Origin of the sequence: Flavonifractor porci (genome assembly GCF_037572415.1) — a bacterium.
In the GTDB taxonomy this organism is placed as follows: Bacteria; Bacillota; Clostridia; order Oscillospirales; family Oscillospiraceae; genus Flavonifractor; species Flavonifractor porci.
This window is the reverse complement of the sequence record NZ_JBBHLB010000001.1, coordinates 114704-345389: the sequence shown is the minus strand read 5'-3', so window position 1 is coordinate 345389 and position 230686 is coordinate 114704. Positions and strand designations below refer to the sequence as shown.

Here is a 230686-nt window from a genome sequence, read left to right as displayed (position 1 = left end):
ACCGATTTGGGGGACTTGTTTACCTCGGCTGCAATCTCGGAGTAGGACAGACCGTTCAGATACAACCGAAGTACGCTTGCCTCGAAGCCGGACAGCTGACCGATCAGCGCCTCCAGACGTTCCCGGAAGGATTCCCGGCTGAGGAAGATCTCCTCCGGATCCGTTCCCTGTCCGTCGGGCGGGCTGAACGCCAATGGATCGCCGTTCCCACTAAAAAGAGGGGTTCCGAACGAGACGGAGTTGTTCAGCGGTATGTGCTTATCTCTTGCTGCTGCTTTGATAACGGAGAACAGACGGTTTTTGATGCACACCTCCGCATAGGTGCGGAAGGCGGCGGCCTTTTCCGGGTCATATTCCCGGATGGCGGCCAGCAGCCCCACCATTCCCTCCTGGATCAGGTCCTCGCTGTCTCCGCCGGCCAGAAAATAGGGCCGGGCGCAGATGCGGACCAGGCGGTTATAGCGCACTACCAGGTCCTCTTCGGCCTGACGGTCACCGGAAGCGACCAGGGCGCACAGGGCCTCATCGCTGGGTTCCTGCGGTTGGAAATGGTCCTCTTTCATGCCGTTTCTCCTTGCACATTATAAGCGTTGATGCCTGAATTTGTCAAGTGTTTGCCAGAAATATTTCGGTTTCAGCCCCGATTTTTTATGACATTTGCCAAGAGCTGTGCAACTTTCTCTGCATCCTCCTGGCTCTGGGCCTCCACCATCACCCGCACCAGGGCCTCGGTGCCCGAAGGACGGACCAAAACCCGGCCGGTGCCCGCCAGCAGCTTCTCCTGCTGGGCCACGGCGTCCATAATGGAGGCGTCGTTCATGATGGCCTCTTTGGCGGCATTGTCGGCCACCGGCACGTTGATGAGGGTCTGGGGATATCGCTTGCACCCCTCCACCAGCTGGGAGGCCTTCTTGCCGGAGCGGCGCAGCAGAGCCAGGAACTGTACAGCGGTGAGCTGACCGTCGCCGGTGGTGGCGTATTTTCGGAAGATGGTGTGGCCGGACTGCTCGCCGCCCAGGACCCAGCCTTCCTCCTCCATCTTCTCCAGCACGTTCCGGTCGCCCACGGCGGTGCAGAACAGCTCCATGTTGTGCTCCCGGCAGAAGACGTGCAGGCCCAGGTTGCTCATGACGGTACCCACGATCGCGTTGCCGGGCAGTTTGCCCTGCTCCAGCAGCTCCAGGCCGCAGGCAGCGATGACCTGATCGCCGTCGATCTCCTCGCCGGTCTCGTCCACCATAAGGCAGCGGTCGGCGTCGCCGTCAAAGGCGATGCCCAGGTCGTACTTGCCGGCGGTGACCATGGCCTTCAGGCTGTCCAGATGGGTAGAGCCGCAGCCGTTGTTGATGTTCACGCCGTCGGGATCGGCATTGATGATATCGGTGTGCAGGTCGGGGAAGGAATCGAAGAGCCGTCCGGCGGTGGCGGAGGAGGCGCCGTTGGCGCAGTCCACCAGGATCTTCAGGCCGGACAGGTCGGAGTCAATGGTGGACACCAGGTGGTCGATATAATCCTGGCTCTCCTTCTGGTCGGCATAGACCACCCGGCCGATGTCGCCGCCGGTCTTGCGTGGTACGGGAACCTTGTTGAGAATGATGTCCTCGATCTTGCCCTCCAGCTCGTCAGACAGCTTGAAGCCCTGGCCGTTGAAGATCTTGATGCCGTTGTGCTCGAAGGGGTTGTGGGAGGCGGAGATGACGATACCGGCGTCACAGCCGCTGTCCACCGTTACCCAGGCCACGCCGGGAGTGGGGATCACGCCCAGGTGGAGCACGTCGGCGCCGGCGGAGCACAGGCCCGCCATCAGCGCACCCTCCAGCAGGTCGGAGGAGATGCGGGTGTCCTTGCCGATGGCGAACCGGGGACGCCCCTCCCCTTTTGCCTGGGCCAGCACATAGGCCGCCGCCACGCCCACATCATAGGCCAGTTCCGCGTCCAGACCGGCGTTGACCACGCCGCGGATACCATCGGTTCCAAACAGTTTACCCATGCTAGATTACCTCTTTCTACCAAAATCATCCAATGAAAAGGATGTGTTAAAGTTTGTGTCTACTTTTAAAAGCTCAGCTGCTCCATCCCCACCCCGCCGGGGACGGCCAGGCCCAGGTGCTCGTAGGCCCGCCGGGTGACACACCGCCCTCTGGGCGTGCGGGTGAGGAAGCCCATCTGCATCAGATAGGGCTCGTACACGTCCTCCAGTGTGACGGCCTCCTCGTTGATGGTGGCCGCCAGGGTCTCCAGACCCACCGGACCGCCGCCGTAGTGCTCGATGATGGAGCCTAACATCCGCCGGTCGATGGCGTCCAGCCCCAGGTGGTCCACCTCCAGGGCGGACAGGGCCACGTCGGCCACCTCCCGGGTGATGACGCCCCCTGCCTTCACCTGGGCAAAGTCACGCACCCGGCGCAGCATCCGGTTGGCAATACGGGGGGTACCCCGGCTGCGCTTGGCGATCTCCATGGCGCCATCGGCCTCGATGGGCACATCCAGAATGCCCGCCGACCGGGTGACAATGAGGGCCAGCTCCTCCGGGGTGTACAGCTCCAGCCGCAGGGTCACGCCAAACCGGTCCCGCAGAGGGGCGGACAGCTGGCCCGCTCGGGTGGTGGCTCCAATGAGGGTGAACTTGGGCAGGTCCAGCCGGATGGAGTTGGCCGACGGCCCCTTGCCAATGATGATATCGATGGCAAAGTCCTCCATGGCGGGGTACAAAATCTCCTCCACCGACCGGTTGAGCCGGTGGATCTCATCCACGAACAGAATGTCGTTTTCCGCCAGATTGGTGAGCAGAGCCGCCAGATCGCCGGGCTTTTCAATGGCCGGGCCGGAGGTGATGCGGATATTGACCCCCATCTCGTTGGCAATGATGTTGCTGAGGGTGGTCTTGCCCAGGCCCGGGGGGCCGTGGAGCAGCACATGGTCCAACGGCTCGCTGCGCATCTTGGCGGCCTGGATAAACACCTCCAGGTTGCCCTTGGCCTTGGCCTGGCCGATGTATTCGTTTAAGGTCTTGGGCCGCAGAGAGCCCTCGTTCTCGTCATCCCGGGTGAGGGATGTGGTCACCAGAGGCTCCTCGGTCTCAAATCCGTCTTCAGAAAATGCAATGCTCAAAGTCTCACTTCCTTATCCGCACCACTGGTCCAACAGTTCCTCCACCTTATCCAGGAAGGCGCCCTCCCCCAGGGTGTTGATCTTGAACAGCATGGCCTGACTGCCGCCGGAGGTGATGGCGGACAGGAACAGATGGGGGCCGTTGCCCACCAGGGTCAGGTTGAGGCTCACCCGGTTGCCCCCCATGAAGCTGTACCGCTCATATACCCGAACGGCCACCCGGAAGGAGCCGCTGTGGTAGTCGCTGCTGTCCTCCCAGCTGGCGGAGGAGCTTCCGTTCAAAATCCCGTCGTGCAGATAGTCCAGCAGTCCGTCAAAACTGCCGGTCAGATCCCGTTCCAGTTTGGCCATGGTGGTTCCTCCTTCCGGGGGATTACCCCTTCATCATTTTCTTGAGTGCCTGCTTGATGATGTCCTCCAGGCTGAGGGTGTCCACGTCGATGCCCTTCAGGGCCATGCCGATCTCGGTCTGGGAGTAGCCCAGCACCGCCAGAGCAGCAGCCGCCTCGGAGGACTTGTTCTCCGGGATCACCGTGACCCCGGTGCCGCCGTAGCTCTCGCCGCCCGGGCTGATCTGGCCCTTGGCCAGCTTATCCTTCAGCTCCAGGATGATGCGCTGGGCGATCTTCTTGCCGATACCCTGGGCCACGGTCAGGGCCTTCTCATCCCCGGTGATGATGCTCATGGCCAGGGACTCGGGGGTGGCGGAGGACAGGATGGACAATGCCGCCTTGGGTCCCACGCCGGATACCGAGATCAAGAGCTGAAAGCAGTTGAGCTCGTTCTCCGTGGCAAAGCCGTACAGCTCCATGGCGTCCTCCCGGACGTTCAGGTGGGTGAACAGCTTGGCGCTCTCCCCTTTTTTCAGCCGGGCCAGGGTATTGTTGGTGGTGCGGCAGGCGTAGCCCACCCCGCCGCAGTCAATGACCGCCAGATAGGGGGCGGTGTGGGCCACGGTTCCTTTTACATAATAAAACATAATCATAAACTCCTAACGGCGTGCCTCATACCGGCCGCTGCCCGGCCGGTTGGCGTCGGGGCTCTGGAGCCGGGAGGTGTACGAGCGGGCGTGGCACAGAGCGATAGCCACCGCATCGGCGGCGTCGTCCGGCTTGGGGACGGCTTTCAGGTTCAAAAGCCGCTTTGTCATGTCCATGACCTGCCGTTTCTCCGCCTTGCCGTAGCCCACCACCGCCCGCTTCACCTGGCTGGGGGTATATTCGTAAATGGGCACCTGGCGCCGCTCCGCCGCCAGCAGCAGCACCCCCCGGGCCTGGGCCACGCCGATGCCGGTGGTGATGTTGTTGTTGAAGAAGAGCTCCTCGATGGCCATGGCCTCCGGCTTGAATTGTTCCAGCAGCAGGTCCATGTCATTGGAGATCTGGAGGAGCCGGGCGGGCAGGGCCTCCCCCGCCGGGGTGGTGATGGCCCCGCACTGGACCAGCCGGGCCCTCCCCCCCGCTGCCTCCACCAGGCCGAAGCCCACGATGGCGAAGCCGGGGTCGATGCCTAAAATCAGCATAGCGTCGGTTTCCTCCCTGTTTTCCATACAGAGAATATTGTATCACGGCCACAGAACGGGCGCAAGGAGGAATTGTTCCGCCATGGGACGCAAAAAACCGGCCGCGGTTTCTTCCGCGGCCGGTTTAATTTACGCTCTGGGATGGGCTTTGTTGTACACGTCCTTCAGCTTCTGGCTGACCACCTGGGTGTAGATCTGGGTGGAAGAGATATCGGCGTGGCCCAGCATCTCCTGAATGGAATGGAGGTCGGCGCCGTTTTCCAGCAGATGGGCGGCAAAGGAGTGGCGGAGGGTGTGGGGGGTGATATCCTTCTGGATACCCGCCTTCTCCTGGTAGTGCTTGATGATCTTCCAGAACCCCTGGCGGCTCATCCGCTCCCCGCTCATATTGACGAAGAGGGCCTTCTCATCAGGATGCTCCACCATCTGGGGCCGGACCCGGTCCAGATAGTTTTGCAAGGCCCGCACCGCCGCCTGGTACAGGGGGATGATCCGCTCCTTCCCCCGGTTGGCGCACCGGATGAACCCGGCGGACAGGTTGATGTTGTCCAGATCCAGGCCAATGAGCTCGCTGACCCGGATTCCGGTGGCGTAGAGCAGCTCCAGCATGGCCTTGTCCCGGCAGCCCTTGGCATCGGAGGGGTCGGGCTGCTCCAGAAAGAGCTCCACCTCCCGGGAGGTAAGGATGTGGGGCAGCTTACGCTCCACCTTGGTCTGAGACAGGCCCCGGGCGGGATTCTCACTGATCTGGCCAGCCTCCATCATCCAGGAGTAGAAGGACTTGAGGGAGGCCTGACACCGGGTCACGGTGGCTGCGGACTTGCCCCGGGCGGTCATGCTGCGGGTATAGGCCTCCACATCAGCATGGACGGCCTGGGCGGGAGAGATCCCTTCCTCCCCCAACCAGTCCATGTACTGGCGCACATCACGCAGATAGGAGCTCAGCGTGTTGGGGGACGCCTTTTTTTCTTCGGTCAGAAATCGTTCGTATCCACTCAGGTACTCCATCCTTCCAACACCTTCCCGTTTCTCTCTATCGGTTCAAAAGAGCGCCTGCCGCGCCGGAAAGCAGAGCGGGCGTCACCGTCCGCTCCAGCAAAATACACACACAAACAGCGCCGAGACACAGCGCACATCGGACCAGACAGTCCCGGCCCCACAGGACTCTGCCCTTTCCCTCGCCCCGGACCCGGGCGGCCAGGGCCCGGGCGGACAGGATACTCTGCACCCCCAACACAAAAAGGGCGGGCAGAGACAGCACCCCGCCAAGGCCGAACACCAGGCAGGCCAGCAGCCAGCCGGCGCCGCCGAAGGCCCGCACAAAGGAGGCGATGGAAAAGGCCAGCAAAAACCCCCGCAGGGCAAAGAGCACCGGCAGCCCCAGCAGCCCTATCGCGGTGAATCCCAGCAGCAGAGCGAAAAGCGGCCAGCGCAGCGTGTCCCAAATCTGCGCCCACAGGGCGGGGACATCCACGGCGCCCTCCTGCGCGGTCAGCAGGAAGGCCTCCAGGTACTGATTCAGACTGGCTTCACCCGCGCCGCCCACTTGGGCGGCCAGAAGACAGCCTGTCAGTCCTCCGGCCAAAAAACAAGCCGACAGGATGATCAATGCCGGGACGATCCCGTCCCTGGGCACGTTCCAGGCGGCCACAATGGTCCTGCGCAAAGGCTTCACCTCCCACCAGAAGCCTATGCGCCAAGCCGGTAAATCAGACCTGCTTGTTCATTTCTTGGTATCATCATAGCTTAACCTGGGGCTTTGTGCAAGACGCGGCAAGAAAAAAAGTCATTTTTGTCGATTATGCCGAATACTTATGTAAATCGTATTATGTCTACCAGTGACCTCAAAGGCACCATCAAGGCTGGCAGCAGCCCCTTTTCTACAAATTAACCTAGGAAAATGGGCTCTTTTTGCGACAGGGGAAAACCCTTGCCACACCGCCTTATCCGTCCTTCCCGCTTCCGGAGCAAGCAACAGGTCCCCATTTTGCCTGCGCCTCGGAAGAAACAGAGAAAAGCCCTGCCGCTCAAGGGTTTCCGCCTTAAACAGCAGGGCTTTCTGCGCTGATTACAATGATTACAAATTGTATAATTACGTTTTGTATACCCCTTAATCGGCCATGCCGGCATCGATGGCCTTGAGGGCGATGGCGCACTCCAGACGCTTACGCTCCAGCTCACAGCCCACCTTGTGGGGGTGCTTTATGTCGCCGCCGACAAGCAGGTTGGAGGCGGAGCAGCCGCCGGAGCAGTAGAACCGGGCCCAGCAGTGGGCGCACTCCTCCCGGGTATAGACGTTGAGACCGGCAAACCGGCTGGACAGGCTGTTGTCAAAGGTGCCGTCCTTTACGCTGCCCAGCTTGTACTCCTCGTTGCCCACAAACTGGTGACAGGGGTAGATGTCACCGTCGGGGGTGATGGCCACATATTCGCAGCCGGCGCCGCAGCCCCGCAGCCGCTTGATGACGCAGGGGCCCTGCTGAAGGTCCACGTTAAAGTGGAAGAAGTTGGTCTCCCGGTGGTCCTTCAGATACTCAGCCAGGCGCTCGTACTCCGCCTTCAGCTCAGGCAGATCGGACTCCTGAATGGCGTAGGGGTCGGTCTCCTTCCCTACCACCGGCTCCACCGACACGTTTTTACCGATGGCGGCCAGCTCCTTCACATCCTCGGCGAAGTCCTTGTGGAAGCGGGTGAAGGTGCCCCGCAGATAGTAGTCCTTGGTGCCCCGTCCGGCGATGAGCTTCTTGAACTTGGGCACGATCACGTCGTAGGAGCCCTTGCCGTTGATGGTGGGCCGCAGATCGTCGTTGACCTCCTTGCGGCCGTCCAGGGACAGCACCGCGTTGGACATCTCCCGGTTGATGTACTCGATGTTCTCGTCGTTCAGCAGCACACCGTTGGTGGTCATGGTGAAGCGGAAGCACTTGTCATGCTCCTTCTCAATGGACCGGGCGTACTCCACGGTGGCCTTGACGGTGTCCATGGCCATCAGAGGCTCGCCGCCAAAGAAGTCCACCTCGATGTTGCGGCGGTTACCTGACTTGGCCACCACAAAGTCAATGGCCTTTTTGGCGGTTTCGATGTCCATGGTCATGCGCTTGCCGGTGCCGAAGTCACCGGTGGAGGCAAAGCAGTACTTGCACCGCAGGTTGCAGTCGTGGGAGACATGGAGGCACAGGGCCTTCACCAGGGCCTGCTGCTGCATGGAGGCAGCCTTGTCCCGGTCGATGTAGTCGTCGTCCTCGAAGAGCAGGCCCTCCTTTTTCAGCTCCCGCAGCTCCTCCCAGGCCTCGGCCAGGGCAGCGGGATCATACTGAGGCAGGGCGGCAGCCAGAGACTCGGGCAGGGCCCCGTCCAGGCTCTCCCCGTTCTCCTCCCGCTCCGCCAGAGCGGTGAGCAGGTCATGGGTCAGCTCGTCCAGAACGTGGACGGCGCCGCTGTTCACGTCAACGGCGATGCGTACGCCGAGACACTGAAAGGTATGTACCATAAATTTTTGTTCCTTCCTCAGGGCATGGAAAAGGGTGGGCCTACTCGCCCACCCTTGCCCTGTTGTTTGTTACCGGTTCTCGCACTTCTGGTTGGCCACGGTGCAAGAGGTCTTACAGGCGGACTGGCAGGAGGTCTGGCACTCGCCGCAGCCGCCGTGGGCGGCGCTCTTCTTCAGAGTAGCGCCGTTGAGCGTCTTGATATGCTTCATTCTGATTTCCCTCCCAAATAGAGACTTTAGAGTATTGTACCATACCCGGCGGCGGATTTCAACGCTTTCTGCGTTTTTTCCGTTTGCTCCCTCGATTGCCGCTCCCCAGCAGACCGGCGGCGGCCCCGCCGCACAGGGACCCGCACAGCAGGCCGATGCCTCCCGACTCCAGGGATACATCCCGGAAACACAGGGCTCCTAACGTAAGCACCAGCAGGAAAAGCACGCCTCCGGTGAGCAATCCGGCGGCCAATCCCCCGCCGCAGCGGCTCACCGCCAGCAGGGCGCCGCAGAAGCCGCCCAGCACGCAGCCCACGATGGTGATTTGATACGTCAGGTCCATGTCCAGCAGCCCGCCGGAGATGGCCACCGACGCCCCCAGCAGAAACAGCATACAGACGCCCAGGGCCAACAGGCCTCCCAGCAGGATCCCCAAAGCGCAGCGCAGCAGCTTTGCGCCCTGGTCCTCCTCCTTTTTACCCATAAAAACACCCTCCCTTACCACAGGTTCCTGATGAAACCTATGCCGGGAGGGCGTTTCTTATTACTTCTTGTCCTTGGCGTCCTTCTTTTCCTTGGTCTCGCTGACGCCGTCCTCAGTGGTCTGAGTGCCGCGGGTGGACACAGCCCACTTGGTGAACTCCATGCGCACGCGGTCAGAGCTGGTCTCGATCACGATGGTGTTCTCCTTCACCGCGCAGATGGTGCCTACGATACCGCCGATGGTGGTGATCTGATCACCCACAGCCAGTTCGGAACGCATCTTGGCAGCAGCCTTCTTCTTCTTGTTCTCCGGCCGGATCAGCATGAAGTAAAACACCGCGATGAGCAGTACCAGCGGGATGATCATCCCCAACATACTACCTGCTCCGGCAGCATCTGCACCGGCACTGGACAACATTGCGTTGGCAACCTGTGCTGTCAATACAATCCCCTCCGATTTCAACTTTGACGCTATGCGTCATCAATGGGACATTATATAACCATTTGCAAGTTTTGACAAGTGTTTTTCGCCATGATTCACAATTTGTTTTAGATTCTTCCGGCCAGCTTCTCAGAGTACTCCGCCCGGAAGGCCGCAAATTGACCGGCGTCCAGGGCATCCCGGATACGCTGGGCCAGCTTATTATAGAAGTAAAGGTTGTGCATGACAGCCAGACGCATAGCCAGCATCTCCTCCGCCACGAAGAGGTGGCGCAGATAGGCCCGGGAGAAGTTGCGGCACACCGGGCAGTCGCAGTCGGAGTCAATGGGCCGCTCGTCGGTCTTGTACTTCTCGTTGCGGATGTTCATGGCCCCCGACCAGGTAAACAGCTTGGCATGGCGGGCGTTGCGGGCGGGCATGACGCAGTCGAAGAAGTCCACGCCCCGGGCCACCGCCTCAATGATGTTGGAGGGGGTGCCCACACCCATCAGATACCGGGGCTTGTCCGCCGGCATATGGGGCTCCACCGCGTCAATGATGTCGTACATCACCTGGGTGGGCTCCCCCACCGCCAGGCCGCCGATGGCGTAGCCCTCGCAGTCGATCTTGGCGGTCTCCTTCATGTGCCACACCCGCAGATCAGGGAAGGTGGCGCCCTGGTTGATGCCGAAGAGCATCTGATGAGGATTCACCGTGTCGGGCAGAGCATTGAGCCGGTCGTGCTCTGCCTTGCACCGCTGGAGCCAGCGCAGAGTGCGCTCACAGGAGGCCTTGGCGTACTCATAGGTGGCCGGGTTCTCCACGCACTCGTCGAAGGCCATGGCGATGTCGCTGCCCAGGTTGGACTGGATCTGCATGGACTCCTCAGGCCCCATAAAGATGCGGTGGCCGTCGATATGGGAGGCGAAGGTGACACCCTCCTCCTTGATTTTCCGCAGGCCGGACAGCGAAAATACCTGGAATCCGCCGGAGTCGGTGAGGATGGGCCCGTCCCACCGCATAAACGTGTGAAGGCCGCCCATCTGGCGCACCACCTGGTCGCCGGGACGCAGATGGAGGTGATAGGTGTTGGACAGCTCCACCTGACAGCCGATGTCCTTCAAGTCAAAGGCGGACAGGGCCCCCTTGATGGCCCCCTGGGTGCCTACATTCATAAAAACCGGCGTTTGCACCGTACCGTGGGCGCAGGTAAACACGCCCCGTCGGGCTCTGCCCTCGGTTTTGATCACTTCAAACACAATAAAACCCCTTTATTTTGCAAGTGCTATTATCATACCAGAAAGCAAGTAAAATGACAACGCCCCAAAGCCAGAAAGAGCGGCGCCATGCGCCGCTCTTCCCTCATTATTTTACGCTGTCCATGGTCTGCTGCACCACCGACTCCATGATGGACGCCGTCATAGCGCCCGGCACATAGCCGTACACGTTGCCCTTGGCGTCGATCATAAAGGTAGTCGGAAAGGCGGCAATGCCGTAATTGGCCAGGGTCGTGCCGGTGGTATCCATGAGCACCGGGAAGGTGTAGCCGTTGTCCTCCAGGAACTGCTCCATCTCCTCCTGGGACACGTCCTGTCCACCGGGATTGGCCACGGCCAGCACCACCAGATCCTCGCCGTTTTCTCCATAACTCTCATATAGCTTCTGGATGTCGGGCATCTCGCTCTTGCAGGGGCCGCACCAGGTGGCCCAGAAGTTGAGGAACACCGTCTTGCCCTGGTAGTCGGACAGAGTATGGGTGTTGCCGTACTGATCGGTAAGGGTAAAGTCGGGGGCGGCGATCTCAGGCTTTGGGGTAGGCTCAGCAGACGGCTCCGGCGAGGCACTCTCCGCGGGCTCCGGGCTCCGGGTGGCCTCCGGCGCGGGAGAGACGCTTTCGCTCTGGGTGGGCGTCCCGGTTACGCCGGCCCCGCCGCCGATGCCGGACAGATAGCCGGTGATGCCGTTCATAAAGCCGGTGAAGGTCATAATACCCATCAGGACCAGCAGAGCCGCCCCCACCTTGCCGGTATACTTGACCACCTTCTGGTGGGTCCTGAAGAAGTTGAGCACCGTGCCGGTGAAAATACCCACCGCCAGGAAGGGGATCACAAAGCCCGCGGTGTAAACGGCGATGAGCAAAAAGCCCTTACTCGCGCTGGCGGCGGAGGATGCCATCAACAGCACACTGCCCAGGGTGGGACCCACGCAGGGAGTCCAGGCAAAGCTGAAGGTAAAGCCCAGCACCAGAGCCACCAGGGGGTTCATGGCCCACCGGTCCAACCGGAAGGGCAGCCGGTGCTCGGTCTCCAGAGCGGCGGCCTTACCAAAGAAGCCGAACTGATAGACGCCGAAGAGGATCATAACGATGCCGCTGATGCGGGCAAACAGGGTCTGATTGCCGCTGAAGAAGCGGCCCGCAGCGGTAAAGCCCAGCCCCAGCACAAAGAAAGCGAAGCTGACGCCGATGACAAAGAACAGGGTATTGATCAGCACCTTGCCTCTGGGATAGCGGATGTTGCCCTTCTCATCCACGGTCCGGGCGCCTCCCGCCAGATAGCTTACATACAAGGGTACAAGAGGGAGCACGCAGGGAGAAAAGAAGCTGAGCAGGCCCTGCACAAAGACGGTGAGTACCGGTACACCGGTCTCAAGCTGTAAATTCATAGGTGTTCTCCTTTTTGTATGGATTCCAGTTGTGTCTCCAGGTCGGCCAGGGTCAGCCCAGCCAGCTGGGTCCGGCAGCGCCGGTCCAGATCGTCAAACAGATGGTCCATCACCCCGGCCATGCCGGAGGCCACCATACATCCGCAGTCCAAACCCCCGCCGCTGTGCCAGGCAGGCTCCACGAACCGAACCTCCAGGGCGTCGGCTACCGTATCCAGGGTGAGCCTGGCAGGGTCGGCCACCAGCTGATAGCCGCCGTCGGTGCCGGTACGGGTGGTCACCAGCCCCGCCTTTTTCAGCTTGGCCATCACCTTGCGGACCCGAGCCGGGTTGGTGCAGATGTTGGCCGCAAGCTCCTCGCTGGAGAGCAGACATCCCCGTTTATCCAGATAGATCAGGGCGTGGACCGCCACACAGAATAGACCATTCATGGAATGGAATTCTCCTTTATACGCGTTTGAGCAGATAGTCCTCCGCCCAGTGGGCGGCGTTGGCGCCGTCGGCGGCGGCGGTGATGACCTGCCGCAGGGCCTTGGCACGCACGTCCCCAGCGGCAAACACACCGGGTACGCTGGTACGGCAGCTCTCGTCCGCTACCAGATAGCCCGCCCCGTCGGTCTCCACCTGTCCGGCAAAGAGGGCGGTGTCGGGCACCCGGCCCACCGCCACGAAGAGGCCGTCGCAGGCAAGTTCGCTTTTCTCGCCGGTGACCACGTTCTCCAGCGCAACACCTGTCAGGTGCTTCTCCTTGCGCAGATCTGTCACACGGGTGTTCCAAAGGATCTCCACTCCCGCCTCCTCCAGGGCCTTGTGGTACACCGCCGAGGCCCGCAGACTGTCCCGCCGGTGGATCAGATAGACCTTTTTGCACAGCTTGGACAGGTAGAGGGCGTCCTCCACAGCGGTGTTGCCGCCGCCGTTTACTGCCACCACCTTGCCCCGGTACATCATGCCGTCGCAGGCGGCACAGTAGGCGATCCCTCTCCCCCGCAGCTCGCTCTCGCCGGGCAGGCCCAGTTCTCTGGGGTAGGCCCCGGTAGAAAGGACCACCGCATCGGCGGTCAGTTCCCCCTCGCTGGTGCGGAGCACCTTGGGGCTGTCAGTCAGATCGACCCCGGTGACCTCGGCGTAGATGGTCTCCGCCCCGTATTTCCGGGCTTGCTGCTCCATCTTTTCCCCCAATTCGAAGCCGTCCACCCCGTCAGGGAAGCCGGGGTAGTTGTCAATGACCGAGGTGGTGGCCATCTGGCCGCCGGGGGACAGCTTCTCCACCACCGCCGTCTTGCGGCCGCTGCGGGCGGCATACAGGGCCGCTGTGTAGCCGGCGGGGCCGCCCCCTATGATGAGAATTTCATAATGCGCCATGCCGTCCGCCTCCTTTTACAGTCCCATCCACTCAATGATCTGAGCCTTGGAACCGGGGTTCACGATGGGCTCCCCCGTCTCCCCGTTTTTGAAGAGGAACAGGGTGGGAATGACCTCTACCTCAAACTGCTCTTCCAGACCGGGCTCCTCGTCGATGTTGATCTTGCCCACCACCAGCTGGCCGTCAAACTGCTGGGCGATCTGGTCCAGCACCGGGCTGATCCGGCGGCAGTAGCCGCACCAGGGGGCCCAGAAGTCCACCAGAACCGGCTTATCGGAACGAAGCACCACTTCTTCAAAATTGTCTTTGGTAATGGTAATGGGAGTCATATCCATCGTCCTTTCCATTGAAAATGACCGGCAATCGCCTGACGATATTATATACTTCTAACTGTAACTTTATTTGTTTCATTTTATGGTTTAACTATATCAGGTGGAGTTAGTCTTGTCAACCCCGTTTTCCTACTTTTTTGCTAGGTCTTTGGGCAGCGCACCTTCCGGCAGGCAATCGCATAGGCTGTCATGTGGCACAGCCACAAGCCAAGCGGATAAAGGAGTACAATATGAACCATTATCTTCCCTCTGATCGGGAGTGGAGACGGAAACAGGAGGGCGCCGCCTGCTGCTGTCCGCCGGGCTGCTGCCCGCCGCCCTGTCCCCCTCCCTGCCCCGTGCCTGGTCCCACCGGACCTACCGGAGCGACCGGCCCGGCGGGCGCTACCGGTCCCACTGGCCCTGCCGGTTCCGGCGCTGCGGGCGCTACTGGTCCCACTGGCCCTGCCGGTCCCACCGGACCCACCGGACCTGCCACCCCCGGACCCACTGGCCCCACCGGCGCGGCAGGCATGACCGGGCCCACCGGTCCCCAGGGTATTCCCGGACCTGACGGCGCTACCGGTCCCACCGGGCCTCAGGGCATCCCCGGCCCTGATGGCGCTGCCGGCCCTACCGGACCCACCGGCCCTGCTGGTACAGCGGGTACTGCCGGCTCTGCCGGACCCACTGGCCCCACCGGCCCTGCCGGGGTTGCCGGCCCTACTGGGCCCACCGGCCCTGCCGGCGAGACGAATGCGGCTGCCGCGGTCACCGCCCTGCAAAGCAATGCCAGTCTGCCCACCGTCATCAACACCGTCAACCAGATCATTCAAAACCTGAAGGCCGCCGGTCTGATGGAATCCTGATCCCGCGGGAGGGGGGCTGCTTGCCCCCCTCCCGTTCTGTGAAAGGAGGAACCCCTCATAAAGATCGTAGTTTATGCCATCTGTAAAAACGAGGCTCAATTTGTGGACCGCTGGATGGACTCCATGTCGGAGGCCGACCAGGTGGTGGTGCTGGACACCGGCTCCACTGACGACACCGTGGCCCGTTTGGAGGCCCGGGGGGCCGCTGTCACCGTGGAGGCCATCGTCCCCTGGCGGTTCGACACCGCCCGCAACCGTTCTCTGGAACTGGTGGATGAGGATGCGGATATCTGCGTGTGTACCGACCTGGACGAGGTGTTCCATCCCGGCTGGCGGGCGGCCCTGGAAGCGGCCTGGACCCCAGAAGCAGGTCAGGCCCGGTATCGCTATACCTGGTCTTTCCGGCCCGATGGGGCCGAGGGCGTGGTATTCTGGTATGAAAAGATCCACCGCCGCCACGGTTACCGGTGGGTCCACCCGGTCCATGAGATCCTGCGCTGGGAGGGCTCCGGCCGGCCCGGCCCCATGGTAACGGCGGCGGGGGTGCAGCTGGACCACCACCCTGACCCCTCCAAATCCCGGGGCCAGTACCTTCCTCTGCTGGAACTGTCGGTACAGGAGGAACCGGAGAACGACCGAAACGCCCACTATCTGGGCCGGGAGTATTTCTTCCATGGCCGGTGGGACGACTGCATTGCCACCCTCCAGCGGCATCTGTCCATGCCCACTGCCACCTGGAAGGATGAGCGGGCGGCCTCCATGCGGTACATCGCCAAGTCCTACATACAAAAGGGGGACCCCGCACAGGCCAGAGGCTGGTTCTTCCGGGCCGCCGCCGAGGCCCCCCACCTGCGGGAGCCCTGGATGGACCTGGCCACGCTCTGCTACCAGCAGGAAAACTGGGATGGTGTGCTCTACTTTACCGGAATGGCCCTGTCCATCACCGTCCGCCCCGATACCTACATCTGCGAGGCAGAGGCCTGGGGTCCGCTCCCCCATGACCTGCGGTGTCAGGCCTATTTCCGCACCGGCCGCATCTCCCCCGCGCGGGAGGAGGCACAAAAGGCCCTGGCCCTCTCCCCTGCCGATCCCCGGCTGGTGGGCAACGTGGAGCTGCTGGGCAGGATGTAAAAAAGGCCTGCCGTAACGGCAGGCCTTTGGCTGTTTCAGCAAATGAACATGGCGTCTCCGAAGGAGAAGAAGCGGTATTTCTGCTCCACCGCCTCTTTGTAGGCGGCCAGGATGTGCTCCCGGCCCGCCAGAGCGGACACCAGCATGATGAGGGTGGATTCCGGCAGATGGAAGTTGGTGATGAGGCAATCCAGCGCTTTGAATTTGTAGCCGGGATAGATGAAGATATTGGTCCATCCGGCGCTCTCCTTCAGGGTCCCGTCCTCCGCCGCCCAGCTCTCAATGGTGCGGCAGGAGGTGGTGCCCACGCAGATCACCCGGCCTCCCTCGGCCTTGGTCCGGTTGATGGTCTCGGCGGTCTCGGCGGAGATCATGCAGTACTCAGAGTGCATCTCATGGTCCAGGATGTCCTCCTCCTTCACCGGGCGGAAGGTGCCCAGACCCACATGGAGGGTCACATAGGCCAGACGCACGCCCATGTCCTCCACCTGCTTGAGCAGCTCCTTGGTGAAGTGGAGACCGGCGGTGGGAGCGGCGGCGGAGCCCACCTCCCGGGAGTAGACGGTCTGGTACCGCTCCGGGTCCTGAAGTTCGGCCTTAATATAAGGAGGCAGAGGCATTTTGCCCAGCTGCTCCAGCTTTTCCAGGAAAATGCCCTCGTAATCGAAGCGGACCAGCCGGTTGCCCCCCTCCAGCACCTCGGTGACCTCGGCGGTGAGCTGACCCTCGCCGAAGGACACCCGGGTACCAGGTTTCATCTTACGGCCGGGCCGCACCAGGCACTCCCAGGTCTTATTGCCCCGGTCGATGAGCAGCAGCACCTCCACCGCTCCCCCGCCGGGCTCCCGGTGGCCGATGAGCCGGGCGGGCAGCACCCGGGAGTCGTTGAGCACCAGGCAGTCTCCCGGTCTCAGCAGAGTGGGCAGATCGAAAAAGTGCATATGTTTCGTTTCGCCGGTATGCTTGTCCAGCACCAGCAGCCGGGAGGAGTCCCGCTTCTCCAGAGGAGTCTGAGCGATCAGCTCCTCCGGCAGGTAAAAGTCAAAATCAGACGTCTTTATGGCTTGCGCACCTCTATTCCAGTATAGTAGAAGTTCAGGATATCCTGATAAGTATGGCCCTGCTGGGCCATGGCATAAGCGCCCCACTGGCTCATGCCCACGTTGTGGCCCCAGCCGGAGCCGGTGATGGTAAACACGGCGGAGCCGTCTCCGCCGCTGCCGCCGGAGGGGGTGGCCTGGGTCACCTGGCCGCCGCCGTCAATGATGTACACGTCGCTGCCCAGCTTGGAGGTGGAGCCGCTGCCGTCGATGGCATAGGCCTCGTCCAGGCTGCCGAGAGTACCATTCCCGTTCACCGTGTAGCCCCCTCCCCCGCCGGACGAACCGCTGCCGGCGGAGCTGGACACGGTGTAATGGATGCTCCGCAGCCCCAGGAAGGTACGGCAGTCGTCCCGGATCTTGCTCCAGGTCCTGCCGGAGGAGTCGGTGAAGGTGATCTCGATGGCGTTGCCGGTGGGACTTGTCTTGGTGACCCGGAAATCCACGATGCCCGAGTTGGTGTAGCCCTTGGAGTTGAGCAGATCGGTGAGCTCCTGGGCCGTATAGGTCACCGTCCAGTTGTAATTGGGGACCTTGCTGGCCACTGACGCCTCATAGGGGTCGTACTTGCCCACCAGATAGGCCACATTGCTGCCCCACACGTTGACGGCACTCTCAGTGGCGCCGCCGTCATGGGAGGAATAGACCGCCTCAATGAGGGAGCCGTTGTACCAGGCGTATTCGCCATAGGTCTGCTCCACCGCCTTGCTGCTGGAGGCCGTCACCGCGTCCATCCCCATATAGGCCTGACAGTGGATGGAATTGCAGATATCAAAGCCCTGGCTCTTGTGCTTGCTGGCGGTATAGTTGCGGTAAGCATAGGTACGGGCACACACCGCCTGGGCCTTCAGGGCCTCCAGAGGCCAGGAGGAGCTCATCTCCCGGACGATGACCCCCTGTACATAATCCTCCAGACCGATGACGTTGCTCACCGTCAGGTTGCCGCCGCCGGTCCGCTGGTATTGGAAGCCGCCGTAATAGGTGTTGCCCCGGAAGATGGTCTCGGTCTTGACGCTGTCGTCCAGGCCGGGCTTGATGCCCAGACACTTGGTGGCGCTGTCAAACTGGAAGAGGATCTGGCCGGTGCCCGTCTTGACCACCGATACCCCGGCGCTGGAGGTACCCACGATCTCGGCATCGGTCAAACCCAGTTCGGTCTGAGCCGCCTGGGCGGATTCCTTGTCCAGATAGGCACCCACTTTGGCCTGCCACTCCCCGTCGATCCAGGCCACAAAGCCGCCGGACTGAGCGGAAGCTGCTGCAGCGGCCTCATCGTACGAGCTGTAGCTGCCGGGCAGCTTCAGATGCCAGCAGCCCACGGCAATATCGGAGGTAATGGTGTCGTAGTAGCCCGCCCATTTGCCCACGGTGCCATAATAGACATTCTGGGCCTTGACCACCGAGATGGCGGTCTCACTGGTGGCGGCCAGCTGCTGAAAGACCCGGTTGTCGTCATAGTAGCCCAGCCGGTAGCCGCTGCCCACATCGTTGAGCAGGTTGGCCCCGGGCAGAGCGTTGGAGCCGTAAAAGAGGCCCACCTTGATGGTGGGGTCCACCGCCACTGAGGCGGCGGAGGCCGGCGCCTGGCTCAGCGGAAGGGCGATAGCCAGGGCCAGAGCTGCAATCTGCACAATTTTTTTCATCTTTCCTGTTTTCATTTGGCGGAAATCCCATCTCGCTTTCGTTGACACTTTGCCAGAACTTGTGGTACAATTTTGCAAACTAAATAGCGAAATTACATTTGCAGGATAGAGGCGCGGCTCTTCAGGAGTAGCGTGGTGAGGGCGCCGGGCCCGGTGAACCGCGTGAAAGGGGAGGCCGCCGAAGGGACGCTCCCGGTGGTGCGTTTGCCTGGTCGCCCGGATAAGATCCGTTCGACTGTCGCCGCAGCTGCGGCGGAGTGCTGTCTGCTTTTGTCTGGTATGGTCGGGGACGCACTGTCCCTGTCATTATAGTACAAAATCAGCAGTTCTGTAAACTGCTGATTTTCTTTTTCTTTTCGCCATCAGTTTCCGGTCTGAGACAGGCCGGTGTTGGAATAAGATTTAAGCAACGGAGGTATGGTCATGGAAAAATACAAAGTAGGCGTCATCGGCGGCACCGGTATGGTGGGCCAGCGTTTCGTTTCCCTGCTGGAGAATCACCCCTGGTTCCAGCTCACCGTCATCGCGGCCAGCAGTCGCTCCGCCGGCAAGACCTATGAGGAGGCCATCGGTTCCCGCTGGGCTCTGGAGAATCCCATGCCCGAAGAGGCCAGGAAGATGGTGGTCATGAACGCCCAGGCCGATATCGAGGCCATTGCCTCCCAGGTGGATTTTGTCTTTTCCGCCGTGGATATGAAGAAGGAAGAGATCCAGGCTCTGGAGGAGGCTTACGCCAAGCACGAGTGCCCCGTGGTCTCCAACAACTCCGCTCACCGCTGGACGAGCGACGTGCCCATGGTGGTGCCGGAGATCAATCCCGAGCATATCAAAGTCATCGAGGCCCAGCGAAAGCGACTGGGGGTGGAGCGCGGGTTCATTGCCGTTAAGTCCAACTGCTCCCTCCAGAGCTATGTTCCCGCCCTGCACCCCCTGCGCGGCTTCGGCCTGAACCAGGTGCTGGTCTGCACCTATCAGGCGATTTCCGGCGCGGGTAAGACCTTCGACACCTGGCCTGAGATGGTGGACAATGTGATCCCCTACATCGGCGGCGAGGAGGAGAAGAGCGAGCAGGAGCCCCTGAAGCTGTGGGGCAAGGTGGAGAACGGGGTCATCGTCAACGCCCAGTCCCCCTCCATCACCGCCCAGTGTCTGCGGGTACCCGCGTCCAACGGCCATATGGCCGCTGTGTTCGCACGCTTTGAGAACAAACCCTCCATGGAGGAGATGAAAGAGATCTGGGCAAATTACAAGGGCCGTGCCCAGGAGCTGGCCCTGCCCTCCGCGCCCAAGCAGTTTTTGCACTACTTTGAGGAGCCCGACCGCCCTCAGACCCGGCTGGACCGGATGACCGAGGGCGGCATGGCGGTCTGCATTGGCCGTCTGCGTCCCGACACGCAGTATGACTATAAGTTCGTCTGCCTGTCCCACAATACCCTTCGCGGCGCCGCGGGCGGCGCAGTCCTTCTTGCCGAACTTCTGTGCGCGGAGGGTTACATTTCAAGGAGGTAACCCTATATGAGAGAGCCTGTTTTTACCGGAGCCTGCTCCGCCATTATCACCCCTTTTGACCACAGCGGTGCCATCAACTACGATCTGTTCGGAAAGATCATTGACGAGCAGATCGAGCGGGGCCTGGACGCCATCTGCGTCTGCGGCACCACCGGCGAGTGTTCCACCCTGACCATCCGGGAACACATTGCCGCCGTGGAATACTGTGTCAAGCGGGTGAATGGCCGGGTCAAGGTCATCGCCGGCGCGGGCAGCAACGACACTTCCGCAGCCGTCTACCTGTCCCAGCACGCCCAGGACTCCGGCGCCGACGCCCTGCTGCACGTCACCCCCTACTACAACAAGGCGTCTCAAACCGGCCTCATCAAGCACTACGAATACATCGCCGACCGGGTGGATCTGCCCATCATCCTCTATAATGTGCCCTCCCGGACCGGCGTTTCCTTCACAGCCGAAACCTACAAGGTACTCTCCCAGCACCCAAACATCAACGGCGTCAAGGAGGCCAGCGGCAACTTCTCTCTGCTGGCCCATACCCTGGCTATCTGCGGTGACGACTTCTACGTCTGGTCGGGCAACGACGACCAGGTGGTGCCCATGATGAGCCTGGGGGCCAAGGGCGTGATCTCGGTGGTGGCCAATCTTGCCCCCGAGGTCATGATCCGGATGACCCACCTGTGCCTGGAGGGCAAGTTCGATGAGGCGGCCGCCCTTCAGCTGGGCTACATGGACTTCATCGACGCCCTCTTCCTGGAGGTCAACCCCATTCCCATCAAGGCCGCCATGAATCTGGCGGGCTATGACATCGGCTCCCTGCGCCTGCCTCTGTGCGATATGAGCGACGGACCGCTGGAGACCCTCCGTCAGTCTATGGTCAAGGTGGGCCTGCTCTCCGCCTGAGCCACCGGGAAAGGATGTTGGAAATGCTTCGTTTGATCCTCTCCGGCTGCAACGGCCGGATGGGCCGGGCGGTGGAACATCTGTGCGCCGCCCAGCCCGACCTGGAGATCGCCGCCGGATTTGACCTGCTGGGGACTGGTGACCGGGACTTCCCCGTGTTCTCCTCCCCCGCCGAATTCCGGGGGCAGGCCGACGCCCTCATCGACTTCTCCTCCCCTGCCGCCCTGCCCGCCCTGCTGGACTTCTGTATGCAGCGGAACATCCCGGCGGTGCTGGCCACCACCGGCTACTCGGAGGAACAGCTGGCCGCCATTGACCAGGCGGCACGGGTCATCCCCGTGTTCCGCTCCGCCAATATGTCACTGGGGGTCAACGTGCTGCTGGCCCTGGTACGCCAGGCCGCCGCGGCTCTGGGAGCGGATTACGATATCGAGATCGTGGAAAAGCACCATAATAAAAAGGTGGACGCCCCCAGCGGCACCGCCCTCATGCTGGCTGACGCTGCTGCGGCCGCCCTTCCCTGCCAGCCCGACTATGTGTGCGACCGCCACAGCGTCCGCAAGGCCAGAGCCAAGGAGGAGATCGGCATCTGCTCCGTCCGGGGCGGCGGCATCGTGGGAGATCACGACGTGATCTTTGCCGGTGAGAATGAGGTCATCACCCTGAGCCACTCCGCCATGAGCCGGGAGGTCTTTGCCTCCGGCGCCATCCGGGCGGCCCGATTTCTCGCCGGTGTGGAGTGTCCTGGTCTCTATTCCATGACCGATCTGGTCCAGGCCACTCTTTTATAACAGAAAAAGCCCGCCCGGGGCTGCTCCGTATAAGGACATATTAAAATTAACCCCAGAATGACAGATTGAGAGAGGCCCTGGGGTGTCACCCCAAAGAAAAATAGGGAAATAGCCGCAAGCCATGAAGTGGCTTGCGGCTATTTGGTTGTCGAGAAACCCGGCTTATGCGTCAAGCACGAGCTGGGTTTCTGTCATATAGGGGGCAAAATAGGAACATAAAGAGACACAGAACACAGTCAGACAAGAACACGGCAGCTGAATCAGCCGCCGTGTTTGATGATAAACCAAATTTCTGATTTAAAAAACATCCCTGCTCAGTCGCCGTTCACCCAATTTGCGATTTCAATCACAGCGGCAACCGCCTGCTCGTCCTCCTGGGCAGGAACGGTGTCGGTATTCGGCGAGCAGGCCGTATGCTCCAGGAACCCCTGGGCATTGACCATGCGGAAAAAAGCACTGAGGTGGTGGTTTGCGTTGGCCTGATTGCCCTTGCCGCCGGCGGTGAGGATCGCCGCGGACTTTTTAGGCCTCTGCTCCAATGGCTGTTTCAGGAAGAACATCGCCGCGTGCCAGGGCTGCAGGCGACTCATAAGGCTCAAAACGGAGCCAGGCAGCGTGCCGTAATACACCGGAGAGGCAATGACGATATTGTCAAAATCGTCATCATAGATGACCTGCATCCTGTCTTTCACCACACACTTGGCAGTTTCCCAGCATCCGCGGCAGTCCACACAGGGGGCGATGCCGGAGCGGAAGGCGGAGATCTCGATGACCTCGCCCTTCAAGTGTTTGCGCAGGATGTCGATGAGATATGCTGTATTGCCGGCGGGACGGGGAGAGCCGTTAATAATCAAAGTCTTGTTACTCATACCATCTTATCCTCTCCGTCAAGCTGCTGGCGCACAAAATCCAAAACCTGCGGGAACAGCCTGTCACGGTTTTCTTCGGTGATATAAAAGCATTTTGCCCTGGGGTGGAAGCGCACCGCCTCCAAAAACGGAGTGTCCTTGGTTTTTACAGCTGCGATCACCGGAACCTGGCCGTCAAGCAAGTCCAGCACAGCGGCACAGAACTTTTCCGCCCGGGACTCCATAAACCCCAGCTCGTCCAGCAGCACAATGCCGCCTTTCTGCACAGGTTCACGCAGCTTGGGCGAAAAACGGTCAAAAACCTCGGCGGCAGCGTCAAAGCGGTGATTTTTGCAGTAGCCTACCAGATTTTCCTCCGTACGTCTGCGCTCACGCCGCGCCTCATAGATATAGATGGGGCTCCCCCGCAATTCGTCTGCGAGGGAGTCCTCTTTCTTCGTCTCAAAGCCGTACACAGGCCTGCCGCAGGCTTCCAGCACCCTGTTTATGAGGGTGCTCTTGCCCACGCCTCGTTCTCCGACGATCAGAGTATGCATCATTTGAAGAATGCGTTTGCAGTCAGAGCGGCATACTGTTCATCGGTAAGGGTCACGCCGTAGAACAGCTCATAATACTCGGTGACCTCCTCCTGCAGGTCATAGTCGCAGTACTCGGGATAGAGAATGCTGGGCAGCCACAGCAGCGCCAGATAACGCTGGCAGGCGGGAGGCGCAGCTGTCCAGTTGTGCGGGGATTCCGGTGATTCCACATATTTGCCGTTTGCGATGGCGCTGATCTGGCTCCATGCGGCATCCTCCGCGACGGTGTCGTAAATGCTGCCGGCGCCAAAGATCACGAAGTCGGGGTTCCACAGAGCGATCTGCTCGATGTTGACAGGGTTGCCCGAGCCTTTGCCGCTGGCGTTTTCGATCACGGCCAGGTTGTTGAATACCAGGTTGATGACCTCGGCCTGAGACTGGCTCTCCGCGATCACATTCAGGCCGCCGTCGCCCAGAGCGTAAATACCGTTGACCTTATTGTCGCCCACCTGTTCCATGATATCCAAAGCACGGTCATAGACCTCTTCACACCAAACAGCCATTTCTTCAGCCTTTTCCTCACGGCCCAACAGCTGCCCCAGCTTGCGGATCGCCTCGCCGTAATCGTCCAGTTTGGCCTCAATGAAGACGCAGGTGATGCCGGTCAGCTCCTGCGTGGTGGCCAGCTCTTCCTCGTAACCGGTCTTGGTATAGCCCACATCAATGACCAGCTGCGCGTTGGTGGAGGCCAGAGCCTCCACATCCAGATCGGCGGCGCCCAGAACGGTTCCGAAATAGGTCAGCTGGGACAGCCGGTCATAGTCGGGGATGTACTCGGCCATATTGTCACTCATCTGGCCGCCCAGGCCCACCATCAGATCGGGCGCGATGCCCAGCAGAATGACCTGAGCGAGCTGGCCTGAGGGCACGATGGCTGTGATCTCCTCATTGATCTCGATCTCATGACCGAGGTCGTCAATAAACGTATAAGGCTGGAAACCCTCCTTCACGGGTTCCACGGACTCAGTCGGCTGCTGCTGAGACGACTGCTGGGGCTGATTGCTGCTGGTGCTGTTCTGGTTGCCGCAGGCAGCCAGAGAACAGAGCAGGCTCAGAGCAAGCAGCATGGCGATCAGTTCCTTGATGTGTTTCATCGGATCTTACCTCGCTTTTTTGATTGATTTATGTAAATGGGTTTGTCTACTAAAATAAGCAGAGTCTGTTACACAGACTGGGCAGGCAGACACACACGCACACCATCATCGTGCATACTGTACACCTCCACAGGAATGCCGTATAGCTTCGACATCAGGGATGCCGTCATCACCTCCTTTGGCGTACCCCAGGCCAATACCTGTCCATTATGGAGCGCAAGGATCTGGTCGGAATACAAATAGGCCTGCTCCGGGTCATGGGTGGTCTGCACCACCGCATACCCATCTGCCACCAGGCTTCGGACTGTCTGCATGACCCGGATGCGGTTGCCGAAATCCAGACTGGCTGAGGGCTCGTCCATAACCAAAATCTTTGCCTGCTGGGCAATAGCCCTGGCCAACAGGCAAAGCTGCTTTTCGCCGCCGGAGCAGAACCCATAGGGGTGTTCCGCCAAATGTTCGATCTGGAGTCGCGCCAAGGCGCTTCTCGCCCGGTCCTGCTGCTCTTTACCCGGAGAGGACAGAGAACTGACCTGAGCGGCCGTTCCCATGAGCACCATGTCCAGAACGGAAAAATTAAAGGCAGGGCTGTGGAATTGCGGGATATAGGCAATGAGCTTTGCCAACTTCTGGGCGGTCATTCCGGACACCTGCTCCCCATCCACGGTGATGGTACCGGCGCTGGGAGAAAGAAGATTCAGAATACAGCGGAACAGGGTGCTCTTGCCCACACCGTTGGGGCCAAGAATGGACAGAAACTGGCCGCTGCTGACCTCGAAGCTGATGTCCTTTAATACCTGGCGCTTTCCAAAGGAGAAGTCCAGATGCGCTACGTTCAGTATCACAGCTGGTCGCCCTCCTTTATAATCAGATAAACGAAGAATGGCGCGCCTACAAAGGAAGTGAGAATACCGATGGGCAGATCGGTGGCCCACACATTGCGGCAGATGTTGTCAACCAGCAGCATGAAGATGGCCCCGAAGAGCATCGTCGCGGGAATGAGCTTTTTGTAGTCATTCCCGACGACCCTCCGCACCATGTGTGGGATCACCAGTCCCACCCAGCCAATAATACCGCTGACAGCCACGCTGGCCGCTGTGATCAGGGCGGAGCAGACGATAATAATCATGCGCAGGCGTCTTGCGTTGATCCCGAGCGTCTGGGCCTCGTCATCACCAAGAGACAGGACATTGATCCGCCAGCGCAGAATGAAAATCGGGATCAGGCCGATAGCCATTGGGATGGCTGCAAACAGGATATCCTCTGACCTGGCGCCGTTGAAACTGCCCATGAGCCAATAGGTGATGGCCGGGAGCTGCTCTTCGGTGTCTGCGATCAGCTTAATAAAGGAGGTACAGGAAGACACCAGCGAGCTGATCATGACGCCCGACAGGATCAGGCCCACCACCCGGTTCCCTCGGGCCCGATTGCCCACAAGGATGACCAGGGCTACGGTGGCCAGGCTGAATACAAAGGCCATACCGCCGATGACAGCGTTCATATAGCCCAGAATGATGGCCAGCGACGCGCCGAGCGCGGCTCCGGAGGAGGCTCCCAGGATGTCGGGCGCTGCCATGGGGTTCTGGAACACCCCCTGATAGCATGCGCCGGCGGTAGACAGGCTGCAGCCCACCATACAGGCAATGGCAATACGAGGTACACGGTATTTCAAAAACAGTGCCTCCTGGGTCGCCGTCCAGAAAGGCTCCGGCCTGAGTCCTGACACATCCAACCCCAATCGCTGACCCAACTGCTCCACCAGCTTCATCACCTGATCCCAGGTGATGCCCCCCAGCTCCCGTATGGAGATTGGGTAGCGCCCCAGTGTGGTGGACAGAATACAGGCAAGGATCAGCGCGGCCACCAGAATGACGATCACGGTGCCGAATGGGAGCTTTTTCTTCTCTGTCATCCCTTCCCACACTCCCGATCAGCAGCGGCTTCCCGGTAATAGCGCCTCCCCGCGCAGCTGCGGCAGAGGGAGACGCCTGCCACTTCCACATGACGGCCATCCGTGACCTCCTCGCCGCACCGGGCACAGGTGACGATCTCCATGGGAGGTCCGGGCATATCGCCGGCTTTCAGTTCGACAGTGACTTCCTGTGCTTCCAGCCAGCCCTCCTCGGACAGCGTTTCGTAAAAGTCCAGCAGATCTTCCCCTTCAGGCGGATGACGGTGTGCGTTTCGGACCACACGGACCGCTTTCTTGGTCTCCAGATTGACAAACGTAGCCGCTGTCTTGCCCATGTCCATACAATAATAGGTACGCTTCCCCACCGTGCAGCCGGTGGCGATCATGATGGCGTCGGCAGGGCAACGATTGCATTCCACAAAGACCATGGTCTTTTTTCGATCCGTCTCGTTGTCAAGGCCAAGCAGACGAAGCCCCATGTGGGCCATTCTCACGCCGAGGCACTGTCCGGAACAGAGGTGCCCATGAAAGGCCACGGCCCGTTCCACATCATCCCGGAAGCTTCTCATTTTCATCCCTCTCAATGATAAACAGTCCAAACTCTTTCCGGTTGGGAAGATAATAGGGCCACTTTTCGTCTCCGGTTTTCTCCAGCTTTTCCTCCAGGTACGCCTCCAGCATTTCATCACTCATAGGGCGGGTATAAGTTCGGACAAAGGTACGGGCATCCTCTATATCTGTAAGAGGCTGCCCATACTCAAGGACAAGCGCTTCATGCACATACTTTACGCCAATAGAGTCCAGATAGGCTTTTGTAGTTGCTATATTGAAACATTTTATCGTCTGATGCCCCTCGGGGCCGAAATTCCCCTTGCATTGAGCGTTTGTAATTAGAACAAACCGTTTTCCGGCCAGGTGGAAATAGTCGTCATAAATCTGACTTCCGCCAAAGAAAATTGCCATGACATTGTCCCAGGAGCCTGTCAATTCCGCTGCATCCATACACAACGTATGAATGTTTTCGATACCCTGTGTTGAAGCCTTGCGGCGCACATGCTCAACCGCGCCCGGGGCAATATCGACACAGGTGATCGCGGAACAATGATCCGCCAAAGCTAGATCTACAAGACCTGCGCCACAGCCCAAATCGCAGAGCGTTTCGCCTTCTGGAATATACTTTTTCAAGATCTGTGCCAGTTTTTTATTGTACCCGGTGTATTCTGCGGCATCTTCAAACCAGCGCACAGTCTGATTGTTCCATTTGATACGCATAGGCTGCCTCCTCAATTAAAAACTATGTTCTGTTTTCTCTGCGGTAGCGGATGAAAGCAGGCACTCCACTCTCTGTGTTTTTCAGGAATTTCATGTCTGAACGAAAAGCCCCATGTTCCGGATCACCATGATGAGCACGGTTGATCGGATAGCGACAAAGTGTGATGTGCCGCCCTCCATCGTCTGTTTCGAGAACGTCTGTTACCGTTTCAAAATACATTTGCTGGTTTTCAATACAGGTGTCGCGGTTGCCTCGAGCGAGGTGCTTGTGCCTACCCGGATAACTCAGCTGCACCTCTGGAAATGGGGTGCAGTAACCGCCAATATTTCCGATGAAATACACCGTATCCTCGTCTGTGACCACCTCATTCCAATGAACCATGAGGAATTTGGTCCATTTCCTCCACAGAGTCAGGGGGACAGGCGGCTTTGTGAAGTATATCCCCATAGCCAAAATGGAGATCAGCTGTATAAAAATGATAGCAACTTCACTTAAAACAAAAAGCTGCCTTGAAAACAAGACAGCAAAAATATACCATGCACCTACAGTTTTAGCAGGCCATAGCAGTCTTGTTTCCTTCTCAAACACGGAAAGCTATGCTGTTTCCGGCATAACTCAGTGACTGTCAACAGACAGTCAGGCCGCAAGTCATAGCATTCGCCTTAGACTCCACGGCTCGGAAACATATTTAGTTATTCTTTGGAGAGTATAACGATATTTTCAGACGATGTCAATATGAAATGCAATTAATGGGCGAAAAAGCAAACAAGGTACTGTTTGTGCAAGGTTGATTCTCGCATAAGTCGTTGTGCCACACGGTTTCTTTGAGTGAGACAACAGAAAAGGCAGACAGTGCAACTGCACTGCCTGCCCAATCCGAGAACACACTTCAAGATAGCCTTATCAGGAGTAGCGGAAGGCGGCCTTTTTTATTCTTCAGATGTCGGCCTTTGAGCGGCTTCCTCAAGAGGCTTGCCGTTGCCGTCGATCTCTTTGGCTCTCAGGCGGTTATTGACCCACTCCCGCACCAGGGCGTAGAGTACCGCGAAGGTGGGCACGCCCAAAATCATACCGGGGAAACCGAACAGGCCGCCGCAGGTGACAATGGAGATCAGCACCCAGATGGCGGACAGGCCGGTGCTGTCGCCCAGGATCTTGGGCCCGAGGATGTTGCCGTCAAACTGCTGCAATCCGATGACCAGGGCAAAGAACCGCAGGGCGGCCCAGGGGTCCACGATCACCAGAATAAACAGACAGGGAATGGCGCCGATGATGGGACCGAAGAAGGGAATGATATTGGTGACACCCACGGTAACGCTGACCAGCATGGGGTACGGGATCCGGAAAATGGCGCACAGGATGAAGCAAAGTACGCCGATGATGGCGGAGTCGATGATCTTGCCGTTGATAAAGCCCACAAACACCCGATTGGCGTGGCTGCAGATCTCCAGCAGCCGGTCAGAGCGGCGCTTGGATACCGTAGCATAGAGCAGCTTTTTCAGCTGGGGCACCAGCCGGTCCTTTCCCGCCAGCATATAGATGGAGGAAATGAGGGCGGTAATGCCCGCGATCACGCCGCTTCCGATGGCGAAGCCCACATCCAGCAGCTGGGGCAGGGCCTCCGCCGCCTTTGCGGTCACGCTGCTGATCATGTTCTGGAAATTACCGAACATATCGTTGATGGCGTCGGAATCCAGGTCAAATTGCTCGGTCAGGTCCTGTACCATCTGGTCCAGGCTGGTCAGGTAGGTCTGCATATTGCCCGCCAGATCCTTGACGCTCTGCACCACCTGGGGCACGATGAGACCCAGCAGGATGGCCACCACGGCAAAGGCCAGCACATAGACCAGCAGGATGGACAAAACACGCTTGAAGCGGTGATTGGGAAAGAGCTTCCGCTCAAAAAAGCACATGGGAGTGTTGAGCAGATAGGCAATGGCAAAGCCCACGATAAACGGGGACAAAACCCCCATAAACTGATTGATCCGGACTGTTACCACATTGAAATGGTTCAATCCCACATAAAACAATATAGCCACGATGAACACAATGAGCAGCTGCACATGGCTACCATCCAGGATGTACCATTTCTTCTTGTTCTTTTGGTCCTCTTTTTCCGGCACAGTGCCTTCCTCCTTTGCATCCGCCACACACATTGCCGGGGCGGTAAGCCTTCCAACAGACCTATTGTATCATGCCCGTTTCCCGCCTGCAACCAAAGTCAGGTAAAATTAAGAAAGGGGCTGCCGCACTGACGGCAGCCCCTGAACGCTCAGCCCTGCAGAGAGGCCCGGTGGAAGACCTTCTTGCCCTTCTTGATCATGACGCCGTCGCCGGAGAGCTGGTCGGCAGTGACGGCGGTGTATACGTCGGTCACCTTCTGGCCGTCCAGCTCCACGCCACCCTGCTCGATGAGGCGGCGGGCCTCCTTCTTGGAGGGCGCCAGCTTACAAGCCAGCATCAGGTCCAGGATACCGATGGCGCCGTCGGTGAGGGCGCCGGCCTCCAGAGCGGTGGAGGGCACGTTGCTCATGTCGCCGCCGCCCACAAACAGGGCCTTGGCAGCGTCCTGAGCCTTTTGGGCCTCCTCTTCGCCGTGGACCAGCTTGGTCAGCTCAAAGGCCAGGATCTCCTTGGCGGTGTTGAGCTGGCTGCCCTCCCACTTGTCCATCTCGTCGATCTGTTCGATGGGCAGGAAGGTGAGCATCCGCAGGCACTTGAGCACGTCATTGTCGCCCACGTTGCGCCAGTACTGGTAGAACTCGTAGGGGCTGGTCTTGTTGGGGTCCAGCCACACGGCGCCCTTGGCGGTCTTGCCCATCTTCTTGCCCTCGGAGTTGAGCAGCAGGGTGATGGTCATGGCATGGGCATCCTTGCCCAGCTTGCGGCGGATGAGCTCGGTGCCGCCCAGCATATTGGACCACTGGTCGTCGCCGCCGAACTGCATATTGCAGCCGTAGTGCTGGAACAGGTGATAGAAGTCGTAGGACTGCATGATCATGTAGTTGAACTCCAGGAAGGAGAGTCCCTTTTCCATGCGCTGCTTGTAGCACTCAGCCCGCAGCATATTGTTGACGGAGAAGCAGGCGCCCACTTCCCGCAGCAGCTCCACATAGTTGAGCTTGAGGAGCCACTCAGCGTTGTTCACCATCTGGGCCTTGCCCTCGCCGAACTCAATAAACCGCTCCATCTGCTTCTTGAAGCAATCGCAGTTGTGCTGGATAGTCTCGGGGGTCATCATCTGGCGCATATCGGTGCGGCCGGAGGGATCGCCCACCATGCCGGTGCCGCCGCCGATGAGGGCGATGGGCCGGTTGCCCGCCATCTGGAGCCGCTTCATCAGGCACAGAGCCATGAAGTGGCCCACATGGAGGGAGTCGGCGGTGGGGTCAAAGCCGATGTAAAAGACGGCCTTACCCTCGTTGATCATCTTGGAGATCTCCTCCTCGTTGGTGACCTGGGCAATGAGGCCGCGGGCCTTCAGTTCTTCGTAACAAGTCATGTTCATTCTCCTTTATCTCAATGGTGTCGTCATCAGTATAACCGCTTTCCGCAGTGGGGACACTTGGCGTCGTCCATGTCGTGCCGCTCCCCGCAGTGGGGGCAGGGCACTTGCGCGATGGCGGCCTCCTCTTCCGGGGACTCTACCGCATAAAACTCCATCTTCTTGCAATCCCGGCAGCAATAGATATCCACGGTAAGAGCGCCCGACAAAAGATGCCCCCAGGAGCCGGTAAGCCATCCGAACTTCCCCAGCTGGATCTTTTCCTGGCCAATATGGACCATCTCCCCGCCGCAGCGGGTACAGACATTCCGATCCACAAAATCCCCCCTTCATGCAAAAAGCCCTCTGTCCATTCGGACAGAGGGCGTAAAAACGCGGTACCACCTCTGGTTCGCCGTTTTCTCGCAAAAACGGCCTTATGCCGTGCCAACACACGGCGGCGCGATAACGGGCGCACCCGACACGGCCCTACTGGGGGTCTCCCCTGTTCAGGCGGCTGCTCCAGAGTGTATTTCCCAGCCTGTCCCCTCCCCCTCTCACCAAACCGGGGGCTCTCTGGGCGGGACGGGGGTTGGTACTTCTCCCTGTCATCGCAGTGTCATATTGATGAGGATTATAATCGCTCTTGCTCCGTTTGTCAAGCAGAAAAGCGGTACTCAACAAAATCTAGCTTTTGTGTAGTTTCTTGTAGGCTTCCGCACTGTCCAGCAGCTCCCTGGCGGCGCCAAGGGTGGCGTCGGTGATGTGCTCGCCGGAGGTGAGCCGTGCCAGCTCCTCGCACCGCCGCTGGCGGGTCAGCCGCTCCACCTGGGTGTAGGTCCGGCCGCCCCGCTCCCCCTTCTCCACCGAGAAATGGACGTCGGCCATGGCAGCCAGCTGAGGCAGATGGGTGACGCACAGTACCTGCTTGGCGTGAGCCACATCGGCCAGCTTTTCCGCCACCTTCTGGGCCGCCCGTCCGGACACGCCGGTATCCACCTCGTCAAAGACCATAGTGCCCACCTGATCGTTTTCCGCCAGCACGTTTTTCAGGGCCAGCATGATGCGGGCCAGCTCACCGCCGGAGGCGATCTTCTGGATGGGCTTCAGGTCCTCGCCCACGTTGGCGGACATGAGGAACTGCACCTCGTCCATGCCGGTATCGTCCATGGCAAACTCCCCCGGCTTGGGTCCAAACTCCACCTGGAACCGGACCTTGGGCATATCCAGCTGGGCCAATTCGCTCTGAATCCGCTGTTCCAGCGCCTTGGCCGCCTTCTTTCGGGTCTGACTGAGGGTTTCCGCCGCCTTTCGGGCGTCGTCCAGGGCCTTGGACTGCTCCTTCTCCAGCCGGGCAATGGTATCGGTAGAGAACTGGATCTCATCCAGTTCTTTTTTACAGCGGTCCAGATAGTCCAGCATCTCGTCCACCGAATCGCCGTACTTCTTCTTCAGCCGGTGGAGCACGTCCAGCCGGCTCTCGATCTGGTCCAGCTCTCCCGGTTCAAAGTCGAATGCGTCCCGCAGATCCCGGATCTGCTCAGCGATATCGTCTGCAGCGCAGCGGACCTCCACCAGCTTTTCCAGCAGCTCGGCGGCCTGGGTGCTGATGCGGCCGGCGGCATGAAGGGACTGCTCCGCCTCCCCCAGCAGGGCGGCGGCTCCTTCCCGTTCCTCGTCGCCGGACAGGGCCAAATGGGCGCCTTCCACGCTCTCCATCAGCTTGCCGGCGTTGCGCAGCAGGTCCCGCCGCTCCGTCAGCTCCTCCTCTTCCCCGCTCCGCAGTTCAGCCCGCTCCAGCTCGCCGATCTGGAATTCCAGGCTGTCAATGCGCCGGGCCTTCTCCGCCTCGTCCATCTGGAGCGCGGAGATCTCCCGGCGAAGGGCGGCCAGTCTGTTATAGCAAACCCGGTAGGCGTCCAGCTCCGCCTCTGTTTCCCCGAAACCGTCCAGGTAATCCAGGTGGCACCGCTCATCCAGCAGCTGCTGGCCGTCGTGCTGGCCGTGGATATTGAGCAGTAAGCGGCCCAGCTGCCGCAGTTGGGAGACGGTGATGAGCCGGCCGTTGATGCGGCAGATGTTTTTCCCGTCGGGCTGGATCTCCCGCTGGATGAGCAGATTGCCCTCCTCGTCGGGGCCTACGCCGTTCTCCCGGAACCAGTCCAGCTCCGGCAGGCCGGTAAACACCGCGTTGACCAGGGATGATTTTGCCCCGGTACGGATCAGATCCCGGCTGGTACGCTCCCCGATGATGGCCCCGATGGCGTCCACCACAATGGATTTGCCCGCGCCGGTCTCACCGGTGAGGACATTAAATCCCCGGTCAAACTGGATGTCCGCCGTCTGGATCACCGCAATATTCTCAATGTGCAACAAAGAAAGCATATAGGCCACCACCCTAGAAAGGCACGTTGATTAAAAAAGCCTCGCAGAGTTGCGCCGCCCGCAGGCGGCGCAATAAAATCGAAATCCGTTTTTGGCCGCGACATACGCGTGGCCAAAACACTTCTCAGACCGTAAGTGTGGAATTTATCCATCAAAGATGGACAAATTCTGCGCGCAGCGGGCTGCATCCTGCTCAAAAAAGTGACTTTGTCACTTTTTTGAAGTCTCATTTCAGCATGGCGTGGATCTCGTTGCAGAAGGAGGCAGCGTCCTCATTGGTACGCATGATGAGGATAGCGGTATCGTCTCCCGCCAGGCTGCCCACCAGACTGGGAATATCCATACCGTCGATGGCGGCGCAGGCCGCCGAGGCCAGGCCGGGCATGGTTTTTAAAACCACGATGTTCTGGGCCACATCAAAGGAAGTGACGCCCTCCTTGAAGATGGTACGCAGCCGTCCCGCGATATTCAGAGAAGCCTTCCGCTCTGAAACGGCGTAACGATAGGTCCCATATCCAGTCAGTTCCTTGATGAGATGGAGTTCCTTGATGTCCCGGGAAATGGTGGCCTGGGTGGACTGCACCCCCCTGGCCCGCAGCTCTGTCAGAAGCTGATCCTGGGTATCGATATCCTGCTCCGCAATGATCCGCAAAATCTCCTGCTGCCGTTTCGCCTTCATGGCTTACGCACCTCCCAATTTTTGATTCAAAATCTCATAAAATGTCCGGCCGGTCACCCGAACCAGTCTGGTCTTTGACTTGGACATCCTTGCTTCCACCACGTCGCCGCCATTGAGCTTGAAGGCTTTGCCCCCATCCACCGACAAAAAGGCGGTCTTGCGGGCCATCCGGCCCAGCTTGATGGATACGGTCCGTTCATGGCCCAGCACAAAGGACCGGGCGGACAGGGCATGAGGACAGATCGGCGTGACGATGATGTTTTCCGCCGTGGGCTCCACGATAGGGCCCCCCGCCGACATGGAATAAGCGGTGGAGCCGGTGGGGGTGCTGATGACCACGCCGTCGGCAGACATCCTGGTAATGGTGGTCTTGTCCCCCAGCACCTCCAGATCCACCACCCGGGCCACGGCCCCCTTGGTGAGGGCGGCGTCGTTAAGGGCGATGTCGGAGTAGATCACCTTGCCGTCCCGCCGCACCGTCACATCCAGCATCATGCGGTCCTCCACCGCATATTTTCCGGCGGGCAGCTTGGAGAGCATGGACAGCTCCCCCAGTTCCAGCTCCGCCATGAAGCCCACGCTGCCCAGGTTAACGCCCAGGATTGGCACATGGAACTGGTTGGCGTCCTTGGCGGCATGGAGGATGGTACCGTCTCCGCCAAAGCATACCAGGATGTCCGCATCCTTCAGCTCCTCCTCGGTCTGCTTGAACTGGATGTGCTTGGGAAATTCAATATTCCCCCCCTCCACCACAAAAGGCAGACAGATGGCGGTTTCCACCCCGGCGGCTTTCAGAATCTTTTCCGCCGCCTGGGCGGCCTTCAATCCCCGGTCCCGATAGGGGTTGGGGCTCAACACTACTTTCATTGTCCAGCTCCTTCCAGGGCCGCGTGGGATGCCTCTACCAGGGCTGTCGGATCGCCGGTCCAGGAGGCTCCGCCTCCCCCGGCCAACAGGTGTCCCAGGTACTCAATGTTGCCCTCGGGTCCTCTGATTGGTGAAAAGGTCATATCCTTTACAGCAAAATCTGCATCGGCGGCATTCTTGAGAAATTGCTGGATCACTTCCAGGTGGACGGCGGGGTCCCGCACCACGCCCTTTTTGCCTACCTTTTCCCGTCCCGCCTCAAACTGGGGCTTCACCAGGCACACCGCCTGGCCGTCCGGCTTGAGCAGGCCCCGGAGGGCTGGCAGGATCAGCTTCAGGGAGATAAAGGACACGTCCACGCTGGCAAAGTCCAGCTCATCGGGAATCTGCTCATGGGTCAGATAGCGGGCGTTGGTGCGCTCCAGGCACACCACCCGCTCATCGCTGCGGAGGGACCAGGCCAGCTGGCCATAGCCCACGTCCACGGCGTACACCTTGACCGCTCCGTTTTGGAGCATACAGTCGGTAAAGCCGCCGGTGGAAGCGCCGATATCGCCGCACACCGCACCGTCCAGGTGAATGCCCTCAAAGGTCTTCATCGCCTTCTCCAGCTTCAGGCCGCCCCGGCTCACATAGGCCAGGGTCTGACCTCTCACCTCCACGGGGGAGTCCTCAGGGATCTGGGCCCCGGCCTTGTCCACCTTCTGCTCTTTTACATAGACCTGGCCGCTCATAATGATGGCCTGGGCCCGCTGCCGGCTCTCCGCCAGCCCCCGCTCCACCAGCAGTACGTCCAGTCTTTTTTTAACCATTGCCATGTCCGCAGACCTCCAACGCCTTATGATACAGGGACGCTCCATCCAGACCGCACAGGGTCCGCAGCTGAGACACAGCGCCGTGGGTAACAAAGTCGGGTCCGGTATTCACCATGACCACCTTTGCCGCAACGCCCCGCTCCAGCAGATTCGCAGCCAGCCGCTGCCCCACGCAGTTGCCCGAGGCAGCTTCCTCTGCCACCAGCAGCCGCCCGGTTTCTATGACCGAGGCCGCCACCGGCGCCCCGTCCAGAGGCGTAATGGTATTGAGTTTGAGCACCTGGGCCTGAATGCCGTCGGCCTCCAGCCGCCTGGCACAGTCCAGCAGCGCATTGACTGTAATGCCATAGCCTGTCAAGGTAATATCCTTGCCAGTACGCAGCACCGCAGTGCCGACCAGCCCGGAATCCTCCTGATAGTCCTCCTGACCCCCCCGGGGGTAGCGGACCGCCACCGGTCCCTTCACCTCATAGATGGCATATCGGAGCATAGATTCCAGTTCGGCATAGCTGGAGGGGCACAGTACCGTCATGCCGGGCACCGTGTCCAGAAAGGCGGTGTCAAAGACGCCGTGGTGGGTCTCGCCGTCCTCTCCCACCAGTCCGGCCCGATCAATGGCAAAGACCACATGGAGCCCCTGAAGGGCCACGTCATGGATCAGCATATCGTAGGCCCGCTGAAGGAAGGAGGAATATACCGCAAAGACCGGGATCATGCCCTGCTTGGCCATACCGGCGGACATTGCCACCGCGTGGCCCTCGGCGATACCTACGTCAAAGAACCGGTCCGGGAATCGGGTGGCAAAGGTGTTGAGTCCCGTTCCCCCCTGCATGGCGGCGGTAATGGCGCACAGCCTGGGGTCCTCCTCCGCCATCTTGCAAAGGGTCTGTCCAAAGACAGCGGAAAAATTGGTACCGCCGCCCTTCAGCACCTCGCCGGTCTCCACACAGAAGCGGCCCACACCATGAAACTGATCCGGGTTGCGCTCCGCAGGGGTATAGCCCTTCCCCTTTACAGTTCTCACATGAAGCAGCACAGGGCCCTTCAGGTCCCGGGCGTACCTGAGCAGCCGGGTCAGCCGCTTCACATCATGGCCATCCACCGGCCCCAGGTAGGTAAAGCCCATATCCTCAAAAAGGCTGCAGGGCAGCAGGGTCTCCTTGATGGCGGTCTTGACCTTGTGGGTCACTTTGTAGATCCCACGCCCCAGAGCGGTTGCCCCCATCACCTTCCGATAGCCCCGCTTGAAGCGGAGATACTGGGGCTTGAGCCGCTGGCGGGCCAGATGGTCGGCCACGCCGCCCACGCTCTTGGTGATGGACATCCCGTTGTCGTTGAGAATAACGATGAGGGGTTCCTTGCTGTCCCCCGCGTCAGACAGGCCCTCATAGGCCAGGCCGCCGGTGAGGGCGCCGTCACCAATCAGGGCCAATACGTTGTAATCACTTTTCTGTAAAGTTCTCGCCCTTGCCATTCCGAGGGCCACTGACACCGAGTTGGATGCGTGACCGGCGATGAATGCGTCGGTGTCACTCTCGGTGGGTTTGGGATAGCCGGCCAGCCCGCCGAAGGAGCGCAGGGTCTCCATGGCGGCATTGCGGCCGGTAAGGATCTTGTGGGCATAACACTGGTGGCCCACGTCAAACACCAGCCGGTCCCGGCCGGTATCAAATACGCGATGAATGGCAACGATCAGCTCTACCGCCCCCAGACTGGAGGCCAGATGGCCGCCGGTGCGGGAAACCACATCCAGGATGCGGGCCCGCAGCAGACCGCAGAGCGCAGACGCCTCACTGTCGGTCAGGGCGCTGATATCGTTGGAACATTGCTCCAGACTAAGAATGGTAACACCTCCCGGTGAAGGATCAAATCAGCGGAGCTGTCAGCTCCACTGCCAGGCGCCCAGCAGACCCACCGCCACGCCCAGCACACCACCCATCAGGACCTGGAAGGGCGTGTGGCCCAACAGTTCTTTCAGCTCCTTGCCGAAGAGGGCCGGCTTCATTTCGGTCCAGTGGTCCATGATGTAGTTGAGGATCTTGGCCTGTTCCCCCGCCGCTTTGCGGACATTGGCGGCGTCATACATGACCACAATAGCCAAAACCGCCGCGATGCTGAACATGGGAGATCCCCAGCCGTACATATAGCCCACCGACGAAGCGCAGGCACACACGAAAGCGGAGTGGGAACTGGGCATTCCGCCGCTGGCCACCAGATAGTGCCAGTCCAGCTTCTTTTTGGTCCAGAAAGTAATGATGATCTTCAGCCCCTGGGCAATGGCCCAGGCCAGGATGGCCAGGTTGAGGATCAGATTGCCGGTGAAAAAGTCTACTACGTTTCCCATGTTGCGCCTCACTTTTCACGGCTTGCCAGGGAGCGGGCCAGCCAGCACAGGCTTTCGCCCTCATCCCCGAAAATGGACAGGGCTTCCACAGCCTCCTCGGTCAGTTTCTCCACCAGATGGCGGCACTCCTCCAGCCCTTTCAAGGTCACGAAGGTGTTCTTCTCACTCTTGGCGTCGGAGCCCACCGGCTTGCCCAGGGTGGCCTCGTCACCCACCACATCCAGGATGTCGTCCTGGATCTGAAAGGCAAGTCCGATCCGCTCCGCATAGCGGCACACAGCCTTCCGCTGCTCCTCGCTGCCGCCGGCCAGCACGCAGCCCATTTCAGCGGCGGCCCGAATGAGGGCGCCAGTCTTGAGACGCTGCAATTCCTCCACCTCGGTAAGGCCCATGGCGTGGCCCTCCCCCGCCATGTCCAGCACCTGGCCGCCTACCATGCCCTGGGCGCCGGCTGACTGGGCCAACACCCTGGCGGCTTCCAATACGCGCTCCGGCGGCAGGGTCACAGACGGGTCCAGCATCCACTCAAAGGCCGCGGTCAGCAGCGCGTCTCCAGCCAGTACAGCGGTAGCCTCGCCATAGACCTTGTGGTTGGTAGGCCGGCCCCGGCGCAAATCGTCGTCATCCATGCAGGGCAGATCGTCATGGATCAGCGAGTAAGTATGGATCATCTCAATGGCCCCGGCAAAAGGCAGCGCTTGCTCCGGATCGCCGCCGCACAGCCGGCAGCTCTCCAGCAGCAGCACCGGCCGGATCCGCTTGCCGCCCGCCAGCAGACTGTAGTACATGGCGTCGTAGAGATCTCCCCGGGGCGCCCGGCCCTGGAAACAGCGGTGCAGCCATTCCTCCGCCTGAGCCCTGTGGCTGTCCAGTCTCTCCTGTTCGGTCATACCTGTCCCTCCTCAAAGGGTGCCTCCACTGGCTGACCATCAGGCCCCGCCAGCAGCTTGCGCACTTTCTGTTCGGCACTGTCCAGTTGGGCGGAACAGCCGCCCAGCAGCCGGGTCCCCTCCTCAAAGAGGAACAGAGCCTCCTCCAGCGGGGCGTCCCCCTGCTCCAGCCGCTTTACGATCTCCTCCAGCCGGCCCATCGCCTGCTCAAAGGTCAGTTTTTCTTCCGCCATGTCCTTAAATCCTTTCCAAATGCAGTCAAGTTAAACCACTTGACAGGATATCTCGCCATCGGCCACCCGCAGCTTTAGTCCGTCGCCGGGGGCCACGTCGTTCACAGACCGGACCACGCCGCCGTCCGCCTTTTGGGGGATGGCGTAACCCCGGCCCAATACCTTCAGGGGGCTGAGGGCGTCCAGCTTGGAGGCCAGCTGTCCGAAGCGCTGCCGCTCCCGGTTGAGGGCGGCGTTCAGCCCCGCCGCCAGCTTCTCCCGCTGGTAGTCCAACACCATCCGCTTATCGTCCACATAGTTCATGGGGTCCTGAAGGGCCCGGCACCGGGCCGCCCTGTCCAGATCCTTTCGGGCGGACTCCAGCTTGCGGCCCATGGCCTGGGCCAGCCGCCCCTCCATCTGACGCAGCCACACCGCGACCTCGTTCTGGTCGGGCACCGCCAGCTCGGCGGCGTTGGAGGGAGTGGCCGCCCGCAGGTCGGCCACAAAGTCAGCAATGGTCACGTCAGGCTCATGGCCCACTGCAGAGATCACCGGGATAGCCGAGTGATAGATGGTGCGGGCCACGTTTTCGTCATTGAAGGCCCACAGATCCTCCATAGACCCTCCGCCCCGGCCAGTGATGATCAGGTCGGCCACCTGATGCCGGTTGGCCCAGGCGATGGCGGCGCAGATCTCTCCGGGCGCCTCCGTCCCCTGGACCCGCACCGGCAGAAGAAAGACCTCCGCCATAGGCCACCGGGCCCCCAGGATGCGCAGCATATCCCGCACCGCCGCGCCGGCGGAGGAGGTGATGAGCGCGATGCGCTTGGGGAATTTGGGGATGGGCTTTTTGTGGGAGGGATCAAACAGTCCCTCCGCATACAGCTTCTGTTTGAGCTGTTCAAAGGCCAGATACAGGTCCCCCACTCCCTCCGGGGTCAGGGAGGTGCAGTACAGCTGGTACTGCCCGTCCCGGGGAAAAACCGCCACCCGGCCGAAGGCAATGACCTTCATGCCGTTTTCCGGCCGGAACCGGAGAGACATGGCCTCCCGCTTGAACATGACGCAGCGAATGGCCCCCTCCCCATCTTTCAGGGAAAAATAGTGGTGGCCCGAGGGATAGGCCTTGTAGTTGGAGATCTCTCCCCGGACATACAGGGCGGTCAGCTCCCGGTCCCGGTCCAGCAGGGATTTGATATACTGGTTGACCTGAGAAACCGTGTAGATATGGCTCATGTCAACTCACCCGCCTTTACAGCCCGCCAGGTGAGGATAGCGGCGCCCATGGCGTTGTCGGTGGAGAACCGGGGCTGGGCAAACACCGCCCCCAGAGGCTCCATCACCTGCCGCAGCAGGGAGTTGGAGGCCACGCCGCCGGAGCACAGCACCGGCAGGCCGGGATACTGTTTCAGGGCGGCCAGGGTGGTGCGCCGCACCACGTCGGCCACCGTCAGCAGGGCAAAGCGGGCGATATCCGCCTTCTCCGCCCCCTGCTCCGCCATATCCTTGACCTTATTCTCCATACCGGAGAGCGAAAAGGTAAAGCCATTTAGCTTCACAGTAAATTTCTTGGCCTGCCCCGCCTGCGCCAGCTGGTCCACCGCCTTGCCCGCCGGGAAATCCAGGCCCAGCAGCACGCCGGTGCGGTCAATGAGCTGCCCGGCGGAGATGTCGCTGGTGCCCCCCAGGAGGGTGGCTTTTACATTGACCCCCTCCGGCTCCACGTGGAGCAGCTCGGTGGTGCCGCCGGACAGGTGCCAGGCCAGCATGGGCCGGTCCAACAGGTCCATCCGGCCCGCCGACCAGGCGGCAGCGGCAATGTGGCCCTGCTGATGAGAACAGGCAAAAAAGGGCACGTTCAACGCGGCGGCCAGGGTACGGCCCTGGCTCTCCCCCGCCAGGAAGCAGGGCATATAGGACCCTTCCACCGCCCGGGGCCGGGTGGAAGCGCCCACGGCAACAATACCGTCGAGCCAGCCTCCCTCTCTCAGCTGGGCAAAGCGGTCAGGCAGGGCCTTGACGTGCTGGAACAGGGCGTCGCTCTGCCGCAGGCCCAGTTCGCCGGGGCGCACCTCCAGCAGGCGGCCGGCGTTCTCTCCCCCCTCGCCGTCAAAGACGGCGGCGGAGGTGGTGTAGTTGCTGGTGTCGATGCCCAGGGTACGCATCAGCCCTCCGCCTCCGGCTGCTCCTTCAGGCCCACCGGGTCAGGGATGTGCTCCCCCCGGACGAAGGAGCCCAGAATGCCGTTGACAAAGGAGACCACCTCGGGCTCCTCGTAGTGCTTCACCAGCTCCAGGGCCTCGTTGATGGCGGCGGCGTTGGGGATGTCCTGCATATACAGGATCTCATACATAGCCACACGCATGATGGCCACGGCCACCCGGTTCATACGGGAGAACTTCCAGCCGATGGCGTACTTGGAGATATACTCGTCCAGCTCAGGGGCGTGGTCATAGACCCCCTCCACCAGGCGGGTGATGTAGGTCCGCTGGGTCTCGTTGGGGAATTCGGCATACAGGGGCTCCTCCTCCCCGATGAGGGCGAAGGTCTTGCGGTTGAGGGCCTCGTCCAGCAGCTCCCGGGCGGTCTGCCCGGTGAAGCCCAGTTCAAAGGTCAGGTGGACGGCGATCTCTCGGGCGGCGGTTCTGGTCATGATGGGTTCCTCCATTCCGGCATGATGAGCCGGTGATATTCACAGTTATTATGATTATACATCAACTGTATGCAAAAAGGAAAGAGATATTTCAAAATTAGACTCCAGATTCCAACCCCTTTTCCTGGGGCGGACCGGCCAAAACATACAAAAGGGCCTGTTGCTTGCTCTGCAACAGGCCCTTGGTACGGCTTGATTTACTTGTGTTCCTTTTCAAATACGATGCCGGCCACATGGACGTTGACATTCTCCACGGTCAGGCCGCTGGTATTTTCAATGGCGTTAAAGACGGCGCTCTGCACCTCTTTGGCCACGTCAACGATGGTATAGCCGTATTTGACCAGCAGGGACACGTCAACCCGGACGCTCTCCCCTACCATAGTAATGCGGATGCCCTTGGACAGATTCTTCTTTGCGCCCAGCAGCTCCGCGATATCGCTGCTCAGATTGGTGGACAGACTGCCCACACCCTCCACTTCCGTGGCGGCGGCCGCCGCGATCACAGCCAGCACATCCTCGGAGATATGGATGTTACCCAGTTCGTCAGGCCGGGAGATATATTCCTTTCCATCGCCCATACCGGTCACGCTCCTTTTGTGTACTATGGGACCATTTTACCACAAATCAGAAAAAATACAACTGATTTTTGGCGGGGACCCTCCAGCTCAGGGCTGCGCCTGAATGATGGTGATGGCGCTGGCCTCCAGGCCGGTCTCGTTGGTGACGATCTCGGTGATACGGGCCACGTCAGCATCGGTGAGTCCCTCCTCGGTGGCGGACACCACCACGCTGACGCTGCCGTCGCTGATGAAGGCCACGCAGTCGGCGTATCCCTTGGCGGTGACCAAATTTTCGATCTGGGCCTCGGACACGGTGTAGTCAGCCAGAGTCTGGATGGCCTCACCGGTTTCAGCCTTCATAGTCTCGGTGGCGTTGGTGTCGGCGGCGGCCTCCTGGAGGATGGACAGGGCGCTGTCCCGGGCCTGCTGGCGGTTGAGCCGGGCGGTGTCAAAGTAGCCGCTGTTCTTGTCCGCGGCGGTGGGCGCCGGCGAGGCGGAGGGGTCCGCCGAAGGGGCGGGACTTGTTTTGAGCAGCGGGTCGGCGCTCTGCATGGACACCAGCTCCGCCTCACCAAGGGTCTTGCCTGCTTCCTCGCTCTGCCCCTTCTGATAGGACCAGTTGAGGTACACCGCGCCGCACACAAAGAGCACCACTGCGGCCACCACCGCGTTTCGTTTCCATACGTTCATACTGTTACTGCCTCACTTTCCTTTTGATACTGAGATCTGATTCGCCCCCAGCCCGGTGAGGGCGGATACCGCCTCCACCACCTTCAGGCGTACTGCGGGGTCGTCCCCGCCGGAGCATACCACAAGAGCCCCCTGATATTGGGGCGAAAGCTGTTGGAGGATCACCGGTTCCTCATAGCCGGAGCCCTTGGAGAGTACCACCGTGGACTGGGAGGACTCGCTCCCCTCCTCCCGCACCGAGTTCTGGGTATCCTGAGCCAGTACCTGCCCCGGACCGGACCGCAGGGTGAGCACCACCTCTGCCTGCCCCACCCCGTCCATCTGAGACAGGGCCTCCTCCAGCCGTCCCTCCAGTTCCTCCGTTCCAAACTCCACCTCCCGGACACTCTGCTGCCGGGTCTGGGTGGCCTCCCCGCCTCCGTTCAGGGCGGGCAGGGCCATCATAACAACCCCCACCGCCACCACCAGCAGCGCGTATTTATATCGATGGAACAGCTCCATGAGCCGCCCCTTGTACAGGGCCAGTCCGCTTCCCTTTTCCGGTTGACGCCGGTTCATTCCGCTCCCCCGCTTTCGTAATACTGCCGGTCCGCCGGGATGGCAAAGTCTGCCTCGATCTGTTCGGCGAGGGCCTCCCGCTCCTCCCGGGACAGCTCCCCGGTGATGGTGACCACCTTGGGGATGGGGTATTCCGCCGCCTCGTCGGCCTCCACCTGCACCGTGCAGGTGATGCCCAACGCCGCCGCCTTGTCCTGAATATATGCGGCGGACTGGGCTTCTATGATGTCCATCATCAGGGTTTTATTCTCCTCCTCCAGCGCCTGGGCGGAGTATTCCGCGTCCAGGCGGTATTCCGTCATGGCCCGGGTGAGAGCCGAACCGTCCAGGCTTATCAAGGGCTTCACCACGGCCAGCAGCAGGAGCAGCCCGCCGGCCAGCCGGGCGGCCCGTTTTGGCCCCCCTGCCGGGGACAGGCCCTCCGCCAGGGCCAGGATCATGGCCGCGCAGGTCACCCCCATCAGCCACTTCCCCAAAAATTCTACCATGGTCTCACCCCCCTGCCAGCGACACGGCGGAGATCATGGAGATGAGCAGCAGCAGGGCGCAGGCCCCGGTCATCCCCAGGATCAGTCCAAAGGCCCCGCCGATCTGGTCGATGAGGGCGGCCACCCGGCTGCCCGACAGGGCGGCGCTGAGAGCGGAGGACACCTTATAGGTCAGATAGTGGAAGCCCAGCTGTAGGAAAGGCACCAGGCAGATGCCAATGACCACCAGCATCCCGAACACTCCCACCGTATTTTTCAGCACCCCCGCCCCCGCCAGCACGGTCTCCGCCGCGTCGGACAGGATGCCGCCCACCACCGGCACCATGCTGGACATGGTGAACTTGGCGGCCTTCACTGTCAGAGCGTCGGTGGTGCCCGCGATGACCCCGCTGATGGTGAGATAGGTGACAAAGAGGATGAGGGTGCCGGTAAGCACCGTGGTCACCGCCCACTTGAGGGTAGCCGCCATCCGCTTGAGGCCATCGTTGCCCACCGCAGCCCAGGCCACACAGGCCGCGATATAGGTATACACCAGGGGCAGCAGCACCCGGTTGATCAGGGTGATGAGCAGGTCGGAAAAGAGCATGGTGGCCAGCTGCCGGGCCACCGCGCCTCCCGGGGACCCGGCGGCGGAGGCCGCCGCCGTCACCGCAGGCAGCAGCAGCTTGGAGAAGCTGTCCATATGCTCCATGGCCTCCCGGCCCATGCCGATGAGGGAGTTTGCGTCAGCCGCCGCAATGGCGGTCACCGCCAGGGCCCCCACCAGAGCCACCCCGTTCACCGGCCCCTGGCCCGCCCCCATGCCCTCGGCCAGAGAGCAGAAGAGCACCACCGCCAGCAGCAGGGCCCCGCTGCGCAGGGCCTTGCGGATCACGCTCCCCAGCTCGGCGCTGCCGGTGTCCAGGATCTGGCCGATGCTGCCGTCCAGATCCAGCCCGGCAGACAGGTCCACGTCGGGCATCCACTCCGCCCCGGCATTCTCCAGCCCCTCCAGGTCCAGAGCAGCCGACTGGGCGTCCAGTACGCCCTGGCTGGCCCAGGCCGTACCTGTCAGCACCGTCAGCAGCACGATCAGCACCGCCAAACGCCGTATCATGGTCCTTCCCTCCTCTTTTGTACCAGCTTCTCACAGCAGCTGGGCCACCGTGTCCAGCACCGCCCGCAGCAGGGGCAGGGCGGTACACAGGGCCAGGGCGGAGCCGGCCGTCTCGGTGACGGCGGCAATGCCTCCCTCCCCCGCGTCCTTGCATACCTGGGCAGCGATGTGGGTGAGGATGGCAATGCCCACCGTCTTGATGACGGGGGCCACCACCGCAGGGGACAGCCCCGCCATATCCTGCAGCTCCTCCGCCATGGCCACCACGTCCTCCACCGCCCCCAGGGCCAGGCCCAGCACCACAGCGGCGGCGGCCATGGAAAGCACCAGAGCCAGCTGCCGGGCGGTGCCCTTCACCATCACGGCGCACAGAGCGCCCAGGACGGCCACCGCCCCCACCTTCAGCATGGTTTCCATGGCTACAGCCCGAACAGGTCCTTGACCAGTTCAAACAGACTGCTGATCTGCTGGACCACCATCATAAGTACCACCACCAGCCCCGCCAGGGTGGTCATGGTGGCCTGCTCGTCCCGGCCCGACCGGGAGAGCACCTGATTGAGCACCGACACCAGAATTCCGATGGCGGCGATTTTAAAGATCAGATCCACATCCATGTTTTTAACTCCTTTAAAGCAGCAGAATGACCAGCAGCCCGCCGCAGGTCAAGCCCAGCACCTGATACATCCTGCCCCGCTTTTCCCCGTCCTCCCGGGCAAGTTCCGCCTCCCGGGTCAGTTCCGCCACCGCCCGGGCCAGAGCGGAGCGCAGGCCGGACTCCTCAAACCGGCCCAATACCTCCCCCAGCTCGTCCAGAATCCCGGCAGCCCGACCCTCCAGATCCAGCGGGGTATCCGCCAGAGCCTGCCGCCAGATCTCCGCCAGGGAGCGCTCCCCCAGCTCCTCCATGCCCTTCCGGCAGTTGGCGAACAGTTCCCCCACCGGCGGCGGATAATCGGCAGCCAACTCCTCCATCAGCTGGGGCATGGGCGTAAGGCGGAAGGAGATCTCCCGGTCCATCTGCTCCAGCGCCCCGGCCAGCTGCCGCAGCACCCTGGCACGCCGATTCAGCCGCCGGTGGGCGTCAAAACCCAGAAAGGCCCCGCCTCCCACCGTCAGCAGGGCGCCCATCAGCCGGATCACAGCTCGTACACCTGACAGCTCCGGCCCTCCGGCCCCCGAGTGAGCACCGCCAGCTTCTGAAAGCAGCGGTTTTCCAGCAGAGGCCGGTACAGAGGCCGGGTCTTCAGGTCCTCCAGGTCGGCGGCGTGGGCGGTACAGAGAAGGCGCACGCCGCAGTTGGCCGCCAGCAGCAGGGCGGCACAGTCCTGGGGCGCGGTGATCTCGTCGGCGACCAGCACCTGGGGATTCATCCCCCGCAGCAGCATCATCAATCCCTCCGCCTTGGGACAGCCGTCCATCACATCGGTCTGCCGCCCCACGTCAAACTGGGGCAGGCCGTTGTACATGGCCGCCAGCTCGCCCCGCTCGTCGGCCACCCCCACCCGCAGGGGCGGGTGGCTCCCTCCGTCGGACAACCGGCGGATCAGATCCCGCAGCAGGGTGGTCTTGCCGCCTCCCGGCGGGGACAGGATGAGGGTGCTTTGAAAGCGATCCCCCTCCCACAGCCTGTCCGCCACAGCGGCGGCGGCTCCCGGTACCTGCCGGGCAATGCGGATGGCCAGGGAGGACAGCTGCCGAAGATTGAACACCGCGCCATCCTTCACCACAGCGCTGCCGCAGATGCCGATGCGGTGGCCGCCCGGCACGGTAAAAAAGCCGCTTCTCATCCGCTCCATGGCAGTGTGGGCGGAGGCACGGGTGGCGATCTCCACCACCAGGCTCAGGTCCGCTGGACTCACCGGCTCACCACCGGGCAGGGGCCGCTCCCCCGTGGGGCACACCACCGTCATTGGCCTGCCCGCCCGCAGCCGCAGCTCCTCGGCCACAGCCTGACTGGACTTGTCCACCCCCTCCGCCTGCCGCCGCAGATGGGGCGGCAGCAGAGCCGCCGCCTGTAAATACCGCGTTACATCCCCTTGTTCCCGCATAGCGTCACATCCTTCTTTGGTGTCTGCCCTATCCCTATGAGGGCCCGTCCCCCTTTATGACCACAAAAACGCAAAGATGCCTCCCGACCCAAAGGTCGGGAGGCATCTTTGCTTAAACGTCACTGAAGGCGCTTCACCATTTCAAATTGTTTGACCACCGTTTGAAAGCCCAGAGAGGCGAGCATATCCAACACCTCTGCGTCATCTGAGTCGATGTTTTTGGCTGTAATGCAGCCATATCGTTCGAGGAGGGTCTGAACGACCTTCCTCAGATCTTCCAGACTGCGGTAACCCAGTTGACACAGGCTGCCGTCTGCCTTGGAAAAAATGCAATAGGCAGAAATCTTATCATTCTTTCGATAGACAACGCCATACCTCTCGGGATGGAGCACCAAAACATGGTCGGAATGCTCAAAGGAGTACCGGGCACGGCGGCAGCCCTCCGCCAGATCCAGGCCGGTAAACGGAGCCCAGGCTGCCCCTTCAGCCGCCGGTTCATTGTGATTGGCGACAGCACGCAACACCGCCAACTCTCTTGTTATGGAAAAACCCAGCCGCTCATACAGCGCAACGGCCCGCTCGTTCTGCTGCAATACCTCCAGATAGTATGCCTCAGTTGAGATCTGTCTCAATCTCTGTTCCGCCAGCGCAAAGAGGCTGGCGAATACCCCCTTCCCCCGGTGGCCCGGCACCACGCCCGCGCCCACAGCAAAGGCGGCAGACTGACCCTGATATGGATGACAGGCGTGAAAGAGGAAACCTATCAGCCTGCCATCCAGAAAGGCACCAAAGGACCGTTTTTCCTCAATGCCGCTGGCGGCAAAAAATCCGGGGAGTTCAGTTTCTTCCAGATGGACGGGAACGGCATAGTCGGAAAAGGCCAGGTTCAGACACCGGGCCATCTCATGAAGCGGAACCTTTTCCAAAGTGTCATAAGTATACAATTCTCACACCGCCTTTCTTCGTAAGAAAGAAGGAACGCCGTCATCCATGGGGTACGGCGTTCCTTCCGGGTATGCTGCGCGCCGGACTGAAGATACCGGCAGAGCAGTCTATTTCTTTTCCTCGTCCATGACCAGCACTTCTTTCAGGTCGGAACGCTCCTTCAGGGCGGCGATCATCTCCGCCTTGTCCTCGGCAGGCGCATCGGTGGGGAGGGCATACTCCTCCACCTTGGCAAAATCCTGCTCCAGTCGCTTTTTCTGGTTGGTCAGCCACTTGCCGCCCTGTCCCTCAGGGTAGACCAGAGCCACCAGCCGGGGATGGGCCTTCATCTGATTGACCCACAGCTTGTCCGGGTCATGCTTGCGGAAGCCCAGCAGGTAGACCAAAGCCACAATGGCGATGGCGGCGGTGGCAAAGCCGAACACCTGAGACACCCGGATGGGGGTATTGAAGAAGTACAGGCTGTCGGTCCGCAGACCCTCGATGAAGCCCCGGCCCACCCCGTACCAGGCAAAATAGCTCAAAAAGATCTGTCCGTCAAACTTGCGCCACTTTTTGGCGATGACGATGAGCAGCACCAACCCCACCAGGTTCCACAGGGACTCGTACAGGAAGGTGGGATGGACCTCTACATACTGCCGGGCACCGTTCACATACTCGTAGATGCCCATGCGCCAGGGCAGATCGGTGGGTCCGCCATAGGCCTCGATGTTGACAAAGTTGCCCCACCGGCCCACCAGCTGACCGATGAGCATTCCGTAGGCGCCCAGGTCGGCAAAGGCCAGAAATTTGATCTTCCGCACCTTGCAGAACACGAACAGGGTGATGACCGCAACGATGACGCCGCCGTAGATGGCCAGGCCGCCGTCCCAGATGCGCACCATGGCCCCGAAGTCCAGCGAGCCGTCCGGCCTGCGGTACAAATCCAGGTAGAAAATGATGTAGTACAGCCGGGCCCCGATGATGGACAGGGGCACGGCAAAAAAGAGCATATCGATGATATCATCCTGGCGGATGCCGAACTGGGGCGCCTTCCGGGAGCAATACACCACCGCCAGCAAGAAGCCGGCGGCGATGATCATGCCGTACCAGTGGACGGGCCATCCAAAGACCCGGAAGGCGATGGGATTCATGGTCAGTTCCAGCCCCAGGCCGGGAAAGGATACGGTACCCATTAGGCCTCACCCTCCCCCGGGCGCACCACGGCCAAGCCGCACCGCTCAGCGGTCACCCAGCTGCGGATGCAGTCCTCCACGCAGGCCTGGTCGATGGAGTCGAAAATCTCCGGGAACTTGAAGTAGTCCACCCCGGTAAAGTGGGACTGGGCCATGGAGATACAGGTAAACTCAAAGGAGTTGAGGCCCCGGACCTTGGCGCCGTAGACGCCCTTCTTCAGCCGCTGGAACAGGCCGGGGTCGATACCCTCCCGGGCCAGACGCTCCCCTTCGGCCAGCACCGCGTCCCGCACCTTCTTGGGGTCACGGCTCTCGCCGCCGGCCACCATCATAGCGCAGCCGGGATAAAGCTCAAAGCCGTAGCTGAAATTCTTGTTGATCAGCCCCTGGCTGTACAGCCGGGCATACAGGGGGGTGGAGTTGCCCAGCAGAGCCTCGCAGGCCAGCTCGCCCGCCAGCTCCCGGCGCATCCACTCCTCTCCCTTCTTGGCGGGATCGCACTTGAAGCCCAGCATGAAGATGGGAGTAGACACCTCCATGGTCAGTTCCTTCTCGGAGGCCGCGGCTTTGGGGGCCTCCTCCCCGCCGTAGTCCCGCTCCATCTGGCCCAGAGAGTCCTTGGGCAGGATCTCCTTGGCAATGGCGCACACCTGCTCCGGGTCCACGTCGCCCGCCACGGTGAGCACCATGTTGGCCGGGTTATAGAAGGCCTTGTGGCAGGAATAGAGGGTGCCGGCGGTAATGTGGGAGATGGACTCCTGGGTACCGGCGATGGGCACCCGGATGGGATGGTGATCGTACAGGCACTCCATCAGGGCGTAGAACACCTGGTTCTCCGGGTCGTCCTCCACCATGCGGATCTCCTGACCGATGATGCCCTGCTCCTTGTCCACGCTCTCCTGGGTAAAGTAAGGGATGGACACAAAGGAGAGCAGGATCTTCAGGTTGTCGAAGAACTTCTCGGTGCTCTCAAAGTAGTAGCCGGTGATGGCGGAGCTGGTGAAGGCGTTGGGAGAGGCTCCGTTGGCCGCCAGGTCCTGGAGGGCGTTGCCGTCCTCGGTGTCAAACATCTTGTGCTCCAGGAAGTGGGCCACCCCCGCCGGGGTATCCTTCCACCGGCCGTCCTGGAAAAAGCGCATATCCATGCCGCCGTAGTTGGTGGCAAAGAAAGCGTAGCTCTTCTGGAAGTCCCGGCGGCGGTCCACATAGATGTGGAGCCCGTTCTCCAGGATCTCATGAAATACGGTCTCCCCCAGCCGGGGGTACTGCTTGCTTACCATAGAATCACTCCCTGCCTTTCAGGAAATATACGGTGTCCAGGGTCAGGTCCTGAGCGGCCTCCACCACCTGGGCCCGTGTAACGGCCTCCACCCGGGCGGCCATGTCGTCGGGGCCGTCGGTAAGACCGGCGGCGGATTGGCCCAGCCAATAGTCCTCCAGCCGGGCCTGGGTGTCCAGCGTGGTGCGCAGGGTGCTCACCACCGACCGGCGGGCCCACTCCAGCTCATCGTCGGAGAAGTCCCCAGTCTGGCACTTGTAGAGCTGGGAGAGGATCTCGGCCTCCGCCTGCCCCACCTTGTCAAACTCCACGCCGGAGGAGACCAGCATCACGTCCTTGTATTTCATCAGGCCGGAGCTGGCGTAGTAGCACAGGCTCAGCTTTTCCCGGACATTCATAAACAGCTTGGAGGTGGTGGTGCCGCCATAGATGGCGTTGACCAGGGTGAGGGCCGGGTAGTTCTGGTCCCAGGCGTCGCAGTTGGTGCGGAAGCCCATGGCCAGCTTGCCCTGGGTCACGTCCAGAGCCTCCTCCACCCGTCTGGCCTGCTTGGGCGCCTTTCCCTTGGCGGGGCGGACCAGACCGGCCCGCTCCCCCACCGGCAGCACCGCCAGCAGGGGCCCAAAGGCCGCCTGTACCCGCTGAGCGTCCGCCGAGCCGCAGTAGTAGAGCTCCACCCGAGCCTCCTTCAGCAGGACCTGATAACCCGCCCACAGAGTCTGGGGAGTAATGGCCTCCACCGCCTCCAGGCTGCCCAGCTTGTCCACGCCGAAGGGTTCACCGGCGCACATCTCGGCCACCACCCGGATCTGGGCGTACTGCCGCTTATCATTGACCTGGGCCTTGATGCGGTCGGCCAGGTTGGCCTTCTCCTGCCCGGTGTAGTCGGAACTGAAGGCCCCGTCCTGGGTATAGGGGGCGCCAATCAGCTCTGCCAGCAGGGCGGCGGCCGGCTCCAGCACCTGCTCCTTGTTCAGGGTGTAGGCGTCATCCAGAAAGCTGCCTACAAAGCCCACGCACTGGGTCTCGCCCTTCTTCCGCACCATGGGCTCCAGGGAGCCGCCATACAGCTCATCCAGAGCGGCGGACAGGGCCTCCAAGTCGGGATGGGCGGCGGTGCCCCGGCGGAGCACCATGGGGATCAGCGCGTTGAGAGAGGCCTTTTCCGCCGTCAGAGGCGTGAGGAACTGGGCCCCCAATACGCTGGATTTAAATTTTTTGGTCTGTACCGCCGTCAGCCAGACGCCGGGCTGCAATTCGATCCTTGTGACCTTCATGTGCTGCGAACCGTCCTTTCTTGTTTACCTCCATAGCCTGCCCCATTGAGCGGGCTCTATCCATCTACAGCCTGCTGCGGTCCCGCAGCCAGCTGGGCAAAGAGCGCATTTTAATGCTGGAAACCACACCCATGGCGGCATACATGGTGATGACCGAGGAGCCGCCATAGCTGATAAAGGGCAGGGTGAGACCTACCACCGGGAACACATAGAGACACATCCCCACGTTGATCCCCACCTGGGTCAGCAGCATACCGGCATAGCCCATGGCAATGAGGGCGCTCTGGGGAGAACAGGCCCGGCGGGCCACCCACACGCACCGCAGAATGATGGCCGCCAGCAGGGCCAGCAGCAGCAGGCAGCCGATCATACCAAACTCCTCGCCGCACACGGCGAAGATCTCGTCGGTCTCCCGGGCAGGCAGACTGGTGGGGGACTTACTCTGGGTCTGGATGCCCTGGAGATACCCCATGCCGGTGAGACCACCGCTGCCGATGGCCAGGATGCTGCGGGTCTGCTGCCACCCCTTGCCCTGGGTCTGTTCCCAGACGGTATCAGGGTTGCTGAAAATGTGGTCGATGACCACAGTGAACCGCTTCATATAATACATATCCTTGACATGGGGCCAGATCAGCACCACACCCACCACGCCTACTACCACAGCCAGCAGGAACCACCGCTTCTTCACCCCGGCGGACCAGGCCATGATGACAAAGATCATCAGATAGGTCAGGCCCATGCCGAAGTCGCCCGAGGTCACCGCCACCACGCCGAACATGAACAGGGTGTGCCCCGCGATCTGGAACACCGAAGAGGGCCTGCTGATACCCTTGTCCTGCAGCCGGCTCATCTGCCAGGCCAGCAGCAGCACGAAGGTCAGCTTGGCCAGCTCGGCGGGCTGCAGGTTGACAGGAAAGCCGGGGATGTGAAGCCAGCTGCGGTTGCCGTTGACCTCCACACCCAGCGGCGTGCGTACCAGGGCGTTGATGACGAGGTTGAACAGCAGCAGCCATTTCCAGGATTTGTCCACAAACAGCTCGATATCCACCGAGGACATGAGCATATAGATTACAACACCCATCATAATCGCCACCGTCTGCACGATCATGCAGCGCATGGCGTCCGCCTCACCCAGGTAACGGGTGGCGCTGAAGATTAGCACCAGACCGTACCCGCTGGCCAGCAGGCACAGGGTCAGCAGCAGCCGGTCACCCTGCTGCCAGAAGGAACGAATGGAATCTCTCAGCCAGGACACCGGCTCGCCTCCTTTATTGTTTGTCCAAGGGTCCGGACGTATGTCAAATTAGTTTACCATCTTTTTTGCGTTTGGTAAACAGGTGTGTTATAATCTTGTCAGAATCTTCACATTTAAAGTCCTCCCCAAAGCAGCGGTACTGCTTTGGGGAGGCGTTTGCAGCCCGCTGCGCGCAGGATTTGCCCGCTGAGTGCGTGCAAATCCCACACTTACGGGCTGAGAAGTGTTTTTTCTGATGCTCATGTCATCAGGAAAAACAGATTCCATTTGATTTGCGCCCAGAGGCGCAAACTCTGCGAGGCAGTTCATCTGTAACAAACGAGGTGTTATATGGAGATCACAACCAACTCCCCTGCTGAGACCGAAGCCGCAGGCGCTGCTCTGGCCGCTCGGCTGAATCCGGGGAGCGTCATCGCCTTTACCGGCGATCTGGGGGCGGGCAAGACCGCCTTTACCCGAGGCCTTGCCCGCGGCCTGGGGGTGGAGGAGCGGGTGACCAGCCCTACCTTTACTATTGTCAACGAGTACGAGGGCGGGCGTCTGCCCCTGTTCCACTTTGATATGTACCGGCTGGGCTCGGCGGACGAGCTGTTCGACATCGGCTGGGAGGACTACCTGGCCCGGGGCGGCGTGTGCGCCGTGGAGTGGAGCGAAAACATTGCCGACGCGCTGGAGGAGGACACCATCCGGGTGGACATCCGCCGGGGCAGTCATGACGACCAGCGCATCATCACCATTACGGGAGGTCCCCAACCATGAAAATACTGGCTCTGGAATCCTCCGCCACCGCCTGCTCGGCGGCCTTGTGCGAGGATGAAACGCTCATTGCCCAGTCCTATCAGAACAACGGCCTGACCCACTCGGTCACCCTGATGCCCATGACCACTTCCCTGCTCTCCGGGTGTGGCCTTACCCTGGAGGATGTGGACGTCATCGCCGTAGCGGCGGGCCCCGGCTCCTTCACCGGCCTGCGCATCGGCGTGGCTGCCGCCAAGGGGCTGGCCTGGCCGGGCAACAAGCCCTGCGCCGCCTGTTCCACCCTGGAGTCCATGGCCTGGAACCTGGCCCACACCGGGCTGGAGATCTGTTCTGTCATGGACGCCCGGCGGAATCAGGTGTACAATGCCCGCTTTGCCAGCAACGGCGAAACACTGGAACGGCTGGCCCCCGACCGCGCCATTTCCCTGGAGGAGCTGGGGGAAGAATTAAAAATCAGCGGAAAAACGCAATTACTGGTTGGAGACGGCGCGGTTTTATGCTATACTACCCTCAAAGGGCTGGGGCTGGACGTCCGCCTGGCGCCCCCCCATCTGCAATTCCAGAGCGCGTGGGGCGTGGCCCGGTGCGGTCTGGAGCTTGCCCGGCAGGGCCTGCTGACCGCCGCGGCGGGTCTGGCACCCAACTATCACCGGCTCTCCCAGGCTGAACGGGAGCGGCTGGCAAAAGAACAAAACAAAGGGGAATAGCGCCATGGATATGGAAAAAGTACACATTCTCGATCACCCTCTCCTGCAGCACAAGCTGTCTATCCTTCGGGATGAGACCACCGGCGTCAAGGACTTCCGTCAGGTCGTCTCTGAGATCGCCACCCTCATGTGCTATGAGGCCACCCGCGACCTGCCCATGGAGGAGGTAGAGATCAAGACCCCCATCACCACCGCCAAGTTCAAGACCATCGCCGGTAAGAAGCTGGCCATCGTTCCCGTTCTGCGGGCCGGCCTGGGTATGGTGGACGGCATCCTGACCCTGATCCCCTCCGCCAAGGTGGGCCACATCGGTCTGTACCGTGACCCTGACACTCTGGAGCCTGTGGAGTACTACTGCAAGATGCCCACCGACATCGCCGAGCGCGAGGTCATCATTCTGGATCCCATGCTGGCCACCGGCGGCTCCGCCTCCGCTGCCATCCAGTTCATCAAGAACTACGAGGTCAAGCACATCAAGCTGATGAACATCATCGCCGCCCCCGAGGGCATCGAGCGGGTCCATCACGATCATCCCGACGTGGACATCTACTGCGCCGCTCTGGATGAGAAGCTCAACGAGCACGGCTACATCGTGCCCGGTCTGGGCGACGCCGGCGACCGCATCTTCGGCACGAAGTAAACCTTCCTTCGGCATCGCCCAGCATCGCGCCCTTTGGCGCGTCCAAGCGTTTTGCCGCAGGCAAAACCTTGCCGCAGGGGCAATTCATTTGCCCCGAGGATGTGAAATATGGGGTCCCCGCACGGCTTCAGCCGGGTGGGGATGATGTCGGCGACCGCATCTTCGGCACGAAATAAGAGAATAAACGAAAAGGTCCTCTTCCCCATCAGGAAGAGGACCTTTTTTATTGGTGTGCCGGAGTCATCGCGCTCTCCCGGCAAGTACATGATATCTGGACAAAAACGTTTTGTGATGGAATACAAGAAACCGGTAGGAAGCACCATTTTTCATGGAGAATGTGACCGTTGGAAAACAGAGTGCCCGTCCTGTTTTCACCGACTCGATCCTGTGATACGGCAGTTCCAGGCTGCGATATTCTGCTTCCAGCAGGCTCTTACTGGTCCTGTATAACACATTATCCCTTTGGAGATAGAGCGCACCGCCATGAACGCCCCTATGGAACAGACTCGCCATAAAAGCATCTTTCATATGGAATCCTCTTTCATCTGCACCAGCCGCCACCGCAGGCCGGAGTACCGCCGCTGCTGGCGGTCGTTGGCGGTCATGGTGGCCACCACATCCTCATCCCCCACCAGGATCAGCAGCTCCCGGGCCCGGGTGATGGCGGTGTACAGCACTCCCCGGGTGAGCAGCATGGGGGCACCCTCGCTCACCGCCAGGATCACCGCCCGGTACTCGCTGCCCTGGGCCTTGTGTACGGTAATGGCATAGGCGGGCTCCAGCTCCACCAGCATATCCTGGGTGTACTCCACTACCCTGCCCTCAAAATCCACGGTGAGGGTGCCTTCCCGGTTGTCCACCCGGGTCACAGTACCGATATCTCCGTTAAAAATGCCCATGCCGCTGTCGGCTCCATCATGCCAAAGCACATCATAGTTGTTGCGTACCTGCATGACCCGGTCACCCTGTCGGAACACATACTCCCCGAACCGCTTCTCCGGCTTGTCCGGCTGGGCGGGATTGACCGCCTCCTGAATGGCCCTATTGAGGGAGGCGGTGCCGGTGACCCGCTTGCGGGTGGGAGAGAGCACCTGGATCTGATCGGCGGGAATGCCCATATTGTTGGGCAGCCGGGTCTGGATCAGCTCCACGATGGTCTCGGCGGCCCGGGCCGGGTCCTTCCGCCGCAGGAAGAAGAAGTCGTGCTCCCGGTCCTTCAGGTCGGGCAGTTCGCCCCGGTTGACCCCGTGGGCGTTGCGGACGATGGCGCTCTCGGCGGCCTGCCGGAAAATCTCGGTGAGCCGCACCATGGGGATAGCCCCGCTGCGAATGAGATCGGAGAACAGATTGCCGGGACCCACGCTGGGCAGCTGGTCCGGGTCCCCCACCAGGATCAGGCGGCAGTCGTCCCGCAGGGCGGCCAGCAGCCCCTGCATCAGCACAATGTCCACCATGGAAGTCTCGTCCACGATGACGGCGTCCGCCTTCAGGGGATCGCTCTCGTCGTGGGCAAAGATCAGCTTGCCGGAGCGGGGGTCGTACTGGGTCTCCAGCAGGCGGTGGATGGTGTATCCCTCCGCCCCGCACAGCTCTCCCAGCCGCTTGGCCGCCCGTCCGGTGGGGGCGGCCAGGGCGGTCTCCAGCCCCAGCTGGTCAAAGAGGGCCAGCACACCCCGCAGAGAGGTGGTCTTGCCGGTACCAGGGCCGCCCGTGAGGAGCATCACCTGACTGGTGGCCGCCAGAGCCACCGCCTCCCGCTGCTGGGGGGCGTAAACGATGCCCTGGTCGTCCTGAATACGGTCAATGAGTTCATCCAGACCGTGGGGAGCCACCAGCTCGCCCCGGGACATCTCGGTGAGCCGCCAGGCCACATACTGCTCGGCCTCGCACAGGGCCTGGAGGTAGACGGCCTCCTCCCCTGCCACCGGCTCCTGAATCACCTCGCCCCGCTCCAGCAGGGTCTCCAGGGCATCCTCCAGGCTCTCCCCCTCCACGCCGATGAGCTGACCGGTGGCCATCAGCAGCTTCCGCCGGGGCAGGAAGGCGTGGCCGTTGTCCAGATTGTAGGTCAACTCAAACAGGAGGGCCGCCTCGATGCGCTGGGGATCGTCCCCCTCCATGCCCATGGACAGGGCCAGGGCGTCGGCGGTGGAGAAATCCACCCCCAGTTCCTCGTCCACCATCAGATAGGGGTTGCCACGGATGACCTCCAGAGCCCGGTCCCCGTACCGCCGGTACAGGGGCATGGCCAGCTGGAGGGGCACCTCATGCTCCCCCAGAAAGGCCAGCAGCCGCCGCATCCCCATCTGGAGCCGGAAGTGCTCCCCAATGGTCAGAGCCTTCTTGCGGGTAATGCCCTTGATGCGGGTGAGCTGCTCGGGGTGCTCCTCCAGCACGGTGAGGGCGTCCTCCCCGAACTCCTCGATCATCCGCCGGGCGGTGGCGGCGCCAATGCCCCGCACCGCCCCTGAGGACAGATAGTCGAAGATGGCCTTGGCCCCGGCGGGGAGCCGCCGCTCCACGGTCTCCGCCTTGAACTGCTCCCCGTAGGAGGCGTGGCGGGTCCAGCTGCCCTGGACCGAGATGCCCTCGCCGGGGGCCACCCCCGGCATACAGCCCACCACCGTGACCAGAGCCCCGTCCCCAACGTCAAGGCGAAGCACCGTGTAGCCGTTCTCCTCGTTCTGGTAGATCACGGCCGACACGGTGCCCTGCATATAATCCTGTGACTCCTCCTGCATGGCTGCCCCTCCTTGTGTTACCTGGAGAATATGATACCATCCGCAGGCGGATTTGTCGAATGCTATTTCTCTGTGATGTACTCGCTCAACCGCTGGGCGGGACAGACCACCACCCCGGTGGCGCCGGTGAGCAGAGCGGCGGCCACCGCTTTCCCCGCCGGGTCCAGTCCGCCGTCGGCGATCACGATGGTAAACCCCTTTTTCTGTCGTCCCCGCAGCCACAGAAGCCGTTTTACGTCCTGCTCCAGATGGGCGCCCTCTCCCGCCGCCGGAACCACGGCGTAAACCGGGCCGTCCCCTTCCGCCGGAGCCAGCAGCCATCCAAACAGCGTCCAGCCCAGGGTCAGAAGGCCGATGGCTGCCAGCAGGGCCAATACGGCCTGTAAAATTCCGTCCAAACCCTTCACCTCCGCCCCATCCTATGCACGGGGCGAAAAAAGGGACTCAGTTCCCTACGGTGGAGACCACGATGCCGGTGGCAAAGGTCATGATGAGGCCGGCGGTGACCACGCCCAGGAAGATGGAGGGCAGGGCCTTCCGCAGCGGCATATCCAGGAAGGATGCCGCCAGAGCGCCGGTCCAGGCGCCGGTGCCGGGCAGCGGGATGGCCACAAAGAGCCACAGACCAATGTATTTATACTTGGTCACTTTCTGCCCCTTCAGATGGGCCTTTTTCTCCAACTTATCCACCAGCCGGTTCAGCTTTGGAGATTTACGGCGCATCCACAGAAAGATCCGCCGGATATAGACAATAATAAATGGAATGGGCAGCATATTGCCGATGATGGCGGCCACCAGAGCCTCTCCCGGAGGCAGCCCAAGAGCGGTGCCAAAGGGCACGCCGCCCCGCAGTTCTATGATGGGCACCATGGATACCAGCATGGTAAACAACATTTCGCCCAGGTTGGTGGACGTCAGCCATTGCAGCAATTCCAAACAAGAACACCTCGCTCGTATCAGTTCCTGTATTGTATCATATTGGCAGGAAAAAGAACAATTAAAATTTCCTAAAGCCATCTTTCCTTTGGACGGCGCAGACCCTTGTCCAGTTCCTTCATCAGTGGTATAATATTTTGACTATTTTGAGAAGAGAGGTTTTTGACATGACCTACAAAGAAGAATTTATCACCTTCATGGTGCGCTCCGGCGTGCTCACCTTCGGCGACTTCACCACCAAGTCCGGCCGTAAGACTCCCTACTTCATCAACACCGGCAACTACAAGACCGGCGCTCAGGCCGCCAAGCTGGGCGATTACTACGCCGCCTGCATCCAGGAGAATCTGCCCGAGGGCGTGACCTGCCTGTTTGGCCCTGCCTACAAGGGCATCCCTCTGGCTGTCACCGCCGCTGCCTCCTTGTACCGCAACTATGACCGGGATCTGCCCTACTGCTTCAACCGCAAGGAGGCCAAGGACCACGGCGAAGGCGGCTCCATGGTGGGCTACAAGCCCCAGGACGGGGATGACGTAGTCATCGTAGAGGACGTGGTCACCGCCGGTACCGCCGTGCGCGAGACCATCGAGCTCTTCAAGCACGTGGCCAACGTGAACATGAAGGCCCTCATCGTGTCCGTGGACCGTATGGAGCGGGGCACCAAGGACTGCTCCACCCTGGACGAGCTGCGGGAGGACTACGGCATCGCCGTCTACCCCATCGTCACCGTCAAGGAGATCATCTCCTTCCTCCACAATAAGGAGATCGACGGCAAGGTCTACATTGACGACGAGATGAAGAGCAAGATGGAAGCCTACCTGGCTCAGTACGGCGCAAAGGCCTAATCATATAAAGGAGGAGTCCGGTCATGGGCACCCACGACGGCCACCGTCAGCGGTTAAAAACTGAATTTCTGGCCCGGCCGGACTCCTTTCCCGACCACAAGCTGCTGGAATTGCTCCTGTTCTACGCAAATCCCCGCAGCGATACCAATCCCCTGGCCCATGAGCTTCTGAATCATTTTGGTTCTCTGGCTGGGGTACTGGACGCAACACCGGAGGAGCTGCAAAAGGTCAAAGGTGTGGGCAAACACGCCGCCGTTCTGTTCAAAGCCGCCAAGGAATTGTCCGGCCGTTATCTCACCGCCCGCACCCAGATGGACGACATTGCCCGGAACACCAGAGACTATTTTGCCCTGCTCCAGCCCTATTTTTTCGGCGCCCGCAACGAGCAGCTCTGCCTGCTGTGCATGGACGGCAAGGGCAAGGTACTGGGTATCCGCAAGCTGGGCGAGGGTAACGTGAACGCTGTCAATGTCACCACCCGGCTCATCGCCGAGGCCGCTCTCTCCCTCAACGCCGCGGCGGTGGTGCTGGCTCACAATCACGTCTCCGGGATCGCCTTCCCCTCCGGGGATGACATCGCCACCACCAACAGTCTGGCCCCTGTCCTGGCCCAGTTGGGCGTGGAGCTGGTGGACCACGTGATCTTTGTGGATGACGACATGGTCTCTCTGCGGGACAGCGGCTTTTACAAGCCATGAGAACATTCTTTCGATTCATCGTTGCAATGGAACTGATGTTCTGATACAATATGCCTGAGAGGTGATGGTATGCCCAAATTTGAAGTTGTCAGCGAATATCAGCCGGCAGGCGATCAGCCCGAGGCCATTGCCGCCCTGGCGGCAGGCATCGAAAACGGGCTGGATGAGCAGACCCTGCTGGGCGTCACCGGTTCGGGCAAGACCTTCACCATGGCCAAGGTCATCGAGGCGGTCCAGCGGCCCACCCTGGTGCTGGCCCACAACAAGACCCTGGCCGCCCAGCTGTGCGCCGAGTTCAAGGAGTTCTTCCCCAACAATGCGGTGGAGTATTTCGTGTCCTACTACGACTACTACCAGCCTGAGGCCTATATTCCCCACACCGACACCTTTATTGAAAAGGATTCGGCAGTGAACGAGGAGATCGACCGGCTGCGGCTGGCGGCCACCGCCTCCCTGATGGAGCGGCGGGACGTGATCGTGGTGTCCTCGGTGTCCTGTATTTACGGTCTGGGCGAACCGGAGGACTTCGCCAAAATGATGGTATCCCTCCGGGTGGGCGCTCAGATGGAGCGGGACGAGCTGCTGAAAAAGCTGGTTGCCATCCGCTATGAGCGCAATGATATCGCTTTTGAGCGCAATATGTTCCGGGTCCGGGGAGACACGGTGGAGATCTTCCCCGCCTACTGGAAGGACTCCGCCATCCGGGTGGAGTTTTTTGGCGACGAAATCGACCGCATCTCCGAGATCAACGTGGTCACCGGCGCCCCCATCCGGCGGCTTAACACCATTCCGGTGTGGCCTGCCACCCACTATGTCACTCCCAAGGAGAAAATGGACGCCGCTGTCCAGGAAATTTATAAGGAACTGGAGGAGCGGGTGGCCTTCTTTGAGAAGGAGGGCAAGCTCATCGAGGCCCAGCGCATCAAGCAGCGCACTATGTACGACGTGGAAATGATGCAGGAGCTGGGCTACTGCACCGGCATTGAGAACTACAGCCGGGTCATTGAGGGCCGCCCCGCCGGGTCGCCCCCCCACACCCTGCTGGACTACTTCCCCAAGGATTTTGTCCTTTTCATCGACGAGAGCCACGTGACCCTGCCTCAGGTGCGGGCCATGTACAACGGCGACCGGGCCCGAAAGACCTCCCTGGTGGACTACGGCTTCCGTCTCCCCTGCGCCTTTGACAACCGGCCTCTGAAGTTTGAGGAGTTCCAGAAGCGCCTCAATCAGGTGGTCTATGTGTCCGCTACCCCCGGCGAGTATGAGCGGGAGCGCTCCGGCCAGATTGTGGAGCAGGTCATCCGCCCCACCGGCCTGCTGGACCCCAAGATCGAGGTCCGCCCGGTGGAGGGCCAGATCGACGATCTCATTGGGGAGATCAACGACCGCACCGCCCGCAAGGAACGGGTGCTGGTCACCACCCTCACCAAGAAAATGGCGGAGGATCTCACCGCCTATCTTACCAACGCGGGCATCAAGGTGCGGTATATGCACCACGACATCGACACCATCGAGCGGATGGAGATCATCCGGGACCTGCGGCTGGGCACCTTCGACGTGCTGGTGGGCATCAACCTGCTCCGCGAGGGCCTGGACCTGCCGGAGGTCTCCCTGGTGGCCATTCTGGATGCCGACAAGGAAGGCTTCCTCCGCTCCGAGACCTCCCTCATCCAGACCATCGGCCGTGCCGCCCGAAACGCCCAGGGTCTGGTGGTCATGTACGCCGACTCCATCACCCCCTCCATGCGCCGGGCCATGGACGAGACCGAGCGCCGCCGTGCCAAGCAGGACGCCTTTAACCAGGCCCACGGCATCGTGCCCAAGACGGTCATCAAGTCGGTGCGGGACGTCATCGACCTGTCCGAGGACAAGGGCGAGCTGCCCCACTCCAAGAAGGCCCTGTCCAAGAAGGAGAAGGAGGCCGCCATCGCCAAGCTGGAGAAGGAAATGCGGGAGGCGTCCAAACGGTTGGAATTCGAGTACGCCGCCGTCCTCCGGGACCGTATCATCGAGCTGCGGGGCCAGGGGTGACCTCTTACAAGGGAGGCTGTTATTATGTACGACCGGCTGAAAAAGATCCTGCCCATCGTTTTGATCGTCATTGTCGCTGTTTTTTCCGTCCTCTACTTTTTCATTGGCCGCCAGTACGGCGTGGAATACCAGGACGCCCTCTACTTCCCTGCCACGGAGGGCAACACCACAGTGTATTCCGCCAAAGTGGACGGCCAGGGCGCCTCCTTCACAGTAGAAAGGGACACCGTCACTTACGACTGGGGAGACACGGTCTATGGCCCCTATACCATCCGTAAAGATTCCTCTGCCGCCCCGGGCGGAGAGTGGGAGTACTTGGACCTGATCGGTGTAGAGATCCGGGAGGGGGACAGCATTCTTTTCCGGGGCGGATACACCGATGATCTGGCTTTGTTGATACGAGAGGACGGCAAGCCTGATTCCAACTCCTTCCGTATCACTTATTCCGTCAACGGTGTGGAACGCGATGCAGACGGCAATGTGGTGGACCCTCACCGGCCCAGCCTGTCCACTCTCATCCGATTCTCCCAGCTGCCCGAAGCGGACGCCCACCGGGGTGATTCCCTGATGTGGTTTCTGGGTCTCTTCCTTGCCGGGTTTGCCGCCCTGCTTATTAAATTCGACGACACCCTGTTTCGCCTTCACCTGTCCTTCCGGGTCAAGCGTCCGGGGGACGCCGAACCCTCTGACTGGGAGATCTTCTCCCGTATCTTTAGCTGGATCGCATTTACCCTTCTGTCCCTCGGTCTGTTTATCGCGGGACTCGTTATGATTAACTGACCAAACATCATAAAAAGTGAGGTTTTTGTCATGAATTACGTCACACTTGGTAAAACTGGTCTTAAAGCTGCCGAGGTTTCCTTCGGCGGCATTCCCATCCAGCGTGCCGACGCCGCCAATACCAAGGCGGTGGTGGACAAGCTGGAGCAGTACGGTATGAACTACATCGACACCGCCCGCGGCTACACCGTGTCCGAGGAGTATCTGGGTGCTGCCCTGGAGGGCCGCCGGGATAAGTTTATTCTTGCCACCAAGTCCATGGCCCGGGACAAGGCGTCCATGGCCAAGGATATCGATATCAGCCTGAAAAATCTGCGCACCGACTACATCGATGTCTATCAGATCCACAATCTGCCAGAAAATGAGATCGACAAGGTCTTTGGCGAGGGCGGCGCCTGGGAGGCGCTGGAGGAGGCCAAGGCTGCCGGTAAGATTGGCCACTTGGGCGTCACCGCACACAACATCGGCGCCCTGAAAAAGATGCTTGAGCTTCACGGCGATAAGATTGAGACCATCATGTTCCCCTACAATATCGTAGAGACCCACGGCCACGAGGTTCTGAAGAAGGCCCGTGAGATGGGCATCGGCACCATCGCCATGAAGCCCATGGCCGGCGGCAATCTGGACGACTGGAACCTGGCCCTGCGGTTTATCGCCGCCTCCGGCGTCATCGACATCTCCATCCCCGGCATGGGCTCCCCCGAGGAGGCCGACCGCAACGCCGAGGCCGCCGAGCACTTCTCTCCCCTCACCCAGGAGGAACTGGCGGAGTGCGACCGCATCCGCAAGGAGCTGGGCAACGAGTTCTGCCGCCGCTGCAACTACTGCGCCCCCTGCCCCAATGGCATCAATATCCCCAGCTGTTTCCTGATGGCCAACTATGCCCGCAAATACGGCCTGGCTGACTGGGCCAAGGAGCGGTACGACGCCATGCAGTACCACGCCGGTTCCTGTGTCCAGTGCGGCGCCTGCGAAAAACGCTGCCCCTATAACCTGCCCATCCGTGATATGCTGGGCAAGGTGGCCGATCTGTTCGGCTATTGATCTTTTCCCTCCAAAGGAGTACCTAAACCATGCTCGATCATATTTCCGTCAAAGGCGCTCGCGCCAACAATCTAAAAAACATCGACGTGGACATCCCCCGGGACAAGCTGGTGGTGCTCACCGGCCTGTCCGGCTCGGGTAAGTCCTCTCTGGCCTTTGACACCATTTATGCCGAGGGACAGCGCCGCTACGTGGAGTCCCTGTCCTCCTATGCCCGGATGTTTTTAGGGCAGATGGAGAAGCCCGATGTGGATTACATCGACGGCCTCTCCCCCGCCATCTCCATCGACCAGAAAACCACCTCCAAAAACCCCCGGTCCACCGTGGGCACCGTCACCGAGATCTATGATTACCTCCGTCTGCTGTGGGCCCGTGTGGGTACCCCCCACTGCCCCAAGTGCGGCAAGGAGATCAAACAGCAGACCATCGATCAGATCATTGACCAGGTGCTGGAACTGCCTGAGGCCACCCGCATTCAGGTCATGGCCCCGGTGGTCCGCGGCAAGAAGGGCACCCACCAGAAGCTGCTGGAGGACGCCCGCAAGTCGGGCTACGTCCGCTGCCGGGTGGACGGCTCCCTGTATGACCTGACGGAAGAGATCGAGCTGGACAAAAACAAGAAGCATAACATTGAGATCGTGGTGGACCGGCTGGTCATCAAGGAGGACATTGCCCGCCGGCTCACCGACTCGGTGGAGGTGGCCTCCAACCTGGCCGGCGGCCTGGTGGTCATCAACATCGTGGGCGAGGACCGGGATATCATGTTCTCCCAGAACTACGCCTGTGAGGACTGCGGCATCTCCATTGAGGAGCTGTCTCCCCGGATGTTCTCCTTCAACAACCCCTTCGGCGCCTGCCCCACCTGTACCGGTCTGGGCTCCCAGCTGAAGGTGGACCCGGATATCATCATCCCCAACAAGGATCTGTCCATCCTGGAGGGGGCCATCACCGCCTCCGGCTGGAACAACATCAAGGGCGACTCCATCTCCCGGATGTATTTTGAGGCTCTGTCCAAGAAGTACAACTTCAAGCTGACCACCCCGGTGAAGGACCTGCCGCCTGAGATCATGGACATCATTCTCTACGGCACCAAGGGAGAAAAACTCAAGCTGACCTATGAGCGGGAGAACGGCCACGGCACCCTGATGCAGCCCTTTGAGGGCATCATCAACAACCTGGAGCGCCGCTACAAGGAGACTCAGTCCGACGCCATGCGCCGGGATCTGGAGGACTGCATGAGCGAGCGCCACTGCCCCGACTGCGGCGGCAAGCGTCTGAGGAAGGAGGCCCTGGCCGTCACTGTGGGAGGCATCAATATTGACACCTTCTGCCGCAAGTCGGTGACGGAGGCCCTGGATTTTGTGGATCATCTGGAGCTGTCCGATCAGAAAATGCTCATTGCCGACCGCATTTTAAAGGAGATCAAGAACCGCCTGGGCTTCCTCCAGAGCGTGGGCCTGCAATACCTGACCCTGAGCCGGGCCGCCGCCACCCTGTCCGGCGGCGAGAGCCAGCGCATCCGCCTGGCCACTCAGATCGGCTCCTCCCTGATGGGGGTGCTGTATATCCTGGACGAGCCCTCCATCGGCCTGCACCAGCGGGACAATGACAAGCTGCTGGCCACGCTCAAGCACCTGCGTGACCTGGGCAACACCCTGCTGGTGGTGGAACACGATGAAGATACCATGCGTCAGGCCGACTATATCGTGGACATCGGTCCCGGCGCCGGCGTCCACGGCGGTCAGGTGGTGGCCTGCGGCACCGCCCAGGAGATTATGGACAATCCGGCCTCCATCACCGGCGATTATCTGTCCGGCCGGAAGAAGATTCCCGTGCCCTCGGAGCGGCGGACCGGCAACGGCCATTTTCTTGTTGTCAAGGGCGCGTCGGAGAACAACCTGCAAAACGTGGACGTGTCCATTCCCCTGGGCACCTTTACCTGCGTCACCGGCGTGTCCGGCTCCGGCAAATCCTCCCTGGTCAACGAGATCCTCTATAAGCGTCTGGCCGCCGACCTGAACCGGGCCAAAACCCGCCCCGGCAAGCACCAGTCCATTGAGGGCGAGGAATATCTGGATAAGATCATTGCCATTGACCAATCCCCCATTGGCCGCACCCCCCGGTCCAACCCGGCCACCTATACCGGGCTGTTCAACGACATCCGGGACCTGTTCGCCTCCACCCCCGACGCCAAGGCCAGAGGCTACGGCCCCGGCCGGTTCTCCTTCAATGTCCGGGGCGGGCGGTGCGAGGCCTGCCAGGGCGACGGCCTCATCAAGATCGAGATGCACTTCCTCCCCGATATCTACGTCCCCTGCGAGGTATGTAAGGGCAAGCGGTACAACCGGGAGACCCTGGAGGTGCGCTACAAGGGTAAGAATATCTATGAGGTGCTGGACATGACGGTGGAGGAGGCCCTCCCCTTCTTCGAGCACCTGCCCAGGCTGTACAACAAGCTCCAGACCCTATATGAGGTGGGCCTCAGCTATGTGAAGCTGGGCCAGCCCTCCACCGAGCTGTCCGGCGGCGAGGCCCAGCGGGTAAAGCTGGCTACCGAGCTGGCCAAGCGTTCCACTGGCAAGACCATCTATATCCTGGACGAGCCCACCACCGGCCTCCACACCGCCGATGTGCACAAGCTGATCGAGGTGCTTCAGAAGCTGGTGGATGCGGGCAATACTGTAGTGGTCATCGAGCACAACTTGGACGTGATCAAGACCGCCGACCATCTGATCGATCTGGGCCCCGAGGGCGGGTCCGGCGGTGGTACTATTGTTGTGACCGGCACACCTGAGGAGGTTGCCGGGTGTGCCGCCTCTTATACCGGTCAGTACCTGAAACGGCTGTTGGAATAACCGTTGTCTTGAATATCAGCTTCGACCATTTCCGGCCTCTCCCACAGCGATTCTGTTCGCTTATGTCATCATTTTGAGAATAGTTCTGCTTGTTGCTCCATATGTTTTCTGAAGACCTGCTGCCACAATGGCGGCAGGTCTTTTCTATTTGAAATACTGCAACAATGGTTGAAAAAGAGGCCCTATCCGTATCTGACAAATCACATTAAAATATTGTGGAATATATTGCATTTTGAGGAACAGAATGTTAAGATTAATGTGCTCTGCATTATGGTGAATATTTCCTCTAAAGCTGATAATCATTGTATCTATTATCATTGTTTTTCAGTCAAATCGCGGGCAACCGCATTTGAAATACGTCCAACTATTGTTTAGGAGGAAGAAAAAGATGAAAAAGACACGAACACGGATAGGGAGTATTTTGCTGTCCATGGCGATGCTCCTGTCTCTTGTGCCCACGCTGGCATTGGCGGCAGACAGCACGCTGACCACTGCGGATCTGCCTGCGGTCGATGCGTGGACCAAGGACCGCACGGAGCCGCAGGAGTGGAAAGAAACTGGCGCGGACGGCCAGGAGGGCAAAGGCTATATCACGCTGACCACGACAGAACAGAAAGCTGCCAACAGCTGGTATGACTGGCAGGGCCGCTCTGCACAGACCAAAGCTGATTTTACCAACTACTGGGTGGTGGAAACCGAGCTTCAGATTACCGAAGCCATGATGGGCACCCAGGAGGAAGGCGCTGGGGTTCGCTCTTCTATCTGGCTGAAGATCGACGGCAGCAACATTGGCGCTGACGCAAACCTGGACTGGTCAATCCTGCAGTTCTGCAACGACGGTACCAAGACCGTGTGGCAGTGGTGGGATGCCTCTGACAACGGCGAGTGGAAGGATGTCGAGGCTGTAAAGCCCAGTGTTGGCGCTGCCGTTCTGAAAATTGAGTTTGATAACGGCACCATCAATCAGTACATTGACGGTACGCTTATCAACAGCTATACGCTGAAGGACTTCGGCTACGGCAATATTTCCGCTGTCTCCGGTGTTGTTCTTGAGTCCCGTACTTTTGGTAAGCCCTACAGCACCACTTGGAAAATTCCTACGGTGCAGTACGCGGAAGGCTACGATTACAACACTCTGTTTGTTGGCGGTTCTGAAGATTATGGTAACCGCGAGGGCGTAGGTGGCCTGGGCGAAATTTACACTCTTCCTGAGGCGATTGAGGCAGCCCAGCCTGGCGACACCATCGTGCTGGCCCCCGGCACCTATAAGACCTCTCTCACTATCGACAAGGCAATTACCGTTACTGGTCTGGAGAGCAAGGCTGCCGAGACCATCATCGAGGGTCCCGCTAACGAGGGTCAGACTATAACCCTCAGCGGCGGCGCTACCCTGAAGAACGTAACCGTCACCCGTGACAACAGCGGTATCTGGGCCGATAACAAGAACACCACCGGTGTCTCCTTTGGCCAGAACCTGACCGCTCCCACCACTCTGGAGAATTGCATCATCACCCGCAACCGCAACGGCGTTTATCTGAACAACTCCGGTACCGGCGCGGGCTATGCGGTCATCAAGAACAACCAGATCGCGGACAACCGCACCGGCATCAACCTGACCAACAACGTAAACAATACCCAGATCACCGACAACGCCATCGACAACAACACCACTCTTGGTATCGTTTATTACGAGGCCGGTTATGGTACTGATCTTGACACCGTCACCCTGTCCGGCAACAGCATCCTGGGCAACTGGTTCGGCGCCGTGAACCTGAAGATGCTGAGCGACAAGACCACCGGTTCCCTGTCCGTGGGCGAAAACACCATCGTGGCCGACGGTGAGAAGGTCAAGGTCTCCTATGCCTCCGCCAACGAGCCCAGCTATGATGCCCAGATCCCTGCCTGGGGCGGCGGCGAGGCCACTGCTCCTGCGGAGAAGCCCGCCGACGTGATTCTGACTCCCAGCGGAGGTCAGACCTCCTCCTCCATCGCCAACCTGGTGGACTACGGTTCTCTGGAAGTGGAGTCCCGTAAGATTGAGGTTCGGACCGCTGATGAACTCCGCAACGCCGTCGTCAACGCCCAGCCTGGCGACATAATCAGCGTCTATCCCGGCGAGTATGACATTGCTCCCGCTGACGCTCCTGTTCTGCAGGGCCAGGGCGGCTGGTATCTGCCCATCACCGCCAACAACGTGACCATCCAGGGCGTGGATGAAAGCGGCAACGTCATTACCGACGCCACCAAGACCCAGGCTACTATCTACAGCACCACGGAGCGCGCCAATGGCGTTTACGCCACTCAGAACCTGATCACCGTTTTTGGCAACAATGTGACCATCACCGGCCTGACCATCATGCCCAAGGTGGAGGTCAACAAGACCATCCAGGTCTCCGCTGAGAACTTCACCATCACCAACTGCTCCATCGTTCCCAATGACAAGGTCGAGAATGCTCCTGCCGACGATGCCGGTTCCCTGTATTTCGCCGGCAACAAGGGCACTGTCGTGGTGGAAGGCAACTACTTCAAGAACATGAACCTGTCCTTCGACAGCGTTGCCAAAGCTGACAGCATCCTCGTGGAGAACAATACCTTTGACACCCCCGCTGCTGGCGATGTTCAGATGATCTCCAACGTCACCTGGACCACTCCCGCTACCCTGGAGATGGCCGATGTGACCATCCGGAACAATACCTTTAAGAACCTCCCCGACGGTTACAAAAAACTGGTCCTTGACCGCATGGGCGGCGGCTCCTTTATCCTGGAGAACAACGAACTGGTGAACGCCGGCGACCGCAACATCGCCGACATGGTCACTTTTGATGATCAGTTCTTTGACAACTGGGAGGCCTTCGTTAACAAGCACCCCTCCGTGGTCATCATCGAGGATGGCAAGACCACCACGCTGGTTCCTTCTGCCACTGAGACTGATCCCGTCAAGACTCTGACCCTCTCCCCCGCCGACACCACCGCTTATGTGGGTTCCGACGTGACTCTGACTGCGACCATGACCGGCTTTGGCGAGAATCCTGACATCAAGTGGGTAGTTGAACCTTCCGGCGGCGCTACTATCACTGGAAACGGTACTACTGCCGTATTCCAGGCCAGCGAGGCCCGCACCTACGTTGTGACTGTGGTCGTAAATGATAAAGTAACCGCCTCCTCCTATATCACTGTTGAGGAGCCCACCTCCGGCGGCTCCACCTCTTACGCTATTACCGTTGATAAGGCAGACAACGGCACCGTGACTGCCAGCCGTACCCGCGCCTCCAAGGGCCTGACCGTTACCCTGACCGTGAAGCCTGACGAGGGCTACCAGCTGGACACCCTCACTGTCACCGATAAGAATGGCAACGAGGTCAAGCTCACCGATAAGGGCGATGGCAAGTACACCTTCACCATGCCCGCCTCCGCTGTAACTGTCGAGGCCTCCTTCATCGCCGGAACCGACACCGGCCTGCCCTTCACCGACGTGAAGGCTGACGACTGGTTCTATGAGGCCGTGAAGTATGCCTACGACAACAAACTGATGGACGGCACTTCCTCCACTACCTTTGCCCCCCTCATGACCACCAACCGGGCCATGATCGTCACCATCCTGTGGCGGCTGGAGGGCCAGCCCAAGACCGACGCCACCCTGTCCTTCACCGACGTGGAGAGCGGCGTGTGGTACACCGACGCTGTGAACTGGGCCGCCTCCAAGGGCATCGTCAAGGGCTACAGCGACACCGTGTTTGCCCCCAACGACACTGTGACCCGCGAGCAGCTGGCCACCATCCTGTACCGCTACGCCGAGTACAAGGAGTACGACGTGTCCGACAAGGGCGATCTGACCACCTTCGTTGACGGCGCCAACACCTCCGCCTGGGCCACCGAGGCCATGGAGTGGGCGGTTGGCTCCGGCCTGCTCACCGGCAAGGACGGCGGCAAGCTGGATCCCACCGGCACCGCCACCCGCGCTGAGGTTGCTACCATCCTCATGCGCTTCGTTGAGAATATCAGCAAGTAAGCCCTGAAAAAACGGCCGCCTTCGGGCGGCCGTTTGTCTTTGTCCTGTATGTTGAATCTGCCGGATCTCCGTTGACAAAACACTGTTATCGTATTATACTATCTATAGTTAAACTTACCAGTTCACTATACAGACGATAATTTTTACAGGAGGCAGCGTTATGAGCATTCAGAATGTGGTTCTCATTGGCGGCGGCGTGCTGGGCAGTCAGATTGCCTACCAGACCGCCTACAAAGGCTTTCACGTCACCATCTGGCTGAGGAGCGATGCCTCCATCGGCCGGGCCCAGCCCAAGCTGCAGCGGCTCCACGACATCTATGTGGCGGAGCTCACTGCCGCCAAGTCCACCCCCGGCCCCTACAGCCCCGGTCTGCTGGACAACCGCCGCACCTACACCCCGGAGGAGATCGACGGGCTGATCGCCCAGGCGGACACAGCTTTGACCGGCCTGAATCTGACCACCGATTTGGCCGGGGCAGTGAAGGACGCCGATCTGGTTATTGAGGCCCTGGCGGAGGTACCTCAGGAAAAGATCGAATTCTATCAGAAACTTGCCCCCCTGCTGCCGGAAAAGACCATCCTGGCCACCAACACCTCCACCCTGCTCCCCTCTTCTCTGGCTCAGTATACCGGCCGGCCGGAGAAGTATCTGGCCCTCCACTTCGCCAACAACATCTGGAAACAGAACACCGCGGAGGTGATGGGCCACCCCGATACCGACCCAGCCGCTTACGAAGAAGCTGCCCAGTTTGCCGCAGATATCAGCATGGTGCCCCTGCGTCTGAAGAAGGAGAAAAACGGCTACCTGCTCAACTCCATGCTGGTCCCCTTCCTGATGGCAGCCCAGAGTCTGTGGGCGGAGGATATCGCCGACTTCGAGACCATCGACAAGACCTGGGTGCTGGCCACCGGCGCCCCCATGGGCCCCTTCCGCATCCTGGATATCGTAGGCATCACCACGGCCTACAACATCCTCACCAACACCCCCGCCGCCGCCGACCCCAATACCACCTACGGCAAAATGGCAAAGCGGCTGAAAGAGGAGTACATTGACACCGGCAAGCTGGGTATCAACGCCGGTGAGGGGTTCTACAAGTATAAATAAGCGTCTGTACACAAAAGGGGCGCCGCGCAACAAATGCGCGGCGCCCCTTTTCTCATTCCTTACAAAGCCGTTCCCGCCCGCTGACCTGCTCCAGGTCGATCCGCCACACCGCGGTGCGGGGCAAGTGCTTCTCAATGACCTCCTCCACCCGCTCCGGGCAATCGGGAGCATATTTTTTGCAGATGGCCCTCAAGGCTTCTTTCTGCTCCTCCGGATCGGTCACCTCACGGGCGGTTCCCCGGGACACGGCGCTGGTAAACTCCGTCTCATACGCCGCCTGCACCACCCGCTGACGGCCTACAGCCGTCAGGCAAACCTGGGGATGGAGTCTCAGGCAGTCCAGCTTTTCTCCCCCCAGCCTGGAGTGAAAATAGACCGCCTCCCCCACCCGAACGCCGTTGAGCGGCATACAATAGGGCAGCCCCTCAGCATCGTTCACCGCCAGCACCATATATTCGCACCGGTCCAGGGCCTCCAGGCCCACATCCCATCCATCATCCCGCTTCATATCCATCCGTCCCTTCCGGCCCCAGGCGCCTGTTCTCTCCCCCATCATACCCCCGCCCGAGCCCCATCGCAAGAAAAACTTCCATTCCTCTTGACATTCTGCCGAGCAAGTATATAATAACATATGAACAATAGCTCATATGTTATCAGAAAGGATGGTCGCCATGACAGACAGCAACGGTGTAGAGCGGTGCGACTACAGCCACATCCACCAGGAGATCGTGGACAAAGTGGAGCGCACCATGCCGGAAGATGAGATCCTCTACGATCTGGCAGAGCTGTTTAAGATCTTTGGGGATTCCACCCGCATCAAGATCCTGTATGTGCTTTTTGAGTCAGAGATGTGCGTGTGCGACATCGCCAAGCTGCTGGGCATGACCCAGTCCGCCATCTCCCACCAGCTACGGGCGTTGAAGCAGAGCAAACTGGTAAAATACCGCCGGGAGGGCAAGACCGTGTTCTACTCCCTGGCGGACGGCCATGTCCGCACCATTCTGGGCCAGGGCATGGAACACATTGCGGAATGAGAGGAGTTTTACGATGAGAAAGTCATTTAAGCTGAAAGATCTGGACTGCGCCAACTGCGCCGCCAAGATGGAGGACGCCATTCGCAAGCTGGACGGGGTGAACAGTGCCACCGTCAGCTTTATGACCCAGAAACTGACCCTGGACGCGGACGATACCCGGTTTGATGAGATCCTTCAGCAGGCAGCCAAGGTCTGCAAGAAGGTGGAGCCTGACTGCACCATTATAATGCCGTAAGGAGCGAACCGTCATGACCAAAAAGCAAAAGCGGATGCTCATCCGCATTCTGGCCAGCGGGGTACTGTTTGTTGGGGCTGTACTGCTTCCCCTGTCCGGCTGGGCGGAGCTGGCGGTCTTTCTAGTCCCCTACGCCGTCATCGGCTGGGATGTGCTGTGGCGGGCGGTACGCAACATCGCCCACGGGCAGGTATTTGACGAGAACTTCCTTATGGCCCTGGCCACCATCGGCGCACTTGCCATCGGCGAATATCCGGAAGCCGTCTTTGTTATGCTGTTCTATCAGGTGGGCGAGCTCTTCCAGAGCTATGCAGTCAACAGGTCCCGTACCTCCATCGCGGCTCTGATGGACATCCGCCCCGACTACGCCAACATCGAGGTGGACGGCCAGCTGCAGCAGGTGGACCCGGAGGAAGTATCCGTGGGAGACGCCATTGTGATCAAGGCCGGGGAACGGATTCCCCTGGACGGCGTGGTGTTGGAGGGGACCTCCACCCTGGATACCGCCGCCCTCACCGGCGAGTCCCTCCCCCGCCAGGTCCAGCCCGGCGACGATGTGGTCTCCGGCTGTGTCAACCTGTCCGGCCTGCTGAAGGTCCAGGTCACCAAGGCTTTTGAGGAGTCCACTGTGTCCAAGATCCTGGACCTGGTGGAGAATGCCAGCAGCAAAAAGGCCAAGGCCGAGCACTTCATCACCCGGTTTGCCCGGTACTATACCCCCATTGTGGTGCTGGCTGCCGTGGCTCTGGCCCTCCTGCCTCCCCTCTTCACCCAGGTGGGCTGGCTGGATTCCATTCAGCGGGCGCTCAATTTCCTGGTAGTATCCTGCCCCTGCGCCCTGGTGATCTCGGTGCCGCTCTCCTTCTTCGGCGGCATTGGCGGAGCCTCCCGGGCCGGTATTCTGGTGAAAGGCGGCAACTACCTGGAGGTGCTGGCCAAAACAGAAATCGTGGTCTTTGACAAGACCGGAACCCTGACCCAGGGGTTCTTTAACGTCACCGCCATTCATCCCACCGACTGCGACCAGAGTCATCTGCTGGAGCTGGCCGCTCTGGCGGAGGCCTCCTCCGATCACCCCATCTCCCGCTCCCTGCTGGAGGCCTGGGGCCAGCTGCCCGACCGCAGCCGGGTCGCCCAGGCGGAAGAGCTGTCCGGCCGTGGTGTTAAGGCTGTGGTGGACGGAAAAGTGATCTGCGCCGGCAACGACAAGCTGATGGAGGAGATCGGCGTCACCTGGCACCCCTGCCACCATGTAGGCACCACCGTCCATGTGGCCGCCGACGGAGTCTATCTGGGCCATATCGTTATCTCCGACCAGGTGAAGCCGGACGCCCAGCAGGCCATCGCCGCCCTCAAGGCGGCAGGGGTACGTAAAACAGTGATGCTCACCGGCGACGCCAAACCGGTAGGCGAGGCGGTAGCCACCCAGCTGGGCCTGGATGAGGTCCACACCCAGCTCCTCCCAACTGACAAGGTAGACCGGGTGGAGGGACTGCTGAAAGAGGCGTCTCCCAAAGGAGCCCTGGCCTTTGTGGGTGACGGCATCAACGACGCCCCCGTCCTTTCCCGGGCGGATGTGGGCATTGCCATGGGTGCCCTGGGTTCCGACGCCGCTATCGAGGCGGCGGACATCGTCCTTATGGACGACAAGCCCTCCAAGCTGGCTCAGGCCATCGCCATCGCCCGACGTACTCTGGCTATTGTACGTCAGAACATCGTGTTCGCCCTGGGGGTAAAGCTGCTGGTACTGGTGCTCAGCGCTCTTGGGCAGGCCAATCTGTGGGAGGCCGTCTTTGCTGATGTAGGCGTCTCGGTCATCGCCATTCTCAACGCCATGCGGGCCATGCGCACCACCAAGACGCAATGAAAAAACGCGAGCCGTAAGGCTCGCGTTTTCTGCGTTTTAACTCAGACGCAGGGCAGAAATTTCGTTCAGCACAGTCTGCATGGTGGCCTTGTCATAGCCGCCGCTGGAGGCAGTGCGTTCCAGCAGGATTCCGCCATCCTTGGTGGGAGCAGAGAGGGCGCACACCGACAGATAGACCACCTGGGCCCGCAGGAAGGTGCCGCTCTCCAGCATAGTGCGCTCACTCTGGCGGATGGCGGCCAGCGTCACCCCCGCCTCCATGGCAGTCTGCCAGGTAAAATCGGGATTGGTGCCGGTCTCGGAATAGCCAAGCGCCCGGAGCACAAAGGTCATGTACTCTCCGGCCGTAATGATGTTGTTGGGGGCAAAGACCAGCTGACCGGCGGCGTTGGTGCCAATACCGGTGGTGTACCCCTTTTCATAGGCATAGGCCAGATAGCGATCGGCCCAACTGGGGCTGTCCACAAAGGGATTGGTTGCCGTACTGGACAGGGCCGCCTGTTCCTCCCCCAACAGCCGGATGAACATGACCAGGCCCTCCACCCGGACCGGCTGGCGCTCCAATTCATAGCCGGAGCCGTAGGTAGCGCCGGTGCCCTTCAAAAGGCCCATTTGGGTCAGGCCGTCGGCCATAACGTTATAATCTACGTTTCCGCTGGCCGAGAGGGTGTAGCTGCCCTCCAGACTGACAACTGCTGTATCAGAGGTCACAGTTACCGCCACGGTAGGACTCTCCCCTGCCAGACAGCGGTGGCGAATGGCCAGGCCACTGCCGGAGGCCACTGTGCTGCCTGCCGTTGCATCCACCAGCACTCCACCGGAGGCTGTGGCACTCCCTGCCAAGAGCATCACGCCGGAACCGGAGGTAAGGGTCAGTACATCGCCTTTTTTAAAGCGCAGATCATTGAGGCCCGAGGTGCCGCCCGCCTGGGCCAGATAGGCGGAATGTTTGCCGTTCAGTTGAGTCAGCGCCTGATGATAGACAGGTGTTGTCAATTCCTCCACCCGCTGCTCCGCCTGCTTCAGAGCCTCATCCGTAAAAGTGCCGTTTACATAGCTCTTACTCACCAAAGACTGGTCGGCGGCCAAAACCGCCCCACTGCTCACCAGGACTGCCCCGGCAAGCAGGATCGCCGCTGCTTTTTTCATGTTTCCTCCGAGATCATGTAACTGAGGGCCAGGAGGCTGTCCGCGAAGTGGACATCCTCAATGACCACGCCCGGCGCCTCCACTGTCAGTTCGCTGTTGGTAAAATTCCATATTCCCCGTACGCCGGAGCGTACCAACCGACTGGCAATCGCATTGGCAACACTGTGCGGCACTGTCAGCACACCGATGCTGGCCGGGTGCTCCGCCAGGTACTCCTCCAGCCGATCCACGTGGTAAATGGGCACACCGGAACGGGTCTGCCCCACCACCTCAGGCGCTACATCAAAGGCGGCGGCCAGCACTACGCCGGAGCGCTCAAAGTGGAAGTTTTCCATCAGGGCCCGGCCCAGATTGCCCGCGCCCAGAATGACCGCCGTATGGCCTCGGTTCATGCCCAGGATATCTGAGATCTCATCCCGCAGCTTTTCCACGTTGTAGCCATACCCCTGTTGACCAAATTCTCCGAAACAGGACAGATCCTGCCGGATCTGGGAGGCTGTCAGTCCCATGGAGCGACCCAGGGCGCTGGATGAAATACGCTCCACACCGATGGAATGCAGATCCGTCAAATGGCGATAGTACCGGGGCAGCCTCCGGATCACCGCACTGGACACCTTTTGTTTTCTCATGCTCTATCACACTCGTTCCAGAGGATATCTTTCTTATTCAGTTTACTCAAAACCGGCCCCGATGTCAACGCCTCACGGGCAATTCCTCCACTGACGGCATAGAGTGGAAAGAAAAGGAGGAATGTAACTTGGCCGCAACAGGAACCATTCTGACCCGGGTATTCACGTCCCGGGCCCAGATCCCGGTGGCAGGCGCCACCGTAGCTTTTACCCAGCGGGGCACCGAAGGCCGCCACACCTTGCTGGCCCTGCGGGTCACCGACGCCAATGGCCGCACCACACCCGTTCAGGTAGAAACTCCTGACGCGTCAGCCAGCGAGTCTCCCGGCACCGTCACTCCCTTTGCCGTGTGTGACATCTGGGCCGAATCCCCTGGCTATGAGCTGCTGGTGGTTGAGAATGTCCAGATCTTTGCCGGCACCCAGACCCTGCAGGAGCTGGAGCTCATCCCCCTGCCGGAGCAGTCTCCCACTCTTCTGCCGGAGGACCCGGTCAATGTACCGCCTCAGAATCTGTAAAGGAGGGATACCATGCCAGAATCGCTGCCCATTACCCCCTATGTGCCTCAATACATCACCGTCCATCTGGGCCCGCCGGGCTCCAGCGCGGAGAATGTGACGGTATCCTTTCCGGAATATGTAAAAAACGTGGCCTCCAGCGAGATCTACCCCACCTGGGAGCCCGCCGCCCTTCAGGCTAACATCCTGGCCATCATCTCTTTCGCCCTCAACCGGGTATACACCGAGTTCTACCCCAGCCGGGGCTATCCCTTCAACATCACCTCCTCCACCGCCTACGACCAGAAGTTCATTAAGGGGCGCAATATTTTCGAGAATATCAGCCAGCTGGTGGATGAGATGTTCAACTCCTACATACGGCGCATCGGCTTCGTGGAGCCTCTGGCCGCCAAATTCTGCAACGGCACCACCGTCACCTGCGATGGGCTGTCCCAGTGGGGCAGCCAGGCCATGGCGGAACAAGGGGCGGACTACATGACCATCCTGCGCTCCTATTACGGCGACAATATTGAGCTGGTGACCAACGCCCCGGTCCAGGGCATCCGCTACTCCTATCCCGGCTATCCCATCCGCCGCGGAGACAGAGGCGAGGCGGTCCAGCGCATCCAGGTCATGCTCAACCGCATCTCCCGGGACTACCCCGCCATTCCCAAGGTCTACCCGGTAGACGGAGTCTTTGGTCCCGCCACCGAGGCGGCGGTCAAGAAATTCCAGTCCATCTTTGACCTGACGCCCGACGGTATCGTGGGTAACTCCACCTGGTACAAGATGGTCTTCCTCTATGTGGGCGTGCTGGATCTGGCAGAACTCATCAGTCAGGGGCAGACCTACTACCCCGGCAGCGGAAGTCAGCCCTTCCCCAACGTGCTGGCCGAGGGCGCCAGAGGTGATTCGGTACGAACCGTGCAATATGTACTGTCGGTGGTATCGGAGTTCTACAGCAATATCCCCCGTGTGGCCATCGACGGCATCTACGGCCCCGCTACCAAGAATGCCGTCATTGCCGTCCAGCGCATGGTTGGCCTGCCTCAGGACGGCATCATGGGACCCCAGACCTGGGCCGCCCTCTACCGGCTGTACGCTGGCATCGTGGACACGGTGGAGACCTACACCAACGTGATCCCGGAGCAGTTCCGCCCCGACCTGCCCGAAAGTCAGGCCACCGGCTTGACCCAGTACCCCGGCCAGCCCATGACGCTGGGCTCCGCCGATGAGAGAGGAGTATCCGCATGATTGTGCCTCAAGAGATCCGCCTGATCGGCCAACCGGTCCGCAGCCTACAAACCATGCTGCGGGAGTTATCCTTCCTCTATGACTTTCTGCCGCGGCTCACTCCAGATGGGATCTTTGGGGAGCGCACCCTGGAAGCCATCATGCTCTTTCAGCGGGAATTTTTCCCGCCGGTGACCGGCCGGGTGGATCAGGCCACCTGGGATGCCATCGTTGCCCTCTTCTTGCAGGCCAGAGCCCGGCTGGCCGGGCCTCTCCCCTGCCGCGGCTATCCCAACTGTGATTTTTCCGTCCAGCCCAACCAGGACAGCGTCCACCTCTATCTGGTGCAGTCCATGTTCCGGGCACTGGCCCGCCTCCTCAACGGCATCCAGTCCACCCCTGTCACCGGCCAGAACGATACCGCCACTCAGCATAATATCCGCTGGGTCCAGCAGCTGGACGGCCGGCCCCAGACCGGCGTGCTGGATCAGGACAGCTGGAACACCATCAGCCGGCTGTACACCCTGTTCGTTACCTACGGGCAGAAATAATAGAAGGACAAAAGGCCGCACCTTTACCCAAAGTCGTGTCGGGTCCCGCACCCGCTGCCTAAATCCTCAAATACACACACAATCTCTTCAATTTTTTGAAAGCATTCTGTATCATCCAGGCGATCATCTTTTAAGATCGCCTGGATTTTTTGTATGGCCTGATAACATCTTTGCTCCATAAGCCTACTGATATCGCATGACAATTCCGGAAAAGAGATGTTCATGGTCGTATTCTGCAAGATGTGAGCCAGTATTTCCTGATATAGTTCCATCACGCCCTCCTGTACAGTACTTATAAGTACTGTATTAAACATTCTAATGAGAACTTGTTGTATTGTCAATAGTATTCATAAGTACTATTGCGAGGGGGCAAAGCAATGTTTTTTCAGCGGCTACGCGATCTCCGAGAGGACAGGGATCTGTATCAGAAGGATATTGCCGAGGTGCTGGGGATCAGCCAGACGGTATACTCCCGTTACGAGCGTGGGTTCCAAACCATTCCGGTGGTCCATCTGATGGCGCTGGCCGACTTCTACCACACCTCCACCGACTATATCCTGGGCCGCACCAACATCAGCAGCCCCTACGAACGTGTAAAATAAGGAACCGGGTCCTGCCGCCAATGGCGGCAGGACCCGGTTTTTGTAACAGCCACAATCTGTTAAGTCTCGTGGTCCACAGTCTTCATTTGTTTCAGATTGCCGATCTTATGACTACGGCGCTCCAGTTCGGAGAGCACCGCGTCCAGAGGGATATTCTGGTCGGCCATCATCACCATCAGGTGGTAGATGAGGTCGGAAATCTCCCCCACCGTCTCCTCCTGCTTGCCGTTCTTGGCGGCGATGATGGTCTCGGAGCATTCCTCCCCCACCTTCTTCAGAATCTTATCCAGGCCTTTGTCAAAGAGATAGCAGGTGTAGGACCCCTCCTGGGGATCGCTCTTGCGGCCCAGCACCACCTGGTACAGGTCCTGCAAAATGGTATCGCTCATGGCGTTTCCTCCCAAATCGTGTTGAAAAAGCAGCTGCGTGCCCCAGTGTGGCAGGTGGGGCCCTCCGGGGTGCAGAGATAGAGCAGGGTGTCGGTGTCGCAGTCGGTGACCACCTTCTTCACGTGGAGGAAGTGGCCCGAGCTCTCCCCCTTGTTCCACAGCTTCTGGCGGCTGCGGGACCAGAACCAGGCGGTTTTGGTCTTTAAGGTCAGCTCCACCGCTTCTCTGTTGGTAAAGCCCAGCATCAAAATGTCTTTGGTATCCGCGTCCTGGATCATGACGGGAATCAAATCAGATTTCTGAAACAAAAGCTCCAGATCCATCATACAATCACCTCAAAATTCCCAGGGCGGCTTCGCCTCTTTCCAGTCCCAGGGATCTTCGCCGCCCCGCCGGTCCCTGCTTACGGTCAGCTTTGTCTGTTCCGGCGATGTGCGGGGCAAAGGCCGGTCGGATACCGGCTTGTTGTGCTTGGCCGCTTTCCGCTGCTGAGCCGCGCCCGGCAGCCTGCGCCCGGTCAGTTGATTGATGTTTGTCTCTCCGATCAGGTCAGACACCAGATCAAAAATGTCATCCAGCATACCATCTTCCCCCTTGTGTGAGTTATCGCACCGGGATCTTTCTGGTTTCAAGATACTCCTTTACCTGGGGCACTGTCAACTCCCCAAAATGGAATAATGAGGCTGCCAGGGCCGCATCACACCCGGTTTCTTTAAATACCTCTGCAAAATGGGCCAGACTGCCGCAGCCGCCAGAGGCGATAACAGGGATAGACACTGCGTCGGTCACCGCCTTCGTCATGGCCAAATCAAAACCGGCCTTGGTGCCGTCGGCATTCATGGAGGTGAGCAGAATCTCGCCTGCCCCCAGAGTTTCCCCTTTCTTCACCCATTCGATCAGGTCCATGCCGGTGGGCTTGCGGCCTCCGGCCACCACCACCTCCCAGGTACCGTCTCCCCGGGCGCGGGCGTCCACTGCCAGCACCACGCACTGGGAACCAAACCGTTCCGCCGCCTCAGAGATCAGCTCAGGCCGGGCCACCGCGGCGGAGTTAACGGAAATCTTGTCCGCCCCCGCCCGCAGCAGCCGCTGAAAATCCTCCAGTGTACGGATGCCGCCCCCCACTGTCAGGGGGACAAAGACCTGAGCGGCGGTGCGCTCCACCACGTCGGCCACGGTGTCCCGGGCGTCGCTGGTGGCCGTGATGTCCAGAAAGACAATTTCGTCAGCGCCCTGGTCCGAGTAATATTTGGCCAGCTCCACCGGGTCGCCGGCGTCCCGGATGTTGACGAAGTTGACCCCCTTTACCACCCGGCCGTCCCGCACGTCCAGGCAGGGAATGATTCGTTTGGCTAACACTGCTCCCCCGCCTCCTTTACCGCTTGCGCCAAGTCCACCGTTCCGGCGTAGTAGGCCTTGCCGATGATGGCTCCGTACAATTTCATGTCGTTCAACTTGGACAGATCCCCGTTGGAGGACACGCCGCCGGAGGCCACGATCTGGCAGCTTACCGCCTTCTGCAAATCGGTCAGCCGATCAAAGGAGGGGCCGGACATCATCCCGTCGGTGGCGATATCTGTAAAGATAATAGCCTTTACACCTATTGATTCCATGGACTTGGCAAAGTCCAGGTAGTTGAGTCCGGAGGACTGCTCCCATCCAGCAGTCTTGACGATGCCGTCCATGGCGTCGATGCCCACAGCAATACGCTCACCGTACTTGGCCACCGCCTCTTTCACAAACTCCGGATGGCTGACAGCGGCGGAGCCGATGACGCACCGCCACACCCCCAGGGCAAAAACCTCCTCCAAATCGGCCATAGAGCGGATGCCACCCCCCAGCTCCACCTTCAGGCCGGAGCTCTGGGCCACCTCCTGCACAATGGCGCCGTTCTGCCGGGCTCCGCTGCGGGCCCCGTCCAGATCTACCATATGGATATGGCGGGCCCCGGCGTCGTAAAAGGCCTTTGCGGTGACAAGAGGATCGTCCGCCACCTGGTGAGCCGTTGCGAAATCTCCTTTGTAAAGGCGGACAGCCTTACCATCTTTCAAGTCAATGGCGGGAAATAAAATCATGTGTTCAGCCCTCCAAAGTTTCTCAGGATCTGCAAGCCCACCTCGCCGCTCTTCTCTGGGTGGAACTGGCAGCCGTACACATTGCCCTTCTGGACCGCCGCCACCACCGGAGTACCGTAGTCAGTCTGGGCGATGACGGTGGACGGGTCAGCGGCCACGCCGCAGAAGGAGTGGACAAAGTAGACGTACCTGCCCTCCTCCACCCCTGCAAACAGCGGAGACGTGTTGGGGTAGCTCAGGCTGTTCCAGCCGATGTGGGGCAGCTTGAGATCGGTCTTAATTCTACGGACACAGCCGCCTACAAGGCCAAGTCCTTTACACTTCCGCACCTCTTCACCCCGGTCAAAGAGCAGCTGCATCCCCAAACAGATGCCCAGAATGGGTTTGCGTTCCGCCTGGGCCGTCAGCACCTGATCCAGACCGGTCCCCCGCAGCTTGTCCGCCGCATCGGGGAAGGCTCCCACACCGGGCAGAATGATGGCGTCGGCCCGCTCCAGCTCCCTGGGATCGCTGGTGATGCAGGTGTTCAAACCCAGATAGTCCATGGCGTTGGTGACGCTCTTCAGATTGCCCACGCCGTAATCCACGATAGCGGTATAGCCCATCACAGCACCCCCTTGGTGGAGGTGACCCCGGTACCGGTGATCTGCACGGCCTCCTTGACCGCCACACCCAGGGACTTGAACAGGGCCTCGGTAATATGGTGGGCGTTCTTTCCGTAGTGGCACTTCATATGTAACGTTAATCCACTGTTCACTGCGAAGGCCCTCATAAACTCCTCGGTAAGGCAGGAGTCATAGCCTCCGATCATGGGCTGGGGCATCTCGGCGTCAAACACCAGGAAGGGCCGGTTGGAGAAGTCCAGGGCGGTAAAACACAGAGCCTCATCCATAGGAATGAAGGCGGAGGCAAAACGCCGGATGCCCTTCCGGTCCCCCAGGGCCTGCCGTATGGCCTGGCCCAGCACGATACCCACATCCTCCACGGTATGGTGCCCATCCACCTCCAGATCTCCCTTGACATAGAGTTCCAGGCCCAGCCCACCATAGAAGGCGAAAGCCGTCAGCATATGATCGAAAAAGCCGATGCCGGTGTGGACATCCACCCCTCCTCCCTCCAGAGACAGGGTCAGGCGGATATCGGTCTCCTTGGTGGTGCGGGTCACTTGGGCTGTTCTCATGGTCATTCTCCTTTACTCAAACCGCACCTTGATGGAGTTGGCGTGGGCGGTGAGCTTTTCGCTCTTGGCCAGCGTGATGATCTGGTCCTTAATGGGGGCCAGACTGGCCTGATCATACTGGATGATACTCATGGTCTTGAGGAAGCTGTCCACACTGAGGGGCGAGAAGAACCGGGCGGTGCCGCTGGTGGGCAGCACATGGTCGGGCCCGGCCAGATAGTCCCCCAGGGGCTCCGGAGACCAGGCGCCCAAGAACACCGCACCGGCGTTCTTGATGGAGGGCAGCAGGGCCCGGGGGTCCTCCGTGACGATCTCCAGGTGTTCCGGGGCCACCTCATTGGCCAGAGCGGCGCAGTCCTCCAGGCTGCCGCACACGATGGCGCAGCCAAAGTCCCGCAGAGAACACTCCATGATCTCGGAGCGGCTGAGATAGCCGGTCTGGCGGACGATTTCAGCGTCCACGGCCTGAGCCAGCTCCATGGAATCGGTGAGCAGCACGGCGGAAGCCAGCTTGTCGTGCTCGGCCTGGCTCAGCAGGTCGGCGGCTACAAACTTGGGGTTGGCCTTACCATCGGCAATGACCAGCACCTCGGAGGGGCCGGCCACCATGTCGATGTCCAGCTTACCGTAGGCCTGCCGCTTGGCGGAGGCCACAAAGGCGTTGCCGGGGCCCACCAGCTTATCCACCCGGGGGATGAAGCCCGCCCCGTAGGTCAGGGCCGCCACCGCCTGGGCGCCGCCCACGGCGATCACCCGGTCCACCCCGGCGATCTTGGCGGCGGCCAGCACCGCGTCATTCAGGTTCTCTGTGGGGGGCGTCACCATGACGATCTCCTCCACCCCAGCCACCTTGGCGGGCACGGCGTTCATCAGTACGCTGCTGGGGTAGGCCGCTGTACCGCCGGGCACATAGATGCCCACCCGGGTCAGGCCTCGGACCACTCGGCCCACCACGCCGCCGTCAGGGGAAGTCCACTCCATGGTGCGGATGAGCAGCTTTTCATTGTAATCTCTGATGTTGGCGGCCGCCCGTTCCAGAGCGGCGATGAGGTCCGCCGTGCAGCGGTTATAGGCCGCCTGAAGTTCCTGACTGGTGATTTCCCGGGGCTCGGCCTTGTCGAAGCGGAGAGAATAGTCCCGTACCGCTTCAAAGCCCTTCTCCCGCACAGTCTCCATGATCTCGGCTGCCACCGCGTCAATGGCCTGATTGGCCTGGGCCGCCCGGGCCTTCATGGCGGTAATGACCGCTTTTTCGGCCGCGCCGTCTGCTTTTACGATCTGAATCATGTCCGCTTCTCCAATTCTCCCTCACAACGGGCGATAAAATCTTCGATCTGACTCTTATATAGCTTCATGCTGGCGGTATTGACGATAAGCCGGGCAGACACCGGGGCCACATCTTCAATGGGCACCAGGCCGTTTGCCTTCAGGGTGGCCCCCGTCTCCACGATATCCACGATGGCGTCGGCCAGTCCCAGAATGGGGGCCAGCTCCACACTACCCTCAATTTTGATGATGTCCACATCCATGCCCTTACCGGCAAAGAAGGCGCGGGTCACCTCCGGGTATTTGGAGGCAATGCGCCGGGTCTTGTAAGTGCCGTAGAAATCGCTCCCTGCCTTGACGGCCAGGGCAAACCGGCACTTGCCGAACCCCAGGTCCAGCACCTCGTAGAAGGAGCCACCCTTTTCCAGAATAGTGTCCTTTCCCACAATGCCCAGGTCACAAACGCCGTGCTCCACATAGGTGATGACGTCTGGGGCTTTGGCCAGCACCGCGTCCAGAGGGTAGTTGGGCACACAGTGGACCAGACGGCGGCCCGGGTCTTTGATGGGGGAACAGTCCAGCCCGGCCCCCTCGAAGAGCTCCATGCTCTTATCCAGCAGCCGCCCCTTGGTAATGGCGATCTTCAGCCGCTCACTCATACCCGCACCGTCCTTTCTCCGTCCTTATCCAGAACCAGCACCATCTCCGCACCCTTGTCCCGGGCCAGGTGCAGGCTGGACTCCAGCGTACGACAGGGGGACAGCTCGCAGGTACCGGCAGGGCGGCCATCCACCGCTTCCAGGGCCTGGGCCAGATAGCCCGGCTCATAGTGGACCACGGTACGCAGCACCGGCAGCACCATCTCAGGCAGGGTGCGGGCCACCGCGTCCACGTCCACAGCGAAGCCGGTGGCCTGGGCCTCCCGGCCGAAGATACCCACCAGGTTATCGTACCGACCGCCGGAGAGAACAGCGTCTCCCGCTCCCTCCACATAGCCCCGGAAGACTACGCCGGTGTAGTAATCGATCTGATGGACCATACCCAAATCGAAACGGATGTAGGGACCGTAACCCGCGGCAGACAGTTCGTCGTACAGCTCGGACAGGTAGTCCACCGCCGGGGTCTTCCCTGCCAGGCGCTCCGCCTGACCCAGCACCTCTACCCCGCCGAACAGGCGGCTGAGCTGCTCCAGGGCCGCACAGGCCGGGTTGCCCCGGTAGGGCTCCAGGAAATCCTTCAGGGCTGCGAAGTTCTTGCCCTCGATGAGGGCCCGGATCTCTTCTACAGCAGAATCCTCCAGTTCCAACCGGCCTGCCAGCTCCCGGAAGTACCCGGCGTGACCCAGCTCTACATGGAACCTGGCGGCCCCGCAACACCGCAGGGCATCAATGGCGGTAACGATAATCTCCACGTCCGCCTTCTTCCCTTTTGCGCCGATGAGCTCCACCCCGCACTGGGGAATCTCCCGACTGCCGCCGTTGTGGGCGGGGTTGGCCCGGTATACTGTCTGATCGTAGTACAGCCGCTGAGGCATGGCCATCGTCTTCAGTTTTGTGGCCGCCACCCGGGCAATGGGAGTGGTAGAGTCGGGCCGCATGACGCAGAACTTACCGCTGGGGTCCCCCACCTTAATCATGCGCTCCTGTGGGATGGCGCTGCCTGACCAGGCAAAGAGGTCGTAGAACTCAGTTTCCGGAGTAGAGACCTCCAAAAAGCCCCGCTGGCGGAACAGGCGGGTCAGCTTGGCCTGGACCTGCCGCCGCTCCTGACACTCGGCAAACAGCCGGTCCCGGGTACCCTCGGGGGTGTTACTGTTGAATTTCACGGGATCACGCCCCTCACTTTATCGATTTACCACGCTAATATACTATAGCATCCGTATTTTGTCAAGTGCCAACCAAATAAAATACGGGCAGCCCCCAGGTGGGGCTGCCCGCTGCAATCGCTTAAAGAACCAGACTGGGGGCGCTATAGACCCGGGCAGCCATTTCACTGTTAAGCATATACAAGCCCTTGGCGTCATCTCCAAAGAGCTTCATCTTTTTGATCATGTCCTCCGCGTTCTTTTCCTCTTCACCCTGCTCCTTGACGAACCAGTCCAGGAACTGAGTGGTTCGGAAATCCTTGGCGGCCTGGGCAGCCTCGTAGATATTATGGATCAGGCTGGTGACATAGCGCTCATGCTCCAGGCCGAACTCCAGTACCTCCAGCTTGTCCTTGAGTTCCTTGTCCGGCTTCTGAATCGTGTCCAGGGTGACCTTGCAGCCGTTATTTTGCAAATATTGGAGGAAGAGCATGGCATGGTCCCGCTCCTCCTGGGCCTGTACCTTATACCAGTTGGAGAAGCCATCCAGCCCGATCTCGTCATAGTAGATGGAAAAGTCCAGATACAGATAGGCGGAGTAGAATTCCTTATTCACCTGTACATTCAGCAGCTCAGCAACCTTTTGATCCAACATGGTCACACACCTCATTTATATGATAGGATGGGTTTATGGTATCATTTTTCCAGACAAAATACAAGCCCACGAAGGAGGACAGTATGCCCTTCCTAAAATCCATCGAACAGTGTAATCTGGCTGGTGTCGGGCATACCCACAAGGGGCACGCCCCTTGTGGGGTCCAACTTCACCCCATCTGCCGGGCAAAATCAATTTGCCCGGCATCGAGGTTTTGCCTGTGGCAAAACCCTCGAACGCCGCATTAGCGGCGGGGAGACGGTATGCCCTTCCTAAAATCCATCGAACAGTGTAATCTGGCTGGTGTCGGGCATACCCACAAGGGGCACGCCCCTTGTGGGGTCCAACTTCACCCCATCTGCCGGGCAAAATCAATTTGCCCGGCATCGAGGTTTTGCCTGTGGCAAAACCCTCGAACGCCGCATTAGCGGCGGGGAGACGGTATGCCCTTCCTAAAATCCATCGAACAGTGTAATCTGGCTGGTGTCGGGCATACCGTCCAGGGCACCCACTGCTTTCAGCTGCTCGATGTGGGTCTTGGACACCTTGGGGCAGGCGGCGGAGAATTCCTCGATGGAGATGAACCGCTTACCCTGCCGCTGCTCCATAATGGACAGGGCCGCCGTCTCACCCAGGCCGGGGATGGAGGTAAAGGGCGGCAGCAGAGTCCCCTTCTCCATATCGGGCAGGAAGTTGACGGCGTGGGAGCGGTACAGATCCATGTGCTCAAAGGTAAAGCCCCGGAGGTAGAACTCGTACACCACTTCCAGGGTGACCAGGGTATCCTCCTCCACGGGGGTGGGCTTCTCCTTGCTCTCGATCTCCTTCATCTTGGCCTTGCACACATCCATGCCCATACACATACAGGTGGCGTCGAAGGCCTTGGCCCGGATGGAGAAGAAGGCGGCGTAGAAGGCCAGGGGGTGGTGAACCTTGAACCAGGCAATGCGGAAGGCCATCATAACATAAGCCACCGCGTGGGCCTTGGGGAACAGGTACTTGATCTTCTTACAGGAGCCGATATACCAGTCGGGCACACCGGCGGCCTTCATCTCCTCCTCCGCACCGTCGGGCAGGCCTCTTCCCTTTCGCACCGCCTCCATGATCTTGAAGGAGCGCTTTTCCGGCATTCCGCAGGAGATGAGGAAGATCATAATATCGTCACGACAGCCGATGGCCTGGCCAACGGGGATACCCTGATCCACGATCAGGTCCCGGGCATTGCCCAGCCACACATCGGTGCCGTGGGAAAAGCCGGACAGGCGCAGGAGGATGTCGAACTGGTGGGGCTGGGTGTCCATGAGCATTCCGCGGGTGAACTTGGTGTTGAATTCAGGAATGGCCACAGCGCCGGTGGGACCCAGAATGGGGTCATCCTCAAAGCCCAGCACCTTGGAGGAGGTGAAGATACTCATGGTGTCCTTGTCGTCCAGAGGGATCTTCTGAGGGTCCACCCCTGTCAGGTCCTGAAGCATACGGATCATGGTGGGATCATCGTGGCCCAGCATATCCAGCTTCAGCAGGTTGGACTCCATGGAGTGATATTCAAAATGGGTGGTGATGATGTCGCTGTTGGGGTCGTCAGCGGGATGCTGCACCGGACAGAAGTCGTAGATCTCCCGGTTCTGGGGAATAACCACCATGCCGCCGGGGTGCTGGCCGGTGGTGCGCTTGACACCGCTGCACCCAAGGGACAGCCGGTTCTCTTCCGCACGGGTGCCGTGGAGACCATGGTCGTCCAGGTAGTGTTTCACATAGCCAAAGGCGATCTTATCCTTCACCGTACCAATGGTGCCCGCCCGGAACACGTGAGTCTGGCCAAACAATTCAAAGGTATAGCGGTGGGCGCTGGACTGATATTCGCCGGAGAAGTTCAGGTCGATATCGGGCACCTTGTCGCCGCCAAAGCCCAGGAAGGTCTCAAAGGGAATATTGAAGCCATCCTTTTCATAGGGAGTGCCGCACACCGGGCAGTTGGCGTCCGGCATATCGGCGCCGCAGCCGATGCCCAGTTCCTTGGCGATCTCAAAGTCGGAGTGCTTGCACTTGGGGCAGCGGTAGTGGGGCGGCAGCGAGTTCACCTCGGTGATGCCCGACATGAATGCCACCAGAGAGGAGCCCACCGAACCACGGGAGCCCACCAGATAGCCATGGTCCAGGGAGTCCTGCACCAGCTTCTGGGCCGACATATAGATCACGTCGTACTTACACTTGATAATATCACCCAGTTCGGCGTTGATCCGGTCCACCACGATCTGGGGCGGTTCCTCGCCGTAAAGGGCTTTTGCCTTATCCCATACCAGCCGGGTCAGCTCCTCAGCGGAGTTTTCGATCTTGGGCGCGAACAGGCCCTTGGGCAGAGGCACCACATCCTCGCACCAGTCGGCAATCATGTTCGTGTTGCGTACCACCACCTCGTAAGCCTTCTCCTTGCCCAGGTAGGCAAATTCGTCCAGCATCTCCTGGGTGGTCTTGAAGTAGAGGGGCAGAGGCGAGTCGGCGTCGTCAAAACCCTTGGAGGCCAGCAGGATATGGCGGTAGATCTCGTCCTCCGGGTCCAGGAAATGGACGTCGCCGGTGGCGCACACCGGCTTGTCCAGCGCCTCGCCCAGAGCCACCACCGTGCGGTTGAAGTCCCGCAGCTCCTCCTGGCTCTTCACCATCCCCTTGCGGAGCATAAAGGCATTGTTGCACAGGGGCTGGATCTCCAGAAAGTCGTACCAGGAGGCAATGCGCTTGAGCTCGTTCCACTCCTTCCGCTTGACGATCGCCTGGAACAGCTCGCCAGCCTCGCAGGCCGAGCCAATGATGAGCCCCTCCCGGTGCTGGTTGATGAGGCTCTTGGGCATAATGGGATACCGCTTGAAGTGGTCCAGATAGGAGGCGGAGATCAGCTTATAGAGGTTCCGCAGGCCCAGCTGATTCTTGGCCAGCACAATGAGGTGCTTGGGCTGCCGCTTGGCCTTGCCGCCGGAGCGGAGCTTGGACATGGCCGGATTGATCTGCTGGAGGGTATGCACCCCCAGGTCGGCCAGCATCCGGAAGAAGGGTACCAGCATATAGCCCACCGTGGCCGCGTCGTCATAGGCCCGGTGATGGTTGAAGGCGGGCAGATTCAGATGGTTGGCTACAATGTCCAGCTTATACTTGCCCAGGTCGGGCAGCAGATTCTGGGCCAGGATCAGGCTGTCCAGAGAGGTGTTCTCAAAGGGCCGGCCCATCCGGCGGCAGGCCTCTCCGATGAAGCCCATGTCGAACTCCGCGTTGTGAGCGGCCAGAGGCCGGTCCCCCACGAAGTCCAGGAAGGCGTTGACCGCCTCCTCCTGGGAGGGGGCCCCCTTCAGCATCTCATCCGTGATGCCGGTGAGCTGGGTAATCTCCCGAGTCAGGGGCCGGCCGGGGTCAGCGAAAGTGGAAAACTGCTCCACCACTTCCCCGTTCCGCAGCACCACGGCGCCGATCTCAGTGATGGCCTCGGTGCGCTTGTCCAGGCCGGTGGTCTCAATATCAAAGCAAACGATATCTTGTGTAAAGTCCTGATCCTTGTCGCCATGAATGACAACCCGGTCATCCACGTCGTTGATAAAGTAGGCCTCCACGCCGTAGAGGATCTTGATGTTCTTGGCGGAGTGCCAGGCGTTGGGGAAGGAATGGGCCACGCCGTGGTCGGTGATGGCAATCGCCCGGTGGCCCCACCGCTCTGCCCGCTTCACCACGTTCTTGTCCACGCCGATGGGCGAGTCCATCTTGGAGCCCACAGCGGTAAGGGCATCCATGGCCGACATATTGGTGTGGAGGTGGAGTTCCACCCGCTTCTCCGGGGCGTCGTCAGTTTTAGGCTCCTTCTTGCCCTCCATCACAGCAAAGGGCTCCAGCACCATATCGCCGGTAAAGCGGTCGATATTCAGCTTACCCTGGATAAAAAGATGCTGGCCTTTTTTCACACCCTCCACCAGGGGCTTACCCTCGTCGCCGGGGAAAAACTTATTGATCCGCACAGAGCCGGTGTAGTCCGTTACGTCAAAGGACACCACCCAGGCCTCCCGCTTTTTCAGCTCCCGGTGCTCCACCGCGAATACATCGCCCTCTACAATGACGGTGCCCATATCCAGATCCAGGGTGCCCATTGGAATGGGGTCCTTCTTGATCTCATGGCGTCCGTAAAGTAGTTTTCCTTTTCCCTCTTTGGGCGCCTTTTTCTCCGCCGGGCGGGCCACCTTCAGGCTCTCCAGGGCCCTGCGGCGGATCTCCTCGGTACGGCGGAAAGCAGCGGCAGCATCGTCCTCCACCGGCGGCTTTTGGGGCTGCTGAACGGGAGTCGGCTGCTCCAAAGCCGGAGCGGCTGCCGCAGGCTTCCGGGGCGCTTCCGGCGCAGGAGCAGACCCATCCCCAGTCGGGACAGCCATCTCCAGCAGCACCTGCTCCACACGGTAGGCCAGAGCGATACTGCGCTCGATTCGGTGGCGCAGTCCATCCGGGGGCGGATTGCCACACTCCACCTGGGCCTTGATGGACCGGGTGTGCTTATCAATGACCGCCCGGGTGACCAGATAGTCCTTGGTCATTTCCGTCAGCTCCGGACCGGGCCGCCAGGCGGAAAACAGTTTTAAAAATGGGATCTTTTGTGCTTCAGGCATAGGACACGCTCCTGCTTTACAGTTGGTCGATCAGGGTAAACAGCTCGTCCACCAGCTGCTCCTGGGGGACCTTTTTCACGATCTCGCCCTTGCGAAACAGAAGACCCTCCCCCTGTCCGCCGGCAATACCCACATCGGCGGCGGAGGCCTCGCCGGGGCCGTTTACCACACAGCCCATCACCGCCACGGTAATGGGCTTGTGGACCTCCTTCAGCCGCTCCTCTACCTGGTGGGCCAAACCGATCAGGTCGATGCGGGTGCGGCCGCAGGTGGGACAGGACACCAGATTGGGCTCGTTGGCCACCATACCCAGGGCTTTCAGGATATCCTTGGCAGCGTACACCTCCTCCACCGGATCGGCGGACAAAGACACTCGCAGGGTGTCGCCAATGTCCAGAGCCAGCAGGCCCCCGATGCCGATGGCGGATTTGATGGTACCCATACGGGTGGTGCCCGTCTCAGTAACGCCAAGGTGTAAAGGATAATCACTTTTCTCGCTCATCAGCTTGTAGGCCGCCATGGTGGTGACCACCGATGAGGATTTAAGAGAGATACAGATATCGTGGAAATCATACTGTTCCAGCAGAGCAATGTGACCGAAGGCGGATTCCACCAGGGCCTCGGGGGTTACCCCGCCGTACTTGGCCAGCAGGGGCTTCTCCAGAGAGCCGCCGTTGACGCCGATGCGAATGGGAAGGCTCCTTGCTTTACAGGCTTCCGCCACCGCTTTCACCCGATCTTCCCCACCGATGTTGCCGGGATTGATGCGCACCGCGTCGCACCCCTCCTCCACACAGGCCAGAGCCAGCTTATAGTCAAAGTGGATATCCACCACCAACGGGATATGGATACCGGCCTTGATGGCCCCCACGGCTTTGGCCGCCGCCAAGTCGGGCACAGCTACCCGGATGATCTGGCACCCCGCCTCCTCCAGTCGGAGGATCTGATCCACCGTGGCCCCCACATCGTCAGTACGGGTATTGGTCATGGACTGAATGGTGACCGGAGCGCCGCCCCCCACCGGAACGCCGCCCACAAGGATCTGTCTGGTCATTGGTATCCCTCCCGCTAAAACAGCTTCATGACATCATTGATGGCCACCACCACCATTAAGGCGATGAGGCAAAAAAATCCTACGGCATTCACATAGCCCAGGTATTTTTCGTTCATTTTCTTTTTGGTAATGAGCCGGTAGATCCCGCCCACAAATACAAAAAGGATCTGTCCGCCGTCCAGGGCCGGGATGGGCAGCAGATTCATCACCGCCAGGTTAATGGCAATCAGAGCGGTGAAATCCAGAATGTTGATGAGCAGACCGAACAGGCCTGCCGCTGCGGCGCCTGCCTGGCCCACGTCGCCCGCCACCGCCACAATACCGATGACGCCCGACATATCGTTGAGGCCCACCGCGCCGGTGATCAGGTCGCCGAGGCCCATCCATACCATGCGGACGTAATCCACCGACTGATACCAGGTGTTCCGCAGCAGGGTCAGGGGGGTATCCTCCTGGAATTCCCCCAGATAAACACCACGCTTCATGACCTGGTTGCCGTTTTCATCGGTGAGCTGGCGGTAAGGCAGGTCAATGGTCCCAAGGTCCACCTTCTCACCGTCCCGCAGCACCACCACATCGACCTGATCCCCCGCGCGCTGGAGGAAAATGAAGGCATCATTATTGAAGTAAATGCGGTGTCCGTCAATGGAGTAAAACTGATCCCCCGGCTGAAGTCCGGTTTGAGCAATATCCTCTGCCCCAGGCATAAAGCCGGTAACCACCGGCATAGAGGGGCTTCCCGCCAGGGCCATGATAACAAGAATAAGCACCACGCCGGCCAGGAAATTCATGAACGCACCAGCCACCAAAATGATGAGCCGTTTCCAGCCCGCCTTGTTGCCGAAGGCCCGGGGATCGTCGGAGGACTCCCCCTCTCCCTCCATGGCACAGAAACCGCCGATGGGAAAGGCGCGCAAGCTGTAAAGCGTCTCACCTTTCTCCCTTGAAAACAGCTTGGGGCCCATGCCAATGGCAAACTCGTTCACCTTCACGCCCATCAGCTTGGCGGCAATGAAGTGACCAAATTCATGGATGGCAATCAGCAGCCCGAAAAACAGAATGATCAGCACAATGGAAAGTACGTTCATAGACACCTCAAACTCAGATTACTTGCCCGCCGCCTGACGGGCCGCTTTGTCTGCTTCCAATACGTCCTCCAGTGTGGGGGCCTGGACCACAGGCACCTGGGACAGAGCCCGCTCCACCCGCTTGGCAATGTCGCCAAAGGAGATCTGCCCCGCCAGAAAAAGGCCCACCGCCGCCTCATTTGCTCCGTTAAGGATGGCGGTGGCTGTGCCGCCTGTTCTGGCGGCCTCCAGCGCCAGGGAGAGGCAGGGAAACGCCTCATAGTCCGGAGCATGGAAGGTCAGCGGCGGACAGGACAGCAGGTCCAGCGGCTTCGCCACCGCCTCAGTGCGGGCGGGCCAGGTCAGGGCGTACTGGATGGGCAGGCGCATATCAGGCACCCCCAGCTGGGCCAGCACCGCGTTATCACAGTATTCCACCAGGGAGTGGATGATGCTCTCCCGGTGGACCACAATCGAGATTTTTTCCGGCGGCATCCGATAGAGCCGCATGGCCTCGATAAACTCCAGGCCCTTGTTCATGAGCGTAGCGGAGTCCACAGTGATCTTGGCGCCCATCGACCAGTTGGGGTGCTTCAGGGCCTGCTCCACCGTGGCGGAGGCAACGGCCTCCTTATCCCAACCCCAGAAGGGCCCGCCGGAGGCGGTGAGGATAAGGCGTTTCACCTCTCCCCTATCCTGGCTGCCCTGGAGACACTGGAAGATGGCGGAATGCTCGGAGTCCACCGGCACGATCTCCGCGCCGTATTTGTCCGCCCCGTCCATCACCAGCTCGCCGGCGCACACCAGGGTCTCCTTATTGGCCAGTGCGATACGCTTGCCTTGACGGACCGCCGCCAGAGTAGGCACCAGTCCCACCATCCCCACCACAGCGGTGAGGACAGTGTCCGCCTCCTCCATAGTGGCCGCCTCCACCAGTCCATCGGGACCGGAGGCCACCCGGATGGACGTATCCGCCAATCGGGTTTGCAGATCAGCGGCGGCGGCAGGGTCCATCATGACGGCCAGCCGTGGCCGGAACTGGCGGCATTGAGCCTCCATCCGCTCTACGTCCCGGTTGGCGGTCAAGGAAGCCACCGTCATGCCACAGGCGGCAATCACTTCCAGTGACTGCCGCCCGATGGAGCCGGTAGAACCCAGCAAAGAAATGCAGTTGCTCATGTGTTCAGCCTCCCACAGCGGGCAGGAATAGGATCAGCAATTCAATCAGGGGCGCGCAGAAGATCACACTGTCAAAGCGATCCAGCACACCGCCGTGACCGGGGAAAATATTGCCGAAATCCTTGATGCCGTACTCCCGCTTGATATAGGAAAAAGACAGGTCGCCCAGCTGAGACACAACACTGCCCAGCGCACCGTATATCACAAGATACAGGTAGTTGACCTGCATGGAGAAACCAAACTGGAGAACGACACCGTAGATCACCGTACAGATGATGGCGCCGGCAAAGCCGCCCACAGCACCCTCCACTGTCTTTTTGGGAGAGAGCTCAGGCGCCAGCTTATGCTTGCCGAAGGCCATGCCGGCAAAGAGCGCGAAGGCATCACTGAGAAAAGCCACCACAAAGGGCAGAATAATGAGCGCCATCCAGTGCTCCATCAGCCGGATCCGCAGCAGCGAGGAGAGGAAAAAAGGAATGATGATGGTGAGGAAAAAAGCGCCTCCCATCTTCTCCAGCGTAATACGTTTGTGGCTGCCAATGGCCTCGGCAAAGAGCAGCACCATATAGACAAACATTCCGGCCAGGGCTGGCGTCAATTTGCCGCTATAATAGACCCAAAACGGAATGAGGCCAGCCAAAACAATGGAATAGCCGGAAATACGGGTGTGCTTGAGAAATCCGGTGGACCACAGCACCTCATGCACCGCGATCATAGACAATCCGGCCACCAGAATGGGCAGGATGACCGGATAGACCGGTGAGACACCGTATACCGCTGCCGCCAGCAGCGGTATACAGACCACCGCCACCATGATTCGCTTGACCACTCAGACACCTCCATAGCGGCGGGAACGGCCCTGATAGGCCGCCAGCGCCTTGTTCAGCTCTTCCTTATTAAAGTCGGGCCACAGCACGTCGGTATAATAGAATTCCGCGTAGGCCGACTGCCACAGCAGGAAGTTGGAGATCCGCACCTCTCCGCTGGGCCGGATCACCAGGTCCGGGTCGGGTACCCCGGCAGAATAGAGATAGCCGGAAAAATCCGCCTCTGTCAGCTGCGCGGGGTCCTTCTTCCCTGCCGCACACTCTGCCGCAAAGGCCCTGGCCGCCCGGACGATCTCATCCCGTCCACCATAATTGAAGCACACATTGACCTGCATACCATCATAGTGTGTGGAGATATCGTCGGTACGAACCGTCAATTCTCTCAGTTCCAGAGGGAGTGCCTCCAGGTCTCCGAAAAAGCGAAGACGGATCCTATCCCGCTCCATCTTCTCAATGGACTCCAACAGATACTTTTTCAGCAGTCCAATGATGGCGGAGACCTCCTCCAGAGGCCGCTTCCAGTTCTCCGTTGAGAAGGCATATACCGTCAGATATTCAATTCCGATCTTCTGACAGTATGTGGCGATGGTACGGAAGGTCTCCGCGCCTGCCGCGTGGCCCGCCGTGCGGGGCAGCCCCCGGCGCTTGGCCCAACGGCCGTTGCCGTCCATGATGATCGCCACATGACGGGGCAGGTGGTCAAAATCCACCTGGACCTGCGCCGCCTTCGGTTTGAATAATGCCATGTTCAACCCGCCTATACGACACCAGTGCGGGACACGTTTCGCATCCCGCACCATGTCTCTTATTTGGTGTTATACCGCCATTAGTTCCGCTTCTTTTTTGACGGTCAGCTCGTCGATCTCCTTGCACCGCTTGTCAGTCAGATCCTGGAGCTCCTTTTCATAGTCCTTGCGGTCGTCCTCGGTCATCTCGCCCTTTTTCTCCAGGGCCTTGAACTTCTCCATAGCGTCCCGGCGGATATTGCGGATGGCCACCTTGCCGTTTTCACCGTACTTCTTCACCTGCTTGGTCAGTTCCTTACGGCGCTCCTCGGTGAGCTGGGGGAAGGACAGACGAATCACACGGCCGTCATTCTGAGGATTGATGCCCAGATCAGAGGTCTGAATGGCCTTCTCGATGGCCTTCAGCAGAGTGCCGTCCCAAGGCTGGATCATCAGAGAGCGGGGGTCGGGAGAAGAAATGGCGGCCACCTGATTCAGGGGGGTGGGAGCGCCGTAGTAGTCCACCGTGATCTTATCCAGTACAGCAGCATTGGCCCGGCCGGCGCGGACACTGGCGAAATCACTCACCACTACGTCGATGGTTTTTTTCATCTTGGCGTCAAAATCTTTGTTGAGTTCTTTCATTTCACGGTTCCTCCTTGACGATGGTTCCGATTTTTTCACCCATGACCACACGCAGAATATTCTCGGGGTCCTTGAGCGCGAACAGAATCACCGGGATCTTGTTGTCCATGGACAGAGAAGTGGCGGTGGAATCCATTACCTCCAGATGCTGAGCCAGCACGTCGTCGTAGGTAATGGTATCATACTTTACCGCGGTGGGATCCTTGCGGGGGTCGGCGGAATACACACCGTCGATGTTCTTGGCCAGCAGAATGGCGTCAGCGTCAATTTCCGCCGCCCGTAGCACAGCCGCCGTATCGGTGGAGAAGAAGGGATTGCCGGTACCGCAGCCAAAGATGACCACTCTGCCCTTCTCCATATGCCGGATGGCCTTGGAACGAATGTAAGGCTCGGCGATGGACCGCATCTCAATGGCGGTCTGTACCCGCACGTCCACACCCTTCTGCTCCAGCACGTCGGCCACCGCCAGTGCGTTGATGGTGGTAGCCAGCATTCCCATATGGTCAGCGCGGGTACGCTCCATCCGGTCGCCGCCGTCTTTCAAGCCACGCCAGAAATTACCCCCGCCAACCACGATTCCCACCTGAACACCAACTGCCACGCACTTTTTGATCACGTCACAAACGCTGCCGATGACATCGAAATCCAGGCCCCGGCTGGCCTCACCGGCGAGGGCCTCGCCGCTGAGCTTCAGAAGAACCCGCTTGAACTGCGGTTCACTCATATGTTCAACCCCTTTTCGGAAAATCATGCTATCTTATTTTAATATAGTTTTCCATTTTTGCATAGAGGTTAGGCTAAAGTTTTTCAAATTATTCGTATTCTCTCCCTCCCTTCCTGTAAAAATTGCCAAGGGCACTGTTCCCGCCTTCTAAAAAGCGGGAACAGTGCCCCTTTTCCCCTTTTACGCCCCTTTGTGCCACCGCAGCAGCAGGGCGGAATTGACAATAACCACCACTGAGCCCGCATTGTGAACCAGCGCTCCTACCACAGGATTCAGAATACCGGTAATGGCCAGGGCAATGGCTGCAAAGTTCAGCGCCATGGAGAAGGTCAGATTGCACTTGATGGTGACCATCATTCGCCGGGCCAGCCGAAGCAGATGGGGCAGCTGCCGCAGATCGTCCCCCACCAGGGCCATATCGGCGGCGTCCACGGCAATATCGCTGCCCACGCTCCCCATAGCGATTCCCACCATAGCCCGCTTCAGCGCGGGGGCGTCGTTGATACCGTCACCGATCATGCACACCGGGCTGCCCTTTTCCTGTGTCCGGGCGATCCAGCTCAGCTTGTCCTCCGGCAGGCAGCCTGCCTGCACCTCCCGGATATTCAGCAACCCCGCGACGTACCCGGCAGCACTGGGATGATCCCCTGTCAGCAGCACAGGCTGCACACCGGCCTTTTTTACCGCCCGGATGGTTTCCGCCGCATCGGGCCGCAGGGTGTCGGCCAGCGCCATCACCCCAATCAGCGTTCCTTCCTCCGCCAGATAGATAAGGGTACACCCCTCGTCCAGCCGGGCCTGAACAAAGTCCTCCGCCTCCTGGGGCATGGGCACACCCAACTGCTCCATCAGCGCCAGATTGCCTGCCCATAGGTTTCTGTCTTCCACGACGCCCTTCAGGCCCAGGCCAGGCAGCACCTCCACCCTCTCCCCCTTCAGGATCAGCCCAGGAAATCGCTCCCGTCCATCAGCGGTAACCGCTTTGCCCAGAGGATGCTCCGACCAGGACTCCAGGCCCAGGGCCCCGGCCCACACTTGTTCCTCCGTCCGCCCGTTCAAGGGGAGTACCGCCATCACCCGCAGCTGTCCTAATGTCAGAGTACCTGTCTTGTCAAACGCCACACAGCAGACTCCGGCCAACCGCTCCAGCGCATCTCCCTCCCGTATCAGGAACCCGTGGCGAGTGGCGTTGCCAATGGCCGCCATAATGGCGGTGGGGGTAGCCAGCACCAGCGCGCAGGGACAGAATACCACCAAAATGGTCACAGCCCGGATCAGCTCCCCAGTAACAAAGCCGGTGATAACGGCGGCAGACAGAGCAATCACCACGATCCAGGTGGCCCATCGATCAGCCAATCCCACGATTTTCGCTTTGCCTGCATCAGCCGACTGCACCAGCCGCACCATCCGCTGGATGGAACTGTCCTCCCCCACCCGGGCAGCCTCCATGGTAAAGGCTCCATATTGGTTAACCGTGCCGCTGGAAACCCGGTCGCCCGGAGCCTTGTCCACCGGCAAAGATTCTCCCGTCATGATCGACTGATCCACAGAGGTGCGCCCGTCCCTTATGATCCCATCCACAGGAATGGTCTCACCAGGCAGTACCCGCAGCAATTCCCCTACCTGAACCGTCTCCGCGGGCACCACCTCTTCGCCGCAGCCGGTCAAGCGACGGGCAGTGCGGGGTGTCAGTTTCACCAGCTTTTCAATGCCCGCTCGGGCTCGGGCCACCGTCATATCCTCCAACAGAGCCCCTAGCTGCATAATGAGTGCCACTTCACCGGCAGCAAAGTGCTCCCCGATAACCACCGATGCCACCAGAGCGATAGAAACCAGTACATCAGCCTTGATGTCAAAAGCAGTGATCAGCCCGATAACAGCCTCCAAAAGGATGGGCAGGCCGCACAGCACAATGGCTATCCAGGCCGGGTCTACCGGCAGCATCCCTTCCCACAGAATGCTGGCTAACAGAGCCAGTCCGGAAAGAATGAGCAGTGTGATATCCTTGCGGACACCGCCCCACTCTAATATGGCCTCCAGTTTTTTCATATTATTCGCCTCCTATACCCCCACAGGTATCTTCACCCACATTATACCCATAGGGGTATAGGTTGTCAAGGGAGGAAGGTATCCTCTTTATGCAAAAAAATCGGGCAGCCCTATGGCTGCCCGATTTTTGAAAACACTCTGTTCAGTCATCCCGTTCGGCTCCGAGGATGCTGCCGTCGGTAACGCTGATCTTGTACTCATATTCATATCCGCCTGCTTTAAACTCTACCTTATAGCAGCCGTCGTCCAATTCCACTTCCAGCTCCGCCGCCTCTGCCAGCGCTACACCGGCATTGGACAGGGCAATCTCTCTGGCCTGCTGACTGCTGATGGTACCGGAGGAACCGCCCTGCGGCTGTTGGGTCTGTCCCTCCCGCTCCGCCTTGATAATAGCGCCGGTGGCTGCGTCGATATCATACTCATACTCTATACCATTCACGCTGAATTCTACCTCATAAACCATCCGGCCATCTTCATAGTCATAGTCAGCTTCCAGGTAGTCCAGCTTGGTCCGCTGAACGCCTGCATGAGTCAACGCCGTCTGGGTGGCGGCATCCACGCCCACATAGCCGCCCTGGCTTGCGGTGCCAATAGAACGGATGATTTCCTGCTCACCGCTCTGGCCCGTCAGGTCGGCAGCGGCCTCGGAATTGGCCAACAGGTTCAGTTCATTGATGGACAAGCCCACCAGAGACTCAAAGGTCAGGTGGGAACTGCTGTCTACCAACGTCTGGATCAATGCGGCCTTGCCCTGAGAGATTCCGTATTCTTCCGCCTTCTGCTGTAAGGTATCGTCTGTAGCGAAGCTCTGGGACAGGATGGCGCCGTTAATAGAAGCCGACTCCAAGACCTGGGAAATCTCTCCTGTCAGCTTCTCTTCCAGCGCGGCGCCCCGGGTCAGATCATCATCCTCCACCGAGACCAGTACGGAATTGGCCAGTTCATCCACATATCCATGCTTCAGCAGAGAGCCGATAATGGCATTGACCGCCACATCCAGGTCGGTACCGGTCAAGTCCATACCGTCCAGAATCTGATTGGCATCATCATTGACCGGGATAGCGGAAAGAACCTTTTCCGCCCGGTTCACCTCCAGCCGGACACAGGGATTCACGTCAAGGGAAACCACAGAGGCTACCGCGTTGGCCTGCTGATACCGCACTCCGGCCACACCGCCGCCAATGGCAAGCGCCAGGCAGGCAGCCGCGATCCAGGGTAGGATGTGCTTTCGCCGTTTGGGTGCGGAAATCGGAATGATCTTCCCATTTTGGGGTCCCAAGCGAGCAAGCACCGCCTCCACATCGTCAGGCGCGGCGTGCTCCAGTACAGCATGGAGTTTACGCTCCAGTTCCTGATCGTTCACGGTTTCTCACCCCCTTCCAGTATGGTCCGCAGCTTCTGCAATGCCCGGCGGTACTTCGACAGCACCGTAGACAGCGGCAGATCCAACAAATGCGCGATCTCTTTATGTTTCCAGCCGGTGACCGCGTGGAGGGTCACTACCTGGCGCTCCTCATCGGTCAGACCTTCCAGCGCGGCCCGGAGTACCTGCCGGTCCTCCACCGTTACCAGAGGGCTGTCCGCGGCCAGCCGTTCCCAGGATTCCGGCTCCAGTTCCTCCGTTTTGCCCCGCTCCCGCAGCTTCATTAGCGCCAGATTACGGGCAACAGTGAGTACCCACGCCAGCGGTGTGCCGCGGGACTGGTATTGATGGACGTTTTCCCACACCCGCACAAAGGTATCCTGCGTCACATCCTCCGCGTCATGAGTATTCTTAAGATAGGAGAGGGCAAGACCGTATACAGCGGTCCGGGTATGGTGATAGAGTTCCGCCAGGGCCCCCTGCTCTCCGGTCTGCATCCTGACCAGCAACGGCTCCAGCACATCCGGAGCGGTCGCCCGGCGGCTCTCCTCCGCCATGGTATCCAGCAGGATCAGCATAGTTTCCTCTCCTCCCATTGGTAGAATGCAAAACACAGGCATTTTATTGCACAAAAGTCAGAATAATTTTGCCATCTGCACGAGGGTAAAACAACTATTGTTATTATAACCCAATTATTACCCCTGCGTAAAGTCCTACCGCTGGGTCCCCATTGCTGTCTCCAGCTTTTTCAACGCCTTTTTTTCAATGCGGGATACATAGGACCGCGAAATGCCGCATTGGGCGGCTACCTCCCGCTGAGTCAAGGGCTTACGGTCATTGAGCCCATAACGGAGGGTAATAATAGCGGCCTCCCGGGCATCCAGGCACCGTTTGACACATTCCCGCACCTGAATACACGCGTCTCTAGCATCCAGCTCCTCCAGCATATCGTCATCCACGCTAATGGTATCCATCAGTGAAAGCGAATTCCCGTCCCCGTCTCCATCAATGGCATCCGACAGGGATACCTCCCCCTGGGTCTTACGCTGGGCACGAAAATGCATAAGGATCTCATTTTCAATGCAGCGGGACGCATAGGTGGCCAGCCGTACTTTTTTATCTGGTTTAAAGGTACCAATCCCTTTAATCAGGCCAATGGTACCAATGGAGATCAGGTCGTCCTGGTCCCCGTTGGGGGTATAGTACTTCTTAAAGGATTATTGCAAGAGACTGATCCGCCCCGCTGAAAATGGGCTGAAGCCTGCTGCCCCAGCCGGAGATAGATCTCTAAATAAAGTTGCTTATCGTCGCTTTGCTCCAGTACCACAATGTGATCCAGTATGGCTGCCACTACTTCGGAGTGGATCCCGTTTGTGAAGTTCAATTCCTCCCACAGGGCTTCTTCCAGGAGTTTTGGGTCGACCTCCGTACTTTTTTTCCTTTGTTCTTGTTGACACAGAGACATTCTCTGTTCCTGCAGAGCAGAAATTTGACGATTGAAGCGTCCGTTTCGTTCCTTAAACTCCTGGATGGTAATGGCGTCCGCCATGCTCAGCTCCAGCAGCTTATCTTTCTTCTCCTCGATCTGACTGATCTGTACATCGATCCGCCCGATCTGAGCAAAGTAATCTATGTCGCAGGAGGTTTCCCCAATGCTGTCCAGTACCAACCGTATGATCTGTTTTTTCTCTGTAACGACCTTCTCAAACAGGTCGGCCAAGACCAGATCTACTTCATGGGTACGGATGCCCGGCAGGTCGCACCCCTCCTTTCCTTTCTGGCGGTAGGTCTTGCAGCGCCAGAACTCCGTCTCTCCTTTCTGTGTCTGAAAGGACTGACGATGGAAGCTGGTGCCGTGTCTGCCGCAGATAATTTTCCCGCTGTATGGATAACGGTTGTGATAGCTGGTAGATTTTGTACGAACCTCGCGGCTTCGCTGCTTGAAGATGGCATTTGCCTGATCCCACAACTCTTCCGAGACAATGGCCGGGATGTTGGGATCTGGGTACATAACCCATTCGCTTTCGTCCAAAAAGGCCTTCCTTTTGGTGCGGTAGTCCAGCGACTGAGTCTTGTTGCCGCAGTACCACCCTTTGTACTTTGGGTTGGTCAGAATGTGCTTGATGGTCAGCTGGTTGAACGCATTGCCCAGCAGGCTGGTGTGTCCTCGCCTGGTCAACTCCTGGGAAATCTTTCGGATTCCATACTTCCCGGTGGCGTAAAGTTCAAAAATGAGCCGTACCGCCTCAGCCTGCTCCGGGATGATGGTCAACTTACAGTTTTTCTTATCGTACCCCCACAGGCGATTGTTGCCCAGCACATGGCCATTCTTGATGGACTGCCGGAACCCGAATTTCAGGCGCTCAGACAGCTTTCGCACTTCATCCTGAGCCACTCCAGCCATCACCACCAAACGAAACTCGCTGTCGGTGTCCAGGGTATTGATGTTATCGTTTTGAAAGAGAACGCCCACATTGGCGTCCAGCAGCTCCTGTGTGTACTGGATACTGTCCAGCGTGCTTCTGGAAAAACGAGAGATCTCTTTGGTGATGATGAAGTCAAAGAGGCCCCGGTGAGCGTCGTCGACCATGCGCAAAAAGCTCTCCCGCTTATAGGTACTGGTCCCTGAGATTCCCTCATCCACATACCCCTGTACCAAGGTCCAGTTGGGATTTTTCTGGATGAATTCCGTGTAGTACTGGACCTGGTTCTCCAAACTTCCCTGCTGCTCCACTTTCTCCGTGGATACGCGGGCATAATATGTAACCCTCAGCGAAAGGTCATAGATGGACTTTCCCCTCCGCAGCTGTTCCCTCAGCCTTCTAATGGGCATCATACCGCCAGTCCTCCCTCTGTTCTTGTAAAATTTTCTCTTCAAAATGACCAGAAAAATACTTCCTGTCAAGAACACGGGAACGGCAGGCGGAATAATACAGTTCCTCTGATATGAAATCCCGTTGCCACAGTCGCTTCAAAAGGACTAGCCCGATCTCACGGTCAATCTCATTCATGGTCAAACCCCCTTCTCGGCAGGTTATGCAAAACAAGGCCATACTATGATGGACTGCGGAGCCCCGTGGCATAGTCTTGAGCATATGCTTCAGCTTATCCGTGGAAGAATGAATAGTATCCCTTCCCCTTGGATCCTCGCTTGGTAAACGTTTCTGTATATAGATTAACCGCCGCCTCAATGCCTGTGCACTGAGGCGGCGGTCTTTGGTTGGAAACGCAACAGCCCTGGCGCCGCTCCTGCTTGACCGGCTTTAAAACCATACCATTGCGTTCTTCATAACAGATATCCGTAAAGTTTACATCAGGCTTCTGTAAAGAGCCTCGATCTCCTCCACGCTGGTATCTCTGGGATTTCCGGGACAACAGGCATCCGCAAAGGCGGACTCCGCCAGGAAATGTACATCCTCCTCCTTGAGGATGCCCTTCAGATTGGCGGGGATGCCCACATCGGTGGAGAGCTGCTTGACAGCGGCAATGGCAGCTTTGCGTGCCTCCTCCAGAGGCATCTCATCGATGCCGCTCACACCCATGGCTTTGCCGATAGCCCGGTAACGCTCACCAGAGTAATCTGCATTATACTCCAGGCCAGTAGGCAGCAGGATGGCACAGGCTACGCCGTGAGGAGTATCATACAGGGCGGACAGGCCATGGGCCATGGAGTGGACAATGCCCAGACCTACGTTGGAAAAGCCCATGCCAGCGATGTACTGGCCCAGCGCCATGCCTTCTCGTCCCTCAGGGGTGTTCTCAACGGCTCCGCGCAAACTCTGGGAGATGAGCCGGATGGCCTCCAGATGGAACATATCAGAGATGGTGCAGGCACCCTTGGTAATGTAACCTTCGATGGCGTGGGTCAGGGCGTCCATACCGGTGGCAGCGGTCAGACCTTTGGGCATAGAACACATCATGTCTGGGTCCACCACAGCCACCTCGGGGATGTCATTGGCGTCCACACACACAAACTTACGCTTCTTCTCCACATCAGTGATGACATAGTTGATGGTCACCTCAGCGGCAGTGCCGGCGGTAGTGGGGACAGCGATGGTAAAGACCGCGTGCTTCCTGGTGGGAGCCACACCCTCCAGGGAGCGCACATCGGCAAACTCCGGGTTGTTGACAATGATGCCCACCGCCTTGGCAGTATCCATAGCGGAGCCTCCGCCAATGGCCACGATGCAGTCGGCGCCGGAGGCCCGGAAAGCAGCCACCCCGCTCTGCACATTCTCAATGGTGGGGTTTGCTTTGATGTCGGTATACACCTCATAGGCAAAGGCAACCTTATCCAACAGATCGGTCACCTTGGCCACCACGCCAAAACGGACCAGATCCGGATCTGTACACACCAAAGCTTTTTGATAACCACGGGAAGTGAGCTCAGGCACGATATTTTCGATCGCACCCTTTCCATGATAAGAAATCGTATTCAGGACAATGCGGGTCGCCATACCATGATCCCCTTTCTGATACCACGCCTGACGCGTGTCTTCCTAAATCCAGCTATACGCTATCACAACCGATTTCTTAAAACAAGGTCTTATCAATAAAAGGCACCAGATGAACAAAATATGGAACTTAACGACGCTGTTTACCCCTGATCTTCTCACAGACCAGATGGCCCAGAGGGCTGAGGATCAAACCATATTACCCAGCAGGTACTTTAGGATAAAGAGCAGGGAAATAACATATGCAAGGACCGGTACCTGTCTGCCTTTGCCCCGAACCAGCTTGATCAGACAGAAACTGATAAATCCAAAGGCAATACCATCAGAGATGGAGTAGGCAAAAGGCATCACTCCGATGGTCAAAAAGGCAGGTACAGCACACTCCATATCGTCCCAGGGAATGGCCACGACGCTGCGCATGGTGAGCACACCCACAATAATGAGCGCAGGAGCAGTGGCTGCAGCAGGGATGATCCCCGCCACCGGAGCCAGAAACACTGAGACCAGAAACAGCAGGCCCACCACAATGGAGCTCAGACCGGTTCGGGCTCCTTCGGCAATGCCTGTGGAAGACTCCGCAAACGTAGTAACGGTGGAGGTTCCGATCAGGGCGCCGCAGCAGGTCGCCGCGGCATCAGCAATCAAAGCCCGATCCCCTCTGCCGTCCCGGTCCTCCAGTCCCGCACTGGCCGACAGACCCACCAGTGCGCCCAAAGTATCAAAACAATCCACGATCGCAAAGCTGATCACTGCCGTCAGCAGGGGCAGCAGACCTTTGGAAAATACGCCGCCAAGATCCAGCTGAAGAAACACGGGCGCCAGGCTGATATGTTCCATGGTCACCGTCTCAGGGATATTGGTCACTCCCGCGGGAATTCCCAGCAGGGTGGTCACCAGAATGCCGATCACCACCGCGCCCTTGACCCGGAAGGCCATCAGAATCGCGGTGAGCAGCAGCCCCACCAGAGTGAGCAGACCCTGCGCGTTCCACACACGCTGCCCGTCCACCACCATGGACAGCTGCAAAGCGGGCACCGCGCCGCTGATGGAGATCAGCCCTACGTTCAGCAGGCCAATAAAAGCAATAAACAGGCCGATGCCGGCTGAGATGGCGTGCTTAAGAAAGTCCGGGATGGAGCAGATCAGCTTTTTTCTCAAAGGGGAAACTGTGATGGCCAGGAAAAGCAGTCCGCTCAGCAGTACGATGGCCAGGCCTTCCTGCCAGGTATAACCCATGCTCAAACAGACCGTATAGGTAAAAAATGCGTTCAGGCCCATTCCCGGCGCCTGAGCAAAGGGCACATTGGCCATCAGCCCTGTGAGAAAACAGCCAATGGCAGCCGACACACAGGTGGCCACCAGTACCGGCCCCCACAGTTCTTCCGGCATGGCGGGGAAAAAGGCCCCGCTGCCGCTGCCCACCTCAGCACACAGAGTATTGGGATTGACGAAGATAATGTAGGCCATGGCAAAAAAAGTAGTGATGCCGCCTATGATCTCCCGCTTGACCGTACTGCCCTTGGCTGAGATTGAAAAAAATCTGTCCATATATCTCCCACCCCATTCAAAATCTTTTGATACACCAATGCAACAAAGACACCGCCGCAGAACGCTGCGGCGGTATCCCTTCTTCTTGTTCACTCTTCTTTTTTCTGCACTTCCATGGTTTCTATCCGTTCCTCTGCGGTCAATTTTTTCCGGTGAAAGCCTGCGCCCAGCCGTTTTCCAGGCTCCAGAGGCTTCTCTATTCGCTTGTTGGTACGATACATCATACCGGCCCCGACCGACAAACCGCCAATGGCCAGCCCGCCTATCACACCAAGAACGGGGTTGACCGCCAGCAGACTCCCAAACATAAAATTCAGGGTGACGCCCGCCAGAGAAATCAGGCTGAGCAGCCTGGCGCTTCGGTTGATATTGTTGTTGACGATGGATGTATAGGTGTCAAAATCCTTGATCACCGTATTTTTGGTCAGTTCGTACCGCTCTTCCAGAAAACGGAACTCCAGCATCACCTGACCCTGAAGCACATAGCTGTTCTGCATCTGCATGGGATAATAGCCTTTATCAATATGTGTCAGGATCTCCTTAACCCCGATCACCATATTGCCGCACTGGGTATAACTGCGGCGAAAATCCAGCAGCTGATAGGTGCCGCTGTTATCCATACGGTTGTCCAGGGTGTCCTCCAGTTCCTTCATGGCGTCTGCACACCCGGCCACATAGGCCGACAGATCCCGTATTTTGAATTGCAGGGCATACATAATCAGCTGACCGATATACTTGACCTGCTTGTCCGCCAGGAAAGCCGCAAACGAACCAGCAGTGGACTCCTCCAGAATCACATTGGTGTCCACCTGCCGCAGCCGGAGCGCGCCTGGTTCGCCGTACAAACCGTAAAGCAACTCCAACACTAGGTCATCGCCTTCCAAATACATCCTGTCCCGGGTCACCTGCAGCTCCAGCGGGGCCGTAAAGACACAGTACTTACTCTCAGCCATGTCCCCGGATGGGCTGCATCGTCCCCGGCTCATTGCCAGGAGAAATGTATTGGTATCCACGGGGTCTCCACCTCATCTCAAAGGGCTCCGTATTTGTTGGACAGCACCGTACGGGGCCGCTCCGCCTCTTCTGCCGTTTCCCAGGGCAGCACATCACCGGGCTCCCGGAGATAGTTGAGGATCTGCCAGATCCCCTCCCCTGTATAGGAACTCACCCGGAAAATCGGATCGCATCCTGCCAGTGCCAGCCAGTTATGGGCCCGATCCGGATTCCCTCCCTCGTGGTCGATCTGGGTCACAATGCCGATCACCGGCCGGTTGCAGCAGGCCGTTACACAGGGAGGATAAAGGGAATACGGCTCAGTGGCGCTGAGCAGCAGCCCCACCACATCCGCCTCATAGGTATAAAGCGCAAGCGCTTTTGCCAACGCGGCGTTTTCCGCATACTCTCCGGGCGTGTCAATGACCACGTCATAGTGGTTGATGTACTGGGTCTTGTGATAGTGGATCACATCTCCCTTAAGCGCCTGGGTCAGCGTTGTCTTACCGCACTCACTGCGGCCCATCAAAATAATCTTTTTCACGTTCTTGTAATCTCACAAATCGTAAAGCCCAAATGATTCTTCAAGTAGGTCACAATGGCGGAAATGGCCGTCTGTACATTGGAAATGCGGCCGGTAAAGATCAGCGTACCGCTGAACCGGTCAATAAATCCCATTTCCACTTTGGAACTTTTGGTGGCGATATCTCCCGCAATCACAGAGATCTCCGACGGGGTCATGCTGAGAATACCAATGGCAGCCTGTTGATAGTCCACATTGGGATTCAGGCCCAGCTTCTGATAAATGATCTCATCAGGACTGGCAATGATATGGGCCAGGGTCACCTGCTTGCCCGGTACCATCTCCTGCACGATGCGCATTTTGCCTTCCTGCACCCGTCCAAAATCCAACAAATCCATTCTTTGTCACCTCGTTTTATCAACGCAGTCCCAGAGCCGCCTTGATGCGGGGCATATCATAGCCCACGATCTCCTCGCCGTTGATCACGGTCACCGGCAAGGCGGTATAACCCCTGTCTTTCATGAAGGCCTGCCCCGCTTGATCCGTTTCCAGATTAAATTCCTGATACTCCACGCCCGTGTCACGAAAAAATTCCTTGACACTGCGGCAATAGCTGCACCCAGGCATGGTATAAATCCGCACTTCCGCCTCTCCGGATGCCTTGGCAGACGGCGTCTGCTGCGGAGCGTCAGGCCGGAGATTGTCCTCACCGGCCTTCCAGCCAGCCGCGCACAGCCCGCCAGTCTGAAGCGCCGCCAGCACTCGCAGCACCTCCTGGGGATTGCGCCCGATATTATTGTCATGAATCACACTATAGCGTACATTTTGCTCAGGGTCAATGAGAAAAAGCCCGCGCAGGGCCACTCCCTCCTCCTCCAGCAGCACACCATAGCTGTCGCACACCCGCAGGGTCTGGTCGGCCGCCATGGGGTATCCCAGCTTGCCCAGTCCGTTGCGCTGCCATGCCAGATGAGTATACACACTGTCGGTGCTGACACTCAAAAGCTCAGCCCCCGCCTGTTTAAACTCCTCCCGGCAGTCGGAAAAGGCGGTCAGCTCTGTGGGACAAACAAAGGTAAAGTCCATCGGGTAAAAAAAGAGCACCAGCCATTTTCCCTCGTAGTCCGAAAGACTGACGCGTGTAAAATGCTCACCATCCGCCGCCAGCGCCTCCATCGTAAACCACGGGGCCTTTTTTCCGGTCAATCGTTCCACACAGCTCACTTCCTGTTCCAGGTATGCTCTGTCCTGCCGGAGCGCAGCAGACTCCGGCAGGACAGGCGGTTTCTTTATTTGTCGGGATGATAGAAGCACTGATTGCAATCATCAGTCTTCTGTTCTTCCTGCTCCTCAGGCTGATAGAAGCACTGGGAACACTCCTCTACCTTCTCCTTCTCAGGGATGTGATAGGGGCTCTGAGGCACATTCTTCTCTTTCTGATCCTGCTTGCGGTTAGGAGCAGGATAGTGACAGTTGGGGCAATCCTGTGCAGTCATGTCATGCAACCTCCTAATTGGAAAGTTTTTCGATCAGGCCGGGATGGGGAGAGGGGATCACGCAGCTGCTCGTAATATCTCCAGTCTCCTCCAGCTGATGCATGGCAGCTTTTACCGCCGAACGGACCGAGGAAACCTCTCCTGTCAGCAGGATAAAGCCTTTGCCGCCCAAACCTCTGGCAATGCGGATCTCCATCAGGGCAACGTTGGCAGCCTTGGCAGCCAGATCACCGGCCTGGACAGCAGTCAGCGCAGTCATGGTTTCGATCATGCCGATGGCCCCTGTCCGCTCCACCTCCGCTGTGCCTACAATGGCACTGGGCACAGAGTCATGCACATTGTTGATGATATGGCTGCCCACAAGGTAAATCCCGGCCATCTGCTTTCCGCTCTCCATAGCGCTTTTCACCGCACCAACTGCTCCGCAAATAATTATAACATATTTTCCGGGGCAAGTGGGAGTAGCAGTTAAAAGTTCTACATGAGCGGCCTTCAGTACCGCGTCCGCGGTCTCTACTCCCACGGGAATGCTTTTCAGTTCCAGTAATCCGATGGACTTTCCCATAACAGGCCTCTTTTCCGCAGAATTCCCAACTTATGCCGGCACGATCACGCTGGCAATGGCGTTGATGATGATAGTCAGAATGAAAATCGTGGTCGCGGGGGGATCGATGTGGGTATCACAGTGGCTGTTGAGCGTCTTGCCCACCAGATCGCCCATCACAGAGCCCAGAATACCAAACAGGACGCCCAGCAGAATACCAGCCTCACCCCAGGCCAGGATGCCCGCGGAGGCAGCCAAAGCGGAAGGCAGGAAAATGTGGTGGGTAGCGGGAGTGGCAAAGCCGGTCTGGGTGAAGATCAGGGAGATGGCGGCAAAACCGAAGCAGATGATGGGGAAGATGCCGAAAGCAGCCATGTTGCCGCTGCTGTACAGAGACATGGCCAGGCCGCTGACGACAATGCCGATGCCGCCGCCCAGGACCACATTGTACACGAAGCCCTTGCCGGTGGAGAACCACTCACGCTTGCCAGTACCGGTGTACTTGCCGGTCAGGCCGGTCTTGCCAAACAGCAGACGGGTCACAACAGCCAGAATGAAGACGGTAATACCGGGCAGGTCCGTAGTGGCGGGGCCGGCGCTTCCAATAACAGGCAGCTGACCAATGCCGTAGCTGATCAGATAGCCCAGCACGCCGAAGATGCCGCCCACCAGGATCACGTCGGGCTCACCCAGGCCGTTCAGGGAAGACAGAATGTCGGTGCCGGAGGCCAGCCTGCCCTTCTTACCGGCATATCCGGCAGCAGCCACACCGCCGGCAAAGGCGATATGGGGACCCACAAAGGAGCCGAACGCCAGAATGCCCACGGCGATGTCGCCGCCCACACCCGCCGCGGTGAGCACTCCGCCCACCAATGCGAAAATACCGGTCATGATAAACGCAGGGAGAGCGCCCATGTATGCGCCGATGATACCGCCGCCAAACGCAGCGATCAGAGCGAACATATCCATAAACAATACCTCTCTTCCTTATTGCCGAATGATGATCTCTTTTTCGGTAACAGCCGCCACCGTGCCCGACAGGCTGGCATGGAGATTGGCTCCAAGCTTACCTTCGGGGATGGCAGCGATGAGGGCGCCCCGTTCTACCCGGTCCCCCTCCTTCACCACGGGCTGGGCCGGCGCACCCACGCCCTGATTCAGGGGCAGGCTCACCGACGAGCAGTGGAATTCCGTCTCCTCCATGGGAGCCGGCACATCGTAGGCGCTCAGCCCCAACTGCTGAATCAGCTTATGGACCGGATAGCGCTTGAAGTCGCGGAAGGGAGCGGCCTGTTGGGGCTGCTCGTGAAGGGAATTGCGTATCCCCTTCCTGCCCATCTCGCCTTTGAGCATACCGTTGAGCTTCCAGGGCTGCAGACCCATAACGCAGGCATACTCGCACAAACGGCAACCACAGCAAAGATAGGCGTTCATCGGGGTATAGGCGGGATCGCACAAAGAGCCGTACGCCGCCAGGCGCATCATCTTATGGGGCTGGATCCGGTGACCCAGCAGCCCCCGGGGACAGACCTCCGAGCACAGGGAACACTGCATACAAGCCGCGCCGGCGTCCCGCAGCATCTGGGGAACGCTTCGGTTCAGGCTGGTCAGCAGCGGGTGGCCTTCCGGCACCACGATCAGGCCCTTAGTGGTTTTGGTCACCACACTCTCAGGGGACACCACCTTGCCCATCATGGGACCGCCGTTGACCACCTGCCAGCGGTCCACCACGGGACCGCCAGCCAGTTCCAGCATCTGCGCCACCGTAACACCCAGAGGCACTTTTACCGTCTTGGGGGTACGCACCGCGCCGGTAATGGTCACATACTTATCCACCACAGGGGTCTGGCTCCGCACGGCAGCCAGCACATTGAGCGCCGTCTCCACGTTGCTGACCACCACACCCACATTCAGCGGAATGCCTCCCTCCGGCACGATGCGTCCGGTCACCTCATAAACGATGACCTGTTCGTCGCCGGCGGGATAGAAGCCGCCCATTTTGTGAACGGACAGCTTGGGGTGGGCGGACAGCGCCCGCTCCAGCGCCTCAACAGCGGCATGATAGTGCTCTTTCAGCGCCACCACACCCCGCTGAGCCCCCACCTGCTCCACCAGCAGGTCCAGCGCCTCCAGCAGTCGGTCGGCCTGACCGGCCATCAGCTGCTGATCTACCCGGAGCAGAGGTTCGCACTCTGCTCCGTTGATGATGACCGTATCCGCCTGGGCCTTCAGCTTCACATGGGTGGGGAAACCGGCGCCGCCGGCTCCCACCACGCCAGCCTGTTCCACCAGGCTGATGAGATTCTCCTGCATATGGCCCAAACCTCCGTTTTATCGTACGTCCATACCGCCTACCAGTACGCAGCGGCGCCGACGGGCAAAGGACTTGGCGGACGTCAGGCCCTCGCCGGTGGGGCCGGCAATGGTAAAGGTGGTATAGCCCTCGCCGCCCACGCCAATGCCGGCATAGGACGGGCCATTCTTTACAAAGATGGTAGTCTGGATCAGCTTGGCCATCTTGGTCAACTTCTCCACGTTGCGGGAGTGCATCATGGCGGTGTGGCGGTTGCCGTGCTCCACACGGACAGCCATATCAATAGCCTGATCCACATCGGGCACCCGCACCAGCGGCAGGATGGGCATCATCAGCTCCACCTGTACAAAGGGATGATCCTCCGCGGCCTCCACCAGGATGACCTTCACATCATCACCCACGCTGATACCAACCTGCTCCAGGATGTACTTGGCGCTCTTGCCCACAAAATCAGTGACCGGGCTTTTGCCCTCCTTGGTCACCAGGCTCACCAACTTGTTGATCACGGCGGGATCCTTGAGCTCGTATGCGCCATGCTTCTTCATATTGAAGATCAGGTAGTCCGCCACGGAATCCACCGCGATGATCTCCTTCTCAGCAATACAGGGCAGGTTGTTGTCGAAGGAACAGCCGTCCACGATATCCTTGGCGGCCTTCTCCACATCGGCGGTCTCATCCACCACCACAGGCGGATTGCCCGCTCCGGCGCCGATGGCCTTCTTGCCGCTGGAGAGCACGGTCTTGACGATACCAGGGCCGCCGGTGGCCACCAGCATCCGGATCTTGGGATGGTTCATCATGGCGTTGGTGTTGGCGATGGAGGGCTCGGACACGGTGACCACCAGATTGGCAGGCGCGCCGGCCACAGCCAGAGCCTTATTGATGAGCCGGATCAGATGCAGGGAAACCTCCTTGGCCCGGGGATGGGGGCTGAACACCACAGCGTTGCCGGCGGCCAGCATACCAATGGAGTTGCAGATAATGGTCTCCGTGGGATTGGTGGTGGGGGTAATGGCGCCGATGACGCCAAAGGGAGAATATTCCACCAGCGTCAGACCGTCATCGCCGCTCAGCGCATCGGTGGTCAGATCCTCGATGCCGGGGGTTTTGACCGCCGCCAGACGGTTCTTGATGAGCTTGTACTCATACCCACCCATGCCAGTCTCTTCCACGGCCTTACGGGAGATGTATTCCAGGTTTTCCTGGTCGAGCACCACGTCCCGGATGGCCTGCACGTACTTGGCGCGGTCATGCATAGAGCGCGTCAGGTATTCCTGCTGACCGGCCACGGCGGCGCTTACCGCCTCATCCATGCTCTTGAACACGCCCCACTCGCCGCCGCAGGCACAGCAGTCCTGGGGCTGTTGCGCATCCAACTGGGAGAGCACCTTTTTTACGATGGACTCCACCACAGTTTCATCAATATTCATTGTTGTTTCCTCCTTACAGGGACATTGCCCAACGGGCGATCTCCATATCCTGCTCCACGGTACCGCCTGATACGCCGATGCCGCCCACGACCTCCCCGTCTACCACATAGGGGAATCCGCCGCCAAAGAGCACGATCTTTCCGGGGAGCACGGCCTCAATGCTGTACAGCGGTCCGTCCGGTCCAGCCGCCTGGCCCAGTTCGTGAGTGGCCATTTTCAAGGCGCTTGCGGTGTAAGCTTTGCCGGAGGCGATTTCCACACTAGCCAGCAACGCTCCATCCATCCGTTGAAGCAGCATCAGATTACCGCCCTGATCCACTGCCGCGAATACCACCGGTACACCAAGCTGGCGGGCCTTCTCCTCCGCCCGTCCGGCCATCCGCTGCAGGTTGGCCAGCGAAAAAGGAGGCATCTGTCCAGTCTGCTGCTGGTCCAGCTTCTCCCGAACCAGGCAGGTCACCTTCTCCCGGAGCTGGTCCTCTTTTACCAGGTCCTCCTGGAGTCTGGCCAGAGCGTAGATGGCGTCGGACAGCCGGTTCACATACCGGGCCACCACAGGACGCACAGAATACCGCTGGCTCATGGTAACGATGTGGCGCTCAGCCCGGCGTACAATGGTCCGAGCCACATGGAGCGCGGCGGAGCAGGGATCCACACCGGGGATCACGAAGTGGGTCTGCTTGCCCGTAGTCTCAGTACAGGTATCCACCACTTCTTCCAGAAAGGCCACGTCCTCTTCCGAGATCGTGCCCTGCAGCCTGGCCATCCCCTCTTCATCGCTGGCCAGCTCGGCACCCAGGGAGAAAAGCCTGCCCTGGATCTTGCGCAGCGTGGTCCGGATATACTCCCGGTCGGTTTGGGCATAGGCCAGACCCAGCATGGAATTGGCCTCATCGATGGTGCCGTAGCACTCCACCCGAGGGCTATCCTTGCTTACCCGGGTGCCGCCCACCAGACTGGTCTGCCCCTTATCTCCGGTTTTGGTATATAAGTTTGCCATCAGCCCACCTCGACGGTATCCACAATGCCTACAATGGACGTATCCACCGGCGCCTCGCCTTTTCCAAAGACATAGCGGGCGGAGCTGCCTTTACAGACAATGACGATCTCGCCCACACCGGCACCTACAGAATCCACAGCAACTTCGCTGCTGCCGTCCCGTTCCAGACGCTCGGTCAGCTTTTCCACTACCAGGAGCTTCATCCCCACCAGCTGCTCGTTCTTGCTGGTGGAAACCACAGTCCCGATCACTCTACCCAAATACATAGTGTCACCTGCCTTACGTCTCTTTTCGGATCACAATGCCCCGACGGCGGGCCTCATCTGCCGCCAGCTGGGTGATCAGCGCATTGGCTTCCACCCAAACTGTACAGCCGTTCGGGCAGGATGCCAACTGACGGCCGCCGATCACATGACCGGCCAGGCGCATCTCAGCCGGTCCTTCCTTTCTGGCCCCGGCTGTCTGGTCATTTTCTCCCGTCACCGAGAAGCTTTTGGCCACCGTCTGTTTCACGGCTTTATCCAACCGCTGTGCGGAGGTCAGGCGGGCGCCATAGCTTTGCAGCAGCTCCAGATGGCTTCGCAGCGTCTGCTTCAGCGGCTCCGCCATCCGAAATCCCCTCCGTACCCGTTCACTGTGATCGGGACAGCACCCATCGGTAGCCACGACCACGCTTTTCCCCCGCATCAGTCCGTCCAGGATGATCGCCGATGCCGGCGTATCAGCCATACAGGCCGCCACGTGTGAGACGGTCCGAACAGTGGCTGCCGGAACAATGATGGTATCATACGCTTTGGTGAGCGCCTCCGGTGTGTCGCCCGGTGTGCCGATCCACAGTTCCTCCGGTTCCAGTGCGGCGCGGATGGCATCCACATCCAGCAGCCCGGCCGCGCTTTGTGAGATCAGCACGCGGAAGGTAAATCCCTCTGCCCGCAGACGGCGCATAGCCTCCAGCGCTTCCGCAAAACTGATGTTGGACCCGGTGTAAACCACAAGAGCCCGCTTCATTCGCTCCATCAGCTTTTCCACCACCCGCTGAGCCAGCACTTCCACCAGGAGCGTCTCCCGAACCAGGCTGTTCAGCTGCTCAGTCGTCAAAGGTCCTCACCTACTTCTTATAGTGTGCAGTTGACAGCAATGCCCAACGGGGTCACCAGCAGCGGAGCCGCCGGCTTGATCACCGGAGTGCCCAGGCATTTCTCAAAGGTCTGTTCAAACTGGGTAAAGCAGCAGGCGCCGCCCACCACATAGATCTCATCCACCGGGTAGTCCTTCAGATAGCGCCCCACAATAGAGGCCATCTTTTCCACCACCGGCTTGACCACCGGATACACCCGGCTTTCCTGGGCCGGGTCCCGTTTAGCCGCTTCGGCCTCCTGGATGCTCCAGCCGTGGAAGCCCGCCAGCACCAGGGTCATATGGGTGCCGCCGGTAGGCTCGTCTCCGGTAAAGATCACCTTGCCGTCTTTGAGAATGCTGATGCCTGTGGTGCCGCCGCCCACATCCACCACCGCGCCGTCCGTGATGCCAAGCACCGCGGCGGCCGCCGTGGGTTCGTCAACGACGTTGGTAAGGCGGAAGCCCGCCCCTTCCACCACATTTCCGATCACCCGGACATTGCCCTCAATGATTCCGGGCGGAATGGCGCAGGCCCCGGCTTCCAGAGTGGTACCCAGTCGGGCTTCCAGCTCATCTTTCAGCCTGGTCACTGCATTCAGGGCACCGATATAATCCACCACGATACCGTCCCGCACCACAGTGGAAGGATAGGTGGCGCCGGCCACCGGCCGGTTCTCCTCATCCACCACCGCCAGCACGATGTTAGCGGTACCCAGGTCCACACCTGTCCGCAGTTGGCCCTCCCAGGGATTACAGCTGCCTGTTTCGATCAGCCGTTCAAACTCCAAAAGGGTCTCATTGCCCTTGCTTATATCCTGCACCATTGCCATCCCCCGTTGTGTCAGTCTTCCAAAAAGAAGGCCCTGTCGCCGTTCTTCACGCCCAGCGCATTGGCCTCTTCCACGTCGATGTGCATCTCCAGCGCATATTTCTCAGATACCCGGACCAGCACGTTGCACAGCAATGCGCCCCGCAGGCCTTCGATCCTGGTCTGCACATACTGCCCGTCCCGGTATCCAAGGCGCTGGGCAATTTCCGGCGTCATATGGATATGACGCAGCGCGGCGATAACGCCCCGCTCCTTTTTCACGCTTCCCTTTGGTCCGATGATCTCAATGCCAGGCGTATCCTCCAGCTGGCCGGACTCCCGTACCGGGGGCTTTACCCCCAGTACAAACCCGTCCGCAATGGATATCTCCACCTGACTCTCGTTCCGCAGGGGGCCCAGTACCCGCACCCGGTTCAGTTCCCCCTTGGGACCCCGGATGGTCACGGTTTCCTCGGCTGCGTACTGACCAGGCTGGCCAAGCATCTTCTTGACCGTCAGCTCGCTGCCGGGACCAAACAGCGCGTCCATATCCGCCCTGTTAAGATGGATATGCCGGTTGGACACCCCAATGGGAGTGGATCGCTCCAGGCGCTGATGCTCCTGGAGCGCTTCCACCACCAGGCGGGTAATCTCTCGGACAAATTCCTGGGAAGAAACTCCGCTTTTGCCCATACCCTACCTCGCTTACTGGTGTTACTGCATCTTGGGCAGGATCTTCTCCACATCGGTGTGGGGACGGGGAATGACGTGCTGAGACACGATCTCGCCAACCTTCTCGGCAGCACAGGCACCGGCGTCCACAGCGGCCTTGACGGCGCCCACGTCGCCGCGGACCATCACGGTCACCAGACCGGAACCGATCTTCTCATAACCGATCAGAGTAACATTTGCGGACTTGGTCATGGCATCAGCGGCCTCAATGGCGCCAACCAGGCCTTTGGTCTCGATCATACCGAGCGCTTCACCCATAGTGATAACCTCCTATTGATTACATGAACTTCGTTTTCTCAGGATCTCTTATTTTTTCCGCGCCGATTTCCCTTGGCCGAGCGGGTACTCTGGGAAGCTTCCCCGGGCACATCCGGCGCTTCCTCCGGTACAGGAACCTCCGCTTCCTCTGGCTTTTCGGGCTCAGGCTGCGCCGGAGTATCCGGTTCAGATTCCTCCGGAGCGGGTACTTCCGGAACTTCCGGCTCACGTTCCTCCAAAGATGAGGCCTGCGGAGCGTCCGATTCTGCTTCCTCCGGAAAAGGTGCTTCCGGGTTTTCCGGTTCATGCTCTCCCGGTTCAGGTGCTTCCGGCGGCTTCTCCGCATTCTCCGCCTGAACAGGCGGGACTTCCGGCGGCTCCGGTTGGGCGGTGGGGGGAGGCGGCTCCGGCCCCTTCGGGGGTTCGGGCGGCTGGTCGCCCACCGTGTCGGCGGTGTGGATCATGGTCTCCAGATAACTGGAAGGACGGGCGATCACACGGGTACTCACCACCCGATTGACCTTACCGGCAGCCATAGAAGCGGCGTCCACAGCGGCTTTTACCGCACCTACGTCGCCCTGTACTTTGATCAGCGTCCATCCGCCTCCCTTGGTCAGCTCGTAGCCCACCAGTTCAACGTTGGCCGACTTCACCGCTGCATCCGCCGCCACGATACCGGCGGCCAGGCCCTGGGTTTCGATGAGTCCCAAACTTTTCTGCTGCATATCTTCACCTCCCGTCCAAATCTTTCAACGGCAGCTTTTTTACAAGCCGTGCTGCATTTGCGCCCAGCGCCCGGGCCTGTACAGGTCCGGCCTGGAGGGAAATGCGAAACAAAGGTTTCTCCTGCTCCAGTTTGTTATAGTGAAGGATGAGTTCCCGGGCGTCCGCACCGATACCCACCTCCAGATTGGAGTTTCTTGCCGCTTCCCAGGCCAGATCCAGCGCACGCCCTTCTGTGTCCTGGCTCAGCTTCCAGGGGATCCCCTCTTCTTCCATACCCAGCTCCACTTCCCGCAGAATCCTGCGGTCCACCTGAGGGGCGGCATAAAAGTGGATCATGGGCTTTCTGATTTCCTGGGCCATCGCCATATCAGGCTCCCCCTTCCGTCAGGGAAAGGACCAACCCGGTAGCCACCGCGTTGCGGGGACCTTCCGTACCCCGGATATTGCCCCGGCCGGCTACCACCTTGTACTGAGACAGTGCGTCGGTCACCATCTGGGGCACCTCGAAGTCCAGGGCGGAACCACCCACCAGGACCACAAACTGGATCTCACGCACATTGCCAGTGGGGCTGACACGGGTCAGCGCCCGAATGGCGTTGGTGACAAATACCTTCTGCTTGGCCTGCTGACGGATCATCCTGATCCGCTCCATAGACAGGTCACCCTCCAGCGGGATAAACTTTCCCTCCTTCAGGATCACTACCTTGGCAAACAGATGGGGGTCCAAGGGCTGTTGGAAAAATTCCACGGTACCGTTTTCGTGGCGGATATGGAACAGGCTTTCCACCTTGGCCAGGGGATACTTTTTAATATCCTCCGCCGTGTCAAAGTCGTCCAGTCCCATCTCAGACTGGATCAGCAGCGTCACCATATTGCCGGCACCGGCCAGATGGATGGAATGAATCTCACCCTCCGGGTTGATGATGGATGCGTCAGTGGACCCGGCGCCCATGTCCAGGATGGCCAGGGGCTTGTTGGTGCCCGGCGTGGTCAGTGCGCCCCGGATGGCCATATCGGCCTCCACGCCGCCCACCTTTACGGGCACTCCGATCTGCTGGGAAAACTCTCTTGCGATGGCTTCCATCTGGAGCCTGTCGGCCTTTACCATGGCGGCAATGCCTACCGCGTTCTCCTGAGAGAACTCATTGGCCAGGCCGCCCTGTACCTTCTGGGGTGTGAAGGTGTCCACCGCCAGCAGATCCTGGATCTTGATATCTTTTGGATGCTGACTGGTGAGATTGGCCATGACCTGGCGCACCTTCTCCAGCATACCACCGGCGTTGGTGCCAGGCTCGCCCCGCACATCTTCCAGCTCCGAAATGGACTCAACCGCCTTCATAATGCGCTCTGCACCGGCGTCCACATCCACCTTAACACTGCGGTTGCGGCCCATCAGTTCGATGGTTCCGGCAGGGATCTTACGCTCTTTCACGTCTCCTGCAGGTGTCTTGATGACTACTGCGGAGCGATTTCCGATGAGCGCCCGGGCGATGGGTACCACCTGCCGGGTCTCCTCAGAGGACAAGCCGAACAAAGTGGCGATGCCATAGGGATTGGAGAGCACCTCCACCACACCGCCGGCCGAGGCGACCTCAACGGCGGAGCGCATACCCATGGGCACCTTATCCACCAGGGCTACCTCGTCCACAATGGGGATCTTTCGATCCAGGCGGTTGTGGATCAGCACGCCGTCGTCCCGCTGCACAATGGCGGCGGTAACCTGACGGCTGCCGCTGTTGCCCCGGTTAATGAGCCGGGCCGCCTCTTCAAAGTCCACCGATTTGGGAATGACCACGATGTAGTCCTTCCCGCCAGGGGCGTTTTCAAGGTCGGTGATCAGAATGGTCTCTCCCACTCCAACCCCCATGCCGCCAGGCGTGGCCGGGTTATGACCGATCATGGTGGATTCGGTAATAATGGTCTCGGTGATGGTCTCCATGGCCACATCGCCGATGACGGGGGCGGCCTCGTTGAGCCGCACCTCGGAAAGCTGCTCAATGGTATATCCGGCTTTATTCAGCGCATCATTCAGTGAGTGAAAAATACCGTTGATGTTCTGGCGGGTGCCCTTGATGCCCGTGGTGGGTACCGTGCCGCTGGCCAGGAACACGGCATGGCCGCCCTCGATGCGGGCCAGCGCCGTTTCTGTGGTCGCGTTTCCGATGTCGATGCCTGCGACAAGTTTCATAGGGCGCCTCCTGACTCTGGTGATAATTAGAACTTCTTTAGTCTGCCGCGCTTCTCATAAACTTCGGCGGCCTCACGTACCAGAGTAGCGGCGGTCTTGGCGCCGTACTTGCTGTCCAGCTCGCCGGCAATATCCAGCAACTCCTGCTTGGTGGAGCGGTAGGGACGCAGGGCATTGTAGATTTCCAGCAGACGCTCGTCGGGCACGGCGATAAGTTCGGCGGCCCGGCGCAGGTTGCCGGCAAAAGCCTCACGATGGACGGACTCGGCCACCTGAGCCTGCATCTCCAGGGTCTCGGGGGCGATACGCATATCGTCGGCACTGATCTCCCCGTTGATCACCTTCTCATAGCTCAGAGAGGTGAAATCCTTGCCGGTGGGAGTCTTGATCTTGTCAGCCATGCTCTCAGCCAGAGGATAGTTGGCCGCGGTGAGCTTATCGCCGCAGCAGGCGGCGGGGGCGGCGGGAGCGGAGGCGCCAGTCTTCATGGCGGCCATGACCTGCTCCACGATCTGCTTCATCAAAAGTTCCTGATCCATAAACTTGCTGCCTCCTTACTGGAACGAGACCGAAACGGCCTGCGGCTTTTTATTGTTGTCCACCAGCTCAGTCTCCTTGATGTGGAGCAGAGCGGACAGCGCCTGATAGGTGGGACGGGCCATCTGGTCATTCTTGGTGGGAACGGGAGTGGGAGCCTCACCCTTGGCGTACTTGGCGGCGTTCTTGCCGATCTTGCGGTAGGTCTCCAGATCGATCAGAGGCGCCTGAGAGAACAGCTCCAGGTTGGACAGGGGGGGCAGGTCCTTCTGGTGGATCACAGTGGTGCCCTTGGACTGGATGCCAATGCCGATGCCGGAGCCGGAATACTCGGCGGCGTCATGGGCGATGAAGGAGACGTCGGAGGTGCGATACACCTTGATGACGCGCCACTTCAGTCCTTCCTCCTCAATGCCGGCGATGATCTCGCGCAGCACCTTGTCATGGGGCAAATCAACGATGGTCTTGGTCTGCCGGGTGCCAAAAGCGGGAGCCAGACCGATGACCACCTCATCAGCGGCGGAGCCCTTGCGCGCCTCGCCGTTCTCAGACACGGTCAGCTTGCCTGCGGCGGGGATGGAGGAAGCGGCAGGAGCCGCAGCGGGAGCGCTCTGACCGGCGCCCATTTCCTTCAGGACTTCTTCAATCACACTGCGCAGAGTGTTTTCATCAAATGTCATGTTGCTTCACCCCTCTTAAATGTCTTCAGGACGGATGGCTCTGGGAATGTTCTTCAACTGGTTCCAGCGCTCCTCGCTGATCTGATATCCGGTCATGGGGCCATGATACTCATTGGGCACGTTGACCGCGGAGAGAACGTGGAAGTTCTCGTCAAAGATAGAGGCAGTGTGCAGGTAGTCGCCGGCCACCTTCTGACGGAGCATATTGTAAACGTTGTGGGCGATGTCGGTAAAGCCGGCACGGTCCAGAGCCTTTACAAAGTCAACGCCGGTGACCTTGCGGGCCATCATATCCTCAATGGCCTTCAGATCCTCGTTGACGTTGCGCTGAGGCATATCGTTGGAGCCGTTGGCGTAGGTAGCGGCCTCCACCTCGGCGTCGGTGATCTCGGGCAGGCCCAGCTCGCGGAACATACCCTGCAGGGCGCGGGCGGCCTTGTTGCGGGCCTTGAGCACGTCCTCTTCCCGGACAGGCTGCAGACCGCCATCGATCTTCATATCGCGCTGGATGATGGTCCAGTCGTCATAGTCCTCGGCATCCCAGTTGGAACCGGCGAACATATTGTCGTAGTTGGGAGTGGCGGAGTAGCCGGAGCAGATGTAGTCGGTGCCGGAGAACAGCTGAGGCACGGTGCGGGCCACCCGGCGCAGGTCGGAGTGGGTGAAGGTCTGATCGTTGGAGGTGGTGGACTCCAGGTCCAGCAGCATGGCGATCAGGTTCTCAGCAGCAATAGCACGGATACCGCCGGGCACACCGGCAGGCACACCTACGCAGGACACAGAGCCGTTCTGGGTACCCTGTACGCCGGCGCCCTTGGTGACGGCCAGGCAGCGGGCCTCCAGGTACAGCATGGACTTGCCTTCGGCGTAGCCCATCTGAACCTCAGAACCAGTACCGGAGGTAAAGCGCATTTTCAGGCCGCGGGAAGCGTAGCAGCTGGCCAGGAAAGCCTTGGAGTAGGGGGTATCGTCGCCGTCCATAAAGACGGGCTCGGTGCCGTAGACGGAAATGGTCTCGGCGTAAGTGGTAAAGCCCCGCATACCCAGCATCAGCTCGGTGGCCTCTTCCAGGGCACACTGGGTCATGATGCCGGGACGGCCGGCCTGCGCGCCCACAAACAGAGCCATGGCATTGAAGGGGGCGTAACGGGCTACAGCCACGGTGGTCTCCATCTCAGCAAAGCCACGGACAGCAGCCTCAGCAGCGTCGGCGGCGATCTGAACGGGGTTGTCTCGCACGTTGGTGACGTGGCACTGGTTGGCGGGCATCATACGGGCCCGCATCTTGGTCATGCCCATCATGATCTCCACGATGGTCAGCTTGCCTACCACCTCGGTCAGCTTGGCGGGAGTGAGGGACAGGGTGATGTCCAGCACTTCCTTCCGGGAGACGTTGATGTCCACGATCATCCGGGCAATGTCCAGAGAATCCATGGCCATGGCCTTCTCCGCATTCTCCAGCCGGATGGCATGGTCGGCAATAAAGGTGTCCAGCATATCAAACTCAGCGCGGGACTTACCGTCCAGTTCGGTCACAACGCCGTTTTCGATCTTGATGCTGGGCTTGGGATCGAAGGGGCTGTTCATGGCGATCAGGCCCACCTCAGGCCATTCCTGCACATAGCCGTCCTGGTTGACCGGGCGGGCGTCCAGCACTTCAAAACGCTTAGACTTCATGTCACTGACTCCTTCCCGTAATTAGATGATGTAGGGGGTGGTGGTGCTCTTGAGCTCCTCGTCGGGTGCCAGAGACTTGAGCAGCTGCAGGCCCACGTCGCGGGCAGCGATGATAGCCTGCTTCACCGCACCGGAGTCACCGGAGAAGAAGAAGTTAACCTCGTTGGAGAAGCTGGTGCCGCCGTTGCCGGGGGTGGCAATGGTGACGGCGTCCACGGTAGCGGCCTTGGAGGCGGCATCCGCCAGAACCACGCCGATGCCGGCGGGAGCACCCACGGTGATGCCGAAGGCCTTGCCCAGAGGAGCGCCCCAGACCTTATTCAGCACATAGGAAGCGCGGGCGCTGTACTGGAACTCCAGATGGCCGGCGCTGTTGCCGTACACGTCGCCCATGGTGCGGGGGATCTCCCGCAGGCAGACCTCAACGGCCCGGCGGACATCGGACACGTCCTCGGCGCCAAAGATGATCAGGGAGCCGTGGCCGGCGCCGCCCTCGGTATCACGGGGGCACTCAACCAGCAGGCACTCACTGTTGGTTGCCTTCACAGCCTCGTCAGCGGCAAAGATCTGGGGGCCGGCGCCCACACGGTCACTGATGATGCCGATGGCGCGGTACTTGGGATCGATCTTCAGCTGCTCATGGACCTGATGGTCCAGATTGGCAATGACCAGGCCAATGGTATGGCCCAGAGCGGTGCCGACAAATTCCGTCAGATTGCAGGCGGGGGCGGGTTCGGCACAGCAGCTCGCCTCAGGAGCGCAGGCAGGCTCGGAAATGCCCATCTTCTTCATGACTTCGTCCATAACCTTGCTGACCAGTTCATCTTTCATGTGTTAACCCTCCGAACTTTTTATAATTTGAATTCTTGGGGGATACCCGTCGCTGTTACAGCATATGGGGCAGAATCTTCTCCACATCGGTGTGGGGTCTGGGGATCACGTGGATGGAGACCACTTCTCCCACCTTCTGGGCCGCGGCTGCGCCGGCGTCGGTAGACGCCTTGACCGCGCCCACATCGCCCCGCACCATAACGGTTACCAGTCCGGAACCAATCTTCTCGTAGCCCACCAGGCTGACATTGGCGGATTTGACCATGGCATCGGCGGCCTCGATGGCGCCCACCAGCCCCCTGGTCTCAACCATTCCCAGAGCTTCCTGCTGCATATTACAACCTCCTTTTTCCGGGCAGCGGCGGTTTGATAGCATATAAACCGCACGCTATCTGAGCGAATTATACCTGACAGCCGGCATTATTTTCTTGGCAGACCGGAGTGCTTTTTTGTCGGTTTATTCCAGTCCGTCCAAACCAAAAACACCCCCTCCCCTGTCTTATCTCACCACAGGAACAGCCCAACTTTTTGACTCGCCAGGCTTACAAGGACAAAAAAGTCCACCCCACATCTTTCATAAAATGCGAGGTGGACTTTTTTGTCCTATCCTATAAATGACATCAATAGCCAGACAGCTTCTGAAGAATGGCCCCCACACATTGCGCTGTTGCAGGCCGGGGATTGGAGGCGGTGGTGACGTCGGCCAACGCGGCGGAGATCATTTCCTCCCGCAGCTGCCTAAACTGTTCCGGGTCGCCACCCCACTCCTTAAGAGTGGCGGGGATCTTGAGGGTCCGGTTCAGGCGCTCCACTTCCCGCAGCAGGTTGGAGACACCCAGCCGCACACTGGGGGCAGGCAGATCCAGGGTCTTGGCCAGGCGCTGGTACTTTTTTGCCGCCAGGGTGTACTCGCCATTGCGGACCCCAGCCAGGTTAGCATTAAAGCCAATGATATGAGGCAGCAGCATGGCATTGATCCTGCCGTGGGCGATGTGGAGCTTTCCCCCCACTGCGTGGGCCATACCGTGGGTCAGTCCCAGTCCCGCGGAATTGAAGGCCAGTCCAGCCATGCAGGAGGCATTGTGCATCTTCTCCCGGGCCAGCAGGTCGGTGCCGTCCTGATAGGCAAGAGGCAAAAACCGGAACACCAGTGAAACAGCTTTTTCACACAGTGCATCGGAAAAATCGTTGGCTCCCTTGGATACATAGGCCTCCATGGCGTGGGTAAGCACATCCATACCAGCGTCCGCGGTAACGCTGGGAGGTGCAGACACTGTAAGCTGGGGGTCCAGAATGGCAACAGGCGGACGCAGCGCCTTGCTGTCCAGAGGATATTTGATACCCTTGGCCCGATCGGTAATCACCGCGTATTCCGTCACTTCAGACCCGGTCCCGCTGGTGGTCGGAATGGCAAAGCACTCCCAGCGATCGGTATCAATCTGAAGCGTCTCCTTGGCCACCGCACGAATGGCCTTGGCCGCGTCAATCGTAGAACCGCCGCCCACAGCGACCATAGCCTCCGCCCCACAGGCCTGAAGAGCCTGCACACCAGCGGCCACAACCTCGATGGGAGGATCGGGCACAACGGCGTCAAAGACACTTACCTGACAACGGGTCAGGAAGGATGCCACTTTATCCGCCACGCCCATGCTGGCCATGAATTTATCCGTGACGATCATCACATGTTTATCTTCCACCTTGCGCAGCCGCTCCAATGCGCCTTCGCCGAAAAAGATTCTTGTGCTGAAACTGAATTCTTTCATACTCTTACACTCCCAGGCAGCAGCCGCTCCGCTCCGGGCGGATCAGCGATCACCGCTTTGATCTCCGGCCTTTTTACTTTCCTCACGGAATTCTGTGGGTGTAACTCCTACTTTCCGCTTGAAAGCCTTGCTGAAATAGTTAGTCTCACCGTAGGAGAGCTCGTAGGAAATATTGATGACCGGCAGATCGGTGTCCAGCAGCATCTGCTTTGCCAACTCGATCTTACCGTCTGTGACATAGGCAATATAATTCTGTCCGGTCATCTTTTTGAAGAATTTGCTGAAATAGCAGGAACTCATGTTGGCATACTCCGCAGCCTCATCCAGGCTGAGTCCCTTGCGCAGATTGCGGTCGATATAATTCAGGATCTTTTGTCCGCTCTCCACCTCATAAAAGCTGCTCTTCTCCAGGGTTTCAAAGAGGATATTCAGCATCTTCTCCATGGTAAGGTAAGTCTCGTATTTCCGTCCCTGCCGGTCGAAACGAATACGAAAGTGTTCCAGGCAGTTAGCCAGCTTCCACTGGGTAGCTTGTCCAAAAGGGGCGCCAAGCTCAACAATACCCGAAGAAAAATCCACGACCTCATTACGGATCGTCTCCATATTATCTTCATCCCGATAGAGAACGTCAAGGTATTCTCTTGTGGTCTGGATGCACTTTCTGTACTGGAAGCTGCGCAGATATTCCGCCAGTGTGTTGGTGTAGCGCTCTCTGCGCATAGGCTCGGGCTGAAGTTCCATTTGGCGCTGGGTACTCTTACCGATCAGCGATTTGACAGCGGCAAGAATCCAGGCCGGCCGGCATGGCTTAAGCAGGTAATCTCTAATGCCCAATCTCCAAATATTGCGTGAAACGTGCTCTTGCTCCCCGGAGGAAAGCACAAGAATAGGCGTCTCTGGCATCAGCTTCTGCACCGAGGAGATCATATTGCACCTGTCCAGGCTGAACTTTGGAATATCGGCGATAAAAAGATCCGTTTTTTCGGTCTGAAGAATCCTGACCGCCTGCTCCGTTTCAGACGCTTTGAGAATCCTCACGCCTTCCAGCCCGTTCATAAGAACTTCCCCGGTAATTTGTCGCTCTAAATCATTATCACTTAATACCAAAATTTGTTTCATCCGGCCTTCCTCCTACGGCATATGCTGACAGGCGCACACCTCAGAACGGTCCTGGCCTCTCCAGCGGCAGCCGAATCCGAATCAAAATTCCGCTTTTTCTGTCGTCCCGGGCCCCGACACTGACCCCATATTCCGCACCAAACACGTGCTGCAGACTGCTGTTGACAGCATAGAGCGATTTACTTCCATTTCTGGGCGTACTCAGCATATGTACCCATTCATCAAGGGATTTGATCCCACCGGAGCAGCGTATCTGAAACAGAAAACAATTTCCTTCTTCTTCTCCATAGAATTCCAGCTGGAAGGACGCATTGCTCTTTTCACCAAAGCCTTCAAAAACCGTTTCAACAATGGGCTGCATCAACATAAACGGACAGGGAATTCCAAAATACCCGGAAGGAACAGAAATACGAAAATCCAGCTTGTCACCTACCCATGCTTTCTGAATCCGCAGAAGGGCCCCAATATAATCCAGTTCCTCTCCAAGCGTGGAAAGCTTTTTCTGCGTACCCACAGCATAACGTGCAACATCAGCAAAATCGTACGCAATCTGTTCCGTCTTCACCGCCTTTTCTTCATATGCCAGCCGCGTGATGATGTTCATCACATAGAAGAAGTAACATAATTCGTTGCTTCTTCCCATAGCGTCATTCTCTTTCTCACGCAGCGCCATTTCCAGCTCTGAGCGAGCGGCCCGTTCCTCCGAGAGTTCCTTGTCCTTCTCCTCCAAGGTTGTAAGCATTCTTTTTCCGCTCTCGTTTTCCGTCATTGCAACAATAATATCCCGCAGAATATGAACGGCCGCCTCTACCTTATCGTAGGAAACCGTCTCCATTTTTTCATACAGCCGACTGATCTGCTCATGCTTGCGCCAATTGCTTTGTTGAGGAAGAATATATTCCAGCTGCTCAGCCTCTTCTTCACATACTTTGACCTGGCCTCCCAGCACAGCACCCATATAGGTTCCATTGATGATCAGCGGAACCGCAAAATCAACCAGATTCGCATGGCAGCGGTAAATATACGGCTGGCCGGTAATTGCCGAATGCAGCCCTCCGTGTGCGTCACACTGAGCGCACAACTCGGAAAATCCCTGTACCTCCCGTACCTTCATGCAGTGTTCAGTAAAGCCACTGTAGCGGGTGATCGGGTTCCCTCTATAATCTACCGTTACAGCTCCAATCCCCATCGCTCTGGAGCAATTATCCTGGATGGACTGAAGCAAATTCATATCAATCAGTTCGGAGATCTTTTTTATTTCACTCATACACGACTCCCCATCCCACCGCATACTGTTTTGTAAGTTGGCATTGACTCAAGCTCCACAATACGACAGTTCGTCTAAAAATACCTTGTGCTTTACTGACGCTTTTAACCTTAATTATAACAAAACAGATGCATATGACAAGGTAGTTTTCTATGCGTAACATATCATTGTCCCTATTCCTTTTCAAGATGCTTTTTTGACGTATTACTTCCATTTTTGATTATACACTTTCCAAATAGCGGAAGCTCTTGCGCATATGCCACCACCCAGGAATCATCCCAACGTCCGCTAAAGACCGCTCCTGTTTTCCCACGGCCTTGCTAATTAATCGTCTCTGCTCCATTTGTCCTTTTCACTACTTCTTCTTAACGATGTGAGCCACCAGGCGCAGATTGTGCTCGATCAATTTGTTGCGGGCCTCCAGATCGCCCTGAGCGGCCTGTTCCAGATACCGGCGCTCCTCTTCCGCTTTCAGCGGCCGGGGGAAGGAGCCGTTTCCCCCGCCGGACAGGCGAAGCGTAAAGAAAACCTGATTGAGCAGCAGTAGGATCCATGCAGGAATCATTTGTCACACCTCCATGGTCCCACTGTATTCCGACAATGTTTGTCCCTATACGGCAAATCCTTGTCCAGTCTATGATTGGGTCAGCGCCTGTATCAGCTCCTTCTGTCCCATTCCCCAGAAATGATCCTGGGAGATCTTCTCTTCCGTTCGGCCAAAATATCTCCACCGGCTTTCATCCGGGCGTCCCGCATCCCAGGTCGTATCAAAATAGCGGTATTCCCCATCCAGCATTGCGCAATTCCACATATGCTCCTCTCCAGCTCCGGTGCCGGTAATGTTCCAGCAGGGGATGCCAGCCTCCTCACAGAGCACACGAAACGCCCAGGAAAATCCGCCACAGATGGCCGTTCCATTCTGCAACGGTCCGAAAGCTGTCCTGGATTCACGGGGCAACGTATCCGGGCTCTGATAATACCGGTAGTCATATGTGGTATTTTCCACAATAAAGCGGTAAATAGCCTTAAGCTTCTCCTCGTCGTCCATGGTGTCGGTCAGGATGGTCGCCACAGTCTCTTTTGCGATGCTCTTGATCTCCTGTATCTTCTCAACGCTCTGCTCAATCGTCTCAGAATCGCTTGGAAAAGCTCGAATTGCTGTGGCGTCGCTGTTGAGTGTATACACCACATATCCATACCCCGCCAGATGCAGGGCCCGCTGCATATCATCCACCAGCAGTTCCGGATTCCGGATCACAATGGGAATCTCTTCCTCACCAAGCGCGGCGTCCGCCGCCTCTACCAATTCCGCCAGGGTATTGATTTCCGCGGCTCCCTCCGGTTCTCCGTCCGGATACCCCAGCTTATACGGCATATATGAGATCTTACAGATCGTCCCCTCCGCGCCTTCTGTACATTCCAGAGCGTAGGCATATTTCAGCTCCGGCCGGGCGCTCAACACCTGATTGGATGCGTTCTGGAGCAGAATGGAGCGCTCCTGAAAGAGAAGATCCTCCTGCGTAAAGCGGAAGGTCACTTCCTGCACAAATCCTTCATACGCCCGCTCCAGGATCTGAGCGGCCTCCTCCTGGGTAGTCACGGGATAGATCTCATTCATTGGTTCCGGTGAGGCTGGCGCTTCACTCTGTAACGGAGTGGGGGATGGTGTCTCAATACTGGGACTGTTGGTATCCACGGCATTGGACTGAGCCTGCGAACATCCGCTCAGGCACATCGCGGATAAAACCGTAAGGACAACAGCGGTCGTACCAATTCTTTTCATGTGTATCTCCTCCTGTCAAACGCTGCATCTGACGGGAGACCCGTCATGTCATAGACGCGCCGCTGCTGTAAAAAGTTTCTTGCCCTGCCTGGCGGCCCACAACAGATCCAGGGTCACAGGGCACAGACCCGCACCTGGAGCTCCGTGACATACTCCTCTGAATGATTGGTGTCGTGAGCGTCGATACGGTAGAGTTCCAGCGGCGCCCCCTCTGGCGTCCGCCCGGCCGTCTGGATTCCTGTCAGCAACGTGCTTAAATGCTCCTCCATCCGGTCATATTCGCCCCGATAGTACAGTCGGGCGTACTCCCCGCCAGGCAGCACATCATCATAGGGCAGTCCGGGGCTGGTGAGGAAAAAGACCCGGGAAAAGTGGTTGAAGATCCCCTTTTTCAGACTTTCCTCGTCCACCTGCGCCCCCATACACTGGCTGCCGATGACCTGGATGTAATCCTGGTGCCGCTGTTCCAGCCGCTTGAGCTGGAAGTCCACTTCCTTCTCCAGAATAAAATCCTTTTCCAGAAAGACATAGGGCCGCTCCGGCTCCCGGACCAGCTCTACACGCCCGGCCTCTACCACCCGGTAGCGCTCCAGCCGTGCTCGACGCTCTGCCGCCTCCTTCCGTGCGGCCTCCAGTTCCTCCATCCGACGCTTGAGCAGTCCCTCCTCCCGGTCCAGCAGCTCCAGGGTCTCCCCCACACTCCGCCGTTCCAGATAGGCGCCGATCTCCCGGGTGGGCAGATCCAGCTCCCGCAGGGCGCGGATGATATTCAGAGTACACACATCCTGAATACCATACATCCGGTAGCGGTTCTCCCCCCGCACCGGGTGCAGCAGTCCCTTCTCCTCGTAATAGCGCAGGGTATCGGGACAAAGGTCGAACAATTTGGCCAATTCATGGATCTGATAAAATTCTTTCAACTTTTTTGCCTCCCGCTCTTGACTCTCGGATAGTACGAGGGTTTATCATATCCTCAGTAAGAGGAGGTTTTACCCGTGAATCTGGTCGCCAAGTTTTTCAAGTTTACCATTCCATCCATCGTCTCCATGTGGATCTTCTCCCTATACACCATGGTAGACGGTATTTTTGTGGCCCACGGTGTGGGCAGCCACGCTCTGGGCGCGGTGAATCTATCCATGCCCTTCATATCCCTCATCTTTACCATAGGCATCCTGCTGGCCACCGGCACCTCCACCGTTCTGTCCCTGGCTCTGGGACAGGGAGATGAGGAGAAAGCCCGCAACTACTTCAATCAGAACCTGGCGGTGGTCATTGTCCTGTCTCTGGTTCTGACGGCAGCTGTGCTGCTGAACCTGGAGCGCGTGGCACTGTTCCTGGGGGCCACCGGAGACCTGCTGCCGCTGGTAAAGGAGTATGTGGCTATTATCGCCTGTTTCTCGGTCTTTTTTACCGTGTCTTACAACCTTGAGGTTCAGGTAAAGGCAGACGGCGCTCCCCATGTCAGCACCATCGGCGTACTCTCCTGTGCCATTATGAATGTGGTGCTGGACTATGTGTTTGTGATGCACTTCCACTGGGGTGTTTGGGGCGCGGCTCTGGCCACTGGCCTGGCCCAGGTCACCTCTACCGTGGTCTTTGTCATCTACTTCGTGCGTCACCCCAACCCGCTGCGCTTTGGCCGTTTCAAGCCCGACTTCGGCGCTTACCGCCGGATCATTCCTCTGGGCACCTCCGACGGACTGAGCGAATTCTCCAACGGTCTGGTCATTTTCCTGTTCAATCAGACCATCCTTCAGGTGTCCGGTGAGGCTGCTCTCACCTCCTACACCATCATCAGCTATGTCAACACCCTGGTGCTCATGACCATGATCGGTACCGCCCATGGAGTCCAGCCTCTGTCCAGCTTCTACCTTGGCGCAGGACAGCGGCCCCTGTGCCACAAATTCCTGTCTTATGGCGTCAAGCTGGTGGCAGCGGCGGGTATCGGTTTCTTCGCCATCTGCCAGCTGCTGGCCGGTCCCATCGTAGGACTGTTTCTGGAACCGGGCGATCCGCTTTTTGGATACACCGTCAGCGCACTGCGGCTCTATGCCCCCGCCTTCCTGCTCATGGGCTTCAATGTCGTGATCTCCGGCTTCTTTACCGCCGTTGAACTCCCCTTCCCCGCCCTTACCATCTCCTTTGGCCGGGGCCTGGTGCTCATTGCCGGCTGTCTGGTGGTCCTGTCCAAAGTGCTGGGCGATACGGGCATCTGGCTCTCTCCCCTGTTCTCCGAGGGAATCTGCCTGGTCATCACCCTGTTCTTCCTGCTGCGGTACTTCCATAAGATCCGTCAGACTGAGCCGGAACAACAGCCCGGCTTCTCTTCTGTGGCCCGCTGAAAACCTACCATGAGGAAAAACGGCGCATGACAATGGTCATGCGCCGTTTGACTATGTATTCAGAAAATATTGTTCCACAGCCATACCGACGCCGCCCTCCCGGTTGGTACCAGTGGTATAGCACGCGGCGGCCTTGGCCTCGTCGCTGGCATTGTCCATGGCGAAGGACCAACCCGCCCAGCCCAGCAGCTCCAGGTCATTGCCGGCGTCGCCGAAGGCCATCACCTGGTCAGGCCCCAGCCCCAGTCGGGCACACAGGGCCTGTACCGCCGAACCCTTGTTGACACCGGGGGCGGTGAGTTCCATATTCTCCCCAAAGGAGGTGGTCACCGCCAGCGGACCGCAGTCCTCCACCGTGTCCAGCAGTTCCTGCCGGCGCTCCGGAGGTACATGGAAGATGTGGATCTTCTCCACCGCCTTGCCCTCCAGGGCGGCGTTCAGATCCTCCGGAAAATGGGAGCAGGTCCGCAGCACCTGGGCAAACTCCGGGGACAGGGCGCTGCCCACCACCTGCTCGGTGCGGTCGGCCTGGATATAGTTCTCCCCCTCGCAGTAGACCTCAAAGGGCAGGCCCCAGTCCAGCAGCAGAGAGAGGATGGTACGGCGGGCAGCCGGATCCATGGGCCGGCGGTAGATCCACTCCCCCGTGGTCACATCCAGCACCGCCGCGCCGTTGGACAGCACGGCATACCGGGTAACGCCGATCTGAGCATCCACCGCCCGCAGCAGGGACCAGGCGCGTCCGCTGGCGATGGTCACCGCCGCCCCCCGCTCCGCCGCCGCCCGGAGGGCGGCCACGTTCCGGGGCGGCACAGTGGCATGGTCGTCGTCCAGAAGCGTACCGTCCATGTCCAGGCAGATCAGTCGGATGTCGCTCATTTCTTCAGCTTCAGGGCCTGACGTACCTTCTCAATGATACCCTCGGTGGTGAGGCCGTAGGCTTCCAGCACCGCCTTGGCCTCGCCGGAGCGGCCGAACTCATCGTTGACGCCGTGGCGCACCACGGGCACCGGACAGTGCTCGGCCAGAAATTCCGCCACAGCGGAGCCCAGGCCGTTGAGGACGGTGTGCTCCTCAGAGGTGACGATACAGCGGGTCTCCAGGGCAGCCTTCAGCACGATCTCGCCGTCCAGAGGCTTGATGGTGTGCATATCGATGACCCGGACGGAGATGCCCTCCTCCGCCAGTTTCTCAGCGGCGGCATAGGCCATCTGGACCATCATGCCGGTGGCAATGACGGTAACGTCGGTGCCGTCCCGCAGCATGGAACCTTTGCCCAGCTGGAAGGAGTAACCGGGGACCTCATCCGTGACGCTGTCCACCGCCAGGCGGCCCAGCCGCAGGTAGGCCGGTCCGTCATAGTCCAGCAGAGCCTTCACCGCCAGACGCATCTCAGGGCCGTCGCAGGGAGAGACCACCATCATGTTGGGGATGGTACGCATGAGAGCGTAGTCTTCGATGCACTGATGGGTAGCGCCATCCTCACCTACGGACAGGCCGCCGTGGGAGCCCACGATTTTCACGTTGAGCCGAGGATAGGCCACGGAGTTACGGACCTGCTCATAGGCACGGCCGGTGGCAAACATAGCAAAGGTATGGGTGAAGGGCATTTTGCCGCAGGTGGCCATACCGGCAGCTACACCGGTCATATTAGCTTCGGCAATGCCCATGTTGTAAAAACGCTCAGGGTGGGCCTTGGCAAAAAAGGCGCTCTGGGTAGAGCCGGACAGGTCTGCGTCCAGCACCACCAGGTCGGGATACTGGTCGGCCAGCTCGGCCAGGGCCTTACCATATGCCACGCGGGTGGCGATCTTCTCACTCATGGCTTACTTTCCCTCCAGTTCCGCCAGCGTCGCGGCCAGCTCCGCATGGGCCTTTTCATACTGCTCGTCATTGGGGGCCTTACCATGCCAGCCGTAGTCCCCTTCCATAAAGGAAACGCCCTTACCCTTGATGGTCTTGGCCAGCAGCACGGTGGGCTTGCCCTTGCAGGCGGCAGCGGCGTTAAAGGCCTCTTCCAGGGCGTTGAAATCGTGGCCGTCCACATGGATCACATTCCAGTTGAAGGCCTCAAACTTCTTGTCCAGGGGCTCGGAGGGCATAACGTCAGCGGTAGCGCCGTCGATCTGCAAACCATTGACGTCCACAATGGCACACAGGTTGTCCAGATGGTATTTGGCCGCGGACATGGCGGCCTCCCACACCTGGCCCTCCTCGATCTCGCCGTCGCCCAACAGAGCGTACACACGATAGTCCTTCTGATCGGCCTTGCCCGCCAGAGCCATACCCACGGCAGCGGAGATGCCCTGGCCCAGAGAGCCGGTGGACATATCCACGCCCTTGATGTGGCGCATCTCGGCATGGCCGGACATCTCGCCCTTGATGGAGCGGAAAAGCTTCAGATCTTCCAAGGGGAAAAAGCCCTTCAGAGCCAGATTGGGGTAGAGCGCGGGGGTACAGTGCCCTTTGGACAGCACGAAGCGGTCCCGGTCAGGGTCCCGGGGATCGGCGGGATCTACCCGCATCACATGACCGTACAGGGTGGTAACGATGTCCATGGAGGACAGGGAGCCGCCGATGTGGCCGGAAGCCGCATCGTGCACCATGTCCATCGCCAGCAGGCGGGCACGAGCGGCTGTGACAGCCAGTGCGTGGACCTTTGACTGTTCCATTCGATTCACCTTTCCATTCTGTGGGCCCGAAGGGCCAAATTCTCTGACCCCTAGTATACATTAGAAAACCGTGCGTTTCAACCATCGGTTCACACAAAAAGAGAGATAAGACCATTCTTCTCGTTGAGCGATTGATACTTTCCACGTAATATGTCTCCCAGCAGGCGTGTTCCCCCACTTTATCAGGCTACATTTTTTGCTGTTCTCCAGCGGTTGGAGCGGTAGAACCACCAGCCCACCGGCACCGAGCTGGACACAGCGATACCACAGGCCAGATAGACGCCGTAGATGCCCATAAAGTGCTCCAGCACCACGGCCAGCACCAGGCGTACCACGATGCAGTTGAGGAAGGAGTTCCACATAATAAACACCGTGTGGCCTGAACCGGTAGCAAGGGTATTATAGGTGAACATCCCCGCATAAAACAGCTGGCACACGATCTCGAGCCGCAGGTTGATGACCGCCCAGGCCTGCACATCAGGGTCGGGGGTGAAGATCATCACCAGCCAGGGGGCCAGTACCTCTGCCAGGGCGATAATGACCGCCGCCATGCCCAGAGACAGCTTCATACAGGTTTTCATCACCTGCTCCGCCCGGTCGTACAGCTTGGCGCCCAGGCACTGGGCGCACATGGTGCCCGCGCCGGTGGTAAGGGCGGACAGGAAGAGCTGACAGAAATCCCGGATCTTGTTGGACACACCATTGGCAGCGGACACATCCACGTCGTACTTGTTGATGAGGGTGAGCACCACCAGCCAGGAGACGCTGGCAACGGTCCATTGAAGGGCCACCGGCAGGCCCAGCTTCAGGGTACGGCTCACCACCTGCTTCTCCGGGGCCAGGTACCGGGGCAGCAGGCCCAGGCCCTTCCGGTGAAGCAGGCAGAAAATCAGCGCCGTTACAAAGGACACCCCCTGTCCGATCACGGTAGCCAGAGCAGCACCCGTCACCCCCATCTCGCGTACGGCAACAAAATAAATATCCAGTACCACATTGAGGCTCACCGACAGGATGATACAATACAGCGGGATACGGGAGTTGCCCACGCCCCGCAGGATGGCCGACAGAGCGTTATAGCCAAAAATATAGAACAGGCCCATACCGCAGATTCCCAGATAGGCCACCGAGTCCTCCATGGCGGGCGCCCGCAGCAGAATCAAAATAGGCTTGCACAGCAGCACCACCAGAGCGGTAAAGAGGATACCGGCAATGATGCCGATGGTCAGGGTATTGCCCGCCGCCCTCCGGCGGTCCTCTTCGGCGCCGCTGCCGAAATAGCGGCTCACCAGAATGTTGCCGCCCACCGTAACGCCGATGGCCAGCTGGGTGAGCATATTCATGATCACGCTGGAGGTGTTGATGGCGGAGATCCCATTGTCTCCAATAAAATGGCCGGCAATGATGATGTCCGTGATGGAGTAGATGGCCTGCAGCAGGCTGGAGGCCACCAGGGGCATGGCATACCGGATCAGCTGACCGCTGACGCTGCCCTGGGTCAGGTCATTTTGAAGGGCAGGCATTCCCATCCTCTCCTTTTCTCTGTCTCATACAGGGTATAGTGTACCTCTCCCCCGCTCTGGCCGCAATACCCACCTTTTGCACAGTCACTTCCCTTTCAGTAATCAGGAAAGCAAAAAGGACCCCGCCGCTGTGCGGCAGGGCCCTCAGGACTTACTTGCTGTGCTTACGGGTCAGATACTCGTGCATGGAGGCGGCAGCCTTCTTGCCGGCGCCCATGGCCAGGATCACGGTGGCTGCGCCGGTAACGGCGTCGCCGCCGGCGTACACGCCCTCCCGGCTGGTCTCCATGGTCTCCTCGTTGACCTGGAGGCAGCCCTTCTTGTTGGTCTCCAGGCCGGGGGTGGTAGACCGGATCAGGGGGTTGGGGCTGGTACCCAGACTCATGACCACGGTATCCACCTCCAGGTTGAAGTTGGAACCCTCCACCACTTTGGGAGCACGGCGGCCGCTCTCATCGGGCGCAGCCAGGCGCATCTTCACACACTCCAGGCCGCCCACCTTGCCGGTACCGTCATCCAGCACCTTGATAGGATTGGTGAGAAGCATGAACTCGATGCCCTCCTCCTTGGCGTGGTGGACCTCCTCCTTACGGGCGGGCATCTCCTCCTCATCGCGGCGGTAGAGGACATAGACGTGCTTGGCGCCCATGCGCTTGGCGCAGCGGGCGGCGTCCATGGCCACGTTGCCGCCGCCGATGATGGCTGCGGAACCGGAGATCTTCAGGGGGGTGTCATAGCCCTCCCGGTAGGCCTTCATCAGGTTGATACGGGTCAGATACTCGTTGGCGGAGTACACGCCCGCCAGCGTCTCGCCCTCGATGCCCATGAACATGGGCAGACCGGCACCGGAGCCGATGAACACGGCCTCGTAGCCCTCCTCAAACATCTCGTCGATGTCGAAGGTCTTGCCGATGACCATATCGGTCTCCAGATCCACGCCCAGGGCCGACAGCTTGTTCACCTCGTTCTGGACAATAGCCTTGGGCAGGCGGAACTCGGGGATGCCGTACACCAGCACGCCGCCGGCAGTATGGAAGGCCTCAAAAATGGTGACTTCATAGCCGTGCTTGGCCAGGTCGCTGGCGCAGGTCAGGCTGGCAGGACCGGAGCCCACCACCGCCACCTTGATGCCGTTGGTCTGGGGTTTCTCCGGCATGGCGTTGATATTCTCACGATACCAGTCGGCCACAAAGCGCTCCAGACGACCGATGGCCACCGGCTCGCCCTTAATGGCCCGGACGCAGCGGGCCTCACACTGGCTCTCCTGAGGACACACACGGCCGCTGACGCTGGGCAGGGCGTTGGTGTCGGAGATGATCTCATAAGCGGCCTTGAAATCACCCTCAGCTACCTTGGCAATAAACTCAGGGATGCGGATGTTCACCGGGCAGCCGCCTACGCAGGGCTTGTGCTTGCAGTTGAGGCAGCGGCCGGCCTCTTCCATGGCCATCTCAGCGGTGTAGCCCAGAGAGACCTCCTGGAAGTTGTGGTTGCGTACGTTGGGGTCCTGCTCCGGCATGGGGACCTTCTTCAAACTCATATTCGGCATTGTATCAGTCTCTCCTTACTGGATCATTTCCTTGGCAAGCTGGTCCATGCGGCAGGCGTGGCGCTCCTTCTCCTCCGCCTCCTGGGCACGGTAGACCGCGTTGCGGTTCATCAGCTCGTTAAAATCCACCTCATGGCCGTCAAAGTCAGGGCCGTCCACGCAGGCAAACTTCATCTTGCCGCCCACGGTGACACGGCAGCCGCCGCACATACCGGTGCCGTCGATCATGATGGGGTTCAGGGAGACGATGGTCTTGATGCCGTAGGGCTCGGTGGTCTTGGACACAAACTTCATCATGGGGATGGGGCCGATGGCGATGACGGCGTCATAGTGGATCCCGGAATCAATGAGTTCCTTCAGCTTCACCGTAACAAAGCCCTGCTCGCCGTAAGAACCGTCGTCGGTCATAATATAGCAGTGGTCGCTCACCGCCTTGAACTCGTCCTCCAGGATCACGATGTCCTTGGAGCGGAAGCCGGCAATCACGTCCACCTCGATGCCCTCAGCATGGCAGGTCTTGGCCTGGGGATAGGCAATGGCGCAGCCTACGCCGCCACCCACCACGCAGACCCGCTTGGCGCCCTCGGGCAGTTCGGTTGCCAGACCCAGGGGACCCACGAAGTCCTGAATGTGGTCGCCCTCGTTCAGGTCGGCCAGCAGCTCAGTGGTCAGGCCCACCTTCTGGAAAATGATGGTGATGGTGCCCTTCTCCCGGTCATAGTCGGCAATGGTCAGAGGGATGCGCTCACCCTGCTCATCCAACCGCAGAATGATAAACTGTCCCGCCCGCGCCTTCTTGGCGATCAGGGGGGCCTCAACTTCCAGCAGGGTGACGCTGGGGTTGAGCACCTTTTTGCGTACGATCTTTACCATAGTATTCAACCTCTTCTTCTCAATAACAATCTGCGGCACGGGTTCCCGTTACGGCCGCTTCCGCCATTTTATGACTGCCCAGTTTAGAAAACCTTACAGCCCCAATGGTTTGCGGCCTTCCAGTCATACGGATTAACGATATCAGCTTTCCCTTACTTTGTCAAGCGGCAATCACCGCCTTCAGCACATCATCCAAAGCTCCGCCCCTGCCAGAGTGTCCACTGCACCCGAATGGCAAACATACCGTTCTCCAGCCCGGCCGTCAGCTGACAGCCCATCTGTTCCGCCAGGGTTTTGACAATAGCCAGACCCAGACCGGTGTTGCGGCCGGTGCGCATTTTATCGGAGGTAAAGAAGCGATCGAAGATATGGGGCAGATCCTCCATCGTCAGTTCATCGGTTTCGTTGGCAAAGAGGCTCACCACCTTGTCCCCCTCCTGCCAGAGCCGTACGGTCATCTTCCCCCGCCCGTGGTCCAGGGCATTGCGGATCAGGTTGGTGAATACCCGCAGTACGCCGCCGTTGTCGGCCTGCACCGGCGGCAGGTGTTCCGCCAGCTCCACCGTCATATCAAAGTGCCGGTCGGTAAAGTCGTTGTAGAAGGCGGCCAGCAGACCGGACAGGCTGGTATACAGGTTCACCGGCTCCTGCTCCAGGGGGTACTCTCCCCCTTCCAGCCGGGACAGGTCATAAAATCCGGTGATGAGACTCTGCAATGCCTTGGCCCGGCTCTCCACCACTGTAAGGTACTCCCTTCGCTCCCCCTCCGGCAGCGAAGGGTCTTCCAGCAGCTGAAGATAGCCCAGAATGGAGGTCAGGGGGGTACGCAGGTCATGGGACACATTGGCGATCTGCTGGCGTAGGGAGCGCTCCCGCTCCAGCCAGCGGGACTGGTCCTCCCGCCGCAGCTCCAGCAGAAGGTTGACCTCCTCCAACAGTTCCTCCGCCGCCCGGTTGGGCACAGCCATCCGCAGCCGGGCGGTGCTGTCTCCCCGGGTCAGATCCCGCAGCTGCTCCGCCGCCCCCTTCAACGCCCGGTACTGGGTCCAAACCCACAGCCCCAACCCGGCACATACTGCGGCCAGCAGGACACAAAGGATGATCGTCATGGTCCCATCTCCTCTCCAGCCCAAGCGGGCGTGCCGCAGGAAGCGGCACGCCCGTGGAAAAGTTTCTTTTTACTTGATCTCCCGCCGCCGGAACCAGAGCAGGCCCAGCACGGAGGTACATACCAGCCAGCCCATCCCCACGGCCCAGCACCAGAACTGGTACTCCCAGGTAAGCCAGCCGGATAGAAAATCGGGCATCAGCAGGGATGCGGGCATTAAAATCGCCTGGATCAGGCTGCTGAGCCTGCCCCCGGTGCCCATGGCTGCCAGAGCCGCCAGCACAGGCTGGCCGAAGAAACTGGCGATATAATAGATTCCCATCCAGGCCGCTGTGCTTGGAATGAGCAAGGCCATCATATGGCACAGGCTATATACCCCGCACCAGACCGGAAGGGCCCCCAGCAAGGAGAAGCCTACCACCGCCAGGGCAACCAAATCGGCCTCCCGGGAGTAGTGAGGCAGGGCCAGCCAGCCCACCAGCAGATAGCTCCCCAACAGCAGCAGGCACAGCCCAAGCCCCAGCATCAGCCCGGCCAGCAGCTTGCCCCAATAGATCCGCCCCCGGCTCAGCCCGAAAGATACCTCATTTTTTAAGCTTCCCAGGGCCTTGCCGTCCACAATCTGGGTAAGCAGCGGAGCTACCAGCATCCCCAGCAGCATGGTGGTGGAGGCAGCGGAGGCCATTTGGGAAAAGTCGTCTGCCGCAAGCATGATAGAAGTAAACAGAGCAGTACACAGTCCCAGAAAAAGGACCAGTCCGTAGATTCCCTTATGCCGGAAGGCCTTCCACAGCTCCGCCTTGATGTAGTTGAGCATATGTTTCCCTCCCGGCTCTCTCTGTCAGCGGATCTCTTTTTTCCGGAATGCCAGCAGGCCTACCAAAATGGAACCTGCCAGCACCACCAGGCCAACGATCCAGCAACGGCCCACATAGTTCCACTGGAAGGCATAGATGTGCAGCTGCTCCAGCATGACGGCGGGCATAAACTGCCGGATCATCTCAAAGGTGGGATGGATGAGCAGACCGCACAGCTGGAGGATGGAGGGGACCACCCCCAGCAGGGCCACTGCCACGAACGCAGCCAGGGTGGTGTTGCGCACCAGGAAATAGCAGGCCAGTGCCACGCCCTGGGCGCCCAGCCACAGGGGAAGCGCACCGGCGAGGGTATAGCCCACCAGTTGAAGGCCGGTCTGATCCAGTTCATTGTGGGGCAGCAGCACCCAGCAACCCGCCATATAGAGGGCCACCATCACCACCGCTGCCAGCAGGGCCACCAGGGTGGCCACCGCCAGCTTGCCCAGGTAGATCCGCACCCGAGCCACACCATAGGACACCTCATTCTTCAGGGTGTTGTGCTTATACTGCTCGGAAAAGACCATGTCGCCGGTGAGGATGGTGGCGTACAGTCCGACGCTCAGCATCATGGGGATCATGATGACAGCGGAGTAAAAGTCCATTTGCGTGTTGCCGTTGGACCAGGTGAACCAGAATCCCCACAGCATCAGCCCCTCCAGAGCCAGCACCACCAGCAGGGTCAGATAGAGATACTTTCTCCGGAATACTTTATAGCATTCAGCGGCCAGATAGTTACGCATGGCGGACACCTCCGATCATGGACAGGAAGTAGTCCTCCAGGTTGGCCCCTCGGCTCTCCAGGGAGCGCAGGGGCACGCCCCCCTCCACCAGCACCCGGGCCACCGTCTGTGGCTGGTCCAGGAAGCTGTACAGCCGCAGGATACCGCCGGAGAGCACCTCGTAGTCCCTGGTACCCAGCTTCTGCTCCAGCACCAGGGCGGCGGCGGAGGGGTCCTCCACCCCCACCTCGATGCAGGCCCGGCACTTCTCCTCCAGGTCCCGGGCAGTGATCTGCTCCAGCATGACACCGTTGTCGATGAAGCCGTAGCAGGTGGCCAGATTGGCCAGCTCCGGCAGGATGTGGCTGGAGATGAGAATGGTAGTCTGCCGCTCCCGGTTGAGCTTGAGCAGCAGGTTGCGGAACTCCACGATGCCCTCCGGGTCCAGGCCGTTGATGGGCTCGTCCAGCAGCAGGAAGTCGGGCCGGTTCATCAGCGCCAGGGCCAGGCCCAGCCGCTGCTTCATGCCCAGGGAAAAGTTCTTAAAGGCCTTTTTTCCGGTATTGGCCAGATCCGTCTCCTCCAGCACCTGGTCCACCGTTCCCTTGCCGGGGATGCCACGCTGGATGCGGTAGTACTCCAGGTTCTGCCGGGCGGTGAGGTAAGGATAGAAGCTGGGGGTCTCCACCATGACCCCGGTGCGGGCACGCACCTTCATCAGGTCCTTGCCCGTGGCCCTGAAGAGGGAAATCTCCCCCGCCGTTGGCACGGCCTGACCGGTGATCATGCGGATGATGGTGGTCTTTCCGGCGCCATTGCGGCCAACCAGGCCATAGATCTGGCCCTTCTCCACCGTCACCTCCGCCCGATCCACCGCCGTGTGGGCTCCGTACCGCTTGGTCAGGCCCCGGGTGGACAACACGATATCTGTCATATGGCATCCGCCTTTCTCTTGGATTTGATGCCAGTATACAGGCAAGTCAATAACCGGGCTTTAAGCAAAGGTGAAGAATGTTTAAAGTTGGGTGTGATCTTATAAATCGTTCAGTTTGAAGCCGATGCCCCACACCGTCTTGATGTACTCCGCGGGGCTGGCCTTGGCCAGCTTGGACCGCAGATTGGAGATGTGGACGTTCACCGTATTGTCGTCCCCCATATATTCCCCGCCCCACACCTGCTGGTAGAGCTCCTCCCTGGTAAAAACCTTCTTGGGATGCTCCATCAGCAGGGCCAGAATGCGAAACTCCCGGGCGGTGATGGTCACCGGCTTGCCGCCGGCGGTGACGGTCACCCCCTCCTTGTCCAGCACCAGGTCTCCGTGGGTGAGCACCGCGCCGCCGCTCCCCCGGTCGAACTGCTTGTACCGGCGCAGCTGGGCCTCTACCCGGGCCAGCACCTCGGCGTTGTCAAAGGGTTTGGGGATAAAGTCGTCCGCCCCCAGCCGCAGCACGTTCACCCGGTCCTCCAGCCCCGCCTTTGCGGAGAGGACGATGATGGGCATGGTCTTGCGCCGGCGGAGCTGGGCAATGAACTCCTCCCCGGTCATGCCGGGGAGCATCAGGTCCAGCAGCACCAGATCATAGTTATACTGCTCCGCCCATAGAGCGGCCTCGCTGCCGGAATAGGCGGGGCGGCAGTCATAGCCCGCCCCGGTCAGGATCTTGCACAGCAGGTTATTGATGTCCTGGTCGTCTTCCACCACCAGGATGTGGCAGGTCTCCATATATGATCTCCTCCTGGTCCCCGGTTATTTCACCCGCAGCCGCTTTGCCAGCTCGTGGTCCGGGTCCACCACAGCGGTCTGATAGGTGGTGTACACCACCATGCCCGGCCGGGCCCCGGCGGGCTTTTTCACATACTTCACCGGCGTATAGTCCACCGGCACCCGGGTACTGTCCCCCGCCTGGGAAAAGGTGGCCGCCAGAATGGCCGCCTCGGTGAGGCTCTGGGCATCGGCCTCCCCTCCCTCCAGCCACAGAATTACATGGGAGCCGTGGATCTTCTGGGTGTGGAGCCAGATATCGCTCTTATAGGCCATCTTGGTGGTGAGCTGGTCGTTCTGGCTGTTGTTCTTGCCCACGGTGATGCGCAGCCCGGAACTGGAGCGGAACTCCATGGGCTTGCCCGTCACCCGCTTCTCCCGCTTGGCGGCAGTCTTGGCCCGGCGGAGATATCCGGTGTCGGTGAGCTCCTGGCGGATCTCGCCCAGGTCCCGCTCCCCCTCCGCCAGGCGGATGTTCTCCAGCACGCTGTTGAGATACTCCAGCTCGCGCTCACCCTTCTCGATTTGGATGGTGAGCATCTCCTCCGCCTTCTTGGCCTTGTTGTAGTCCTTATAATATTTGGCGGCGTTCTGCTGAGGGGTAAGCAGGGGGTCCAGCTTGATGTCGATCTCACCATAGTCCGGGTCGTAGAAGTTCTGGGCATGGAGCACCGCCATCCCCTTCTCCATCCGGTGGAGGTTGGAGGTGATGATGTCTCCCTGCTCCCGCAGCTTCTCCCGGTCAAAGGTGGCGGCCAGTTCCTTCTCCTGGTTGGCCAGCTTGCGGGCGGTGCGGTCCCGGGCGTTGGTCACCGCCTTCACCAGATCCTGCCCCCGCTGCTTGACCCGCTCCGCCGTCTCCCGGCGCTCATAGAAACCGTCCAGCAGGACGGAAAAGCTGTCCTGTCGGATGCTCTCGGTCTCCGGCCCATACTGAAGGATTGGCAGGAAGGAAAAATCCACCGGTTTCCCTTCCCGTACCAGCAAATATGCTGTAAAGTTATTTTGCTGTACAGTATTTTGCAGCTTGAGCAGCTCCTGGACCAGCCCCTCCTCTCCCCTGGCCCGGAATACGATTTCCCGGGCAATCAGGGGCGAAAAGCCGGTAAATGCGTCCATCAGCAGCTTTTCCGGCTCTTTTCCCATGGGATTATCCAGCGCGGCCCTCAGCTCGTCCTCACCAAGCGTAAAGGGATTTAACTTTTCAGGCGCCGCAGGGGGGCGATAGAACAAACCGGGCAGCACCTGGCGCTGTCCCTTGGACAGGTCGCCGTCGATGCGGCGGATACAGTCGATGATGCGCCCCTCCCCGTCCAGCAGGATCAGGTTGGCGGAGCGGCCCATGGCCTCCAGCACCAGACGGCGCTCCACCCGGTCCCCCAGCTCATCGATGGTCTCCAGCTTGAACTCCAGGATACGCTCCAGGGGAGGCTGGTTCAGTTCGAGAATGCGGCCGCCCAGCAGGTGCTTGCGCAGCAGCATACAGAACATAGGGGGCTTGTCCGGATTCTCCCGGTTCAGGGTGGTGAGGTGGGCCCTGGGGTGGCCGGGATTGGCGGAGAGCAGCAGCTTTAAGTTCTCCCCCTGGCCCCGGAGGAAGAGCACGATCTCATCCCGGGTGGGCTGATAGATCTTGTCGATCTTCCCCCCCGCCACGGCCCGGCGAAGCTCCTCCGCCACGGCGGTCAGGCACAGTGCGTCTAACGGCATTCCTCTTCCTCCATCATCACAGCAAACAGTTCATTGAGCCGGTCGGTACGGCCCTGAAGCCACAGCCACCCAAACAGGGCCTCCAGGCCGGTAGCGGCCTGGTAGTCCGCCCGGCTGGCATTCTGGGGCACACTGTGGGGGCTGGTATTACGGCCCCGGCGGAACACGTCCTGCTCCGCTTCCTCCAGCAGGGGGAGGATCTTCTCCACTGCTCTGGCCTGGGCGGGAGCCGCCACATAGCGGACCGTGGCCCGGTGGAGGCCCTTGGAGGTGGCCTTGCCGTGGAGACACAGCCAGGAGCGCACCATCAGCTCAAACACACCATCCCCCAGATGGGCCAGTCCCAGGCTGCTGATCCCCTGGATCAGTTCCGGCTGGGCATTCAGATGAAAATAATCGGTCATAGTTCATTCCTCATTTGTAAATAGGATCTCATTCTGTCAGTATATCGCAAACAAAGTGAAATTACAACAGATCGTCCAGCCGGGGGCAGCCGCCGGGCCGAAAGGGAAAACAGAGATAGTCCCGCCCCTCCAGCGTTTCCAGCCGTGCAAAGCAAAACAGCGGCGTCAACGGAAAAGGTCTGTCTTTCCGATACAGATAGGCCAGGAGAAAACCATGCTCATCCCGACAGATCAGGGCGGGTCCTCTGGCGGCAGCAGCTAGCAGCGGCTCCCCCATCAGCCGGCCGGGATTGTCTTCCCGCTGCCACCCCGCCGGAATCTTCTCCGCCCCGTCAAAGGAGAATGCCAATACGGCCTGACCGCCCTCCGGCGGCCAGGCACCCTGCCGCTCCAGCTCGCTGATCGTCAAGGTACGCTCCAACCGCAGGACACTGCCCTGGGGCACAAAGGTGCCCAGCAGAGCCTTTCCTCCGGCTCCCGTGAGCCAGCACTTGTACAGCCCACGGCCGTCGTTGGGCAGCTGGGCGGCACACACCGCCCGGTTCCCCTCCTCCCGCACTGTGAGCCAACCCCGGCCCTCCCACAGCGAAAACCGCCGCTCCATACCCCGTCCCCCCTTTCTGCCATTCTATGCGCTCCGAGGGCCGGACAGACGAACCGTGAGGATGCCAGACAAGGCATCCCCCCGGTTTTTTCTACGGGTATGGACTCAGCAGCAGCTGTTGCCGCAACCGCAGTTATTACCGCCACCACAGCAGCAGCACAGCAGGATGATGATCAAAATGATCCACAGGCAGCTGCCGCCGCCAAAGCCGTTGCCACAGCCACAACCATTATTGCACCCCATCATAGAAGTACCTCCCGGTTTAAATGTTAGAAACCTGGAGCTGGCGGCGGAGCTTCCCGCTGTCCGGCCCGGTCTCATTCCATACTATGCCGCGCTCCGGAGGTGGTGCGTGCTGAACGAAAAAATAGCGGGCCGCCCCGGTCATACCGGGGCAGCCCGCAGCAAAGAGAGGGTTTTGCTTACTCCAGCTCAAACGCGCCGGTGTACAGCTGATAATAGAGGCCCTGCTGAGCGATCAGATCCTCATGGTCGCCCCGTTCCACAATTCGGCCGTGGTCCAGCACCATAATGGCGTCGGAGTTGCGTACGGTGGACAGGCGGTGGGCAATGACAAAGACGGTGCGTCCACACATGAGGGAGTCCATGCCCTGCTGAACAATCGCCTCGGTTCGGGTATCGATGGAAGAGGTTGCCTCGTCCAGGATCATCACCGGCGGGTCGGCCACGGCGGCCCGGGCAATGGCAATGAGCTGCCGCTGACCCTGGGACAGGTTGGCGCCGTTGCCGGTCAGCATGGTGTCGTACCCCTGAGGCAGACGGCGGATGAAGTCATCGGCGTTGGCCAGCACAGCGGCAGCCTCCACCTCTTCATCGGTGGCGTTCAGGTTGCCGTAGCGGATATTCTCCCGGACGGTACCGGTAAACAGGTTGGTATCCTGAAGCACGATGCCCAGAGAGCGGCGCAGGTCTGGCTTCTTGATGTCATTGATGGAGATGCCGTCGTAGTGGATCTTGCCGTCGGCAATATCATAGAAGCGGTTGATCAGGTTGGTGATGGTGGTCTTACCTGCGCCGGTAGCGCCCACGAAGGCCAGCTTCTGGCCCGGCTTGGCAAAGAGGCTGATGTCGTGGAGGATGGTCTTGCCCTCCTCATAGGCGAAGTCCACATGGTCAAAGCGCACATCGCCCGCCAGCTTGACGTATTGGAAAGAGCCGTCCTCCTGAGGCACCTTCCAGGCCCACAGGTTGGTATGCTCATCAGTCTCACGGAGGCTGCCATCCTGATCAAAGGCTGCATTCACCAGAGTAACGGTGCCGTGGTCCTCCTCGGAAGGCTCATCCATCAGATCAAAAATACGCTGAGCGCCGGCCAGCGCCATGACTACCGAGTTGAGCTGCTGGGAGATCTGACTGATGGGGTTGGACAGACTCTTGGACAACTGGAGGAAGGTGGCGATGACGCCAAGGGTGATACCTGGGCCAATGCCGCTGAGGGCCAGAGCACCGCCGGCCATAGCGATGATGACATACTGGGCGTTGCCGATATTAATCAGGATAGGCATGAGGATGTTGGCGTACTTGTTGGCCTTATCGGCGCTCTCGAAGAGGGCGTCGTTCACCTTATCAAAGCCCTCCTGAGCCTCCTCCTCGTGGCAGAATACCTTGACTACCTTCTGGCCATTGATCATTTCTTCAATGTAGCCGTTCAGATCGCCCAGCTTCACCTGCTGGCGCATAAAGTAGCGGCCGCTCCGGCTGGCCAGGAACCGGGTCACCAGCAGCATACCCACGATGCACAAAATAACTACGCCGGTAAGCAGCAAATCGGTGAAAATCATACCCGCGAAGGCCACCACGATCATCATCAGGGAGTTGACGACCTGGGGGATGCTCTGGGAGAACATCTGGCGGAGGGTATCCACGTCGTTGGTGTATACACTCATCACGTCGCCGTGGGCGTGGGTATCAAAATACTTGATGGGCAGGGACTGCATATGGCTGAACAAATCGTCCCGGATCTTTTTCTGGACGCCCTGAGAGATGGTGACCATCAGGCGGTTGTATGCCAGGGCACACAAAGCGCCGGAAAGATAGAGGCAGCCCATAAGAACGAGGGCATGGAGCAGGCCGTCAAATACCGGATTGTCCATGGCCAGCAGAGGGGTGATATAGTCGTCGATCAGGGAGCCCAGGAACAGGGAGCCGGACACCGAGGCAATGGCACTGATCAGAATGCACACCAGCACCAGCAGGAACCGAAACCCGTACCCCCGCTTGACATACTGCATCAGGCGGCGCATCGTGCGGGAGCGGTTCACAGGAGGCTTTTTTCTCATATCAGGTTTCATCTTCGCCGCCTCCTTTGGTCTGGGATTCATAAATTTCGCGGTAGATTTCGCAGGTCTTGAGCAATTCCTCATGGGTGCCTATGGCAGCAATTTTTCCGCCGTCCATCACCAGGATCTTGTCGACGTCCTCAATGGAGGAGATACGCTGGGCAATGATAAACTTGGTGGTGTCGGGGATCTCCTCCCGAAACGCCTTACGGATCAGGGCGTCAGTCTTGGTGTCCACCGCAGAGGTAGAGTCGTCCAGAATGAGGATCTTGGGCTTCTTCAGCAGAGCCCGGGCAATACAAAGCCGCTGCTTTTGGCCGCCGGACACGTTGGAACCGCCCTGCTCAATGTGGGTATCGTACTTGTCTGGGAACTCCTGGATGAAGGAATCAGCCTGGGCCAGCTTACATACCCGGACCATCTCTTCGTCGGTGGCCTCCTTGTTGCCCCAGCGCAGATTTTCCTTGATGGTACCGGAGAAAAGCACGTTCTTCTGGAGCACCATGGCCACCTGCTCACGCAGAGCCTCCATATCATAGTCCCGCACATCCACGCCGCCTACCAGTACGCGGCCCTCGGTGGCGTCGTACAGACGGGGGATCAGCTGGACCAAAGTAGTCTTTGAAGTACCGGTACCACCCAGGATACCCACAGTCTCGCCGGATTTGATGGTGAGATTCACATCCTTCAGGCACTCTTTGGTGGGGTCCTTGGCATAGCTGAAGCTGACGTTCTCAAAGACCACGGAACCATCCTTCACCTCATAGATCGGATCAGGGCCGTTCTTCAGGTCGCTCTCCTCATTGAGCAATTCTACGATCCGCTCGGCGGAAGCTTTTGACAAGATGATCATCATCAGTACCATGGACAGCATCATCAAGCTCATAAGAATCATCATGATGTAGCTGAACATACTGGTCAGCTGTCCGGTGGTCAGTTCCCCGCCCACCACCAGATTTGCGCCGATCCACGAGACAGCAAGCATACAGGCGTAGACACAGATCTGCATCAACGGCATATTGAATGCCACGATCTTTTCTGCTTTGGAGAAATCCATATAGATCTCTCCGGAAACTTTTCCAAATTTCTCCTTTTCGTGTTCTTGCCGAACGAAGGACTTCACAACACGGATGCCCAGCAAGTTCTCCTCCACCACGTTATTCAACCAGTCGTACTTCTTAAATACTCGTTTGAATACGGGATAAGCCGATTTCATGATGGCCAGAATGCCCACTGCCAGAACAGGGATGACTACCAGAAAAATCAGCGCCAGCTTGGGATTGAGCGTAAAGGTGAGGAACCAGGCACAGACCAGCATGATGGGGCAACGTACCGCAATGCGGATGATCATCATGAAGGCCATCTGCACGTTGGTCACATCGGTAGTCAGGCGGGTAATGATACCGCCGGTGGAAAACTTATCAATGTTGGAAAAGGAGAGCTTCTGTACGTTTTGATACATCTCTCGGCGCAGATTGCGGGAGAAGCCGGTGGACGCCCGGGCCGCAAACCGGCCGGACAGGCCGCCCAGCAGCAATGCCATCAGCGCCATAGCCACAACCAGCAGGCCATACTGAATGATCCGGTTCATATTACCCGCCTTGACGCCCTCGTCCAGCAATCTGCCGGTCATCATGGGAATCAGTACATCGAACGCCACCTCTCCGATCACAAAGATGGGTGTGAGGACAGTGGCCAGTTTGAACTCCCCAATGCAGCTGATCAGGCCGCGCTTTTTCTTCATAGGGTTCCCTCCTCTAGGATTGATGCGTAGTGCGCTGTCTACACAGAAATGACGCGCTGTAAGCCGTCACACGGATGGCTTACAGCAGATTCTGCTTCAGTTTTTCCACGGTGCTGAGGAATTGCTCCAACTCCGCCTGACTCAGGCCCTGGGTCAGCAGCTCCTCTACACTGTTGATCCGCTCTATGATCTCCTGATGGAGCGCATCCGCCTTGGCAGTGGTGGTCACCTGCTTAAGCCGGGCGTCCCGTTCCACCGACTGCCGCACAATAAAGCCCTGAGCCTCCAGGCGTTTGAGCAGTCGGGATGCTGTGGACCGCCGGATATAGAATGCCTCCTCAATATCCTTTTGGCAGATCTCCTGGTCCCGGTTATGACACAAAAAGCCCAGCAGCTTCACCTGCATCTCGGTAAAATCGTCTCCTTCCGGCGTGCAGGTCATCTCCAACACCTTTCGCCGCAGCAGATTAGACAGAGCTTTGATTTCATAGCCTACATGGCGCTCCTGCCGCATTTCGTCATCTCCTTTTTTGTACTGCATTTAGTTTAGTTTGTCTGCTAACAGTTGTCAATGCACAACATCAACAAAAGAGAAAAGTTCTTCTCCTTACAATTCTGTCACAGAATTGCTGCGTAATCCATCATATTTGTCTGACAAACTCTTTTTGTCTTATTGGCTTTAGCATATAAAAAGCCCGCCGCAATATGCGGCGGGCCCTTGTGCAGGTTCCATTCAGTTTTTGATCCGGTCTGCCTGGATCAGCAGTTTGACCGCCTCGATACCCACCTCCAGGGCAGCGGACAAATCATGACTCTCGGTCTGATCCAAACCGGCAGCCTCCCGCTCCTGGTTCCAGATCACATGGAAACAGGAGCCGCACCGCACGCCCAGTGCGGCGGCGCAGCAGAAGAGGGCCGCAGACTCCATCTCAGAGGCCAACACCCCAAGGCGTTTCCAGGCTTCCCACTTGTAGAGCAGTTCCTGGGCGACCGGCATCCGGGCCGGGCTGTGCTGGCCATAAAAGGAATCCTTACACTGGACCACGCCGGCATGCCAGGGCTTTCCCAGGTTCTTGGCTGCCTGGACCAAAGCGGTCTGGACCTGGTAATCAGATACGGCGGGGAATTCAATGGGAGCATACTCCCGACTGGTCCCCTCATGACGCACCGCGCCGGTGGCGATCACCACATCGTCGCTTTTGACCGGCAGGGCAATGCCACCGCAGGTACCCACCCGTATAAAAGTGTCCGCGCCGATGTTATGCAGCTCCTCCATCGCAATGACGGCAGAGGGCCCACCGATGCCGGTAGAGCACACGCTTACCTTCTCACCCAACAAGGTGCCGGTATAAATGGTATATTCCCGATTGCTGCCGATCTTCACCGGGTCATCAAAATAAGCGGCTATCTTCTCGCAGCGGCCCGGATCGCCGGGCAAAAAGCAATAGCGGCCCACGTCGCCCTGCTTACATTTTATATGGAACTGCAGTTCATGTTCGTGCATCCTGGATACCTCCTCGGTGTCGCATACATCCCTTTCATACCTGGATCCGACCGGGTATGGCCCATAAATCGGCATATTGTATTATATCAGTTTCTCGCGCCCATTGCAAGGTGCACAAACATTTATGCTTTTTGTAACGTTTTGTTGTTGTATTTTTGGTTTGTTCGTTTTAGAATAGTGCTGCTGACGGGCAAGCTGCATTTTCGGCCTGTCTGTCAGATATCCGATGACCGAAAAAGGAGGCAATCAATGTGAAACGGGCAGCCCTGATGACCATACTGGCTCTGCTGTGTGGATTGGTCCTTGGATCCATGGTCGGCCTGTCTCTTTCCTCTTCCGCCAACTCCGCTGCCGCCTCCTCTTCGATCCCAGCCATCAGCTATACCCAGAACACCTACGCCTCCTCCATCCCCACTGAACCGCCCCTTGATACCTGTGATAACACCTTGCTTCTTGAGCGTGCCGGTCAGGTATTGGAGGCGCTGAAAGAGCAGGACTACTCCGCTCTCGCCCTGCTGGTCCACCCTCAATACGGCATCACCATGACCCCCTACTCTACAGTGGACCATTCCTGTGATACCGTACTCTCGCAGGAACAAGTCACCAGACTGGCAGACGATGATCTGCTCTATACCTGGGGTCGTTCTGTAGGTTCCGGCGCACCCATCCGCTGCACTGCCGAGGACTACTTCGCCCGTTTTGTCTTTAATACCGACTATACCGAAGCGCCCCAGGTGGGCATTGACACTGTACTTATCAGCGGAAATGCACTGGAAAATGTGGCTGACGCCTATCCTGATGGGCGTTTTGTGGAGTACCACTTCCCTGGGATCGATCCATCGCTGGAGGGCTTCGACTGGTGCTCTCTTAAGTTGGTCTTTGAGGTATGGAACAACGACTGGTACCTGGTAGGTATCATTCACGGTGAATGGACCAGTTAAATATTTGCCGCCACCCCAACTGCCGGTCTATGACCGGCAGTTTTTTGCCGAAAAAAGCCTCGGTGGCTTTCTAACGTTTGTTGGAGGGATAAACGGATACTTGCATCTATAGATAGATTGCGTTAAGATGATTGCTACGATTATGGACCACGAATATACGCTCATGCCTGGTTCCATAAAGCGTCTAAAGGGGTCTGGGTGCCCTGAAAGGATGGATAATGCTTGAAGATCATCATTGTGGGAGATGGAAAGGTCGGTTTTACACTGGCAGAGCATCTGTCTCAGGAAGAGCACAGCGTCACGGTGATCGACACCAATGACGCCGCCCTGCGCCACGCTTCAGAATCTCTGGATGTGATGTGCGTCAAGGGCAACGGTGCCTCTATCTCCGCCCTGAAGGAATCGGGTGTTGAATCGGCAGATCTGCTCATCGCCGCCACCAGCCTGGACGAGGTCAACATGGTCTGCTGTCTCACTGCCAAACGGCTGGGCGCTAAATTTACCATTGCCCGGGTACGCAATGCGGAGTATGCCATGGAACTGTCTCATATGAAGCAGGAACTGGGCATCGACCTGGCCATCAATCCGGAAAATGCCACAGCTGTGGAGATCTCCCGTCTGCTCCGTTTCCCCAGCGCTGCCAACATTGAGACCTTCTACCGGGGTCGGGTGGAGTTGATCGGTTTCCGGGTGCGGGAAGGCGATTTCCTGACCGATCAGCCTCTGTCCGCCCAGAGCAGCAAGCTCCGGGAACTGCCCATGCTCCTGTGCGCGGCCGAACGGGATGACGGACAGGTCATCATTCCTGACGGCGCCTTTATCCCCCGGGTGGGCGACCGGCTCTACCTGGTGGGTCAGCCCGCTGGACTGACCTCCTTCTTCCGCCTGCTGGGCCGCAATATCCCCAAACTGCACTCCGCGTTTATTTTAGGCGGGGGACGCATCTCCTACTATCTGTCTAACATCCTGCTCAAGATGGGAATGCAGGTCAAAATTGTGGAACGCAACCCGGAGCGCTGCCGTCACCTCAGTGATATGCTCCCCCAGGCGCTCATTATTCAAGGCGACGGTACCGACCAGGAATTGCTGGAAGAAGAGAATGCTGGTGCCTCCGATGCCTTTATCGCACTCACCGACCGTGACGAGGACAACATCATCATCTCGCTCTACGCCATGCAGCAGGGTGTGAAAAAGGTAGTGGCCAAGTCCAACCGCCAAAACTACGCCGGCATCGCTCATGCCGCCGGACTGGACAGCGTGATCTCCCCCAAACTCATCACCGCCAGCCACATCCTCCAAGTGGTCCGTGGAATGCAGAATTCCAAGGGCAGCGTGATGAATGCGCTGTATAAAATTTGTGACGGGCACGCAGAGGCCCTGGAGTTTATTGCCAATGAGACTACCAAAAATCAGGGTGTGCCGCTGAAGAATCTACGGCTGAAAAAGGGTATCCTTATCGCCGTTCTGGTCCACCAGGGCAAGATCATCATTCCAGATGGCTCCAGCCACATCTCCTCAGGCGACACCGTGATCCTGATCTCCCGCAATCACGGCATCCTGGATCTCAATGATATTTATGAGGACTCACTGCTGGATCTGAGGGCAACGCAATGAATTATAAACTGGTATTGAGAGTAACCGGAAAGACACTGATGGTAAGCGCCATCACCATGCTGCTGCCGCTGTTGGTGAGTCTGATCTATCAGGAGGACCCCACCCCTTTTCTCTTTACCATACCACTGGTCATGGTAATCGGTTTCATCCTCTCTCTTCTGTCCAGCGATGATCACTTCTTCCCCCGGGAGGGCTTTTTCTCTGTGGCGCTGATCTGGCTGTTGATGGGTGTCTTTGGCGCGCTTCCTTTCTATTTCAGCGGTTATTTCTCCTCCTACATAGACTGCTTTTTCGAGGCGGTCTCCGGCTTTACCACCACCGGAGCCTCTATTCTGATGGCGGTGGAACCGCTGCCCCGGGGTATTCTGTTCTGGCGTTCCTTTATCCACTGGCTGGGCGGCATGGGCGTACTGATCCTCACCATTGCGCTGCTGCCCGGTCTTGGGTCCCGCACCCTCCACTTGATGAAGGCCGAGAGTCCCGGCCCGGTGGTCAGTAAACTGGTACCCAAAAGCAGTCAGTCCTCCAAAATCCTGTACGGGATCTATTGTGGGCTGACCGCCATTGAGATCATCATCCTAAAGATCGCCGGGATGCCCTGGTATGACAGCATTGTTCACTCTTTCGCCACAGCAGGCACCGGCGGATTTTCCACCAGAAACATCTCCATTGCCGCCTATAGCAGTCCCGCCATCGAGATTATTATCACGATTTTTATGCTGCTGTTCTCGGTAAACTTCTCTCTCTACTTCCTGCTGCTGTGCGGCAAGGTCAGGCAGGTACTTAAGAGTGATGAGCTTCGTTTTTTCCTTTTGATCGTTTTTACAAGTATTGCGCTGGTTTCCACGAATATCTGGAACATCTATCCCACCGGGCGTGAGTCCATCCGTCATGCAGCCTTTCAGGTTGCTTCCATTATTTCAACTACCGGCTTTGCCAGTACCGATTTTAATCTTTGGCCGGAATTCTCCCGTATCTTGCTGGTTCTTTTAATGTTCACCGGAGCCTGCGCCGGTTCCACTGGCGGCGCCATCAAGTGTTCTCGTATGTTATTACTGGGAAGATGTATACGCCGGGAAATTCGACAAGTCATTCATCCCAGGGCGGTTAATGTGGTTAAGCTGGATGGGCGAGTGGTTGAAGAATCCTCCCTACGTTCCGTTCATATCTTCTTTTCTGCCTATATCCTTATCACACTTGGAGGCACACTCTTGGTTTCTGCCGATAATTACTCCTTCGGTACCACCTTTACCGCCGTGGTCTCCTGCATTGGCAATATTGGTCCCGGCCTGGAGTTGGTGGGACCAATGGGCAACTATGCCCTCTTTTCCGGCTTTTCCAAACTGGTTCTTTCACTGTGTATGATTATTGGCAGATTGGAGATTTTGCCCATTTTAGTGCTCTTTAGCGGAAATGCATGGAAACGGTCTTGAACTGTCCATTCGTTTTTGTCCAAAGCGTCAAATCCAAGGATTTGACGCTTTCTTTTTTGAATACTCTTGCCAAACGGATGCATTTTGAGGTATTATAATGTTGTCTGTAAAACCGGGAACCCTTGCGCTACAATGGATTCCCGAAACAAAGGAGTTGGGTAAGATGATCGAAAACCTCTTTTGGCTCGGTCTAGTTGGTGCTTTTATCGCGCTAATCTTCGCCGTAGCCCAAGCAAGAAAGGTGTTAAAGTTCTCTGAAGGCACCGAATTGATGCAAAAACTCGCGGCCTCTATCCGTAAAGGCGCTAACGCTTACCTTAAGCGCCAGTATACCACCGTCGCAAAGATCTTTATTGTAGTCTTCGTAATTTTACTTATTCTGGCAGGAGCTGGTATGCTGGATAACTGGTTTATCCCCTTCGCCTTCCTCACCGGCGGCATCTATTCCGGCCTGGCCGGCTTCGTCGGCATGAAGATCGCCACCTCCGCCAACGCCCGTACCGCCAACGCCGCTCATGAGAGCCTGAACCGCGGCCTGAACGTGGCCTTCTCCTCCGGCGCCGTTATGGGCTTCACCGTGGTGGGTCTGGGCCTGCTGGACGTGTCCATCTGGTTCCACATCCTGAAATATATTGCCCACTTTGATGCCGCCAAGATCGCCCAGACCATGGTTATGTTCGGCATGGGCGCCTCCTTCATGGCTCTGTTCGGCCGCGTGGGCGGCGGTATCTTCACCAAGGCTGCCGACGTGGGCGCTGACCTGGTGGGTAAAGTGGAAGCCGGCATCCCCGAGGATGACCCCCGCAATCCCGCCACCATTGCTGACAACGTGGGCGACAACGTGGGCGACGTGGCCGGCATGGGCGCTGACCTGTACGAGTCCTATGTTGGTTCGATCCTGGCCACCTTCGCTCTGGGCGCCGCCGCCTATGCCACCGATAACATGACCTGGAACGCCATGCTGCTGCCCCTGGTCATTGCCGTGGTGGGCGTGATCTGCTCCGTGCTGGGCAGTTTCCTGATCCGCACCAAGGAGAACGCCACCCAGAAGTCCCTGCTGGCCACCCTGCGTAAGGGTACCTACACCGCTGCCGTTCTGGCCGCTATCGCCGCTGCCCCCATTACCTATTTCATCATGGGTTCCTGGGGCCCCTACATTTCCATTCTGGCAGGTCTGGTGGCTGGCTGCGCCATCGGCTATTTCACTGAGTATTACACCTCTGACACCTACAAGCCCACCCAGGGCCTGGCTGACTCCACCGAGACCGGCGCTGCTACCACCATCATCGGTGGCATCTCCCTGGGTATGCTGTCTACTGCCGCTCCCATCATCATCATCGGTATCGCGATCATCGTCTCCTTCCTGGCCTCCGGCGGTTCTCTGACCACCGGCGGCGCGGAGTATGAGCTGCTCTTCTCCAAGGGTCTGTACGGCATTGGTATCGCCGCTGTGGGTATGCTGTCCACTCTGGGCATCACCCTGGCCACCGACGCCTACGGCCCCGTGGCCGACAACGCCGGCGGCATCGCCGAGATGAGCGGCCTGGGCGAGGAGGTCCGCAACCGCACCGATGCCCTGGATTCCCTGGGCAACACCACCGCCGCTACCGGTAAGGGCTTCGCCATCGGCTCCGCCGCTCTCACCGCTCTGGCTCTGCTGGTCTCCTATGTGGATGTGGTCAAGGGCAAGCTGGACCACGCCATGGACCTGTCCCTCACCAACCCCGCCGTGCTGGTGGGTCTGTTTGTGGGCGCCATGCTCACCTTCATCTTCGCCGCCCTCACCATGAGCGGCGTGCAGCGGGCCGCTCAGTCCATCGTGGTAGAGGTCCGCCGTCAGTTCCGTGAGATCTCCGGTATCATGGAAGGAAAGGCCGATCCCGACTACGCTTCCTGCGTGGACCTGTGCACCAAGGGTGCTCTGCATGAGATGGTCATCCCCTCCTTGCTGGCCATTATCGTTCCCGTTATCGTGGGCCTGATCCTGGGCGCTGAGGCTGTCGTTGGCCTGCTGGGCGGCGTTACCGTCACCGGCTTCGTGGTCGCCGTGTTCATGTCCAACGCCGGCGGCGCCTGGGACAACGCCAAGAAGTACATTGAGGCCGGCCACCATGGCGGCAAGGGTTCCGACTGCCACAAGGCCGCCGTCATCGGCGACACCGTGGGCGATCCCTTCAAGGATACCTCCGGCCCCTCCCTGAACATCCTGATCAAGCTGTGCTCCACTGTCTCCATCGTGTTCTCCGGCCTGATCACTACCATTCATCTGTTCTAATCGGACATAAAAAAGGACGCCTGACGGCGTCCTTTTTTATGTCCTTTTAGTTCAGTTCAAACATACCGTTGTACAGCTGATAATATTCCCCCTGCTGGGCAAGCAGGTCATCGTGACTGCCCCGCTCCACGATTTTACCCTGTTCCAGCACCATAATGGCGTCGGCGTTGCGAACCGTGGACAGCCGGTGGGCAATGACAAACACTGTCCGGCCCTCCATCAGCTGGTCCATTCCCTTCTCGATGAGGGCTTCCGTGCGGGTATCGATGCTGCTGGTTGCCTCGTCCAGGATGAGCACCGGCGGATCGGCCACCGCCGCCCGGGCAATGGCAAGCAGCTGCCGCTGACCCTGAGAGAGATTGGCTCCGTCCGCCGTCACCATAGTGTCGTAGCCTTGGGGCAGACGGCGGATAAAGGAGTCGGCGTTGGCGATTTTGGCCGCCTTCTCCACCTCCTCCATGGTGGCGTCCAGCTTACCAAAGCGGATGTTATCGGCAATGGTACCAGTAAAGAGGTGCGTATCCTGAAGCACCATGCCCAGGGATCGCCGCAGCTCATCTTTCCGGATGTCCTTCACGTCAATGCCGTCGTAGGTCACCCGACCCTTCTGCACGTCGTAAAAACGGTTGATCAAGTTGGTAATGGTGGTCTTGCCCGCACCAGTAGAGCCTACAAAGGCGATCTTCTGGCCGGGCTTGGCAAAGAGGCTGATTTCTTTCAGAATGGGGTGGCCGGCGTCATAACCAAAGGTGACACTCTCGAAGCGAACATCCCCCCGCAGGGGTACCACAGAGCGGTCAGGCTTGCGCCAAACCCAGCCTTCGTCACGCCTTTCCAACCTCACCTGTCCGTCGTCCACCTCCGGGGTCTGGTTCATAGCTTCAAAAACCCGCTCGGCACCTGCCAGAGCGGCCAGCAGAAAATTGGTCTGCTGAGTAAACTGGTTGATAGGCATGGCAGCCTGGCGCACAAAAACCAGATAGCTGGCCAGGCTGCCTACATCGGTCATGCCCGCCATGGCCATATAGCCGCCCAAAGCAGCCACAATGGCATAATTGATATAGGAGATGCTCACCACCGCCGGGATCATGGTGGCGGCATAACCCTGAGCGCCGGTACCCGCTTCGCGGAGGGCCTCGTTTTTCTCCCGGAACGTCTGCAGGTTGACTTTTTCGTGGTTATATACCTTGACTACCTTCTGGCCCGCCACCATCTCTTCAATGTAGCCGTCCAGATCACCCAATGCACGCTGCTGCTTATTATAGTAGGCTTTGCTCCGCTTTCCGCTGTAGCGGATATAGAGGAACATGATCACATAGCACACCGCCACCACCAGGGTAAGCCGCCAGTTCAGGATGAAGAGCATAGTCAGGGTACCTGCCACCTGGATAAAACTCTGGATCACCATGGCGAAGCTGTTGTTCAGGGCATCCGAAATGGTATCCACGTCGTTGGTGAAATAGCTCATCACATCGCCATGGCGGCGGGTATCAAAGAAGCGGAGAGGCAGCTTCTGGAGGTGGGCAAACAGGTCCCGACGAATGTCATAAAGCACTTTCTGGGCTGCCTTCACCATAGTCTGGGTATAGCCCCAAGCCGCCAGGGCCCCTGTCAGATAGATGAGGGCGGTAAGGATGACGCCCCGCAGCAGGGCCTCCACTCCCCCGGTGGCCAGGTGATTGACCACCGGCCGGATCATATAGGTTCCCAGGAGATTCGCCAGGGCGCTGACCGTGACCAGCACTGCCACCACCAACAGCAGAAACTTGTGCCGTCCCATGTAGGACAGAAGGGTACGCAGGGTATAGCCCAGGTGCTTGGGCTTCTTGGCGCTGAGCTGCCTAGCCATGTTCCTCCCCTCCTTTCCTCTGGGATGCGTAGATCTCCTGATAGATGGGATCGTGCTCCAGCAGCTCCCTATGAGTACCGGCGGCGTGAATTCTGCCATCCTCCAGGATGACAATCAGATCGGTGTGCATCACCGAGGTGACGCGCTGGGCAATGATGATCTTGGTCACACCGGTAAGCTGACTCAGAGCCCCCCGGATCTTGCCCTCTGTTGCAGTATCTACCGCACTGGTGGAATCGTCAAAAATCAGAATTTTGGTTTTTTTCAGCAGCGCCCGTGCAATGCACAGCCGCTGTTTCTGGCCACCGGAGACGTTGACACCTCCCTGCCCCAGGTCAGTGTCCAGGCCCTCTGGCAGTCGCTCCAGAAACTCATCCGCGCAAGCCGCCCGGCAGGCCGCCCACAGGGTCTCGTCGTCGGCATCCGGGTCTCCCCACTTCAGGTTCTCCCGAACAGTACCGGAAAAAAGCACATTTTTCTGGAGTACAATGCCCACCGCGTCCCGCAGAACCGTCAGGTCGTAGTCCTTAACATCGTGCCCGCCAACCCGAACAGTACCCTCGGTGGCGTCGTACAGCCGGGGGATGAGCTGCACCAGAGTGGTTTTGGCGGAGCCGGTGCCGCCCAGGATACCCACAGTCTGGCCCGCGCTGATATGCAAATTGACCCCAGACAGAGCATATTCCCTGGCGTCGGCATGGTACTTGAAGGACACATTCTCAAAGTCCACGCTGCCATCGGGCACCTCCTCCACCGGCTGGGCTGGGGAGGCAAGGGCCGTTTTCTCCTCCAATACCTCCGCGATGCGGTGGGCACTGGCCAGCGATCGGGTGAGCAGTAGGAACACGTTGGAGATCATCATGAAGGAGTTCATCACCTGGAGCACATAGCTGAGAAAGCCAGTTAGCTCCCCCACCTGAAGGCTCTCTTCCAGGATCATACCACCGCCGAACCACAGAATGAGTACGATGGCGGTGTACATGGTAAACTGGAAGGCGGGCAGGTTGAGCACCGCAAAGTGGAAGGTCCGCTGACTGGTGGCCATCAGCTCCTCATTGACCGCCCGGAACTTCTCCTCCTCATACTCGCCCCGCACAAAGGCCTTCACTGCCCGGATGGCGGTAAGACCCTCCTGGACCACATTGTTCAGCTTATCCATGGCCATCTGGAGCCTGCCATACATGGGCGCTACTTTACGCACCACAAAGAAAAGGATGAGCGCCAGAATGGGGGCGGTCACCACAAAAATCAGGGCCAGCCGGGCATTCATCCAGAAAGACAGCCCCAGCCCCATCAGCAGCATCACCGGGCTGCGCACCAAAGGGCGCAGTCCGCCGTTGATGGCGTTTTGCAGCACCGTTACATCGGTGGTCATCCTGGTAACCAAAGAGGAGCTTTCAAAGCGGTCCAGGTTGGAAAAGGCATAGTCCTGCACCCGCTCATACTGGGCCTCCCGAATACGGGCGCCCCAGCCGTAGGCAGCCCGGGCAGCAAACCTGGCATACAGCAGGCCGGTGATCAAAGCCAGCAAAGCACATACGCCCATTTGTACACCCTTGACCACAATATAATTCAGATCCTGATTCTCCACTCCCACATCAATGAGGTCGGCCATCAGCACGGGGATCACCAATTCAAAGGCTGTCTCCACCAGCACCAACAATCCGCCCAGAAACAGGTCCCGGCGGTAGGGTCCTAAATAGGACAGCAGGCGTTTCAGTTCTTTCATGGCTGTCCCTCCCCTGCCGTCTTCAGATTTCGATACGCCCGGCTCAGATAGTCGGCAAATCGCTCCCGCTCCTCCAGCGTAAACCCCTCCAACATCCGTTCCTCCATGGTCCGGCAGCAATTCCGCCAGGCGTCATAGGCCCTCTGGCCCGCAAGAGTGATCTCGATCCGGTCCCGGCGCTTGTCCTGTCCGTCCCCGCACCGGGTCACGAAGCCGCCTTTCTCCAGACTGTCCAGCATCCGGCATACCGCCGCCGGATCGATCTCAAAATAGTCGGCCAGCTGACGCTGGCGGCTGGGGCCATGCTGACTGAGGTAACCCAGCAGCTTGGGCTGCCCTGTTCCCAGTCCTACCTCCGTCAGACAGGGGCGCAGCATCCCCCGTTGGGCATGAAAGGCCCGATAAAGCAGCATATGGAATGTCTTTTCCATCTACTCACCTTCTCAATTGACATATCAATGATTGATATGTCAATTATATCCCGTAATTTTACACTGTCAAGTCCGACAAGGGTTGGATTCTACTTGCAACCAGGCACATAAAGTGGGATAATATTGGCAACCACATCCAAAAGGAGGCCCTTCCATGGAAGGCAAGAAAGCATACCGTCCGGAAAACCTGCACTACCTGAAAATGCTGGCCCGGCAGTACCCCAATGTCCAGGCCGCCAGTACCGAGATCATCAACCTCCACGCCATTCAGAACCTTCCCAAAGGCACCGAGCACTTTATCTCCGACGTCCACGGCGAGTACGAGGCCTTCCTTCACATCCTGAACTCGGCTTCCGGCGTGGTACGCGAGAAGCTGGACAGCCTGTTTGCCACCACCGTGTCCAAGGCCGATCTGGATCAGCTGGCCACCCTCATTTACTATCCTCAGGAGAAGCTGGAGGAAATCGAGCGGGAGACCGCCGATATGCGGGAGTGGTACCGGATCACCTTTCATCGCTTGATCGAGATGTGCCGGCTGGTCAGTTCCAAATACACCCGTTCCAAGGTCCGTAAGGCCATGCCTCCTGAGTACGCCTACATCATCGATGAAATGATCCACACCCACTACGAGGACATGGACAAGCGGGACTATTACGAGAACATTATCTCTACTATCATCGACATCGACCGGGCCTCCAATTTCCTGGTGCAGCTGTGCGAGCTCATCAAGCGCCTGGCGGTGGACCATCTCCATCTGGTAGGCGATATCTTTGACCGTGGCCCCCGGGCGGACATCATTCTGGATTCCCTGATGAACTACCACAGCGTGGACATCCAGTGGGGCAACCACGACGTACTTTGGATGGGCGCTGCCTCCGGCTCCCGCACCCTGGTAGCCACTGTACTGGCCAACTCCCTGCGTTACAACAACCTGGAGGTCATCGAGACGGGCTACGGCATTTCCCTGCGGCCCCTGTCGGTCTTTGCCAACGAAGTATATAAGGACTGCGATATCCACCAGTTCGAGGTCAAGCTTACCAACGAGGACGCCGCCCACTACACGGAGAAGGATAAGCTGCTGGCGGCCCGAATGCACAAGGCCATCACCATCATTCTCTTCAAGCTGGAGGGTCAGAAGCTGCTGCGCAACCCCTGTTTCGGTATGGCGGACCGGCTGCTGCTGGACAAGATCGACTACGAGAATCAGTGCATCACCATCAATGGTACCACCTACCCGCTGGAGGATACCGACTTCCCCACTGTGGACCCCAACGATCCCTACACCCTCACGGAAGAAGAAAACACCCTCATTAACCAGCTGACCAGCTCCTTCCTCCACAGCGAGAAGCTCCAGCGCCACGTCCGTTTCCTCTACTCCAAGGGCAGCCTGTACAAAATCTACAACGGCAATCTGCTCTTCCACGGCTGTATCCCCATGACGGCGGATGGTCAGCTTCAATCCTTCACCATCGGCGGCGTTACCCTGTCAGGCAAAGCCTTCCTGGACTACGCCGACCAAAACGCCCGCCAGGCCTACTATAACAAGCCCGGCTCCCCTGAGCGGCAGTTCGGCATGGACTTTCTGTGGTTCCTGTGGGCAGGCCGCAACAGTCCCATTTTTGGCCGCGACCGGATGACCACCTTTGAGCGGCGACTCATTCTGGATGAATCCACCTGGGCCGAACCTAAAAACGCCTACTATCAGCTGTACAATGACCCAGCGGTGTGCGAGCGCTTGCTGAAAGAGTTTGGGCTGGAAGGTCCCCACTGTCATATTGTCAACGGCCATGTGCCGGTAAAGTCCAAAAAGGGCGAGAGTCCTATGAAGGCTGGCGGCAAACTGCTGGTCATTGACGGCGGCTTCTGTAAGGCCTACCAAAAGACAACCGGCATTGCCGGCTATACTTTGATCTACAATTCGGCCTGTTTCCGTTTGGTCTCCCATGAGCCTTTTGCAGGGCGCGCCAATGCTATCCGGGAAAATCAGGATATCACCTCTACCTCGGTGGTGTTTGAGCGGCTGGAGTCCCGTCTAAAGATTGCCGGTACTGATGTGGGCCGCCAGCTCCAGGAGCAGATCGATGATCTGATGGCCTTGGTACAGGCCTTCCGCAGCGGCGAGATTGTAGAAGATCACAAAGGCTGACCTACGCAAACAGGCCGACCGCTTATGCGGCCGGCCTCAGCGTGTCGAGAAAGCTCGACACGCTTCTCAAAAATGCAAGCATTTTTTCGAGGGAATGCAGCCCGCTGCGTCGCACACGCAAAGCGCGCACGCTTGCGGGCTGAGAAGTGTTTTTCCAAGGCTCATGTCCTTGGAAAAAACAGATTCTTACTCTGTTTTGCCGCCTGCGGGCGGCAAAACTCTGCCGAGGGCTTTTCTTCGGTGCAAGAACTGATTTCTCTCTCGCATCAGTTCCGCCTTTTTTGACAGACTGAGGCCGACCGCTTATGCGGCCGGCCTGTTTGCAATTTATGGCGTGCTCTTCCATGGCTGAACAGTAAATAAAAAATGGTCCGCTGCAAATTGCAGCGGACCATTTTTGTTTTGTAACTGCTCGGCAGATCAGCCGATGCCGCCCAGCGCAGCGCCGGCAATCAGAGCCACGATGCACAGAGGCACATAGATGAACTTGCCGAAGGGGTAGAACCAGCCGCCGATGGGCTTCTTGGCACCCTGATTGACTGCATCCAGAGCGGTCTTTTTCTTCATGACCCAGAAGAACATCACACCAGCCAAGGCAGCGCCGAAGGGGCAGATGTAGATGGAAACCATGTCCATCCACTGAGAGGTCCAGGGCTGGATGAGCAGAGCAACAACCAGGCCGATGACGTGAATCACGATGGTGGACACCAGTCGGTTGAGCTTCAGCTTCTCCTGCATGAAGGCCACAGGGGTCTCATACAGGTTGATGATAGAGGTGGTGCCGGCGAAGAGCACGGCGATGAAGAAGAAGGCACCGATGACCCAGCCAATGCCGCCCATGCCGTTGAACACGCCGGGCAGAGCGATGAACATCAGGCCAGGGCCATTGCTGTCCAGCTGGCCGCCGGTGGTAGCCATAGCGGGAATGATCACGAACATGGCAACCAGAGCAGCCAGAGTATCAAACACGGCCACATTGCGGGCGGAAGAGGAAATCTCCACGTCCTTACCCAGGTAAGAACCGTAAATAACGGAACCATTGCCAGCCACAGACAGGGAGAAGAATGCCTGACCAAAGGCAAAAATCCAAACGTGCCAGTCCAGCAGACCCTGAGGATTCAGGGAGAAGATGAACTTGTAACCGTCGCCGGCGCCGGGCAGGGTGGCGATGTACACAGCCATGATCAGGAACAGGCCGAACAGAGTGGGAATCATGACCTTACAGGCCTTCTCAATGCCGCCGGACACGCCCAGGGCCATAATGACCACGGAGACCACAATGGCTACGATGATCCACACGCCGTTGCCGATGCCGAAGATACCGTTCTGGAGCATCATGCCCACGCCTTCGCCCAGAGTCTTGGTCTCAGGAGCAGCAGCCGAGAAAGTGCCAATGATATTGTCCATGTTCTGGCCCATGGCAAACAACTCGCCGGAGATGGCCATCTTGGTGTACTTGAAGATCCAGCCCATAACCACGGTGTAGCCGATGGCCAGACCCATGGAGCCGATGACGGGAATGGCGCCGATGACTTCGCCGATCCGGCGCTTGCCGCCCCGGTCCTCAACAGCCTTACCAAAAGAACCAACGGGACCCGCGCCGCCCCAGCGGCCCAGGGAGAACTCTTCCATCACGCCGGACATACCGATGAGAACGACGAACAGGAAGTACGGAAGCAGGAACGTCATGCCGCCATATTTGGCGACCATGTAGGGGAAACGCCAGATGTTGGCCATGCCTACGGCAGAGCCGATGCACGCGAGGATAAAGCCCCATTTGCTTTTAAATCCATCGCGGTTTTCAACATTGCTAGGAGCGGAGCCTGACATAATAGACCCTCCTTATTCCCTCTTAAATTGTCTGACAAACCTTTGCTATTATGTGCGACGGCGCCCGACGAACGAAGTATTGAGTTCGTGGGCGCCGCCGTTCATTGTGTCTGCATACTTCCGCGTGATGCAGTTACGTCACATTGTTTTTGAGGCCATGCGACGGCGCGTCTTACTTCTCCTCGTTGGGATAGGGCTCCAGGAAGGCATGGAAGTGACGCATGGGCAGCTTGTGGCCCCACAGGATACGCATGTTGGGGATGGACTCGCGGTCCTTGTACAGCTGAGCCACAGCGGCGATGACGTAGTCCAGGTGCTCCTTGGTCAGACGGCTGCGGTCGATAGCGAAGCGGACCACGTTGGCCAGCTCAGCCTGCTGCTCGGGAGTCTTCAGGTCGTACTCCATGGAGAAGTCGCCCAGCTCGGACACGCGGATACCATAGCGGCGGATCAGCTCCAGAGAGAAGCCAGTGCCGGCAAAGGTGGTGTGATCGCGCTTGCCGTCGAAGAACTCGTCCATGTTGATGTACACAGCGTGGCCGCCGGCGGGCAGAACAACGCCCTTCACGCCAGCATTGTAGAAGCCCTGAGCCAGGTACTCACACTGCATGGCACGGTCATGCTGATAGTTGAAGTCGCAGGACTCATACAGACCAGCAGCCAGAGCCATGATGTCACGGCCGGACATGCCGCCGTAGGAGTCGTTGCCGTAGCAAGAGATCTGCTTGACCTTGATGAGCACGCCCACGTCGGTCTTAACGGTGCCGTCCTCGTTGAAGTCGGAGAACTTCTTCCAGAACAGGCCCTGGTCACGGAAGGCCAGCATGCCGCCCATGTTGGCGTGGCCGTCCTTCTTGGCGGACATGGTGAAGGCGTCGCAGTAGGAGAACATCTCGGTGGCGATCTCAGCGATGGACTTGTCGGCATAGCCTTCCTCGTTCATCTTGATGTAGTAGGCGTTCTCAGCCCAGCGAGCCACGTCGAAGACCAGAGGAATGTCATACTTGTGGGCCACGCGGTTGATCTCGCGGATGTTAGCCATGGAGACGGGCTGGCCGCAGATGGGGTTGTTGGTAATGCAGGTGAAGATCAGGGGCACGTTCTCCACGCCCACGGCATTGATCAGCTGCTCCAGCTTCTCGATGTCCATGTTGCCCTTGAAGGGGTTCTTCTCATACTTGCCGCCTTCGGGAACTTCGTACAGCAGCTCCTTGTTGTACAGGTTACGAGGCACGGAACCCATCTGCTTGATGTTGCCCTCGGTGGTGTCGAAGTGGCCGTTGGAGGGGATGGTGAAGACCTTGCCGGGATGACGGGCAGTCAGGATCTTCTTCACGATCTCCATCAGCACGGACTCAGCGGCGCGGCCCTGCTGAATGATGAAGGCGTTGGGGCGCTCCATCTGCTTGGCGCCGCCGTTGAACAGGCCGCCCTCGTACTCGCAGAGGAACAGCTCATCCATCATCTTCTCCAGGTCACGGCAGTCGGTGCGGACCAGGTCGATGCTCTTCTTCCAGTTCTTCTCGCCGCCGCGCTCAAAGATGTCGCGGAAGGTGTCCAGCAGGACATAGTAACCGGTGTTGCGGCCGTAGGCCTCGTCGCCCAGCATCATGGTAGCCCACTGCTGGTTGGTCATAGCGGTGGTACCGGAGTCGGACAGCATATCAACGGTCAGCAGGCCGGAGGGGAAAGAGAACTCATTCCAGTGGGTGGCGTTCAGGGCACGCTCACGCTGCTCAACAGTAGCCTGGGGCAGGTCGCGCACCACATACGCACAGTGCTGGGGCATCTCAACGGTCTGAGCCAGAGGGTAGTGCTTCACATTCTTGTCCATTTTGTTTACCTCCATTTAATACGGCGCTTTGCGCCATCATTTTATTAGAGGATACCCCGGTCGTCGGGAGTCGGCTGTTCCGACTCCTTCAACAGGCGGACAGTAACCTTTTCGAATGTGGTATATAGGGGATTTGGAGCTTACTTGACGGCGATGACCTCAATCTCCACAAGGGCATCCTTGGGCAGACGAGCCACTTCAACAGCAGAGCGGGCAGGATAGCCACCCTCGCCGAAGAAGGTAGCGTACACCTCGTTCATAGCGCCGAAGTTGTTCATGTCGCTGAGGAACACAGTGGTCTTGACAACCTTATCCATGCCCAGGCCAGCCTCGGCCAGGATGGACTTCACGTTGGTCAGGGACTGACGAGTCTGCTCCGCAATGCCTTCCGGGAACGCACCGGTAGCGGGATCGATGGGGAGCTGGCCGGAAGTGATGACCAGACCGTCGATCTCAACCGCCTGAGCGTAAGGGCCGATGGCCGCGGGCGCCTTGTCGGTATTGACGATTTTTTTCATATTTGCTTTCCGCCTCCTTTTCACTTGGCAACAGTAATTTATCACGGAGATAATTTTTTGTCAACACGCTTTTGTTCATTTCGTACGATTTTACAATTTGACCTTGATATTTTGTAGGAATTATCAATACAATTTTTTTGCTATAACTTAAAAAAATTTTTGCGATGAGAAAATTACTCTAATCTTCTTTTGACATTATGACGATTATCCGCTATACTAAATAAAAAGTGTATGTAATTTGATGCGTCTTTTGATCAACAGAGAATCTGAGCCTAATATTAAGGATAGAGGTGAGCCGATTGGCCAGTCCATTGTTGCAGCATTACATCAAGCTGACTGAGTTTTTGGGCTATGCCCTGGGTCCCGATTATGAGGTGGCTCTTCATGATCTGACGGACAAAGACCGCTCCATCGTAGCCATCGCCAACAATCATGTCAGCGGCCGGGAAGTAGGAGCCCCTCTGACCAACGTTGCCCTGCGTATCCTGCGGGACAAAAGCTACGAAAATCAAGACTATATCCTTCACTATCTTGGAGTGTCCAGTACCGGCAAAACCCTGCGCTCCTCCACTATGTTCATCAAGCATGACGGCAGGCTGATCGGAATGCTGTGCATCAATTTTGATGATAGCCGTTTTCAGGCAGTCAGCGACGCATTGCTGCGGCTCTGCCATCCTGACCATTTTGTAGATACCAATTTTCAGGTAGATGAGTCTGTTGCGGATCGGTTTGCCCCGGCAGAGCGTTTTCACAACTCCATTCACGGCGTAGCTACCGAGGCAGTGCTCCGGGAACTGGAACGCAGAGGCATCACAGCAGACCGTCTCAATGCTGAAGAACGCATCCAAATCATCGGGGCCCTGGACAGCGAGGGCGTTTTCTTGCTCAAGGGAGCGGTGAAAGATGTGGCGGACGCTTTGGAATGTTCCCAGGCCAGCGTATATCGTTATCTGAGCGCGATCCGCAAGGAAGAGGCATGAGGCCTCTCCCCCGTTCCTCAGTTTCATTGGGAGGTTCGATCAAGATGGATTATCACTATCCCCGCCGGCTGCTCTGGGTTGTTTTAGGCATGGTGATCAGCGCGGTGGGCATTGTTATGATGCTCCAGGCCAACATTGGATTGGAGCCATGGAGCGTCCTGCAGCAGGGCATGGCTCAAACATTTGGAATCACATACGGTACAGCTTCCATCATCGTCGGCGCCGCCGCTATCGGTGTTGCCATCCTGTGTGGGGAGGGCTTTGGCCTGGGTACCATTTTAAATATCACCCTATGCGCCATTTTTATTGACTATATGCTGGCCCAGGGGTGGATCCCACTGATGGAAAATCTGTTTTCCGGCATCCTGATGCTCCTGGGCGGTCTGGAACTGCTGGCTGTCGGTACCTGGCTGTATATGAAGGCCGCTCTGGGCGCCGGCCCCCGGGACTCCCTGATGGTAGCCCTGGCCCGAAAAACCAAACACTCTGTAGGTCTGTGCCGGGCGGTTGTGGAGATCGGTGTGATCATTCTCGGCTGGCTGTTGGGCGGCCAGGTCGGTATCGGCACCGTGATCTCCGCCATCGTACTGGGTACGTTGTTCAATCTGAATTTTGCACTCTTCCGCTTCCGTGCAGCGGAGGTCCATCAGGAAAATCTGATGGAAAGCTTTCGCAACCTGATGACCAGAACACATAGCCATTCCCACGAATAAAAAATTCCTCCGTCATAGGACGGAGGAATTTTTTATGTATTACTTGTTGCCGCTGCAGGCGGTGCAGCCACCGCACTGAGGATGAGCCTGGGCCCACAGTCTGTCGGCGGTGGGCTTCCAGTTGTCGGCGTAAGGGTGGGTCTTGGCCGTCAGATGCTCCACAGTCTCAGGAGACTGCGGATCGGTGGAGTGAGCACCGGTCCTGTTGACGATCTCCTCGATACGCTCGGGGTTCTCCAGCATGGGGCAGGGACGGAGCATATTATCATTGAAGGGCTGATTATCATGGTAGGCCATAAACAGCGGAGACTGCAGGCACTCCAGCAGAGTCTTCTCATGGATGTTGGAATCGGAATAGTGGATGAACACACAGGGATCCACATCACCGTTGGCGTTGATATGCAGGTAACGGCGGCCACCAGCGATGCAGCCGCCCACGTACTCGCCGTCGTTCTGGAAGTCCATGGCGAAGATGCCCTTGGTCTGGCGCATGGCGCGGATGCGGTGATAGATCTCCTCACGCTGCTCGGGAGTGGGCATCAGCTCAGGAGCGGCATCGTTGCCCACGGGCATATAGTGGAAGAACCAAACAAAGTAGGCGCCCAGATCGATGATCTTGTCGTAGAACTCTTCGCTGGTAATGTCCTTATAGTTGACGCTGGTATAGCAGGTGGAGATACCAAAGGGCAGGTGGTGGCTCTTCAAAAGAGCCATGGCGTTGGTGACCTTCTCGTACACGCCCTGACCGCGGCGGCTGTCGTTAGCTTCCTCGAAGCCCTCCAGGCTGATGGCAGGGATGAAGTTCTTCACCCGCAGCAGATCCTGGCAGAACTCCTCGTCAATGAGGGTGGCGTTGGTGAAGGACAGGAAGGCCACATCGTCGTGCTTCTCACACAGGGCAATGATGTCCTTCTTACGCACCAGAGGCTCGCCGCCGGTATAGATGTACATATAGATGCCCAGTTCCTTGCCTTGGGTAATGATGGAGTCAATATCGTCAAAAGACAGGTTCAGCTTGTTGCCGTACTCCGCCGCCCAGCAGCCCGTGCAATGCAGGTTGCAGGCAGAAGTGGGGTCCAGCAGGATGGCCCAGGGAATGTTGCAGCCGTACTTCTCACGCATTTTCTCCTGCTTGGGCCAGCCCACCAGGTTGGCGTTGACAAAGAAATTGTTAAACACGGTCTTGAGCACATCAGGATCAGTCTCAGTCCAGACCTTCTCAATCAGCTGGTGCCAGCAGGAATCCTTGTCATTGATAACTTTATCAAAGGCCTCCCGCTGAAGAGACAAGGTATCCCCGGAAAACTTATTGACCAGGTCCATAACCTTACTCATGTTGTTCATAGGGTCTTTATCCAGATAATCAAATACCTTGGCCAGGCCATAACGCTTCAGACTGTCAGGAATTTTCATCTTTGTTTTCCCCTTTCACGGCATAACAATACCTATCATTGTGTGTCATAATACCTTTTCTGACGAAAATTGAAAATAGACAAAACCCGGTTCATGTCCAAACTCTATACAAAAACAGCATTTTGCTTAAAATCGCTCCAGATTTTCGTCTACTCTTTATGTCATTTTCTTCATTGTAAAATACGATCTTCACCATTATATCAATCCCCAGGCGGCAAACGCTGGTCCTCCCTGTCCGGCTCCCCTTCCGGATGAACGGCGGAGGCAATAGAGATAGCACCTCTTCCATACTTGTTCCGGATGGTGTCCATGGTCTTCTCCAGCTTCTCCAGCTTGTCGCGGCACGGGATGGCATCGGCGGCAAACAGATCCACCTGCTCGCCGGCGTCCCCCTCCTCCATGAGATTCTGTGCTGTAATCGTAAGCGCCCGGACCGGCTGACTTTCATTCCAACAGCTGTGCAACAGTTCCATCCCGCACCTGGCCAGATCTCTGGAAATGTAGGTAGGGGCGCTGAGCCGCTTTTGACGGCAGATATCTTTGAAGGCCGGGTCGCGCACGGTGATCTGGACTGTGGTGCACTTAAGGTTATGCTTGCGCAGTCGTACCGCCACCTCGTCTGCCAGTTCAGACAGCGCAGTGCGCAGTTGGTCCCAGCCCACCAGATTTTTGGGAAAGGTCAGTCCATTGCCCACTGATTTTGGTCCAGGCATATCCCGGGCCGGTATTACCGGAGCACGCTCTCTCCCTGTGGCGTAGTCATGGAGTGTATACCCTCCTTTTCCCAGGATCTGTCCCAGACTCTCCCGGTCAAACCGAGCCAGATCGCCAATGGTGTGTATCCCGTAACCGCTCAGCACTCTGGCCGCGGCCCGGCCCACAAAAAGCAGATCCGTTACCGGCAATGGCCAGAGCAGCTGTTGAAAATTTTCCCGGGTAATAACTGTTGTAGCATCTGGCTTTCGGTAATCGCTGCCCATTTTTGCAAATACCTTATTAAAGGAAACCCCCACCGATACCGTCAGGCCCAGCTCCTGACGCACTGCCTGACGGATCTGATCGGCCAGGGCCTTTCCATCTCCTCCGAAGAGATGGAGGGTGCCCGTCACATCCAGCCAGCTCTCGTCAATTGAGAAAGGCTCCACCAGATCAGTATACCGCTCATAGATGGCATTCACCTTTTTGGAATACTCCCGATATTTCCAATGATGGGCCGGAAGCAGCACCAGGTCCGGGCATTTTCGTCTGGCCTGCCAGATAGTCTCCGCCGTCTGGACCTTATATTTCTTTGCCAGTTCATTTTTTGCCAGAATGATCCCATGGCGGCTTTCCGGATCGCCGCATACCGCCGCCGGCCTGTCCTTTAATTCCGGACGATCCAGCAGTTCCACCGACGCATAAAAGCTATTCAAATCGCAGTGAAAAATGACCCGGTCCAAGCATGCCCCTCCCCTCTCCCAAAAGGATACGATTGTTTTTTTATTATATGCTTTTTTTATCGCAAAGTCAAACATTCGTTCTATCTCGATCCCAGCATATGACGTACATACTATCACTGTTCATTTTCTCATTGATGTGATACACTGATCCCAAAAGGAGGGTTTCCCATGGATGAACATACCCTGCAGTTTTTCCAACAGGATCTACAGGCCCTGCCGCTGTATGAACAGTTCCGGAACCAGGTACTGCAGATAATCCCCGGCACGCATATCAAGGTGCAGAAAAGCCAGATTTCGTTTTATAATCGACATATGTTTGCCTGCGTTTCCTTTGCCAAAGTTCGTAAGGCAAACGAACGCCCTCCCCACTATATTGTGATCACCTTCGGCCTGGCTCATTGTTTGGAGTCCCACAGGATCGACGCGGCCACCGAGCCCTACCCTAACTACTGGACCCACCATATGCTCATCGCCACCCCCGATGAGATCGATGATGAACTGATGGGCTGGATTCATGAGGCCAGCATATTTTCTGCCCGTAAGTAGACGATCACTGAAAGACAGCACACACAATCCTGATATATAGAATCTCCAAGAAATTCTATGACCTGTTCCTTATTCTAATATGTGTATGGGATAAACTATTGATATTATTCAGTCCCAACTGAATATCCTCCCTTTGCTATTCTTTGTGCAGTTGGCAGACCGCATTTGCAGCATAGCAAAGGGAGGTTTTTATCACTTTCATCGCCATAGATTTTTGAACCACTCGCCTGGCGAGTGGTTTTCTTTATACAAAAATCGGGCGGCAGAATTGCCACTCGATTTTTACGCGGTCTGGAGGCATCCCATTTTATACCCCCCCTGAACTATACAGATCAATAAATACTTACGGATGAAGATAAAAATAAGGGCTGTTGGTGAGATCAAAAGAATCCCGGCAACAGATTTTTGATCGTTTGCCAAAAATCGTTTTGGCAAACGATCTCTTTTTGCTGCGACTTTTTGTTTGCCACTTTTTGTGTTGCATTGCTTTGGAATAATAGAGCAGGCAAAGACAACGGCGAAAAAGGAACGAATCGACTATATTGAGGAACGAAAATCACCTCTGTCCTATTTGTTAAAGATATGCACTCCCGCGGAACGACTCTTTTCTTCATTAAGGGCAAAAAATCATGGCGTGGTTCATAAAAATCTTTTTCCTGGGGGATGTCCTTCCAGCAAAGCGTGAGAATATCTACAAAACCCATGTGCAGCGAACAGTTCATTGCGTGATAAATGCAGTTCGTTTCCGCAAAATTGAAATTCGCTGCAACAATTTGTAGAATCGAAGCCATATGAAAACGCAGTCACAAAAGCAAGCTTCTTTGTCAATTATGTGTTTTCGCTGACGTGCAATAGCGCTGTATAGGAGGTGGCAGTTGGGTGGACTTAAATCGAATTCTTGAAGTTGCAATCAATGCAAAAGCATCTGATATTCATTTGGCGGTAGGTGTTCCGCCAATTGTGCGCGTTAACGGAAGGCTTCTTCATATGGGAAAAGAAATCTTGACGCCGGAGATGACCGAAACCGCCGCGAAACAGATACTTTCTGACAAACTGTGGCAGACATATAAAGAGTCTGGTGAATGCGATGCTTCATTTTCTTATAAAGAGGAAATGTACTTTCGTGTAAATGTTTTTCAGGAGCGAAATCAGTGCAGTGTTGTGCTTCGTTTGATTCCCGCAAACATTAAAACATTGGAGCAGCTGGAGCTCCCACAAGTTTTTCGAAATCTGTGTATGAAGCGTAGAGGTCTGATTTTGGTTACAGGGCCTACAGGCAGCGGTAAGACTACGACGCTTGCGGCAATGATTGAATACATGAGTCGTGTTCGCAACGAGCACATTAGGATACCCCAACAAAGGAGTGGCTGGCTTACAGTAAAATCTCAACAACGGTGGATATTTGCGGGCATCTGGAATATGCCATGAAAGAGCAATCCTCCGCGCAGTAAAACCTATCAGCGGTTTTTCCATAAAACAGGAGGTCCTTGGCATATCCGGGGATTCAGACTACAAGAAAAGAGGTCTGCCAGCTTTTCGCTGGCAGACCTCTTGGCGGAGATGGAGAGATTCGAACTCTCGCGCCGGTTTGAGCCGGCCTACCGCATTTCGAGTCCTTGGAAGCGGGTGTCTTTTGGAGCATTTTGAGCGCTTCTCTGCGCCTTTCAGAACGCCGGAAACCCTTGATTTTACTGGGGTTTCCGGCGTTTTCATTGTCGGCACAAGGCTTTGGGAATTTTTCCTGTCAAAGCAGATTTTCCGGAAAAGTGTGAGCATTCTGTTAGCGTTTTGTGAGCGCAAACCGAGTTGACTCTCTTCAGTTGACAAAGTATCGTTACGGCGATATACTGACGTTGAATAGAACAGTATCGCTTTGACGATACTTTATAAAGGGGGAACCGGCATGAATAAAGCACTGACACTGTACCACGGCTCATCTTTGATCATCGAACGCCCCCAGTTTGGAAAGGGCAATCCGTTCAACGATTATGGCCTTGGTTTCTACTGCACAGAGACTTTGGAGTTGGCAAAAGAGTGGGCCTGTTCCATGGAGCAGGACGGCTTTGCCAATCGGTATTCCTTCCGGACTGACGGCCTGTCCGTTTTAAATCTCTCGGATGGGAATTACAACATCCTGAACTGGCTCTCCATCCTTCTTATGAACCGCAAATTCAACCTCAGTTCCGACATTGCCGTTCAGGGCAAGGAGTATCTGGCCAGCACTTTCCTGCCCCCCTATGAGAACTACGATGTCATCATTGGCTATCGTGCCGACGATTCCTACTTTTCCTTCGCCTCCGCGTTTTTGAACAATACCATCTCTCTGGCACAGCTTGAGCGGGCTATGTTTCTGGGAAAGCTGGGAGAGCAGGTGGTCCTGAAATCGGAACAGGCTTTTTCCCACTTGTACTTTGAAGAGAGCATTCCCGCAGAGCGCACCATTTACTACCCCAAGAAAGCCACCAGGGACAGTGAGGCCCGGGCCGCCTTTCGTGCGGAACGCAAAGTGGCTCCGGTGCGGGACGCAGTATACATGATCGACATTCTCAGAGAGGAGTGGAAGAACGATGACACCCGCTTACGAGGAAATGTACCTGAATGACGCCATGTGCGCCATGGGAGAGATGCTGGACTACGCAGTCCATGACTGCGGGTGTGACGGTGATTTGTTTTTTACACAGTTTCTCTCATCCGGTGTAGCGGAACAGTTTGAGAGGGGTAACCCAAAGTTTGTGGGCGGTATGTCCGGTGTGGAACTGGCCCTTGAGGTGTTTCGCCGGACCACCGGACAGGTCCCTGATATGGACGCAAGCGCATCCGAGGAGAAGACGCAGGAGTACTGGGCCGGTTGGAGTCTCGCCTACTACCAGTGGAAGACCGGGATGCCGTTTCGGGAGATCATCTCCCACGGATTGACCGTGAGCAGAGTCTGCTCCATGTATCTGCTGCACGAAGCGGACATCAGTAAGTTTGCAGAAGCAGCGGACAAGGTGATTCAGGAAAATCTTAGTGAGGGCGAGACGAACCTGAAGCGCATCCGCAGAGCAAATGGCTTTTCCCAAAAGCAGCTTGCGGAAGTCTCCGGTGTTGCACTTCGGATGATCCAGTTGTATGAGCAGAGACAGAACGACATTAACAAGGCGCAGGCATCCACCTTGAGCGCACTGGCCAGATCTCTGAACTGTCGGCTGGAAGATTTGATGGAACCGCAGATTACATCCGGCGAATGAGCGGAACACAGTGATCATACTTGATAGCAGTTTATTTTAACAGCGTCTTCGAGGAATCGCAGGCGCTGTTTTCGTCTCTGCAATAACCCCCGTCCTTCGTCCTCCGTCCGCCCGCAGGCGCGTTTTTGCCGCCCAGGAGGGGTACACCCCTACCCCCAGTGAAGGGCGGCAAAAACGGCGGCAAAGGGGCGCAGGCTGCGGGCCAGTCAAGGCCCGTTTCCAGCGCAGCCGAAGCCGCAAAACGGGGTCCCGGGGTGTCCCCGGGCGCACGCCTTGCAGCCCCCACGGGGCGGCAAGGTATAGTGCGTTATACCGCCCTGACAACCGCACGCGAAAATGCCCGGCCCGCCTTTTAGGGGCCGGGCATTTCTCGTGGGCGGGGAAACCGCCGCCACGCCAGCCTGCTGGGTTCAGCAGCAGTTTCCCTGCGGCGGGTTCCACATGGCAGGGCGGTATGTGAAAAAGCCCTCGTCCACCGCAGACCCACCATTTCAACGAAAGGAGTTTTGTGTGATGCCTTACGCCATTATGCGCTTTGAGAAACGAAAAGGCGGACCGGCCTCCGCCATCGAGAAACACCACGAACGGAAAAAGGAGCGGTACGCCAGCAACCCGGATGTAGACACCGACCGCTCCCATCTCAACTACCATCTCATCCAACCACAGCACAAATACTACGCTGAGATCCAATCCCGCATCGAACACGCCCAGCGGGAGAACCCCAAGTGCAAGGTACGCAAGGATAGTGTGAAGTTCATCGACACCATCGTCACGGCCACACCGGAGTATCTGGATCACCTTCCGCCGAAACAGGTGCGCCGCTATTTTGAACGGGCGCTGGACTTTTTCAAGACAGAGGTTGGAGAAGCGAACATTTTTTCCGCCGTGGTCCACATGGATGAGCGCAACCCACACATGCACCTGTGCTTTGTTCCGCTAACGAGAGACAACCGGCTGTCCGCCAAGGAGGTGATTGGAGGGTGGGACAAGCTGGTGGAGTGGCAGGACAAATTCTACGACCACATGGCGGCGGAGTTCCCGGATCTGGAACGGGGTCAGTCTGCCGCCGTCACCAAACGGAAGCACATTCCCACCTGGCTCTACAAACAATCTCATCGGCTTACCGACGAAATGAAACAGATCCGCACCGAGCTGGAGCAGATTGGGACGCTGAACGCCAAACGGCAGAGAGAAAAAATTCTGAAGCTGCTGGAGCAGTGGTATCCCCAGGTCAACGCATTTGAAGCAAAACTAAAACCCTACGATGATCAGATTCGGATTTTGAAACAGAACGCGTTGAGCGACCGGCGAGATGCAGAGCGGGCCAGGTGGGAGCAGCATCAGGAGCACCAGGAGAAGATGTCTCTCATCTATGAGCTGCAGGAGTGTCAGGATTTCATTGACTCCATCCCCCAGGATCTGCGGGAGCAGCTGAAGGAGCGCTATGAGGCGCAGTTAGAGCAGGAACAGCAATTCAGATATTGAGGAGGTACTCAACATGCGTAATCAGTACACATCCACATTTGAGCAGGACTATCCCTGTCGGGCACAGATCATCCGCTGCAAAGCGGACCGGGACGCTGCGCCAATGAATGACTACCGCTATCCGGAGGAGAGCGGTTCTTTTACCGGGACACTGACCTTCCGCTGCTGGCACAGGAGCAAGCCCATGCTCCTGTGCTTTTTTGATGCGGATGACGGCCGTAAGATCAAGTTGTCCGTCTGGTGGCAGAGCTGGGGTGTGAATTACTCTCCATCGAAAACCCTGATCAACTTTGCCGACGAGGTGTTTGACGGTTCCCGTTGGCATTGTACCTACCGGAAGAAGTCCAACGGTTATATTCGCTGGGAGAGGGCGGAGCAGCTGGACTGACCAGATGATTAGAGAAGAGCGTCCGGGCCGAGATCATCCTCAGGCTCCGGGCGCTCTTCCATGTAGTGATTCAGTTCGTTTGCCATTTCCCACGCCAGACGGAAGCCACAGATGAAGCTGTCCATGGAGCGTTGCTCTATCATCAGGTTCTGGGCATCGATGATCCGCAGCACCAGTTTACGCTCCGGCTTGTCCAGTCGCTCAATAAGCTGCCGGTGGCAGGTTTCCACTTCCTGTTCAGATTCCGCCATGGGCAGAGGGATATAGAATCTGTCGTACAGCAATCTCAGAGTTTCGTTCATGTGCCTCGCCTCCTTGTAGCAAGACACAATAGCACAGGTTAGGGGAAATAGCCAGAGAAAACTAAAATAATTCAGTAAGATTATTGAATTTTTAGGAGCTGTTTTAACTCTTCTTCATATGGCTTGCCCTCTATTTTTAGCGCTATGTATTGCTTGGCAAATGATGCATAGGGCGTTTTATCGTCAACCAAGCAGAAAATCCCTTCTATCGTATCAAGCATTCGATCACTACCATTTGCATATTCTAACTCAAATGCAATGAGAGCAGTTCTACATAGTATCCGGACTCGTTTTCGTGCAGCATTAAAAAGATCCCAGTTATATACTGTTCGGCTTACATTTACTCGTGTCCGCTCCCATTGATCTGACGATAATGCAATGATAGATCCGTTTTCATCGAAGCCTACTAACTTTGTATCATTATAATTGCATGGATCAATGAGAAGATAATCTACCTCGTTTCTTGCAAATGGACTTGAAGGATCAACACCTTGCTTTAAAGGAAAAATATCCCTTTTCCCGCCTTCGCCATATGGTCGATTACAGGTTTCACAACTCAAACGATAATTTAAATAGTCATATGCGAGCCACCAATATCCATCCTGTAAGATACACTCACCATTCGCTTTGGTTGATTTGTTTTTGGGTCTAAAATGATCTACATCTCCATACGATCCGGTTAGGGCGCACTCGGAATACCAACAAATATGACCATAATATTTAATTAATATTTCTTTGAACTCGCTCCAAATTGCATGCTTTTCCAAATATTCACATCTTGCGGCGTGATCAGCCGCCTGTCTCATATTTTGCGTTGCCCGATGCGCTTTGGTGAGCCATTGTCTTACCTGTGGATCATCTGTATCAATTTCTGATAAATCTATATATCTCATTTTTCCATCAAGCCTTTAATAATTTCCTGCGCTTTTCGATTTCTCTCCTGAATTTGTTCTGATGTTAGTTCAGAAATCGGGTTGTCCTGTTGCAGTTTATGCATTGCCACAACAAATTCATCATAAAGATCATCTGTGGGTATGTTTCTTGAGAAAGTGAGATTTTCAATCTCCTCTGTCAGCGAGTGCAGTTTTTCTTGTTCTTCAAGGCTGATGGTTCCTTCCTGCCTCTTTACGAGAAGATCCCGCTTTTCTTCCAGTTTAGACTTAGTCTCTGCATCCAGGGTGCTATTCAGTCCGTAATACTCACTTTGTAAGATACCATCAATACCCATACCAGCCGTATCTTCTTCCGGCTCCACCGCTTTGGTAAAATACCAGTTGTTATTTCGAACAATATCACGGTTATACATAAAGATGCGTATAAATTCCTTTTCTACACCGTTGATCACCAATGGATCATGCGTTGCAATAATAGCTTGCGTGTTGATTGCTTCATGCAGTGATTGATCAATCGTCTGTTTTAGGTCATATTTCCATTTTGGATTCATGTGTGCATCAGGCTCATCCATAAGGACCAGGGTATCTTCACTTTTGCAAACACCAAGCATACCGAGTATTTTAATTAATTGCCGCTGCCCTTCGCTTAGGTCAGAACATCTAACACGACTTTCTCCCAAAGAAATATATGCTTCTATATCTGCATCAAAAATAGTCTGGAGTTTTTCAAAAAATTCGTAAATTGATATCTGATCTGCATCCACGTCGTAAATATTATTAATTTCAAAATAAAACTTCTCGCCATCATCATATAAATAACCTTGGTGAAAGAGTTCTGTAAAACGATCATCAATAAACGAAAGGATTTCCAAGACACCATCTTTTCCAACTTCCAAAACATTCTCTCGAAAGCGTCCTGGAAGTTTGCGTAAATTAAGAGAAATCGACACACTCTCAACCCGATCCATATGGCACTGGGAATGTAAATAATTTTTTTCAAAAGAATCTTTGCCAGCAAGAATGGATACCAAGTAAATAGTTGTAAGTCGTTCTTTGCAAAAATTAAATTTTTGTTTTGGAAACTGTGAAGCATAATTTTCACTTGCAAGATGAATTGTTTTCCAATACTGAGCCAACGCATCTCGACAAACCTTTGCGTGTTTAGAGTTAAAAAGTTTAGAATTATTGATTACTTTACTGTTTGCCCCTGAATAGAAATACATAATTCGTTCAGGGAAAAGAGATATATGACCATCTTTCAGATACGAACGAATGGTACGCATTGAACCTGCACATAGATTTTCATGATTAATATCTATTTTATACCGCTTGTTAGACTGGTTTATATGAATGAGACTTCCACCAAACATATACTCAAGCTCATAACTGTAATCGATCTTTTTTTCGACAGCAAGAGAGTCGAATGACATAAAAATATCCAAAATTGTCTCCAGCATAGTGCTTTTACCTGTGCCGTTCTCGCCAATTAAAATAGTGGAACTTCCACCGTCAATAATATGAAATTCTATAGAAAAATCCACAAGACATTTGTGATTGTCAATTACAAGCTTGCGTATTTGCATAATTTCACCTCACAAACTTATAGTTACCATCAGACTGTTTTTTTATGAGGCCTCTTTGTTCTAAGTTTCGGAGGCTTTCAATTACTTCGAGTTTTCTGGAACTAACCTCCATCAATGTACTAATAGGCAAGATATGAACGTCCTCTTGATAAAATAATCTTATAATTCGGCGCTCCAACTCTGATTTTAGTTCGCTATCAATTTTTCTTGGAATTGCGGCAGATTTAGCTCGATTTTTGGTGTGTGTTTCTGACTTCAAATAACCCTTGAGTAATTCTGCCGCACTCTCATCACTGGGGTCGTTGGTGCCCAATTCGCCCCGGAAGGCGCGGGCGAGGATGGCTTTTTTGATGAGGTCTATCTGCTCCAGCACCCCTTCAGCAGCTTCTTTAGCCTGCTCCTCTTTGGCAAGGAGGTCGCCAAGAATGCGGACGATTTCGGCTTGCTCGTTATCCCCTGCAATAGGAATTTCAAAATCACGCAGTGCGGCAGCATTTATGCTTTCGACAGTTGTTCCGCTTTTCATGCATTTTTCTAATATTTGTTTTTCATTTGCTTTGCACGCCCAGAAAAGGTATTCAAGGTTGATATCATCAGTTGGGACAAGTGCCTTTAGATCCTGATTTACTGTAAAAGGCTTTTTCACCATGCAGACAGGAAAAGTTCTCCGCAGTATCCCACTGCGCATTACAAACAAAACCGCTGGTTCTTCAATATAGTTTGCAGAAGAATTTTCCACACCAAGCATGTTTATGTGCATAAGTGTATCTTCAATTAAATCACTTTTCATGTCTTTAGATGTGACCCATAGTAAGGTGCCATTTTCCCAATATTCAGGATGGCCCATACTGGGTGTACCGCCACCATGCCATGAGCCACATTTTTTTAGCGGTATCCACCTCCAACTTTCCATCCCTACGCCGTGTTTTTTTCTCCACTGGGCGGTGAGTTCGCCGGTGAAGGCTTTGTGGAGGATAGCGGCTTTGCGGGTTTCAAAGCTGTCCAGCGCATCCTGCACCCTTTGCTTGGCCTCGTCCAGCTTGGCGAACAGGCTTTCAATACGATCAACAATGCGTTGCTGCTCAGCCCTTGGTGCCAGTGGAAAAGCCACCTTTTCTAAATCGCTCTTTCTGATTGCAGGCACGGTTGTTGCATTAGTATAATTGTAGAAATCAATTCCAAGACTCCAAAAGTATACATATTTTGTTAAGCATACCTTTGCACAAAAAGACATGAGGTTGTTATCGATACAGCATGCAACCGGATTTATACTTCTTCTATTTATGCGGATTGCCTCACCGATTTTCGCAAATATGACGGAATTCTCAGGAATTAGTGCCGCTTTCAATTTGTTTCGTATTTCTTCATTTACTGTGTTACTGGTATCATATAGGATCCCGTTGGAATCCGAATATTTTAAACTTCCGACCTTATAAAAGGGAATTTTATATTGGGTTAGACCTTGATACTCATTTTTAAAGGCACTTCCAGCCTGGAAATTACCGCAAGCACCCCAGTATGTCCAACACCAATTTTGGGGCAATTTATATGGCCATTCCCAATCTGGCACCAGTGCTTGTTGAAGTCGTTCTTCCGCCGTAAGAGCATTCGTGTTTTGCACCATCAGTCTTGCACCTCCAGCGCACGCAGTTCTTTCACTACGCTCATCAACAGATCTGCAGCCTCTTCCAGATTAGTAGCAGCTTCCTCCGCACTCTCTACCGGATCAGGCAGATCGTTGTAGTCCAGCACCGAGTCATCCCGGATGAGGCCTAGATCCAGGCTGTTGCCCTTTTCCTCGATCTGCTCCCGGGTAAAGATGCTCCACCGCTCGTCCTGCACGGCATGGCGGTCCTTGGCCTCGTAAGCCTTCTCAAAGTCTGCAAAATGCTCGGTTTTCAGTGGGTTGGTCTTGCCAAAGCCTGGCATATTGGTGCGCAGGTCGTAGAACCAGACCTCCTTGGTGTTACCCTTGTTGCTCTTGCCACGGGTGAAGAACAGCACATTGGTTTTGACGCCCTGGGCGTAGAAAATGCCGGTGGGCAGGCGGAGGATGGTGTGCAAATTACACTTGTCCATCAGGTCGCAGCGGATCTTCTCACCATCGCCGTCTGCAAACAGCACATTGTCCGGCAGCACCACAGCGGCCCGGCCGTTTCGCTTCGGCTCGATAGTCAGGCTGCGGTAGATATGCTGGAGGAAGTTCAGCTGCTTGTTGCTGGTGGGGAAAGTGAAGTCGTCCCGGGTTGCACGCTCGCCGCCTTTCTTGGTACCGAACGGCGGATTGGTGAGGACCAGATCGAAGTCGTGGAGTGCCTTGCCCTGGTTGGACAGGGTATCGGCCAGCAAAATCTGACCGTCGATATCGTGCAGCATGGCATTCATCAGGGCCAGGCGATGGGTGTCGTGAACCAGTTCGCAGCCGGTGAAGGCTTCTTCCCGCTCGAATTTGGCCATGTCAGAATCCAGATCGTAAAAATCGTCGGTGTGTTCTTTGACATACCGATGGGCGGCGATCATAAAGCCGAAGGTGCCGCAGGCGGGGTCGTTGCATCGCTCGCCGGGCTGGGGCTTCATCAGCCGGGTCATCACATCAATGAGGACGCGAGGGGTAAAGTACTGACCGGCGCCGGACTTTTTCTCGTTGGCGTTCTTCTCCAGCAGACCTTCGTACAGGTTGCCCAGCCCCTCTTCCCGGGCGGAGTACCAGTCCAGGCCATCAATAGTAGTGATGATCTTTTCCAGGTTCTTGGGCTCGTCGATGTTGGTGGCGGAGCCCTGGTAGATCTCCCGCACCCGGCCAGTGCAGTTCTCGCCCAAATGAGTCAGCAGTTCTTTGTAGAACTTCTTCAGCTCGATGCCGCTTTTGGCAGTAAGCTGGTCCCAGCGGTAGGCAGCGGGAATCTGGCTTTCTGCGCCAGTCTCCTTTGCCATCTTCAAAAACAGAATATAAGTAAGCTCAGTGACATACTGGTGATAGGTGATGCCGTCATCCCGCAGCACATTGCAGAGGTTCCAGAGCTTGGATACGATTTCCTGTGTGGTCATGTGCGGTTTCCTCCGTTATCGATAGCGGCCTGACGCAACACTTCGGCAAGACAAAAGTTCATAGCCGTCTGTTGGTAATCAGAATCCACTTTTCTGGCTGCCTCGCAAAAGTCAGAAATCGCCTTGACCATGTCACAGATATTTTTCTGTTGCTCCAGATTTCTCTGCGCTTCCATCTGTTGAGCCTGGAACTGACTTAAATACTGCGGGTTAAAAATCCTATAAGGATAGGTGTTATAGTTCATGCGCTTCTTCCTCCATCATCGTACAGATATTCGTTGAGTTCCAGCACGATGCTCTCTAACTTGTTCTGGAAAATCCGATCGATCTTCTTGAATCCGCCCTCACTTCTGAAGCGGGTATCCTCATCAAACACATCTATATTGAGTACGGATTCCTCCATGAGGTATTTTTCCATACGGCCAATCCACTTTTGTTCGATGGCGGTAAATTTGTGAGCCTTTTTCAGCTTGTCTACCGCCCGGCGAATACGGGCCTCGTGGCTGATGAGGGTAGAGCCGATAGCATACCGGCGAATCAGACTGATGATGTCCGCCGCCATCTTCTCATTGGTCAGCTCCGATATGGCGGTGTTGAGCTGCTGTGTGGTAAAGCCCTCCCGGTCCAGCGTCAGGCGCAGATCCCTTAAACTTTCCCGGGTCAGCTCCTTCGGCCGGGTGCAGACGATATTCAGCGCCGCGATCTCGTTGAGATGGGTCTTTACATAGTCGGCAAAGGCATCCAGATAATCCTCTGGGCGGCTACCGGCACCATAGCCACGAGTGTGGCTGACCAGTTCATCCGGCGCGTCGGAAATAACCACCGGGCGGCCGCCATTGGCCCGAGTCTCTCCAAGCAGTTGGAAAAGATCCCTATGGGCCAAAATATGGCTTCGGGCCTGCTGGGGCGGTTCCTGCTCCAGTTGCTGAATAAACTGGGTGGGGTCCATGCCGCCGGTCATGCTTATAAAATGCTCCATGGTCTTACTGTCCAGATTCCGCTTCTTCCGCTGAAGTTTGGCGACAATCTGGTCAATCTGGTACTCAATCTGCTTTTCGTCTTCCAGCACCTCGAGTCCGTCCAGAAGTTGTCCAAAGGATGCAGATGGATTGGCTACCACCGGTTTCATGGTATTGACCGCCTCCAAAGATTCATAGACACCGACAGGATCATAAATCTCAAAATGGGTCTTATGGATCTTGGGGCACAGACGGGTGGCACGGCCCAACATCTGCTCAAACAAAATGCGGGATTTCACCCGGCGCAGGAACACCAAATTAGTAATCTCCGGCACATCGATACCGGTAGTCAGCAGGTCCACAGTGACAGCAATGCTGGGGTATCGCTCATTCTTAAAACGCTTGATGGCCTCCTGCACCTTCTTGGGATTGCCGCCGCCCACGCTGCCGGTGATCTTCATAATCGCGTCGTTATCCACGCCATATTCTGAGTAGATATTCTTGAGGATGTCCACGATCATGTCGGCATGTTGGTCATCCACAGCATAGATGAGGGTTTTGCCCTGTTCCTCCGGATTCTCCGGGTCGATGTCTTTGGCGATCTCGGCCAGCACCGCCTCGTTAAAAGGGCGGGTTATGACTTTCTTATTAAACTGCTCCACATCGAAGTTGAGTTCATCGTTCAACAGTTCGCTGTTAGTGATCTCCCCGGTCAACGGGTCGTAGACAGTGACGGTATCGCCAGATTGATAGTGAATGCCCTCATCCCGCAGTTTGGTATGAAGGTCGTGGGGTGCATCATGATCCACCAGATAACCCTCAATAACCGCTTCCCGATAGGTATACTTGAAAACTGGCTGGCCAAAAATCTCGGTAGTCTGGAGAGCAGGGGTAGCGGTCAGAGCAATTTTCACCGCATCGAAATACTCGATCACGCTTCGGTATTTGCTCTGATAGTCCCTCTGATCCCGGTAGAGAAGTTCGGTGTCTCCCATCTCTTTGTCCAAAAGGTAGCCCCGGTGGGCCTCATCTACAATGATTAGGTCATAGTCGCTGACCGCAGGCATGGTTTCTCCGTCATTGTACAGGATGCGTTTTACCATTCCCTGTACGGTGGCCACCTGGATGCGGGTCTCACGCTCGATTTCTTTGTCTTCCAGTCCCTTGATGTTATAAATGTCGGCCAGGGGCATCAGATCTTCCAGTTTGACCTCCTTGAATACATCCAATGCCTGCTCCCCCAGAGCGGTGCGGTCCACCAGGAACAGAATTCGTTTGAAACGACCTGTTTTCAAGAAGCGGTAAATCATGCCCAGTACCGTCCGGGTTTTTCCGGTACCGGTTGCCATAGCCAACAGAGCAGTGTTTTTCCCGTCCATGATGGCCTGTTCCGCAGCCTGAATAGCCCGTAACTGATAATCGCGAAGATTCAGGCCATCCTTATCCCGCAGCAGATCAAAGGGCATCTGTTCCAGCGCGCGATTGCCGGCGTTGATGTCCTTGCCCAACATATCCAACAGGTTTTCTGGGCTCATCCACCCACGAAGAGGTTTACCAACATTGGAGGGCTGTCGCAGATCCAGAAACCAGATGCCTGACTTTGTTTTATACTGTTCCAAGTACGGTCTACCATTGGTCGCAAAGGTAAACGGCACCTTATAATTTCCCCACATTCCAACCTGGTACTGCGCATCTGTAGCGCGGATGTTGCGCGGGTAGTCCTTCCCTTGATAATCCAACACAGAAGGAATATCCTTGTGTTCCGCTTTCGCCTCAATGATACCGACAAATTGCAGGCCAATAAAAAGGGCATAATCAGCGCGGCCATGATTTCCTACGGTGGAATCAGTAGGCCATTCGGCAATCGCAAGATTATGGCCCTTGGTGGGACGAGTTCCCTTGGAAAAACGCAGATTTTCTGTGTCAGCTTCCCAACCCACCTGCCGAAGCTGCTGGTCGATGATGTAGCGTGTTTCTGCTTCGGTTTTTTGACGCTGACTGGCCGTCAGACTGGCCCGCTTGCGGCGGCTATCTTTGGAAATAGCTTCAGCCTGTGCAGCTTTTTCCTCGGCCTCCTGGGTCAAGCGGGTTTCGGTTTGTTCTTCCGTTGCCTTGTCCATGGCCTTTGCCTGCTGCGGAGCAGGCATCACGAATTCATGGTGCTGATAATTCCAGTCGCCATAGGTCTGCATGAACCATTCACACAGACTATGCGCCATAGGCAGGAGGGCCTTTCCATCTGCCACAGAAGCATAATTCTCGTGAACCGCCTTATTGCGCACCTTGCGCAGGGCATGCAAAATATCTACCAAATCCTGTGTCAGCAAGCCCTCACGGTAGAGGGTGTCGACCCGCTTTACCGCTGTATTATCGGCTGGAAGCGCAATCCGGTCGTATGTAAACATTAGGTTAACGATAGTTTCGCCAATCATCCCCAACTTCATCAAGCAGGAGTTGGAATCGCTGTAACAGTATTCTTCTGCTAACCGTCCAAAATTAGCAAGGACGGGAAACTCCTGCTCCAAAAAGCTGAAATTACTGCTCATGTTCTTCCTCCATTCTCAAGGTAATGGGAAATATGCAAATTATTCTGCTCCCGATGTCGAAATATAATTTATTTATTCTTCTTCCGGAACTGGAATATATACCATCTTTAGGGGGATCATTTTGCGATATTTCTCGCTTAGTTGGTCATAGTATTTCAAAACCAAATCGATAAGTTCACTACCATTGATTCCACGAATGATGGGGGTGTTTTGCAAATATCGTTCCGCATTTTTGGTATAGTTGGAAAGCGTGACAAAAAGGCCGTAATCGCCCTCGCGCATTGCACCTTTCAAGGACTGGATGGTAGTTTCTTTGATATCCCCATCTTGGCTCTTGACCTGAACCACAATTCGCGGCGGCAGTTCGTCCTTATATGCTGTGATGTCTACTCCACTGTCCCCACCCTGGGGCGAAACCGTGCAGCGATACCCCATGGCACGGAGTAAATCCGCGACGAATCCCTCCATGGCATACCCTTTCAGGTTTTTACTGAGTTCTTTCAGTACGAAGTCCTTTGTGTTTTCTATAATATCTTCCGCTGTTGCTGCAACTGTTTCGTCTGGCTCTGTTGTAACGGAAGTCCCATGAAATCCCTTATCCAATGCATTCAGAAACTCATCGGCATAATTTTTGATTGCAAAGAAAGAAAGGGCGGAACCCACTTCATAAAGAGCCCCTTGCGAGAAAGCCGTTCGGGGCAGATGTTTGATCCATCTGACCTTGCGCTGCTGTACATATTCTACAGCATCTGGCACATAGATGAAATCACTTTCTACTACGCCTAAATTAATTTTTCGATCCATTTTGGAGGGAAAGACCACATAATCTCCAACTTTTACCTCACAAGAAAAGCGATACAACATCCCTGCACTGGTTGCAACAGAACCTTTCTTGGCATTGGGATAGCTTTTCAGATAGTGTTCCTTATATGCATCCCTTGTAGGGGGCAATTTACTGCAATCGCCGAATTCCTTCCAACCAATTGCTATTACATTTTGGGTCAGAAACAAGGTATCATCCATTGTATGAATGCCCCAAATGCGTTTTTCCTCCATAGTGGCCATTATCAATTCGACCTCCATACTACTTTATACTTAGTCCTTTTCGCGTTCGCGGAAAAGTTTCACATTATAGTAATTCCGGCATTTGGTACCGCAGAATTCGCTCTTGGCGTGGGTGTTGTAGTACACCTTCCCGCAGTTCTTACAGACTTTCAGAGTTGGTTTATCGCTGGTAATCAGCGCGGCGTAAGTGAAGTGCAGCACCGCTTTCATGCTCTCAACCTGCCACACCAGTTGAGGAGACTGCCCACCAGTCAGTTGGTATTTTAACTCTCCGGATAGATCCAGCACCTTTTGATTTGGCGTTGCGGTCAGTTCACCGCGTACAGCGAGAAAGTGCTGGTAAAGTTTTACGAAACTCTCCTGAAACCACCCCAGGTCTTCACCGTATTCCCGGCTGTTTAAGGGGCGCAAGGAGGGCGGAGCGGCGGGGTCAGTGGAGTAGGTGTCGCTATCTGTCTCCAGCCCTAAAAGCCCGTGACGGGCCGCAAAAGCGGCACACAGGCGGTTTTTGTCCGGTGCTCCCAAACATAGTTGCCGTCCCAGTTCCAGAGCATCGGCTACCATGGTTTCTGGCTGTTCCGCGCAGTTGTAGGTCAGGGCAGTACCGGCTTTGGCGGGGACTAAATATTCAATACCTTCCCAGTCCGTCACCTCATAATCCGACCACCGGGTCCACATGACATTCAGGTTGGGAAACATGGCTTTCAGTTCCATGGTTATTCCTCCGTTGTAATACTTGTAATCAATATATCATCTTTCGTTTTGGGGTGCAAGCAAGCACCCCGTTTTCTTTTTGTTAAGGTGTAAGTACAATCAGAGATCTTCTGGTTTCTGCTGGCCGGTAACCAGAAAGCGAATCTTCTCCAGCGCCTTCTGCCGCTGCTTGGTGATGTTCCGGGTGGTACACCCCATCTGTTTGGCGATGTCCTTGGTTGGGATACCAAAGACGATATTCAACCTCAAAATCTCCTGCTGCTGGGGCGTCAGTTCCCGCATGGCCCCGCTGACGGGATACTCCGCCACCAGATTGGGCAGATCCCCTGCCTGCTGTGAAAAGATGATGTCCAGCCAGTCATCCTCTTCATACAGTTTCAGACTTTCGGGAATCTGGTAGTGGCCATCTGCACTGATCCCTCCGTTCAAACAGGATAGATCAAAATCATCCCTGCGATCCTCGTGCCTGCGGTCATTGTTTTTGTCGTAGTCATCCAACGCCTGCACCACTCCATCCCAATCTCCCTGCTGGGCCAGCGCCTGTAATCGCTGCTCCAATCGCTCTTCCTTCAGGTCCCACATGGTCTTCTTCAAGTTTCTCACCTCCCTGGTTCCGTTTTTGGCCGTCTCACCGTCTATATAATAGGCGGTGTAATTTATGTAATTATTATAATCAATTACAAATAAAAGTCAAGGGGGTGTGACCATGACCAGAGAAGAAAAAGGAGCGACACGTTACCGGGCAATGTTCCGGCATTATGCACATGAATGTTGCCGCTGTGGTTATGCCCGTCCGGGTGGGTGCAGACAAGGGCTTGGTGGCCGGGGAAATGTTCTTTACAGAATTGCTCCCCCAACGCCTGCGCCCGGTCTACGGTCAGGCCGTTGTCCGGCCCGTCCCGCGGGTCAAAGCTGATGATGTAGTGGTGGCTTTTCACATCTTCCCGCCGCTGGTTTTTCTCATAGCGGAGATTGGCCCGCATACACGCAACGGCAAAATCCTCCCCGCCGCAGTTCAGCGTAGACAGCCGGTAGTCCTCGCGGGGGATAAGCCTGCCGGTTTCATCAAGGACGGGCTTCATGGTAAATTCGTCATGCTCAAAGAGCAGGTATTGTTCGGCGGCTCCGTAGTCGGCGTTTTTAGAGTTGATATGTTTGAGTGTTGCCAACCGCGTCACCTACTTTCTTTAAGACTTCATACTTGAGGGCGGCAAGGTCGGCTATGGCGGCGCGTACCTCGCCGGACAACGCATGATAGGGCGCGCCGTACTCGTTCAGATACCGGGCAATCTGGTTGAGGTTGCCGCCGATCCTGCCGTACTCGGCTGCGAGCTTCCCGACAGCGGAGAGCAGTTCGTCATTGACCGACGACACATGGAGTACGGGGCGTATGGTGGTACGCCGGATCGCCTGCCGGAGAAATTCCGACTGGCTGATACCATAGGGCGCAAGCCGCGCTGTGAAGTCGGCGTATTCATCTTCGGTCAGCCGGGTTTTCACAACGCGGCTGCGGTGGGGTGTGTTGTATTTTTTTCGCATGGTCGTGACCTCCTTTCTTGCCGCATGAGCGCGGCGGGGATAAGCGGCGCAAGCCGCATAGCAGGGTTTGGGGAAGGCACTCCCCAACAATTTTCCCGCGAGGGGCAAAACCGCAGAATTGCGGATTTTGGCACCGTGGTAGAAACTTGCTCTCGCTCTCGCTCTCGCTCTCGCTCTCGCTCTCGCTCTCGCTCTCGCTCTCGCTCTCGCTCTCGCTTCTCTTTACATTGACAACACAAAGCCCATTTGCTATAATATCGCGAAGAAGAACAGCCATGTTGTTCTAATTTCAGTATCGGAGGTATTCATATGGCAAACTGCAAAAACAGAAACAAGTCTTTTAACGGCGCTTTGGGCACTTTAGGAGGCCTTTTCTAAAATCACTGTTAGAAAGGGCTGAGAAGTTTGCCCTTCCTGCGCGGCAGTCGGGCTTGTTTCACAAAACAACCCACTAATTCGTAAAGGAGAATGTAACTTCATGTTTGCTAAAAATTCAAAGGCATATTCTGTCTACCTGCTGTTCCGATTTGTCTTTTCCCTGGCGGTTTCTATGTCCACAGTGCTTTCCATCGTGTACCACCTGGAGGTGGTGCAGCTGGATGCTTTCCAGCTTGTCCTGGTAGGGACGGTTCTGGAGACCTCCTGCTTTCTGTTCGAGATACCCACCGGTGTGGTGGCGGATTTGTATAGCCGTCGGCGCTCGGTGCTGATTGGAATGTTCCTCTACGGCCTGGGCTTTCTGATGGAGGGTGCGCTACCGTGGTTCGCGCCGGTTCTGCTGGCCCAGGTTGTCTGGGGTTGCGGTGATACCTTCATCACCGGCGCTCTGGAGGCGTGGATTGCCTCGGAGGAAGAGGACAAACCCATAGACAAGGTGTTCCTGCGGGGCAGTCAAATGGGGCAAATCGGCGGCGTTCTGGGCGTGGTGCTGGGCACACTGCTGGGAAACATAAACCTGCAAATGCCTGTCATCTTGGGGGGCAGTTTGTGCTTGTTGTTGGGGCTGGTGTTGGTTCGCATCATGCCAGAAACCAACTTCTCCCCTGCTATTGAGGAACGGCAGGGCTTGCTTAAAGACTTTGTCTGCCTGTTCAAGCTCAACCTGGGCTTTGTGAAAGGCGCACCTGTGTTGCTGGCGCTCTTAGCAATCACACTATGCGGGGGACTTGCCAGTGAAGGCTTTGACCGGCTCTCCACCGCTCATTTTCTGGATGACACGGTAATACCCGTTATCGGGCCGCTGAACAGCGTCACTTGGTTCGGTGTTATCAGTCTTATCGGCAGCGGCTTAGGTATTCTGGCTTCTCAGTTGCTCATCGCCCGCATGGAGAAAAAAGGGACTGTCAGCCGAACCAGTGTGGTCATGTCCACCAGCGCCGGGTATATCCTGTGCCTGGTTCTCTTCGCGGTGGGGCGGAGCTTTTGGTTCATGTTGTTGGTGTTCCTGCTGGCGGGGCTTATGCGCACCATCAAGGAGCCTGTGCTGGCCGCCTGGATGAACGACCATGTGGATGAGAAAATGCGCGCCACAGTCTTTTCCACCAGCGGACAGCTGGACTCTTTCGGGCAGATCATCGGCGGGCCTATTGTGGGGCTGGTAGCCCAGCAGGTGTCCATACCCTGGGGGCTGGTCTGTACCGCTTTCCTGCTGTTGCCCGCGCTGTTCTTAGTGCCGGTGGCGGGAAAGAAGCGGGATTGATATGGCATAGTTAAGTTTACTGACGAGCGGGAGATTACTTCCGCTCGTCTTCATTTAGTAGCGCAAAATTTGAGGACTCTTTATTTCCTTATTCGGTATAGCGGAGGCGGCTGTCAATTCGACATAATTTTCTTGTGATACTTTACCGTACATGAGCATTCGCACCGGGGTTGTCGTTGCCGTAACCTTCCAGCAGGTTGATGACACCCCAGATGCCGAGACCAGCGCCCAGAGCGATAACGAGGGTCTGAAGAACGGTGATAGCCTGATTGAAAAATGCCATAAATTATAGTTAGCCGGAATCATTTGAAAAGTTTGATTTAGTCATTCATAGGCATACAAAAGCCGGAACAATCTGCCGCCCGGTTTCCGGGGGTTGATTCCGGCTGTCCTCCTTTTTTCATTATTTTTTGGTGATTGTCCGCTTTGTACGCCAATGGCCCCAAAGGGGCGGTTGAGGCGGGTAGATACGATCACTCCTTTCACAGCGGAACAGATTTACGCACCCTCCGCGTCTACTTCGTACACATCGTAGACTTCATTGGGCTTGAGTTTCAGCCGAGTAGACAGAAACGCCTCAATGTCAAAGGCGTTTTTGGGGTCCGCATCGGCTGTGTATTTGAAATTGGGGTGCTTGGTGATGTCGTACTTGTCCGAGAGGAAAGGACGCACACCACGCAGCTGGAGGATGCACTTGCCACCGTCCATGACGGCCAGTTCATCCTGGCTCATAAGCTCTTTGCCACAATGTCAAGTGATGAATTCAAAATTGGATAAAAAAATAGATCCTCCTCAGTTAAGAGAAGGATCTATATAACAGTATTCTATTAGCTCACATTTGAATCGTCTGATAATTCTGCTATTCTTTGTTTTGCGGGTGTTGAATAAACGAGAATATCCCAAAGGGTGATGCACTTTTTGAAATTTGATCTTGATTGATGGCCTTTACCGGTTATAGACAGCAAGGCAGGTTCATCTTCTAGCGCCAATTTTATAAATTGCAACAAATCATCCGGATTTATCTTGCTAAAATCACTTGTAAAAATAGTTGAAATTGTTTTGCTCAACCCATACTGCCTATAATAATCAACTACACAAGGAAGGCGAGTATATCCTCTTTTTTTAATGGACTCCTTTTGAGCAAATGAGAGCAAATCTTTACTGGTTTTGTCCAAAGAGAATTTTACTTTATCATTTATGCAGTCGATTGATTGACAGCGGCTGACAAATTGTCTTACAGGCCAAATTGTGCGTCCATTATACAAATAAGGAATTGCCTCCTTCAAAATCATGTCATCGTCATACTGCAAATCCGATTGACCTATGGCATATAGATACAATTCCTCTGCCTTTATTCCTCTATAGCCGACTTTTCCGAATTTACCATAAACCCCAACACCAACGACAAAATCAATATCTTGACTATCGTCTTCAATATTTGTAGCAACATATAATTTTTCTGTAGGCTTATTTGTTTTTACCAATTCATACAGCTGACTTTTTATACGGCGAAGAGCTTTTACATCGTATTTCACCGTATTATCTAAAATGGCTGAATATAATATGGAGTAATCAAACAGTTTAATATTCTCCATAATTATCGTTTTTCCGTTATCAAAGTCGAACTGTCTTTCGCTGATTCCTTCTTCTGGGTCTTCTGTCCACTCGATAAAAATCAGTCTCTTTTTCAACTGCTCCAATTGGCTGTTTTCAAGGCACTCTGAAATAGAACGCAATATGCGGCGAATATTGGGATCGCTAACACTATATCCAAGGAAAATAATAGGGCGCTCTAAGAAAAGAGTTAGTATTTTTGAACTTAAATATGCACTTTTACGAACAAACAAGTCATAATCATGTGAGTTAATTACTATAGAATCCGGCTTTGAACAACACCCATGTATCTTGTATATTTCTGCAACTTCATAAATTGTAGAAAACAGCAATTCATTTTGGCCAATGTACGGTTGAAAATGGTCTTTCCCAAAATTGTTTTCAAGAAATAGGTCATAATTAGTAGTAATAATACAACTGATATTTTTATTGCCAATTTCCCTGAATAGCGTTATCTCATCAGAATATTTTTCCTGAATTGCCTCACTTTTTTCTTTGAAATAATCTGCAATACAAAACTTAAACGGAGAAACTTTTGCAGCAATATCTTCAGCATGAGTTTTTCGATTTTCGGCATATTTATCCTCTGTAAAAAAGGCATCATTAAAATCAGCCTCTATATAATCTGCGATTTTAGGATAAATCATATCCGGGCACTCTCTGCATTCTCGCTCGGCCTTGCTATAATAATATTCATACGGTGATTTGACACAATATAGCCGTAAGAGACCTTCCCAGTTAGGAAGCCCTAAGTATCTTCGTGTGAGTCCAGATCCAACAAAAAGAACTGGTAGTGCAGGTGCATTAGACAACATCTGAATAATTTCATCTCTCATATTAACTTCTCCTAATCCACTTTACAATGTCAAGATTTCTCAACGGTCAGTTCTAACAGGTTCATTCACTGGGATTTCCCCAACAAAGTTGTAGACAATCTTGACTTTCTGAATCTTCTGTCCGTCTATCTTTTTGACCTCACCCACCAGAATCCGGCTGATCAGCCGATTCAGCACCGCTTCATCCAATTCCTGTATGGTGGCATACTGCCGAATCTCTCGGATAAAGGTGCGGACTTCACTTTCCTGAGCGTCAGACTGCTGAAGCATTCGCATCAGTTCCTGCAACCGGCGCTGATTTTCTTCCTGCTCCTGCTCCATAGCGGCGGTCAGCTTCACAAACCGCTGCTCAGAGAGTACACCTTTGGTCTTGTCAGTGTAAAGACTCAGGAACATATCATCGATTTCCCGGTTTCTGGCTTCCAGACGCTCACGCTCTTTCTGCATCTCGGAAGCATCCGCCATATACCGGCGCTCCATCCGGCTGCTCAACCGCTGATAAAAGGCATCTGCATCTTTGAGCGCCATCGCTGCCAGTTCCTGAATATCCTTCAGAACGAGATTATACAAATCCCTGGCTTCGATTTTATGGCTGGTGCAGGCGTTTTTGCCCAGCCGGTTATAGGTCTGACAGATATAATACGCCTTGTCAATCGGCTCCCGCATCTCGCCGGTAAAGCGGTTTTTGCCAGTTCTGCCAACCTTCTCATACCGCACCTGCATAGATTTCCCACAGGTGGCGCAGTAGATAATACCGTGGAACAGGTTGTAGAAGGGGCAGGCATTGCCTTTCATAATAGGCGGCCTGCGATCCACGATTGCCTGCACCTGTTCCCATTCCTCCGGCGTCACAATCGCCTCATGACAGTCCTCAATGATTTCCCAGTCCTCGCGGGGAATGATGTCATAGGTGTTGGAGCGAATCCCTTTCTGGTGTGTCCGGCAAACCAGATGAGCGCCCTTATAAAAGGGGTTACGCAGGATATGGCTGATTCTTGCGCCGCCCCAAGCATAGTAGTTGACATCGCAGGCGGTATTTCCTTTTACTCTGGTGATGGGAACCTTGTCCTCCATCAGCTGCTTGGCAATCCGCATACAGCCCCAGCCATCCAGTGCCAGGTCATAGATTTTGCGAATCACCGGCGCAGTCTCCGGGTCAAGGATCAAATGCCCCCGATCCTCCGGGTCACGCATCAGCCCCAGGGGAGGCTGTCCGCCACAGAACTTTCCCTGCCGGGAACGGGTCATACGCCCCGCCAGCACTTTCTTGGAAATATCCCGGCTATACATATCGTTCAGGATATTCTTGAACGGCGTGATGTCCATTTCCTGACGGGTCAAACTGTCCACGCCATCTGTAATAGCGATATAGCGGACATTGTGTTTAGGGAAGAAGATTTCAATATAGCTGCCGGCTTCGATATAATTTCTTCCCAGTCTGGACAGGTCTTTGGTAATGACACAGCCAATTTTACCGGCCTCAATATCGGCAATCATACGCTGAAAAGCGGGACGATTAAAATTACGGCCCGTGTAACCATCATCCACATAATACTCATACTGAAACATGCCATTTTTCTCGGCAAATTCCTTGAGCATAAGTTTCTGATTGCTGATACTCATACTCTCGTTATCGCCGCCATCGTCCAGAGAAATACGGCAATAGAGGGCTGTGATTTTCTGATTGACTTGTTTTTTCCTGCTCATAGTAATCTCCTTCTATGAACAGGGACACGATATACATATTATACCATGCCCCTGTTTTTCCTTCAACCAATTCCCTCAGCTTGCCTTGCGTTCCAGCCATTCTTCAAAGTGTTCGCAGGTTTGCCGTTCAATGAGCTGTTCAAAGGCTTCCTGCATGGTTTTATCACCTGAAAACTCCCGTATCACGATAAACTTCACTTTTTTGCTCAGCTTGTTTTCTTGCTTTTGGGTTTTCTCCATAGGCTACCTCCATAGATCAGAAAGGCCAGGCAAAGGGAGCCTGCAACGAAGTCCGGCAACAGACCTCGAAAAACCTGCAACCTATCGTCTGACCATCGTTTCTTACTTTTCAAATTTTCTTGTGAAATCTCGTTGCTTTCGTTGTCAGAGAACAAATACCCGCCCAAAAGTCTTGCTTTACGGGTATTTATCGTATCTAAACACCCACTTTTTCGGCAACAAAGTCAGCAACCAGCCGACAACCTACTGGGCAACAAGCCCCGTAAATCAGGCAATCCACTCCTTTGGCAGCTCCAGTTGACGGATTTCTTCCTCGCTCAGCTCTACAAATCCACCTTCGTTGTCGGGCGGTTCGTTGTCGGAAATCTCCCGTTCCCAACCCCGCTGCCGACCATAGCCCGCAAACATTCGGGGATTGGAGAAGGGCTTCCAGCCCGTCACCACTGTGTTCATGATCTCGTTGATGTTGTGCAGCTGCCAACGCTTCGGCTCCTCAAAGGCGTGTCCCAACGCTTCCTTGAACAGCTGCTTGGAGCAGACCACATTGCCGGTGTAGTGTTCCAGAAAGCCCTGGATCTGCCCGGCCTCGGTATCCTCCGGCATGAAGTCCTTCTGAACCTCCACCAGCTGCTTCTGAATCTCCTTTGAAAACTTCATGGAATACTCTCCACTGCGGTAAATGGTCATAGCCTCCGCCCATACCTGCAACAGATATTCCCTGGAAGCGGCTTCGTCCTCCAGAATGTGAACCTCCGCTTTCTCCGGGTCAATCATCACTGGCAGGAACCGGCGGTTTCCGGCCCGGTCAAGGGGTAGGAAATCCAGCGTGTTGGAGGAACCACCGAACACACACTGCCGCAGACGGTCTTTGGGCTGGGTCTCATAGGGGGTGCGGTAGGTTTCCTTTTGGCGACTGATAAAGGAGCGGATCTCCTCAATGCTCTTGGCGTTGCTGGTGGCCAGCATCTCAGACATCTCGATGATCCAGTGGCCTTGCAACTTGGCAAACACCTTGTCATCATCCAGCTTTTTCAGGTCATCAGAGAACCACTCATCCTGTATAGCCAGGAAGCGAAAGAAGGTAGACTTTCCGGCTCCCTGGCCGCCCACCAGACAGAGCAGTTCCTCATACTTGGAACCAGGATGGAACACCCGGCGGATGGCTCCCAACAGAAAGTGTTTGAGCATTTCTTCCACATAGTTGCCCTCATTCGCCCCCAGAAAGTGATGCAGGCAGGAGCGTATCCGGGGTATGCCGTCCCAAACCAAGCCATTCAACACATCCTGAATGGGGTGATAGCAATTTTCGTTTGCTACGATAGAGAGCGCCGCCATCAGCTTCTTTTCACTGGTCAGGCAATAGTTCTGCTCAAAGTAAAGGAGCAGATATTTGACATCGGTATCGGTCAAGGCGCTGGTGCTTCTGCGCCAGCCCAGATCCCGCACAATGTCCACACGGTCGGTCAGCAGATTCAGCCGGATTGCTCTCCGTAAAAGCGGATCTTGGCAAAACACCGTGCGGCAATTTCCAATGGTATTGGCCGGTTGTCCTTTTTCCATCGTGGAAAGGCTTTCCCGCACTTCAGCAACGGTCAATTCCTCACTTTCGGCCTGCCGAGTGACAGGCACTAAACTCTGAGTTTCGCTGTTCAATGTTTCTCACCTCCTCAAGGAAAAGGCACCTGATTTGTATGCAAAATCAGATGCCTTACCGATCCATATCCTGTTTTCGCTGCCGTTGCTTTTTCCGCTTTTCCTCCCGCTGGGTGCTATCCTGTTTGGCCCTGTGCAGAAAATCCAAAAGGGATTCTTTGGCCTTTCCCTGAATCTGCTGTTTGCCAGCCTGCTTGACCTCCGGCTGCATCAGCTTCTTCTGGATTTTTGTCAGCGCAGACTGCATGGCATTTTTGATTTTGGAGATCACTCCATCCAGCCGGGCAGCGGCATACTCACGCTCTTTTTGCGGTGTTTTCCGTTCCGGCGATAGTACCCAGTTTTTCGTTTCTTCCACCAACCGGAGGTCCTCCTTGTGGGTCTCCTGCCGAACGGTGTCAGTGACAACTTCCACCGCCTTGTCATAGGCAATATCCGAAACTTCCCCCACCAGTGTTTCCACATCCTCGATTTTCAGGGTCAGCTCCTCCAGCTTCTGTTCCTGGGCGGCCAACTGCTCCTTTTGCTTCATCAGGATATAGTCCTGTTTCTCCAGATACGCCCGCCCACCATAGGACGGCTCCTGCTCCAAATGCACCCCATGTTTGCGGCTGATGTCAAAGAGCAGCGTGCGGCATACTGCATCAAAGGTTTGTTTTCGATTGTTGTGTTTGCCCTTGGGCTTACTCGGATCAGGCAATTCAAAGCCCAGTTCCTCCAGCGCTTTTTCCTGCTGGGGGCACAACTCCCCATACCGGTTTTTGCAGTCAAACACATGGCGCTCGTGGATGTGAGGCGTACCCTCATCCAGATGCAGCGCCCAGTCCAGAATGTGGATATGGGAACCAAAGCGCCGTTCAAACTCCTCGTAAAATTCGCTGACAATGAGTGCCAGAGTACCCGCTGGAACGGATTCTTCCATGGTGCCGATCTGGTAAATGCTTTCCTCTGGGCAGGTCTTGTTGTTTTTCAAAAGATCTTCTACCGTGCGGTTGCGCTCAGTGTGCCGGGTTTTCTCGTTTCGGGCATTCTGGGCATCTACATGGTCGGAGTAATGCTCGTAGTAATACATCCGCTCAATTTCTTCAAAGCTGAAATCTGGCTGTTCCGGGTTCTCCCGAAGTTCTGGGGTAGTGAAACCACGGTAGCAGTCCCAGTACACATTTTTTCTGGCTCGCTGGGCATCAATGTGTTCGCTGTTCTCCATATCAAACCGGCGGTCATTGTGCCGGGGATTATAGGTGCCATGCTTACCGGAGCGTCCGTTGTGCCGTGTCAGTTTCAATTTTCATCCCTCCATTCTCCATTGATTTTTCCAGAAGGGGAGCAGCGGCGAAGCCGCCAAACCTGCGGATTTCTGCGTCAGGTAATACCCAGTACGAATTGACGCAAGGCATCAACTCTCCCTGGGCAAAGCGTTTCACCCTTGACCCGATGGGGCTGGCTGCCCTCAACCCGCCAATGGGCCTTGCCCCTTGACCCCAACAGGGCGCTGCGCCCCTGTACCCAACACAAAGGGCTTGCCGCCCTCTGTACTCCTGCCCGGAGAAGCTGACTTCCAACACTTGTGCGGTTTCTGTCAGCTTCTCCGGCTCTGAATGCTCCCTTTGTCGTATTTCCCGAAAAGGGGGAATGCTGGGGTATCACGATACCAATTCACCGCAAAAATACCGGGTACAGACCCGCCATTTTCCTGTGAATTGACCCGGTTTCAGGCGCTCTCCTTGTCCGTCCGCAAGACCTGAAATCCGTGCTGTTTGGCGTACTCTCTGGCAGCAGTCAGCCTTTCTTCGCTGTACGGCGGCACCAGACGGATGGACAGTCGGGACTTGTCCATCACATAGGTCACGCTGCCCTCAGTGGTGCTGCGCTCCAACCGGCACAGCTGGGGATACTTGCGGCTGAACTCGGCCAACCTGCGCTTCAGATCGGCGTTGAAGGTGTAGATACTGGCGGTGTCCTCCGCCTCGTTCCAGTTGATGATGGTTTCTTTCTCATACTTAGACAGCTTCGTCATACAAATCCTCCTCATAGTCGGTGTTTTCCTTTAACAAACGCAGGCGGCGCTTGGCACGGTAGTACTCGTCCATCTCCGCACGGAGCTGATGATAAAAGCCGGTGTACCAGCTTTCTGCTATCTCCGTTTCCATCTTCCGGGCCAGCTCCAGCATCCGGTGCTTGGCCTGCGGGTCAACGGTCAGGGCGGTCAACCATTTCAGCCATGTCACCGTGTTGTGGTGGTTGGGACAGGCAAAGTCGTACAGCACTTTCTTTTCTCGGATACTCAACTTCATAAAAATCAACCTCCTAAAAGTTTATTTTCCATGTGTTAGTTGCCGGTTTGCCTGCAATCGCTCCTGCCCGGATTTTCCCCGGCGTATTGTCCTTCTTGGTGCGCTCCTGTCATGGCGTCACTTCCCCAAAGGTCATACCCCTTGCAGCCGGTCATTCAATTTTAAGGTTCTGTGTCTCCTGACAAAACTCATTTTACCGAAAAAACAGGCCCCCTCCCGTATGTCCAAAACGATGGAAAACGGTTTGAAATCAGCATATTTCCACGCTTATGGAATCATGGTATAATGGTTGAAAACGGCAGGATTTTCCTAATGAGAGGGGGAATTTGGATGCATACAAAGCTGTCGATCCCGGAGCGGTTAAAAGACTTGCGGGTGGTAGATAAGCACCTGACGCTGGAGCAGCTGGCCGAGCAAACCGGGCTTTCCAAATCTGCTCTCAGCAAATATGAAAGCGACGACTATAAGGACATCAGCCCCTTTGCCATCGCTACGCTGGCGGAATTTTATGGGGTATCCACCGATTACCTGATGGGGTTGTCGGAAAACAAAAATCACCCAAACACAGAGCTTCAGGCTCTGCATTTGAGTGATGATATGGTTACATTATTGTGCAGTGGGAAAATCAACAACCGGCTGCTGTGTGAGATTGCCACGCATGAAAACTTCCAGCGGCTGATGACGGATATTGAGATTTTCGTTGACCGGATCGCTGATATGCGAATTGCCCAGATGAATCTGGTGCTGGAGGCCACTCGGCAGGAAGTGATCCGCAGCCATGCTCCGGGTGAGAACGACCTTTATGTCCGCACGCTGGAGCTGGGGCAAGTACAGGAGAGTGATTTTTTCAGCCACACAATTCATGATGATCTGGACAGTATCGTTCAGGATATTCGTCAGGCCCATGTCACCGACCGCACGACCGCCGATCCACAACCGACTTTCACGGAGGTCAAGGAAAAGTTTGACCGTGCCATGCAGCTGGGCAGTAATGAGGAACGGGTGATTCATGAGTTCTGTGACCAGATGCAGATTCCCTTTGATAAGATTGCGTCCGAGGATTTCTCGGCGTTTATGCGGATACTGAGCCTGTCCAAGCTGCTGAAAAATCCCAACAATATGAGGGGAAAGGCCCGTCCACATACATACCATGGGACAAAGAAGAAAAAGCGCAAGTAAAAAGGAAGCGCTCAAAATAAAATGAGCGCTTCCTTTTGATTAAATGGAAATTTTCTTGGATATTAGTGCATCCAATTTTTCAATGATTTCCTTCTGACTATTTTGTACTGATATAAACTTCTGGGCAATCTCCTTTTGAAGTGAAAGGCTAATATTTCCTTCACCGTCGACAGGAATTGGTACCATAATGTCGTTTAACATCGAAGGATATAGTTTCGTAAATTCATCTTCTCCGTTATCGCCTTTTCGACCTTTAGCCAGCTCCCGGAATATGGGTTCCAATGTAAATTTCATATAATCGAAGTCCAAATCTTGACGCCCGTTTTTAGGAACCAAGATTCCACGATCTCCGTTAATAGAAAATTTACCATCCAGAATAAGAATCGTACCTGCAAATCCATTTGTTGACCATGTCATATAACGACCATCATAATCGTAGGTATCTAAATGGGTCAGTGTCCCTTGACTTGATGCCGAGTAGACAGGGTAGGGGCCTGAGTGTAGGTTCCCGTATTTTTTGGTGTACTTTGACTTTCCTTTAATAGTGTCAAATAGCTCACTCAAAGGCAAATATTCAATCGCATATTCGTCACAATTCGGCACAATAGAAACCTGTGAGAGATTTGCAATTTGTTCAACAACAGTTTCTTTGGTTTGTTCCAAAGTTACATAACCTGCGGCGATTTCTTTTTGCTTTTCAAGCCAAGGCTCTCCGTTATGGTCTACCGGAACAGCAAATTTTACAGATTGAATCATAAATGGTGGTAGCGATGTGTACTCATTCTCTCCATTATCGCCTTGCCGCCCTTTTTTAAGCTCTCTAAAAATAGGTTCCAAGGTATATTTTGCGTACTCCAGGTCTATATTTGTGCCTTTCAGCAGGAGTATTCCACGGTGGTTGGTTGCGGAAAAAGGTGATCTGTGAATCATCATGTAGCCCGCCAAACCATCTATTGCCCATGTCAATGCCGGAACATTATAATCATAGGAATCGATCTGAGCAAATGGTCCAAATGTGTTGCCAGAATATAATGGATACTCACCAGTGTGTTCATGTACATAGCTTCGAGTATATTTTCCGTCGCCACGAACAATATCAAACACCTGGGTAATGGGGATTTCTAAAAACTGAAGGCCCTCATCATTTTTTTTTTCAACTTCAGCCAATGGTTCATCCAGTTCAGACAATGTGTTAATCGTATCAGCAAGTAAAACTCTAAAGTCATTTACTCCGATTGTCTTGGATTCTTCCTCGATACCAAGAGCCTGCCGTTCTTCATGATTCCACCATCGTTCCACGCACCAATGAGTTCCGTTGTAAAAGTCATCAATGCTCGAAATTTTGCATCTCTGATCACCAATCATGTTCAATGTGTTGGCAAAACTCGTTTTCGCACCCTTGAACATATTAAAAAGATCAGATGCAACCTGCAAATCATTTTGATCGATGTCAAAACGGTACACATCACGAGTTTCTCCGATTTCCGAACACAAATAGGTAAATACTGGGGAGGTTTGGCGCTGAAGCGTAGGCACGCCATCCACCATAACGGGTGCTTTTTTTGTCAGAGCAAGAATGTAAGTTTTTTTGTTAGTTGTGAAGAAAGTGTTTAACGGCAGAGAGATGACAGCATCAATTTTACACTGCTCCAGTATAAAGTCACGGAGCTTTTTGTCGTTACTGCGGTTCATAATACCATCAGGCACGACAATAAACGCTTTTCCATTTGGTTTGAGGGCACGAATAATCCATTCCATGAACAAACCTTCGATGCCCATTGCGCTTACAGAAAAGTATTTCTTGAGTGTATCATCCTTGGAAATCTCTTCCTTCAAATTACTACTTCCGCTCATAACATAAGGCGGATTCGTTAAAATCAGATCATACTGATCATGGACAGGCTTTGCCAAGGTTCCAAGAATCGAGTTGGTCTGAAGCAAAAAGGTGTCGTTAAAAAGTTTAGCAAATTTATCTGTCATTTCTGGATGCTCTCGGAGCAAACCAGACATATAAATCAGCATATTTGCTTTAGCAAGAATGATTGTTTTTTGTTCGTCCTTATCAAATCCTTTGTCAAAACCACTCAGCGTAATTTGGGGCTTTAGCTCTCCATCCTCCACTTTATAGAATCGGTGCAAATCGTGAAGAATCGGTTCAAGCAAGAATTTTCCGACGCCACACGCCGGATCGCAAATCTTCATACCCGGAGTGATGTCTATCATATTGACAATAGCTCGAACTACCTTCAAGGGTGTAAAGTATTGACCCCAATTTTTCTTACTAATTGATTCTTTCAAGAATGTTTCAAACAGCTTGCTTTTGAAGTCGTAGTCTATGTTCTCTAAAGTCCCAAAATCATTAAAACGCTTAAGAATTTTGTGGAAGACAGTCGCATATCCAGAAACAGCCTTGTCATCTTTGGATACAAAAATTGTTCCATTGATAATGGTAGTTTTATCCTTCGAATTGCCAGGGAAAAGAGCTTTAATCTTTACTCGTACCGTGGAAGCATAATATTCAAGCACCTCATTCTCATTATTGCCAGAGTATTTTCCCAGCAAATCATAGAATGAATACATTCCCTTCAAAACACCTAAATCGCTGAGGTATTTGAAGATGAAAATCTCAACAAAGGTGTACAAACAATTTTCAGGCGTAGCTCCTGAAACAGCCCATAAATCTTGCCATACTTTTTCGGCCAGAGGCAGAGGATCAACAGACGCAGCAGCCTTGATTTGATTATTGGCAGCATTAATAGAGGCTCGAATCTTATTGATGAGGGTAATACACTCTGTGCTACTCTTGTCAAAATTTAATGTAATGCGGCTACCATCTTCCTGTAGAATTTCTTGACCGGTAGCGGGGTTAATCCAAAAAGTTTTCTTGCCGTCAGTAACAATGTAAACTTTTGCCTGCAATATCTGGGCTGTCCCAATTTCTTGTGCAATAGCTTTAGCAATCTGCTTTTCGGTTCGCAACTCCTGAGGGGTCTTATACTCGATAGCTGCGATAATAATTGGCTTTTTAACAATCAAGGCATCCGGCTTTTTCCCCTCATATGCCTCATAGTCTTTATCGGGAATAATCTTCGCTCCTTTAAGAGCTTTTAATGTAGTAGCGCCAATATTGTAGAAATTCCAATCGCCCATTTTTTCAGGAGCTTCTATCAAATTACGCTGAATCAGTTCTTCACTCAATGGTATCTGCTCCTTCCTGCCCCGTACTGGTGGCGTTTAGATAGGCATCTATGTCATCTTTACGGATGCGCCAACTTCGACTTCCAACTTTGGAAGCAACAAGTTCCTTAGAGGCAATCATTCGCCGTACCGTTTTATCGCATACTTTCAAATATTCAGCCGCTTGAGCAACTGTAAATAGTTCGTCTGCCATAACATATTCACCCCATTTTGTCAAGTATATCATTATTTTTTATGGGGTGCAATATGTTTGGGGGAAATTTTGCGAATTTATCAAACTCAAATGGATAATAGAGGATTTAATTGGACAATCTGTGTTTTCGATTGTCCAAAAATTCTTTATTTTTGAAGATTAATAGACGGGGTAAACCATTGACATTTTTATTTTGAGTATATTGTTAAAATACTAATCACTATTATGGTGGTGTTTGAGTAACTCATACACTTCTTTCATAAGCATCATTCCTAATGAAAAACCGTATTGAAATTGTGCTTCCAACTCCATACAGTGAACATCGATTACATGGGTGTGAAACTGGTTGACCAGCTCCATCTGCTCTTTAGAGAGCTTTTCCTCTAACTCGGTAAGCAGCTCTCCGGTGTGCCTATGTAGCTTGCGGTATTCTTTTTCATGAGGAACTACCTGTTCTGCGGGGTAGATATTACCACAATATAAGTCATCTAACACCATCTCACAGCACCTCCTTTGCATCATAGATTAGTTCGTGACGGACAATTTCCTCCGCACGGTTTCGGATGCTGTTCATAGCTCCAACCCACGCCAGCTGGTCACGGGCTTTCAATTTCTCTGTAATCCCCTCGTTTTTTTTCATCTGGGCAATGATACAATTCAGCCGGTTTTGTGCCTGCTCGTTCAGATCAGCCAAGTATGTCCAGAGTTTGCCGGTCAAGAGCAGATCATTATACTGGACTGGATGGCATTGCTCCAGATAGGCTTTGTGCATCCGCCCCCAAACCCCAATGGGGCGGATTTCCTCCGGTAGCTGCAAGTCGGGGACATAATAGTCACCGACCAGCGTATAGCTGATGCCGTTTTGACATGTTTTCTTTGGTAAGTGTTCCATAAGCGACCTCCTGTATTCGATTTTTCTCCGAATCCAGCTGATCGTGTCCCTGTTCATGTCAAATTCAAGGCAGCTGAACTCTTCACCAACAAGTATTGCACATCTTTGCCGAGCTTCTGGTAGTTGAGAGAGTGGGAGGTTTCCCGCCCACGGCTCTCCCCGGTGTTGTAGGTGTCGATGGTCTCCTTGCCCAGCACAGCGGCCAGCTCTTTGAGGGTGGTCGGCTCCTTGCCGCCCAGGAAGATGGAGGTATCCATGTTGCCGATGATGGTATCGGCGTTGTCCTTGTAGATGGCTTTAAGCTGGGACTGTGCTTGCAGCACCAGGCAGGCGGAAATCTCACGACTGCGGATGGTGGCGACCAATTTCTCCAGCTTGGGAATCTGGCCGATGTTGGCGCACTCGTCAATGAGGCACCGCACATGGACCGGGAGCCGCCCGCCGTACACATCGTCCGCTTTTTCGCAGAGCAGATTGAACAGCTGGGTGTAGCACATGGAGATCAGGAAGTTAAAGCTATCGTCCGTGTCGCTCATAATGAGGAACAGGGCGGTTTTTTGGTCTCCCAGGGTGTCCAGCTCCAGCTCGTCGTAGGAAGTGACCTCCCGCAGTTCCGCAATGTCGAACACGGCGAGGCGCGCACCGCAGGAAATCAGAATGGATTTTGCAGTTTTGCCAGAGACGAAAAGTCAAGGACTTTTTCATCAAATTCAAAAAGAAGTTACATTTTGCGGACTTCCTCACGGAGCAGACGCTTGATTTTGTCCTCCATCGTCTCTTTTGCGGTCTGGCTGAAATGCACACGGACGATATAGGTTGTCTTTCCGATCTGCTTTCTGACAGTCGGGCAAGGGGCGGTGTTGGTTGCGGTATTGTTCATTCAAAATCCTCCTGTAAATGAAAAATGCCCGGTGACTGTTCATCATCGGGCGATGTCGGTATGAGGGAACAAGGCAAGGCGGCAACATTAAGGTATCTATAAAAACCTTGCCGTCTTTGCCACGCTTGCCGTGTTCCTGTTGTCAGTCTCGGAGATAGCAGACCCATGCTGTGCCGTCTTTCTCGGTCACAAGCCTGTCCCCGATACGGCTCTTTGCCGTTCTCATGGTGCGTGAGGAAATCCCACGCTCATTGACCGTCTTTTCCAGCTCTGCACTTGGCATACGCTTTCCATCTGCCAGCAGTTCCAGAATGAGCATTTGCGCTTGTGCGGTCTTGCTTTCCGTCTTGGCTGTGTCCGTTCCGGCAAGCAGTTCATCGGCGGTAATGTCATAAGCTCCTATCCATTCAAAACCTTTCTCGTCTCCCAGAGAAAAGGCAAGGGACTGTCCGGGCGGCGCAAGGGAGCTTTTCTCATGGATAAGTACCCTTGTTGTGGGGCTGTCCTTCAGCTTGCCGATAAAGAGCAGACTGCGGACTGCCGCCGTAATGTCGATAGACCCTAATCCCCGGTAGGTGCTTTGCGTTCCTGCGGCTTTGTTGAGGTGTCCGATCAGCACGATAGCGCACCCGGTAGCCTGTGCAATGTCTCCCAGACTGCGGAATATCGGGCGCACCTCGTTTGCCCGGTTCATGTCCACATCTGCGCCCAGAAACGCCTGTACCGGGTCAATGATAACCAGCCTTGCGTTGTTTTCCCGGATTGCCCTTGCGATGCGTTCATCGGCAAGGGTCAGTGGTGTGTCTCTATCGTCAATGACAAGCACTTTTTCAAGGTCTGCGTCTGCTTCCATCAGTCGGGGCTTGACCGTATCACCCAGACCGTCCTCGGCAGTCTGGTAAATGATATTGAACGGTTCAAGGGTTTCCATACCGGGCAAGGGCTTTCGGTTGGTGCAAGCCGCCGCAAGACGCATGGCAAAGTAGGTCTTGCCCTCGCCGGGGTTGCCCTGTATGATCGTCAGCTTTCCAAAGGGGATATAGGGAAACCATAGCCATTCCACGCTCGTCAGCTCCACATCTGCCATGCGGAGCATGGGAACAGGCTGGGCGGTGGGCAGCTCTCGCAGCGTGATTGTTTCGGCTATGAATTTGTGGCTCGGAATGTCCTTTTGCTGACGGAGAACATCGTTCCAGTCTTTCCTTGCCGGGACAAGGCGCATGACGGCGATCTTGCCGGGAATGGACTGTGCCAGTCGGGTACAGGCTTCGCTTCCTGCGGTGTCGCTGTCAAGGCAGAGGAACACTTTTCGGGTGTCCTTGCGTTCAGAAAGGAAACGGTCAAGGGCTTTGCCCGAAACGCCGCCCAGGGCAAGATAATTTCTTGTCTGCCAATCCTGCGGATAAAGGCAGATAAACGATAACAGGTCAATCGGCGCTTCAAAGACAAAGAGCTGATTGCCATTACCCTCGTGTCGGAACGGATAGGATTTGTCAGACCCGGCAATGTCCTGTCTGAATGGGTCTGCCGTTCCTCGCACATGGGCGTATCTCGGCGTACCGCTTCGGTCTCTGCCGACAAACACAACATTGTGCCGCTTTGCGTCCTCGTAAATATCCCCGGAAAGAAGAAAAGCCTCAACAAGCGTTTTGTTGAGACCTCGGCTTTCTGTGAGATATTGGATTGCTCTGTCGGCTGTCCTGTTGTGCAAGGGCAAGTGAAACGCTGTGGGCGGTGCTGTGCTGGCTTCGCTCTGTCCCTCACCGCTTTCGCCGGTTAAGAGCTGGACAGCTTCGGGAAAGGACTTGCCGTAAAACTCCATGACAAAATCAATGGGATACTGCCGACTACCGCACCACTCCTGAAGGCATCGAACTGGAAGTGCTGGGCGCAGACGAAAAGCGTCTGGCTATGCTGTATTTCCGCTGGGATGAGGTTGCGCCTTTGCTGCGCGGGATGTATGCCCGTCAGCAGGACGGCTTTGGGCAGGAACGCCCCGAACTGGCTGCCGAACCCCCGGCTTATCACGCCGAGACTGTGGCTGTCTATCCGGGTGACAAGAACCATCTGCCTTATGATGTGGTTGTCCAGACCTTGCGAACCAATGAGCCAGAGCCGCCTGCACCTGCCGCTGAGCCGGAAAAAACTCTGGATGAAGTGCTGGACGAACACCCCGTTTCCATTCAGGTCAATGGCCAGTGGCAGACCTTCCCCAATGCCAGAGCCGCCGAGGAAGCCGCTTACGGGGAATACAAGGACAATCTGCGCCGCACCGCTGAGAATTTCCGTATCACCGACGACCACCTGGGCGAAGGCGGTCCGAAAGTCAAGTTTCAGGCCAATATCGCGGCAATCAAGCTGCTGAAATATCTGGAGGAAACCACTGAACAGGCAACGCCGGAGCAGCAGAAAATTCTTTCCCGGTATGTGGGCTGGGGCGGTCTGGCCGACGCCTTTGACCCGGAGAAGCCCGCATGGGCTGCGGAATATACCCAGCTGAAAGAGCTGCTGACCCCGGAAGAATATACTGCCGCCAGAGGTTCCACCCTCAACGCGCACTACACCAGTCCTACGGTCATCAAAGCGATTTACGAGGCTGTGGGCCGCATGGGATTTGAGACCGGCAACATCCTGGAGCCGTCCTGCGGTGTGGGTAATTTCTTCGGTATGCTGCCGGAGAAAATGCGAAACAGCCGTCTTTACGGCGTGGAGCTGGATTCCATCAGTGGACGGATTGCAAAGCAGCTCTATCCCAAGGCCGACATCACCGTGGCCGGGTTTGAAACCACCGACAGGCGGGATTTCTACGATCTGGCGGTGGGCAATGTTCCGTTTGGCCAGTATCAGGTCCGGGATAAAGCCTACGATAAGCTGAATTTCAGCATTCACAACTACTTTTTCGCCAAAGCACTGGATCAGGTGCGTCCCGGCGGCGTGGTAGCTTTTGTGACCTCCCGATATACCATGGACGCCAAGGATTCCACCGTGCGCCGCTATCTTGCCCAGCGTGCTGAGCTGCTGGGAGCTATCCGTCTGCCCAACAATGCGTTCAAGGCCAATGCAGGAACCGAAGTGGTCTCCGATATTATTTTCTTGCAAAAGCGGGACCGCCCGCTTGACATTTCGCCGGAATGGACACAGACCGGCATTATCAGGGTTCCCGCAAAGTCGCAAGACTTTGTGGGAGAAGGAGGAGCGACGGAGCAAGCGAGCTTTTCGCCGCAAGGCGGAAACGAGCAGGCGCAGTCCGCGACGACGCAGGACGGCTTTGCCATCAACCGCTATTTCCTGGATCACCCGGAAATGGTGTTGGGCCGACAGGAGCCGGAAAGCACCGCTCACGGCATGGACTACACCGTGAATCCCATCGAGGGGCTGGAGCTTGCCGATCAGCTGCATGATGCCGTGAAGTACATTCGCGGCACTTACCAGGAGGCCGAGCTGCCGGAGCTGGGTGAGGGCGAAGCCATCGACACCTCCATTCCTGCCGACCCCAATGTGAAAAATTACTCCTACACCGTGGTGGACGGCGCTGTATATTTCCGTGAAAACAGCCGCATGGTGCGCCCTGACCTGAATGCCACCGCCGAAGCCCGTGTAAAAGGACTGGTGGGGCTGCGGGAATGTGTCCAGCAGCTCATTGATCTGCAAATGGACGCCGCCACACCGGACAGCGCCATCCAGGATAAGCAGGCGGAACTGAACAGCCTCTATGACAGCTTTTCTGCAAAATATGGCCTTATCAATGACCGGGCGAACCGACTGGCCTTTGCCGATGATTCCAGCTACTATCTGCTCTGCGCGCTGGAAGTCATTGACGAGGACGGCAAGCTGGAACGCAAGGCGGATATGTTCACCAAGCGCACCATCAAGCCCCACAAGGCGGTGGACACCGTGGATACCGCCAGTGAAGCCCTTGCTGTCTCCATCGCGGAGCGAGCCTGTGTGGATATGGCGTATATGTCGGAGTTGACCAATAAGACCAGCGACGAACTGGCTGCCGAGCTGCAAGGCGTGATCTTCCGTGTGCCGGGACAGGTGGAGAAAGACGGCACTCCCCATTATGTGACCGCCGACGAGTATCTGTCCGGCAATGTGCGGCGCAAGCTGCGTCAGGCACAGCGGGCCGCACAGCAGGACCCTTCCTTTGCAGTCAATGTGGAGGCCCTTACCGCTGCCCAGCCCAAAGACCTGGATGCGTCGGAGATTGAGGTGCGTCTGGGTGCTACCTGGATCGACAAAGAGTACATCCAGCAGTTTATGTATGAGACCTTTGATACCCCGTTTTATATGCAGCGGAATGTCCAGGTCAACTACACCCCGTTTACGGCGGAGTGGCAGATCACCGGCAAAAGCTCCATCAGTCAGAACAATGTGGCCGCCTATACCACCTATGGAACCAGCCGTGCCAACGCCTACAAGATTTTGGAGGATTCCTTAAACCTGCGGGATGTCCGTATCTATGACACGGTGGAGGACGCAGACGGCAAAGAGCGCCGGGTGCTGAACGCCAAGGAAACCACGCTGGCAGCCCAAAAGCAGCAGGCTATCCGGGATGCTTTCAAGGACTGGATTTGGAAAGACCCGGAGCGCCGTCAAGCTCTGGTGCGCCAGTACAACGAGGAAATGAACTCCACCCGCCCCCGCGAGTATGACGGCAGCCATATTGTTTTTGGCGGCATGAACCCGTCCATTACCCTGCGGGAGCATCAGCTGAACGCCATTGCCCATGTGATGTACGGCGGCAATACGCTGCTGGCGCACGAAGTAGGCGCGGGCAAAACCTTTGAAATGGTGGCTGCCGCCATGGAGAGTAAGCGTCTGGGGCTGTGCCAGAAATCCCTCTTTGTTGTGCCGAATCATTTGACTGAGCAGTGGGCGTCGGAGTTTCTGCGGCTCTATCCTTCCGCCAACATCCTTGTCACCACGAAAAAGGACTTTGAGACCCACAACCGTAAGAAGTTCTGCGCCCGGATCGCCACCGGCGACTATGATGCCATCATCATGGGACACAGCCAGTTTGAGCGTATCCCCATCAGCCGAGAGCGTCAGGAACGGCTTCTCTATGAACAGATCGACGAGATCACGGAAGGGATTGCAGAGGTACAGGCCAGCGGCGGCGAGCGTTTTACTGTCAAGCAGCTGGAACGCACCCGCAAATCTCTGGAAGCCAGATTGGAGAAATTGCAGGCTGAGGGCCGCAAGGACGATGTGGTGACATTCGAGCAGCTGGGCGTGGACCGTTTGTTTGTGGACGAGGCCCACAACTATAAAAACCTGTTTCTATACACAAAAATGCGGAATGTGGCAGGTCTCTCCACCAGCGATGCCCAAAAGTCCAGCGATATGTTCGCCAAGTGCCGCTATATGGACGAGATTACCGGAAACCGTGGCGTTATCTTTGCAACCGGAACCCCGGTCAGCAACTCCATGACCGAGCTTTACACCATGCAGCGGTATCTCCAGTATGACCGCCTGCAAGAACTGAGCATGACCCATTTCGACTGCTGGGCCAGCCGTTTCGGAGAAACCGTCACGGCGCTGGAACTGGCCCCGGAGGGAACCGGCTATCGGGCGCGCACCCGATTCTCCAAGTTTTTCAACCTGCCGGAGCTGATGAACCTGTTCAAAGAGGTGGCCGACATCAAGACCGCCGACCAGTTGAACCTGCCCACCCCAGAAGTGGAATACCACAACATCGTGGCACAGCCCACCGAACACCAGCAGGAAATGGTGAAGGCCCTCTCCGAGCGCGCTTCCGAAGTACACAGAGGCAGTGTGGACCCGTCGGTGGATAATATGCTCAAAATCACCTCGGATGGCCGCAAGCTGGGACTGGACCAGAGGATCGTCAACCAGATGCTGCCGGATGAACCTGGCACAAAGGTCAATCAATGCGTGGACAACATCATGCAGATCTGGCGGGACGGGGATGCAGACAAGCTGACCCAGTTGGTGTTCTGCGACATTTCCACGCCCCAGGCAGCTCCCTCCAAAAAGGCAGCCAAACAGCTGGACAATCCGCTGCTTCACGGGTTGGAAGAAGCAATCCCACTGGATGAACCGGAGCCTGCCTTTACCATCTATGAGGACATCCGCCAGAAGCTCATCGCCCAGGGGATGCCTGCCGAGCAGATCGCCTTTATCCACGAAGCCAACACAGAGGTACGGAAAAAGGAACTGTTCTCCAAGGTCCGCACCGGGCAGGTACGTGTCCTATTAGGCAGCACTGCCAAGATGGGCGCTGGCACCAATGTGCAGGATCGCCTTGTGGCGCTGCATGACCTGGACTGCCCGTGGCGTCCGGGAGACCTTGCCCAGCGCAAGGGCCGTATCGAGCGCCAGGGCAACCAGAACCCTCTTGTCCATGTGTACCGCTATGTCACGGAGGGAACTTTTGATGCCTACCTCTGGCAGACGGTGGAAAACAAACAGAAATTCATCAGCCAGATTATGACCTCGAAATCGCCTGTGAGAAGCTGCGACGATGTGGATGAAACGGCGCTTTCCTTTGCCGAGATCAAGGCCCTGTGTGCCGGAGACCCCCGTATCAAGGAACGCATGGATTTGGATGTGGAGGTTGCCAAGCTGAAGCTGATGAAAGCCGACCACCAGAGCAAGCAGTACCGTCTGGAGGACCAGCTGCTCAAATACTTCCCGCAGGAAATCGAAACCAACAAGGGGTATATTCAGGGATTTGAAGCCGATTTGGAAACACTGGCCACGCACCCACACCCGGCAGATGGCTTTGCCGGTATGGAGATCCGGGGCGATGTGCTGACCGACAAAGAAAATGCCGGTGCAGCCCTGCTGGATGCCTGCAAGGAGGTCAAAACCTCCGATCCGGTGCAGATTGGCAGTTACCGTGGATTCACTATGTCGGTGGAATTTGAAGCGTGGAAACAGGAATATACGCTCCTGCTGAAAGGACAAATGACCCATCGGGCGACCCTGGGTACAGACCCACGCGGAAATCTCACCCGTATCGACAACGCACTGGCGCAGATGCCCCAGCGTCTGGAGGCGGTCAAAAACCAGCTGGAGAACCTTTACCAGCAGCAGGCCGCTGCCAAGGAGGAAGTAGGAAAGCCGTTCCCCTTTGAGGACGATCTGCGGGTCAAGTCCGCCCGTCTGGTGGAACTGGACACCTTGCTGAACATTGACGGCAAGGGTCATGCCCAGCCGGAAACTGTGGTTGCCAAGAGTGCGCGGCCCTCGGTGCTGGACAGTCTGAAACGCCCTGTGCCGCCCCGCAGCCCTGAAAAGAAACCAAAACAACACGAGGAGGTACGATGATTATGAATGCAACAGATTGGAATACAGCTCTTTTTGAGAAAATGTCTGATGAACAGGATAAATTCCGGGACTGGCTGAAAAGCCAGCCCCCGGAGGAAATCCTGCACCACACCTATGAGTACACGGTCCGGGAGGACATCGTGATGGCAATGGAGGAGCTGGAGCTGACCGACGCCCAGGCCAAGGCACTTTTGGATTCTCCCACGCCGCTGGCGGATGTGTACCGTTATTTTGAAAAGCTGGAGACCGGCTACATGGATGTGATCCGGGACAGCATTGAAAACCGTGCCGATGATGTGTGCAGGGCGCAGGAAGAATTACGAACTGCCCCTCTCTACCCCCATTCTGCCGCCTATGCGTCCCAGCATGGGGAGATGGCACAGTACAACCACTCATATCAAGCGAACAGCGCCTGCAAAGAAGCCATTGAACAGGCCATCAGCGCTCACTATGCAGAGAACCGGCTGGATACGGAGGCGGCGGTCAAAGATGTGCTGGAAAAGTTCGGGACAGAACGGGTACAGTTTATTCTCGCCAACACCATCCAGCGCAAGAACCATGACGGGCGTATCTCTCAGGACAATAAAGCCTGGGCAAAAACCATTCCCATGCCGGAGGACAGCGATGCTTCCCGCCACTGTGCCTATCTGGTTGTGGATGGGGTCAATCCCGGTCTGACCGATCTGTTTACCAGGCAGGCCAGAAAAGCCATGCAGGAACCGCAGAAAAGCTCTGTCCTGCAAAAGCTCAGGCAGGAACCGCCTGCCCGCAAGCCTGCCGCCCCGAAGAAACAGGAGCCGGAGCGATGAGCAGCCCCAAGCGCAAGCGGGATGTGCCGGTTCTGTTTTGGGTATCCGCTGATGAAATGGAGTTGATTCAGCAGAAAATGGCACAGTTTGGGACAAAAAACCTGAGCGCCTATCTACGAAAAATGGCTGTGGACGGCTATGTGGTGCAGCTGGATTTGCCGGAGCTGAAGGAACTGGTATCCCTGCTGCGCCGAAGCAGCAACAACTTAAACCAGCTGACCCGCAAGGTACATGAGACCGGGCGGATTTATGATGTCGATTTGGAGGATATATCCCAGCGGCAGGAACAGTTATGGGACGGAGTTAAAGAGATACTGACACAACTCTCCAAACTTTCGTAACCGGGACAAATACCCCATCTGCGGAGGGAGGAACGGCGTTTCTTCGCCGCGCCTTCCTCCGCTTTTTCTTTTTGCCCGTATCCTTGCCTTTTGGCTGTGAGACAGGGATAATGGAATCAGGAACAGGAACTGTGATTTTGGGAGGAGGCATAACAATGAGGGCATTGGTATTTTTGTTGAAACTGCTGTTGAAGATCGTGATGGTTCCGGTGATTCTGGCGCTGACCCTGTTCGTTTGGATTTGTGTGGGGATCGTCTATGTCTCCGGTCTGGTGCTGGGGCTTATCAGCATGGTGATCGCCCTGCTGGGTGTGGCGGTTCTGCTGACCTGTTCCCTGCAAAACGGCATTATCCTGCTGGTGATGGCATTCCTTATTAGTCCCTATGGTCTGCCGATGGCTGCCATCTGGCTGCTGGGCAAGGTGCAGGACTTGAAGTTTGCCATTCAGGATTTGGTTTATGGATAAAATGCGCGGTCACAAAAATGCCAGACAGTGTCTGTTAAATTGCTATATTTACTTCTGTGCTACATCCGTGTATAATAGTAGCACGAAAGGAAGTGATGGATGTGACCAAATCAGAACGGTTTGAGCAATTAGACAGACTTCTGACCGAGCATGATGGGATGCTGCAAACCGCACAGGTAATCGCTAGCGGAATTGTAAAACCCATTTTTTATGAATATGTCAAAGAGAAAAATCTTCAGCAGGTTGCTCACGGAATTTATGTCTCCGAGGACACCTGGATTGATGCGATGTTTCTGTTACATCTGCGATGTGGTCAGGCAGTATTTTCCCATGAATCAGCGCTATTTTTCCATGACTTGACAGACCGGGAACCATCTCCATACGCTATCACGGTGCGCAGAGGGTACAGCACCACTCGCTTAAAGGCAGAGGGCCTTTCTGTTTACACCATCAAACCAGAACTATATGAGGTAGGGCTGACAACTGGCCAAACACCTTTTGGGCATACGGTTCCTGTCTATGATATGGAGCGCACCATCTGCGATCTGCTCCGCAGCCGAAGCAGCATGGAAATACAGACTTTTCAAGGTGCGCTGAAGATGTATGCCAGAAGAAAGGACAAGGATCTGCGGACTTTGATGCGGTATGCCGGTATGTTCCGGGTTGAAAAAATTTTACGGCAGTATTTGGAGGTGCTTTTATGATAAAGACAGCAAGGCAGCTAAAAGATTTGATTCGCAATCTTTCCAGAGAAAAATCTGCGGATGCACAGCTTTTAATGCGAAACTATATGATGGAGCGTTTTCTGGAGCGTATTTCCCTTTCTGAATATCGTGATAAATTTATTCTGAAAGGCGGGATGCTGGTAGCGGCAATGGTTGGACTGGATGCCCGTTCCACGATGGACTTGGACGCTACTGTAAAAGGAGCCAATGTTAATGTAGAGGAGATCGAGAACCTGATTTCTGCTATTGTGAGTGTGCCGATTGATGATGGCGTCAAATTTCAGCTGAAAAGCATTTCAGAGATTATGGATGAAGCGGAGTATCCTGGGATTCGGGTCAGCATGACTACAACCTTTGACGGTGTGGTGACACCTTTGAAGATTGACATTTCCACAGGGGATGCCATTACCCCCAGGGAGGTACGCTACTCTTTCAAGCTGATGCTGGAAGATCGCTCCATTGACATTTGGGCATACAATCTGGAAACCGTTCTGGCTGAAAAGCTGGAAACAATCATCACCAGAACCACCACCAACACCCGCATGAGAGATTTCTATGACATTTATATTCTGGATCAGCTCCACGGGAACACATTGAACAGGCAGACGCTCTATGATGCACTGTTGGCAACTGCCAAAAAACGCGGAACCGAACGGCATCTTGCAGAAGCTGTGGATGTTTTGAATGAAGTGGAAAGCAGTCCTGTGATGCAGAAACTTTGGGAATCTTACCGCAGGAAGTTTTCCTATGCGGCAGATTTGGAGTGGAACATCATCATGGGGGCGGTTCGCAGTTTATATGCGCTCAGTGAAAAGGAATCGAGCCTATGAAGAAGCATGGACATTATTGTAAAGTCTGCGGAGAATATAAGGCTAACGAAAAATTTTCCGGCAAAGGTCATGCGGCGCACATCTGTAAATCCTGTGCTTCTTTATCGCCGGAGAAACAAGCGGAGCAAATAACGGTAAACCGCTTACTGAATCTCCCTTGGCGGTTATTAAAGGAGCAGATTTCCTGGCTGAAAAAACGAATGAAAGATAAGCGCCCGGAAGTTCGTGCACTGGCAAAAGAACAATACGAGATGAGGTTTCCTCCAAAACAGTTAGAGGACACCGATGACGATTTTGATTTTCTTGATGAGAATGATTTTATAGAATAACGAAAGCGGTCTGCACCATGCAGGCCGTTTCTTTTTTGGAAAGGAGGCTCCATCTATGGCAACCACACGCATCATGCCCCTGCATATCGGCAAGGGGCGCACTGAGAGCCGAGCAATCAGCGATATTATTGATTATGTGGCAAATCCGCAAAAGACCGACAACGGAAAACTGATTACCGGCTATGGCTGTGACAGCCGGACCGCCGATGCGGAGTTTCTGTTGGCGAAGCGGCAGTATATCGCCGCCACCGGGCGGGTGCGCGGGGCGGACGATGTGATCGCTTACCATGTGCGCCAGTCCTTCAAACCCGGAGAGATCACACCGGAGGAAGCCAACCGCCTGGGCGTGGAATTTGCCAAGCGGTTCACCAAGGACAATCACGCCTTTGTGGTCTGCACTCACATAGACAAATCGCACGTTCATAATCACATCATCTGGTCGGCGGTCAATGCAGATTGTGACCGAAAATTCCGCAACTTTTGGGGCAGCACCAGAGCCGTCCGGCGCTTGAGCGATACCATCTGTATCGAGAACGGATTGTCCATTGTGGAGGACCCAAAACCTCACGGAAAGAGTTATAACAAATGGCTGGGCGATCAGGCCAAGCCCTCCCATCGGGAACAGTTGCGGGTGATGATTGACCGTGCGCTGGAGCAGAAACCGGCGGACTTTGATGCGCTGCTGAAACTGCTTTCCGAGATGGGATGCGAAGTATCCCGGCGCGGGAAAGTCATCCGGCTCAAAGCGCCCAGCTGGAAGAATGTAGCCCGCATGGATGACAAGCTGGGGGCCGGGTACAGTGAAGCAGAAATCCGTGCGGTGTTGGCCGGTGAAAAACAGCATACGCCCCGTAAAAATTCCACCGTGCAGCCGGAGCCGCCCAAGGTCAATCTGCTGGTGGATATTCAGGCAAAATTACAGGCTGGGAAAGGCGCTGGGTATGCGCGATGGGCCAAGGTTTTCAACCTGAAACAGATGGCGCAGACTGTAAATTTTCTTACCGAACATCGGCTGCTGGATTATGCGGAGCTGGCAGAAAAAGCGGCGGCAGCCACCGCCCACCACAACGAACTGTCGGCGCAGATCAAGGCGGCGGAGAAACGCATGGCGGAGATCGCTGTTCTGCGTACTCACATCGTAAACTATGCCAAGACCCGTGAAACCTATGTAGCCTACCGCAAGGCGGGATACTCTAAGAAATTCCGGGAGGAACATGAGGAAGAAATCCTGCTCCATCAGGCGGCAAAAAATGCCTTTGACGAGATGGGCGTGAAGAAGCTGCCCAAGGTCAAAGACCTGCAAGCCGAGTACGCAAAGCTGCTGGAGGAAAAGAAGAAAACCTACGCCGAGTACCGGCGTTCCCGTGAGGAAATGCGGGAGCTTTTAACGGCAAAGGCAAATGTAGATCGAGTGCTGAAAATGGAGGTAGAACAGGATGTTGAAAAAGAAAAAGACCACGACCAGCGGTAAGCTGATCCTGGTCAAAAGCGTTCGCAGAACGCGCAGCCACAGAATGAAATTCTGTGTTCAAAGGGGCTTGGGGGCACTGCCCTCAACAAGCAAGCGGAGAGGAAAATCACAAAGGGATTTTCTTCTCTGCGGGCCTGTGTGTATTAACACAGGCATTGCTTGCTACAATATGTTTGACCCCAAGAACGGTGTTGCGCTGGTAATGCTGTTCAGCGGTTCAAACCTAAGCTACAATGAAGAGGTAATCGGCCTTACGGGGCATTGCTTGAGCTAACCACGCTCGTTTGTGCAAACTGTTAGCCGACCCTCTCATTGCAGCGTTCGATTTACGCAGGTTGAATCATCGGAGCAATCCGTACATTCGTGTGACTAAGCAAGCTGAATCGGTAATGAACTGTGGCGGTCGCCGGTTATAAAACCAAACAAAGGAGGATTGTGTATGAGCGCAGGAGTCATTACAGCGGTTGGAATCGATGTTTCAAAATATAAAAGCACAGTGGCAGCCAGAAGACCAGGCGGTGAAGTGGCTTTACTCCCATTTGACGTCGGCCATGATGTCACCGGTATCAAGAATCTGCTTGAGAAGCTACAGGGGCTTGACGATGAAGGCAGCGAGATTCGAATTGTCATGGAGCATACAGGAATGTATTGGAGACCCGTGGCTTTGGCGCTGCAACAGGCTGGATTCTTTGTCAGTGTAGTCAACGCGATTCTGATCCACAACTTCAGCGACAATTCACTGCGCAAGGTTAAAACGGATAAAGCGGATGCGTTGAAAATCGCAAATTATGGTCTCACATTCTGGATGGATCTGAGGGAATATTCCGCAGAAGATGAAACAAGGCAAATGCTGAAGATCCAGAATCGGCTCTATGAGCGGACAACCACCACCGGTACAATGTTGAGAAACGGTTTAATTTCACTCCTGGATCAGACATTCCCCGGTGCCAATAAGTTATTTCTGAATGAAGGCAGGAACTCAAAGGGCCATGTCAAATGGGTGGATTTTGTGATCCGCTTTTGGCATAAAGAATGCGTGGCAGCTTTATCCCTACATACTTTTGCAGACACCTTCCAAAAATGGTGCAAAAGAACCGGTTACAGATTCAGTACTTCCGATGCCGAACGAATCCATACCGCAGCCAGGAACGCCGTTGCCACGCTTCCCAAAAATGATAGTACAAAACTGCTGATAACGCAAGCGGCAATCAGCCTGAATACCGTATATGATTCGCTTCATGCGTTCCGCACAGAAATGAACCGGCTGGCCTCTCTGCTGCCAGAATATGAGCTGGTGATGGGGATGGAAGGTGTCGGAAAAATCACAGGACCGCAGTTGATGGCTGAGGTTGGTGATGTCCGCCGTTTTTCGCACAAAGGTGCTCTGGTTGCATACGCTGGTGTGGACGCACCACCGTATCAATCCGGTACATTCGATGCAAAGAATCGTCATGTTTCAAAGCGCGGTTCACCTCACTTGCGTAAGGTGCTGTTTGAGATCGCCTCCATGATTCTTGTTCACGGAAACCCTGACAATTCTGTATTCTGCTTCATGGATAAGAAACGAGCGGAGGGAAAGCATTTCTATGTCTATACTGTGGCCGGAGCTGCAAAGTTCCTGCGGATTTGGTCGTGTCAAGAATTTTTCGCACTTTAGTTCGCAGACTCTGTTATGAATGAAGTCAGCCAGCAATGGAGGCATCCTCAACGGTCGCCTCCAGATGCTTCATGTTCATGTACTTCTTGTTGCCCCACTGGGTGCCGGCTACATGGCGCAGCCGGGCACAGACCAGCATAAGGGCAGAGTTGCCGTCCGGGAAACTGCCCACCACACGGGTACGGCGGCGGATCTCCCGGTTTAGCCTCTCAATCACGTTGTTGGTACGAATACGGGTCCAGTGTTCACTGGGGAAATCACAGTAGGTCAACGTTTCCTCAATACCATTCTCCACCTTCTTGGCGGCTTCCTTCAGTTTCATAGAGCGCAGTTCCTCTACCACAGCCTTAGCTTTTTTTCGGGCGGCTTTCTTGCTCTCCTGAGCGTGGATCGCCTTGAGCATCTTGGCCACCAGCTTCACCTTTGAGCGAGGTGTGACAGAGAACACATTTCGGTAAAAATGGACGGTACACCGCTGGTATTTGGCCTCAGGAAATACCTCTCCCACGGCTTCCAGCATACCAAGACACTTGTCGCCAACAATGAGTTTCACACCGTTCAGACCACGGCCACGCAGCCACTGGAAGAAGCTGATCCAGCTGGCCTTATCCTCCTTCATGCCCTCTGCGGCGCCCAAAACCTCACGATATCCATCCTCATTAACCGCAATTGCCACAAGAATGGCTACATTTTCAAATTCTCCACCCCAATTGCGGCGCAGGTAGATCCCATCCACATAGACATATGGATACCGCCCACCTTGCAGAGGACGGTTCCGCCAATCTTCAATGTGGACATACGCTTTCTTATTCAGCTCACTGATGGTGGAGGGAGAGACTTTGCTGCCCCACAGGGCCTCAGTGATGTCCTCTACACGCCGGACGGATACACCTGCCAGGTACATTTCAATAAGAGCCTCTTCCACACTGCTCTCCCGGCGGCGATACCGCTCAATAATGGCAGTCTCAAAGGAGATTCCCTTGAGCTTAGGCACCTTGAGAGTGACATCCCCAGAAGTGGTGGTGAGGTTGCGGCTGTAGTGACCGCTGCGGTAGCCCTGGCGCTGCTTGTTACGCTCGTACCGGGCCGCCTGGGTTAGCTTCTCCGCCTCGGCCTCCAGAAGCTCATTGAGTGTTTCTTCTACGCTTCCACGTACAAGTTCCTTGAGCTGCCCCTTGATAACTTCCTCGTTTAGCTGTACAATCTTCTCGGACATGGTTTGCTGTCTCCTTTCGAATGGTGTGTCGCGACTTCATTCTACCAGAGATCTGCAAACCATGTCTTTTTTGTTTTTGCGAAACTTATTCTACCTGACCGCGGATTTATTATGCAAGAGTAAAAGAATATCTGAACACTCAAGAAATCGCTTGACTCTGCTGTAAATACGAAACCTCAAAGTCATAAAACCCTCAGGTCTGCAATTTTTACTTTGTTGCAGGTCTGTTTTGTTATGCTCATTTTCAGATATCCGATTTTTCATTTTGGGGCTTGACACCTATTAGCAGGTTTGCGCGCATGTGCGCGTAGTATTGTGAATTCCTGATAACTTATGTTACCGAAATTTTTTGCATTCCTATGCCCGGCAACGAGGTGCAGTTGAAATCCGACAGAAAATGTGTGATAATATTTCTGTCAATATTTTCTGTTCAGCGTGAAAAGGAGGTGTTTACCGTGCGGGATGGGAAATACATTACGATCATGTCAGACAGAACACAGCTTGTACTGAATGCCAGCACGATTCTATATGTCCTGATGATTGATAAAACTGCCGAGATCCATGTGTCCGGCGGGAAGATATACAAAACGCGGATGAAGATCAGTGATCTGGAAGAAGCACTGGGGGACAATTTCCTCAAAGTCCACCGGGGCTGTTTGGTGTCCGCCAGAGCCATCCATGACATCACCGACCACATTGATCTCAACAACGGCGAATCCTTGATCTATACACTCCGAAAGAAAAAGCAGATCATCGCTCAGTTCCAGGCGGCTCAAAAACGTCTCATCAGCAGTTTTGCCCAAGACGAAGCCCCCTCCACTGAGGAGGAATACCAGGCCCATTACTGCGGCTTCGAGGCTATGCCCTTTGCGTTTACGGACATCGAAATGATCTTTGATGAGAAGCGCCGGGCGGTGGACTGGGTCTTCCGCTATGGAAACCCTGCTCTGGCAAAGCTGGAAGGACTGCCGCTTAAAACGCTCATCGGCAGCTCCTTCGGCAGCCTGTTTTCCAATATGGATGCCAAATGGCTGCGCCTATACGAGCGCGCCGCTCTATATGGGGAAAGACTGGAGGTCATGGATTACAGTCCGGAGATCGGCGCGTGGCTGAAGGTGATCTGTTTTCCCACCTTCCAAGGTCACTGCGGGTGCATCCTGTTCGACCTCTCAGACATCGCATATACCAAAATCAGCAGGCAAGGTAGTCAGGCAATGATGCGCTATTTCGACAAGTCACAGGAGATGACCGATAGTCTGTAGCCGCTCCATATCCGAATCGCCGTCCACGTGTGTCCATTTCCATGGACAGACATGGGCGGCGTTTTTTTGCTGTCGTTTCACGCCTCTTAAACGTCGCTTCACGCCAAGTCGATTGAAAGGAGCGAGAGCAGCCCTTATAATATTTCTGTTTAACCTTTGCAAACCGAAAAGACAGAGTTTGCCTTGCCATGCCGGCAAGAAAATTTTGACAGAAAGGATAGGAGAATATGAAAAGAAAACGAAGAATACTTAGCCTGCTGCTTAGCGGCGCAATGCTGTTTTCCCTCTGTACCCCAACGGTCTTTGCCGAGACGCCGACACAGGACAGGGGGCAGACCATTACGGAAACGGGCGGTTTATGCGAACACCACGCCGAACATACGGAGGATTGCGGCTATTCCCCCGCAGCCGAGGGGACGCCCTGCGGATATGTCTGCGAGCTATGCGGCGCGGGAGATAATACCCCGTCCAATGCGAAGGCTGTCACGGTGGCAAGCGTACAGGCCATGATCGACGCTTTACCGAACGCAGAAGAAATCACTGAAGATAACGCCGAAGATGTCAAGGCGCAGCTTGACGCCATAGACGAGGCGAAGGAGAAACTCTCCGACGAGGAAATAGATGAGCTGGATTTTACCCGGTATGCGGAAGCTGCCGCTGCATTGGGGGCGCTGGCTGCGCCAATGCTATTGGCTAATGATTCGCCTAACGAGCAGTTTTCCCTCACCCCCGGCGGCAGATATTATTTTGACCTTTCGGCGATGAATATTCCCGGAACGGCAAACGGCAATCTGCCGGACAGCACCCTGCACTATGTTCCCTTTACTTATGCCGGAACAATAGAAGCCTACAAGCTCACGTCTGCGACGGCAACCACCGAGGAGGATGCACAGCAGAACAAATACGCCCACAGCCTGTTTATTGCGGACTACAATGTAACGCATACGGTAAGCTGGGATGACCTGAACAACGAAGGGTTGATTTTCGGCAAGGGCTATGTCGCCGGCGGCGTGGACTATACCCTGCGCGCACCGTCTGTGGGAAGTAAACGTACGGGTTCGGGCGATTCCGAACGCATCGTGCCCCAAAGCAATGAATGGGACACGATGCTGAACAAGGACGACGAATATATCCAAAACTGGAATGAAATGTTTTCGTGGGGACAGGATACTTATTCTGGCGACGCGTCGCTCCGTGCGGTTCGCGGGTACAATTCGGCCCGCTACTGGGACTACCACCATGCTACGATCTCCTACCCGGGCCTCGGTTTCCGCCCCGTGCTTGAAGTCCTGAACCCTGACACACTGGGCTCTGACGGACTGAAGGTCGTTACCCTTGACCTTGGCGGCGGCAAGCTGGGTAATAGCTCCAAGGATATTCAAATCATCGTGAAAAATGGCAGCACATTTACCGCCCCCGCATCCGATGGCTTGACCCGCCCCGATGGAGATACGGGCAGTTACTTCGTGTGGCTTGGAAGCAACGGCAAGCTCTACGAGCCGGGCGCGCAGATCACCGCCGGCGTGACCAGCGTGACCAGACTGACCGCCCGGTGGGAAAAGGATGTTCCCACGCTGACCGCCCCCACCGCAAACACTCTGGTCTATAACGGCAGTGCGCAGGCGCTGGTCACCGCCGGTACTACAGCGGACGGCACCATGCAGTACAGTCTGAATAATGCAGACTGGAGCGACAGTGTTCCCACCGGCAAGGATGCCAAAACATATACTGTTTATTACAAGGTCGTGGGCGACAGCAACCACACCGACAGCGTGCCGGCTTCGGTCAGCGTCACCATCGCGCCCAGGTCCATTGCGGACGCTTCGGTCACGCTGGGTGAATCGCTGACCTACAACGGCTCCAGTCAGACCCAGACGGTTACCGTGAAGCTTGGTGAAGTGGATATCACCAGCTCCTGCAACGTGTCCAACAATGTGCAGACCAACGCCGACAGCTACACCCTGACGGTCACGGCCAAGGACAATTCCAACTACACCGGCAGCGTGACCAAGGACTTCACCATCGCCAAAAAGTCCATCACGCCCACCATTGCAGTGAGCGGAACCTATACCTTCACCGGCAGCGCCATCACGCCCGCCTTCACGGTGAAGGACGGCGACACCGCTCTGACCGACAGTGATTATACCGCCGTTCTCGCCGACAACATCAATGCCGGCACCGGCAAGATCACGGTCACGGAAAAGACGACCGGAAACTACACCTTCAGCGAAGCGCAGCAGAGCTTTACCATCGGCAAGGCCGCCGCGCCGATGCTGAACAAAATTTCTGTCGAGCAGAAGTACACCGTGAACACCCAGCAGAGCAAAGACATCGGCCGCGCGGGCATGCCTGCCGACGCCGGCACCCTGACCTATACCAAAGGAACCATGTCCTGTGGTGATGTCGTTTCTATAACCGACTGGGATGTGGATAACACCGGAAAAGTGACCTACACCCTGTCCAGCAGCATGCCCAGCCGCGCGACCCTGCGGGTGGTCATCTCCTCCGACAACTATGAGAACGCCACCGTCGAGGTCAATATCGAACTGACGGAAAAGGATGTTCCCACGGTCAGCGCCAACGACATCACCGTGGCCTATACCGGCTCCGCTGTTCCGGACAGCGCCATTACCGGCACCGCCAGCGTGGAAGGCAGTTGGAGCTTCAAGAACGCGGCTCCCGTGAATGTTGCGGACAGCAGCGACAGCGTGACCGTGGTGTTCACCCCCGCGGACACGAACACCTATGAAACGGTTGAGGATATCATCAAGGTGACCATCAACAAGGCCACCCCCACCGGCACTCCCGCTTACACCGCCATCACCTCCTCCGGCAAGACCCTGGCGGACGCAGCTCTGGCCGTGGGCAGCATTACCCCCGCCGACGGTTCCATCGCGTGGGACGTTGCCGATGACACCGTTGTAACAGCTAACACCGCCTACAACTGGACTTATACTCCCACTGACGGGGACAACTACAACAATCTGACCGGAAGCATTACGCCCTATGTGGTGTCCTACTCCGGCGGCGGCTCTACCGGCGGTGGTTCTTCCTCCGGCGGCGGCTCCAGCAGCTCCACGGTTGTAGAGCGTCCGGATCAGACCAAACCGGACATCCCGACCACCAGCCAGACCAAGCCGGCAACACCGGATAAAAACGGAAATACCAGCATTGACGGCAACGCCGTACAGGACGCGATCAACAAGGCCACCGCTGACGCGAAGAAAAATGGAACCACCGCAAACGGCATTGCTGTGGTGGTTCCTGTAAAGATGGATGCCAAACTGAAGGATGTACAGATTACCCTGAAAGCGGACACGCTGGATAAGCTGGTGTCCTCCAATGTCAAGCAGTTCACCATCGACACCGATCGTATGGCAGACTTTGACTTCACACTGGATACCCTCAAGGAGCTAAACCGCCAGACCAGCGGCGAACTGATTTTGAAGATCAAAAAAACGGTTGTTTCCTATCAGGAAGCCAAGAAAGCCATAGGAAGCCGTCCGGTCTATGACATCACACTTGAGTGTGTTAAGGACGGCAAGAAAACTGCTGTCAATCTAAATGGAGAGACCATCAGCGTTGCCATCCCTTATGCTCCGGCGAAGAATGAGAAGACCGGAAATCTGTATGCAGTCTATGTGGACAAGACCGGAAAGGTGGAATGGCTGACCAAATCCAGCTATGACGCAGACCAGAAAGCCGTAATCTTTGAAGCGGCACATTTCAGTATCTATGGTGTGGGCTACAAGAACCCAGTTCCGAACTTCACCGACATCAATGGTCATTGGGCTAAGGAACATATCCTGTTTACGGTCAGCCGCGGGCTGTTCTCCGGCACAAGCAAAACCACCTTTAGTCCGAACACCACCCTGACACGGGGAATGTTTGTCACTGCCCTTGGGCGTCTGGCAGGAATCAATCCGGCAGATTACAAAAACGGGAAATTTACTGATGTGAAAACCGACGCCTACTACGCTCCCTATGTCAACTGGGCGGCAAGCAAGGGCATTGTGAATGGCACCGGTGCTACCACTTTCGCCCCGGATAACAAAATCACCCGTGAGCAGATGGCAGTGATTATGAAGAACTACGCCGATAAGATGGGCTATTCTATCCCGAAAATGCTGGAGGCTGTGACCTTTGCCGACAACGCGCAGATTTCCTTCTGGGCAAAGAATGCGGTCAAGACGATGCAGCAGGCAGGCGTTCTCTCCGGCAAGGCGAATAATCTGTTTGACCCGAAGGGCAACGCCACCCGCGCTGAAGCCGCCACCGTCCTACACCGGTTTGTGGAGGTCATCATCGACCCGCAGACCGCAAACGGCTGGAGGCAGAATGACAGCGGCGAATGGAGTTACTACAAAAACGGAGAGTCGGTGAAAGGTTGGCTCTCCGACGACCAGAAATGGTACTGGCTGGACAATAACGGCAAGATGTTCTCCGGCGGTTGGAAGCAGATCGACGGCAAGTGGTACTACTTCTATGCGGACGGCTCTATGGCGGTCAGCACCAAAGTGGACGGCTACGAAGTTGGCGCAGATGGCGCGAGAAGATAACTGACCACAAATTCAGAAAGGACACGAAGCAGCATTGGAGTATATTGAAACAGTAACAATAGATGCCGCAAGCGGTTTTCGGGACATATAACTTCTACTGCTTTGTTCCATTCCCATAGCGGTGCAAGGGAGGCCGCTTATGGGTAGATACCCCTTTTGACCTTTCTCCACCGCTAACAGGTGGAGACCTCCAAAATAAAATATCCAGTCCAATCAGGGCGCAAGTGATAGCAAGTTCACTTGTGCCCTCTTTTTGTACGCTTTTTTTCGATAAGAAACCCGCATTTTCTTCATTTAGAAGCAGAAATCGACGGGAGTATCACAAAAAGTCCGACAAACCGCCACCTGCTGAACCATCTTGCTCGGTGATTCGACAGAAACGATTCCGCTTTGTCGGCTGCCGTTCGCCGCCCTTCGAGAGTTTGAAAACCTATCTACTTTTCAAACTTTTTCGGAGGTAACGGCTATGAGTAAAAATCGTGAAGAAAGGGCGAATTATTATCTTTACATAGATGGACAGGCTGTGCCGGTAAGCGAACAGGTTTACCGTGTGTATCAGCACTATGAGCGAAAAGAAGAATACTTTTCCTACGATCTGAAAACGGAGAAGTTCCAGAAAGACACCGCAACTTTTCTGCCCAGCAGAGAGGATTCCTATGAGCGCCTGCTGGCAAAGGACAAGCAGTTTGCTACTTCTGGTCAACCCGTGGAGGAACAGGCGGTCTCGTCCGTTTGGCTGGAGGGATTATTGGAATGTTTGTCAGAGGATGAGAGGATTATTCTCCACAAACTGTATTTCGAGGACAAGTCAGAACGGATTGTCAGCATGGAGCTTGGAATTTCCAAAACAGCTCTGCATCAGCGCAAAGTCAAGCTGCTCCAAAAATTAAAAATTTTTTTGGAAA

At 56.7% G+C, this 230686-nt stretch carries 220 protein-coding genes, 9 pseudogenes, 2 riboswitches and 1 other annotated feature (2 of these 232 cut by a window edge); of the genes and pseudogenes, 52 read left to right on the top strand and 177 right to left on the bottom strand.

All coding sequences use genetic code 11. The features are described 5' to 3' along the window. From WHJ28_RS01705 to trxA, 17 genes are all read right to left on the bottom strand, one after another. A protein-coding gene (locus WHJ28_RS01705) for a sigma-70 family RNA polymerase sigma factor (RefSeq protein WP_340039341.1) crosses the window boundary here: on the bottom strand, positions 1–563 show its 5' portion. It extends 73 nt beyond the left edge of the window; 563 of the gene's 636 nt are visible here — the first part of the coding sequence; it begins with the start codon at positions 561–563; its stop codon lies beyond the left edge, outside the window. 71 nt (positions 564–634) lie between these two features. Then, positions 635–1990 (bottom strand): phosphoglucosamine mutase, encoded by a 1356-nt coding sequence (gene glmM, locus WHJ28_RS01700; protein ID WP_340039340.1) that lies wholly within the window; start codon positions 1988–1990, stop codon positions 635–637. A gap of 65 nt (positions 1991–2055) precedes the next feature. Then, complete coding sequence (ruvB, locus tag WHJ28_RS01695; RefSeq protein WP_340039339.1) at positions 2056–3111, bottom strand: Holliday junction branch migration DNA helicase RuvB; 1056 nt, start codon at positions 3109–3111, stop codon at positions 2056–2058. 12 nt (positions 3112–3123) lie between these two features. After that, positions 3124–3462, bottom strand: coding sequence for a DUF6054 family protein (locus WHJ28_RS01690; protein ID WP_340039338.1), 339 nt, complete (start codon positions 3460–3462; stop codon positions 3124–3126). A gap of 22 nt (positions 3463–3484) precedes the next feature. Continuing rightward, positions 3485–4090 (bottom strand): Holliday junction branch migration protein RuvA, encoded by a 606-nt coding sequence (ruvA, locus tag WHJ28_RS01685; RefSeq protein WP_302497132.1) that lies wholly within the window; start codon positions 4088–4090, stop codon positions 3485–3487. A 12-nt stretch (positions 4091–4102) separates the two neighbouring features. Further along, positions 4103–4633 carry a crossover junction endodeoxyribonuclease RuvC gene (gene ruvC, locus WHJ28_RS01680; RefSeq protein ID WP_340039336.1) on the bottom strand — a complete coding sequence of 177 codons (531 nt, stop codon included), beginning with the start codon at positions 4631–4633 and terminating at the stop codon, positions 4103–4105. Between the two features lie 129 nt (positions 4634–4762). Further along, positions 4763–5641 (bottom strand): site-specific tyrosine recombinase XerD, encoded by an 879-nt coding sequence (gene xerD / locus WHJ28_RS01675; RefSeq protein WP_340039334.1) that lies wholly within the window; start codon positions 5639–5641, stop codon positions 4763–4765. Positions 5642–5666: 25 nt separating this feature from the next. Beyond that, positions 5667–6308 (bottom strand): stage II sporulation protein M, encoded by a 642-nt coding sequence (locus WHJ28_RS01670; protein WP_340039333.1) that lies wholly within the window; start codon positions 6306–6308, stop codon positions 5667–5669. A 435-nt stretch (positions 6309–6743) separates the two neighbouring features. Next, positions 6744–8123: a thioether cross-link-forming SCIFF peptide maturase gene (scfB, locus tag WHJ28_RS01665; protein WP_340039331.1), complete on the bottom strand. Its 1380-nt coding sequence runs from the start codon at positions 8121–8123 to the stop codon at positions 6744–6746. Positions 8124–8192: 69 nt separating this feature from the next. Continuing rightward, positions 8193–8333: a six-cysteine ranthipeptide SCIFF gene (gene scfA / locus WHJ28_RS01660; RefSeq protein ID WP_087188745.1), complete on the bottom strand. Its 141-nt coding sequence runs from the start codon at positions 8331–8333 to the stop codon at positions 8193–8195. 58 nt (positions 8334–8391) lie between these two features. Beyond that, complete coding sequence (locus WHJ28_RS01655; protein WP_242955424.1) at positions 8392–8817, bottom strand: TIGR04086 family membrane protein; 426 nt, start codon at positions 8815–8817, stop codon at positions 8392–8394. Between the two features lie 60 nt (positions 8818–8877). Beyond that, positions 8878–9192, bottom strand: coding sequence for a preprotein translocase subunit YajC (gene yajC, locus WHJ28_RS01650; protein WP_340039330.1), 315 nt, complete (start codon positions 9190–9192; stop codon positions 8878–8880). A 173-nt stretch (positions 9193–9365) separates the two neighbouring features. Then, on the bottom strand, positions 9366–10496 hold the full coding sequence (gene tgt, locus WHJ28_RS01645) for a tRNA guanosine(34) transglycosylase Tgt (protein ID WP_340039329.1): 1131 nt from the start codon (positions 10494–10496) through the stop codon (positions 9366–9368). Positions 10497–10602: 106 nt separating this feature from the next. Next, positions 10603–11901, bottom strand: coding sequence for a redoxin domain-containing protein (locus tag WHJ28_RS01640; protein WP_340039328.1), 1299 nt, complete (start codon positions 11899–11901; stop codon positions 10603–10605). Beyond that, positions 11898–12332, bottom strand: coding sequence for an RrF2 family transcriptional regulator (locus tag WHJ28_RS01635; RefSeq protein ID WP_340039327.1), 435 nt, complete (start codon positions 12330–12332; stop codon positions 11898–11900). The genes WHJ28_RS01640 and WHJ28_RS01635 overlap by 4 nt, the downstream gene beginning before the upstream one ends. Before the next feature lie 16 nt (positions 12333–12348). Next, positions 12349–13266 carry a thioredoxin-disulfide reductase gene (trxB, locus tag WHJ28_RS01630; protein WP_340039326.1) on the bottom strand — a complete coding sequence of 306 codons (918 nt, stop codon included), beginning with the start codon at positions 13264–13266 and terminating at the stop codon, positions 12349–12351. A 15-nt stretch (positions 13267–13281) separates the two neighbouring features. Continuing rightward, a complete protein-coding gene (trxA, locus tag WHJ28_RS01625) occupies positions 13282–13596 on the bottom strand; it encodes a thioredoxin (RefSeq protein ID WP_340039325.1) in 315 nt (104 codons plus the stop codon). Positions 13597–13829: 233 nt separating this feature from the next. Here trxA and WHJ28_RS01620 point away from each other — a divergent pair, with 233 nt between their 5' ends. Continuing rightward, positions 13830–14447 (top strand): collagen-like domain-containing protein, encoded by a 618-nt coding sequence (locus tag WHJ28_RS01620; RefSeq protein ID WP_340039324.1) that lies wholly within the window; start codon positions 13830–13832, stop codon positions 14445–14447. A gap of 57 nt (positions 14448–14504) precedes the next feature. Continuing rightward, on the top strand, positions 14505–15578 hold the full coding sequence (locus WHJ28_RS01615) for a tetratricopeptide repeat-containing glycosyltransferase (protein WP_340039478.1): 1074 nt from the start codon (positions 14505–14507) through the stop codon (positions 15576–15578). A gap of 35 nt (positions 15579–15613) precedes the next feature. On the opposite strand, the gene queA is transcribed toward WHJ28_RS01615, so the two are convergent. Both queA and WHJ28_RS01605 read right to left on the bottom strand, forming a co-directional pair. Continuing rightward, positions 15614–16639, bottom strand: coding sequence for a tRNA preQ1(34) S-adenosylmethionine ribosyltransferase-isomerase QueA (queA, locus tag WHJ28_RS01610; RefSeq protein ID WP_340039477.1), 1026 nt, complete (start codon positions 16637–16639; stop codon positions 15614–15616). Next, positions 16636–18321, bottom strand: coding sequence for a SpoIID/LytB domain-containing protein (locus tag WHJ28_RS01605; RefSeq protein WP_340039322.1), 1686 nt, complete (start codon positions 18319–18321; stop codon positions 16636–16638). Before WHJ28_RS01605 ends, queA begins: the two co-directional genes overlap by 4 nt. Before the next feature lie 98 nt (positions 18322–18419). After that, positions 18420–18592: riboswitch (Lysine riboswitch) on the top strand. A gap of 152 nt (positions 18593–18744) precedes the next feature. On the opposite strand from WHJ28_RS01605, the gene asd reads away from it, so the two are divergent. The 3 genes from asd to dapB are packed head-to-tail and all read left to right on the top strand — an operon-like array spanning position 18745 to position 21521. After that, complete coding sequence (gene asd, locus WHJ28_RS01600) at positions 18745–19830, top strand: aspartate-semialdehyde dehydrogenase (protein WP_340039321.1); 1086 nt, start codon at positions 18745–18747, stop codon at positions 19828–19830. Between the two features lie 6 nt (positions 19831–19836). Then, on the top strand, positions 19837–20730 hold the full coding sequence (dapA, locus tag WHJ28_RS01595) for a 4-hydroxy-tetrahydrodipicolinate synthase (protein WP_340039320.1): 894 nt from the start codon (positions 19837–19839) through the stop codon (positions 20728–20730). Between the two features lie 23 nt (positions 20731–20753). After that, positions 20754–21521, top strand: coding sequence for a 4-hydroxy-tetrahydrodipicolinate reductase (gene dapB, locus WHJ28_RS01590; RefSeq protein WP_340039318.1), 768 nt, complete (start codon positions 20754–20756; stop codon positions 21519–21521). 314 nt (positions 21522–21835) lie between these two features. On the opposite strand, the gene WHJ28_RS01585 is transcribed toward dapB, so the two are convergent. From WHJ28_RS01585 to WHJ28_RS01410, 36 genes are all read right to left on the bottom strand, one after another. Beyond that, on the bottom strand, positions 21836–22390 hold the full coding sequence (locus tag WHJ28_RS01585) for a flavodoxin family protein (RefSeq protein ID WP_340039317.1): 555 nt from the start codon (positions 22388–22390) through the stop codon (positions 21836–21838). Further along, positions 22387–22929 carry a nucleoside-triphosphatase gene (locus WHJ28_RS01580; RefSeq protein WP_340039315.1) on the bottom strand — a complete coding sequence of 181 codons (543 nt, stop codon included), beginning with the start codon at positions 22927–22929 and terminating at the stop codon, positions 22387–22389. The genes WHJ28_RS01585 and WHJ28_RS01580 overlap by 4 nt, the downstream gene beginning before the upstream one ends. Further along, on the bottom strand, positions 22926–24062 hold the full coding sequence (locus WHJ28_RS01575) for an ABC transporter substrate-binding protein (protein WP_340039314.1): 1137 nt from the start codon (positions 24060–24062) through the stop codon (positions 22926–22928). Before WHJ28_RS01575 ends, WHJ28_RS01580 begins: the two co-directional genes overlap by 4 nt. Before the next feature lie 68 nt (positions 24063–24130). Further along, positions 24131–24907 carry an ABC transporter ATP-binding protein gene (locus WHJ28_RS01570; protein ID WP_340039313.1) on the bottom strand — a complete coding sequence of 259 codons (777 nt, stop codon included), beginning with the start codon at positions 24905–24907 and terminating at the stop codon, positions 24131–24133. Continuing rightward, positions 24904–25974 carry a FecCD family ABC transporter permease gene (locus WHJ28_RS01565; RefSeq protein WP_340039311.1) on the bottom strand — a complete coding sequence of 357 codons (1071 nt, stop codon included), beginning with the start codon at positions 25972–25974 and terminating at the stop codon, positions 24904–24906. The genes WHJ28_RS01570 and WHJ28_RS01565 overlap by 4 nt, the downstream gene beginning before the upstream one ends. Next, on the bottom strand, positions 25971–26543 hold the full coding sequence (locus WHJ28_RS01560) for an FmdE family protein (protein ID WP_340039310.1): 573 nt from the start codon (positions 26541–26543) through the stop codon (positions 25971–25973). The genes WHJ28_RS01565 and WHJ28_RS01560 overlap by 4 nt, the downstream gene beginning before the upstream one ends. Further along, complete coding sequence (locus tag WHJ28_RS01555) at positions 26524–27246, bottom strand: class I SAM-dependent methyltransferase (protein WP_340039309.1); 723 nt, start codon at positions 27244–27246, stop codon at positions 26524–26526. The genes WHJ28_RS01560 and WHJ28_RS01555 overlap by 20 nt, the downstream gene beginning before the upstream one ends. A gap of 22 nt (positions 27247–27268) precedes the next feature. Next, positions 27269–27835, bottom strand: coding sequence for a hypothetical protein (locus WHJ28_RS01550; RefSeq protein ID WP_340039308.1), 567 nt, complete (start codon positions 27833–27835; stop codon positions 27269–27271). Next, positions 27805–27941: riboswitch (molybdenum cofactor riboswitch) on the bottom strand. (Overlaps the previous gene by 31 nt.) Before the next feature lie 235 nt (positions 27942–28176). Beyond that, positions 28177–29370: an AI-2E family transporter gene (locus WHJ28_RS01545; RefSeq protein WP_340039307.1), complete on the bottom strand. Its 1194-nt coding sequence runs from the start codon at positions 29368–29370 to the stop codon at positions 28177–28179. A gap of 149 nt (positions 29371–29519) precedes the next feature. Next, positions 29520–30749, bottom strand: a complete 1230-nt coding sequence (tyrS, locus tag WHJ28_RS01540; RefSeq protein ID WP_340039306.1) for a tyrosine--tRNA ligase — start codon at positions 30747–30749, stop codon at positions 29520–29522. 32 nt (positions 30750–30781) lie between these two features. Then, the gene (locus WHJ28_RS01535; protein WP_340039305.1) at positions 30782–31069 is read right to left on the bottom strand and encodes a zinc ribbon domain-containing protein; all 288 of its coding nucleotides are present in this window, start codon (positions 31067–31069) and stop codon (positions 30782–30784) included. 40 nt (positions 31070–31109) lie between these two features. Continuing rightward, positions 31110–31352 (bottom strand) — a binding site (T-box leader). A 66-nt stretch (positions 31353–31418) separates the two neighbouring features. Continuing rightward, positions 31419–33116, bottom strand: coding sequence for a DNA repair protein RecN (recN, locus tag WHJ28_RS01530; protein ID WP_340039304.1), 1698 nt, complete (start codon positions 33114–33116; stop codon positions 31419–31421). Between the two features lie 226 nt (positions 33117–33342). Further along, complete coding sequence (locus tag WHJ28_RS01525) at positions 33343–33795, bottom strand: arginine repressor (protein WP_340039303.1); 453 nt, start codon at positions 33793–33795, stop codon at positions 33343–33345. A 3-nt stretch (positions 33796–33798) separates the two neighbouring features. After that, a complete protein-coding gene (locus WHJ28_RS01520; RefSeq protein WP_340039301.1) occupies positions 33799–34662 on the bottom strand; it encodes an NAD(+)/NADH kinase in 864 nt (287 codons plus the stop codon). Next, on the bottom strand, positions 34659–35480 hold the full coding sequence (locus WHJ28_RS01515; protein ID WP_340039300.1) for a TlyA family RNA methyltransferase: 822 nt from the start codon (positions 35478–35480) through the stop codon (positions 34659–34661). Before WHJ28_RS01515 ends, WHJ28_RS01520 begins: the two co-directional genes overlap by 4 nt. Then, positions 35467–37311, bottom strand: a complete 1845-nt coding sequence (dxs, locus tag WHJ28_RS01510) for a 1-deoxy-D-xylulose-5-phosphate synthase (protein ID WP_340039476.1) — start codon at positions 37309–37311, stop codon at positions 35467–35469. The genes WHJ28_RS01515 and dxs overlap by 14 nt, the downstream gene beginning before the upstream one ends. A 48-nt stretch (positions 37312–37359) precedes the next feature. Next, positions 37360–37821: a divergent PAP2 family protein gene (locus WHJ28_RS01505; protein ID WP_340039298.1), complete on the bottom strand. Its 462-nt coding sequence runs from the start codon at positions 37819–37821 to the stop codon at positions 37360–37362. An 8-nt stretch (positions 37822–37829) separates the two neighbouring features. Then, positions 37830–38711 carry a polyprenyl synthetase family protein gene (locus WHJ28_RS01500; protein WP_340039297.1) on the bottom strand — a complete coding sequence of 294 codons (882 nt, stop codon included), beginning with the start codon at positions 38709–38711 and terminating at the stop codon, positions 37830–37832. Next, positions 38708–38944 (bottom strand): exodeoxyribonuclease VII small subunit, encoded by a 237-nt coding sequence (xseB, locus tag WHJ28_RS01495; RefSeq protein WP_340039296.1) that lies wholly within the window; start codon positions 38942–38944, stop codon positions 38708–38710. The genes WHJ28_RS01500 and xseB overlap by 4 nt, the downstream gene beginning before the upstream one ends. Before the next feature lie 30 nt (positions 38945–38974). Next, positions 38975–40162, bottom strand: coding sequence for an exodeoxyribonuclease VII large subunit (gene xseA, locus WHJ28_RS01490; protein ID WP_340039295.1), 1188 nt, complete (start codon positions 40160–40162; stop codon positions 38975–38977). Then, positions 40159–41091, bottom strand: a complete 933-nt coding sequence (locus WHJ28_RS01485) for a tRNA (adenosine(37)-N6)-threonylcarbamoyltransferase complex transferase subunit TsaD (protein WP_340039294.1) — start codon at positions 41089–41091, stop codon at positions 40159–40161. Before WHJ28_RS01485 ends, xseA begins: the two co-directional genes overlap by 4 nt. Beyond that, positions 41091–41579 (bottom strand): transcription antitermination factor NusB, encoded by a 489-nt coding sequence (gene nusB, locus WHJ28_RS01480; protein WP_340039293.1) that lies wholly within the window; start codon positions 41577–41579, stop codon positions 41091–41093. The genes WHJ28_RS01485 and nusB overlap by 1 nt, the downstream gene beginning before the upstream one ends. 197 nt (positions 41580–41776) lie before the next feature. Next, positions 41777–42157, bottom strand: coding sequence for an Asp23/Gls24 family envelope stress response protein (locus tag WHJ28_RS01475; protein ID WP_191433649.1), 381 nt, complete (start codon positions 42155–42157; stop codon positions 41777–41779). 87 nt (positions 42158–42244) lie between these two features. After that, positions 42245–42829 (bottom strand): SpoIIIAH-like family protein, encoded by a 585-nt coding sequence (locus WHJ28_RS01470; RefSeq protein ID WP_340039292.1) that lies wholly within the window; start codon positions 42827–42829, stop codon positions 42245–42247. Between the two features lie 12 nt (positions 42830–42841). Next, entirely contained in the window at positions 42842–43387 is a 546-nt protein-coding gene (locus WHJ28_RS01465; RefSeq protein ID WP_340039291.1) for a SpoIIIAG-related protein, read from the bottom strand. Next, the gene (locus tag WHJ28_RS01460) at positions 43384–43875 is read right to left on the bottom strand and encodes a stage III sporulation protein AF (RefSeq protein WP_340039290.1); all 492 of its coding nucleotides are present in this window, start codon (positions 43873–43875) and stop codon (positions 43384–43386) included. The genes WHJ28_RS01465 and WHJ28_RS01460 overlap by 4 nt, the downstream gene beginning before the upstream one ends. A gap of 4 nt (positions 43876–43879) precedes the next feature. Next, positions 43880–44971: a stage III sporulation protein AE gene (locus WHJ28_RS01455; RefSeq protein ID WP_340039289.1), complete on the bottom strand. Its 1092-nt coding sequence runs from the start codon at positions 44969–44971 to the stop codon at positions 43880–43882. A gap of 30 nt (positions 44972–45001) precedes the next feature. Next, entirely contained in the window at positions 45002–45388 is a 387-nt protein-coding gene (locus tag WHJ28_RS01450; protein WP_340039288.1) for a SpoIIIAC/SpoIIIAD family protein, read from the bottom strand. 2 nt (positions 45389–45390) lie between these two features. Next, on the bottom strand, positions 45391–45585 hold the full coding sequence (gene spoIIIAC / locus WHJ28_RS01445) for a stage III sporulation protein AC (protein WP_087333928.1): 195 nt from the start codon (positions 45583–45585) through the stop codon (positions 45391–45393). Between the two features lie 13 nt (positions 45586–45598). After that, positions 45599–46111, bottom strand: a complete 513-nt coding sequence (locus WHJ28_RS01440; RefSeq protein WP_340039287.1) for a stage III sporulation protein AB — start codon at positions 46109–46111, stop codon at positions 45599–45601. Continuing rightward, the gene (locus WHJ28_RS01435; protein ID WP_340039286.1) at positions 46108–47019 is read right to left on the bottom strand and encodes a stage III sporulation protein AB; all 912 of its coding nucleotides are present in this window, start codon (positions 47017–47019) and stop codon (positions 46108–46110) included. The genes WHJ28_RS01440 and WHJ28_RS01435 overlap by 4 nt, the downstream gene beginning before the upstream one ends. A 119-nt stretch (positions 47020–47138) precedes the next feature. After that, positions 47139–47963: a GNAT family N-acetyltransferase gene (locus tag WHJ28_RS01430; protein WP_340039284.1), complete on the bottom strand. Its 825-nt coding sequence runs from the start codon at positions 47961–47963 to the stop codon at positions 47139–47141. 108 nt (positions 47964–48071) lie between these two features. Then, a complete protein-coding gene (gene lgt / locus WHJ28_RS01425) occupies positions 48072–49139 on the bottom strand; it encodes a prolipoprotein diacylglyceryl transferase (RefSeq protein WP_340039283.1) in 1068 nt (355 codons plus the stop codon). Then, positions 49139–50419 carry an EF-P 5-aminopentanol modification-associated protein YfmH gene (gene yfmH, locus WHJ28_RS01420; RefSeq protein ID WP_340039282.1) on the bottom strand — a complete coding sequence of 427 codons (1281 nt, stop codon included), beginning with the start codon at positions 50417–50419 and terminating at the stop codon, positions 49139–49141. The genes lgt and yfmH overlap by 1 nt, the downstream gene beginning before the upstream one ends. 4 nt (positions 50420–50423) lie before the next feature. Then, positions 50424–51695 (bottom strand): EF-P 5-aminopentanol modification-associated protein YfmF, encoded by a 1272-nt coding sequence (yfmF, locus tag WHJ28_RS01415; RefSeq protein ID WP_340039281.1) that lies wholly within the window; start codon positions 51693–51695, stop codon positions 50424–50426. 64 nt (positions 51696–51759) lie between these two features. Beyond that, complete coding sequence (locus tag WHJ28_RS01410) at positions 51760–52950, bottom strand: FtsW/RodA/SpoVE family cell cycle protein (protein WP_340039280.1); 1191 nt, start codon at positions 52948–52950, stop codon at positions 51760–51762. Between the two features lie 330 nt (positions 52951–53280). Here WHJ28_RS01410 and tsaE point away from each other — a divergent pair, with 330 nt between their 5' ends. From tsaE to upp, 3 genes are read left to right on the top strand one after another with little or no spacing between them, the layout of a single operon-like run. Beyond that, positions 53281–53709: a tRNA (adenosine(37)-N6)-threonylcarbamoyltransferase complex ATPase subunit type 1 TsaE gene (gene tsaE, locus WHJ28_RS01405; RefSeq protein ID WP_340039279.1), complete on the top strand. Its 429-nt coding sequence runs from the start codon at positions 53281–53283 to the stop codon at positions 53707–53709. After that, positions 53706–54416, top strand: a complete 711-nt coding sequence (tsaB, locus tag WHJ28_RS01400; protein WP_340039278.1) for a tRNA (adenosine(37)-N6)-threonylcarbamoyltransferase complex dimerization subunit type 1 TsaB — start codon at positions 53706–53708, stop codon at positions 54414–54416. Before tsaE ends, tsaB begins: the two co-directional genes overlap by 4 nt. 10 nt (positions 54417–54426) lie before the next feature. Continuing rightward, the gene (upp, locus tag WHJ28_RS01395) at positions 54427–55056 is read left to right on the top strand and encodes a uracil phosphoribosyltransferase (RefSeq protein WP_340039474.1); all 630 of its coding nucleotides are present in this window, start codon (positions 54427–54429) and stop codon (positions 55054–55056) included. Between the two features lie 240 nt (positions 55057–55296). Here upp and WHJ28_RS01390 read toward each other — a convergent pair whose 3' ends face one another. From WHJ28_RS01390 to WHJ28_RS01375, 4 genes are all read right to left on the bottom strand, one after another. Further along, positions 55297–55584, bottom strand: a complete 288-nt coding sequence (locus WHJ28_RS01390; protein WP_340039277.1) for a hypothetical protein — start codon at positions 55582–55584, stop codon at positions 55297–55299. Next, complete coding sequence (recD2, locus tag WHJ28_RS01385) at positions 55581–57797, bottom strand: SF1B family DNA helicase RecD2 (RefSeq protein ID WP_340039276.1); 2217 nt, start codon at positions 57795–57797, stop codon at positions 55581–55583. Before recD2 ends, WHJ28_RS01390 begins: the two co-directional genes overlap by 4 nt. A gap of 62 nt (positions 57798–57859) precedes the next feature. Beyond that, positions 57860–58195 carry a hypothetical protein gene (locus WHJ28_RS01380; RefSeq protein ID WP_340039275.1) on the bottom strand — a complete coding sequence of 112 codons (336 nt, stop codon included), beginning with the start codon at positions 58193–58195 and terminating at the stop codon, positions 57860–57862. A 46-nt stretch (positions 58196–58241) separates the two neighbouring features. After that, positions 58242–58733 (bottom strand): COG2426 family protein, encoded by a 492-nt coding sequence (locus tag WHJ28_RS01375; RefSeq protein WP_340039274.1) that lies wholly within the window; start codon positions 58731–58733, stop codon positions 58242–58244. A gap of 167 nt (positions 58734–58900) precedes the next feature. On the opposite strand from WHJ28_RS01375, the gene pyrE reads away from it, so the two are divergent. From pyrE to WHJ28_RS01335, 8 genes are all read left to right on the top strand, one after another. Then, positions 58901–59575 carry an orotate phosphoribosyltransferase gene (gene pyrE / locus WHJ28_RS01370; protein ID WP_340039273.1) on the top strand — a complete coding sequence of 225 codons (675 nt, stop codon included), beginning with the start codon at positions 58901–58903 and terminating at the stop codon, positions 59573–59575. A gap of 23 nt (positions 59576–59598) precedes the next feature. Next, the gene (locus tag WHJ28_RS01365) at positions 59599–60273 is read left to right on the top strand and encodes a JAB domain-containing protein (RefSeq protein WP_340039272.1); all 675 of its coding nucleotides are present in this window, start codon (positions 59599–59601) and stop codon (positions 60271–60273) included. A gap of 69 nt (positions 60274–60342) precedes the next feature. Further along, positions 60343–62304 (top strand): excinuclease ABC subunit UvrB, encoded by a 1962-nt coding sequence (gene uvrB / locus WHJ28_RS01360; RefSeq protein WP_340039271.1) that lies wholly within the window; start codon positions 60343–60345, stop codon positions 62302–62304. 24 nt (positions 62305–62328) lie between these two features. Beyond that, positions 62329–63084, top strand: coding sequence for a DUF6199 family natural product biosynthesis protein (locus tag WHJ28_RS01355; RefSeq protein WP_340039270.1), 756 nt, complete (start codon positions 62329–62331; stop codon positions 63082–63084). A 30-nt stretch (positions 63085–63114) separates the two neighbouring features. Further along, the gene (locus WHJ28_RS01350; protein WP_340039269.1) at positions 63115–64128 is read left to right on the top strand and encodes an aldo/keto reductase; all 1014 of its coding nucleotides are present in this window, start codon (positions 63115–63117) and stop codon (positions 64126–64128) included. A gap of 29 nt (positions 64129–64157) precedes the next feature. After that, on the top strand, positions 64158–66983 hold the full coding sequence (gene uvrA / locus WHJ28_RS01345) for an excinuclease ABC subunit UvrA (protein WP_340039268.1): 2826 nt from the start codon (positions 64158–64160) through the stop codon (positions 66981–66983). A gap of 388 nt (positions 66984–67371) precedes the next feature. Beyond that, complete coding sequence (locus WHJ28_RS01340) at positions 67372–70992, top strand: S-layer homology domain-containing protein (RefSeq protein WP_340039267.1); 3621 nt, start codon at positions 67372–67374, stop codon at positions 70990–70992. A 160-nt stretch (positions 70993–71152) separates the two neighbouring features. Beyond that, positions 71153–72097 carry a 3-hydroxyacyl-CoA dehydrogenase gene (locus WHJ28_RS01335; protein WP_340039266.1) on the top strand — a complete coding sequence of 315 codons (945 nt, stop codon included), beginning with the start codon at positions 71153–71155 and terminating at the stop codon, positions 72095–72097. A 52-nt stretch (positions 72098–72149) separates the two neighbouring features. Here the strand turns inward: WHJ28_RS01335 and WHJ28_RS01330 are convergent, their stop codons facing one another. Further along, positions 72150–72605 (bottom strand): pyridoxamine 5'-phosphate oxidase family protein, encoded by a 456-nt coding sequence (locus WHJ28_RS01330; RefSeq protein WP_340039265.1) that lies wholly within the window; start codon positions 72603–72605, stop codon positions 72150–72152. Between the two features lie 163 nt (positions 72606–72768). On the opposite strand from WHJ28_RS01330, the gene WHJ28_RS01325 reads away from it, so the two are divergent. The 3 genes from WHJ28_RS01325 to WHJ28_RS01315 are packed head-to-tail and all read left to right on the top strand — an operon-like array spanning position 72769 to position 75233. Next, complete coding sequence (locus WHJ28_RS01325) at positions 72769–73131, top strand: ArsR/SmtB family transcription factor (RefSeq protein WP_087188017.1); 363 nt, start codon at positions 72769–72771, stop codon at positions 73129–73131. A 13-nt stretch (positions 73132–73144) separates the two neighbouring features. Continuing rightward, the gene (locus WHJ28_RS01320) at positions 73145–73366 is read left to right on the top strand and encodes a cation transporter (protein WP_340039264.1); all 222 of its coding nucleotides are present in this window, start codon (positions 73145–73147) and stop codon (positions 73364–73366) included. A 13-nt stretch (positions 73367–73379) separates the two neighbouring features. Then, a complete protein-coding gene (locus tag WHJ28_RS01315) occupies positions 73380–75233 on the top strand; it encodes a heavy metal translocating P-type ATPase (protein ID WP_340039263.1) in 1854 nt (617 codons plus the stop codon). Positions 75234–75269: 36 nt separating this feature from the next. Here WHJ28_RS01315 and WHJ28_RS01310 read toward each other — a convergent pair whose 3' ends face one another. Both WHJ28_RS01310 and WHJ28_RS01305 read right to left on the bottom strand, forming a co-directional pair. Continuing rightward, on the bottom strand, positions 75270–76382 hold the full coding sequence (locus WHJ28_RS01310; RefSeq protein WP_340039262.1) for a hypothetical protein: 1113 nt from the start codon (positions 76380–76382) through the stop codon (positions 75270–75272). Further along, a complete protein-coding gene (locus tag WHJ28_RS01305) occupies positions 76379–77011 on the bottom strand; it encodes a redox-sensing transcriptional repressor Rex (protein ID WP_340039261.1) in 633 nt (210 codons plus the stop codon). The genes WHJ28_RS01310 and WHJ28_RS01305 overlap by 4 nt, the downstream gene beginning before the upstream one ends. A gap of 128 nt (positions 77012–77139) precedes the next feature. Here WHJ28_RS01305 and WHJ28_RS01300 point away from each other — a divergent pair, with 128 nt between their 5' ends. From WHJ28_RS01300 to WHJ28_RS01290, 3 genes are read left to right on the top strand one after another with little or no spacing between them, the layout of a single operon-like run. Next, positions 77140–77529 carry a spore cortex-lytic protein gene (locus tag WHJ28_RS01300; protein ID WP_340039260.1) on the top strand — a complete coding sequence of 130 codons (390 nt, stop codon included), beginning with the start codon at positions 77140–77142 and terminating at the stop codon, positions 77527–77529. Positions 77530–77541: 12 nt separating this feature from the next. Next, the gene (locus WHJ28_RS01295) at positions 77542–78762 is read left to right on the top strand and encodes a peptidoglycan-binding protein (RefSeq protein ID WP_340039259.1); all 1221 of its coding nucleotides are present in this window, start codon (positions 77542–77544) and stop codon (positions 78760–78762) included. Further along, the gene (locus WHJ28_RS01290) at positions 78759–79292 is read left to right on the top strand and encodes a peptidoglycan-binding domain-containing protein (protein WP_340039258.1); all 534 of its coding nucleotides are present in this window, start codon (positions 78759–78761) and stop codon (positions 79290–79292) included. The genes WHJ28_RS01295 and WHJ28_RS01290 overlap by 4 nt, the downstream gene beginning before the upstream one ends. 23 nt (positions 79293–79315) lie before the next feature. Here the strand turns inward: WHJ28_RS01290 and WHJ28_RS01285 are convergent, their stop codons facing one another. Next, the gene (locus tag WHJ28_RS01285; protein WP_340039257.1) at positions 79316–79564 is read right to left on the bottom strand and encodes a hypothetical protein; all 249 of its coding nucleotides are present in this window, start codon (positions 79562–79564) and stop codon (positions 79316–79318) included. Positions 79565–79669: 105 nt separating this feature from the next. Between WHJ28_RS01285 and WHJ28_RS01280 the strand changes: the two genes are divergently transcribed. After that, a complete protein-coding gene (locus WHJ28_RS01280) occupies positions 79670–79894 on the top strand; it encodes a helix-turn-helix domain-containing protein (RefSeq protein ID WP_340039256.1) in 225 nt (74 codons plus the stop codon). A gap of 59 nt (positions 79895–79953) precedes the next feature. Here the strand turns inward: WHJ28_RS01280 and hisE are convergent, their stop codons facing one another. From hisE to WHJ28_RS00995, 57 genes and pseudogenes are all read right to left on the bottom strand, one after another. Next, on the bottom strand, positions 79954–80283 hold the full coding sequence (hisE, locus tag WHJ28_RS01275) for a phosphoribosyl-ATP diphosphatase (protein WP_204704727.1): 330 nt from the start codon (positions 80281–80283) through the stop codon (positions 79954–79956). Beyond that, entirely contained in the window at positions 80280–80609 is a 330-nt protein-coding gene (gene hisI, locus WHJ28_RS01270; RefSeq protein ID WP_425461091.1) for a phosphoribosyl-AMP cyclohydrolase, read from the bottom strand. Before hisI ends, hisE begins: the two co-directional genes overlap by 4 nt. A gap of 9 nt (positions 80610–80618) precedes the next feature. Further along, positions 80619–80864 carry a hypothetical protein gene (locus WHJ28_RS01265; RefSeq protein ID WP_340039255.1) on the bottom strand — a complete coding sequence of 82 codons (246 nt, stop codon included), beginning with the start codon at positions 80862–80864 and terminating at the stop codon, positions 80619–80621. A gap of 22 nt (positions 80865–80886) precedes the next feature. Beyond that, positions 80887–81642 carry an imidazole glycerol phosphate synthase subunit HisF gene (gene hisF, locus WHJ28_RS01260; RefSeq protein ID WP_340039254.1) on the bottom strand — a complete coding sequence of 252 codons (756 nt, stop codon included), beginning with the start codon at positions 81640–81642 and terminating at the stop codon, positions 80887–80889. Further along, complete coding sequence (hisA, locus tag WHJ28_RS01255) at positions 81636–82358, bottom strand: 1-(5-phosphoribosyl)-5-[(5-phosphoribosylamino)methylideneamino]imidazole-4-carboxamide isomerase (RefSeq protein ID WP_340039253.1); 723 nt, start codon at positions 82356–82358, stop codon at positions 81636–81638. The genes hisF and hisA overlap by 7 nt, the downstream gene beginning before the upstream one ends. Next, positions 82355–82963 carry an imidazole glycerol phosphate synthase subunit HisH gene (gene hisH, locus WHJ28_RS01250; protein ID WP_340039252.1) on the bottom strand — a complete coding sequence of 203 codons (609 nt, stop codon included), beginning with the start codon at positions 82961–82963 and terminating at the stop codon, positions 82355–82357. The genes hisA and hisH overlap by 4 nt, the downstream gene beginning before the upstream one ends. After that, complete coding sequence (hisB, locus tag WHJ28_RS01245; protein ID WP_340039251.1) at positions 82963–83538, bottom strand: imidazoleglycerol-phosphate dehydratase HisB; 576 nt, start codon at positions 83536–83538, stop codon at positions 82963–82965. Before hisB ends, hisH begins: the two co-directional genes overlap by 1 nt. Before the next feature lie 12 nt (positions 83539–83550). After that, complete coding sequence (hisD, locus tag WHJ28_RS01240; RefSeq protein ID WP_340039250.1) at positions 83551–84825, bottom strand: histidinol dehydrogenase; 1275 nt, start codon at positions 84823–84825, stop codon at positions 83551–83553. Then, on the bottom strand, positions 84822–85463 hold the full coding sequence (gene hisG, locus WHJ28_RS01235; protein WP_087333857.1) for an ATP phosphoribosyltransferase: 642 nt from the start codon (positions 85461–85463) through the stop codon (positions 84822–84824). The genes hisD and hisG overlap by 4 nt, the downstream gene beginning before the upstream one ends. Then, positions 85460–86629: an ATP phosphoribosyltransferase regulatory subunit gene (hisZ, locus tag WHJ28_RS01230; protein ID WP_340039249.1), complete on the bottom strand. Its 1170-nt coding sequence runs from the start codon at positions 86627–86629 to the stop codon at positions 85460–85462. Before hisZ ends, hisG begins: the two co-directional genes overlap by 4 nt. A gap of 121 nt (positions 86630–86750) precedes the next feature. Then, entirely contained in the window at positions 86751–87263 is a 513-nt protein-coding gene (locus tag WHJ28_RS01225; RefSeq protein ID WP_340039247.1) for a ferritin, read from the bottom strand. A 452-nt stretch (positions 87264–87715) separates the two neighbouring features. After that, positions 87716–91900 carry a PolC-type DNA polymerase III gene (locus tag WHJ28_RS01220; RefSeq protein ID WP_340039246.1) on the bottom strand — a complete coding sequence of 1395 codons (4185 nt, stop codon included), beginning with the start codon at positions 91898–91900 and terminating at the stop codon, positions 87716–87718. Between the two features lie 16 nt (positions 91901–91916). Beyond that, positions 91917–92954: a flavodoxin-dependent (E)-4-hydroxy-3-methylbut-2-enyl-diphosphate synthase gene (ispG, locus tag WHJ28_RS01215; RefSeq protein WP_340039245.1), complete on the bottom strand. Its 1038-nt coding sequence runs from the start codon at positions 92952–92954 to the stop codon at positions 91917–91919. Between the two features lie 14 nt (positions 92955–92968). Next, positions 92969–94042, bottom strand: a complete 1074-nt coding sequence (locus WHJ28_RS01210; RefSeq protein ID WP_340039244.1) for a M50 family metallopeptidase — start codon at positions 94040–94042, stop codon at positions 92969–92971. Between the two features lie 18 nt (positions 94043–94060). Beyond that, a complete protein-coding gene (locus WHJ28_RS01205) occupies positions 94061–95200 on the bottom strand; it encodes a 1-deoxy-D-xylulose-5-phosphate reductoisomerase (RefSeq protein WP_340039243.1) in 1140 nt (379 codons plus the stop codon). A 4-nt stretch (positions 95201–95204) separates the two neighbouring features. Then, positions 95205–96029 carry a phosphatidate cytidylyltransferase gene (locus WHJ28_RS01200; protein ID WP_340039242.1) on the bottom strand — a complete coding sequence of 275 codons (825 nt, stop codon included), beginning with the start codon at positions 96027–96029 and terminating at the stop codon, positions 95205–95207. Then, positions 96030–96773: an undecaprenyl pyrophosphate synthase gene (uppS, locus tag WHJ28_RS01195; protein ID WP_340039241.1), complete on the bottom strand. Its 744-nt coding sequence runs from the start codon at positions 96771–96773 to the stop codon at positions 96030–96032. It lies immediately after the preceding gene. 69 nt (positions 96774–96842) lie between these two features. Next, positions 96843–97397, bottom strand: a complete 555-nt coding sequence (frr, locus tag WHJ28_RS01190; protein WP_340039240.1) for a ribosome recycling factor — start codon at positions 97395–97397, stop codon at positions 96843–96845. Between the two features lies 1 nt (position 97398). Next, a complete protein-coding gene (gene pyrH / locus WHJ28_RS01185) occupies positions 97399–98121 on the bottom strand; it encodes a UMP kinase (protein WP_340039239.1) in 723 nt (240 codons plus the stop codon). Positions 98122–98301: 180 nt separating this feature from the next. After that, entirely contained in the window at positions 98302–100170 is a 1869-nt protein-coding gene (locus WHJ28_RS01180) for a heavy metal translocating P-type ATPase (protein ID WP_340039238.1), read from the bottom strand. Positions 100171–100312: 142 nt separating this feature from the next. Beyond that, positions 100313–101533 (bottom strand): anti-sigma-I factor RsgI family protein, encoded by a 1221-nt coding sequence (locus tag WHJ28_RS01175; RefSeq protein WP_340039237.1) that lies wholly within the window; start codon positions 101531–101533, stop codon positions 100313–100315. Next, positions 101530–102111 (bottom strand): RNA polymerase sigma factor, encoded by a 582-nt coding sequence (locus tag WHJ28_RS01170; RefSeq protein ID WP_340039236.1) that lies wholly within the window; start codon positions 102109–102111, stop codon positions 101530–101532. Before WHJ28_RS01170 ends, WHJ28_RS01175 begins: the two co-directional genes overlap by 4 nt. A gap of 135 nt (positions 102112–102246) precedes the next feature. Further along, complete coding sequence (locus WHJ28_RS01165; protein ID WP_340039472.1) at positions 102247–102684, bottom strand: sigma-70 family RNA polymerase sigma factor; 438 nt, start codon at positions 102682–102684, stop codon at positions 102247–102249. Positions 102685–102704: 20 nt separating this feature from the next. After that, complete coding sequence (locus WHJ28_RS01160; RefSeq protein WP_340039235.1) at positions 102705–104369, bottom strand: recombinase family protein; 1665 nt, start codon at positions 104367–104369, stop codon at positions 102705–102707. Continuing rightward, positions 104356–104544, bottom strand: coding sequence for a hypothetical protein (locus WHJ28_RS01155; RefSeq protein WP_340039233.1), 189 nt, complete (start codon positions 104542–104544; stop codon positions 104356–104358). The genes WHJ28_RS01160 and WHJ28_RS01155 overlap by 14 nt, the downstream gene beginning before the upstream one ends. A 297-nt stretch (positions 104545–104841) precedes the next feature. After that, a complete protein-coding gene (fucO, locus tag WHJ28_RS01150; RefSeq protein ID WP_340039232.1) occupies positions 104842–105990 on the bottom strand; it encodes a lactaldehyde reductase in 1149 nt (382 codons plus the stop codon). A 186-nt stretch (positions 105991–106176) separates the two neighbouring features. After that, complete coding sequence (locus WHJ28_RS01145) at positions 106177–107535, bottom strand: NCS2 family permease (RefSeq protein ID WP_340039231.1); 1359 nt, start codon at positions 107533–107535, stop codon at positions 106177–106179. A gap of 89 nt (positions 107536–107624) precedes the next feature. Next, a complete protein-coding gene (locus WHJ28_RS01140; RefSeq protein ID WP_340039230.1) occupies positions 107625–108548 on the bottom strand; it encodes a CorA family divalent cation transporter in 924 nt (307 codons plus the stop codon). A 17-nt stretch (positions 108549–108565) separates the two neighbouring features. Continuing rightward, complete coding sequence (locus tag WHJ28_RS01135) at positions 108566–109072, bottom strand: EutP/PduV family microcompartment system protein (protein ID WP_340039229.1); 507 nt, start codon at positions 109070–109072, stop codon at positions 108566–108568. Further along, positions 109069–109449, bottom strand: coding sequence for a BMC domain-containing protein (locus WHJ28_RS01130; RefSeq protein WP_340039228.1), 381 nt, complete (start codon positions 109447–109449; stop codon positions 109069–109071). Before WHJ28_RS01130 ends, WHJ28_RS01135 begins: the two co-directional genes overlap by 4 nt. A 19-nt stretch (positions 109450–109468) precedes the next feature. Then, the gene (locus tag WHJ28_RS01125) at positions 109469–109693 is read right to left on the bottom strand and encodes a glutaredoxin family protein (protein ID WP_340039471.1); all 225 of its coding nucleotides are present in this window, start codon (positions 109691–109693) and stop codon (positions 109469–109471) included. 54 nt (positions 109694–109747) lie between these two features. Further along, positions 109748–110266, bottom strand: a pseudogene (locus WHJ28_RS01120) (peroxiredoxin); the annotation flags it as partial. 74 nt (positions 110267–110340) lie between these two features. After that, on the bottom strand, positions 110341–110547 hold the full coding sequence (locus WHJ28_RS01115; RefSeq protein WP_340039227.1) for a hypothetical protein: 207 nt from the start codon (positions 110545–110547) through the stop codon (positions 110341–110343). A gap of 13 nt (positions 110548–110560) precedes the next feature. Next, positions 110561–111112: a BMC domain-containing protein gene (locus WHJ28_RS01110; protein WP_340039226.1), complete on the bottom strand. Its 552-nt coding sequence runs from the start codon at positions 111110–111112 to the stop codon at positions 110561–110563. Between the two features lie 30 nt (positions 111113–111142). Then, positions 111143–112060, bottom strand: a complete 918-nt coding sequence (locus WHJ28_RS01105) for a DUF7973 family transport facilitator (protein WP_340039225.1) — start codon at positions 112058–112060, stop codon at positions 111143–111145. An 18-nt stretch (positions 112061–112078) separates the two neighbouring features. Further along, positions 112079–113404, bottom strand: a complete 1326-nt coding sequence (locus tag WHJ28_RS01100; protein ID WP_340039224.1) for a 4Fe-4S dicluster domain-containing protein — start codon at positions 113402–113404, stop codon at positions 112079–112081. An 18-nt stretch (positions 113405–113422) separates the two neighbouring features. Next, on the bottom strand, positions 113423–114835 hold the full coding sequence (locus WHJ28_RS01095) for an aldehyde dehydrogenase family protein (protein WP_340039223.1): 1413 nt from the start codon (positions 114833–114835) through the stop codon (positions 113423–113425). Positions 114836–114848: 13 nt separating this feature from the next. Then, positions 114849–115835, bottom strand: coding sequence for a cob(I)yrinic acid a,c-diamide adenosyltransferase (locus WHJ28_RS01090; protein WP_340039221.1), 987 nt, complete (start codon positions 115833–115835; stop codon positions 114849–114851). After that, a complete protein-coding gene (locus tag WHJ28_RS01085) occupies positions 115835–116101 on the bottom strand; it encodes a EutN/CcmL family microcompartment protein (protein ID WP_340039220.1) in 267 nt (88 codons plus the stop codon). The genes WHJ28_RS01090 and WHJ28_RS01085 overlap by 1 nt, the downstream gene beginning before the upstream one ends. Before the next feature lie 13 nt (positions 116102–116114). Next, complete coding sequence (locus WHJ28_RS01080) at positions 116115–116933, bottom strand: flavoprotein (protein ID WP_340039218.1); 819 nt, start codon at positions 116931–116933, stop codon at positions 116115–116117. A 17-nt stretch (positions 116934–116950) separates the two neighbouring features. After that, the gene (gene eutJ, locus WHJ28_RS01075; protein ID WP_340039217.1) at positions 116951–117778 is read right to left on the bottom strand and encodes an ethanolamine utilization protein EutJ; all 828 of its coding nucleotides are present in this window, start codon (positions 117776–117778) and stop codon (positions 116951–116953) included. Between the two features lie 17 nt (positions 117779–117795). Next, complete coding sequence (pduL, locus tag WHJ28_RS01070) at positions 117796–118455, bottom strand: phosphate propanoyltransferase (RefSeq protein WP_340039216.1); 660 nt, start codon at positions 118453–118455, stop codon at positions 117796–117798. Positions 118456–118476: 21 nt separating this feature from the next. Then, positions 118477–118752: a propanediol utilization microcompartment protein PduA gene (gene pduA / locus WHJ28_RS01065; protein ID WP_340039215.1), complete on the bottom strand. Its 276-nt coding sequence runs from the start codon at positions 118750–118752 to the stop codon at positions 118477–118479. A gap of 38 nt (positions 118753–118790) precedes the next feature. Continuing rightward, the gene (locus tag WHJ28_RS01060; protein ID WP_340039214.1) at positions 118791–119477 is read right to left on the bottom strand and encodes a BMC domain-containing protein; all 687 of its coding nucleotides are present in this window, start codon (positions 119475–119477) and stop codon (positions 118791–118793) included. Positions 119478–119481: 4 nt separating this feature from the next. Continuing rightward, complete coding sequence (locus WHJ28_RS01055; protein WP_340039212.1) at positions 119482–119844, bottom strand: glycerol dehydratase reactivase beta/small subunit family protein; 363 nt, start codon at positions 119842–119844, stop codon at positions 119482–119484. Between the two features lies 1 nt (position 119845). Further along, positions 119846–121666 (bottom strand): diol dehydratase reactivase subunit alpha, encoded by a 1821-nt coding sequence (locus WHJ28_RS01050; RefSeq protein WP_340039210.1) that lies wholly within the window; start codon positions 121664–121666, stop codon positions 119846–119848. Between the two features lie 26 nt (positions 121667–121692). After that, positions 121693–122205 (bottom strand): diol dehydratase small subunit, encoded by a 513-nt coding sequence (locus tag WHJ28_RS01045; RefSeq protein WP_340039209.1) that lies wholly within the window; start codon positions 122203–122205, stop codon positions 121693–121695. A 15-nt stretch (positions 122206–122220) separates the two neighbouring features. Then, positions 122221–122883, bottom strand: coding sequence for a propanediol/glycerol family dehydratase medium subunit (locus tag WHJ28_RS01040; protein ID WP_340039208.1), 663 nt, complete (start codon positions 122881–122883; stop codon positions 122221–122223). Between the two features lie 15 nt (positions 122884–122898). After that, on the bottom strand, positions 122899–124560 hold the full coding sequence (locus WHJ28_RS01035; protein ID WP_340039207.1) for a propanediol/glycerol family dehydratase large subunit: 1662 nt from the start codon (positions 124558–124560) through the stop codon (positions 122899–122901). A 21-nt stretch (positions 124561–124581) separates the two neighbouring features. Beyond that, positions 124582–125391, bottom strand: a complete 810-nt coding sequence (pduB, locus tag WHJ28_RS01030; RefSeq protein WP_340039205.1) for a propanediol utilization microcompartment protein PduB — start codon at positions 125389–125391, stop codon at positions 124582–124584. Between the two features lie 55 nt (positions 125392–125446). Then, complete coding sequence (eutM, locus tag WHJ28_RS01025; protein WP_340039204.1) at positions 125447–125725, bottom strand: ethanolamine utilization microcompartment protein EutM; 279 nt, start codon at positions 125723–125725, stop codon at positions 125447–125449. A 286-nt stretch (positions 125726–126011) separates the two neighbouring features. Beyond that, entirely contained in the window at positions 126012–127154 is a 1143-nt protein-coding gene (locus WHJ28_RS01020; protein ID WP_340039203.1) for a 1-propanol dehydrogenase PduQ, read from the bottom strand. A 42-nt stretch (positions 127155–127196) separates the two neighbouring features. Further along, positions 127197–128273 carry a helix-turn-helix domain-containing protein gene (locus tag WHJ28_RS01015; RefSeq protein WP_340039202.1) on the bottom strand — a complete coding sequence of 359 codons (1077 nt, stop codon included), beginning with the start codon at positions 128271–128273 and terminating at the stop codon, positions 127197–127199. Positions 128274–128313: 40 nt separating this feature from the next. Then, entirely contained in the window at positions 128314–129540 is a 1227-nt protein-coding gene (locus WHJ28_RS01010; protein WP_340039201.1) for a PocR ligand-binding domain-containing protein, read from the bottom strand. A gap of 361 nt (positions 129541–129901) precedes the next feature. Then, a pseudogene (locus tag WHJ28_RS01005) lies at positions 129902–130105 on the bottom strand (RNA polymerase sporulation sigma factor SigK); the annotation flags it as partial. A 69-nt stretch (positions 130106–130174) separates the two neighbouring features. Beyond that, positions 130175–131140: a transglutaminase domain-containing protein gene (locus WHJ28_RS01000; protein ID WP_340039200.1), complete on the bottom strand. Its 966-nt coding sequence runs from the start codon at positions 131138–131140 to the stop codon at positions 130175–130177. Between the two features lie 296 nt (positions 131141–131436). Beyond that, positions 131437–132243 carry a MerR family transcriptional regulator gene (locus WHJ28_RS00995; RefSeq protein WP_340039199.1) on the bottom strand — a complete coding sequence of 269 codons (807 nt, stop codon included), beginning with the start codon at positions 132241–132243 and terminating at the stop codon, positions 131437–131439. A gap of 75 nt (positions 132244–132318) precedes the next feature. Between WHJ28_RS00995 and WHJ28_RS00990 the strand changes: the two genes are divergently transcribed. Next, positions 132319–133665, top strand: coding sequence for an MATE family efflux transporter (locus tag WHJ28_RS00990; RefSeq protein WP_340039198.1), 1347 nt, complete (start codon positions 132319–132321; stop codon positions 133663–133665). A 51-nt stretch (positions 133666–133716) separates the two neighbouring features. Here the strand turns inward: WHJ28_RS00990 and WHJ28_RS00985 are convergent, their stop codons facing one another. The 19 genes from WHJ28_RS00985 to udp all read right to left on the bottom strand — a co-directional run bounded on the left by WHJ28_RS00985 (position 133717) and on the right by udp (position 152991). Next, the gene (locus WHJ28_RS00985) at positions 133717–134544 is read right to left on the bottom strand and encodes a Cof-type HAD-IIB family hydrolase (protein WP_340039197.1); all 828 of its coding nucleotides are present in this window, start codon (positions 134542–134544) and stop codon (positions 133717–133719) included. After that, positions 134541–135488, bottom strand: coding sequence for a transketolase family protein (locus WHJ28_RS00980; protein ID WP_340039196.1), 948 nt, complete (start codon positions 135486–135488; stop codon positions 134541–134543). Before WHJ28_RS00980 ends, WHJ28_RS00985 begins: the two co-directional genes overlap by 4 nt. 3 nt (positions 135489–135491) lie before the next feature. Continuing rightward, a complete protein-coding gene (locus WHJ28_RS00975; protein WP_340039195.1) occupies positions 135492–136337 on the bottom strand; it encodes a transketolase in 846 nt (281 codons plus the stop codon). Between the two features lie 182 nt (positions 136338–136519). Continuing rightward, positions 136520–137857: an MATE family efflux transporter gene (locus WHJ28_RS00970; RefSeq protein WP_340039194.1), complete on the bottom strand. Its 1338-nt coding sequence runs from the start codon at positions 137855–137857 to the stop codon at positions 136520–136522. A 151-nt stretch (positions 137858–138008) separates the two neighbouring features. Then, positions 138009–139406, bottom strand: coding sequence for an NADPH-dependent glutamate synthase (gltA, locus tag WHJ28_RS00965; RefSeq protein ID WP_340039192.1), 1398 nt, complete (start codon positions 139404–139406; stop codon positions 138009–138011). A 15-nt stretch (positions 139407–139421) separates the two neighbouring features. Next, on the bottom strand, positions 139422–140279 hold the full coding sequence (locus WHJ28_RS00960) for a sulfide/dihydroorotate dehydrogenase-like FAD/NAD-binding protein (protein WP_340039191.1): 858 nt from the start codon (positions 140277–140279) through the stop codon (positions 139422–139424). 188 nt (positions 140280–140467) lie between these two features. Continuing rightward, positions 140468–141388, bottom strand: a complete 921-nt coding sequence (locus WHJ28_RS00955) for a sensor histidine kinase (RefSeq protein ID WP_340039190.1) — start codon at positions 141386–141388, stop codon at positions 140468–140470. Between the two features lie 69 nt (positions 141389–141457). Further along, complete coding sequence (locus tag WHJ28_RS00950) at positions 141458–142204, bottom strand: hypothetical protein (protein ID WP_340039189.1); 747 nt, start codon at positions 142202–142204, stop codon at positions 141458–141460. Between the two features lie 24 nt (positions 142205–142228). Next, complete coding sequence (locus WHJ28_RS00945; RefSeq protein WP_340039188.1) at positions 142229–142984, bottom strand: ABC transporter permease; 756 nt, start codon at positions 142982–142984, stop codon at positions 142229–142231. Then, positions 142977–143897, bottom strand: a complete 921-nt coding sequence (locus WHJ28_RS00940; protein ID WP_340039187.1) for an ABC transporter ATP-binding protein — start codon at positions 143895–143897, stop codon at positions 142977–142979. The genes WHJ28_RS00945 and WHJ28_RS00940 overlap by 8 nt, the downstream gene beginning before the upstream one ends. 99 nt (positions 143898–143996) lie before the next feature. Continuing rightward, complete coding sequence (locus tag WHJ28_RS00935; protein WP_340039186.1) at positions 143997–144686, bottom strand: response regulator transcription factor; 690 nt, start codon at positions 144684–144686, stop codon at positions 143997–143999. Positions 144687–144710: 24 nt separating this feature from the next. Continuing rightward, positions 144711–146435, bottom strand: a complete 1725-nt coding sequence (locus tag WHJ28_RS00930) for an Rqc2 family fibronectin-binding protein (RefSeq protein ID WP_340039185.1) — start codon at positions 146433–146435, stop codon at positions 144711–144713. Then, positions 146426–146839: a Mini-ribonuclease 3 gene (locus WHJ28_RS00925; RefSeq protein WP_087188958.1), complete on the bottom strand. Its 414-nt coding sequence runs from the start codon at positions 146837–146839 to the stop codon at positions 146426–146428. Before WHJ28_RS00925 ends, WHJ28_RS00930 begins: the two co-directional genes overlap by 10 nt. A gap of 61 nt (positions 146840–146900) precedes the next feature. Then, positions 146901–147443: a hypothetical protein gene (locus WHJ28_RS00920; protein ID WP_340039184.1), complete on the bottom strand. Its 543-nt coding sequence runs from the start codon at positions 147441–147443 to the stop codon at positions 146901–146903. 105 nt (positions 147444–147548) lie between these two features. Beyond that, the gene (locus WHJ28_RS00915) at positions 147549–147689 is read right to left on the bottom strand and encodes a hypothetical protein (protein ID WP_340039183.1); all 141 of its coding nucleotides are present in this window, start codon (positions 147687–147689) and stop codon (positions 147549–147551) included. 176 nt (positions 147690–147865) lie between these two features. After that, the gene (locus WHJ28_RS00910; RefSeq protein WP_340039182.1) at positions 147866–149755 is read right to left on the bottom strand and encodes an ABC transporter ATP-binding protein; all 1890 of its coding nucleotides are present in this window, start codon (positions 149753–149755) and stop codon (positions 147866–147868) included. Then, entirely contained in the window at positions 149745–151487 is a 1743-nt protein-coding gene (locus WHJ28_RS00905; protein WP_340039181.1) for an ABC transporter ATP-binding protein, read from the bottom strand. The genes WHJ28_RS00910 and WHJ28_RS00905 overlap by 11 nt, the downstream gene beginning before the upstream one ends. Before the next feature lie 79 nt (positions 151488–151566). Then, positions 151567–152001 carry a MarR family winged helix-turn-helix transcriptional regulator gene (locus WHJ28_RS00900; RefSeq protein ID WP_340039180.1) on the bottom strand — a complete coding sequence of 145 codons (435 nt, stop codon included), beginning with the start codon at positions 151999–152001 and terminating at the stop codon, positions 151567–151569. A 219-nt stretch (positions 152002–152220) separates the two neighbouring features. Then, positions 152221–152991 carry a uridine phosphorylase gene (gene udp, locus WHJ28_RS00895; protein WP_340039179.1) on the bottom strand — a complete coding sequence of 257 codons (771 nt, stop codon included), beginning with the start codon at positions 152989–152991 and terminating at the stop codon, positions 152221–152223. A gap of 251 nt (positions 152992–153242) precedes the next feature. Here udp and WHJ28_RS00890 point away from each other — a divergent pair, with 251 nt between their 5' ends. From WHJ28_RS00890 to WHJ28_RS00875, 4 genes are all read left to right on the top strand, one after another. Continuing rightward, the gene (locus tag WHJ28_RS00890; RefSeq protein WP_340039178.1) at positions 153243–153932 is read left to right on the top strand and encodes a hypothetical protein; all 690 of its coding nucleotides are present in this window, start codon (positions 153243–153245) and stop codon (positions 153930–153932) included. Positions 153933–154154: 222 nt separating this feature from the next. Further along, positions 154155–155546, top strand: a complete 1392-nt coding sequence (trkA, locus tag WHJ28_RS00885; protein WP_340039176.1) for a Trk system potassium transporter TrkA — start codon at positions 154155–154157, stop codon at positions 155544–155546. Further along, positions 155543–156979, top strand: coding sequence for a TrkH family potassium uptake protein (locus WHJ28_RS00880; protein WP_340039175.1), 1437 nt, complete (start codon positions 155543–155545; stop codon positions 156977–156979). Before trkA ends, WHJ28_RS00880 begins: the two co-directional genes overlap by 4 nt. Before the next feature lie 163 nt (positions 156980–157142). Next, entirely contained in the window at positions 157143–159254 is a 2112-nt protein-coding gene (locus WHJ28_RS00875; RefSeq protein WP_340039173.1) for a sodium-translocating pyrophosphatase, read from the top strand. A gap of 46 nt (positions 159255–159300) precedes the next feature. On the opposite strand, the gene WHJ28_RS00870 is transcribed toward WHJ28_RS00875, so the two are convergent. From WHJ28_RS00870 to WHJ28_RS00860, 3 genes are read right to left on the bottom strand one after another with little or no spacing between them, the layout of a single operon-like run. Beyond that, a complete protein-coding gene (locus WHJ28_RS00870) occupies positions 159301–161103 on the bottom strand; it encodes an ABC transporter ATP-binding protein (RefSeq protein ID WP_340039171.1) in 1803 nt (600 codons plus the stop codon). Further along, complete coding sequence (locus tag WHJ28_RS00865) at positions 161096–162832, bottom strand: ABC transporter ATP-binding protein (protein WP_340039170.1); 1737 nt, start codon at positions 162830–162832, stop codon at positions 161096–161098. Before WHJ28_RS00865 ends, WHJ28_RS00870 begins: the two co-directional genes overlap by 8 nt. Next, positions 162829–163263: a MarR family winged helix-turn-helix transcriptional regulator gene (locus WHJ28_RS00860; protein WP_340039169.1), complete on the bottom strand. Its 435-nt coding sequence runs from the start codon at positions 163261–163263 to the stop codon at positions 162829–162831. The genes WHJ28_RS00865 and WHJ28_RS00860 overlap by 4 nt, the downstream gene beginning before the upstream one ends. Positions 163264–163417: 154 nt before the next feature. Between WHJ28_RS00860 and WHJ28_RS00855 the strand changes: the two genes are divergently transcribed. Continuing rightward, a complete protein-coding gene (locus tag WHJ28_RS00855; RefSeq protein ID WP_340039168.1) occupies positions 163418–165409 on the top strand; it encodes a fructose-1,6-bisphosphatase in 1992 nt (663 codons plus the stop codon). A 420-nt stretch (positions 165410–165829) separates the two neighbouring features. Here WHJ28_RS00855 and WHJ28_RS00850 read toward each other — a convergent pair whose 3' ends face one another. The 3 genes from WHJ28_RS00850 to WHJ28_RS00840 all read right to left on the bottom strand — a co-directional run bounded on the left by WHJ28_RS00850 (position 165830) and on the right by WHJ28_RS00840 (position 169591). After that, the gene (locus WHJ28_RS00850; RefSeq protein WP_340039167.1) at positions 165830–167239 is read right to left on the bottom strand and encodes a sodium-dependent transporter; all 1410 of its coding nucleotides are present in this window, start codon (positions 167237–167239) and stop codon (positions 165830–165832) included. A 172-nt stretch (positions 167240–167411) separates the two neighbouring features. Beyond that, a complete protein-coding gene (locus WHJ28_RS00845; RefSeq protein ID WP_340039166.1) occupies positions 167412–169073 on the bottom strand; it encodes a tryptophanase in 1662 nt (553 codons plus the stop codon). A gap of 140 nt (positions 169074–169213) precedes the next feature. Beyond that, the gene (locus WHJ28_RS00840) at positions 169214–169591 is read right to left on the bottom strand and encodes a RidA family protein (RefSeq protein WP_087326604.1); all 378 of its coding nucleotides are present in this window, start codon (positions 169589–169591) and stop codon (positions 169214–169216) included. 299 nt (positions 169592–169890) lie between these two features. Between WHJ28_RS00840 and WHJ28_RS00835 the strand changes: the two genes are divergently transcribed. Next, on the top strand, positions 169891–170571 hold the full coding sequence (locus tag WHJ28_RS00835; protein ID WP_340039165.1) for a helix-turn-helix transcriptional regulator: 681 nt from the start codon (positions 169891–169893) through the stop codon (positions 170569–170571). Between the two features lie 44 nt (positions 170572–170615). After that, positions 170616–171284: a YczE/YyaS/YitT family protein gene (locus tag WHJ28_RS00830; RefSeq protein WP_340039164.1), complete on the top strand. Its 669-nt coding sequence runs from the start codon at positions 170616–170618 to the stop codon at positions 171282–171284. A 39-nt stretch (positions 171285–171323) separates the two neighbouring features. Here WHJ28_RS00830 and WHJ28_RS00825 read toward each other — a convergent pair whose 3' ends face one another. Further along, complete coding sequence (locus WHJ28_RS00825; RefSeq protein WP_340039163.1) at positions 171324–172697, bottom strand: radical SAM protein; 1374 nt, start codon at positions 172695–172697, stop codon at positions 171324–171326. 200 nt (positions 172698–172897) lie between these two features. Then, positions 172898–174136 (bottom strand): DNA polymerase IV, encoded by a 1239-nt coding sequence (gene dinB, locus WHJ28_RS00820; protein WP_340039162.1) that lies wholly within the window; start codon positions 174134–174136, stop codon positions 172898–172900. Between the two features lie 168 nt (positions 174137–174304). Between dinB and WHJ28_RS00815 the strand changes: the two genes are divergently transcribed. Beyond that, positions 174305–174682 carry a DUF5655 domain-containing protein gene (locus tag WHJ28_RS00815; protein WP_340039161.1) on the top strand — a complete coding sequence of 126 codons (378 nt, stop codon included), beginning with the start codon at positions 174305–174307 and terminating at the stop codon, positions 174680–174682. A 380-nt stretch (positions 174683–175062) separates the two neighbouring features. Here the strand turns inward: WHJ28_RS00815 and WHJ28_RS00810 are convergent, their stop codons facing one another. Further along, on the bottom strand, positions 175063–175473 hold the full coding sequence (locus tag WHJ28_RS00810) for a hypothetical protein (RefSeq protein ID WP_340039160.1): 411 nt from the start codon (positions 175471–175473) through the stop codon (positions 175063–175065). Between the two features lie 88 nt (positions 175474–175561). Between WHJ28_RS00810 and WHJ28_RS00805 the strand changes: the two genes are divergently transcribed. The 5 genes from WHJ28_RS00805 (at position 175562) to WHJ28_RS00785 (ending at position 179785) form a co-directional block, all read left to right on the top strand. Further along, positions 175562–176110 carry a type IV pilus twitching motility protein PilT gene (locus WHJ28_RS00805; protein ID WP_340039158.1) on the top strand — a complete coding sequence of 183 codons (549 nt, stop codon included), beginning with the start codon at positions 175562–175564 and terminating at the stop codon, positions 176108–176110. 475 nt (positions 176111–176585) lie between these two features. Continuing rightward, positions 176586–177284 (top strand): DUF3990 domain-containing protein, encoded by a 699-nt coding sequence (locus WHJ28_RS00800; RefSeq protein WP_340039157.1) that lies wholly within the window; start codon positions 176586–176588, stop codon positions 177282–177284. Further along, positions 177250–177912: a helix-turn-helix domain-containing protein gene (locus WHJ28_RS00795; protein WP_340039156.1), complete on the top strand. Its 663-nt coding sequence runs from the start codon at positions 177250–177252 to the stop codon at positions 177910–177912. Before WHJ28_RS00800 ends, WHJ28_RS00795 begins: the two co-directional genes overlap by 35 nt. A gap of 513 nt (positions 177913–178425) precedes the next feature. Further along, positions 178426–179397: a MobV family relaxase gene (mobV, locus tag WHJ28_RS00790; protein ID WP_340039155.1), complete on the top strand. Its 972-nt coding sequence runs from the start codon at positions 178426–178428 to the stop codon at positions 179395–179397. Between the two features lie 13 nt (positions 179398–179410). Next, positions 179411–179785, top strand: a complete 375-nt coding sequence (locus tag WHJ28_RS00785) for a hypothetical protein (protein ID WP_340039154.1) — start codon at positions 179411–179413, stop codon at positions 179783–179785. Between the two features lie 8 nt (positions 179786–179793). On the opposite strand, the gene WHJ28_RS00780 is transcribed toward WHJ28_RS00785, so the two are convergent. The 12 genes and pseudogenes from WHJ28_RS00780 to WHJ28_RS00725 form a co-directional block, all read right to left on the bottom strand. After that, the gene (locus WHJ28_RS00780) at positions 179794–180087 is read right to left on the bottom strand and encodes a DUF6809 family protein (protein ID WP_340039153.1); all 294 of its coding nucleotides are present in this window, start codon (positions 180085–180087) and stop codon (positions 179794–179796) included. Positions 180088–180167: 80 nt separating this feature from the next. Beyond that, positions 180168–180980, bottom strand: coding sequence for a hypothetical protein (locus WHJ28_RS00775; protein WP_340039152.1), 813 nt, complete (start codon positions 180978–180980; stop codon positions 180168–180170). Beyond that, complete coding sequence (locus tag WHJ28_RS00770) at positions 180977–182563, bottom strand: AAA family ATPase (RefSeq protein WP_340039151.1); 1587 nt, start codon at positions 182561–182563, stop codon at positions 180977–180979. The genes WHJ28_RS00775 and WHJ28_RS00770 overlap by 4 nt, the downstream gene beginning before the upstream one ends. 4 nt (positions 182564–182567) lie before the next feature. After that, a complete protein-coding gene (locus WHJ28_RS00765) occupies positions 182568–184187 on the bottom strand; it encodes a restriction endonuclease subunit S (protein WP_340039150.1) in 1620 nt (539 codons plus the stop codon). Next, positions 184187–185611 (bottom strand): class I SAM-dependent DNA methyltransferase, encoded by a 1425-nt coding sequence (locus tag WHJ28_RS00760; protein ID WP_340039149.1) that lies wholly within the window; start codon positions 185609–185611, stop codon positions 184187–184189. Before WHJ28_RS00760 ends, WHJ28_RS00765 begins: the two co-directional genes overlap by 1 nt. Next, the gene (locus WHJ28_RS00755; protein ID WP_340039148.1) at positions 185608–185856 is read right to left on the bottom strand and encodes a hypothetical protein; all 249 of its coding nucleotides are present in this window, start codon (positions 185854–185856) and stop codon (positions 185608–185610) included. The genes WHJ28_RS00760 and WHJ28_RS00755 overlap by 4 nt, the downstream gene beginning before the upstream one ends. Then, positions 185853–189116 carry a type I restriction-modification system endonuclease gene (gene hsdR / locus WHJ28_RS00750; RefSeq protein ID WP_340039147.1) on the bottom strand — a complete coding sequence of 1088 codons (3264 nt, stop codon included), beginning with the start codon at positions 189114–189116 and terminating at the stop codon, positions 185853–185855. The genes WHJ28_RS00755 and hsdR overlap by 4 nt, the downstream gene beginning before the upstream one ends. Before the next feature lie 72 nt (positions 189117–189188). Continuing rightward, entirely contained in the window at positions 189189–190181 is a 993-nt protein-coding gene (locus WHJ28_RS00745; protein WP_340039146.1) for a restriction endonuclease, read from the bottom strand. Between the two features lie 30 nt (positions 190182–190211). Further along, positions 190212–190895, bottom strand: coding sequence for a hypothetical protein (locus tag WHJ28_RS00740; protein ID WP_340039145.1), 684 nt, complete (start codon positions 190893–190895; stop codon positions 190212–190214). A gap of 99 nt (positions 190896–190994) precedes the next feature. Further along, positions 190995–191489, bottom strand: coding sequence for a sigma-70 family RNA polymerase sigma factor (locus WHJ28_RS00735; RefSeq protein WP_340039144.1), 495 nt, complete (start codon positions 191487–191489; stop codon positions 190995–190997). 164 nt (positions 191490–191653) lie between these two features. Further along, positions 191654–192064 (bottom strand): annotated as a pseudogene (locus tag WHJ28_RS00730) (relaxase/mobilization nuclease domain-containing protein); the annotation flags it as partial. Then, entirely contained in the window at positions 192036–192434 is a 399-nt protein-coding gene (locus WHJ28_RS00725) for a plasmid mobilization protein (protein ID WP_002584975.1), read from the bottom strand. The pseudogene WHJ28_RS00730 and the gene WHJ28_RS00725, both read right to left, overlap by 29 nt. 478 nt (positions 192435–192912) lie before the next feature. Between WHJ28_RS00725 and tet(40) the strand changes: the two genes are divergently transcribed. Further along, positions 192913–194133, top strand: a complete 1221-nt coding sequence (gene tet(40) / locus WHJ28_RS00720) for a tetracycline efflux MFS transporter Tet(40) (protein WP_002578914.1) — start codon at positions 192913–192915, stop codon at positions 194131–194133. A gap of 154 nt (positions 194134–194287) precedes the next feature. Here tet(40) and WHJ28_RS00715 read toward each other — a convergent pair. The 9 genes and pseudogenes from WHJ28_RS00715 to WHJ28_RS00675 form a co-directional block, all read right to left on the bottom strand. Next, positions 194288–194416: pseudogene (locus WHJ28_RS00715) on the bottom strand (Maff2 family mobile element protein); the annotation flags it as partial. A 215-nt stretch (positions 194417–194631) separates the two neighbouring features. Then, positions 194632–194877: pseudogene (locus tag WHJ28_RS00710) on the bottom strand (VirD4-like conjugal transfer protein, CD1115 family); the annotation flags it as partial. Between the two features lie 83 nt (positions 194878–194960). Continuing rightward, positions 194961–196583: an SIR2 family protein gene (locus tag WHJ28_RS00705; protein WP_340039143.1), complete on the bottom strand. Its 1623-nt coding sequence runs from the start codon at positions 196581–196583 to the stop codon at positions 194961–194963. 39 nt (positions 196584–196622) lie between these two features. After that, on the bottom strand, positions 196623–198290 hold the full coding sequence (locus tag WHJ28_RS00700) for a recombinase family protein (RefSeq protein WP_340039142.1): 1668 nt from the start codon (positions 198288–198290) through the stop codon (positions 196623–196625). A 75-nt stretch (positions 198291–198365) separates the two neighbouring features. Further along, the gene (locus WHJ28_RS00695; RefSeq protein WP_172749727.1) at positions 198366–198530 is read right to left on the bottom strand and encodes a hypothetical protein; all 165 of its coding nucleotides are present in this window, start codon (positions 198528–198530) and stop codon (positions 198366–198368) included. A 267-nt stretch (positions 198531–198797) separates the two neighbouring features. Beyond that, positions 198798–200090 (bottom strand): virulence-associated E family protein, encoded by a 1293-nt coding sequence (locus tag WHJ28_RS00690; protein ID WP_340039470.1) that lies wholly within the window; start codon positions 200088–200090, stop codon positions 198798–198800. Positions 200091–200238: 148 nt separating this feature from the next. Further along, positions 200239–201468, bottom strand: coding sequence for a plasmid recombination protein (locus WHJ28_RS00685; protein ID WP_340039140.1), 1230 nt, complete (start codon positions 201466–201468; stop codon positions 200239–200241). Between the two features lie 426 nt (positions 201469–201894). Beyond that, positions 201895–202200: a molecular chaperone gene (locus tag WHJ28_RS00680; protein ID WP_340039139.1), complete on the bottom strand. Its 306-nt coding sequence runs from the start codon at positions 202198–202200 to the stop codon at positions 201895–201897. After that, positions 202184–202477, bottom strand: coding sequence for a hypothetical protein (locus tag WHJ28_RS00675; RefSeq protein WP_340039138.1), 294 nt, complete (start codon positions 202475–202477; stop codon positions 202184–202186). Before WHJ28_RS00675 ends, WHJ28_RS00680 begins: the two co-directional genes overlap by 17 nt. A gap of 330 nt (positions 202478–202807) precedes the next feature. Between WHJ28_RS00675 and WHJ28_RS00670 the strand changes: the two genes are divergently transcribed. Beyond that, positions 202808–203656, top strand: coding sequence for a helix-turn-helix domain-containing protein (locus WHJ28_RS00670; protein ID WP_340039137.1), 849 nt, complete (start codon positions 202808–202810; stop codon positions 203654–203656). Between the two features lie 39 nt (positions 203657–203695). Here the strand turns inward: WHJ28_RS00670 and WHJ28_RS00665 are convergent, their stop codons facing one another. The 7 genes and pseudogenes from WHJ28_RS00665 to WHJ28_RS00635 form a co-directional block, all read right to left on the bottom strand. After that, complete coding sequence (locus WHJ28_RS00665; protein ID WP_340039136.1) at positions 203696–206854, bottom strand: N-6 DNA methylase; 3159 nt, start codon at positions 206852–206854, stop codon at positions 203696–203698. Further along, the gene (locus WHJ28_RS00660; RefSeq protein ID WP_195451378.1) at positions 206847–207047 is read right to left on the bottom strand and encodes a helix-turn-helix domain-containing protein; all 201 of its coding nucleotides are present in this window, start codon (positions 207045–207047) and stop codon (positions 206847–206849) included. The genes WHJ28_RS00665 and WHJ28_RS00660 overlap by 8 nt, the downstream gene beginning before the upstream one ends. A gap of 213 nt (positions 207048–207260) precedes the next feature. Then, positions 207261–207545: a DUF6809 family protein gene (locus WHJ28_RS00655; RefSeq protein WP_340039135.1), complete on the bottom strand. Its 285-nt coding sequence runs from the start codon at positions 207543–207545 to the stop codon at positions 207261–207263. A 1-nt stretch (position 207546) separates the two neighbouring features. Beyond that, positions 207547–207939, bottom strand: a complete 393-nt coding sequence (locus WHJ28_RS00650) for a TnpV protein (RefSeq protein ID WP_340039134.1) — start codon at positions 207937–207939, stop codon at positions 207547–207549. Positions 207940–207992: 53 nt separating this feature from the next. Continuing rightward, positions 207993–208619: pseudogene (locus WHJ28_RS00645) on the bottom strand (VirD4-like conjugal transfer protein, CD1115 family); the annotation flags it as partial. A 41-nt stretch (positions 208620–208660) separates the two neighbouring features. Further along, a complete protein-coding gene (locus WHJ28_RS00640) occupies positions 208661–208819 on the bottom strand; it encodes a transposon-encoded TnpW family protein (RefSeq protein WP_009243220.1) in 159 nt (52 codons plus the stop codon). 142 nt (positions 208820–208961) lie between these two features. Continuing rightward, positions 208962–210659, bottom strand: a pseudogene (locus WHJ28_RS00635) (AAA family ATPase); the annotation flags it as partial. Between WHJ28_RS00635 and WHJ28_RS16575 the strand changes: the two are divergent. The 10 genes and pseudogenes from WHJ28_RS16575 to WHJ28_RS00590 form a co-directional block, all read left to right on the top strand. Further along, positions 210656–211966, top strand: a pseudogene (locus WHJ28_RS16575) (class I SAM-dependent methyltransferase); the annotation flags it as partial. The pseudogenes WHJ28_RS00635 and WHJ28_RS16575 sit on opposite strands and share 4 nt — an antisense overlap. Positions 211967–212071: 105 nt before the next feature. Then, a pseudogene (locus WHJ28_RS00630) lies at positions 212072–216115 on the top strand (SNF2-related protein); the annotation flags it as partial. 2 nt (positions 216116–216117) lie between these two features. Continuing rightward, a complete protein-coding gene (locus WHJ28_RS00625) occupies positions 216118–216924 on the top strand; it encodes a DUF3848 domain-containing protein (RefSeq protein WP_154473821.1) in 807 nt (268 codons plus the stop codon). Then, positions 216921–217265, top strand: a complete 345-nt coding sequence (locus WHJ28_RS00620) for a plasmid mobilization protein (protein ID WP_002576211.1) — start codon at positions 216921–216923, stop codon at positions 217263–217265. The genes WHJ28_RS00625 and WHJ28_RS00620 overlap by 4 nt, the downstream gene beginning before the upstream one ends. Positions 217266–217420: 155 nt before the next feature. Further along, positions 217421–217732 carry a CD1845 family protein gene (locus tag WHJ28_RS00615; RefSeq protein WP_002576210.1) on the top strand — a complete coding sequence of 104 codons (312 nt, stop codon included), beginning with the start codon at positions 217421–217423 and terminating at the stop codon, positions 217730–217732. Between the two features lie 95 nt (positions 217733–217827). After that, positions 217828–218436, top strand: a complete 609-nt coding sequence (locus WHJ28_RS00610; protein ID WP_002576209.1) for a type IV toxin-antitoxin system AbiEi family antitoxin domain-containing protein — start codon at positions 217828–217830, stop codon at positions 218434–218436. Next, positions 218433–219287, top strand: coding sequence for a nucleotidyl transferase AbiEii/AbiGii toxin family protein (locus tag WHJ28_RS00605; protein WP_154473823.1), 855 nt, complete (start codon positions 218433–218435; stop codon positions 219285–219287). Before WHJ28_RS00610 ends, WHJ28_RS00605 begins: the two co-directional genes overlap by 4 nt. Continuing rightward, a complete protein-coding gene (locus WHJ28_RS00600; protein ID WP_154473824.1) occupies positions 219284–219616 on the top strand; it encodes a hypothetical protein in 333 nt (110 codons plus the stop codon). Before WHJ28_RS00605 ends, WHJ28_RS00600 begins: the two co-directional genes overlap by 4 nt. Before the next feature lie 55 nt (positions 219617–219671). After that, positions 219672–221087, top strand: a complete 1416-nt coding sequence (locus tag WHJ28_RS00595) for a relaxase/mobilization nuclease domain-containing protein (RefSeq protein WP_340039133.1) — start codon at positions 219672–219674, stop codon at positions 221085–221087. Positions 221088–221541: 454 nt separating this feature from the next. Continuing rightward, positions 221542–222744, top strand: a complete 1203-nt coding sequence (locus WHJ28_RS00590; RefSeq protein WP_340039468.1) for an IS110 family RNA-guided transposase — start codon at positions 221542–221544, stop codon at positions 222742–222744. A 25-nt stretch (positions 222745–222769) separates the two neighbouring features. Here the strand turns inward: WHJ28_RS00590 and WHJ28_RS00585 are convergent, their stop codons facing one another. After that, positions 222770–223960, bottom strand: coding sequence for an IS256 family transposase (locus tag WHJ28_RS00585; RefSeq protein ID WP_340039132.1), 1191 nt, complete (start codon positions 223958–223960; stop codon positions 222770–222772). A 455-nt stretch (positions 223961–224415) separates the two neighbouring features. Here WHJ28_RS00585 and WHJ28_RS00580 point away from each other — a divergent pair, with 455 nt between their 5' ends. The 3 genes from WHJ28_RS00580 to WHJ28_RS00570 all read left to right on the top strand — a co-directional run. After that, positions 224416–225222 (top strand): LytTR family transcriptional regulator DNA-binding domain-containing protein, encoded by an 807-nt coding sequence (locus WHJ28_RS00580; RefSeq protein ID WP_340039131.1) that lies wholly within the window; start codon positions 224416–224418, stop codon positions 225220–225222. Positions 225223–225449: 227 nt separating this feature from the next. Continuing rightward, positions 225450–229781 carry an S-layer homology domain-containing protein gene (locus WHJ28_RS00575; RefSeq protein WP_340039130.1) on the top strand — a complete coding sequence of 1444 codons (4332 nt, stop codon included), beginning with the start codon at positions 225450–225452 and terminating at the stop codon, positions 229779–229781. Positions 229782–230247: 466 nt separating this feature from the next. Beyond that, positions 230248–230686, top strand: partial view of an RNA polymerase sigma factor sigma-70 region 4 domain-containing protein gene (locus tag WHJ28_RS00570; protein ID WP_154473831.1) — the 5' portion only. Its footprint extends 17 nt past the window's final position; only the first 439 of its 456 coding nucleotides appear in the window; its start codon is at positions 230248–230250; its stop codon lies off the right edge, out of view.

Excerpts from the sequence above, each read along its gene's own strand:
- glmM (WP_340039340.1), bottom strand. The coding sequence starts at position 1,990 with ATGGGTAAACTGTTTGGAACCGATGGTATCCGCGGCGTGGTCAACGCC.
- WHJ28_RS01690 (WP_340039338.1), bottom strand. The coding sequence starts at position 3,462 with ATGGCCAAACTGGAACGGGATCTGACCGGCAGTTTTGACGGACTGCTG.
- ruvA (WP_302497132.1), bottom strand. The coding sequence starts at position 4,090 with ATGTTTTATTATGTAAAAGGAACCGTGGCCCACACCGCCCCCTATCTG.
- ruvC (WP_340039336.1), bottom strand. The coding sequence starts at position 4,633 with ATGCTGATTTTAGGCATCGACCCCGGCTTCGCCATCGTGGGCTTCGGC.
- xerD (WP_340039334.1), bottom strand. The coding sequence starts at position 5,641 with ATGGAGTACCTGAGTGGATACGAACGATTTCTGACCGAAGAAAAAAAG.
- scfB (WP_340039331.1), bottom strand. The coding sequence starts at position 8,123 with ATGGTACATACCTTTCAGTGTCTCGGCGTACGCATCGCCGTTGACGTG.
- scfA (WP_087188745.1), bottom strand. The coding sequence starts at position 8,333 with ATGAAGCATATCAAGACGCTCAACGGCGCTACTCTGAAGAAGAGCGCC.
- WHJ28_RS01655 (WP_242955424.1), bottom strand. The coding sequence starts at position 8,817 with ATGGGTAAAAAGGAGGAGGACCAGGGCGCAAAGCTGCTGCGCTGCGCT.
- yajC (WP_340039330.1), bottom strand. The coding sequence starts at position 9,192 with ATGTTGGGGATGATCATCCCGCTGGTACTGCTCATCGCGGTGTTTTAC.
- WHJ28_RS01640 (WP_340039328.1), bottom strand. The coding sequence starts at position 11,901 with ATGAATTTACAGCTTGAGACCGGTGTACCGGTACTCACCGTCTTTGTG.
- WHJ28_RS01635 (WP_340039327.1), bottom strand. The coding sequence starts at position 12,332 with ATGAATGGTCTATTCTGTGTGGCGGTCCACGCCCTGATCTATCTGGAT.
- trxB (WP_340039326.1), bottom strand. The coding sequence starts at position 13,266 with ATGGCGCATTATGAAATTCTCATCATAGGGGGCGGCCCCGCCGGCTAC.
- trxA (WP_340039325.1), bottom strand. The coding sequence starts at position 13,596 with ATGACTCCCATTACCATTACCAAAGACAATTTTGAAGAAGTGGTGCTT.
- WHJ28_RS01620 (WP_340039324.1), top strand. The coding sequence starts at position 13,830 with ATGAACCATTATCTTCCCTCTGATCGGGAGTGGAGACGGAAACAGGAG.
- WHJ28_RS01605 (WP_340039322.1), bottom strand. The coding sequence starts at position 18,321 with ATGAAAAAAATTGTGCAGATTGCAGCTCTGGCCCTGGCTATCGCCCTT.
- asd (WP_340039321.1), top strand. The coding sequence starts at position 18,745 with ATGGAAAAATACAAAGTAGGCGTCATCGGCGGCACCGGTATGGTGGGC.
- dapA (WP_340039320.1), top strand. The coding sequence starts at position 19,837 with ATGAGAGAGCCTGTTTTTACCGGAGCCTGCTCCGCCATTATCACCCCT.
- dapB (WP_340039318.1), top strand. The coding sequence starts at position 20,754 with ATGCTTCGTTTGATCCTCTCCGGCTGCAACGGCCGGATGGGCCGGGCG.
- WHJ28_RS01585 (WP_340039317.1), bottom strand. The coding sequence starts at position 22,390 with ATGAGTAACAAGACTTTGATTATTAACGGCTCTCCCCGTCCCGCCGGC.
- WHJ28_RS01580 (WP_340039315.1), bottom strand. The coding sequence starts at position 22,929 with ATGATGCATACTCTGATCGTCGGAGAACGAGGCGTGGGCAAGAGCACC.
- WHJ28_RS01575 (WP_340039314.1), bottom strand. The coding sequence starts at position 24,062 with ATGAAACACATCAAGGAACTGATCGCCATGCTGCTTGCTCTGAGCCTG.
- WHJ28_RS01565 (WP_340039311.1), bottom strand. The coding sequence starts at position 25,974 with ATGACAGAGAAGAAAAAGCTCCCATTCGGCACCGTGATCGTCATTCTG.
- WHJ28_RS01560 (WP_340039310.1), bottom strand. The coding sequence starts at position 26,543 with ATGAGAAGCTTCCGGGATGATGTGGAACGGGCCGTGGCCTTTCATGGG.
- WHJ28_RS01555 (WP_340039309.1), bottom strand. The coding sequence starts at position 27,246 with ATGCGTATCAAATGGAACAATCAGACTGTGCGCTGGTTTGAAGATGCC.
- tyrS (WP_340039306.1), bottom strand. The coding sequence starts at position 30,749 with ATGACTTGTTACGAAGAACTGAAGGCCCGCGGCCTCATTGCCCAGGTC.
- recN (WP_340039304.1), bottom strand. The coding sequence starts at position 33,116 with ATGCTTTCTTTGTTGCACATTGAGAATATTGCGGTGATCCAGACGGCG.
- WHJ28_RS01525 (WP_340039303.1), bottom strand. The coding sequence starts at position 33,795 with ATGAAGGCGAAACGGCAGCAGGAGATTTTGCGGATCATTGCGGAGCAG.
- WHJ28_RS01520 (WP_340039301.1), bottom strand. The coding sequence starts at position 34,662 with ATGAAAGTAGTGTTGAGCCCCAACCCCTATCGGGACCGGGGATTGAAG.
- WHJ28_RS01515 (WP_340039300.1), bottom strand. The coding sequence starts at position 35,480 with ATGGCAATGGTTAAAAAAAGACTGGACGTACTGCTGGTGGAGCGGGGG.
- WHJ28_RS01505 (WP_340039298.1), bottom strand. The coding sequence starts at position 37,821 with ATGGGAAACGTAGTAGACTTTTTCACCGGCAATCTGATCCTCAACCTG.
- WHJ28_RS01500 (WP_340039297.1), bottom strand. The coding sequence starts at position 38,711 with ATGACCGAACAGGAGAGACTGGACAGCCACAGGGCTCAGGCGGAGGAA.
- xseB (WP_340039296.1), bottom strand. The coding sequence starts at position 38,944 with ATGGCGGAAGAAAAACTGACCTTTGAGCAGGCGATGGGCCGGCTGGAG.
- xseA (WP_340039295.1), bottom strand. The coding sequence starts at position 40,162 with ATGAGCCATATCTACACGGTTTCTCAGGTCAACCAGTATATCAAATCC.
- WHJ28_RS01485 (WP_340039294.1), bottom strand. The coding sequence starts at position 41,091 with ATGCGTACCCTGGGCATCGACACCAGCAACTACACCACCTCCGCCGCC.
- nusB (WP_340039293.1), bottom strand. The coding sequence starts at position 41,579 with ATGACCAGAACCGCCGCCCGAGAGATCGCCGTCCACCTGACCTTTGAA.
- WHJ28_RS01475 (WP_191433649.1), bottom strand. The coding sequence starts at position 42,157 with ATGGGCGATGGAAAGGAATATATCTCCCGGCCTGACGAACTGGGTAAC.
- WHJ28_RS01470 (WP_340039292.1), bottom strand. The coding sequence starts at position 42,829 with ATGAACGTATGGAAACGAAACGCGGTGGTGGCCGCAGTGGTGCTCTTT.
- WHJ28_RS01465 (WP_340039291.1), bottom strand. The coding sequence starts at position 43,387 with ATGAACCGGCGTCAACCGGAAAAGGGAAGCGGACTGGCCCTGTACAAG.
- WHJ28_RS01460 (WP_340039290.1), bottom strand. The coding sequence starts at position 43,875 with ATGGTAGAATTTTTGGGGAAGTGGCTGATGGGGGTGACCTGCGCGGCC.
- WHJ28_RS01455 (WP_340039289.1), bottom strand. The coding sequence starts at position 44,971 with ATGATACGGCGTTTGGCGGTGCTGATCGTGCTGCTGACGGTGCTGACA.
- WHJ28_RS01450 (WP_340039288.1), bottom strand. The coding sequence starts at position 45,388 with ATGGAAACCATGCTGAAGGTGGGGGCGGTGGCCGTCCTGGGCGCTCTG.
- spoIIIAC (WP_087333928.1), bottom strand. The coding sequence starts at position 45,585 with ATGGATGTGGATCTGATCTTTAAAATCGCCGCCATCGGAATTCTGGTG.
- WHJ28_RS01435 (WP_340039286.1), bottom strand. The coding sequence starts at position 47,019 with ATGCGGGAACAAGGGGATGTAACGCGGTATTTACAGGCGGCGGCTCTG.
- lgt (WP_340039283.1), bottom strand. The coding sequence starts at position 49,139 with ATGGGTACCGTATCCTTTCCCGGCCTGGGGCTGGAACTGACCATGAAT.
- yfmH (WP_340039282.1), bottom strand. The coding sequence starts at position 50,419 with ATGGTAAGCAAGCAGTACCCCCGGCTGGGGGAGACCGTATTTCATGAG.
- yfmF (WP_340039281.1), bottom strand. The coding sequence starts at position 51,695 with ATGAAGGTCACAAGGATCGAATTGCAGCCCGGCGTCTGGCTGACGGCG.
- tsaE (WP_340039279.1), top strand. The coding sequence starts at position 53,281 with ATGGAGATCACAACCAACTCCCCTGCTGAGACCGAAGCCGCAGGCGCT.
- tsaB (WP_340039278.1), top strand. The coding sequence starts at position 53,706 with ATGAAAATACTGGCTCTGGAATCCTCCGCCACCGCCTGCTCGGCGGCC.
- upp (WP_340039474.1), top strand. The coding sequence starts at position 54,427 with ATGGAAAAAGTACACATTCTCGATCACCCTCTCCTGCAGCACAAGCTG.
- WHJ28_RS01390 (WP_340039277.1), bottom strand. The coding sequence starts at position 55,584 with ATGAAAGATGCTTTTATGGCGAGTCTGTTCCATAGGGGCGTTCATGGC.
- recD2 (WP_340039276.1), bottom strand. The coding sequence starts at position 57,797 with ATGCAGGAGGAGTCACAGGATTATATGCAGGGCACCGTGTCGGCCGTG.
- pyrE (WP_340039273.1), top strand. The coding sequence starts at position 58,901 with ATGACCTACAAAGAAGAATTTATCACCTTCATGGTGCGCTCCGGCGTG.
- WHJ28_RS01365 (WP_340039272.1), top strand. The coding sequence starts at position 59,599 with ATGGGCACCCACGACGGCCACCGTCAGCGGTTAAAAACTGAATTTCTG.
- uvrB (WP_340039271.1), top strand. The coding sequence starts at position 60,343 with ATGCCCAAATTTGAAGTTGTCAGCGAATATCAGCCGGCAGGCGATCAG.
- WHJ28_RS01355 (WP_340039270.1), top strand. The coding sequence starts at position 62,329 with ATGTACGACCGGCTGAAAAAGATCCTGCCCATCGTTTTGATCGTCATT.
- WHJ28_RS01350 (WP_340039269.1), top strand. The coding sequence starts at position 63,115 with ATGAATTACGTCACACTTGGTAAAACTGGTCTTAAAGCTGCCGAGGTT.
- uvrA (WP_340039268.1), top strand. The coding sequence starts at position 64,158 with ATGCTCGATCATATTTCCGTCAAAGGCGCTCGCGCCAACAATCTAAAA.
- WHJ28_RS01340 (WP_340039267.1), top strand. The coding sequence starts at position 67,372 with ATGAAAAAGACACGAACACGGATAGGGAGTATTTTGCTGTCCATGGCG.
- WHJ28_RS01335 (WP_340039266.1), top strand. The coding sequence starts at position 71,153 with ATGAGCATTCAGAATGTGGTTCTCATTGGCGGCGGCGTGCTGGGCAGT.
- WHJ28_RS01330 (WP_340039265.1), bottom strand. The coding sequence starts at position 72,605 with ATGAAGCGGGATGATGGATGGGATGTGGGCCTGGAGGCCCTGGACCGG.
- WHJ28_RS01325 (WP_087188017.1), top strand. The coding sequence starts at position 72,769 with ATGACAGACAGCAACGGTGTAGAGCGGTGCGACTACAGCCACATCCAC.
- WHJ28_RS01320 (WP_340039264.1), top strand. The coding sequence starts at position 73,145 with ATGAGAAAGTCATTTAAGCTGAAAGATCTGGACTGCGCCAACTGCGCC.
- WHJ28_RS01315 (WP_340039263.1), top strand. The coding sequence starts at position 73,380 with ATGACCAAAAAGCAAAAGCGGATGCTCATCCGCATTCTGGCCAGCGGG.
- WHJ28_RS01310 (WP_340039262.1), bottom strand. The coding sequence starts at position 76,382 with ATGAAAAAAGCAGCGGCGATCCTGCTTGCCGGGGCAGTCCTGGTGAGC.
- WHJ28_RS01305 (WP_340039261.1), bottom strand. The coding sequence starts at position 77,011 with ATGAGAAAACAAAAGGTGTCCAGTGCGGTGATCCGGAGGCTGCCCCGG.
- WHJ28_RS01295 (WP_340039259.1), top strand. The coding sequence starts at position 77,542 with ATGCCAGAATCGCTGCCCATTACCCCCTATGTGCCTCAATACATCACC.
- WHJ28_RS01290 (WP_340039258.1), top strand. The coding sequence starts at position 78,759 with ATGATTGTGCCTCAAGAGATCCGCCTGATCGGCCAACCGGTCCGCAGC.
- WHJ28_RS01285 (WP_340039257.1), bottom strand. The coding sequence starts at position 79,564 with ATGGAACTATATCAGGAAATACTGGCTCACATCTTGCAGAATACGACC.
- WHJ28_RS01280 (WP_340039256.1), top strand. The coding sequence starts at position 79,670 with ATGTTTTTTCAGCGGCTACGCGATCTCCGAGAGGACAGGGATCTGTAT.
- hisE (WP_204704727.1), bottom strand. The coding sequence starts at position 80,283 with ATGAGCGATACCATTTTGCAGGACCTGTACCAGGTGGTGCTGGGCCGC.
- hisI (WP_425461091.1), bottom strand. The coding sequence starts at position 80,609 with ATGATGGATCTGGAGCTTTTGTTTCAGAAATCTGATTTGATTCCCGTC.
- WHJ28_RS01265 (WP_340039255.1), bottom strand. The coding sequence starts at position 80,864 with ATGCTGGATGACATTTTTGATCTGGTGTCTGACCTGATCGGAGAGACA.
- hisA (WP_340039253.1), bottom strand. The coding sequence starts at position 82,358 with ATGATTTTATTTCCCGCCATTGACTTGAAAGATGGTAAGGCTGTCCGC.
- hisH (WP_340039252.1), bottom strand. The coding sequence starts at position 82,963 with ATGGGCTATACCGCTATCGTGGATTACGGCGTGGGCAATCTGAAGAGC.
- hisB (WP_340039251.1), bottom strand. The coding sequence starts at position 83,538 with ATGAGAACAGCCCAAGTGACCCGCACCACCAAGGAGACCGATATCCGC.
- hisD (WP_340039250.1), bottom strand. The coding sequence starts at position 84,825 with ATGATTCAGATCGTAAAAGCAGACGGCGCGGCCGAAAAAGCGGTCATT.
- hisG (WP_087333857.1), bottom strand. The coding sequence starts at position 85,463 with ATGAGTGAGCGGCTGAAGATCGCCATTACCAAGGGGCGGCTGCTGGAT.
- WHJ28_RS01225 (WP_340039247.1), bottom strand. The coding sequence starts at position 87,263 with ATGTTGGATCAAAAGGTTGCTGAGCTGCTGAATGTACAGGTGAATAAG.
- WHJ28_RS01220 (WP_340039246.1), bottom strand. The coding sequence starts at position 91,900 with ATGCCTGAAGCACAAAAGATCCCATTTTTAAAACTGTTTTCCGCCTGG.
- ispG (WP_340039245.1), bottom strand. The coding sequence starts at position 92,954 with ATGACCAGACAGATCCTTGTGGGCGGCGTTCCGGTGGGGGGCGGCGCT.
- WHJ28_RS01210 (WP_340039244.1), bottom strand. The coding sequence starts at position 94,042 with ATGAACGTACTTTCCATTGTGCTGATCATTCTGTTTTTCGGGCTGCTG.
- WHJ28_RS01205 (WP_340039243.1), bottom strand. The coding sequence starts at position 95,200 with ATGAGCAACTGCATTTCTTTGCTGGGTTCTACCGGCTCCATCGGGCGG.
- uppS (WP_340039241.1), bottom strand. The coding sequence starts at position 96,773 with ATGGCATTATTCAAACCGAAGGCGGCGCAGGTCCAGGTGGATTTTGAC.
- frr (WP_340039240.1), bottom strand. The coding sequence starts at position 97,397 with ATGAAAGAACTCAACAAAGATTTTGACGCCAAGATGAAAAAAACCATC.
- pyrH (WP_340039239.1), bottom strand. The coding sequence starts at position 98,121 with ATGAGTGAACCGCAGTTCAAGCGGGTTCTTCTGAAGCTCAGCGGCGAG.
- WHJ28_RS01180 (WP_340039238.1), bottom strand. The coding sequence starts at position 100,170 with ATGAAAAAACTGGAGGCCATATTAGAGTGGGGCGGTGTCCGCAAGGAT.
- WHJ28_RS01170 (WP_340039236.1), bottom strand. The coding sequence starts at position 102,111 with ATGCTGATCCTGCTGGATACCATGGCGGAGGAGAGCCGCCGGGCGACC.
- WHJ28_RS01160 (WP_340039235.1), bottom strand. The coding sequence starts at position 104,369 with ATGATGCCCATTAGAAGGCTGAGGGAACAGCTGCGGAGGGGAAAGTCC.
- WHJ28_RS01155 (WP_340039233.1), bottom strand. The coding sequence starts at position 104,544 with ATGAATGAGATTGACCGTGAGATCGGGCTAGTCCTTTTGAAGCGACTG.
- fucO (WP_340039232.1), bottom strand. The coding sequence starts at position 105,990 with ATGGCGACCCGCATTGTCCTGAATACGATTTCTTATCATGGAAAGGGT.
- WHJ28_RS01145 (WP_340039231.1), bottom strand. The coding sequence starts at position 107,535 with ATGGACAGATTTTTTTCAATCTCAGCCAAGGGCAGTACGGTCAAGCGG.
- WHJ28_RS01130 (WP_340039228.1), bottom strand. The coding sequence starts at position 109,449 with ATGGATTTGTTGGATTTTGGACGGGTGCAGGAAGGCAAAATGCGCATC.
- WHJ28_RS01115 (WP_340039227.1), bottom strand. The coding sequence starts at position 110,547 with ATGACTGCACAGGATTGCCCCAACTGTCACTATCCTGCTCCTAACCGC.
- WHJ28_RS01110 (WP_340039226.1), bottom strand. The coding sequence starts at position 111,112 with ATGGGAAAGTCCATCGGATTACTGGAACTGAAAAGCATTCCCGTGGGA.
- WHJ28_RS01105 (WP_340039225.1), bottom strand. The coding sequence starts at position 112,060 with ATGGATATGTTCGCTCTGATCGCTGCGTTTGGCGGCGGTATCATCGGC.
- WHJ28_RS01100 (WP_340039224.1), bottom strand. The coding sequence starts at position 113,404 with ATGCAGGAGAATCTCATCAGCCTGGTGGAACAGGCTGGCGTGGTGGGA.
- WHJ28_RS01095 (WP_340039223.1), bottom strand. The coding sequence starts at position 114,835 with ATGAATATTGATGAAACTGTGGTGGAGTCCATCGTAAAAAAGGTGCTC.
- WHJ28_RS01090 (WP_340039221.1), bottom strand. The coding sequence starts at position 115,835 with ATGGCAAACTTATATACCAAAACCGGAGATAAGGGGCAGACCAGTCTG.
- WHJ28_RS01085 (WP_340039220.1), bottom strand. The coding sequence starts at position 116,101 with ATGTATTTGGGTAGAGTGATCGGGACTGTGGTTTCCACCAGCAAGAAC.
- eutJ (WP_340039217.1), bottom strand. The coding sequence starts at position 117,778 with ATGGTGCAGGATATAAGCAAGGGCAATGAGACCCTTTTGGAGTTTGAA.
- pduL (WP_340039216.1), bottom strand. The coding sequence starts at position 118,455 with ATGGGCAAAAGCGGAGTTTCTTCCCAGGAATTTGTCCGAGAGATTACC.
- pduA (WP_340039215.1), bottom strand. The coding sequence starts at position 118,752 with ATGGGTGAAGCGCTCGGTATGATCGAGACCAAAGGCCTGGTTGGCGCC.
- WHJ28_RS01060 (WP_340039214.1), bottom strand. The coding sequence starts at position 119,477 with ATGCAGCAGAAAAGTTTGGGACTCATCGAAACCCAGGGCCTGGCCGCC.
- WHJ28_RS01055 (WP_340039212.1), bottom strand. The coding sequence starts at position 119,844 with ATGGCGATGGCCCAGGAAATCAGAAAGCCCATGATCCACTTTTATGCC.
- WHJ28_RS01050 (WP_340039210.1), bottom strand. The coding sequence starts at position 121,666 with ATGAAACTTGTCGCAGGCATCGACATCGGAAACGCGACCACAGAAACG.
- WHJ28_RS01045 (WP_340039209.1), bottom strand. The coding sequence starts at position 122,205 with ATGGATCAGGAACTTTTGATGAAGCAGATCGTGGAGCAGGTCATGGCC.
- WHJ28_RS01040 (WP_340039208.1), bottom strand. The coding sequence starts at position 122,883 with ATGACATTTGATGAAAACACTCTGCGCAGTGTGATTGAAGAAGTCCTG.
- WHJ28_RS01035 (WP_340039207.1), bottom strand. The coding sequence starts at position 124,560 with ATGAAGTCTAAGCGTTTTGAAGTGCTGGACGCCCGCCCGGTCAACCAG.
- pduB (WP_340039205.1), bottom strand. The coding sequence starts at position 125,391 with ATGAAAGATGAACTGGTCAGCAAGGTTATGGACGAAGTCATGAAGAAG.
- eutM (WP_340039204.1), bottom strand. The coding sequence starts at position 125,725 with ATGCAGCAGGAAGCTCTGGGAATGGTTGAGACCAGGGGGCTGGTGGGC.
- WHJ28_RS01020 (WP_340039203.1), bottom strand. The coding sequence starts at position 127,154 with ATGAAAGAATTCAGTTTCAGCACAAGAATCTTTTTCGGCGAAGGCGCA.
- WHJ28_RS01015 (WP_340039202.1), bottom strand. The coding sequence starts at position 128,273 with ATGAAACAAATTTTGGTATTAAGTGATAATGATTTAGAGCGACAAATT.
- WHJ28_RS01010 (WP_340039201.1), bottom strand. The coding sequence starts at position 129,540 with ATGAGTGAAATAAAAAAGATCTCCGAACTGATTGATATGAATTTGCTT.
- WHJ28_RS00985 (WP_340039197.1), bottom strand. The coding sequence starts at position 134,544 with ATGAGCGACATCCGACTGATCTGCCTGGACATGGACGGTACGCTTCTG.
- WHJ28_RS00980 (WP_340039196.1), bottom strand. The coding sequence starts at position 135,488 with ATGAGTGAGAAGATCGCCACCCGCGTGGCATATGGTAAGGCCCTGGCC.
- WHJ28_RS00975 (WP_340039195.1), bottom strand. The coding sequence starts at position 136,337 with ATGGAACAGTCAAAGGTCCACGCACTGGCTGTCACAGCCGCTCGTGCC.
- WHJ28_RS00970 (WP_340039194.1), bottom strand. The coding sequence starts at position 137,857 with ATGCCTGCCCTTCAAAATGACCTGACCCAGGGCAGCGTCAGCGGTCAG.
- gltA (WP_340039192.1), bottom strand. The coding sequence starts at position 139,406 with ATGCCGAATATGAGTTTGAAGAAGGTCCCCATGCCGGAGCAGGACCCC.
- WHJ28_RS00960 (WP_340039191.1), bottom strand. The coding sequence starts at position 140,279 with ATGGTAAAGATCGTACGCAAAAAGGTGCTCAACCCCAGCGTCACCCTG.
- WHJ28_RS00955 (WP_340039190.1), bottom strand. The coding sequence starts at position 141,388 with ATGACGATCATCCTTTGTGTCCTGCTGGCCGCAGTATGTGCCGGGTTG.
- WHJ28_RS00950 (WP_340039189.1), bottom strand. The coding sequence starts at position 142,204 with ATGCTCAACTACATCAAGGCGGAGCTGTGGAAGGCCTTCCGGCATAAG.
- WHJ28_RS00945 (WP_340039188.1), bottom strand. The coding sequence starts at position 142,984 with ATGCGTAACTATCTGGCCGCTGAATGCTATAAAGTATTCCGGAGAAAG.
- WHJ28_RS00940 (WP_340039187.1), bottom strand. The coding sequence starts at position 143,897 with ATGACAGATATCGTGTTGTCCACCCGGGGCCTGACCAAGCGGTACGGA.
- WHJ28_RS00935 (WP_340039186.1), bottom strand. The coding sequence starts at position 144,686 with ATGGAGACCTGCCACATCCTGGTGGTGGAAGACGACCAGGACATCAAT.
- WHJ28_RS00930 (WP_340039185.1), bottom strand. The coding sequence starts at position 146,435 with ATGCCGTTAGACGCACTGTGCCTGACCGCCGTGGCGGAGGAGCTTCGC.
- WHJ28_RS00925 (WP_087188958.1), bottom strand. The coding sequence starts at position 146,839 with ATGACCGATTATTTTCATCTGAATGCCCAGCCGGAACTGATCCAGGGG.
- WHJ28_RS00920 (WP_340039184.1), bottom strand. The coding sequence starts at position 147,443 with ATGGAGCGGCGGTTTTCGCTGTGGGAGGGCCGGGGTTGGCTCACAGTG.
- WHJ28_RS00915 (WP_340039183.1), bottom strand. The coding sequence starts at position 147,689 with ATGATGGGGTGCAATAATGGTTGTGGCTGTGGCAACGGCTTTGGCGGC.
- WHJ28_RS00910 (WP_340039182.1), bottom strand. The coding sequence starts at position 149,755 with ATGAAACCTGATATGAGAAAAAAGCCTCCTGTGAACCGCTCCCGCACG.
- WHJ28_RS00905 (WP_340039181.1), bottom strand. The coding sequence starts at position 151,487 with ATGAAGAAAAAGCGCGGCCTGATCAGCTGCATTGGGGAGTTCAAACTG.
- WHJ28_RS00900 (WP_340039180.1), bottom strand. The coding sequence starts at position 152,001 with ATGCGGCAGGAGCGCCATGTAGGCTATGAAATCAAAGCTCTGTCTAAT.
- udp (WP_340039179.1), bottom strand. The coding sequence starts at position 152,991 with ATGCACGAACATGAACTGCAGTTCCATATAAAATGTAAGCAGGGCGAC.
- WHJ28_RS00880 (WP_340039175.1), top strand. The coding sequence starts at position 155,543 with ATGAATTATAAACTGGTATTGAGAGTAACCGGAAAGACACTGATGGTA.
- WHJ28_RS00875 (WP_340039173.1), top strand. The coding sequence starts at position 157,143 with ATGATCGAAAACCTCTTTTGGCTCGGTCTAGTTGGTGCTTTTATCGCG.
- WHJ28_RS00870 (WP_340039171.1), bottom strand. The coding sequence starts at position 161,103 with ATGGCTAGGCAGCTCAGCGCCAAGAAGCCCAAGCACCTGGGCTATACC.
- WHJ28_RS00865 (WP_340039170.1), bottom strand. The coding sequence starts at position 162,832 with ATGAAAGAACTGAAACGCCTGCTGTCCTATTTAGGACCCTACCGCCGG.
- WHJ28_RS00860 (WP_340039169.1), bottom strand. The coding sequence starts at position 163,263 with ATGGAAAAGACATTCCATATGCTGCTTTATCGGGCCTTTCATGCCCAA.
- WHJ28_RS00855 (WP_340039168.1), top strand. The coding sequence starts at position 163,418 with ATGGAAGGCAAGAAAGCATACCGTCCGGAAAACCTGCACTACCTGAAA.
- WHJ28_RS00850 (WP_340039167.1), bottom strand. The coding sequence starts at position 167,239 with ATGTCAGGCTCCGCTCCTAGCAATGTTGAAAACCGCGATGGATTTAAA.
- WHJ28_RS00845 (WP_340039166.1), bottom strand. The coding sequence starts at position 169,073 with ATGGACAAGAATGTGAAGCACTACCCTCTGGCTCAGACCGTTGAGATG.
- WHJ28_RS00840 (WP_087326604.1), bottom strand. The coding sequence starts at position 169,591 with ATGAAAAAAATCGTCAATACCGACAAGGCGCCCGCGGCCATCGGCCCT.
- WHJ28_RS00830 (WP_340039164.1), top strand. The coding sequence starts at position 170,616 with ATGGATTATCACTATCCCCGCCGGCTGCTCTGGGTTGTTTTAGGCATG.
- WHJ28_RS00825 (WP_340039163.1), bottom strand. The coding sequence starts at position 172,697 with ATGAAAATTCCTGACAGTCTGAAGCGTTATGGCCTGGCCAAGGTATTT.
- WHJ28_RS00815 (WP_340039161.1), top strand. The coding sequence starts at position 174,305 with ATGGATGAACATACCCTGCAGTTTTTCCAACAGGATCTACAGGCCCTG.
- WHJ28_RS00810 (WP_340039160.1), bottom strand. The coding sequence starts at position 175,473 with ATGGCTTCGATTCTACAAATTGTTGCAGCGAATTTCAATTTTGCGGAA.
- WHJ28_RS00800 (WP_340039157.1), top strand. The coding sequence starts at position 176,586 with ATGAATAAAGCACTGACACTGTACCACGGCTCATCTTTGATCATCGAA.
- WHJ28_RS00795 (WP_340039156.1), top strand. The coding sequence starts at position 177,250 with ATGACACCCGCTTACGAGGAAATGTACCTGAATGACGCCATGTGCGCC.
- mobV (WP_340039155.1), top strand. The coding sequence starts at position 178,426 with ATGCCTTACGCCATTATGCGCTTTGAGAAACGAAAAGGCGGACCGGCC.
- WHJ28_RS00785 (WP_340039154.1), top strand. The coding sequence starts at position 179,411 with ATGCGTAATCAGTACACATCCACATTTGAGCAGGACTATCCCTGTCGG.
- WHJ28_RS00780 (WP_340039153.1), bottom strand. The coding sequence starts at position 180,087 with ATGAACGAAACTCTGAGATTGCTGTACGACAGATTCTATATCCCTCTG.
- WHJ28_RS00775 (WP_340039152.1), bottom strand. The coding sequence starts at position 180,980 with ATGAGATATATAGATTTATCAGAAATTGATACAGATGATCCACAGGTA.
- WHJ28_RS00770 (WP_340039151.1), bottom strand. The coding sequence starts at position 182,563 with ATGCAAATACGCAAGCTTGTAATTGACAATCACAAATGTCTTGTGGAT.
- WHJ28_RS00765 (WP_340039150.1), bottom strand. The coding sequence starts at position 184,187 with ATGGTGCAAAACACGAATGCTCTTACGGCGGAAGAACGACTTCAACAA.
- WHJ28_RS00760 (WP_340039149.1), bottom strand. The coding sequence starts at position 185,611 with ATGACCACACAGGAAATCGTATCCAAGCTCTGGAACCTCTGCAATGTG.
- WHJ28_RS00755 (WP_340039148.1), bottom strand. The coding sequence starts at position 185,856 with ATGAACTATAACACCTATCCTTATAGGATTTTTAACCCGCAGTATTTA.
- hsdR (WP_340039147.1), bottom strand. The coding sequence starts at position 189,116 with ATGAGCAGTAATTTCAGCTTTTTGGAGCAGGAGTTTCCCGTCCTTGCT.
- WHJ28_RS00745 (WP_340039146.1), bottom strand. The coding sequence starts at position 190,181 with ATGGCCACTATGGAGGAAAAACGCATTTGGGGCATTCATACAATGGAT.
- WHJ28_RS00740 (WP_340039145.1), bottom strand. The coding sequence starts at position 190,895 with ATGGAACTGAAAGCCATGTTTCCCAACCTGAATGTCATGTGGACCCGG.
- WHJ28_RS00725 (WP_002584975.1), bottom strand. The coding sequence starts at position 192,434 with ATGCGAAAAAAATACAACACACCCCACCGCAGCCGCGTTGTGAAAACC.
- WHJ28_RS00705 (WP_340039143.1), bottom strand. The coding sequence starts at position 196,583 with ATGAGAGATGAAATTATTCAGATGTTGTCTAATGCACCTGCACTACCA.
- WHJ28_RS00700 (WP_340039142.1), bottom strand. The coding sequence starts at position 198,290 with ATGAGCAGGAAAAAACAAGTCAATCAGAAAATCACAGCCCTCTATTGC.
- WHJ28_RS00695 (WP_172749727.1), bottom strand. The coding sequence starts at position 198,530 with ATGGAGAAAACCCAAAAGCAAGAAAACAAGCTGAGCAAAAAAGTGAAG.
- WHJ28_RS00690 (WP_340039470.1), bottom strand. The coding sequence starts at position 200,090 with ATGGAAAAAGGACAACCGGCCAATACCATTGGAAATTGCCGCACGGTG.
- WHJ28_RS00680 (WP_340039139.1), bottom strand. The coding sequence starts at position 202,200 with ATGACGAAGCTGTCTAAGTATGAGAAAGAAACCATCATCAACTGGAAC.
- WHJ28_RS00675 (WP_340039138.1), bottom strand. The coding sequence starts at position 202,477 with ATGAAGTTGAGTATCCGAGAAAAGAAAGTGCTGTACGACTTTGCCTGT.
- WHJ28_RS00670 (WP_340039137.1), top strand. The coding sequence starts at position 202,808 with ATGCATACAAAGCTGTCGATCCCGGAGCGGTTAAAAGACTTGCGGGTG.
- WHJ28_RS00660 (WP_195451378.1), bottom strand. The coding sequence starts at position 207,047 with ATGGCAGACGAACTATTTACAGTTGCTCAAGCGGCTGAATATTTGAAA.
- WHJ28_RS00655 (WP_340039135.1), bottom strand. The coding sequence starts at position 207,545 with ATGGTGTTAGATGACTTATATTGTGGTAATATCTACCCCGCAGAACAG.
- WHJ28_RS00650 (WP_340039134.1), bottom strand. The coding sequence starts at position 207,939 with ATGGAACACTTACCAAAGAAAACATGTCAAAACGGCATCAGCTATACG.
- WHJ28_RS00640 (WP_009243220.1), bottom strand. The coding sequence starts at position 208,819 with ATGAACAATACCGCAACCAACACCGCCCCTTGCCCGACTGTCAGAAAG.
- WHJ28_RS00625 (WP_154473821.1), top strand. The coding sequence starts at position 216,118 with ATGAATGCAACAGATTGGAATACAGCTCTTTTTGAGAAAATGTCTGAT.
- WHJ28_RS00620 (WP_002576211.1), top strand. The coding sequence starts at position 216,921 with ATGAGCAGCCCCAAGCGCAAGCGGGATGTGCCGGTTCTGTTTTGGGTA.
- WHJ28_RS00615 (WP_002576210.1), top strand. The coding sequence starts at position 217,421 with ATGAGGGCATTGGTATTTTTGTTGAAACTGCTGTTGAAGATCGTGATG.
- WHJ28_RS00610 (WP_002576209.1), top strand. The coding sequence starts at position 217,828 with ATGGATGTGACCAAATCAGAACGGTTTGAGCAATTAGACAGACTTCTG.
- WHJ28_RS00605 (WP_154473823.1), top strand. The coding sequence starts at position 218,433 with ATGATAAAGACAGCAAGGCAGCTAAAAGATTTGATTCGCAATCTTTCC.
- WHJ28_RS00600 (WP_154473824.1), top strand. The coding sequence starts at position 219,284 with ATGAAGAAGCATGGACATTATTGTAAAGTCTGCGGAGAATATAAGGCT.
- WHJ28_RS00595 (WP_340039133.1), top strand. The coding sequence starts at position 219,672 with ATGGCAACCACACGCATCATGCCCCTGCATATCGGCAAGGGGCGCACT.
- WHJ28_RS00585 (WP_340039132.1), bottom strand. The coding sequence starts at position 223,960 with ATGTCCGAGAAGATTGTACAGCTAAACGAGGAAGTTATCAAGGGGCAG.
- WHJ28_RS00575 (WP_340039130.1), top strand. The coding sequence starts at position 225,450 with ATGAAAAGAAAACGAAGAATACTTAGCCTGCTGCTTAGCGGCGCAATG.